This is a genomic window from Microcoleus sp. ARI1-B5 (assembly GCF_036705795.1).
Taxonomy (GTDB): domain Bacteria; phylum Cyanobacteriota; class Cyanobacteriia; order Cyanobacteriales; family Microcoleaceae; genus Microcoleus.
Map to the genome: position 1 here is coordinate 303,174 of NZ_JAUBVK010000003.1, position 198,767 is coordinate 501,940.

The 198,767-nt window shown below is 45.6% G+C and carries 182 protein-coding genes, 29 tRNA genes, 1 rRNA gene and 2 pseudogenes (1 of these 214 only partly in view); 82 read left to right on the top strand and 132 right to left on the bottom strand.

Features of this window, described 5'->3' with window-relative positions:
- The 4 genes from ppc to QUB63_RS06585 all read left to right on the top strand — a co-directional run.
- A protein-coding gene (gene ppc / locus QUB63_RS06570) for a phosphoenolpyruvate carboxylase (protein WP_332943994.1) crosses the window boundary here: on the top strand, positions 1-232 show its final stretch. Its footprint begins 2,885 nt before the window's first position; only the last 232 of its 3,117 coding nucleotides appear in the window; its start codon lies off the left edge, out of view; its stop codon occupies positions 230-232.
- 207 nt (positions 233-439) lie between these two features.
- Positions 440-1,594: a phosphodiester glycosidase family protein gene (locus tag QUB63_RS06575; RefSeq protein ID WP_332943995.1), complete on the top strand. Its 1,155-nt coding sequence runs from the start codon at positions 440-442 to the stop codon at positions 1,592-1,594.
- Between the two features lie 46 nt (positions 1,595-1,640).
- Positions 1,641-2,201, top strand: coding sequence for a Uma2 family endonuclease (locus QUB63_RS06580; RefSeq protein WP_332943996.1), 561 nt, complete (start codon positions 1,641-1,643; stop codon positions 2,199-2,201).
- Between the two features lie 398 nt (positions 2,202-2,599).
- A complete protein-coding gene (locus QUB63_RS06585) occupies positions 2,600-2,818 on the top strand; it encodes a hypothetical protein (RefSeq protein ID WP_332943997.1) in 219 nt (72 codons plus the stop codon).
- 88 nt (positions 2,819-2,906) lie between these two features.
- On the opposite strand, the gene QUB63_RS06590 is transcribed toward QUB63_RS06585, so the two are convergent.
- From QUB63_RS06590 to recN, 7 genes are all read right to left on the bottom strand, one after another.
- Positions 2,907-3,473, bottom strand: coding sequence for a diheme cytochrome C (locus QUB63_RS06590; protein WP_332943998.1), 567 nt, complete (start codon positions 3,471-3,473; stop codon positions 2,907-2,909).
- Between the two features lie 74 nt (positions 3,474-3,547).
- Positions 3,548-4,456: an MBL fold metallo-hydrolase gene (locus tag QUB63_RS06595; protein ID WP_332943999.1), complete on the bottom strand. Its 909-nt coding sequence runs from the start codon at positions 4,454-4,456 to the stop codon at positions 3,548-3,550.
- A gap of 550 nt (positions 4,457-5,006) precedes the next feature.
- Positions 5,007-5,519, bottom strand: coding sequence for an inorganic diphosphatase (locus tag QUB63_RS06600; protein WP_293251261.1), 513 nt, complete (start codon positions 5,517-5,519; stop codon positions 5,007-5,009).
- Positions 5,520-5,847: 328 nt separating this feature from the next.
- Positions 5,848-6,111 (bottom strand): hypothetical protein, encoded by a 264-nt coding sequence (locus QUB63_RS06605; protein WP_332944000.1) that lies wholly within the window; start codon positions 6,109-6,111, stop codon positions 5,848-5,850.
- A complete protein-coding gene (locus QUB63_RS06610; protein ID WP_332944001.1) occupies positions 6,112-6,660 on the bottom strand; it encodes an inorganic pyrophosphatase in 549 nt (182 codons plus the stop codon). It abuts the gene before it with no gap.
- A 427-nt stretch (positions 6,661-7,087) separates the two neighbouring features.
- Positions 7,088-10,303, bottom strand: a complete 3,216-nt coding sequence (locus QUB63_RS06615; RefSeq protein WP_332944002.1) for a GAF domain-containing protein — start codon at positions 10,301-10,303, stop codon at positions 7,088-7,090.
- A gap of 823 nt (positions 10,304-11,126) precedes the next feature.
- Positions 11,127-12,878: a DNA repair protein RecN gene (gene recN / locus QUB63_RS06620; protein WP_332944229.1), complete on the bottom strand. Its 1,752-nt coding sequence runs from the start codon at positions 12,876-12,878 to the stop codon at positions 11,127-11,129.
- A 196-nt stretch (positions 12,879-13,074) separates the two neighbouring features.
- Between recN and QUB63_RS06625 the strand changes: the two genes are divergently transcribed.
- The 3 genes from QUB63_RS06625 to QUB63_RS06635 all read left to right on the top strand — a co-directional run bounded on the left by QUB63_RS06625 (position 13,075) and on the right by QUB63_RS06635 (position 16,076).
- Complete coding sequence (locus tag QUB63_RS06625; protein ID WP_332944003.1) at positions 13,075-13,257, top strand: hypothetical protein; 183 nt, start codon at positions 13,075-13,077, stop codon at positions 13,255-13,257.
- Positions 13,258-13,270: 13 nt separating this feature from the next.
- Positions 13,271-14,371: a TAXI family TRAP transporter solute-binding subunit gene (locus QUB63_RS06630; protein ID WP_332944230.1), complete on the top strand. Its 1,101-nt coding sequence runs from the start codon at positions 13,271-13,273 to the stop codon at positions 14,369-14,371.
- Between the two features lie 439 nt (positions 14,372-14,810).
- Positions 14,811-16,076: an RNA-guided endonuclease InsQ/TnpB family protein gene (locus QUB63_RS06635; RefSeq protein ID WP_332944004.1), complete on the top strand. Its 1,266-nt coding sequence runs from the start codon at positions 14,811-14,813 to the stop codon at positions 16,074-16,076.
- 24 nt (positions 16,077-16,100) lie between these two features.
- Here the strand turns inward: QUB63_RS06635 and ruvB are convergent, their stop codons facing one another.
- Complete coding sequence (gene ruvB, locus QUB63_RS06640) at positions 16,101-17,201, bottom strand: Holliday junction branch migration DNA helicase RuvB (RefSeq protein WP_332944005.1); 1,101 nt, start codon at positions 17,199-17,201, stop codon at positions 16,101-16,103.
- Between ruvB and QUB63_RS06645 the strand changes: the two genes are divergently transcribed.
- The 8 genes and pseudogenes from QUB63_RS06645 (at position 17,195) to QUB63_RS06680 (ending at position 32,051) form a co-directional block, all read left to right on the top strand.
- Positions 17,195-17,809 carry a hypothetical protein gene (locus QUB63_RS06645; RefSeq protein ID WP_442921772.1) on the top strand — a complete coding sequence of 205 codons (615 nt, stop codon included), beginning with the start codon at positions 17,195-17,197 and terminating at the stop codon, positions 17,807-17,809. The two genes, ruvB and QUB63_RS06645, sit on opposite strands and share 7 nt — an antisense overlap.
- Positions 17,810-17,977: 168 nt before the next feature.
- Entirely contained in the window at positions 17,978-18,826 is an 849-nt protein-coding gene (locus QUB63_RS06650; protein WP_332944232.1) for an ABC transporter permease, read from the top strand.
- A gap of 175 nt (positions 18,827-19,001) precedes the next feature.
- The gene (locus QUB63_RS06655) at positions 19,002-20,414 is read left to right on the top strand and encodes an ABC transporter ATP-binding protein (protein ID WP_332944006.1); all 1,413 of its coding nucleotides are present in this window, start codon (positions 19,002-19,004) and stop codon (positions 20,412-20,414) included.
- 15 nt (positions 20,415-20,429) lie between these two features.
- Positions 20,430-21,950 (top strand): methyltransferase, encoded by a 1,521-nt coding sequence (locus QUB63_RS06660; protein ID WP_332944007.1) that lies wholly within the window; start codon positions 20,430-20,432, stop codon positions 21,948-21,950.
- Between the two features lie 174 nt (positions 21,951-22,124).
- Positions 22,125-27,491, top strand: coding sequence for a glycosyltransferase (locus QUB63_RS06665; protein WP_332944008.1), 5,367 nt, complete (start codon positions 22,125-22,127; stop codon positions 27,489-27,491).
- A 30-nt stretch (positions 27,492-27,521) separates the two neighbouring features.
- A complete protein-coding gene (locus tag QUB63_RS06670) occupies positions 27,522-28,550 on the top strand; it encodes a class I SAM-dependent methyltransferase (RefSeq protein WP_332944009.1) in 1,029 nt (342 codons plus the stop codon).
- A gap of 224 nt (positions 28,551-28,774) precedes the next feature.
- A pseudogene (locus QUB63_RS06675) lies at positions 28,775-30,367 on the top strand (class I SAM-dependent methyltransferase); the annotation flags it as partial.
- A 403-nt stretch (positions 30,368-30,770) separates the two neighbouring features.
- Complete coding sequence (locus tag QUB63_RS06680) at positions 30,771-32,051, top strand: glycosyltransferase family 4 protein (protein ID WP_332944010.1); 1,281 nt, start codon at positions 30,771-30,773, stop codon at positions 32,049-32,051.
- A gap of 155 nt (positions 32,052-32,206) precedes the next feature.
- On the opposite strand, the gene gatC is transcribed toward QUB63_RS06680, so the two are convergent.
- Both gatC and QUB63_RS06690 read right to left on the bottom strand, forming a co-directional pair.
- Positions 32,207-32,488 carry an Asp-tRNA(Asn)/Glu-tRNA(Gln) amidotransferase subunit GatC gene (gatC, locus tag QUB63_RS06685; protein ID WP_293128462.1) on the bottom strand — a complete coding sequence of 94 codons (282 nt, stop codon included), beginning with the start codon at positions 32,486-32,488 and terminating at the stop codon, positions 32,207-32,209.
- 99 nt (positions 32,489-32,587) lie between these two features.
- Positions 32,588-33,109: a photosystem I assembly protein Ycf3 gene (locus tag QUB63_RS06690; RefSeq protein ID WP_332944011.1), complete on the bottom strand. Its 522-nt coding sequence runs from the start codon at positions 33,107-33,109 to the stop codon at positions 32,588-32,590.
- A gap of 391 nt (positions 33,110-33,500) precedes the next feature.
- On the opposite strand from QUB63_RS06690, the gene QUB63_RS06695 reads away from it, so the two are divergent.
- On the top strand, positions 33,501-34,808 hold the full coding sequence (locus QUB63_RS06695) for a hypothetical protein (protein WP_332944012.1): 1,308 nt from the start codon (positions 33,501-33,503) through the stop codon (positions 34,806-34,808).
- Positions 34,809-35,087: 279 nt separating this feature from the next.
- Here the strand turns inward: QUB63_RS06695 and QUB63_RS06700 are convergent, their stop codons facing one another.
- Together QUB63_RS06700 and QUB63_RS06705 are read right to left on the bottom strand one after the other, a co-directional pair.
- The gene (locus QUB63_RS06700) at positions 35,088-35,354 is read right to left on the bottom strand and encodes a hypothetical protein (protein WP_332944013.1); all 267 of its coding nucleotides are present in this window, start codon (positions 35,352-35,354) and stop codon (positions 35,088-35,090) included.
- A gap of 201 nt (positions 35,355-35,555) precedes the next feature.
- Entirely contained in the window at positions 35,556-36,731 is a 1,176-nt protein-coding gene (locus tag QUB63_RS06705; protein ID WP_332944014.1) for a SpoIID/LytB domain-containing protein, read from the bottom strand.
- Between the two features lie 407 nt (positions 36,732-37,138).
- Between QUB63_RS06705 and QUB63_RS06710 the strand changes: the two genes are divergently transcribed.
- From QUB63_RS06710 to secA, 5 genes are all read left to right on the top strand, one after another.
- Positions 37,139-38,083 (top strand): ribonuclease Z, encoded by a 945-nt coding sequence (locus QUB63_RS06710; RefSeq protein ID WP_332944015.1) that lies wholly within the window; start codon positions 37,139-37,141, stop codon positions 38,081-38,083.
- A 9-nt stretch (positions 38,084-38,092) separates the two neighbouring features.
- Positions 38,093-38,476: a hypothetical protein gene (locus tag QUB63_RS06715; RefSeq protein ID WP_332944016.1), complete on the top strand. Its 384-nt coding sequence runs from the start codon at positions 38,093-38,095 to the stop codon at positions 38,474-38,476.
- A 416-nt stretch (positions 38,477-38,892) separates the two neighbouring features.
- Positions 38,893-40,158: a serine/threonine protein kinase gene (locus QUB63_RS06720; protein WP_332944017.1), complete on the top strand. Its 1,266-nt coding sequence runs from the start codon at positions 38,893-38,895 to the stop codon at positions 40,156-40,158.
- 31 nt (positions 40,159-40,189) lie between these two features.
- Positions 40,190-40,639: a HEAT repeat domain-containing protein gene (locus QUB63_RS06725; protein ID WP_332944018.1), complete on the top strand. Its 450-nt coding sequence runs from the start codon at positions 40,190-40,192 to the stop codon at positions 40,637-40,639.
- A gap of 170 nt (positions 40,640-40,809) precedes the next feature.
- Entirely contained in the window at positions 40,810-43,626 is a 2,817-nt protein-coding gene (gene secA, locus QUB63_RS06730) for a preprotein translocase subunit SecA (protein WP_332944019.1), read from the top strand.
- Between the two features lie 442 nt (positions 43,627-44,068).
- Here secA and QUB63_RS06735 read toward each other — a convergent pair whose 3' ends face one another.
- On the bottom strand, positions 44,069-44,362 hold the full coding sequence (locus QUB63_RS06735) for a DUF3288 family protein (protein ID WP_332944020.1): 294 nt from the start codon (positions 44,360-44,362) through the stop codon (positions 44,069-44,071).
- Positions 44,363-44,530: 168 nt separating this feature from the next.
- Positions 44,531-45,073 (bottom strand): tetratricopeptide repeat protein, encoded by a 543-nt coding sequence (locus tag QUB63_RS06740; protein ID WP_332944021.1) that lies wholly within the window; start codon positions 45,071-45,073, stop codon positions 44,531-44,533.
- 172 nt (positions 45,074-45,245) lie between these two features.
- On the opposite strand from QUB63_RS06740, the gene QUB63_RS06745 reads away from it, so the two are divergent.
- Both QUB63_RS06745 and QUB63_RS06750 read left to right on the top strand, forming a co-directional pair.
- On the top strand, positions 45,246-45,986 hold the full coding sequence (locus tag QUB63_RS06745) for an SDR family oxidoreductase (RefSeq protein WP_332944022.1): 741 nt from the start codon (positions 45,246-45,248) through the stop codon (positions 45,984-45,986).
- Positions 45,987-46,155: 169 nt separating this feature from the next.
- Positions 46,156-47,142, top strand: coding sequence for an NADPH:quinone reductase (locus tag QUB63_RS06750; RefSeq protein WP_332944023.1), 987 nt, complete (start codon positions 46,156-46,158; stop codon positions 47,140-47,142).
- A 513-nt stretch (positions 47,143-47,655) separates the two neighbouring features.
- Here QUB63_RS06750 and QUB63_RS06755 read toward each other — a convergent pair.
- Entirely contained in the window at positions 47,656-49,695 is a 2,040-nt protein-coding gene (locus QUB63_RS06755) for a serine/threonine-protein kinase (protein WP_332944024.1), read from the bottom strand.
- Between the two features lie 437 nt (positions 49,696-50,132).
- Here QUB63_RS06755 and msrP point away from each other — a divergent pair, with 437 nt between their 5' ends.
- Positions 50,133-51,116: a protein-methionine-sulfoxide reductase catalytic subunit MsrP gene (msrP, locus tag QUB63_RS06760; RefSeq protein WP_332944025.1), complete on the top strand. Its 984-nt coding sequence runs from the start codon at positions 50,133-50,135 to the stop codon at positions 51,114-51,116.
- Positions 51,117-51,520: 404 nt separating this feature from the next.
- Here the strand turns inward: msrP and QUB63_RS06765 are convergent, their stop codons facing one another.
- Positions 51,521-55,177 carry an NB-ARC domain-containing protein gene (locus tag QUB63_RS06765; protein WP_332944027.1) on the bottom strand — a complete coding sequence of 1,219 codons (3,657 nt, stop codon included), beginning with the start codon at positions 55,175-55,177 and terminating at the stop codon, positions 51,521-51,523.
- 235 nt (positions 55,178-55,412) lie between these two features.
- On the opposite strand from QUB63_RS06765, the gene QUB63_RS06770 reads away from it, so the two are divergent.
- The 5 genes from QUB63_RS06770 (at position 55,413) to QUB63_RS06790 (ending at position 64,078) form a co-directional block, all read left to right on the top strand.
- Positions 55,413-55,853: a hypothetical protein gene (locus QUB63_RS06770; RefSeq protein ID WP_332944028.1), complete on the top strand. Its 441-nt coding sequence runs from the start codon at positions 55,413-55,415 to the stop codon at positions 55,851-55,853.
- Between the two features lie 47 nt (positions 55,854-55,900).
- The gene (locus QUB63_RS06775; protein ID WP_332944029.1) at positions 55,901-56,386 is read left to right on the top strand and encodes a hypothetical protein; all 486 of its coding nucleotides are present in this window, start codon (positions 55,901-55,903) and stop codon (positions 56,384-56,386) included.
- A 514-nt stretch (positions 56,387-56,900) separates the two neighbouring features.
- Positions 56,901-58,943, top strand: a complete 2,043-nt coding sequence (locus QUB63_RS34995) for a patatin-like phospholipase family protein (protein WP_442921773.1) — start codon at positions 56,901-56,903, stop codon at positions 58,941-58,943.
- 11 nt (positions 58,944-58,954) lie between these two features.
- Positions 58,955-59,515, top strand: a complete 561-nt coding sequence (locus QUB63_RS06785) for a hypothetical protein (protein WP_332944031.1) — start codon at positions 58,955-58,957, stop codon at positions 59,513-59,515.
- 261 nt (positions 59,516-59,776) lie between these two features.
- Complete coding sequence (locus QUB63_RS06790; protein WP_332944032.1) at positions 59,777-64,078, top strand: Ig-like domain-containing protein; 4,302 nt, start codon at positions 59,777-59,779, stop codon at positions 64,076-64,078.
- Between the two features lie 247 nt (positions 64,079-64,325).
- Here QUB63_RS06790 and miaA read toward each other — a convergent pair whose 3' ends face one another.
- Positions 64,326-65,249 (bottom strand): tRNA (adenosine(37)-N6)-dimethylallyltransferase MiaA, encoded by a 924-nt coding sequence (gene miaA, locus QUB63_RS06795; protein WP_332944033.1) that lies wholly within the window; start codon positions 65,247-65,249, stop codon positions 64,326-64,328.
- 264 nt (positions 65,250-65,513) lie between these two features.
- On the opposite strand from miaA, the gene gyrB reads away from it, so the two are divergent.
- From gyrB to QUB63_RS06810, 3 genes are all read left to right on the top strand, one after another.
- Positions 65,514-68,759 (top strand): DNA topoisomerase (ATP-hydrolyzing) subunit B, encoded by a 3,246-nt coding sequence (gene gyrB, locus QUB63_RS06800; protein WP_332944034.1) that lies wholly within the window; start codon positions 65,514-65,516, stop codon positions 68,757-68,759.
- Positions 68,760-69,168: 409 nt separating this feature from the next.
- The gene (locus QUB63_RS06805) at positions 69,169-69,885 is read left to right on the top strand and encodes a biliverdin-producing heme oxygenase (RefSeq protein ID WP_332944035.1); all 717 of its coding nucleotides are present in this window, start codon (positions 69,169-69,171) and stop codon (positions 69,883-69,885) included.
- Positions 69,886-70,086: 201 nt separating this feature from the next.
- Complete coding sequence (locus QUB63_RS06810; protein ID WP_332944037.1) at positions 70,087-70,227, top strand: hypothetical protein; 141 nt, start codon at positions 70,087-70,089, stop codon at positions 70,225-70,227.
- 295 nt (positions 70,228-70,522) lie between these two features.
- On the opposite strand, the gene QUB63_RS06815 is transcribed toward QUB63_RS06810, so the two are convergent.
- Positions 70,523-71,176 carry an S-layer homology domain-containing protein gene (locus tag QUB63_RS06815; RefSeq protein WP_332944038.1) on the bottom strand — a complete coding sequence of 218 codons (654 nt, stop codon included), beginning with the start codon at positions 71,174-71,176 and terminating at the stop codon, positions 70,523-70,525.
- Between the two features lie 560 nt (positions 71,177-71,736).
- Positions 71,737-75,297, bottom strand: coding sequence for a transcription-repair coupling factor (gene mfd, locus QUB63_RS06820; protein WP_332944040.1), 3,561 nt, complete (start codon positions 75,295-75,297; stop codon positions 71,737-71,739).
- A gap of 549 nt (positions 75,298-75,846) precedes the next feature.
- On the opposite strand from mfd, the gene QUB63_RS06825 reads away from it, so the two are divergent.
- Positions 75,847-77,178, top strand: a complete 1,332-nt coding sequence (locus QUB63_RS06825; RefSeq protein ID WP_332944041.1) for a hemolysin family protein — start codon at positions 75,847-75,849, stop codon at positions 77,176-77,178.
- A gap of 327 nt (positions 77,179-77,505) precedes the next feature.
- Here the strand turns inward: QUB63_RS06825 and QUB63_RS06830 are convergent, their stop codons facing one another.
- The 17 genes from QUB63_RS06830 to QUB63_RS06910 all read right to left on the bottom strand — a co-directional run bounded on the left by QUB63_RS06830 (position 77,506) and on the right by QUB63_RS06910 (position 98,502).
- The gene (locus QUB63_RS06830) at positions 77,506-78,840 is read right to left on the bottom strand and encodes a hypothetical protein (RefSeq protein WP_332944042.1); all 1,335 of its coding nucleotides are present in this window, start codon (positions 78,838-78,840) and stop codon (positions 77,506-77,508) included.
- Positions 78,841-78,846: 6 nt separating this feature from the next.
- On the bottom strand, positions 78,847-80,172 hold the full coding sequence (locus QUB63_RS06835; protein ID WP_332944044.1) for a hypothetical protein: 1,326 nt from the start codon (positions 80,170-80,172) through the stop codon (positions 78,847-78,849).
- Positions 80,173-80,191: 19 nt separating this feature from the next.
- Complete coding sequence (locus QUB63_RS06840) at positions 80,192-81,418, bottom strand: SGNH/GDSL hydrolase family protein (protein WP_332944045.1); 1,227 nt, start codon at positions 81,416-81,418, stop codon at positions 80,192-80,194.
- 4 nt (positions 81,419-81,422) lie between these two features.
- Positions 81,423-81,587, bottom strand: coding sequence for a DUF5989 family protein (locus tag QUB63_RS06845; protein WP_190734603.1), 165 nt, complete (start codon positions 81,585-81,587; stop codon positions 81,423-81,425).
- Positions 81,588-81,995: an SxtJ family membrane protein gene (locus QUB63_RS06850; RefSeq protein ID WP_332944046.1), complete on the bottom strand. Its 408-nt coding sequence runs from the start codon at positions 81,993-81,995 to the stop codon at positions 81,588-81,590.
- Positions 81,996-82,356: 361 nt separating this feature from the next.
- A complete protein-coding gene (locus tag QUB63_RS06855) occupies positions 82,357-84,333 on the bottom strand; it encodes a carbamoyltransferase family protein (protein WP_332944048.1) in 1,977 nt (658 codons plus the stop codon).
- Between the two features lie 167 nt (positions 84,334-84,500).
- Positions 84,501-84,986: a hypothetical protein gene (locus QUB63_RS06860; RefSeq protein WP_332944049.1), complete on the bottom strand. Its 486-nt coding sequence runs from the start codon at positions 84,984-84,986 to the stop codon at positions 84,501-84,503.
- Between the two features lie 130 nt (positions 84,987-85,116).
- The gene (locus QUB63_RS06865; RefSeq protein ID WP_332944050.1) at positions 85,117-86,037 is read right to left on the bottom strand and encodes an NAD(+) kinase; all 921 of its coding nucleotides are present in this window, start codon (positions 86,035-86,037) and stop codon (positions 85,117-85,119) included.
- A gap of 259 nt (positions 86,038-86,296) precedes the next feature.
- Positions 86,297-87,238: a 2-hydroxyacid dehydrogenase gene (locus QUB63_RS06870; protein ID WP_332944051.1), complete on the bottom strand. Its 942-nt coding sequence runs from the start codon at positions 87,236-87,238 to the stop codon at positions 86,297-86,299.
- A 59-nt stretch (positions 87,239-87,297) separates the two neighbouring features.
- Entirely contained in the window at positions 87,298-88,029 is a 732-nt protein-coding gene (locus QUB63_RS06875; RefSeq protein ID WP_332944053.1) for a sulfotransferase family protein, read from the bottom strand.
- A gap of 30 nt (positions 88,030-88,059) precedes the next feature.
- Positions 88,060-89,262, bottom strand: coding sequence for an LL-diaminopimelate aminotransferase (locus QUB63_RS06880; RefSeq protein WP_332944054.1), 1,203 nt, complete (start codon positions 89,260-89,262; stop codon positions 88,060-88,062).
- Between the two features lie 206 nt (positions 89,263-89,468).
- On the bottom strand, positions 89,469-89,984 hold the full coding sequence (locus QUB63_RS06885; RefSeq protein WP_332944056.1) for an SET domain-containing protein-lysine N-methyltransferase: 516 nt from the start codon (positions 89,982-89,984) through the stop codon (positions 89,469-89,471).
- 249 nt (positions 89,985-90,233) lie between these two features.
- Entirely contained in the window at positions 90,234-91,790 is a 1,557-nt protein-coding gene (locus QUB63_RS06890) for a hypothetical protein (RefSeq protein ID WP_332944057.1), read from the bottom strand.
- Between the two features lie 75 nt (positions 91,791-91,865).
- Positions 91,866-95,741, bottom strand: a complete 3,876-nt coding sequence (gene cobN, locus QUB63_RS06895) for a cobaltochelatase subunit CobN (RefSeq protein ID WP_332944058.1) — start codon at positions 95,739-95,741, stop codon at positions 91,866-91,868.
- Positions 95,742-95,887: 146 nt separating this feature from the next.
- A complete protein-coding gene (locus QUB63_RS06900; protein WP_332944059.1) occupies positions 95,888-96,793 on the bottom strand; it encodes an EamA family transporter in 906 nt (301 codons plus the stop codon).
- The gene (locus QUB63_RS06905) at positions 96,790-97,527 is read right to left on the bottom strand and encodes an ABC transporter ATP-binding protein (RefSeq protein ID WP_332944060.1); all 738 of its coding nucleotides are present in this window, start codon (positions 97,525-97,527) and stop codon (positions 96,790-96,792) included. Before QUB63_RS06905 ends, QUB63_RS06900 begins: the two co-directional genes overlap by 4 nt.
- 162 nt (positions 97,528-97,689) lie before the next feature.
- On the bottom strand, positions 97,690-98,502 hold the full coding sequence (locus QUB63_RS06910) for an ABC transporter ATP-binding protein (RefSeq protein ID WP_332944062.1): 813 nt from the start codon (positions 98,500-98,502) through the stop codon (positions 97,690-97,692).
- 34 nt (positions 98,503-98,536) lie between these two features.
- Between QUB63_RS06910 and QUB63_RS06915 the strand changes: the two genes are divergently transcribed.
- The 6 genes from QUB63_RS06915 to QUB63_RS06940 all read left to right on the top strand — a co-directional run bounded on the left by QUB63_RS06915 (position 98,537) and on the right by QUB63_RS06940 (position 103,789).
- The gene (locus QUB63_RS06915) at positions 98,537-98,749 is read left to right on the top strand and encodes a DUF433 domain-containing protein (RefSeq protein WP_332944063.1); all 213 of its coding nucleotides are present in this window, start codon (positions 98,537-98,539) and stop codon (positions 98,747-98,749) included.
- Between the two features lie 33 nt (positions 98,750-98,782).
- On the top strand, positions 98,783-99,040 hold the full coding sequence (locus QUB63_RS06920; RefSeq protein ID WP_332944065.1) for a type II toxin-antitoxin system MqsA family antitoxin: 258 nt from the start codon (positions 98,783-98,785) through the stop codon (positions 99,038-99,040).
- Positions 99,041-99,281: 241 nt separating this feature from the next.
- The gene (locus QUB63_RS06925; protein ID WP_332944066.1) at positions 99,282-100,718 is read left to right on the top strand and encodes a protein kinase domain-containing protein; all 1,437 of its coding nucleotides are present in this window, start codon (positions 99,282-99,284) and stop codon (positions 100,716-100,718) included.
- Between the two features lie 62 nt (positions 100,719-100,780).
- Positions 100,781-101,014: a hypothetical protein gene (locus QUB63_RS06930; RefSeq protein ID WP_332944067.1), complete on the top strand. Its 234-nt coding sequence runs from the start codon at positions 100,781-100,783 to the stop codon at positions 101,012-101,014.
- 4 nt (positions 101,015-101,018) lie between these two features.
- The gene (locus QUB63_RS06935) at positions 101,019-101,855 is read left to right on the top strand and encodes a Uma2 family endonuclease (RefSeq protein ID WP_332944069.1); all 837 of its coding nucleotides are present in this window, start codon (positions 101,019-101,021) and stop codon (positions 101,853-101,855) included.
- Between the two features lie 65 nt (positions 101,856-101,920).
- The gene (locus tag QUB63_RS06940) at positions 101,921-103,789 is read left to right on the top strand and encodes a tetratricopeptide repeat protein (RefSeq protein WP_332944070.1); all 1,869 of its coding nucleotides are present in this window, start codon (positions 101,921-101,923) and stop codon (positions 103,787-103,789) included.
- 75 nt (positions 103,790-103,864) lie between these two features.
- Here the strand turns inward: QUB63_RS06940 and QUB63_RS06945 are convergent, their stop codons facing one another.
- Both QUB63_RS06945 and QUB63_RS06950 read right to left on the bottom strand, forming a co-directional pair.
- Positions 103,865-104,497: a L,D-transpeptidase gene (locus QUB63_RS06945; RefSeq protein ID WP_332944071.1), complete on the bottom strand. Its 633-nt coding sequence runs from the start codon at positions 104,495-104,497 to the stop codon at positions 103,865-103,867.
- Positions 104,498-104,897: 400 nt separating this feature from the next.
- The gene (locus tag QUB63_RS06950; protein ID WP_332944072.1) at positions 104,898-105,086 is read right to left on the bottom strand and encodes a hypothetical protein; all 189 of its coding nucleotides are present in this window, start codon (positions 105,084-105,086) and stop codon (positions 104,898-104,900) included.
- Positions 105,087-105,297: 211 nt separating this feature from the next.
- Between QUB63_RS06950 and QUB63_RS06955 the strand changes: the two genes are divergently transcribed.
- Positions 105,298-105,801, top strand: a complete 504-nt coding sequence (locus QUB63_RS06955) for an autotransporter (protein WP_332944073.1) — start codon at positions 105,298-105,300, stop codon at positions 105,799-105,801.
- Between the two features lie 106 nt (positions 105,802-105,907).
- The gene (locus QUB63_RS06960) at positions 105,908-107,254 is read left to right on the top strand and encodes a PQQ-dependent sugar dehydrogenase (RefSeq protein ID WP_332944074.1); all 1,347 of its coding nucleotides are present in this window, start codon (positions 105,908-105,910) and stop codon (positions 107,252-107,254) included.
- A 65-nt stretch (positions 107,255-107,319) separates the two neighbouring features.
- Here QUB63_RS06960 and QUB63_RS06965 read toward each other — a convergent pair whose 3' ends face one another.
- From QUB63_RS06965 to QUB63_RS06990, 6 genes are all read right to left on the bottom strand, one after another.
- Positions 107,320-107,775: a DUF6575 domain-containing protein gene (locus QUB63_RS06965; protein ID WP_332944075.1), complete on the bottom strand. Its 456-nt coding sequence runs from the start codon at positions 107,773-107,775 to the stop codon at positions 107,320-107,322.
- Between the two features lie 139 nt (positions 107,776-107,914).
- A complete protein-coding gene (locus QUB63_RS06970) occupies positions 107,915-108,217 on the bottom strand; it encodes a hypothetical protein (RefSeq protein ID WP_332944077.1) in 303 nt (100 codons plus the stop codon).
- 175 nt (positions 108,218-108,392) lie between these two features.
- Positions 108,393-108,959: a DUF924 family protein gene (locus QUB63_RS06975; protein WP_332944078.1), complete on the bottom strand. Its 567-nt coding sequence runs from the start codon at positions 108,957-108,959 to the stop codon at positions 108,393-108,395.
- A gap of 143 nt (positions 108,960-109,102) precedes the next feature.
- Positions 109,103-109,465, bottom strand: coding sequence for a peptidoglycan-binding domain-containing protein (locus QUB63_RS06980; protein WP_332944079.1), 363 nt, complete (start codon positions 109,463-109,465; stop codon positions 109,103-109,105).
- Between the two features lie 259 nt (positions 109,466-109,724).
- Positions 109,725-110,363: a HesA/MoeB/ThiF family protein gene (locus QUB63_RS06985; protein WP_332944080.1), complete on the bottom strand. Its 639-nt coding sequence runs from the start codon at positions 110,361-110,363 to the stop codon at positions 109,725-109,727.
- Between the two features lie 108 nt (positions 110,364-110,471).
- Positions 110,472-111,299 carry a hypothetical protein gene (locus QUB63_RS06990; protein ID WP_332944082.1) on the bottom strand — a complete coding sequence of 276 codons (828 nt, stop codon included), beginning with the start codon at positions 111,297-111,299 and terminating at the stop codon, positions 110,472-110,474.
- 153 nt (positions 111,300-111,452) lie between these two features.
- Between QUB63_RS06990 and QUB63_RS06995 the strand changes: the two genes are divergently transcribed.
- Positions 111,453-111,845, top strand: coding sequence for a DUF4189 domain-containing protein (locus tag QUB63_RS06995; RefSeq protein WP_332944084.1), 393 nt, complete (start codon positions 111,453-111,455; stop codon positions 111,843-111,845).
- 376 nt (positions 111,846-112,221) lie between these two features.
- On the opposite strand, the gene QUB63_RS07000 is transcribed toward QUB63_RS06995, so the two are convergent.
- On the bottom strand, positions 112,222-112,563 hold the full coding sequence (locus tag QUB63_RS07000; RefSeq protein WP_293257350.1) for a hypothetical protein: 342 nt from the start codon (positions 112,561-112,563) through the stop codon (positions 112,222-112,224).
- Between the two features lie 130 nt (positions 112,564-112,693).
- On the opposite strand from QUB63_RS07000, the gene QUB63_RS07005 reads away from it, so the two are divergent.
- Together QUB63_RS07005 and QUB63_RS07010 are read left to right on the top strand one after the other, a co-directional pair.
- Positions 112,694-112,855 (top strand): hypothetical protein, encoded by a 162-nt coding sequence (locus tag QUB63_RS07005; protein ID WP_332944086.1) that lies wholly within the window; start codon positions 112,694-112,696, stop codon positions 112,853-112,855.
- 128 nt (positions 112,856-112,983) lie between these two features.
- Complete coding sequence (locus tag QUB63_RS07010) at positions 112,984-113,295, top strand: DUF433 domain-containing protein (protein ID WP_332944087.1); 312 nt, start codon at positions 112,984-112,986, stop codon at positions 113,293-113,295.
- A 90-nt stretch (positions 113,296-113,385) separates the two neighbouring features.
- Here the strand turns inward: QUB63_RS07010 and QUB63_RS07015 are convergent, their stop codons facing one another.
- From QUB63_RS07015 to QUB63_RS07055, 9 genes are all read right to left on the bottom strand, one after another.
- Positions 113,386-113,568 (bottom strand): hypothetical protein, encoded by a 183-nt coding sequence (locus tag QUB63_RS07015; RefSeq protein WP_332944088.1) that lies wholly within the window; start codon positions 113,566-113,568, stop codon positions 113,386-113,388.
- A gap of 155 nt (positions 113,569-113,723) precedes the next feature.
- A complete protein-coding gene (locus QUB63_RS07020; protein ID WP_332944090.1) occupies positions 113,724-114,350 on the bottom strand; it encodes a Uma2 family endonuclease in 627 nt (208 codons plus the stop codon).
- Positions 114,351-114,420: 70 nt separating this feature from the next.
- A complete protein-coding gene (locus QUB63_RS07025) occupies positions 114,421-115,860 on the bottom strand; it encodes a hypothetical protein (RefSeq protein ID WP_332944091.1) in 1,440 nt (479 codons plus the stop codon).
- A gap of 165 nt (positions 115,861-116,025) precedes the next feature.
- Positions 116,026-116,517: a hypothetical protein gene (locus QUB63_RS07030; protein WP_332944093.1), complete on the bottom strand. Its 492-nt coding sequence runs from the start codon at positions 116,515-116,517 to the stop codon at positions 116,026-116,028.
- An 85-nt stretch (positions 116,518-116,602) separates the two neighbouring features.
- Positions 116,603-117,274, bottom strand: coding sequence for a hypothetical protein (locus QUB63_RS07035; protein WP_332944095.1), 672 nt, complete (start codon positions 117,272-117,274; stop codon positions 116,603-116,605).
- A 710-nt stretch (positions 117,275-117,984) separates the two neighbouring features.
- Positions 117,985-118,055: transfer RNA gene (locus tag QUB63_RS07040), tRNA-Tyr, on the bottom strand.
- 359 nt (positions 118,056-118,414) lie between these two features.
- The gene (locus tag QUB63_RS07045) at positions 118,415-118,615 is read right to left on the bottom strand and encodes a hypothetical protein (protein WP_332944096.1); all 201 of its coding nucleotides are present in this window, start codon (positions 118,613-118,615) and stop codon (positions 118,415-118,417) included.
- Positions 118,616-118,744: 129 nt separating this feature from the next.
- Positions 118,745-118,945 (bottom strand): radical SAM protein, encoded by a 201-nt coding sequence (locus QUB63_RS07050; RefSeq protein ID WP_332944098.1) that lies wholly within the window; start codon positions 118,943-118,945, stop codon positions 118,745-118,747.
- 374 nt (positions 118,946-119,319) lie between these two features.
- Entirely contained in the window at positions 119,320-120,279 is a 960-nt protein-coding gene (locus tag QUB63_RS07055; protein WP_332944099.1) for a GNAT family N-acetyltransferase, read from the bottom strand.
- Positions 120,280-120,599: 320 nt separating this feature from the next.
- Here QUB63_RS07055 and cpeB point away from each other — a divergent pair, with 320 nt between their 5' ends.
- The 3 genes from cpeB (at position 120,600) to QUB63_RS07070 (ending at position 123,374) form a co-directional block, all read left to right on the top strand.
- Complete coding sequence (gene cpeB, locus QUB63_RS07060; protein WP_332944101.1) at positions 120,600-121,154, top strand: C-phycoerythrin subunit beta; 555 nt, start codon at positions 120,600-120,602, stop codon at positions 121,152-121,154.
- 76 nt (positions 121,155-121,230) lie between these two features.
- Complete coding sequence (locus QUB63_RS07065; protein WP_332944103.1) at positions 121,231-121,725, top strand: bleomycin hydrolase; 495 nt, start codon at positions 121,231-121,233, stop codon at positions 121,723-121,725.
- Between the two features lie 368 nt (positions 121,726-122,093).
- A complete protein-coding gene (locus tag QUB63_RS07070) occupies positions 122,094-123,374 on the top strand; it encodes a HEAT repeat domain-containing protein (protein WP_332944105.1) in 1,281 nt (426 codons plus the stop codon).
- An 86-nt stretch (positions 123,375-123,460) separates the two neighbouring features.
- Here the strand turns inward: QUB63_RS07070 and QUB63_RS07075 are convergent, their stop codons facing one another.
- On the bottom strand, positions 123,461-123,613 hold the full coding sequence (locus QUB63_RS07075) for a hypothetical protein (RefSeq protein WP_332944106.1): 153 nt from the start codon (positions 123,611-123,613) through the stop codon (positions 123,461-123,463).
- Between QUB63_RS07075 and QUB63_RS07080 the strand changes: the two genes are divergently transcribed.
- The 5 genes from QUB63_RS07080 (at position 123,612) to QUB63_RS07100 (ending at position 127,928) form a co-directional block, all read left to right on the top strand.
- Positions 123,612-124,226 carry a HEAT repeat domain-containing protein gene (locus tag QUB63_RS07080; protein WP_332944107.1) on the top strand — a complete coding sequence of 205 codons (615 nt, stop codon included), beginning with the start codon at positions 123,612-123,614 and terminating at the stop codon, positions 124,224-124,226. The two genes, QUB63_RS07075 and QUB63_RS07080, sit on opposite strands and share 2 nt — an antisense overlap.
- Positions 124,227-124,633: 407 nt before the next feature.
- Entirely contained in the window at positions 124,634-124,783 is a 150-nt protein-coding gene (locus QUB63_RS07085) for a hypothetical protein (RefSeq protein ID WP_332944108.1), read from the top strand.
- A 404-nt stretch (positions 124,784-125,187) separates the two neighbouring features.
- A complete protein-coding gene (locus tag QUB63_RS07090) occupies positions 125,188-126,342 on the top strand; it encodes an FIST signal transduction protein (RefSeq protein ID WP_332944110.1) in 1,155 nt (384 codons plus the stop codon).
- A gap of 4 nt (positions 126,343-126,346) precedes the next feature.
- Complete coding sequence (locus QUB63_RS07095) at positions 126,347-127,429, top strand: sensor histidine kinase (protein ID WP_332944111.1); 1,083 nt, start codon at positions 126,347-126,349, stop codon at positions 127,427-127,429.
- Positions 127,430-127,676: 247 nt separating this feature from the next.
- Complete coding sequence (locus tag QUB63_RS07100; protein WP_332944112.1) at positions 127,677-127,928, top strand: DNA-binding protein; 252 nt, start codon at positions 127,677-127,679, stop codon at positions 127,926-127,928.
- 51 nt (positions 127,929-127,979) lie between these two features.
- Here QUB63_RS07100 and QUB63_RS07105 read toward each other — a convergent pair whose 3' ends face one another.
- The 6 genes from QUB63_RS07105 to QUB63_RS07130 form a co-directional block, all read right to left on the bottom strand.
- Positions 127,980-129,041 carry an MAE_28990/MAE_18760 family HEPN-like nuclease gene (locus QUB63_RS07105; protein ID WP_332944113.1) on the bottom strand — a complete coding sequence of 354 codons (1,062 nt, stop codon included), beginning with the start codon at positions 129,039-129,041 and terminating at the stop codon, positions 127,980-127,982.
- A 19-nt stretch (positions 129,042-129,060) separates the two neighbouring features.
- The gene (locus QUB63_RS07110) at positions 129,061-130,302 is read right to left on the bottom strand and encodes a DUF262 domain-containing protein (RefSeq protein ID WP_332944114.1); all 1,242 of its coding nucleotides are present in this window, start codon (positions 130,300-130,302) and stop codon (positions 129,061-129,063) included.
- Between the two features lie 117 nt (positions 130,303-130,419).
- Positions 130,420-130,905, bottom strand: coding sequence for a DUF2656 domain-containing protein (locus QUB63_RS07115; RefSeq protein WP_332944116.1), 486 nt, complete (start codon positions 130,903-130,905; stop codon positions 130,420-130,422).
- 8 nt (positions 130,906-130,913) lie between these two features.
- On the bottom strand, positions 130,914-131,795 hold the full coding sequence (locus QUB63_RS07120; protein ID WP_332944118.1) for a HEAT repeat domain-containing protein: 882 nt from the start codon (positions 131,793-131,795) through the stop codon (positions 130,914-130,916).
- Positions 131,796-131,804: 9 nt separating this feature from the next.
- Positions 131,805-132,083 (bottom strand): hypothetical protein, encoded by a 279-nt coding sequence (locus QUB63_RS07125; protein WP_332944119.1) that lies wholly within the window; start codon positions 132,081-132,083, stop codon positions 131,805-131,807.
- 372 nt (positions 132,084-132,455) lie between these two features.
- Positions 132,456-133,064: a phycobiliprotein lyase gene (locus QUB63_RS07130; RefSeq protein WP_332944122.1), complete on the bottom strand. Its 609-nt coding sequence runs from the start codon at positions 133,062-133,064 to the stop codon at positions 132,456-132,458.
- A gap of 182 nt (positions 133,065-133,246) precedes the next feature.
- Between QUB63_RS07130 and QUB63_RS07135 the strand changes: the two genes are divergently transcribed.
- Complete coding sequence (locus QUB63_RS07135) at positions 133,247-134,068, top strand: pentapeptide repeat-containing protein (protein ID WP_332944123.1); 822 nt, start codon at positions 133,247-133,249, stop codon at positions 134,066-134,068.
- Positions 134,069-134,435: 367 nt separating this feature from the next.
- On the opposite strand, the gene QUB63_RS07140 is transcribed toward QUB63_RS07135, so the two are convergent.
- From QUB63_RS07140 to QUB63_RS07180, 9 genes are all read right to left on the bottom strand, one after another.
- Entirely contained in the window at positions 134,436-135,173 is a 738-nt protein-coding gene (locus tag QUB63_RS07140) for a phycoerythrobilin:ferredoxin oxidoreductase (protein WP_332944125.1), read from the bottom strand.
- Positions 135,174-135,180: 7 nt separating this feature from the next.
- Complete coding sequence (locus QUB63_RS07145) at positions 135,181-135,915, bottom strand: 15,16-dihydrobiliverdin:ferredoxin oxidoreductase (RefSeq protein ID WP_332944127.1); 735 nt, start codon at positions 135,913-135,915, stop codon at positions 135,181-135,183.
- Between the two features lie 556 nt (positions 135,916-136,471).
- Positions 136,472-137,137, bottom strand: a complete 666-nt coding sequence (locus QUB63_RS07150) for a HEAT repeat domain-containing protein (RefSeq protein ID WP_332944129.1) — start codon at positions 137,135-137,137, stop codon at positions 136,472-136,474.
- A gap of 113 nt (positions 137,138-137,250) precedes the next feature.
- Positions 137,251-137,559 (bottom strand): CpeR family transcriptional regulator, encoded by a 309-nt coding sequence (locus QUB63_RS07155; RefSeq protein ID WP_332944131.1) that lies wholly within the window; start codon positions 137,557-137,559, stop codon positions 137,251-137,253.
- 297 nt (positions 137,560-137,856) lie between these two features.
- Positions 137,857-138,624 (bottom strand): phycobilisome rod-core linker polypeptide, encoded by a 768-nt coding sequence (locus QUB63_RS07160; protein ID WP_332944132.1) that lies wholly within the window; start codon positions 138,622-138,624, stop codon positions 137,857-137,859.
- A 288-nt stretch (positions 138,625-138,912) separates the two neighbouring features.
- Positions 138,913-139,680, bottom strand: a complete 768-nt coding sequence (locus QUB63_RS07165) for a phycobilisome rod-core linker polypeptide (protein ID WP_332944134.1) — start codon at positions 139,678-139,680, stop codon at positions 138,913-138,915.
- Between the two features lie 112 nt (positions 139,681-139,792).
- Positions 139,793-140,671 (bottom strand): phycobilisome linker polypeptide, encoded by an 879-nt coding sequence (locus QUB63_RS07170; RefSeq protein ID WP_332944135.1) that lies wholly within the window; start codon positions 140,669-140,671, stop codon positions 139,793-139,795.
- A gap of 204 nt (positions 140,672-140,875) precedes the next feature.
- Positions 140,876-141,475, bottom strand: coding sequence for a chromophore lyase CpcT/CpeT (locus QUB63_RS07175; RefSeq protein WP_332944136.1), 600 nt, complete (start codon positions 141,473-141,475; stop codon positions 140,876-140,878).
- An 18-nt stretch (positions 141,476-141,493) separates the two neighbouring features.
- Positions 141,494-142,027, bottom strand: a complete 534-nt coding sequence (locus QUB63_RS07180) for a phycobiliprotein lyase (RefSeq protein ID WP_332944137.1) — start codon at positions 142,025-142,027, stop codon at positions 141,494-141,496.
- 336 nt (positions 142,028-142,363) lie between these two features.
- Between QUB63_RS07180 and QUB63_RS07185 the strand changes: the two genes are divergently transcribed.
- Positions 142,364-142,897, top strand: a complete 534-nt coding sequence (locus QUB63_RS07185; RefSeq protein WP_332944138.1) for a hypothetical protein — start codon at positions 142,364-142,366, stop codon at positions 142,895-142,897.
- Between the two features lie 443 nt (positions 142,898-143,340).
- On the opposite strand, the gene QUB63_RS07190 is transcribed toward QUB63_RS07185, so the two are convergent.
- Positions 143,341-143,414: transfer RNA gene (locus QUB63_RS07190), tRNA-Lys, on the bottom strand.
- 137 nt (positions 143,415-143,551) lie between these two features.
- Between QUB63_RS07190 and QUB63_RS07195 the strand changes: the two genes are divergently transcribed.
- Together QUB63_RS07195 and QUB63_RS07200 are read left to right on the top strand one after the other, a co-directional pair.
- On the top strand, positions 143,552-143,971 hold the full coding sequence (locus QUB63_RS07195) for a XisH family protein (protein ID WP_332944139.1): 420 nt from the start codon (positions 143,552-143,554) through the stop codon (positions 143,969-143,971).
- The gene (locus tag QUB63_RS07200) at positions 143,959-144,303 is read left to right on the top strand and encodes a XisI protein (RefSeq protein ID WP_332944141.1); all 345 of its coding nucleotides are present in this window, start codon (positions 143,959-143,961) and stop codon (positions 144,301-144,303) included. Before QUB63_RS07195 ends, QUB63_RS07200 begins: the two co-directional genes overlap by 13 nt.
- Before the next feature lie 195 nt (positions 144,304-144,498).
- On the opposite strand, the gene QUB63_RS07205 is transcribed toward QUB63_RS07200, so the two are convergent.
- Positions 144,499-144,873 (bottom strand): DUF433 domain-containing protein, encoded by a 375-nt coding sequence (locus QUB63_RS07205; protein WP_332944143.1) that lies wholly within the window; start codon positions 144,871-144,873, stop codon positions 144,499-144,501.
- A gap of 558 nt (positions 144,874-145,431) precedes the next feature.
- Between QUB63_RS07205 and QUB63_RS07210 the strand changes: the two genes are divergently transcribed.
- The gene (locus QUB63_RS07210) at positions 145,432-146,250 is read left to right on the top strand and encodes a hypothetical protein (RefSeq protein ID WP_332944144.1); all 819 of its coding nucleotides are present in this window, start codon (positions 145,432-145,434) and stop codon (positions 146,248-146,250) included.
- Positions 146,251-146,486: 236 nt separating this feature from the next.
- On the opposite strand, the pseudogene QUB63_RS07215 reads toward QUB63_RS07210, so the two are convergent.
- From QUB63_RS07215 to QUB63_RS07255, 9 genes and pseudogenes are all read right to left on the bottom strand, one after another.
- Positions 146,487-146,588: pseudogene (locus QUB63_RS07215) on the bottom strand (hypothetical protein); the annotation flags it as partial.
- Entirely contained in the window at positions 146,589-146,828 is a 240-nt protein-coding gene (locus tag QUB63_RS07220; protein WP_332944146.1) for a hypothetical protein, read from the bottom strand.
- A complete protein-coding gene (locus tag QUB63_RS07225; protein ID WP_332944147.1) occupies positions 146,815-147,087 on the bottom strand; it encodes a BrnT family toxin in 273 nt (90 codons plus the stop codon). Before QUB63_RS07225 ends, QUB63_RS07220 begins: the two co-directional genes overlap by 14 nt.
- 185 nt (positions 147,088-147,272) lie before the next feature.
- On the bottom strand, positions 147,273-148,502 hold the full coding sequence (gene tuf / locus QUB63_RS07230; protein ID WP_332944148.1) for an elongation factor Tu: 1,230 nt from the start codon (positions 148,500-148,502) through the stop codon (positions 147,273-147,275).
- Positions 148,503-148,706: 204 nt separating this feature from the next.
- A tRNA-Ser gene (locus QUB63_RS07235) sits at positions 148,707-148,791 on the bottom strand.
- A gap of 81 nt (positions 148,792-148,872) precedes the next feature.
- A complete protein-coding gene (locus QUB63_RS07240) occupies positions 148,873-149,442 on the bottom strand; it encodes a 3'-5' exonuclease (protein ID WP_332944149.1) in 570 nt (189 codons plus the stop codon).
- Positions 149,443-149,637: 195 nt separating this feature from the next.
- The gene (locus QUB63_RS07245) at positions 149,638-150,018 is read right to left on the bottom strand and encodes a type II toxin-antitoxin system VapC family toxin (RefSeq protein ID WP_332944151.1); all 381 of its coding nucleotides are present in this window, start codon (positions 150,016-150,018) and stop codon (positions 149,638-149,640) included.
- Entirely contained in the window at positions 150,015-150,233 is a 219-nt protein-coding gene (locus QUB63_RS07250; protein WP_332944153.1) for a hypothetical protein, read from the bottom strand. The genes QUB63_RS07245 and QUB63_RS07250 overlap by 4 nt, the downstream gene beginning before the upstream one ends.
- A 99-nt stretch (positions 150,234-150,332) precedes the next feature.
- Positions 150,333-150,905 carry a dihydrofolate reductase family protein gene (locus QUB63_RS07255; RefSeq protein ID WP_332944154.1) on the bottom strand — a complete coding sequence of 191 codons (573 nt, stop codon included), beginning with the start codon at positions 150,903-150,905 and terminating at the stop codon, positions 150,333-150,335.
- Positions 150,906-151,258: 353 nt separating this feature from the next.
- On the opposite strand from QUB63_RS07255, the gene QUB63_RS07260 reads away from it, so the two are divergent.
- Together QUB63_RS07260 and QUB63_RS07265 are read left to right on the top strand one after the other, a co-directional pair.
- A complete protein-coding gene (locus QUB63_RS07260; protein WP_332944155.1) occupies positions 151,259-151,423 on the top strand; it encodes a ribbon-helix-helix domain-containing protein in 165 nt (54 codons plus the stop codon).
- Between the two features lie 340 nt (positions 151,424-151,763).
- Entirely contained in the window at positions 151,764-151,994 is a 231-nt protein-coding gene (locus tag QUB63_RS07265; protein ID WP_332944159.1) for a hypothetical protein, read from the top strand.
- A 436-nt stretch (positions 151,995-152,430) separates the two neighbouring features.
- Here the strand turns inward: QUB63_RS07265 and QUB63_RS07270 are convergent.
- The 12 genes from QUB63_RS07270 to QUB63_RS07325 all read right to left on the bottom strand — a co-directional run bounded on the left by QUB63_RS07270 (position 152,431) and on the right by QUB63_RS07325 (position 155,620).
- Positions 152,431-152,516, bottom strand: a tRNA-Ser gene (locus tag QUB63_RS07270).
- Between the two features lie 415 nt (positions 152,517-152,931).
- A tRNA-His gene (locus tag QUB63_RS07275) sits at positions 152,932-153,006 on the bottom strand.
- A 4-nt stretch (positions 153,007-153,010) separates the two neighbouring features.
- Positions 153,011-153,083, bottom strand: a tRNA-Ala gene (locus tag QUB63_RS07280).
- Positions 153,084-153,292: 209 nt separating this feature from the next.
- Positions 153,293-153,369 (bottom strand) — tRNA-Ala (locus QUB63_RS07285).
- A 7-nt stretch (positions 153,370-153,376) separates the two neighbouring features.
- A tRNA-Arg gene (locus QUB63_RS07290) sits at positions 153,377-153,450 on the bottom strand.
- A 449-nt stretch (positions 153,451-153,899) separates the two neighbouring features.
- Positions 153,900-153,972, bottom strand: a tRNA-Arg gene (locus tag QUB63_RS07295).
- 6 nt (positions 153,973-153,978) lie between these two features.
- Positions 153,979-154,053: transfer RNA gene (locus tag QUB63_RS07300), tRNA-Val, on the bottom strand.
- Positions 154,054-154,058: 5 nt separating this feature from the next.
- Positions 154,059-154,130 (bottom strand) — tRNA-Gly (locus tag QUB63_RS07305).
- A 186-nt stretch (positions 154,131-154,316) separates the two neighbouring features.
- A tRNA-Gly gene (locus tag QUB63_RS07310) sits at positions 154,317-154,387 on the bottom strand.
- 57 nt (positions 154,388-154,444) lie between these two features.
- Positions 154,445-155,287, bottom strand: a complete 843-nt coding sequence (locus QUB63_RS07315; RefSeq protein WP_332944161.1) for a TIGR02452 family protein — start codon at positions 155,285-155,287, stop codon at positions 154,445-154,447.
- Between the two features lie 92 nt (positions 155,288-155,379).
- Positions 155,380-155,451: transfer RNA gene (locus QUB63_RS07320), tRNA-Thr, on the bottom strand.
- Positions 155,452-155,546: 95 nt separating this feature from the next.
- Positions 155,547-155,620, bottom strand: a tRNA-Leu gene (locus QUB63_RS07325).
- A 143-nt stretch (positions 155,621-155,763) separates the two neighbouring features.
- Here QUB63_RS07325 and QUB63_RS07330 point away from each other — a divergent pair.
- The gene (locus QUB63_RS07330; RefSeq protein WP_332944162.1) at positions 155,764-156,396 is read left to right on the top strand and encodes a hypothetical protein; all 633 of its coding nucleotides are present in this window, start codon (positions 155,764-155,766) and stop codon (positions 156,394-156,396) included.
- Positions 156,397-156,544: 148 nt separating this feature from the next.
- On the opposite strand, the gene QUB63_RS07335 is transcribed toward QUB63_RS07330, so the two are convergent.
- From QUB63_RS07335 to QUB63_RS07410, 16 genes are all read right to left on the bottom strand, one after another.
- Positions 156,545-156,618 (bottom strand) — tRNA-Pro (locus QUB63_RS07335).
- A 4-nt stretch (positions 156,619-156,622) separates the two neighbouring features.
- Positions 156,623-156,697, bottom strand: a tRNA-Leu gene (locus tag QUB63_RS07340).
- Positions 156,698-156,720: 23 nt separating this feature from the next.
- Positions 156,721-156,797 (bottom strand) — tRNA-Leu (locus QUB63_RS07345).
- Between the two features lie 29 nt (positions 156,798-156,826).
- Positions 156,827-156,900, bottom strand: a tRNA-Gln gene (locus QUB63_RS07350).
- 58 nt (positions 156,901-156,958) lie between these two features.
- A tRNA-Asn gene (locus QUB63_RS07355) sits at positions 156,959-157,033 on the bottom strand.
- 6 nt (positions 157,034-157,039) lie between these two features.
- Positions 157,040-157,112 (bottom strand) — tRNA-Phe (locus QUB63_RS07360).
- Between the two features lie 4 nt (positions 157,113-157,116).
- Positions 157,117-157,203, bottom strand: a tRNA-Ser gene (locus QUB63_RS07365).
- Positions 157,204-157,207: 4 nt separating this feature from the next.
- Positions 157,208-157,282: transfer RNA gene (locus tag QUB63_RS07370), tRNA-Arg, on the bottom strand.
- A gap of 191 nt (positions 157,283-157,473) precedes the next feature.
- Positions 157,474-157,555: transfer RNA gene (locus QUB63_RS07375), tRNA-Tyr, on the bottom strand.
- 13 nt (positions 157,556-157,568) lie between these two features.
- A tRNA-Lys gene (locus tag QUB63_RS07380) sits at positions 157,569-157,643 on the bottom strand.
- A 5-nt stretch (positions 157,644-157,648) separates the two neighbouring features.
- Positions 157,649-157,723: transfer RNA gene (locus tag QUB63_RS07385), tRNA-Glu, on the bottom strand.
- 7 nt (positions 157,724-157,730) lie between these two features.
- A tRNA-Trp gene (locus QUB63_RS07390) sits at positions 157,731-157,805 on the bottom strand.
- 3 nt (positions 157,806-157,808) lie between these two features.
- A tRNA-Ile gene (locus QUB63_RS07395) sits at positions 157,809-157,883 on the bottom strand.
- Positions 157,884-158,088: 205 nt separating this feature from the next.
- Entirely contained in the window at positions 158,089-158,298 is a 210-nt protein-coding gene (locus QUB63_RS07400; protein WP_332944164.1) for a hypothetical protein, read from the bottom strand.
- Positions 158,299-158,430: 132 nt separating this feature from the next.
- Positions 158,431-158,504: transfer RNA gene (locus QUB63_RS07405), tRNA-Cys, on the bottom strand.
- A gap of 189 nt (positions 158,505-158,693) precedes the next feature.
- Positions 158,694-158,766: transfer RNA gene (locus QUB63_RS07410), tRNA-Asp, on the bottom strand.
- 250 nt (positions 158,767-159,016) lie between these two features.
- On the opposite strand from QUB63_RS07410, the gene QUB63_RS07415 reads away from it, so the two are divergent.
- Entirely contained in the window at positions 159,017-159,784 is a 768-nt protein-coding gene (locus QUB63_RS07415) for a glutathione S-transferase family protein (protein ID WP_332944166.1), read from the top strand.
- Positions 159,785-159,897: 113 nt separating this feature from the next.
- Here the strand turns inward: QUB63_RS07415 and QUB63_RS07420 are convergent, their stop codons facing one another.
- A complete protein-coding gene (locus QUB63_RS07420; RefSeq protein WP_332944167.1) occupies positions 159,898-160,089 on the bottom strand; it encodes a hypothetical protein in 192 nt (63 codons plus the stop codon).
- A 37-nt stretch (positions 160,090-160,126) separates the two neighbouring features.
- Between QUB63_RS07420 and QUB63_RS07425 the strand changes: the two genes are divergently transcribed.
- Positions 160,127-161,059 (top strand): polysaccharide deacetylase family protein, encoded by a 933-nt coding sequence (locus QUB63_RS07425; RefSeq protein ID WP_332944168.1) that lies wholly within the window; start codon positions 160,127-160,129, stop codon positions 161,057-161,059.
- A gap of 222 nt (positions 161,060-161,281) precedes the next feature.
- Complete coding sequence (locus QUB63_RS07430; RefSeq protein WP_332944170.1) at positions 161,282-162,103, top strand: biotin--[acetyl-CoA-carboxylase] ligase; 822 nt, start codon at positions 161,282-161,284, stop codon at positions 162,101-162,103.
- A 239-nt stretch (positions 162,104-162,342) separates the two neighbouring features.
- Here QUB63_RS07430 and QUB63_RS07435 read toward each other — a convergent pair whose 3' ends face one another.
- Both QUB63_RS07435 and pdxA read right to left on the bottom strand, forming a co-directional pair.
- Positions 162,343-165,951 carry an OmpA family protein gene (locus QUB63_RS07435; protein WP_332944172.1) on the bottom strand — a complete coding sequence of 1,203 codons (3,609 nt, stop codon included), beginning with the start codon at positions 165,949-165,951 and terminating at the stop codon, positions 162,343-162,345.
- A 123-nt stretch (positions 165,952-166,074) separates the two neighbouring features.
- The gene (gene pdxA / locus QUB63_RS07440) at positions 166,075-167,172 is read right to left on the bottom strand and encodes a 4-hydroxythreonine-4-phosphate dehydrogenase PdxA (RefSeq protein WP_332944174.1); all 1,098 of its coding nucleotides are present in this window, start codon (positions 167,170-167,172) and stop codon (positions 166,075-166,077) included.
- A 516-nt stretch (positions 167,173-167,688) separates the two neighbouring features.
- On the opposite strand from pdxA, the gene petM reads away from it, so the two are divergent.
- The 3 genes from petM (at position 167,689) to QUB63_RS07455 (ending at position 170,131) form a co-directional block, all read left to right on the top strand.
- Entirely contained in the window at positions 167,689-167,847 is a 159-nt protein-coding gene (petM, locus tag QUB63_RS07445) for a cytochrome b6-f complex subunit PetM (protein ID WP_442921774.1), read from the top strand.
- Positions 167,848-168,234: 387 nt separating this feature from the next.
- On the top strand, positions 168,235-169,212 hold the full coding sequence (locus QUB63_RS07450) for an NmrA family NAD(P)-binding protein (RefSeq protein ID WP_332944175.1): 978 nt from the start codon (positions 168,235-168,237) through the stop codon (positions 169,210-169,212).
- Position 169,213: 1 nt separating this feature from the next.
- Positions 169,214-170,131, top strand: coding sequence for an NAD(+) kinase (locus QUB63_RS07455; RefSeq protein ID WP_332944176.1), 918 nt, complete (start codon positions 169,214-169,216; stop codon positions 170,129-170,131).
- Positions 170,132-170,645: 514 nt separating this feature from the next.
- On the opposite strand, the gene QUB63_RS07460 is transcribed toward QUB63_RS07455, so the two are convergent.
- The 3 genes from QUB63_RS07460 to QUB63_RS07470 form a co-directional block, all read right to left on the bottom strand.
- Positions 170,646-171,032, bottom strand: coding sequence for a type II toxin-antitoxin system VapC family toxin (locus QUB63_RS07460; RefSeq protein ID WP_332944177.1), 387 nt, complete (start codon positions 171,030-171,032; stop codon positions 170,646-170,648).
- A complete protein-coding gene (locus QUB63_RS07465; protein WP_332944179.1) occupies positions 171,029-171,268 on the bottom strand; it encodes a DUF2281 domain-containing protein in 240 nt (79 codons plus the stop codon). Before QUB63_RS07465 ends, QUB63_RS07460 begins: the two co-directional genes overlap by 4 nt.
- Before the next feature lie 284 nt (positions 171,269-171,552).
- Positions 171,553-171,795: a hypothetical protein gene (locus tag QUB63_RS07470; protein WP_332944180.1), complete on the bottom strand. Its 243-nt coding sequence runs from the start codon at positions 171,793-171,795 to the stop codon at positions 171,553-171,555.
- A gap of 138 nt (positions 171,796-171,933) precedes the next feature.
- Between QUB63_RS07470 and QUB63_RS07475 the strand changes: the two genes are divergently transcribed.
- On the top strand, positions 171,934-172,116 hold the full coding sequence (locus QUB63_RS07475) for a tyrosine-type recombinase/integrase (RefSeq protein ID WP_442921775.1): 183 nt from the start codon (positions 171,934-171,936) through the stop codon (positions 172,114-172,116).
- A 91-nt stretch (positions 172,117-172,207) separates the two neighbouring features.
- Here the strand turns inward: QUB63_RS07475 and QUB63_RS07480 are convergent, their stop codons facing one another.
- The 4 genes from QUB63_RS07480 to era form a co-directional block, all read right to left on the bottom strand.
- Positions 172,208-172,636 (bottom strand): type II toxin-antitoxin system VapC family toxin, encoded by a 429-nt coding sequence (locus tag QUB63_RS07480; RefSeq protein WP_332944181.1) that lies wholly within the window; start codon positions 172,634-172,636, stop codon positions 172,208-172,210.
- Complete coding sequence (locus tag QUB63_RS07485; protein WP_332944183.1) at positions 172,633-172,848, bottom strand: hypothetical protein; 216 nt, start codon at positions 172,846-172,848, stop codon at positions 172,633-172,635. Before QUB63_RS07485 ends, QUB63_RS07480 begins: the two co-directional genes overlap by 4 nt.
- A gap of 286 nt (positions 172,849-173,134) precedes the next feature.
- Positions 173,135-174,685: an ATP-binding protein gene (locus QUB63_RS07495; protein WP_332944185.1), complete on the bottom strand. Its 1,551-nt coding sequence runs from the start codon at positions 174,683-174,685 to the stop codon at positions 173,135-173,137.
- Positions 174,686-174,867: 182 nt separating this feature from the next.
- Positions 174,868-175,779, bottom strand: a complete 912-nt coding sequence (era, locus tag QUB63_RS07500; protein ID WP_332944233.1) for a GTPase Era — start codon at positions 175,777-175,779, stop codon at positions 174,868-174,870.
- A 510-nt stretch (positions 175,780-176,289) separates the two neighbouring features.
- On the opposite strand from era, the gene QUB63_RS07505 reads away from it, so the two are divergent.
- The gene (locus tag QUB63_RS07505; protein ID WP_332944186.1) at positions 176,290-176,721 is read left to right on the top strand and encodes a hypothetical protein; all 432 of its coding nucleotides are present in this window, start codon (positions 176,290-176,292) and stop codon (positions 176,719-176,721) included.
- Positions 176,722-176,967: 246 nt separating this feature from the next.
- Here the strand turns inward: QUB63_RS07505 and QUB63_RS07510 are convergent, their stop codons facing one another.
- Positions 176,968-177,234: a hypothetical protein gene (locus QUB63_RS07510; protein WP_332944187.1), complete on the bottom strand. Its 267-nt coding sequence runs from the start codon at positions 177,232-177,234 to the stop codon at positions 176,968-176,970.
- A gap of 489 nt (positions 177,235-177,723) precedes the next feature.
- On the opposite strand from QUB63_RS07510, the gene QUB63_RS07515 reads away from it, so the two are divergent.
- The 3 genes from QUB63_RS07515 to QUB63_RS07525 all read left to right on the top strand — a co-directional run bounded on the left by QUB63_RS07515 (position 177,724) and on the right by QUB63_RS07525 (position 179,906).
- The gene (locus tag QUB63_RS07515; protein WP_332944189.1) at positions 177,724-178,281 is read left to right on the top strand and encodes an NUDIX hydrolase; all 558 of its coding nucleotides are present in this window, start codon (positions 177,724-177,726) and stop codon (positions 178,279-178,281) included.
- Between the two features lie 77 nt (positions 178,282-178,358).
- Positions 178,359-179,114 carry an ATP-binding cassette domain-containing protein gene (locus QUB63_RS07520; protein ID WP_332944191.1) on the top strand — a complete coding sequence of 252 codons (756 nt, stop codon included), beginning with the start codon at positions 178,359-178,361 and terminating at the stop codon, positions 179,112-179,114.
- Between the two features lie 141 nt (positions 179,115-179,255).
- On the top strand, positions 179,256-179,906 hold the full coding sequence (locus QUB63_RS07525) for an ABC transporter permease (RefSeq protein WP_332944193.1): 651 nt from the start codon (positions 179,256-179,258) through the stop codon (positions 179,904-179,906).
- Positions 179,907-179,936: 30 nt separating this feature from the next.
- Here the strand turns inward: QUB63_RS07525 and QUB63_RS07530 are convergent, their stop codons facing one another.
- The 3 genes from QUB63_RS07530 to QUB63_RS07540 form a co-directional block, all read right to left on the bottom strand.
- The gene (locus QUB63_RS07530) at positions 179,937-183,254 is read right to left on the bottom strand and encodes a PAS domain-containing protein (RefSeq protein ID WP_332944194.1); all 3,318 of its coding nucleotides are present in this window, start codon (positions 183,252-183,254) and stop codon (positions 179,937-179,939) included.
- Positions 183,251-183,448 (bottom strand): hypothetical protein, encoded by a 198-nt coding sequence (locus QUB63_RS07535; RefSeq protein WP_332944195.1) that lies wholly within the window; start codon positions 183,446-183,448, stop codon positions 183,251-183,253. The genes QUB63_RS07530 and QUB63_RS07535 overlap by 4 nt, the downstream gene beginning before the upstream one ends.
- Before the next feature lie 218 nt (positions 183,449-183,666).
- The gene (locus QUB63_RS07540; protein ID WP_332944196.1) at positions 183,667-184,278 is read right to left on the bottom strand and encodes a DUF1802 family protein; all 612 of its coding nucleotides are present in this window, start codon (positions 184,276-184,278) and stop codon (positions 183,667-183,669) included.
- A gap of 268 nt (positions 184,279-184,546) precedes the next feature.
- Here QUB63_RS07540 and QUB63_RS07545 point away from each other — a divergent pair, with 268 nt between their 5' ends.
- The 4 genes from QUB63_RS07545 (at position 184,547) to QUB63_RS07560 (ending at position 188,547) form a co-directional block, all read left to right on the top strand.
- The gene (locus QUB63_RS07545; RefSeq protein ID WP_332944198.1) at positions 184,547-185,506 is read left to right on the top strand and encodes an aldo/keto reductase; all 960 of its coding nucleotides are present in this window, start codon (positions 184,547-184,549) and stop codon (positions 185,504-185,506) included.
- 258 nt (positions 185,507-185,764) lie between these two features.
- Positions 185,765-187,630 carry a serine/threonine-protein kinase gene (locus tag QUB63_RS07550; RefSeq protein ID WP_332944199.1) on the top strand — a complete coding sequence of 622 codons (1,866 nt, stop codon included), beginning with the start codon at positions 185,765-185,767 and terminating at the stop codon, positions 187,628-187,630.
- A gap of 156 nt (positions 187,631-187,786) precedes the next feature.
- Positions 187,787-188,146: a hypothetical protein gene (locus QUB63_RS07555; protein ID WP_332944200.1), complete on the top strand. Its 360-nt coding sequence runs from the start codon at positions 187,787-187,789 to the stop codon at positions 188,144-188,146.
- Positions 188,146-188,547 (top strand): HNH endonuclease, encoded by a 402-nt coding sequence (locus QUB63_RS07560; protein WP_332944201.1) that lies wholly within the window; start codon positions 188,146-188,148, stop codon positions 188,545-188,547. The genes QUB63_RS07555 and QUB63_RS07560 overlap by 1 nt, the downstream gene beginning before the upstream one ends.
- A 155-nt stretch (positions 188,548-188,702) precedes the next feature.
- Here QUB63_RS07560 and QUB63_RS07565 read toward each other — a convergent pair whose 3' ends face one another.
- Entirely contained in the window at positions 188,703-189,362 is a 660-nt protein-coding gene (locus tag QUB63_RS07565) for a Uma2 family endonuclease (RefSeq protein WP_332944202.1), read from the bottom strand.
- Positions 189,363-189,468: 106 nt separating this feature from the next.
- Here QUB63_RS07565 and QUB63_RS07570 point away from each other — a divergent pair, with 106 nt between their 5' ends.
- Positions 189,469-189,933: a XisH family protein gene (locus QUB63_RS07570; RefSeq protein ID WP_332944203.1), complete on the top strand. Its 465-nt coding sequence runs from the start codon at positions 189,469-189,471 to the stop codon at positions 189,931-189,933.
- A complete protein-coding gene (locus tag QUB63_RS07575; protein WP_332944204.1) occupies positions 189,903-190,232 on the top strand; it encodes a XisI protein in 330 nt (109 codons plus the stop codon). The genes QUB63_RS07570 and QUB63_RS07575 overlap by 31 nt, the downstream gene beginning before the upstream one ends.
- A gap of 43 nt (positions 190,233-190,275) precedes the next feature.
- Here the strand turns inward: QUB63_RS07575 and QUB63_RS07580 are convergent, their stop codons facing one another.
- Together QUB63_RS07580 and QUB63_RS07585 are read right to left on the bottom strand one after the other, a co-directional pair.
- Complete coding sequence (locus QUB63_RS07580) at positions 190,276-190,782, bottom strand: hypothetical protein (protein ID WP_332944234.1); 507 nt, start codon at positions 190,780-190,782, stop codon at positions 190,276-190,278.
- A gap of 260 nt (positions 190,783-191,042) precedes the next feature.
- Entirely contained in the window at positions 191,043-191,174 is a 132-nt protein-coding gene (locus QUB63_RS07585; RefSeq protein ID WP_332944205.1) for a hypothetical protein, read from the bottom strand.
- A gap of 151 nt (positions 191,175-191,325) precedes the next feature.
- Here QUB63_RS07585 and QUB63_RS07590 point away from each other — a divergent pair, with 151 nt between their 5' ends.
- The 4 genes from QUB63_RS07590 to QUB63_RS07605 all read left to right on the top strand — a co-directional run bounded on the left by QUB63_RS07590 (position 191,326) and on the right by QUB63_RS07605 (position 193,400).
- Positions 191,326-191,820 carry a hypothetical protein gene (locus QUB63_RS07590; RefSeq protein ID WP_332944206.1) on the top strand — a complete coding sequence of 165 codons (495 nt, stop codon included), beginning with the start codon at positions 191,326-191,328 and terminating at the stop codon, positions 191,818-191,820.
- A gap of 195 nt (positions 191,821-192,015) precedes the next feature.
- Positions 192,016-192,459: a hypothetical protein gene (locus tag QUB63_RS07595; protein ID WP_332944207.1), complete on the top strand. Its 444-nt coding sequence runs from the start codon at positions 192,016-192,018 to the stop codon at positions 192,457-192,459.
- Positions 192,460-192,723: 264 nt separating this feature from the next.
- Positions 192,724-193,212 (top strand): type II toxin-antitoxin system VapC family toxin, encoded by a 489-nt coding sequence (locus tag QUB63_RS07600; protein WP_332944208.1) that lies wholly within the window; start codon positions 192,724-192,726, stop codon positions 193,210-193,212.
- Between the two features lie 2 nt (positions 193,213-193,214).
- Positions 193,215-193,400: a hypothetical protein gene (locus tag QUB63_RS07605; RefSeq protein WP_332944209.1), complete on the top strand. Its 186-nt coding sequence runs from the start codon at positions 193,215-193,217 to the stop codon at positions 193,398-193,400.
- A 141-nt stretch (positions 193,401-193,541) separates the two neighbouring features.
- Here the strand turns inward: QUB63_RS07605 and QUB63_RS07610 are convergent, their stop codons facing one another.
- The 6 genes from QUB63_RS07610 to QUB63_RS07635 form a co-directional block, all read right to left on the bottom strand.
- A complete protein-coding gene (locus tag QUB63_RS07610; protein ID WP_332944210.1) occupies positions 193,542-193,877 on the bottom strand; it encodes a DUF5615 family PIN-like protein in 336 nt (111 codons plus the stop codon).
- A gap of 27 nt (positions 193,878-193,904) precedes the next feature.
- Positions 193,905-194,129: a DUF433 domain-containing protein gene (locus QUB63_RS07615; protein ID WP_332944211.1), complete on the bottom strand. Its 225-nt coding sequence runs from the start codon at positions 194,127-194,129 to the stop codon at positions 193,905-193,907.
- Positions 194,130-194,275: 146 nt separating this feature from the next.
- Positions 194,276-195,211 carry a branched-chain amino acid ABC transporter permease gene (locus QUB63_RS07620; RefSeq protein WP_332944212.1) on the bottom strand — a complete coding sequence of 312 codons (936 nt, stop codon included), beginning with the start codon at positions 195,209-195,211 and terminating at the stop codon, positions 194,276-194,278.
- Positions 195,212-195,247: 36 nt separating this feature from the next.
- On the bottom strand, positions 195,248-195,817 hold the full coding sequence (locus QUB63_RS07625; protein ID WP_332944213.1) for a GNAT family N-acetyltransferase: 570 nt from the start codon (positions 195,815-195,817) through the stop codon (positions 195,248-195,250).
- A 47-nt stretch (positions 195,818-195,864) separates the two neighbouring features.
- The gene (locus tag QUB63_RS07630) at positions 195,865-196,815 is read right to left on the bottom strand and encodes a branched-chain amino acid ABC transporter permease (RefSeq protein ID WP_332944214.1); all 951 of its coding nucleotides are present in this window, start codon (positions 196,813-196,815) and stop codon (positions 195,865-195,867) included.
- 121 nt (positions 196,816-196,936) lie between these two features.
- The gene (locus tag QUB63_RS07635; RefSeq protein ID WP_332944216.1) at positions 196,937-198,193 is read right to left on the bottom strand and encodes an ABC transporter substrate-binding protein; all 1,257 of its coding nucleotides are present in this window, start codon (positions 198,191-198,193) and stop codon (positions 196,937-196,939) included.
- A gap of 498 nt (positions 198,194-198,691) precedes the next feature.
- On the opposite strand from QUB63_RS07635, the gene QUB63_RS07640 reads away from it, so the two are divergent.
- Positions 198,692-198,767: ribosomal RNA gene (locus QUB63_RS07640) — 16S ribosomal RNA — on the top strand; the annotation flags it as partial.

Consider the following 198,767-nt stretch of genomic DNA (forward strand, 5'->3'; position numbering starts at 1 on the left):
ACACCAACGTTTGTTGGACGAAGATCCGGAATTGCAGCGATCGGTACAGTTGCGAAATGCGACGATTGTGCCTTTGGGTTTGTTGCAGGTTTCGCTGCTAAAACGCTTGCGGCAGCACGGTAGCGGCGCGGTTCCGGGGGTGATTCACTCGCGTTACAGCAAGGGTGAATTGTTGCGGGGAGCTCTGCTGACAATTAATGGTATTGCTGCGGGGATGCGGAATACGGGCTAGGGAACAGGTTAGATCGTTCGGACTGAGCGTCCTTCTTTTGATGAGGACTTGCATTCCGAACGATCGAACAGGTTAGTAGTGAGGACTTCAGTCCTTCTTTAAATGCGCTGCGGTGCATCTTAGTAAGGATATTTTCAGAATTAGTGCGATCGCTCATTGTAGTCACAGACATAGAAAACCGTTCGCTATCCTAGCTTATATTTTTTTATGTCTAAACGCAAACAATCTGAAGGTTGTCGCCCGATGCTGCGACGCACTTTTTTGTTTTTAACGGGCATAGCTTTGGCGCGGGTTTTGGCTGACTATTTTGCGCTCGCCCAAAACCGAGATAATTTCTTGACTCTCGCGGGTCAACTGTGGCAAAAGTCACTCGCTTTTCTATCAAGTATACAATCAAATCAAACTCCTGAACCTCTACCCAGCAATCCTGTTGTAAAATCAGGGAAAAGTCCTCAAAATCTGCCCAGCAATCCCATCGTAAAAGCGCAGGAAACGCCTAAACAAAACGCCACAAATTATCCTGTGGTACAGTCTCAGCCTCAAATTATTAGACGTTCCGCTAATCAAGCAAAACCCGTACAAGTCAGCAGCCAAACTGTAGCTGGCGCAAGTTTTTATCTAACAACTATTGATCTCGCAGATCCAGAAATTTATATCACAATTGGGTTAGCTAATGATGCAGCTTTAGCAAATAATTCTCAAGTAACGCGGGGCGACGAACCTTTTGAAAATATGGTAGCGCGTTACCGGGCTGCTGTTGTTGCTAACGGCACTTTTTTTGGCAAAGACGAGCAGAAAGCTGTGCTGGGAAATATGGTGGCGGCGGGTAAGTTTCTGAAATACAGCCGGTGGGAAAATTACGGCACGACTTTGGGAATTAAAGGGGGAAATCAATTGGAAATGGTGACGGCTAGAACCGAAGGTAAGCCGGATTGGAGTCAACATTGGTTTTCTCTGACTTGCGGGCCGAGATTGGTTAAAGGGGGGAAAGTTTGGCTGTCTCCTTTATCGGAAGGTTTTAAAGATTCTCATGTTTTGGGCGTGGGTTCGAGGACGGCGATCGGCTTTCCGGCTTCTAGAGATAAGTTATTTTTGGTGACTTTTCTTGACAGTTTGTCTTTGGAAGCAGAAGCTAAAGTTATGCGGGCGATCGGGTGTTTTGAAGCGATGAATTTGGACGGTGGCGCTTCGGTGGGTTTGGCTCATCAAGGGCAGATTTTATTGCCTGCGGGACGGAATTTGACGAATGTGCTGGTGGTTTACGATAAGGAATACCCGGCTCCTGCAGAACTCAAACAGTCTTGGGAACGCTTCCAAAAGGGATCTCGACCCACGCCTGATAAGTCGGGCTTTTTCGATTGAATTCCCAATTGCTATAATATGACATAAGCAATTGCCGGCAAAGATTATGACAGCAACAAGAGAAAAAATCTGGACAGTCGAAGAATATCACCGCATGATTGAGGCTGGTATTCTGAATGAGGATGATAACATTGAACTGCTAGATGGAAGAATTGTTGAAATGAGCCCTCAAACACCGATCCATGCTGCTACAACCCAGCGATCGTCCGATTATATCAAAGAACTACTTGTCGGACAAGCTCACATTCGGATGCAGTTGCCAATTACCTTAGCGACTTCGGAACCGGAACCCGATATAGCAGTTGTTCGTATCGATCCGGGTGCTTATGGCGACCATCACCCAAACCCTAGCGAAATTTTGCTGTTAATTGAAGTTTCCTACTCGACATTACAAATTGACCGCCGGGAAAAAGCTTTGATTTATGCTAGAGCAAATATTGCTGAATATTGGATTTTGGATGTAGCTGCGCGCCAAGCATATATTTATCGAAATCCTGCACCGGGAGGCTATCAATCTGAGATAGTTGTTGCAGATAATGCTGCGATTAGAATGCTAGCTTTTCCTGAGATTGAAATTAGTTTTTCAGAAATGTTTTTGCCTGTTTAGTTTTGGTTTGAGATTGAACCGCAGATTTAACCGCAGATGAGCGCGGATGAACGCAGATAAAGACTTACAGCAGATTCCAGGTTAATTGAGTACAGGTCAGAAACCTGGTCCAGAAGGACACGGGGGCAGCGCCCCTAGAGAAACCGTTTTTTTGTACTTCATTGACCGAAAAGTGCTGTATAATCAAGATGTTTTGGAGTGGTTTAAATCTTAAGGTTGAGGTTATGGGAAAATATATCGAATGCAAGATTAACGGCGAACTTGAAAACGTTTGGAAGTATGTATTTGGTGTTCAACCATCTGAGATGTATAGGATCTACGAAGAACTTGGTGTAGGTGAATATCACCCTGTTCGTTATCGTTATGAATTCTCATAAAATGAAGAGGATGAAGATGATTTGACTTATGAGTACGTGGCAACTCGCCAAGTAGCAGAGGGCGATATTTTGATTTTGAATCGCAAAGATATTGAAGAACTCAAGACATGGCTTGAAGTTCTAAAACAAGATAGCGAGAAAAGCAAAGATACCTGCTTCATTTCGATGGTTGAGGCTATTAAAAACTTTATGCTTAGATACCCACATCAGGAAGAATTTGTTCTAGAAGGCGAGTTCTAAACTGCCAGAGCGGTCGAACACTTCGTTGGAGCGGAACGACGAGAGATTATTGGTTAGAGTGAAAAAAGCGATCTGCGTCGGCTCAACTTTACGGAGAGTTTTCCCATTCGGGGGTAAGCTTGCGGAAATTGTATTGAGACGCGCCGGGGTGACAAGTAACGCAACTGCTGATATTTGCGGGTTGCGGCAGCTTGACTCTGGGGTGCAAAGCTTTGAAATAGCGAGAGTTGGCGGCTCGGTAGGCGAGTTCTTCGTCTTTGGCTTGGGGACGCGAAAAAGTTTGCAGGTAGTTCCAGACTAGCAGGCGGGGCGGGTCTACTAGGAGTTTCAGGGTTTGTCCGTAGTGTTGCGAATCTTGCAGCAACCGGCGCCAGGTTTCTGTTGGCAATATTTGCGGCGGTAAACCGATGTGACAGGTGGCGCAGTTTTCTAGGTAGAGTTGCTGTCCGAGTTGGTAGCGATCGGGAATGCGATCGACAGTGCCATTATCTTCAATTGCAGACACCTGAGCAAGTCGCACCGGAGTGTGAGAGCCGGCAGTCTGGGCTGCCACCCATCCGCCTCCGGTACAGCAGACAATTATCAACACCAGCAACGTTGAGTAAAGCCCCCGCAAGCCACGAGAGCGACGCTTGGGGGGGGTTTCGTGGTTCATTTTGTTTCTGCCTTCTGGCTGCTAATTTCGGAGCGAGCGAGGCGGTTTTTTTGAGTCTGCATCGCTTTTTTTGCCTAAATCACTGGTATGCTCATGCCTTCGCGGGCCAAGCAGCTATTGGCGAAAACTGCCTGCACGTCTGCTTCGACGCGATCGAGAAAATTGTCGTCGTGACCGGGATCGTGGTGAAACATCACGATTTTTTTGACTCCAGCAGCTTTGGCTATTTCTACTCCGGCTTGCCAAGTCGAGTGTCCCCAGCCGACTTTCGGGGATTTGAAGTCGTAATACTCTTCGTTGGTGTAGTTGGCATCGTAAATCAACACGTCGGCGTCGCGAGCTAGGTGTACCACATTCTCGTCGAGCCGATCGGGAAAATGCTCTGTATCGGTGCAGTAGACGGCTGTGTGTCCCTCCCAGGTGACTCGATATCCGATCGCGGTATTCGGGTGATTGAGCAGGGCCGTTTCGATCTTCACATCGTCGAGTTCGAGAATATCCCCTGGCGTCAAATCGTTGAATTTGAGGTCTGACTGCATCACCTGGATGGGGACGGGAAAATTGGGGTGGTGCATTTGATCGGCAAGACGCTGTTTGATTGTAGTGCCGTTGGGGGCGATCGCTCCGTAAATGTGAAAGCAGTTCCCCGGGATAAAGGCAGGAGTAAAAAACGGGAATCCTTGAATGTGATCCCAGTGAGTGTGGCTGAAAAACATATGGGCTTCCACCGGCATTTGCCGCAGCAGGTTTATACCCAGAACTCGCAGACCGGTGCCGCCGTCAAAGATCAGGCGTTTTTTGCCTAACCGCATTTCTACGCAAGAGGTGTTGCCTCCGTAGCGAATTGTTTTGCTGCCGGGGGTGGCGATGCTGCCCCGCACGCCCCAAAACTGAACGACAAACTCGGTCAAAGGACTATTTTCCATAGTGGCTTTCTGAGCGGAAGGCTGTTGATTGGCTGGAGAGGGTGCGGAATCTGGCATCTTTTTTAGGTTTGGGCGCAGGAACTTGGGAGTTGAGATCTTACTGTTTAGTTTTTAGTGATTAGTTTTTAGCAATCCGTACTATAAAACGCTATAAAGCGAAACTATGCGACTACCCAACCTGGAAATCAGACTTACCGAACACTTGGGCTGTTAGAAGCCTCAACCGGTGCGCGAGCCGTTGGTGTAGGAGATGTCACGCTTGAGAGATTATTTTTTGCAGCAGGTGGGCTGCCCGACGTGCGGAACTGTCCTGAGATTAAGATAGCGTTGATGTCAGCGATCGGGTAAACTTTCCTCAAAAGTAGAACTCATTCGCCCGCTTGCTGAGAATGTGCGCTTAATCTTACTCTCTGAGCAGTATTTTTTTCAAGATTGTGGCGGGGGCGGCTGTTTGAGGAATGCCGTTCCGGTGGCTCGGCATTCACCAATGATTTGACCTTCTAGCAACCCGATCCTCGACTGCACGTCCTAGACGTGGAGGGGTCGCATTAAGTTCGGCTTCCTGAATTTTTAGTCGGGTTGCAGTCGAGGAGTGCAGGCTAGGGGCTTATTTGCGATCGGCTGCGATGCACTTTTCCACTAGCGGCATTACTAGATCGACATCTTGCCAACCCAGAATTTCGGTCACTTTTTTCTCCAAATTTTTGTAGGTTCTAAAAAATTCGGCTATTTCGTCCAAGCGGTGGGGGGCTACGTCTTTGAGGGACTTCACGTGAGCGTAGCGGGGGTCTTTGTCGGGAACGCACAGCAGTTTTTCGTCCCTGTCGCCTCCGTCGATCATTTCCAGCATTCCGATCGGACGGGCCGCGATTATGCACCCTGGAAATGTGGGCTCGTCCATCATCACCATGCCGTCGAGGGGGTCGCCGTCATCGGCTAAGGTATTGGGTATGAAGCCGTAGTCGCAAGGGTATTGCACTGAGGCATAAAGCACCCGATCGAGTGCAAAGGCTTGCATCTCTTTATCAAACTCGTACTTGTTTTTGCTACCGGCGGTTATTTCGATCAGGACGTTAAGCAGTCCTGGTTTCGGCTGTGCCGGAATTAGCGATAAGTCCACAACAATATCTCCAAGTTAACAGGTGATCGGGGGTGAATGCGATATCGGTTCTCACGGCCGAACCGTACTTTTTTTAGCCCTCGCCCTGCCACCGCCAGACTTGGGCGATGCGGGGCGACAAAGCTAGAATTAGAGTTGAGCTTGGCCCAGAACCGTTACAGGTTTTGACTGGGGATTGGGAGTTGAATCTCAAATTTCCCATTTCCCATTATTAAACCCCTTTCATAGCATTTTAAGAGCGATCGGGCTTTCTCCAAAGCTTTATTATTGCCTCGTCAAAGATCCTGACGGCAGTTTGGTACGAATTTTCGCCCTGCAGGCGGATTGTTCAAAAGCGAGCGTCTTTAATGCGATCGCTCGATCGCTCCGTCGCGTACTGAGTCTGATTCCGTCGATGTGTTGATGCGCCCGAGTTTATTCTCGTCGGAATCGAACTCGCCATCATTTTGCCGCCCTGGCGCACCAACCTAGTGTTTTGGTTGAGCTGCCCCTCATGCCAGTCCCGCAAGTTGCCGTACTCGCCCTGCTCCCTGATGAATGCTTGCGGTGTGGCGATCGAGCCTCTGATACATAGTGTGCGATCGCACGTCAATTAACGTTGAATTTGCTTGTAAATTGACTGCACTACATCTAGCAGGGTCAAGAGTTGCTGCCATTCGGGAGCGTCGGGTTTGTAGCTTTTGGCCCGCTGAGTTTTTAAACTCTGGTGCAAGAGATTCAGCAGCGCGTCTGGAGACTGCAAAGAGTTCTCATCTTCATCTGTTGGGCTGTGGGCTGCATTTTCTTCTATTCTTTCTTTGATGCTTTGTGCCTTATCTGCCAGAGTCAAAGCTCTGCCCGCCATGTTTTCCGGCATTTTCGGCCGTTCCGACAAAGACTCGCCGGTCAGTTCTTCGAGCAGTTGGCGGACTTGAGCCACCCATTCGAGATCGTTTACCGAAAAAGAATCGGATTTAAACGCTTGTCCCTGTCGTCTTTGCTGAATGCTTTGTAATTTCTGGAGCAGGGGAAGAGACTTTTGAGTGATGTTTTCGGGGATTCTGGGGATATCTGACAGCGAGCTGCGAGCAATCTCTAGCAATAGTTGGTAAACCTGATCTACCGACTCAATATCTCCCGATTGCCAATTCCAATTATCCATAACTGATGCTAGTAGTTTTCTATATCTAAGACTAGAACGTTGACTCTCTGCTGAAAGCAAGCTGCTTTTAGGAGCCGCCAAAGTTATTAAGACTTATGCGCGCGGGGTCAAAAACCCGGTTTTTGAGCGGATGTGGCGTCGCCGAGGCCCAATATTTTTCTCAGAAACTGGGTAATGCTGGCGCAAGTCCTAACTATTTTTTCAGCTCTTCTGAAGGTAGAAGTGCTTTGTTTGTTGTCGCCTTCCCAGCGAAACGCGGTTATCTGGCGATCGCGAGACCAGTGAGTCCAAGTCCAGTTATCTAACAATCATACCTGTTGGAGCTGATTTAAAATTGCCCCAACAGGATATTAAGGTTAATTGGTGTCCGGGGAGCCGCACCCCCGAGCGCGAGCGCACCGGTGCGGGCCCCCGGTTGTCGCCGCTGCTATTTTTCTGTGAGATTCCACACGCCGTCCCAGTTTAGTACGTCTGAAGGGCGGTGCTGAAATAACTTACAGCGATCGACGTGCAATTTAGCTGCCTTGTTTTTGGGGTCTACTTCCAGAACTGCGTTAAATTCGCGTTCGGCGTCTCTAAAAGCTTGCTTGGCTTTTGGTTCTAAGGCTTTCTTAAACTCGCTGAGCAGTTTTTTGACGCGATCGAGTCCCAGATTTTCAAATTCCTCCTCTAACATTTCTGCAACTGTCTCCGAGGCGCGACTTTTAATTTTCGCCTGCAATAGCTGCCTGATCTGAGCGGGTTTCAGCCTCTTGATTTTGGGATTTGACGGTTCTAAGATGTCTGCTTCCAAGAGTTTTTTGACTTCGCCCTCTTGCAAGTTTTTAATCTCGTCTGCTGATAGCGGCTTGATTTTGGCTTGCAGCAGCATTTTGGCTTCGTCTTCCGAGAGGTTTTTGAGACCTTCCAATTTCAGCAGTTGGATTTCTGGCTGCAACAGCGCGATCGGTTTGTCTGCTTCGGATAGATTTTTCGGGTCGTACTCTGACAGCTTTTTCAGTTGATGTAACAGCTTCTTGAGTTCGTGTTCCAACTGTTGCTCGACATTGTAGGAAAGTTTCTTAATTTCTGCCTCCGGCATTTGCGCGACATCATCTAAGATGTTTTTCACCTCACTCTCGGAGAGTCTTTGAGTGACTGGTGTTTTGTAATGTTCGCGGGCCTTGTTGTAATGTTCTACAACTTGTTGCTGCGTTTCGGTTAGCGACTTCCCAATGGGCGAGTATCCTTCGCGGATGCCGACGAGTTCGTAAACGATTACGGGTTCGCTTTTGCCTTTGACGGTAATAAAGTCGAGTTCTCGCACGTAGACTCGATCGTGGTATTTGGTGTAGGTATTGTCACTGACGATCAAGTCAGTGCCGTACTGCTTGCTGGCGCCTTCTAAGCGAGAGGCGAGGTTTACGCCATCCCCGATGGAAGTCAATTCCATGCGTTTACTTGAGCCGATGTTGCCGCTGACAACTTGATCGGAATGTATGCCCATGCCGATACTGATGGGCAACTCGCCATTAGCTATGCGAGCCACATTGAATTCTTTCAATTTTTCCCGCATTTCCACTGCGGTTTGCATGGCGCACCAGGCATCATCGTCTAGGGGCGCTGGAGAGCCAAAAACTGCCATTAGAGCGTCGCCGATGTATTTGTCGAGAGTACCTCCGTACTTGAATACAACATCTACCATCACTTCAAAATACTTGTTCAGCATCACCACCACTTCTTCTGCTTGCAATTTTTCCGTAAGTGTGGTATAGCCGCGAATATCTGAGAACAGCACCGAAACTTCCTTGCGCTTGCCGCCCAATCCATGATCCCCTGAAGCTAACAGAGCTTCGGCTACTTCTGGCGTCATGTAACGGTACATCAAGTTTTTGATTTGCTTGGCGCTGCTAATATCTTCCATGACGACTAACGCGCCGTTGACCTTGTTGGGGTCGGTAGCGTCGGTCATTGAGTTGATCGAGAGATTGATACTCTGCGATTCTCCTGCACAGGAGAGCAAAACTTGATCTGGGTAATACTGCTGGCGATCGTTATCGTCTTCGGGAGACAAAGACGCATCGAACCACTTGGCAAAATCGCCTTTTTCTAACTTAATTAACTCGCGCAAAGATTGGCCTTCGGCTAATTCGGCATCGCTGACACCCAGCAATTTTTTTGCACTGGGATTTGTCGCTACTATATTGCCTTTTTTATCGGTAGAAATCACGCCGTTAGTCAGGGCGTGCAGCATATCTTTTTGTCTTTGTTCTTGCTGTTTGACTTCTGCAAACAGTTTGGCGTTTTGCAGGGCTACTCCTGCTTGGATGTTAAACGCCTTCATAAATTCCATGTCGTTGCGGTTGAAACTCGCTTTCCACTGTTCCGGGGCCTGCGGCCAGTTTTCTGGATTGTAGGGGGGGAATTCTCCTTGTCGTTTTTTATTCATTAATTGGGTGACGCCAATCAATTTGTGGTCGGCGTTAAATATTGGCATACAAAGCATACTGCAAGTACGGTAGCCAGTTTTTTTGTCTGTTTCTTTGGAAGTTTCGGCGCGGGGGTCATCGTATACGTCAAAGGGAATCAGCAGCGGTTCCCCGGATTGGACAACGATGCCTGCAAAACCTGCGGTTCTGGGTATGCGAAGTTCTTTAAGGTTGCCGGCGATCGGGATTTTCGTCCACAGTTCGTCTTTATCTTCGTCGATCAGCCACAGGGTGCTGCGATCGGCCTTCATCAGTCCTTGGGCCTGATCCATCACGCTTTTTAGGGTATCTTCTAAGTCTAAACTGCTCTTAGACAGAGCGTTGACGGCGTTCATCAACGCTGTCGCGGCCCGTTGTCTTTGAGTTGCTGCGTAGAAAGATTTAGAAGACTCTAGAATTAGGCGAATCGACGGGGCAAATTCTCGAAAAACTTGTTCATCTTCTTGAGTAAATCCTGCCTTGTCAATCTGTGCTTCTAAAGTACGATAATCTTCGTGGTTGGGCTTGAGTTTATTAATCAGTTGAACGACTGCTACTAACTCTCCTGTTTCTTCCTTGAGCAGGGGCATCGCCAGCATTGTATAAGTGCGATATCCTGTAGTTTCCTCAACTTTTTTGGCGTTAGCCGAGCGGGGGTCGTTATAAAAATCATAAGGAATGTTCACCACTTTTTTTTCCGTGGCTACTTCTCCTGCAATGCCCACATGGGCGGGAAATCTGAGTTCTAGGTTATTGCCATTTTCGTCTTTAGCGACGATCGCCCAGAGTTCATTTTTTTCGTCGTCTAATAAAAATATCGTGCTGCGATCGGCATTTAGCAATTCCCCGGTTTTCAGGGTAATCGACTGCAACATTTCGTTAAGGATGGCGTCGAATCCCTGGCTCTCGAGGATGTTATCGAGCATTCCCAGGGTTTGATTGACAACCTTAAGTTTTTCTTCTACTTCCTTAACTGCTGCTACGGAACTTTCCTTATTTAGATGGGCGAGAATGCCGGAGACGTTTCCTTGGCGCGTGATAATTGCACTGCTGGCAGGGGCAGGAGCAGGGGGAGGAGGGGGAGGAGGCGTAGGGGGAGAGTAGGGTTCCTGATGATGATTTTCACTGCCGACAACAGTGACATCTATCACGTCGCCGTAAGAAGAGTAATTGGTGGAAGATGCAGGAGAATTCATAGACCTTTACAGAAGCTTAAGTGTAAGGGTTAGTCTAAGCTAGGAGAACGGGCAAGTTCATTAGTGAGTGGGTCACAGGTCGCACAAGACTCAAGTATGTGTGAAACTATTTCCCAGTTTACAGAAGTCCGGGCATAGGGCAAGGGAAATTCAGTTGGCCTTGGTGGTGAACGGAGGGTGGGACGATATCGCCGCGGTGGCATTGCTGGAATCTTTTTTTTTGAGAGTGCGAATCCAGTTTAAATGGTTTATTTACTGATTTTGACATTGTGCGCGCCCGGTTGAAGTAAGTTCGGCCTGTCGAAGATGCGATCGCCCGCAGGAACATCAAGGCCGGCAGGAGGAACGACTGCTGAAAGAGGGATGGGATTGTAGCACTAGCGGCAATTGTGACACTACCAGTTCCTAGTGATGTGTGCCCGGCTCTACACAATAGTGGTTTTTAACTATAATTTCTGTCAATTTTGCTGCTAGAAGCTTTCATCCCGGGACTAAAGTCACGCGGCTTTCACCTTTTTTTTGTAAAGTTTGCGATTGCTATTTATCAGTGTAACCTCCGGTTCGGAAAAAACTCCGGCCGATCGGCCCCCCGATCGCCTGGAGGGTCGGCTAAGGCTTTCATGGACTGAGTTTGACGCCGTGCGACCGCACATTTTTCGCTGTCCGTCGGAGCTTTTTGTCTTGTCTCGGATGCAGAAACCGGGTTTTTTAAGTCTCAAACTTCCTTTCAACCCTGAATCAGATTTAAGAACACCGTTCGAGGGAGAGTCGCAACGCGAAAAAACTATTTTCGACTGGCGATTCGCGAGCAATTATCGTACTCTCAGGGTTTGGCGGACTGAGTTTGGCGCAATCGGGCGGCTTCGACAAGCAGGGATTCGGCGAAGGCGATCGCCTCATGGGCCGATCGGCCGCTGGCGAGTTGGGCGAGTTCTTCGCGCCGCTGTTCGCTGTTGAGGGCGGCAACTCTAACTACTGTGCGTTCGCGTTCGGAGTTGGCTGCGGGTGGGCCGATCGTTGCTTCAGCTTCGATCGTCTGTTTGTTGACGCGAAAATGACAATCAGCCATGGCGGCGATCAGCGGCTGGTGGGTGACGCAGAGAACTTGGTGTTTGTCGGAGAGTTGATAGAGCTTTTTGGCGATCGCGCCGGCGACTCTCCCGGAGACTCCGGCGTCGATTTCGTCAAAAATTAGGGTTCCGGCGCTTTCGATTTGGGAAAAACAGGCTTTGATGGCGAGCAAAAAGCGGCTCATTTCTCCGCCGGAGGCGATCGCCCCCAAAGGTTGCAGCGGTTCCCCCGGGTTGGGGCTGAAACAAAAGGCGATTTGGTCGGCACCGGTGGCCGTTGGGGTGCAAGGCGAGATCTCAACTTGAAACTGCACTTTTTCCATTGCTAGCGGCTTGAGTTCTGCTACTAGGTGGGTTTCGAGTTTGAGGGCTGCGGAGCGCCGCAGGGTGGTGAGGTGGCTGCAAGCGTCTTTTAATTGCTCTAAAGCGGTCTGATATGCGAGTTCTAAGGCTTCCATTGACTCGCCTCCTTCTAAAAGTTCGTTTAGTTCGTTTTGGATGCTTTGATAGTAGGCGATCGCTTCAGAGAGCGGCCCGTATTTGCGGCAAATTTGTTTGAGTTCGCGAATCCGATCTTCTACGAATTCGAGTCTTTCGGGATCTGCTTCTAATTGTTCGCCGTAGCTGCTAATTTGCCTGCTGGCTTCTGTGGCTTGAGCTAAGGCGTCGCTGACCATTTCGAGGATTGGCTGCAACTTTCCATCGTAAACGGCCATGTCGCTTAAAATTCCCTCGGCTTGGCTCAACAAGTCGGCGGCGGATGGATCGTCGCCGTCGTTTTGGTAAAGAGCTTGATGAACTTTGTAACTTTGCTGCTGCAATTCGACGACGTGGGTGAGCCGGATTGATTCTTGTTCTAGCTGTTCGAGTTCGCCGCCGTCTTCGATGTGGGCTTCGCTGAGCTCTCGGACTTGGTATTGTAATAAATCGAGTCTTTGCAGCCGCTGCTGTTCTGACTGCCGCCTGCGTTTGAGGGCTGTTTTGGCGGTGGAAGCTCCCAGCCACGCGGTGGTGATTGTCGATCGAGCTTCGGCGAGTTGTTTGCCGCCGTATAAATCGAGCCATTCTCGCTGGAGGGTTTGTTGTCCGAGGTGGACGGTTTGGCCTTGGGCGGTAATTTCCACCAGCAGATCGCGCAGTTGCTCCATTAACTGGCGGTTGACGAGAATTCCGTTCAAACGCGATCGGCTGCGCAGAGCACCGCTAGATACGTTAATTTCCCGGCTGCAAACTGCTAAATTTCCGTCTATGGGTTCGATTTCTTGCTCGAAGAGCCACTTGGCGGAGGATGAGTCCAATTCAAAGGTAGCTTCCAATATTGCCCGCGCTGCTCCGGTACGAATCGATCGGCGATCGACTTTCCCGCCCAAAACTGCATCGATCGCATCTAGGATAATCGATTTGCCGGCGCCGGTTTCCCCTGTAAATACGTTCAAACTCGGGCCGAATTCTAGATCCAGGCAGTCAATTAGAGCAAAGTTTTCTATTCTGAGGGATATTAACATGGAAGATGGGGAATTGGGAATTGGGAATTGGGAATTGGGAATTGGGAATTGGGAATTGGGCATCGGCCAAAGAGGGCATCGGCCAAAGAGGGCATTGGCTCCTCCACTATCGGGTGCGTCGAATTTCCCGAGTCCAATTTTCATTTTGATCTAGAATACTTTTGATTTTGCCACGTTCTATGGAGTCTCAACCTTAATGCAAAATAAATTTCTGTTTCCCATTGCTCTATTAAGTGTTGTCTTGATTGGAGCTTTTGGGTGGAATCTGTACCAAGACCAGCAGCGAGTCCATGAATTAACCCTAGTGACGGGAAACAAGACAGGCAATTATTATCCTTTCGGACAAGCAATTGCTGAGGTAGTTATTCAACAACTTTAATCCGCACCTGCGGATTAAAGTTGTTGAGACTGAAGGCTCTGACGAAAATATGCGCCGGCTTCAGGCAAATGAGGCTCAGTTAGCTATTGTCCATAACGATACGGCTGCAGTGCCCCAAGCGCGGGTAATTGCTTCTTTGTTTAAGGAAGTTTTTCATTTAATTGTTTCGGAACAGTCGGGAATTGAAAGCGTTTCTGATTTAAAAGGAAAACATATTGCGCTGAGGGCTCAAGGCAGCGGTTCTTACAGTTCTTTTTGGTTGGTCAGCCAACATTACGGTTTGAAACCAAGCGATTTTAAGTCTACTCCTGGCTCTTGGAATGAGGCTACTAAGTTGTTTGCTAGCGGCGAGGCTGATGCTATTTTTCTAGCGCTACCTCCGGGGAGCGATTTGGTTAGCTATTTGCTGCAAAATACGCGGGCAAAGTTGGTGCCCATCGACCAAGGGGCGGCGATGAAAATTAAGTTGCCTTATCTCGAAGCTAACTTGATTCCTAAGGGTACTTACAAGGCCGCTCCAGCAATACCAGATACGGATTTGCCTACCGTTGGGGTGGAGGCTACTCTGTTGGTTCGTGAGGAGGTCGATCCGGTAATAGTTAAGGAAATTACGCGGATTTTGTTCGAGCGCCGCCGCAATTTGGTGGCTGCTAATCGTTTGGCGACCATGATTAGTGAGCCGTCCGGAAGCGGTAGTTTTGCTCCACCAATACATGAGGGCGCTCAGGCTTATTACGATCGCGAAAAGCCGGATTTTTTTGCAGCAAATTCCGATGTTATCGGTTTGTCTTTTTCGTTTGTTACTCTTTTTGTTTCTTGGCTTTGGCAGTTGCGAGCGCGCTTTTTGCAGAAACAAAAAAATCGAGCTGACAAGTTTAATTTGATTATTCTAAATTTGATTCAAAGAATCCGCCAAGCCGGAAGTTTTGATGAAATCGATTTGTTGCAAGAAGAGTTATTTGATATTTTTAAGCAAGTAATTGTCGATTTGGATGAAGATCGGATTGATTCTGATTCTTTTCAATCTTTTACTTTTACTTGGGAAACTGCTATAAAAATTGCGCGCGATCGAGAAAATATGTTGCGGGAGTTGCGGCTGGTTTCAGATAGTTGATGATTGTATTGTAAGCTGTTATGGCATTTATAGCAACCTTCTTGGCAGGCTCTCCGGCCCACCGCACAATAGTTTTAATCAAAATAAGCGTAAAAAATTATAGGCTAAGAAACCCGGTTTCTTAAACAACCTGTGTTGGGTGGCGAGATATCTAGGAAGAAACCGGGTTTCTGGGGTTTGAAACTGTAACGTAATTCCTGGACAGAGTTACCGATTAATCGACTTTTTGGGTAACTCTCTAGCGAGTCTCTCGATAACGTCACTAAGACTGCTTGCGGTAAGTTCAGCTTGTTTTTCCTCTAACCACTTAGTAGCAGTCTCAGTCAGACTTAGGTTGACCTTACGCTTAGGCTCGCTGTAAATCTTTTTTCTAGGCATATTGTTGTTCCGCATTAATTACGCATATAATAAGAGTAAGGCAAAAATGAGGTAAAAGCAAATGTTGCTCAGTTTCAAGACGGAACTAAAACCTAATAATAAGCAGGTAACTAGATTCCGCCAACATTGCGGGGTAGCAAGGCACGCTTACAACTGGGCCAACTCGATTATCCTTGAAACCTTGAAAATCAGGGAGACCGATAAAAGTGTAAAGATTCCTTCTGCAATCGATCTTCACAAACGCTTAGTGGCCCAAGTCAAACAAGAGTATCCCTGGTATTATGAGTCTTCCAAGGCAAGCCCACAGCAGGCTCTAGCTGAACTGAGGACAGCTTGGGATAGATGCTTTAAGAAGGTATCCAAACAGCCTAGGTTCAAGAAAAAAGGTGCCTCAGGTGACTCTTTCTACCTAGAACAAGGAACCAAAGCAAAACCAGGAATTAATAACGATGGCAAGCGTGTCAAGTTACCGAAGATTGGCTGGGTTAGGTTGCACGAGCCATTGCCGATTACGGCATTTCACAACTGTGTAATTAGTCGAAAAGCCGACAGATGGTTCATTGCTTTTAAGTACGAAATTGAGCAGCCCGTAACTCCACCTGACCGTCCGACTGTTGGTGTCGATATCGGTATCAAAGAATTGGCAGTTTGTTCTAACGGTCAAGTCTTTGCTAATCCCAAAGCCTATCGTCGGATGAGCCGTAAGATGAAACGCCTACAACGGCGTGTCAGCAAGCGAGTCAAAGGCTCCAACAACCGCCATTCGGCAGTCGCTCAACTTGCAAAATTACACCTAAAAGTGTCAAATATTCGTAAAGATGCTATTCACAAGCTGACAACTTACCTCGCTAAAAACCACAGCGAGGTCAAGATTGAAGACTTGAAGGTCAAGGCATTTTTGAAGAATCACAAGCTAGCTGGTGCAATTGCCGATTGCGGAATGTACGAGTTCAAACGTCAACTTGAGTATAAAACCCAAAAGTTTAACTCGAAATTGACACTTGTAGATGGATTCTTCCCCAGCAGTCAAATCTGTTCAAGTTGCTGCAATCATCGGCACAAGATGCCATTGAAAGTCCGAGTCTTTGAATGTCCTAACTGTGGAAATGTTCAAGACCGTGACTTGAATGCCGCGAACAACATAGAACGTTGGTTTGAAGGTATTTTTGTACCAGAACGTTCGGAGCATCAGGCGGTGAGTTCCACCGCATCAGCCTGTGGAGTAGACAAACCCGATGGCAGTCATGCTATCGCTACGACGAAACAGGAAGTTAACACTCCTATCACCCATGTCCAGCTAAGTCGGGATTTGGGTGGCTATGGGTAGGTTTAATGGAACGGATGACACACCCTACAATAATTTAGGCGAGACAAAACCTAAGTGTTTCCAAGCAGCCGCTGTGGCAATTCTGCCCCGACTTGTCCGCTGCAAAAATCCGATTTGCATTAAGTACGGTTCGTACACGTCCTCAATTGTTTGCGCGTCTTCTCCGGTGGAAGCTGCGAGAGTTTCTAAACCCACCGGGCCGCCGTTAAAGTTTTCGATCATTGCTGTCAAAAGAGACCGATCTGTCCAATCCAAACCGAGCGGATCGACGTTGAACAATTCGAGGGCGACGGATGCGACTTCGGCATTGATTGGTTTTAATTTTTTGACTTCGCTGTAGTCTCTAACTCGGCGCAGCAAACGGTTAGCAATGCGGGGTGTTCCGCGAGCTCGGCGGGCAATTTCTTCGGCTCCTTCTGGGGTGATTTGAGTGTCTAGAACTTGGGCGCTTCTTTGGACAATTAAACTGAGTTCGTCTATTTCGTAGTACCGCAATCTTTGGATCAAGCCGAAGCGATCGCGCAATGGAGATGTCAGCGACCCAACTTTGGTGGTTGCGCCTACTAAGGTAAAGGGTTTCAGGGGAATGCTGCGGATTTTGGCGCTTTTTCCTTGACCGATCGTAATATCTAACCGGCAGTCTTCCATCGCCGGATAGAGGATTTCTTCTGTAACTTTAGATAAGCGGTGAATTTCATCGATAAACAGCACGTCGCCTGCTTTGAGGCTCACCAGCAATCCAACAATATCTCGGGGTTTTTCTAGGGCGGGGGCTGTGGTGATTTTGCATTCTACTTCCATTTCTGCTGCTAGAATTAGCGACATTGTGGTTTTTCCCAACCCAGGCGGGCCGTACAGTAACAGGTGATCCATCGGTTCGCTGCGGGATTTGGCTGCTGCAATTGCGATCGCCAAAACTTCTCTCAAGTCTTTTTGCCCGATGTATTCAGCTAACCGCCCTGGCCGGATTTTGTCGTCTTGTTTGTTGTTGATTTCGTCGGGTAGTTCTTGCGATTCTAGCAGAGATTCTGCCTGGGGTTTGGCGGCTTTTTTGCGGGGGGCCGGGGCTATGTCTTCGGGTAGATTAGGGTCGGGGGGCTGTTGTTTGGAGGAGATAATTGCCATATTTATTTGCGATCGGGCAGCGGGAATTGTTTACAATTATTAGCGGAATCTTTACAATTATTGAGCTCGCGATGAGTATTGCATCTTCTTTATTAGCGTCGGAAAGCATAACTTTTGAGGGGGCGATCGAGCTGACTCAATCTTTACTGGCCCAAATTGAGGCCGATCGACTTTCACAGGCCGAGATCGAGCAATCAGTGGCTTCTCTGGTGAAAACACAGAACGGTGCTCGGGGGTTTTTTGTCACCTATCTGACGGACGAGGGACAGGTGGCAGACAGGCCGTCACCCGGAGCGATCGAGGCGCTGCGCGAGGCTCCTGAGATCGTAGCAGAACTGCTGGTGAAAAATTTGGCGATGTCGGCGGCAATGGTCGTGCATCATTCGCGCCATCAAAGCGAGGAAAGGGCGGCGGGTTCTGCTAGAGTGCGCGATCGATCGCGCAATTTAATTCAAATCCTGCAACTGCCGGCCTGCCAAACTGTAGCGTCGCAAATGCTAGCAAGTTTGCAGAATGCCGGCGGCGAGTACGAGGAATTTTTTGAGCGGTGGGGCTACGACGACGAGCAAAAACTGGCGATCGGTTCGGCAGTGCGCGGGGCGATCTAAAATAACCTCCCAAGGAAGAAGGAAGAAGCCGAGGCCGGGGTGGCAGATGCTTGATCAAAACGACGGGGCTGTGGAATAATTGCGGTTTAGCAAAAGCTGCACGATTGTAGCTTGAGTTGATTTAGGTGTGAAGGTTAGTGAACGAGGGCGAAAAAATTGCACAGAACGGTGAAAGGAGTTGCCCAAAAGGCCCGAACTGCGGGCGGCAGGCTGCCCGCAAGTAGCCAGCGGTGGACGAAGCTGAATCTGCTGGCTACATTGGTGCGCCGGGACTTGGAAGCTCAATACAAAGGCTCGATTCTGGGCAATTTGTGGCCGCTGCTGAATCAGCTATCGCAATTGGTGATTTACACTTATGTATTCTCGATCGTCCTCAAGGTAAAGCTCAAACTTGCAGGCTTCCCGGAAAACAGCGACATTACCTTTGGAGTCTGGCTGTTTGCAGGTTTGCTGCCTTGGAGTGCCTTCACAAGCGGTTTGATCAAGTCGGGAGTATCGGTGGTGGGGCAGCCAAATTTAGTGAAAAAAGTGGTATTTCCCCTCGGTTTGCTGCCGCTAGTGCCGATTTTTACAGCTTTTATTGAAAGTTCTCTGGGTTTAGCAGCTTTGATTGTCATAGTAGCAGTGTCCACGCAAAAGCTCAACGCTACTTTATGCTTGCTGCCGCTGGTGTGGATGCCTCAATTGCTGATCGCAGCGGGTTTGGGATATTTGACAGCGGGCTTGACGGTATTTTTGCGAGACATTCCTCAGACATTAGGTGTTATTCTAAATTTTTGGTTTTATTTGACGCCGATCGTCTATCCGGCATCAATCATCCCCGAAGAGTGGCGAGCGTGGATATTTTGGCTGAATCCAATGGCCGCCATCTCGGAGGTTTACCGAGACCTGATACTGCTTGGAGAAGTCAAGCACTGGGGCGAATGGGGTGTCGCCACGCTGATTTCTGCTGCTATATTTTGTGCAGGTTTTGCGGTTTACCGGCGTTTGCGTCCCGCTTTTGCTGACGTGCTGTAAACTTATTTGAGATCGCTCGTCAATTCTTTAATCTAAAATCCCAATAAAGGTTTGATCGTTCGGAATGCAAGTCCTCATAAAAATCTGAGGACTTGCATTCCTCACTACCAACCTATTTTTAGTGAGAGCGGACATAATATCAATCTAAAATCTCAAATCTCAAATCTCAAATCGGATGACAGAAAATGTAATTTCACTAAAAAATGTTTCCAAATGCTTTAAGCGGTACGATCGTCCAGGAGACCGCTTAAAGGAAATTATTTACCCGAGCAAAAAACTTGCTGACGAATTTTGGGCCCTGCACGATATCAATCTGGAAATTCCTCAAGGAGAAACTCTGGGAATCGTCGGTCGCAACGGTTCCGGAAAAAGCACTCTTTTGCAAATAATCGTGGGGACGCTGACACCTACCGCAGGAAGCGTGGATGTTAAAGGGCGAGTTTCCGCTTTGTTGGAACTGGGAAGCGGGTTTAACCCAGAATTTACCGGGCGGCAAAATGTGTTTTTTAACGCTCAGTTACTGGGATTCAATCAAAAAGAAACTGAAGAAAAGTTTGACGATATAGCTGCTTTTGCTGATATTGGGGATTTCATCGAACAGCCAGTCAAGACTTATTCTAGCGGTATGTTTGTCAGGCTAGCTTTTGCCGTTGCGACTAGCGTCGAGCCGGATATTTTGGTGGTTGACGAGGCGCTTTCTGTGGGTGACGAAGCTTTTCAGCGCAAGTGTTTTGCGCGCTTGCAAAGCATTCAGGAAGGTGGCGGAACGATTTTATTTGTTTCTCACGCTGCTACTTCTGTGGTGCAACTTTGTACGTCGGCGATTTTAATGGATAGCGGAGAATTACTGCTCGCTCACACGCCGAAGGTGGTAATTTCTAAGTATCAAAAGTTGATTTATGCCGATCCGGATCAGGTTCTAGGGTTGAAGTCAGATATTCGCACTCTGAACCTACTGACAAAACAGGAAAGCCAAGCCAACCTTCAGGATGCTAGTTTAGAAAGCACAAAGAGGGAAGTTAAACCGGACCAACATCTCTCCAAACCCAGGGAACATTATGATGAATTTTACGATCCGGGGATGATACCGTCGAATACGGTGAGGTATCCGTCTCGCGGAGCGGAAATTATCAACCCCCGCATCGAGACGCGGAAGGGAAATGTGGTAAATCACTTGATCGGTCGTCAAGATTATATTTACACTTACTCTGTCACTTTCTCGCGGTCAACTTCCAAAGTTAGGTTTGGAATGTTGATTAAAACGATTAGCGGTTTTGAGTTGGCGGGTGCTTCTTTGAAGGCTTCTACTCAGTCAGTTAGGTATGTGGAAGCGGGAACGACAATTGTCGTGAAGTTTCAGTTTAAATGTTTGCTGAATCCGGGGGTTTATTTTTTGAATGCGGGGGTTGTGGGAACGGTAGATGGGGATTTAACTTATCTGGATCGCTGCGTTGATGTGGCGATGTTTAGAGTTCAGTCTTGTACTGAGTCCTGCGGTAACGGCATCGTTGACTTGCTGATCGAACCGTGTTTAACTGTTGTTAATTCAGATTCTCTGGTGCAAGAGCAGTCTACCGAAGTTATCTAAAATTCTGTGAGAACAATGAGCGAGATAAATTTAGATTTAGTCGAAAATCCGGTAATCAAAGCGTTTATTCGAGAGCAAGCTAAGTTTCCTGAAGATTTTAAACTGAATATCTGCGAAGACGATGAAATGTATTTGTTTGCTTTGAGCAATGTCAAGGACGATCGCGATCGGGCTTTGGTGCGCTATTATTCGCTCGGGCGCCGCATCCTGGATACGGTTAAACAGGTTGTGGATTGGCATTTTGGCAGTTTTGAAAACGTACCCTCTTTTCTGGATTTTGCCTGCGGTTACGGTAGATTTACGCGGTTTTTGATTCAGGAAATGCCACCGGAACAAATTTGGGTTTCTGATATTTATGCTAACGCGGTCAAGTTTCAAACTGAATACTTGGGCGTCAGGGGTATTGTCTCGACTGGAAAACCAGAAAATTATTTAATTGACCGCAAGTTTGACTGCATTCTGGCTAATTCTTTTTTCAGCCATATGCCGGAAAGAACTTTTACGAGTTGGCTGCAAAATTTGTATGATTTGTTGACTCCTAACGGCATTTTGATGTTCAGCGTTCACGATGAGTGTTTGCGTGCTGTTGGGGCCCAAATGCCTGAGCGCGGTATTTTGTTTAGTCCCCAAAGCGAAAGTCAGTCTTTAGATAAGGAGGAATACGGCACAACTTATGTAAGTGAAAAGTTTGTGAGAGAAATTGTCGATAAAGTTAGCGCAGGCAAAGCTTTTGTTCACCGCATCGAAAAAGGCATATGCAGGTTTCAGGATTTGTATGTTGTCACAAATGAGCTGGTTAGAGATTTTTCGGAGTTGAAATTCAATCACCACCCGGAAGGATATATTGATGTTGCTGCTTTTACGAATAAGGAGAATTTGTATCTGGAAGGATGGGCGGCTGATGTGAATCTTGGCGGTATAATTGAGGAGGTGCAAGTGCTGGTAAACAACCAGATTGTGCAGAGGTGCGAGCCTTTTTACAATCGCCCGGATGTGGCCGGATATTTTGAAACTGATGCGGCTTTGCAGTCGGGTTGGAATTGTTATTTGCCGAAAAACACTGTGGCGCCGCAGGATGTGTTAACAGTCAAAGCAATCAATAACTACGGTGGGGAATGGATTCTGGAAACTTGCACCGTGCAATCGCTGCTGAACCAAAGGCAATCGCAGTCTTTGTTGGGGTCTACTCAGACCAAACTTAAATTGATCGAGACTCAATTAGCTGCGGCTAAAATAGAAGGGGAGCAAAGTCAAAGTAAGTTAATGATTACAGAAACGAAGTTAGAAGAATCTCAAACGAAGTTGCAAGAAACTCAAACTCAATTAATTTCAGCTCAAACGCAGTTGGAGCAAACTCAAAATCAGTTAGTATCGGTGCAAATGCAGTTGGAGAAAACTGAAAATATGCTAATCAATGTGAAGGAAAAATTAGAGCAATCGCAATGTCGAGTTGTGGCAATGGAAAGCAGCAAGTTCTGGAAGCTGAGAAGCGTGTGGTTTCAAGTCAGGCGATCGCTCGGCTTAGCGGGAGAATAAGACAAGACAATTTGAGATTTTAGATTTTTCGACGGGGGCGAGCGAACAAGTTTTAGATTTTAGATTGGGGAGAGATGATGGACTAAGTGTTGGCATATTACCTAAAGTTGCATTTTGGGGTAAAGAGTGTAGCGAGTAAAAATGGTGTGGGAATTAGGGCGAGGGAGAGAAATTGTGAGTATAAATGACAGCAAACCGTCGGTTTTTATTGTTACAGGAATGCACCGTTCCGGTACGTCTTTAACGGCTTCTTTGTTTCAGAAAGTCGGGGTTGATATTGGCAAAAAGTTGGTGGGCCCGGCGGTTGGAAATGTCAAAGGTCATTTCGAGAATGTTGATTTTGTGGAGTTTCATAAAAGTGTTTTACGATCGCACGGCATAGATGAACTCGGCTGTACGTTAGAAAAAACGATTCCGGTAGCAGCGGAATATGTGGAAATTGCCAAACGGGCGATCGCCCAAAACCAACTTCCTCACAAGCATTGGGGCTGGAAAGACCCGCGAACCGCTTTGTTTTGGGATTTTTGGCTGAATTTGCTCCCCGAAGCCAATTTCATCTGCGTTTATCGATCGCCCTGGGAAGTCGTCGATTCCCTGTACCGCCGGGGAACCGATGCCAGCTTGCTGCAAAATCCCGAAATGGCAGTAAAAATGTGGCTGCACTACAACCAAAAAGTCTTAGAATTGTCCGAAAATTTTCCCGATCGCTGTCTGCTGGCCAACGTTTACCCGATCGGCAACACTCCCGAACTGTTTATCGATCGAGTCAACGACAAATTTAATGTTAATTTAGGTGCGATACCAGCCGATAATTTTGAAGAATCTTTATTAGTCAACGATATTGTCAAAAGTCACAGACCGAGTTTAATAGAACAATATTTTCCCGAAGCATTAGAACTATATCAAGTTTTGGAAACCCAAGCGGGCAATCTCAGCAGCGAATCCAAGTTAGCCAGCGACAAAATTCTTCACTTTCCAGTATCTTCTGTCGGCCCTTTTGAAGATTGGCTAAAAATCCGCTTGCTGGAAAAACAGCAAAAAAACAGCAATGCCGAAGTCAAACAGTGGCAAGAAGAATTTCACCAAGCCCAGGCGAAAGTGTTGGGATTGGAAACAGAATTAGGAGAAACTCAAGTACAACTGGCAGGGAAAGAATCGAATTTTCAAGAAGCTTTAGTAAAACTGCTAGAATTAGAAACCGAATTAGGACAAACTCAGGTACAGCTTGACGGCAAAGAGTCGCAATTTCAAGAAGCTTTAACAAAAGTATTGGAATTAGAAGCAGAATTAGGGCAAACTCAAGTACAGCTTGCTGGCAAAGAAACGCATTTTCAAGAAGCTTTAGCGAAACTGCTCGGATTAGAAACAGAATTAGGACAAACTCAGGTACAGCTTGCTGGCAAAGAAGCGCAATTTCAAACAGCTTTAGCGAAAGTATTGGAATTAGAAGCAGAATTAGGGAAGAGTCAGGTAAAATACGAAGAAAAAGAATTCAAATTGGATCAAAAACTAGCTGAGTTATTGTGGTTGGAAACAGTACAAACTCAAACTCGGGAAAAATTAAATCAAAGTCGGGAAGACTTAGAAAAATCGCTCCAGGAAACAGAAAGAGTTCGAGCAGAAATTGCTGCTATCAAGTCTTCGGACTGGTGGCAAGTGAGAGAAAAATGGTGGGAATTTCAGCACCGAATCCGCGACTTGTTCCCGAAATTTGTTTTTTCGTTAGACCGACCCACTACTTGGCAAGTTAGCGATTCCAACCTGCCAATTGTGGGCTGGGTGTTTAACACAAAAACCGAGATTAAAGCAGTCCGCGCCCGAATAGAAGACAAGACTTTCGTCGGCGTTTACGGCATCGAAAGAAGCGATATAGCCGCCGCCCATTCTAATATTTCGGCTGCCAATAAATGTGGTTTTACAATTGAATTGCAAGCGCCGGCTGGACGGCACAAAGTGCTGCTGGAAGCGCAAGATGAGGGCGGTAAATGGCATCTTTTAGCAGCTTATCCGCTGTTGGTTTCAACGATTCAAGCATCGTTAGATGTACCGGTGGTGTGGGAACAGCGTCAGGGTCAAGTTTTGTTTGCAGGTTGGTGCTGTCACCACGATCGCAAAATTGCTAAATTAAGCTTGTTGTGCGGGGATACTTCTGTAGAATGCGCCTACGGTTTGCGCCGAAAAGATGTCGGCGAAGTGTTTCCCGACTGGGTTAACAGTTCGGAAAGCGGCTTTGAAGCCCTTGTCGATTTGCCTCCGGGGGAATGGCACGTTTCGCTGAAAGCTGAGTTAGATACCGGGGAAATTTTGTATTTTCAAGCGCCGCAAATATTGACCGTGCGGCGCTACCATATTTGGCAGCGAAGTGCTGATAAATTTGAGGAGTTTTCGAGTTTTGTAGAGGCAATCCGGCAGCGGGCGAGGGAGAGAAAACAGCGTCTGGGCAGAATTGTGCCGATGCCTTGGGAAGTTGTGAGGGTGATTCGCCAGTTGGGGAAGATTTACCGGCAGCAAAAACAGTTTACTGCGCCGGGTGATTTGCTGCCGCCTGCGGGTTTTGTGGTTCCTAAACCGATTGATAGGTATGATGCTTGGTTGGAGGTGAATCAGTGGAATGTGCGATCGCGCGATTACTTGATTTCTCGGTTAAAATCTTGCCGGGAAGCGCTGCCAAAAATTTCGGTGGTAATGCCAGTTTACAATCCGCAGATAGATTTTCTCGAAAGTGCGATCGACAGCGTAATGGCTCAAGTCTATGCTAACTGGGAACTCTGCATCGCCGACGATTGCAGCACCGATTCCGCGGTTGCTGAAACTTTGAAAAAATGGGCCGAAAAGGACGATCGCATCCGCATCACATTTCGCACAGAAAACGGCAACATCAGCGCAGCAACCAACAGCGCCGCCGCCCTCGCCACAGGCGACATCATCCTATTTTTAGACAACGACGACGAACTAACTCCCGACGCTTTAGGCGAAGTCGCGCTATATTTTGCCACGCATCCAACCACCGATTTTCTCTACTCAGACGACGACAAAATCGACACCAAAGGCCACCGGTTCGCGCCCCAATTCAAACCGCAATGGTCGCCCGAACTGCTGCTTTCCTATATGTATCTCGGTCATTTGTGCGCCGTCAGAAAACATATTTTTGAAGAAATAGGCGGTTTGCGGCTCGGTTTTGAAGGCTCGCAAGATTACGATTTTGCCTTGAGAGCAACCGAAATTTCTCGCCGCGTCGCGCACCTGCCGCTAGTGCTGTATCACTGGCGAACTGCACCCGGTTCTACAGCCGTATCTGGGGCAGCGAAACCCGCCAGTTTTGCCGCAGGTCAAAAAGCAATTCAAGACGCACTCAACCGCCGAAAAATTAACGGCAATGTCGCTCAGCACGCCTGGGCGATTAAAGAAAATTTGGGCATATTTGCCCAGGATTTCCCAGATAGCGGCCCGTCAGTAACGGTAATTATTCCTACTAAAAATCAGCTCACATTGCTGAAAGCCTGTCTGGATTCTCTGGAAAGTACAACCTACAAAAATTATCAAGTTGCCGTCATCGACAACGAAAGCGACGATCCGAAAACACTGGAATATTTAAAGCAATTAACTTGCAAAGTTCTGCGGATAAAAAATCCTGGTGGCAAGTTTAGCTTTGCGGCTATTAACAACCGCGCTGCGGAACAAGTTGAGAGCGAATATGTCTTGTTTTTGAACAACGATACAGAAGTAATTAACCCGCGCTGGCTGAGTCAAATGGTGGGATACGCTCAAATTCCTGCTGTGGGTGCAGTCGGCGCGCGGCTGTTATATCCCGACGGCAGAATTCAGCACGCGGGGGTAATTCACGGCCTCCATCACGGTTTGGCGGGTCACGCTTTTAAGCTGATGCACAAGGATAATCGAGGCTATCTTTCTCAAGCGATGGTAACGCGAAATTATTCAGCGGTGACAGCCGCTTGCACGATTACTCCGCGTCAATTGTTCTTAGAATTGGGCGGTTTTGATGAGGATAATTTTGCTGTTGCTTACAATGATGTTGATTACGGATATCGATTGTTAGAACGGGGTTATCGGTGCGTATATTGTCCTGATGCGGAATTGTTGCACAAAGAAGGAACTTCTCGGGGTTTTACCGACAATCCTCAAGAAGTGGCGGCTTTTAGGCGCAAGTATGCGGGGAAAAATGACAGTTTTTACAGTCCTCATTTGTCTTTAGAAGATGAGTATTTTCATATTCAACCTCGACGGGTTTTTATGAAGGGAGGGGGCAGTTCGGCAACGGATTTTGTAGCGGATGTAGCGGATGTAACGGATGTAACGGATAGAAGGGATAAGGAAGAGTTAAAATTGGCTGATTCTGGTTTGTTGTCAGTAGTAAATAGTTCTCTTCATCCTATCAAGGTTTTGATGTGCAGCAATTCGCTGGATTTTACGGGCGCGCCGCTGCATCAGTACGAAATTGCGGTGAAATTGGCGGCTGAGGGTGCGATTTTGCCGATCGTACTTTGCACCACAGACGGGCCCCTGCGCCAAGCTTACGAACAACAGGGAATTGAAGTAATTGTGCGCGACAATCCCCTCGAACACATCTACCAGCGCGATGCTTACGATGAAGCTATCCGCAATTTTAGTAAGGAAATTGAAACTTTAAAAGTTGATGCAATTTATGCCAATACTTTAGAAAACTTTTTTGTAGTTGATGCGGCCCACCAAATCGGAATTCCGGCGGTGTGGAACGTGCACGAAAGCGAACCTTGGCCAACTTATTTTAACAGGTTTGGTTCGGAGATTGCGGCGAGAGCTTTAGAGTGTTTTCGCTTTCCTTACAAAGTGATTTTTGTGGCGGATGCAACGCGCGACAGGTATTTGCCCCTCAACAGCCACCATAATTTTACCGTGATTCACAACGGCTTAGATTTGAGCAAACTGGAAAATTCCGAGAATTCTGAATTGGCTAGAAACCGTCTCGGAGTTCAAGCGGAAGATGTGGTAATTTTGCTGCTGGGAACGGTATGCGAACGCAAAGGTCAGCAGGATTTAGTTAAGGCACTTTCTCTTTTGCCTGACAAATGGCACAATAAAATTACGTGTTTTATTGTGGGCGATCGCCCCAGTATTTACAGCAATAAACTAGCCGATTTGGTGGCCCAATTGCCGGAAGATTTGCGGCAAAGGGTGACAGTAGTTCCGGAAACTGGGGAGACGGGAAAGTATTACAAAGCGGCGGATATTTTTGTCTGCACTTCTCGCGTAGAAAGTTTTCCCCGAGTGATTTTGGAGGCGATGGCTTGCGATTTGCCAATTATTACATCGCCAGTTTTTGGGATTAAAGAACAAGTGCGGCCGGGAATTAATGGTTTGTTTTACACGCCCGATCGCCCGGACGAATTAGTTGCAGCTTTGCTCCGTTTATTGGAGGATAAATCATTGCGGCATCAGTTAGCTGGAAACGCTAAATATGTCTTGGATTCACTCAATACTTTTGAGGAAATGACTCAAGCTTATGCAGAGATTTTCTGCGAAGCATATTTTGCTAAAAAATAAACCTTCAATAAGATTAAATGGTAAAAAAGTATGCTATCAAATTCCTCAAGTACAGAAGATGAAAATTCCGAGAAATCAACAGCTCAAAATTACTGGGAATCTAACCCGACAGCAGGAATTACAAAGCACGGTTACTGGTTATCCAATCCGATTATCGAAAAAGCTGTAAATCATCGGCTATCAGGTGGAAAGACAGAAAATTACTGGCTATGGTGGTTAGTAAATAAATTCTTCAAAAAGCGACGGTTTAATAATCTTTTGTCTATTGGTTGTGGAGTCGGCCATCACGAGATCCTTATGGCTAAATTCGGATTTGCGAGTCAAATTGATGCTTTTGATTTTTCCGAAAGTTCTTTAGAGATTGCTAGAAAAGATGCCACGGCAGCGGGAGTAGATATTAATTTTTATCAAGATGACTTTAATTTGTTTGAACTCGATGAGAATAAAAAATATGATATAGTTTTTTGCTCTGGTTCGCTGCATCACGTCAAAGAACTAGAACGATGTTTGTCAACCATTCAGAAATGTTTAAAGCCCGATGGATATTTTATTGTCAATGAATACATAGGAGATTGCTATAATATATACAATGAAAATCAACTCGATTTGATCGATCGCATTTACAAATGTTTTCACAACACGCTAAGGTCGGGAACAACTGAAACGTTTTCGAGTCCAAGTATTGAGAGAGTATTTACGAAAGATCCTTCTGAAGCAGTCCGGTCAAAGCTGATACTTCCTTTTTTGAAATTATACTTTGATGTAGAAGTCTTGAATCCCGCTGGTGGGGGTTTGCTTCACGAAATGTACCCTTTGTTAGATCACTGTCAACTTTCAGATGGAGACCCAAAGAGTGAAACGATTGTAAGGTTATTGCTTGAGTTTGAGACAATCTTAATGGATTTGCCGACAGGACTCTCAAGTGATTTTTGTTTGTGTATTCTGAGACATAAAAAACCCAAAATCTTAGAAAAATTGTGGCTGGGAACGTGGAGGAAAGCGAATCGCGGTAAACTTATTTTAACAAGTTTGGTTCGCCGATGGCGGCGAGAGCTTTAGAGTTTCCACTCTTAGCGGGTGATTTTTGTGTTGTGTGCAACGCGGGAAGCTATTTCCCTGTCAATAGCTAGCAACCACAATTTTAGAGCGATTCACTTCCCTCAAATTTTCACAGAAGCTGATTTTACCAAAAAATAGACCTTAAATCCAATTCCCGAGTAAAAAAAAGTATGTTATCAAATTCTGAAAACAGACAACATGAAAATCCCCATAAATTAACAGCTCAAAAATACTGGGAATCTAACCCAACAGCCGGATTTACAAAGGAGGGTTACTGGTTATCCAATCCGATTATCGCTAAAGCTGTAAATTATCGGCTATCAGGCGGAAAAACAGAAGGTTACTGGTTAACCTGGCTAGTAAATAGCTTCTTCAAAAATCAACGGTTTGATAATCTTTTGTCGGTGGGTTGCGGCGTCGGGAATCACGAGATTCTGATGGCTAAATTAGGATTTGCGAGTCAAATTGATGCCTTTGACTTTTCTGAAACTTCTTTAGAAATTGCCAGAAAAGATGCCGCCGTAGCGGGAGTAAATATTAATTTTTATCAAGATGACTTTAATTTATTTGTTTTAGATGAAGACAAAAAATACGATGTCGTTTTTTGCTCGGGTTCGCTGCATCACGTCAAAGAAATAGAACGATGTTTATCAACCATTCAGAAATGTTTAAAACCCGATGGATATTTTATTGTCAACGAATACATCGGAGATTGCTATAATATATACAATGAAAATCAACTCGATTTGATCAATCGCATTTACCGGTGTTTTGACTCCAGGCTGAGGTCGGGAACAAGTGAAATATTTTTAAGTCCAAGTATTGAGAAAATATTTACGAAAGATCCTTCAGAAGCCGTCCGGTCAAAGCTGATACTTCCTTTCTTAAAATTCTACTTTGATGTAGAAGTATTGAATCAAGCCGGTGGGGGTTTGCTTCACGAAATTTACCCTTTGTTAGATCACTGTCAACTTTCTGATGGCTCTCCAAAGAGTGAAACAATTGTCAAATTATTGCTGGAGATTGAGAAAATATTAATGGATTTGCCGGGAGGACTCTCAAGTGATTTTTGTTTGTGTATTCTGAGACATAAAAAGCCAAAAAGAATGGAAATAATACCGCCTAAAATAGACTACGAAGGGGCATGGGACAGCTACGCCAAAGAATGGAAAGACAATAATCCTGAACTCGCTTATTTGGGCGATGAATGGGTGGGAAAAGGTGCCGGTGCAGCCAACTCGCTCACAGAATACGAAGCGCTGATAGAACAGGAATTTATTGCACCGTACATCAAAAAAGAACATACGGTTTTAGAAATTGGTATCGGCGGCGGAAAAACTGGTTCGCTGTTGCTGAAACATTGCGATCGCCTAATTTGTGCCGACATTTCCAGTCAAATGCTGCAAGCCGCCCGATCGCGCTTGGGGAGCGATCGCGTTTCCTACGTCAAACTCAACGGTTTAACATTAGACGGCATCGCCGAGGGTGCAGCCGATGTCTGCTTTTGTTACGATACAATGGTACACGTAGAGCCGGTAGACATATTCAACTACCTAACTCGCATTCCAAAACTGCTGCGGGGCGATCGCATTTGCGTCTTTCACCACGGCAATATTCTCAGCGAATTAGGGTGGCAAAAATTCGCCGGCGAGTGGGACAAAAACTTGCTAGGACGCAGAGACGGCACTGCATTCTCAGTAATGACCGATACAATTATGGAAAAATTTCTCAACCATTTAAACTATGAAATCATCCTGAAAAATACATCTTCAGTACCGCGAGATTGCGTCTGGATATGCAAAGCGCCCTTAGTGTAAATACAAGGTTAAAAACCTTGAGAAATAGGGTTGGCATCCAAGTCTAGATCCCCCTAAATCCCCCTTAAGAAGACCCACTTTGAGAGTATTTTACCCTTATTAATGCGGCGTTTGATGGTGTTTTGGTCTTTAAAAAAGCTGACTTTGATGGGTATTTTGCCCCTTGAGAAGGCGGCCTTTGACGCTCTTGTCTCCCCCTCGCCAGGGTAACTTTAACACTCTTGTCCCCCTCTTCTTAAGGGGGGTTAGGGGGGATCGAAAGACTCATCTACAATGCTTTAAAAATATGCGCGCTCTTAAAATCAGAGCTTTGCAGTAACTAAAGCCAACTATTTTTTTCTTCCTTACATCCGTTACATCCGTTACATCCGTTACACTCATCCGTTGCCGAACTTCCCCCACAATGAAAGCATTATTTCTCCATCCCAACTTCCCCGCCCAATACCGCCACATTATCACGGCTTTAGGCGCAGATCCCAAAAATCAAATTGTTTTCGGAACTAAAAACGAACGTCCCGAATGGAACATTCCCGGAGTTCGCAAAGCAGCATTTACCCCCAGCCGCGAACCCCACCCGCAGACTCACCAATACGTGCGCCCTTTAGAAAGTGCCGTCATCTACGGACAAGCCGTATTTAGAATGGCCGAACAACTCAAAGCCGACGGTTTCGTACCCGATGTTATCTGCGGACATTCCGGTTGGGGGCCGACACTGTTTGTCAAAGAAGCCTTTCCAAATACGCCGCTTTTGTGCTATTTCGAGTGGTTTTATCACGCGATCGGTTCCGACGCAGATTTCGATCCGGCTGAACCTTTAACAGTTGACGACATGGCGAGAATTAGAATCAAAAATGCCCCGATTCTGATCGATTTATACTCTTGCGATTGGGGTTTGTCGCCCACTTATTGGCAGCGATCGCAATTTCCGCCAGAATTACAACAAAAATTGTCCGTACTCCACGACGGCGTAGATACAGATTACTTCAAACCAGACCCCGGTGCTAAACTAATTTTGCCCAACTTAGACTTGTCCGGCGTTGATGAAATTGTCACCTACGTATCGCGGGGAATGGAACCTTATCGGGGTTTTCCAGAGTTCATTGAGTCGATCGCCTATTTGCAAGAACGCCGCCCCAACTGTCACGTTGTAATTGTTGGTTCAGACAGAGTTTGTTACGGCCGTTCTTTACCAAACGGCGAGTCTTACAAAGACCATATGCTCAAAAAAGTGCCGCTAGATATGTCGCGAGTGCACTTTGTCGGGCCGCTACCTTACGGACTGTATTTAAAAGTAATTCAAGCATCGGACGTACACGTTTATTTAACCAGACCTTTCGTGCTATCTTGGTCAATGATTGAATCTCTATCAACGGGATGTTTAGTCATCGGTTCCGACACAGGCCCGGTGAGAGAAGTTATCCGCGATGGAGAAAACGGTTTAATTGTCGATTACTTCTCGCCGAAACAAGTAGCCGATCGCATTGACGAAGTTTTAGACCATCCTACCCGCATGGCAGAAATTCGCGTCAAGGCCCGTCAAACCGCCCTAGAACGCTACAGTTTAGCTAAAATGCTGCCGCAGCACTTACAATTGATCGAGCAGGTAGCAAATCGTTCGATGCCGCCTACAGTTGGTATGCAGCCAGAACGGGAATTAGCTGCATCTTTTGGAGTGAGAATTTAGCTATACGATAGTGCGAGCGTCCCCGCTCGCACTGTGTAATACCAAATTCGCGTTAAAAACCTGCGATATTCGGCGGTTGAAACCAGGTCTACACATACAAAGTCCGCCTGCGCGGACCCAAGAGTAAACGGGTATTAAAGTGCTCTGTCGGCAGCTTACATAATTTTAGGCACTTTGAAAAACTCCCCATCGCGATCGGGAGCTCCAGCCAAAATACTCTCTCCGTTAGCAAAAGGTTGCAAATCGTCCGATCGCATTACATTACTAACATCGATCGCCCGAGTTGTCGGCTTTACCTTACTCGTATCCAGTTCGCTCAACTGCTCAAAATAATCCAAAATACCGTTCAGTTGACCAGTAAACTGTTCTTCTTCTTCAGGCGTTAATTCCAATCGGGCTAAATTCGCTACTTTCCGAACTTCTTCTTTGTCAATCATAAAAATCGGGAATTGTTGGTTGTTAGTTGTTACTTGTTATTGGTTATTTGTTATTTGTTTGTTCTAATAACTAATAACTAATAACCAATAACACGCGCGTTAAAAATACACATCAATCTGCGATCGCCCTGTCGTCTTCAGCCAATTTTGCACCTCAATGTAATTGTTCGGTGCCAAGCGAATAGCCTCCTTCCAATAATCCGCAGCTTTGTCAAACAGCCCTTCCGCCGCTTCAGCATTGCCAGCTTCCTTTTCCTTTTCCCCTTGATAGTGATAAATCACAGCAATATTGTTCAGCGCTTGCGGCATTCTCGGATTCAGTTCCAGAGCTTCGCTGTAATACTCCAAAGCTTTATCGTGTTCGCCGTTGCTAGTATGGATCAGACCCATATTGTACAAGACATAACTGCGATCGTAAGGATCTTCCTCAATCTTCAGCGCTTCATGATAATTGTCCAGCGCTTCAGCATATTCACCATCAGCTTGAGCCGACATACCATCTCGATAATAAGCAAAAGCTTCCTTCGCCTGCTTTTTCGCCGGCATAATCTTCAGGATGATATCGGCCATTACCGTGAAACTTTTGTCAATAAAGTTATCGTTGCGTTGAGTTCTGGGCATAATTCGATTCTTTGGTTAATAGCTAATCAGAAAAATTAGCCTGTAAAGTTTTCCTATTAAGAGTTTTGCAACTGTTTGGGTTGAGAGTTGCGTCTAGGACGCTCTCAAAGGCTGATTAGACACAACTGCAAACCTGAAAACACGCGCTTGCTTGCGGCACTCGCCCAAGTCCTGTCTATTTTAAAATACCTATTGCCAGACTTGCAAAAAAAACCACATTTCTTTAACCTATTTGCCGCACTATACGGGCGATCGGGCAAAACACTAGCAATATTTGGCTCCAAAGTCAAGGGTGGCAGGAAAAAAAATCAGAAACCAGGGGGTCAAAACCAGCTCGAATTCCCGCAATATATAATAAAAACAACCGGGTAATTTTCAAAGAGAGAAACCTATGGCTCCGAATCCCACCATTATGCAAGCCGTCGAACAACTTGGCTACCGCGTTACGGTTGGAGACGTGGCGGCAAAAGCTGGATTAGATGTCAATTTTGCCCAGCGAGAACTGTTAACCCTCGCCTCCGAAGCAGGCGGCAACCTGCAAGTAGCAGAATCCGGCGACATTGCCTACATCTTTCCCAACAACTTTCGAGATATTTTGCGAAACAAATTCTTGCGCTTGCAGTTGCAGGAATGGTGGCAAAAAATCTGGCGAATTCTATTTTACCTGATTCGGATATCTTTTGGCATAGTGCTGGTAGCTTCCATCCTCTTAATTTTTGTTGCTATCACGCTTTTACTCTCCAGCATGAGCAACAACGATAGCGGGGGAGGCGGAGGCGGAGGAAGTGGCGACGGAGGCGGAGGAGGTGGCTTTTTCTTTTTTCCCTACTTCTGGAACGACTTAATCTGGATATTTTACTGGAACCATGACGAACCATACTACCATCCGCGATCGCGCGTAACCGGCCAAAAACCCCAGATGAGTTTTCTGGAAGCAGTTTTCTCCTTTATATTTGGAGACGGGAATCCCAACAAAAATCTAGAAGAGCGCAAGTGGAGCGATATTGCAGCCGCAATTCGCAACAACCGAGGCGCCGTCGCAGCCGAACAAATTGCGCCCTATCTCGACAATCTCGGACAAGGATACGCCCGAGAATACGAAGAATATATGCTACCCGCTCTCGCGCGTTTTGACGGCCGCCCCGAAGTCAGTCCCGAAGGGCAAATAGTCTACCATTTTCCGCAACTGCAAACCACAGCCGCCCAGCAAAATCCTCAAGCAGCAGGAGCTTATTTGCGAGAAATGCTGTGGCGTTTCAGCCGCGCCGACTCCGGCCAAATCATGCTCGCAGCAGGTTTAGGAGCCGTCAATCTTGTCGGTGCGCTAGTTTTGGGGAATCTATTAGCTAAAAGTGCGATCGCAGGTGGATTTATCGGTTTCGTCAGCGGTATTTATCCAATGCTCCTGATTTACGGCGTCGGATTTCTGACAATTCCTTTAATTCGCTACTTCTGGATTCAGTGGAAAAATAGCCAGATAGAAGCCCGCAATCAAGAGCGGCAGCAGCGAGCCATGTTATTAAACGAACCCGATGCGAATTTGCAGCAAAAATTAGCCTACGCCCGGGAATTTGCAGCAGAAAATGTTCTGACACCAGAAGACTTAGCTTATACCACAGAAAGCGAATTAACTCAACAAGAACTAGAACAGTCAGCTAAAATAGATGCCGAATGGCAGCGCAGGATCGATCGATCTTAGATTTTAGATTCAAGAATCAGCGGTTTTAAGCCCAAAACTCAAATCAATAAAGGTGTCGATCGTTCGGACTTTAGTCCTCTCTCATTAGATGAGGACTGAAGTCCGAACGATCGACACCTCTTTTATCGATCTTAGATTTTTGATTTTTGATTCAAGAATCTGCGGTTTTAAGCCCAAATCTCAAATCCAATGAACGTTTGATCGTTCGGACTGAAGTCCTCATAATTTAATGAGGACTTCAGTCCGAACGATCAAACCAGTTTAATTGAGAGAGGTAGGTCAATTTTTCTGTACCTGAGACTCTTTAGTATTCCTAGTTTTTTTAACAACCTTAGGACGTTTAAAAATAAAACAATTTTGGTCGTACTTCGAGTCGTGGCGGAGAGCCACAAGTTCCCACCCATCCTCCCCCAACTGATTGACAAATAGATGCAGCGAGCCTTGTTTCCAATCTCGGAGTTCCTCACCATTTACATATAAACTAATCAGCTTATTTCCAAAAGGATACATATTCGCATCCACAAATAAATAATCCCACTTTTGCATAGCAATCCTTAATTTAGTTAGTCATCAGTCATCAGTCATCAGTCATCAGTTATTAGTCATGGGGAATTGGTAATGGGGAATTGGTAATGGGGAATTATTCTTCCCTCGAACCTCTTCCCTCAAACTTCTTCCGTTACCGAATCCGTTACATCCGTTACATCCCGTACACTGCTCGTTGCCGAACTTCCTTCTTCCCAGCAGTTACTGCACTGCAATTCTAGCCAAAGCAGCGCCCCGGTAATAGTGCAGCAAAATCTGCTGGTAGCCGTATCCCTGCCTGGCCAAATTGTACGCGCCCCACTGACTCAGCCCCACAGCATGACCGAAACCTTTGCCAGCAACTTCAAAACCCGTAGGAGCTTGGCCGCTGTTCCTCGCGCTCCCACCGCCTGCATACTGAGGAATCACGGTAAACCGCGTGCTCCTCAAACTCAGAACCCGACGCAAATCAGCGCCAGTCATCACCCTAGAACCGCCATCTCCGACTACTTTCATTGACAAAACGCTGCCGTGAGCGGTAGTGCGTTCTGGCTTCATCGAGATGACGTTACCCACGCCAGAAATCTTGCTGCTCATTTGAGCCCGGGAAAAATTTTCTTTCCACTGGTAAACGGGCGCCCCTTGGTCGAAGTCAGGAACAGCACGCAGGTAAGGCAAGGGTTCCGTCCAAACATCCTCGACATTTTCGGTATGTCCCCCAGACGCCGAGTGGAAAACGGCTAAAATAATCTGACCGTTGTAAGTCATAACTTGACCGGCGGTGGCATCGACTGCGGTATAAGTGCCCGAAGATTCTGTTTGCAGTCCTTTGTAAACCTGCGAAGACTGAGTGTCGTCCACATCGTAAAGGTCGGTTTCGCTTTTGAGGCGCTGGTGGAGAGCGTAGGAACGGGCGGCGACAGCTTGGGCTTTCAAAGCCTCTTGAGGCCAATTGCCGCTCATTTCGGCGCCCAGAACGCTGTAGAGATACTGTTCGATATCGACGTAGTTGACGGCGGTCAAGGCTCCTTTTTCGGGCACTAGAAGCGTGCGTCCCCGATACCACCGATCGCCAATCCAAACATAACCGTTTCCGGTCGGCTCGATCCAAATTTGATTGGCAGCCCAGCGGCCAATTGCTACTGTGCCCGATCGAGATTGAGCAGATGCAGAACTGTTGGCGGGCAGTTCGCCCAAATTGCGCCCGCTGCTGTCGCGGATTGCAGCCTTAGTAGAACTGCCGACTTTGATCTGACTTGCGCCGTCTTGTACCGCAACTCGCAAAATCAGCCCGGCTTGTGCTGGGGCTACCATTACCAGCCAAAACAACAGCCCCATCCAAAAGTAGCGTTTTTTTAATGTCGAAAGAACGGAAGTAAAGAACACTCCTGACTGCATTTGAAAATTTTCCTCCTGTGCTGTACGAGTTTGAGAATTTTTAAGGGGAAGGTTCAGTTCGGGAAAAAGGAAGGAGAACGGCAGAAAGAAAACGTTAGAATTGGGTTTGGCACTTTGTGCGCCCGTCGGTCGATTTTAGATTTTAGATTTTAGATTTTAGATTTACTTGCAGCATTTAATCTGCGAGCTTGAACCAAGGTCTAAAATTTTGATCTCGACCCGATCGGCCGATCGGGGGCACGGTATCCATTTTTGGGCGGGGTCAAAAAGGATTGCAGCGACTAGATGCTCGCACGAACAGCGATTTATCCCGGTTCCTGCCTGCGACTATTTCCTTTATGTTGGATTAGCCGCACTCTGGATATATGTAACATATTTTTTAAGATTTAATTGAGGTGATTTGACTCTTGCAGATTACATTTCTCGGAACTAGCTCCGGCGTCCCCACGCGATCGCGCAACGTTTCCAGCATCGCCCTCCGCTTGCCCCAGCGAGCGGAACTCTGGCTGTTTGACTGCGGCGAAGGAACCCAGCACCAGTTTCTCCGCAGCGACTTAAAAGTCAGCCAACTGAGCCGCATTTTCATCACTCACCTGCACGGCGACCACATTTTCGGCTTAATGGGTTTGCTCGCTAGCTGCGGTTTGGCGGGGAATGTCAAGCGCATGGATATTTACGGGCCTCCGGGACTTGAAGAATATTTGCAAGCTGGCGTTCGCTATTCTCAAACTCATTTTTCTTACCCGGTGAAAGTACACAAAAGTCACCCGGGAGTCGTCTATGAAGATGACGAATATATTGTTAGTTGCGCTCCTTTGAAACACCGAGTTACTGCTTTTGGTTATCGAGTGACTGAGAAAGACAGACCGGGACATTTTGATGTTGAAAAAGCGAAGGCTGTGGGTATTCCTTCCGGGCCAATTTACGGCCAATTAAAACAAGGAAAGACGGTAAAATTATCTGACGGGCGACAGTTTAAAGGTAGTGATTTTTGCGGCCCCGATCAAATCGGGCGCAAGTTTGTGTATTGTACGGACACGGTTTTTTGTGACGGGGCCGTGGAATTGGCGAAGGATGCCGATCTGTTGGTGCACGAAGCGACTTTTGCTCATCTTGATGCTCAAATGGCCTTCGATCGCCTCCATTCAACTTCGACAATGGCGGCTCAAGTTGCTTTGCTCGCTGGGGCGAAACAGTTAATAATGACGCATTTTAGCCCGCGTTATGCTCCGGGAAATGCGATCGTCCTAGACGATTTGCTCAAAGAAGCCCAGGCAATTTTTCCAAATACGAAAATGGCCTATGACTTTTTGACTTACGAAGTACCCAGACCTGTTTCAAACTCAGATTAATCTGAGATATTGCACTATTCTCAAGAACAGGCAAGATGCCTGTTCCACAATCAAATTGACTCTTTGTGGAACAGGCATTTTGCCGGTTCAGGAATTAGGATTGACACTGCTCTTGTCGAGTGGTTTAAATCTCAAGGTTGTGATAAAATGGAAAAACGAATTCAATGGCGTTTTATGTCAAATCTTGAATTATTAGACCAACTGCTTCAATTGTCCCGTGCTGAAAAATTTCAAATGATGCTATTTTTAATAGCAGAATTGGCAAAAGAAGAAGAAATTGTCATGGGCAATGAATCTGCTGAAATTATGTATTCCGTGCATACTTCTAATAGTGCAGCAGAGCAATTAATGCAGTTACTAGAAACAAAACAAAAACAAACTCAAAATGTTTAATAGTAGGCGATATTATTTTCAACCTAAACGAGATGAATTTGGTGTTTTAGCTGATGTTCCGTATCTGCCTTTAACACTAACTTATCAAAATCGTTCTGTTGAGGTTATGGGTTTACTGGATACAGGAGAAGCGTGTAAATGTTTTGCCCTATAATGTTGGGGTGCAATTAGGCGCAATTTTGGAAGAGCAAAGATTTTCTGTTGTTGACGAGTTATGAAACTCGCATTAAACTGAACGTTATGTTTTTACTTCGACTCTCCTAACTCTTTGTAGATTACGGGATTTTTACAAACTTCTGACAGGATTTGCCCTGATTTAAGTAAGGTAACTTTACATCAGTAGCCCACCCATTTTCTAGACAAAGTTTAGGAGATTATTGAATTGACTATCTGACTAGAATACATCCCTAATTTTTATGATTTTGAAAAATCGATATCAACTTCAAGAACGACTCAGTCAAAAAGCAGGCCGAGAAGTTTTCCTGGCTATTGACCAACAAACTGAACAACAAGTTATAGTTAAAATTCTTTGGTTTGGTCAAAATCTTACTTGGGCAGATATAAAACTATTCGAGCGAGAAATAAAAACACTGAAAACCCTTTCTCATCCAGCGATTCCTCGTTATCTAGACTATATAGAAATCAACTCACAGAAGAATAAAGGAATCGCATTGGTTCAAACATATATTAGAGGAAAATCCCTGGAGCAATACTTACAATCTGGACGTTGGTTTAGTGAAGCGGAACTGCGGCAAATTGCCCAGAAAATCTTAGAAATATTGATATATCTCCATGGACATCGTCCCCCTTTAATCCATAGAGACATTAAACCAAGCAATATTTTGTTAGCCGATGGTTTTGGAGATATTGCAGACCAAATCCACTTGGTAGATTTTGGAGCGGTCGGTACACAGGCTATTGTAGAAAAAGGAACCATGACATTGGTCGGTAGCTATGGATATATGCCGCCCGAACAATTTACTGGACGCATTACTCCTGCGGTTGATCTTTATGGGTTAGGAGCAACTCTAATTTATTTAGTGACTGGTAAACACCCAACGGAACTACCACAAAAAAACCTGCAAATTCAATTCATATCTACTCCTAATATCAGTCCTGCTTTCACAAAATGGTTAAAGCAGATGACTGAACCCCATCTGGAAAAGCGGTTACCCAATGCACAGGTGGCATTAGCAAAATTGCAACCAAAATTTCAACTCAAGCCATATGTACCTGCGATTGTTCTAGGTTTGTTTATTATGACTGGAGCAATAAGCTACTTCGCCTTAGGTACAAATATCCTATCCAGTCAATTACACAAAGAGATAGCATTACGTGGAGATTTTTTTGGGTTGTATCCAACAGGTATCTATGTAAAAGCTGGTCAAGTTTTAAGAGTAAGAGCATCAGGTGTAATCAATTTTTGGGCAAACCATGGATCTTATGGGGAAGCCACTCCCGCAGGTAATTCCAACAACCTTTGCCCTCACGCAGAATGTTTCTTTCGTGGAAGACCAGCAGGAATGCTAGTTGGGAAAATATCTGCAAGTGGTGAACTATTTGAAATAGGTGCGGACAAAGAGATAACTGTCATAAATGAAGGAGAATTATATTTAGGAATAAACGATCCACTTACTGCTGATAATAGTGGTCATTTTTCGATATCTGTTGACGTTCGTTAAGAGCTGATTTATAAAGTCTCCCGAAACTCCCTTGGTTCGTGGCTGGGCAGCAGAAGCCTTGGGCAAGTTAGGAAATGCTTCAGAATCCGTCATCAGCGCCTTGCTCTTACGTCTCGAAGATGGGAACGAGGATGTGCGTGGCTGGGCAGCAGAAGCCTTGGGCAAGTTAGGAAATGCTTCAGAATCTGTCATCAGTGCCTTGCTGCGAAGTCTCGAAGATGAGGAGGACTGGGTGCGCCGTGAGACAACAGAAGCCTTGGGTAAGTTGGGAAATGCTTCAAAAGCCATCATCAGTGCCTTGTTACTACATCTCAAAGATGTGGATGAGGATGTGCGTTACTCGGCAGTAGAAGCCTTGAGTAAGTTGGGTCTGAAATCTAGTGAGGTTTTGCCTGCTGTCGTGCAATGGATCGATCGCCACCAAGATACAGCATACGTCGGTTCAGGTATTGATGTGTTGTGGGATTTGGTGGGGAGTTAGGGAAATTGATCCGGGAATCCCAAATCGCTCGATCGCCCCCAAAGACGCCTTCGACTGCTTAGCAGAGCCAATGGTTGCTACAATCGGGAAAGGTAAATGTTGTGGCTAACACTACAGCCCCTAACCCTGAAAGCTAATAGCTAAATTATTAAAAATCTGCCTCTGTTGCCATGTTTAAAAATCTGCTAGGCGATCCCAACGCTCGCAAACTGAGAAAATTTCAGCCTTGGGTAGCTGATATCAATATCTTGGAAGAAGAAATCCGCGCCCTCTCAGACGACGAACTCAAAGGCAAAACAGCCGAGTTTCAAGAACGTCTGGCCAAAGCTAAATCTCTCAACGAAGAGAAAGAAATCCTAGACGAAATCTTGCCCGAGGCTTTTGCAGTGGTGCGGGAAGCAGGACAACGGGTTTTAGGAATGCGCCACTTTGATGTCCAACTCCTCGGGGGCATTATCCTGCACAAAGGCCAAATTGCCGAAATGAAAACCGGTGAAGGCAAAACTCTCGTGGCGACGCTGCCGGCTTACCTCAACGCCCTCAACGGTAAAGGCGTGCACATCATCACCGTTAACGATTATCTCGCAAGGCGCGACGCGGAATGGATGGGGCAGGTGCACCGCTTCCTGGGACTGACTGTGGGACTGATCCAGCAGGGCATGGATCAGGTGGAACGCAAGAAAAATTATAGCTGCGACATTACCTACGCAACGAACAGCGAGGTGGGATTTGACTACCTGCGGGACAACATGGCTACTGTCATGGAAGATGTAGTGCAGCGTCCTTTTAATTTCTGCGTGATTGACGAGGTTGACTCGGTGCTGATCGATGAAGCCAGAACGCCTCTGATTATTTCGGGCCAGGTGGAACGCCCCAGCGAGAAGTACATCCGGGCGGCTGAGGTGGCTGCTGCTCTGAGAAAGGAAAATGAGGAACATTACGAGGTTGACGAAAAGGCGCGGAACGTACTGTTGACCGATGAAGGGTTTGGTGAAGCTGAGCGGTTGTTGGGCGTTACCGATTTGTACGACCCGGCTGACCCTTGGGCGCATTACATTTTTAATGCGATTAAGGCGAAGGAATTGTTTATTAAGGATATTAACTACATCGTCAATCTCGATCGCGAAGTGGTGATTGTCGATGAGTTTACGGGCCGGGTAATGCCGGGACGGCGCTGGAGCGACGGTTTGCACCAGGCGATCGAAGCAAAGGAACGGGCGGAAATTCAGCCGGAAACTCAGACGCTGGCGACTATTACTTATCAGAATTTCTTTTTGCTGTATCCGAAGCTGTCGGGGATGACTGGGACGGCGAAGACTGAGGAAACCGAGTTTGAGAAGATTTACAATCTGGAAGTGACGCTGATTCCCACTAACCGGATTCCCAGCCGGACTGACCTTTCGGATATGGTTTACAAGGCGGAGGCCGGTAAGTGGAAGGCGATCGCCCAAGACTGCGCAGAAATGCACGAGATCGGTAGGCCGGTGCTGGTGGGCACTACGAGCGTGGAAAAGTCGGAGTTGCTGTCGCGGCTGCTCCAGGAGCTCAAAATTCCTCACAATTTGCTCAACGCTAAACCGGAAAATGTGGAGCGGGAGTCGGAAATTATCGCTCAAGCCGGACGCAAAGGCGCTGTGACGATCGCCACCAACATGGCGGGACGCGGTACAGACATCATTCTGGGCGGTAATTCTGAGTACATGGGGCGCCTCAAGTTGCGGGAGTATTTGATGCCTCGGATCGTGCGGCCCGATGATGAGGACGGGTTTTCGCTGGTGCAAGCGCCCGGTATTGGCGGCCGCCCCGCAGCTCAAGGTTTTGGTCAAACTGCGAAAAAGGCCAAGTCTTGGAAAGCTTCGGCGCAGATTTTCCCGACGCAGCTATCGAAAGAGGCCGAGCAAATGCTCAAGGCGGCGGTGGAATTGGCGGTGAAGGAGTACGGGGAGCGATCGCTCTCGGAATTAGCAGCCGATGATATCGTGGCTGTAGCCTCGGAAAAAGCGCCGACAAAAGACGTGGTAATTCAAAAATTGCGGGAAGCTTACAAATTAACTCGCAGCGAGTACGATGCTTTTACCAGCACCGAACACGATGAAGTTGTGCAGTTGGGTGGCCTGCACGTTATCGGTACGGAACGCCACGAATCGCGCCGGATCGACAATCAGTTGCGGGGCCGGGCGGGACGCCAAGGAGACCCGGGTTCTACGCGGTTTTTCTTGAGTTTGGAAGACAATTTGCTGCGGATTTTCGGCGGCGAACGGGTGGCCGGTTTGATGAAGGCTTTCGGTGTTGAGGAAGATATGCCGATCGAATCTGGAATGCTGACTCGTTCTCTCGAAGGCGCTCAGAAAAAAGTCGAAACCTACTATTACGACATCCGCAAACAGGTATTTGAATACGACGAAGTGATGAACAATCAGCGTCGAGCAATCTATGCAGAACGCCGCCGAGTTTTGGAAGGTTTGGACTCGAAAGAACAGGTAATTAAGTATGCCGAACAAACGATGGACGACATCGTGGGAGCATACATCAATCCCGATTTGCCTTCGGAAGAATGGGAACTCGAAAAACTCGTCAGCAAGGTGAAGGAATTTGTTTATTTATTAGCTGACATGACTCCGGATCAATTAGAGGATTTGTCTGTTGAGGAAATTAAAACTTTCCTCCACGAACAAGTTCGCAATGCTTACGACATGAAGGAAGCCGAAGTTAATGCCATCCGGGCGGAATTGATGCGCGATGCTGAGCGGTTCTTTATCTTGCAGCAAATTGATACTTTGTGGCGGGAACACTTGCAGCAAATGGATGCTTTGCGCGAGTCTGTGGGATTGCGCGGTTACGGACAGAAAGACCCGCTGATCGAGTACAAAACTGAAGGTTACGAGCTGTTTTTGGACATGATGACGGATATTCGCCGCAACGTGGTTTATTCGCTGTTCCAGTTCCAGCCGCAGCCTGCAATGCCAGTTTCGGCTGAGATGGTTTAAAAGGGATTTGTAGGGACACAACATTGTTCTTTGGTGTCAAAAAACACGTCAAACGCAGTCACAGGCTGTTGTTTTTTGACTGAGACCCGATCCCCCCTAGCCCCCCTTCTTAAGGGGGGGACAAGAGCATTCTCTCGCGTCCCCCTTCTTAAGGGGGATTTAGGGGGAAGAAGCCTAAGCTACAAACGAGATTTCTCAAGGATTTTAGTCTTAAGTAGACACCAATGAACATTGTTGTGTCCCGATCGATGCAATGTCGGTTCGTAGTGAGGACTTTAGTCCGCATAATCTGAGGAGTAAAGTCCGAACGATCAAACCTATTTTTTTGTGGTTGTTCGATCAGATATGATATAAGACGTTCTTAATTGCTGAAACTTTGGCGGAAGATTGCTTGTTCATTCTTCCTTTTTCCTTCTGCTATAACAGTTGATATTTGACTGTATTAAGCCCAATCTTCTTGGTCATTTTTTAGTCGCCTGTAAACTTCACCTTTGGCGTGAATTTTGCGGGTTTGTTCGTAAAGAGTTTCTTCGGTATGATTCCATTGTTGCAGGGCTTTTTTTAAGTCTGCTTGGATATCTCTAGCGCCGGGAAATCCTTTATAGCGAATTATTAATCTTGCTAATTCTGATAAATTGTGGTCGGTTGGTTCTCCGCCTAATAAAGTATTGACACTGGCTCGATCGCGCTTGTATTGCGGGTGCTGTTGGTCTTGATTTTTTGGTTCTAAATTCATATTTTTTTCAGGTAAAACGGTTCGATCGTTCGGAATGCGAGTCCTCGGATTTATGCGGACTAAAGTCCTCACTACGAACCTATATTATTAGGGTTATTTGACAGGTGCGGAGCTTTGAGATTGTCGATAAAGTGCAGGATTTGTTGATGGCGACGCACACTACGATAATTATATTTTTGCTAATTCTGGTTCCAAATTTAAAGCTTTTTGTTGATAAATTAAACCTTCATTGGTTCGCCCTTGCTGTTCTAATACTTTGCCTAAGTTCCAGTAAGCTGCTGCTAAGTCTGGCTGCATAGCGATCGCTTTTTGGTAGTATGTTATGGCTTCATCTAGCAGACCTTGTTTGTAAAACATACTGCCCAAGTTAACATAGGGTTCGACAAAATTAGGGTCGAATTCGATCGCCTTTGAGTACGCTCGCACGGCTGCGTCTGTCTTCCCTTGGGCTTGCAGGATATTCCCGAGGGTTTTGTAGGCGGGGGCGAAATTGGGTTGCTGGCGCAGTGTTTGGTAGCACTGGGCGATCGCCTCTACATATTTCTGTTGCGTATAATAAACTTCAGCTATCTTGCTGCGCGCAACCGCCGCATCCGGTTCGAGTGCTAGTATTTTTTGGTATTGGGCGATCGCCTCCTCAAGTTTTCCTGATTTCTGGAGGTTCTCGCCCGCTGACAAATACTGCTCTGCTAACTCGGAATTGACGGTCATAGATTTTACTTTAACAGCCCACACTACTTTACCACAACTGTTAGTTAGCAACCGCGATTTCTAAAAATATTCTGACTCTTTGAGATTTTAAATTTGTTTCTGTACCGGAATGCGGAAAAAAATAGTATGATTATTTTGAACCAGCATCAACGCTAATTGCAGAGGAAATGTCATGCCATCACTAGCAGGAAAAGTGGCAATTGTGACTGGTGCATCGCGGGGAATAGGACGCGCGATCGCCCTCCGATTATCCCAAGAAGGCGCATCGGTTGTCGTCAACTACGCCAGAGGCGCAGATCAGGCTCAAGATGTTGTGTCAGCGATCGCACTCTCAGGCGGCAAAGCATTAGCCGTACAAGCCGATGTCAGCAAAACCGCAGAAATTTGCAATTTGTTCGATCGCACTCTCGAAACCTATTCACAAGTCGATATTTTAGTCAATAACGCGGGAATACTTATTTGCAAACCTGTGGCGGAATTTACCGAAGCTGAGTTTGACAGTATTTTTGCAATTAACGTCAAAGGCACGTTTTTTGCTTGTCAAGAAGCTGCTAAACGCATGGCAGATGGAGGCAGAATTGTCAACTTTTCTAGTTCGACAACGGCGATAATGATGCCAACTTACGGGGCTTACGTGGCGACAAAAGGCGCGGTGGAACAGCTAACTCGATCGCTGGCGAAGGAATTGGGCGATCGGCAAATTACAGTAAATGTCATTTCTCCGGGCCCAACGGATACAGAACTTTTCACTGTCGGCAAAACCCCCGAACAAATCCAAAGATTTACGCAAATGACTGCTTTGGGAAGACTCGGAAAAGTTGAAGATATTGCCGATGTGACGGCGTTTTTGTGCAGCGAAGAAGCCCGCTGGATTACCGGACAAAATATCCGCGTTAACGGCGGAATTGCGTAAAGTAACGCGCGGCGGGTTTATGCAGATTAGACTTGCATTGCCTAAATATTTGATTGATAGTTCGACCGCCGATAAAAGGCATATCGACACAGATAAACGCAGATAATTTCAATATTGGAAAGTGAATGAGTGCACTCTAGTCTATTGAAAACATCAGGAGAAAACAATCGTGCAAGCTGCTTACTACGAACAACTCGGCAACGCGAAAGATGTCCTCAAAATTGGCGAAATCGATGTTCCCGAATTGGGTGCAAATGAAGTGCTGGTTAAAGTAGGCGCGTCGGGAATTAACCCATCCGATGTCAAGCAGCGCAGCGGTTGGGGCGGACTCACAATGCGACACCCGCGAGTCATTCCCCACAACGACGGTGCAGGCACAATTGAAGCAGCAGGAGAAAGCGTGCCGCCGTCGCGAATTGGCGAACGTGTTTGGATTTATGAAGCTACATTAATTCGCCCGTTTGGTACGGCGGCTGAGTATGTTGTTGTACCCAGCGAACAAGCAGTTTTTCTGCCGGAAAATACAGATTTTGAAGCGGGTGCTTGTTTGGGAGTTCCGGCAATGACTGCACACCATTGTGTTTTTAAAGATGGTGCTGTTGCGGGGAAAACTGTATTAGTTGCGGGCGGCGCTGGTGCGGTTGGCAATTATGCGATTCAACTGGCAAAATGGGGCGGCGCAACGGTTATTTCGACTGTAAGTTCTGCGGAAAAAGCAGAATTTGCTAAAACTGCGGGTGCTGATTATATTGTTAATTACAAAGCTGAAGATGTGGCGGGGCGGATTAAGGAGATTGCGGGGGGTAAGGGAGTCGATCGCATAATTGAAGTTGATTTTGCTGCCAATCTCGAAATTAATCTCAAAGCGATCGCACGCAACGGCACGATCGCCACTTATGCTTCGGATTCGGATGCAACGCCTCAAATTCCCCTGTACTCGTTAATTTACAAAAATCTTACCGTTCATTATGTCCTAGTTTATGCTATGGACTCTTCAGCGCACCAACAAGCCGCAGCAGATATTACAACTTGCCTTAAAGCTGGAGTTTGGCGCCACGTTATTGCTGGGCGCTTTGGTTTAGATGAGATTGCGGCCGCTCACGAATTGCTCGAAAGCGGAAGGGCGATCGGTAATTTGGTTTTATTGATGAATTAGAAGGAAGAAGTCAAGCGTGAAGTCGGAAGAAGGAAGAAGGAAAATATTATATTTCTACAGTCTCGCGTTGCGCGGACGAAAGTTTGTCTAGCAGCGATTTCAAGATCCGAATTCGATCTAACGAACGAAAATTTAATAACTTAAACATCTCCCACAGTCGTTTCTCCTATTAAGCTGCGAGTTCAACAGTTGACCGCTTGACAGTTGACAGTTGACCTGTGGAGAGCGACCTCTACCTAGAAGGAAGAGGATTGGAGTAATGAATAGTCTGATTTTAATTTCTCCCTCACTCGTGAGAGGCTTTCAACCAATTATTTCTGGTAAAAGGAGGCTCTTCCTCCGGATATGCGTTACCAGGCTCTTCCTGGTAACAAGCAACAAGCAAATCGCTTAAGTTATTTAATTGCCATTCCTAAGTTTGAGAATCCCCAACCAGAATCTTTAATTTGGTTAGGGATTCTTAAACTTAAGATCGCTCTTCAAAACTCGATCGCGCGGGCTCCCAAGCCAAAATCAAGGAGACAGTTGCCACACCTTAATCGTGTCGTCATAACTGCCGCTGATCAGAGTTTTGTCCTGAGGATTAAAAGCCAATTCCACCCAAGTCGAATGACCTTTCAGCGTGCCAGATTCCCCGCCATCCATCGCCCACAGCTTGATAGTTCCGCTCAAATCGCCGCTGGCTAGGGTCGCGCCGTCGGGACTGAAAGCTAGAGACCCAATTCGATCGGTATGACCGTTAAAAGTCACCTCACCCGACGGTTCTGGCCCGCGATCCGTGGTGATATCCCAAACCCTCACCGTATTGTCCCAGCCGCCGCTGCCCAAAATTTTACCGTCGGGGCTGACAGTAAGAGCCGAAACAGCATCGACATGACCCGTGAGAGTGGCTTGGAATTCCCCAGTCTTCCAATTCCACATCTCGATCGTACCGTCGCCTTTGCCAGCAAACAAAGTATCTTTATAGGGACTGAAAGCCACCGAATGCACCTCGCCCGGAATCCCTTTGAGTGTTTCCAACTCGGCGCCGCCTTCGACTTGCCACAGCTTCAAAGAATTGTCTTTGCCGACACTGGCGAGGGTTTGGCCGTCGGGACTGAAAACCACTGAGAACACGCCGTCTTTGTCTCCGTCCAAAGTCCGAATTAATTGGCCAGAATAGAAATTCCACAGTTTAATCGTACCGTCAGCGCCACCGCTGGCGATCGTCCTGCCGTCGGGACTGACGGCGACCGACCACACGGGCCCCAAATGTGCTGCCAAAACTTTGAGCACTTTGCCGTGACGCTTGTGCAGCAGGTGAATTGTGCCGTCGTTGTTCCCGCTGACTATGACGCGGCCGTTGGGAGTGACTGCTACCGCCCAAACCGGGTTTTTGTCTTGTTCCGCCAGAGTGCGGACTGCTGGGCCCGCAGGCGGGGCCTCACCGCTGAAATTCTGCATGGGCGGCGGATCGAACCGAATTTCGGGAATGCTGGAAGCAGGCTCAACAGAAGTGAAAGCCTCCGGTACGGTCGATGGCAAGCGAGAACCCAGCACGACTGAAATCAGCGCAACTGCGGCTCCCCCCCACAAAGCCAAAGTCCATTTGGGTTTGCCCAGAATCACCTCTACCGGTGCCGGGCCGTATTTCATGTCTGTGAGAATTGCTTCGATCGATCGATAGCGTTTTGATGGTTCTCGCTCCACCATTTTATCCAGGATGCGGCCGAGTCTGGCCGAAACCGGTACTTTCAAATAATGCCTCCAGGCCCAAGCGTCGGCTTTGATGTCAAACAAATCAAAGGGTGACATTCCCGTTAACAAGTGAATGCAAGTCACGCCCAAACTGTAGATGTCGCTGCTCTTAATTGCTTCACCTTTAATTTGTTCCGGCGCCGCGAATTCGGCAGAACCCGTCACCGTTTCTGTTTTGGGCGGCCCGCTGTTAGCCGCAATTGCAGCGCCGAAATCGACTAAAACCAGCCCAGATTCATCATCCCAAGTATGCAGGTGCTCTTGCACGGCTATTGCTGCGGAGGTTTGGGAAGATTTGCGGTGAATAATATTGGACGGTTTGATATCTCGGTGAATCACTTGATTTTCGTGCACAAATTGCAGGACGGGCAACAATTCGCTCAGCAGATACCAAATGTGAATTTCTTTAAGAACACCTTTTTCTGAAAGCCGATCGGCTAAATTGCGCCCGGGGATGTATTCTTGCACTAAATACTGGCAGCCTTCGTGTTCAAAAGATGCCAGCAGTTTCGGTATTTGGGGATGTTGGCCCAACTTGTCGAGCCGCTCGGCCGAGCCGAGAAATGTCCGGTTTAGCTGTTTTTGACCGTCGGCGACTGACGGCACGGGCCCGCAGAACTGTTGAATGACGCAGCGGGGTTGCGCTGGTTGGTCTTCATCGACTGCTAGGAAGGTGCGGCAAGCGATACTTTGACCGAGGGTGTGAAAGACTCGGTAGCGCCCTTTTAGCAGCAAGTTCGACTCGCAACTTGTGCAGACCCTCGCGCGATCGAGATTTTTGGGATTCTGGCAATTGGGATTTATGCAGTAACTCATTTGTCTTTCCGCTGGAGACCCCCGTCCGACTTAAAGCGAGGAGTGGGGGAGGAAAGCGGGGCGGTGCGTGCCGCTTCCTGTGGACAAATTAAATAATTTGAATCTTTGCTTTATGATAATTGTTTCCCAGATTTTAGCCACCATTGCTTCCGTCGATCGCGCGTAAATTATTGCTGACTTTCCTGCGATCGAGGTTTAATAGGTCGATCGAACCGTGCTGTGAGATTGCTGTGCGCCAGTGGCGGTGACTGAATTAGGCTATACTGTCATTGCGAATACACTAATTGCGATCGCAGCCCGCGCCAAGCAATCGCGAGGCCTTGCCAAAAAGTCGCGATTATCCCTTCAATACAGTCAATCTCAACTCTCAAATCGACTGAAACATTGAAACCCGGGCAACTTTCGCCAAACTAACTACTAACTTTTAACTATTACTTATGCCGTTAATTCGCGTTCCCAAACCTTGGGAAATTCTCGACTCACAAATTACCTCAGAAACAGCCTTTCTCAACCGCCGCCGCTTCATGACCAATTTAATTGGCGCTGGCGTAACTGCTTCGCTGCTACCGCTTACAGGCTGTCAAAGCAATGACAGCTCAAAAACTGCTCTAGAAAAAACCTCAACCCAAGCATATTCCGGCTTGAACCGGAATCCGGCCTTTGCAAAAGTCGATCGGGCAATTACCGACGAAGCCTTAGCTACAAAATACAACAATTTTTACGAATACGGCGGCACAAAATCTATTTGGCAAGCCGCTCAAGCTTTGCCAACCGAAAACTGGAAAGTAGAAGTAGGCGGTTTAGTAAAAAATCCCCGCACCTACGATATTGACGACCTCCACAAAAAATTTCCCATCGAAGAACGAGTTTATCGATTTCGCTGCGTAGAAGCCTGGGCGATGGTAGTTCCTTGGGTCGGATTTCCCATGAAATTACTCATGGCTGATGTCGAACCGAAATCGAATGCAAAATTCGTTCGCTTTACCTCATTTTACGACTCAAAAATCACTCCCGGCCCCGGTTTGATGTCGCAATTTTATCCTTGGCCTTATACCGAAGGTATGCGAATTGAAGAAATGGCAAACGATTTAGCATTTTTTGCCACAGGTTTGTACGGGCGGCGGCTACCAAAACAAAATGGGGCCCCCCTGCGGCAAGTGATTCCGTGGAAATACGGTTTTAAGGGCGCAAAGTCGATCGTTAAAATTGAATTTGTCGAAAAACAGCCCGCCACTTTTTGGAATACAATCGGCCCCAACGAATACGCTTTTGAAGCAAATGTCGAACCCGACAAACCGCACCCCAGATGGTCGCAAGCCAGCGAACGGATAGTCGGCCCCGGTAACAGTTGGTCGTGGGAAACTCGCCCAACTTTGCCCTATAACGGTTACGGCGAATATGTAGCTAGTCTTTACAGTTAGACAAACCTGACGCCCCGATCACCCTTCTCAATCAGAACTGAGAAACCGGGTAAAAACGACGCAAAATCAGAGCTTTCAACTTGAACTCCGAGCAATACATCGGTTTCTTTTGTTCCGGAAAACTTGTCAAAAGTCGCTCTCAATGAGCCACATAGCTGCTAAATTTACCACATATTGCCACTTGTCAAAATTTCATAAAAAGGATATGTAACTCTATATTTCGTCAGCTTCGCTCGGCGTCGATCTCTATGGCAAATGATTGTGATTATCCTAAGTGCCAGATTTCACAAGTTCGTAGGGGTATAGAGCTACTTAAACCCTCACCAGTCCGTTGCTCAGTTCGTCACGGATTTATGAAATGCTGTACTTAGCATAAGTCTAAGAGTTTAAGGGTCAAAAGGATTCTATTGAATTGTAGATATATCCCAAACTCTTTCTACTTCCAACTCGACTGCTCCTAGTGCTTTCAGCGTTGCTTTCTGTGCCTCACTTAAACCCGTGATACTTGTAATGTTCATGCCTTCATAGAGTTTGGGTACTGGCAGCGTTTTAATGCACTCCCCTGTCAAAGCATTCCAAAGCTTAATCGTCTCATCTTGGCTACTACTAGCAAGTATTTGACCATCTAGACTATAGGCAACTGACCATACCCAATTGTCATGTCCTTCGAGAATTTGCAAGCATCTACCTGTGCTAACATCCCACACTCGTACAGTTCGATCGTGACTGCCACTAGCGAAGCTAGTACCATCAGGATTGAACATGAGTGATGACACAATACCGTCGTGTCCCTCTAGGGTTTTGAGATATTCTTCGGTATTAATATCCCAAAACTTTACGGTACTGTCACCACTGCTGCTTACCAGGATATTACCATCAGGACTAAAGGCAACAGACCAAACCCAATCCGTATGTCCGGTAAAAGTTTTCAAAACTTGCCCTGTCCTGATATCCCACAACTTCACGGTATTATCGGTACTGGCAGAAGCGAGGATATGACCTAAAGGGCTAAAAGCAACTCCCAACACCCAGCCCTCATGTTCGGCGCAAGTATAAAGACACTGCCCTGTCTGGATCTCCCATAGTTTTATAGTCCGATCCTCACTGAAACTCGCCAACGTCTTACCGTCCGGACTGATGGCGACTCCCCAAACCCAAGCTGAATGACCCTGTAAAGTTTTTAGGCAAAGTCCGGTGGTAGCATCCCATAACTTTATAGTCGTGTCATCAAAGCCACTTGCAAGCAAGTGCCCATCGGGACTAAAGGCAATTGATTTCAACCGACCAGTCTGTCCCTGGTGTAAGCTTTTAAAACACAGTCCTATTTTTATATTCCACAATCTGACGGCGCGATCGCTACTCGCTAATGTTTGACCGTCGGGTGAGAAAACTACCGAATTTATTGGATTGCTTTGCCCAGATACTGTTTTCAGACATTGACCTCTTCTGACATCCCACAGTCTCAGCGTACCGTCTTCACCAGTGCTCGCTAAAGTTTTGCCATCAGGATTAAACGCGACGGCTGACACCCGACTGGTGTGTGCTTGCAGTGTTTTTCGGCACTGACCCGATGCAGCCTCCCATAACCTCACGGCGCCGTCTTCGCTGCAACTTGCTAAGGTCTGACCGTCAGGACTAAAGGCAACAGATAGCACTATCTGTGCGTGTCCAGAGCAAATACTCAGGACTTCACCCGTGCTAATATCCCAGAGGCGTATCAAAGAATCATCACCGCCACAGGCTACTGTTCTACCATCCGGACTCAAAGCAAGCGATCGAATCTGACTGCTGTCACCCTGAAACGTTTTCAGGCATTGTCCCGTACTGACATCCCACAGTTTGAGCTTTCCGCCATCACCGCCACTAGCTAAAATCTTACCGTCTGCACTGAATGCGATCGACCACGCCTGACCTTGATGTGCTAGCAACGTTAGCAAACATCGTCCATTACTCCAATCCCAAAAACGCACAGTCCCATCACCGATGCTACTAGCAAGAATCTTGCCATCAGGACTGAAAGCAACTCCCAGCACAGTCCTAGTATTTCCCTGCAATATTTGACGGATAGACCAACTACTAACATCCCAGCAACAAATCGTCCCATTACTACCGCCAGTAGCAAGAGTTTTCCCATCCAAACTAAAAACAGCGGATAACACAATGCTGCCGTATTCTTTGCTAGTTCTCAGCAGTCTAGCTTCTGGCATTTGCCACAAGTGAATCTCACCATTTGTATCGCCCATTGCCAAAAGTTTTCCATCCGGGCTAAAAGCGATCGACAAACCGCTGCCCAGAACTTCAGCAAAAACAGAATTAGCTAGATTAGCACCCTCAAAGTTTACCCCATGCAAATTGGCATCGGGTAAATAAGCTTGCCAAACAATCAAATTAGAAAAATCCCAACCGCTTAAATCTGTCTGCATTTCACGCAAGAGATTAATAATATTACCCGCAACATATCCAGTTTCTAGTCGGGGCTTACCGCGCAGCGATGAGAGAATTGGCTTGAGTTGATTTTCTATAAGTTGCTGGGGTTCAAAAGTAAAAAGCAGTTGTTCGGCAATAGGTTTGAGGATAAGACGAGCTTGCGTATCTCTGATGTATTCTTTAGCTGTCGCTTTGAGAAGAGCATGGCTGCAGATCAGGTCAATTTCGCTGTTTGCGAGCTCATTGCAGACTTGTTCGATTAATCGTTCCGTCATATATTCCATGACGACGGGTTGTTGAGTGTAGCCGTCTGAGGTTTTTTCGATCAGAGAACGTCTAACCAGAGAACCTAAAACCTCTAGTAATTCTTTGATAGTTATTTTTGCCACTAAATCTTGTTGTAATTCTGCCAACGAGACTGGCTCCCGATTGATAGCTAGCCAGTACATAATATTTTTTTCTAAACTTGATAAACGATTAAATTGTCTGTCTAGTAAGTTGCGAATATCATCAAAAAATAAGGCTCCTTGATTTAAAAAATCTAAAAATTTATTCAGGCTACTCTCAAACAAGTCGCGGATGGCGGGAGCAACCATTTTTAAAGCTAAGGGATTTCTAGCATAGTGGGATACCAAAATATCCCATTCGGAGTCTGACCCTTGAAAAACCCCGATGCCCTGGAAAATTTCCCGTGCTTCGGGGGTTGTTAAACCTGTCAGTTGTAATGAGCGAACGGGCAAATTATTGCCTTCTTTAGCGCCTAAACCGATAGGTTTTTCTCGACTGGTTAGTAGTAAGGTACTTTTATGGTTTATGTCGGCTACGCATCGCAGAAGTTGACCGTATCCTTCATATCCCTTTCGATAACGACCCGTGCGATCGCCTTCCTGTAAAATTGACTCAACATTATCCAGTATCAATAAACACCGATGCTGTCGCAGATAGTGCATCAGTCGCGAGATTCTAGCATCGACAGTGGTCGGTAAATTCGTTTCCTGCTGTTTCGAGATAAATTGAATTAGTTCTGCCAACAAGTCGAGGATCGAGGGAGCATTGCCGAGACTGCGCCAGACAATGTAATCAAATTGTTCTTGGATGCGTTCTGCTATCTTGATAGAGAGAGAGGTTTTGCCAATTCCACCCATCCCCAACAGAGTCACTAGGCGACAGCGATCGACGATCAGCCACTGTTCTAATAAGGCTAATTCTTCGGCACGTCCGTAGAAAATGGAAACATCAATTGCCTCTCCCCAATCAAGGGATTTGTTGAGTTTTGTTACATCAGTTGCAATTGGGTGATTTTCTGTAATATTTTGATAAACTTCTTCGTTTATATTATCACTAATTAGTTTGTTATTTGATGATGCGACGGTTATTTGTGCCTGTTGTGCTTTCCGTCGCACAACTGACTGAACGTTACTCTTGGTAACTTTTTCTCCGAATACCCGACTGAGAACTTGCCATAAGTGAAAGCCAACAAACTTAATATATTCGGCATCATAACCAGCGCTTTTGGCAATCTCGGGATAAGAGCGTCCTTCCCAAGTCTGCCGCAATACCAGTATGTGAACATCGTTGAGATGCTCTTGTGTGAGAAGTGAGTCTAGGAAAAGCAGTGCTTCGTCGATCGTCATTTATTTAAAATTATCGGGTGTGTGAGCGCAAGAGCCGTGGTTCCTGTACGCAAGTGCAGGTTATTAAGCATTTATACTTAAAAATATAGCATATTTTGCACCCAAGTTATAACTATTTATAACTATTTCTCACTGACGTAGCTGTCGCATCCGGGTTATTACTGAATCAAGGTAGGTTGAACCTGTCAATTTCAACCTAAAAGCGACGACTATCAAGGTAAATAGAGATTTTGAGATGGGTAACTTTTTTGATGATGTTGCTGATTTTGTAGGAGAGCAAGTGAAAGGTTTAAATCCTATTGACCCTAACACACTACCTGGTCAAGCAATCCATACTATTACAAGTTCAGATGAAATTTTGCGAGGAGTCACCGACATCTATGTTTCTAACAACACAAATCGTTATATCAACGTAGGCATAGACTATCAAGTTTCTAGAGTAGATAAAACTCTTGATGGGAGAAATGTACGTGGAACTGAATGCAGAAACATTGTATTAGCTCCAGGTCAGCAAAATGCCTTTATTGCTGATAATGTTTATAGCAATTTAGGACCGGTTGCTTTTTCGTCTGTTGAAGTTACACCTGATAACTGTATCGTCCCAGGTGGTTTGCAATGGCAAACAACTCGTATTGATGTACCAGCGGGGAATTATACTTTCAATTTTAATTATTAATAATTCCTGATTTTGGGCGATTTAATGGTTTAAAGGTCTATCTAACTATGCACGCGAAACTCTTGATTAATAGCGGAACTCTTGCAGTTCTAGCTAGTGCTATTATTTCTCCCATAGCGCTAGCGAATGAGGTTGAAACTTTTTCTTTTCAAAAGAATATCGGGTCAGTTTGGGTTGGCAACGTTACTGTCGAACACGGAATCATTTCAGGTACAAGTCCGAGTGCTTCCGATGGTTACAGTCACTGGGAAGCGGAAGGCGCAAAAATCACTATGAATATCCGTACCCCCAGGTGCCGCAATCAATTTCATACTGAAGGATCTGTGACTGTCAAATACACTAACGGTGAGGCTAGAATTACGCGCACGATTGAAATCCGCTCTCTCCAAGAGGATAAAAACTTGACTCCTTCATGGACTGTTCGCGGCAATTATGGCAACCCTACAAATGGCAGGGTCAATGTTATTACTAACGTAACCTGTGTACATCACGGTAACAGAGATAGCGCCATTCCCAACCCATTTGGGTTGTGAATATCGCTTTTTGCCTATTTCACCTCAACTGTGCCACTAGCATCATTGTCGAATTCTATTTAGTGCGCCACATCCGGGTAAGGCGGTATTGTCCACCTAACTTCTAAAAGCTTTAGTTGAAGCAAACTTGCATTCGTTGTTAGGTCAGCAGAGATGGGTGTGCGATCGCTTTTTGGTTATCTGGAAGGGAAAAGAGCGATCGCCCATACAATCAGCCTTCTGCACTCATCAATGATACAGGCGATCGCTCTTTTTTCAGTTGGGATGGTAAAGTGCGATCGCAAGTTTCACAAACTCAAAAAAACGACTCCCGTCAAACATAGTTCATTTAGCTAACTACTGAGTTATAGAGTCATAGCGTTTGTATTTATTAGATTATTTATTGTGGTAGCATCGACATATTGGCAAGCAAATGTACGCCCTAGCAAAACGCGCTCAGGGGCAGATTATACGACTCTTTTGTAAATCAAGAAGATGTCGTCCCTTTTGGTTTTAGTTTGAAAGGAGAAGTTCCATGTCAACAGAGTTTTTGAATACAACTGAATCTTCAGTGTTTTTAGGTGATAAAGAAGAATGTGATTTAGTCATGAAGGGGGGTGTGACGAGTGGAATTGTTTATCCACCGATTGTTCTAAAGCTTGCGAAAAAGTATCGCTTTCGTAGTATTGGAGGAACCTCCGCCGGAGCGATCGCAGCAGCAGTTACAGCAGCCGCAGAATACGGACGGGACACGGGAGGTTTTACAAAGCTCAAGGATATAAGCGACCAACTTAGTCAAGAAAACTTCTTACGCAACCTATTTCAACCTTCCGAAGAAACCCAACCCTTAATGGACACCTTGGAGGCTGTTTTTATTTACAGTAAACAACAAGAAAAAAAGAAAAAAACAAACGATAAAAAATATCAAAAGCTAAGTCCCCTGCAAAAATTCTTGGGCTTTTTCCAGTTGGCTCGATTTCTTCGCAAAACTTTTCGCTCCAAACACCAGAGGGTGTTCGCAATTGGATCGAGTAGAGGTTTTGCGATCGGTTTAATCCTGGCATTGTTCTTATCAGGTTTCTCTTTTCTAGTATTTTTTTTAATGGCTCAGTTGACGGGTGGTAGTTTAAGCGGAGGGAGCTTTATTATACTCTTGCTGCTACTAAGCGTACCGTTGGCTTGGATAGGGTTGTGGATTGGAGGTTTAGGTGTTGGTGTCTATGATTTGTACGGCACCCTTACTAAAAAAGTGCCGAATAACTTTTTTGGAATGTGCAGTGGGCGAAAAAACAATCCCACATTTAATGGCTCGGAAGCGCTGACTGATTGGCTGACTGCCAAAATCAACTATCTTGCCGGAATGGATGCAAACGGTGAGCCACTTACTGTTGGCAAGCTAAAGCAAAAGTGCATTGATCTCAAGCTGGTGACATCTAACCTGAGTCACACTAAACCCTATGTACTGCCTTTCGACAACCACGCTTTTATTTTTAATCAGGAAGAGTTTTCCAAGCTATTTCCGCCGAACGTCGTAGAATATATGACGCGATGTGCTTACCGAAGCAAAACCGTCGAGTTGCCTGAGGGTTTTCATTTCTTGCCTGAAGCAGACAATTTGCCAGTGGCAGTCGCGATGCGGATGAGCCTCAGCTTTCCTATATTGCTCGCTGCCGTTCCTCTCTACACGATTAGTAGATTTGCCTGGAAACGCCAACAAGGCAAAGAAAAACTTCAACTTACGAAGGAGGATTTGCAACTGAATTGGTTTAGTGACGGAGGCATCTCTAGTAACTTTCCGATCCACCTTTTCGATGAGTGGTTGCCAAGCCGCCCCACTTTTGGAATCAACCTGACCTCGTTGCCACGCGACGCATTTAAGGACGAAAAGAAGACTCAGCTAAAAGCAGATGCTGCCAGCGTCGTTACCAATCCAGTTCTAGAAAACCTGGGCGAGCACCTAGACGAATTTGATGTCGATAGAGAGGAACTCTATCAATCAATTTACCTTCCCAAGGCAAATCATCGCCCAGTTCAGGAGTGGGCAGAAATCCCCAAGTTGAGCAATTTTATCCGGGCAATTTGGTTAACAGCGCAGAACTACCACGACAATACCCAGTCGATGCTGCCAAGTTATAGGGAACGGGTGGTGCAGATTCGTTTAAGTGATGGTGAAGGTGGACTGAATTTGTCTATGAACAATAAAACTCTTAAGAAGGTGAAAGAAAAGGGGGAGATAGCTGGAGAAAAAATATTAAATGATTTCAATTTCAAACATCATCAATGGGTGCGTTTTCAGGTATTGATGGGTCTGCTGGAGACTGAACTTACAAGTATGGAACAGGTGTTGCGAGACAATAGTTTCCCCTGGGAGACGCTGGTGAATGAGCAGCAGGATAATAATGAGCAGCAGGATAAGAATGATAAATATCCCTACCGTCGCTCCGGGGGGTGGTGCGACGAAGCATTGAAGCGTGTCCAGAAGATGCAGGATCTTGTCGAAGGTTGGCGTGATTCGTCTCTTATTGACGATAACACTCCACGCCCCCCTTCTGTAGTGCGCGTGACGCCAAAACTTTAGGAGGTAAGAAAATGCAATTGTGGCATCCACTCCATTTAATCCCCAGTGGTTTAACTCATTGGCTAGTATTGGGACTGTTAGTTGCTCTGATTTTGGGATTGGCACCAAAGACAAACCTGCGATCGCTCCAAACCCCCGGTAAAGCTCCCTGGGGTATTGTTTCTCTTGAATTGGCAGGCAATGAGGAGAAAGCTAGCGCCATGATTGCCTCCTGGCAGCAGGCGGGGGCATACGACGATGCTTTAAGCAGCCTGTATTGGGATAATTTCTTTCTACTGGCTTATTCAACGGCGATCGCTTTAGGCAGCCAGATGGCTGCTGATAGGCTGCACGCGCCTGGAACTTTGGAGTACAACTTAGCGATTCTACTGGCTTGGGCGCAATGGCTGGCAGCGGTACTCGATCGAACAGAAAATTTCGCGCTTGAGAAAATGCTTCGGGGCGCTGTAAAAACTCCCTGGCCTGAGATCGCTTGGTGGTGTGCTGTACCCAAGTTCATCATCGTTTTTGTAGGGCTAGGCTATGTAGCGATCGCCTTCATTATCTGGCTCGTTGCTCTCCTAAAAACCTAAAGCCAAATACTTTCCGCAGGTTACGCGATGCCTCAGATCCGAGCGAAATGCGCGATCGAAAACGAAAGTTTGTTTTCACCCAATCGCAATCAACCCAATCGTAATTAGACTAGCTGCACCAATTTGTTTCAGTGAATGGGCGAAGTGCGATCGCTCATTCACTGAAAGATAAAAGCGAGGTTGCTACTCACTGAGTTGACGCGGACAAAGATTCTCATTGTTTCTGAAATGCAAATACCACAACAAACAAGGAAATAATTTATGAGCGCTTTTTACAAATTCGATGTCATTGCAGATGCAAATAAAAAGGGATGGAAAAGTATAGGAGACAACCCATCGATTAATGATAAGGGCATCGTAGCTTTTATGGCTACTCCCGATATATCAACTGATATTTTTGCTGGCCCGTTCAATGGCGAACCAATTAGAGATATTACAGGGAGTAATTCTGTAGCTGCTAATTCCACACGGGCTGTTCAGATTAATAATGACAACAAAATCGTAACTCAGGATTCAAGGATCGATGCTAATTTTAAAGCTATCGGCGCAATTAGGGTCAGGAATGCTGACAAGCCAGGAGCAACAAAAGATGAAAATTTTGAAAATATTGTAACGACTACTGGCAGTATTTTGGATTCTTTCGATACCGTCTTTAGCCAGCCAAGCATCAACAACAAGGGAGAAGTAGTTTTCTCTGCTTTAGACGATGTAAATCGGTTATTAGCAACTGAGGCATCTATTACATATAATACAATTCCGCTCTCAACGCAATCTGCTGTAGCAGCGCGTCCCATGATTGCTGACAACGGACAGATTGTTGTGCGGTTTGGCAATAAGCTTGGGGATGGAACGACTCCACCTTCGCCGATTAAGTTGTTTGATTACGACTTAAGTAAGTCTGTTGATATCGCCACTGCGAGTCCAGTTCCTGGTAGTATAGGATTTATTCAACTGGGTATGAGTCCGGGTATTAGCGATGATGGAAACATCGTTGTTTTTGCAGGCGATCGAGGCGATGGCCCAGGTATTTTTGCCAGGATCAATAGCACTGGCAAAATCATTACCATTGCCGGAGAAAATAATAAGGAACCCAAACCGGAATTAGGATATGACGACTCAGAGAATCCTATATTCTTAGATACCTTTGATCTGGACAATAGAGTGGCTGTTTCTTACCTAGATAAAGAAGGAAAAAGTATAACGGCCGGTGATAGCTTTGTTGTTTCTTTTATCGGTAAGCCAAACAAACCTAGCCGCAACAATCCGCTCACTAATCTACCTTTCTTTTTTTCAGAACAAAAAGGTCTTTGGACTGTTCGCGTTACAGTGGAGAAACCCCTATATCCTACCGCACCACTTGATGTACTTGATTTTAATAAAACCAGTCCGATTCCTGTCATCCAACTAGGTGATAAGATTAATGACGCCACAGTTCAAAATATCGCCGTCTATGACCCTCTCGGCAAAGCCACAACAGATGTTAGCAAGCAACAACCAGGAGACCACAGGCTTGCTTTTTGGGCTTCTACGGATCGAGGGGATATGGTGGTGCGTGCCGAGCATCTGGATACCGATGGAGATGGCTTGCTAGATGATTGGGAGACTAATGGAATTGACATTGACAGGGATGGGAAAATAGACCTCAACCTGGCGGCAATGGGAGCCAACCCTCTTCGGAAAGACCTGTTTCTAGAAATTGATTGGTTAAAGCCGGATCAGGTCGCGAATGGAAGCAAAACAATAAACCGTGATTTTTCTCCAGAACCAGAAGCGATCGATTTTCTCGTGAAAATGTTTGCCAAGGCACCGCTAACAAATCCAGATGGCAGCAATGGCATCACTGTTCATGTTGATGCTGGAAAGACTCTTTATCGAAATATGAGTCCTTTGGCAGGAGGTCCTGTCAACCCGCTATATCTTCAAGGTGGAGATCAGATTGCCGAAGCAGGTACTGGAAAACACATTGATGTTGTTTACTTTGGGAAGACATCACCTAATGTTGAAGGTAAGGTAGCCCGTTCTTTTGAAGATATTAAAAATAATTTTTTCGGCACAACGACGCAACGAGCGAGGGAATTGGCTTTCCGTTACGTTGTTTTTGCCGATCTGAACTCAACACTAAATAATGGCAATGCAGGTATTGCAGAAGGAGCGTTTTATAAGCTGGTAGATCAGGGTGGGAAGATTATTGACAGTCAAAGCGATCTGCGTACAATTCCTGGAAATGACCTGATTATATCTCTTCAAGGAAAGGATTTCGCTACAAAAGAAGTTAGGGAATTTGTTCAAGGGCAGACCTTAGTTCATGAGCTTGGACACACGCTTGGATTGCGTCATGGGGGTCTCGACACTGAAACAACTTTTCCACCTGGACTTTCAGACCATAAGCCAGAGATTTATAAATCTAAGGCTCCGTATAAAAGCCTGATGAGTTACATTTACCAATTGTCCCCAGATACAAGTGGTAAGCGGATCAGGGACTATTCTCGAAAAGGCGATCCAATTTTTGACGACTGGAGCAATATTAAACTTGGTTTTGCTTCCTACTTTCCTACGTTAGGCAATAGCTTTGGTCGGACAAGCTTGTTTGGAGCGACCTTATCAGATGTTAAGGAACCCGAACTCGATCTCGACATAGTTGAGCAGATCATAAAAAAGGAAGCACCCACAGTTAGTATTGACTTTCCTGCGACTGGTACAGCAATTTCAAATAGTAGCGATTTAACAGTGAAGGTAACAGCGACTGATAACTTTGGTATTGAATCAGTGAAGGTTTCGTTTGATATAAACGGTAATGGAACTCTTGAAAATTCCACCGAAACTACTGTAGCGACTCAGACAGAACCTAATAAGTATCAAGCAACTTTTGCTAATATTTCTGGGTTGAACGGTGAGAGAACTATCACGGTCACTGCATTTGATACTTCAGAATTGACATCAATCGCGACTATAAGTGTTAATGTCGGTGAGGTTTCCAGCAACAACCCACCAGTAGCAAACAATGACAAAACCCTAACAATTTTAGAAGATGCCGTCGCTACAACCTTGGGTATCACAGCACCAACTGATGCCAATAGCGACCCACTAACTATTACAATTGACGCGGTGCCAAATGTAACTAAAGGTGTGGTTCGATTAGCTGATAATACAGCAGTGGCAGTTGGAAATACCTTAACGGTTGATAAACTAACAGGATTATTATTTGCTCCTGTTGCAAATGCCAAGGGTGCGGCTGGAACCTTTAGCTATACTGTCAACGACGGTAAAGGCGGGACAGACTCTCAAATTGTGACGCTGGAAATCACTGCCGTCAACGATGCACCGATCGCACAAGATGACACAGCTACCACCAATCAAAATACGGCAATTGCGATCGCTCTAACAACACTGCTAGCTAACGATAGCGATGTGGACGGCGATGCTTTAAATATTAGCAATGTCGGCAATGCAACTAACGGTAGTGTTGTGCTCAACCAAAATAGTAATGTCGTTTTCACCCCTGCTACTAATTTCACAGGAGAGGCGACGTTTGATTATACGGTGAGTGACAGCAATGGCGCTAGTGACACGGCCAAAGCGATCGTCACAGTGAAAGCTGTTAGCGACCCTAATCCCACTCCCACCCCGACACCCACCCCGACCCCTAATCCCACCCCGACCCCTAATCCCACTCCCACCCCGACACCCAATCCGATTCCAGAACCGACCCCTAATCCCACTCCCATCCCGACACCCACTCCGATTCCAGAACCGCCACCCACTCCGATTCCAGAACCGACACCCACTCCGATTCCCACCCCGAGCCCTAATCCCACTCCCACCCCAAGCCCTAATCCCACTCCCACCCGGACACCCAATCCCACTCCCACCCCGACACCCACTCCGATTCCAGAACCGACACCCACTCCGATTCCAGAACCGACACCCACTCCGATTCCAGAACCGACGCTAACACTTGAGGGGAGCGATCGCAATGACACCCTAATTGGCACTAACAGTAACGACCTCATCATAGGTCGTCAAGGTGATGATGTCTTAATCGGTAAGTTGGGAAATGACAGTCTTTTTGGCGGAAAGGGTAATGACTTACTCTATGGCAATCAAGGTGAAGACGTTCTCCATGGCAACCAAGGGAACGATACCGTCTATGGCGGTAAAGGTAATGATGTTGTCCGCGGCGGTAAAGACGATGACCTACTTTCCGGCAACCTTGGAAATGACACCCTCTTTGGTGATTTAGGAAATGATACTGTCAGGGGTGGTGCTGGTGATGACCTACTTGATGGTGGGTTAGGCAATGATTTACTCACAGGTGGTGAGGGTCGCGATATCTTTGTGCTGAGCGCCGGTGCAGGAGTGGACACCATTACTGACTTCCAGACTGGTCAAGATTTACTGGGATTAGCTAGCGGTCTAAAATTTGACCAGTTGACGATTAGCCAAGGCACTGGTGCTCAGGCGCAGGATACCCTCATCCGCCTTGCTACTACTGGCGAATTGTTAGCGTCTTTAACTGGTTTTTCATCAAGCTCGATTACCCAAGATATGTTCCCTCTTGTCTGAAACAGTGGTTCAAGGCAGAAATATTCTGCTTCCCTGACAGCAGCAATTCTTAAGTGGCAAATAGTTGTCTAAACTTACCTATACTTATTTACTTTAGGTAAGTTGAGTAAGGATAACACTGCGTGTTATCCTTACTTAAAAACCTTAAAAGTGTTTAAGTCCCGTTAACTTAATTTAACCTCAATTTTTTATGGTGTTGAGCAAGGGGGTTTCTGGGTTTTATGTTTTTTGTGCGAGCCGGTTCGGATTATTGCCGATCGCCAAAATCTTCGTTGACAAACTCCTGCACTCTCTGCCAAACCCGCTCCAAGAAATCAGGCGTGCTAACATCAAACCATTCAATTTCAGGATACGCTCGAAACCAAGTCCGCTGTCTCTTCGCAAATTGCCGCGTGTGCAAAATTGTTAATTCTTTGGCTTCTTCCAGCTTAATGTCGCCAGCTAAATATTGTTTCATTTCTTGATAGCCCAGGGTATCCAACAGCGGTAAGTCGCAGCCGTATTTTTTACACAAATATTCTACTTCAGCCAGCCAACCGCGTTCTAGCATTTGTTCGGTGCGCTGTTCGATCCGATCGCCCAAAACATCAATATCACAATCCAACCCAATTTGTAGAATAGGATAATTGGGAGGATTTTCGCCCTGCTGTTCGGAAATAGAGCGCCCGGTGACATAAAATACTTCGAGTGCTCTTAAGGTTCTGACGGAATCGTTGAGGTGAATTTTATCGGCGGCCGATCGATCGACCTGCTGCAAAATCGCGTAACATTGAGATTGTCCGAGTTCGGCAAGTTGCGATCGCAATTCGGGCATCGGCGCTACCCTCGGAATTTTCAAACCCCTGACAATCGATTTGATATACAAGCCCGTTCCTCCCACCAAAAACAGCGGCCCTTTCAGGGGAAAATCGACATCAGCAATTAATTTTTGAGCTTGCTGCTGGAATTGGGCGAGTGTTAGAGTTTCTGTCGGATCGCAGATGTCAATTAAGTGATGCGGTACATTCGCGCGATCGACCGCCGTCGGTTTTGCCGTTCCGATGTCAAATTCGCGGTACACTTGACGGGAGTCAGCGCTCAGGATCGAAGATTGCAGTCGATCGGCTAAAGCCACAGCCACTCCTGACTTCCCCGTCGCCGTCGCCCCGCAAATTGTAATTAATCTAAACATAAGCTGTCGCACACTTAAAAAACATATTTAATTTCCCCATAAAAACCGTCAAATCCCCGAATCCTCTCTCCTTCGGCTAATTGACGGCGCTACGCCTCGTCCATCCCGAAGCAATCTCAAAACTATTCCCCCTGCGTCCCCCCGATAAATTTCCATTCAGAAAGCCCTAGCATCGCCATTAACGGTTTTGTGCTATAATTTTAGGAGTTTTCCCATTTTAGAAGCTTTTGGGGCTTAAGGCCTCATTATTGGAGCTATTTTTGTATGACCAGCAGCTACAGCGCCGACCAGATTCAAGTTCTCGAAGGTCTCGAAGCAGTCCGCAAACGACCGGGGATGTACATCGGTACCACCGGCCCGCGAGGACTCCACCATCTAGTTTACGAGGTTGTGGACAATTCCATCGATGAGGCGCTGGCTGGCCACTGCACTCACATCGAGGTTGACTTCAACGCCGACGGTTCAGTCACTGTCACAGATGACGGCCGCGGCATTCCCACCGGCATCGTTGCCAAGACTGGCAAGTCGGGAATCGAAACAGTAATGACTGTACTGCACGCCGGCGGTAAGTTTGGCGGCGGCGGTTACAAGGTTTCTGGAGGGTTGCACGGTGTAGGTATTTCCGTTGTTAACGCGCTTTCGGAGTGGGTAGAGGTGACGGTTTGGCGCGACCAAAAAGAACATTTGCAGCGCTACGAACGAGGCATTCCAGTCAGCGAACTTAGCGCCAAGCCCAGCAAAGGAAATCGCACCGGTACTTCAGTTAGTTTCCTGCCAGACCATCAGATATTTAGCACTGGCATTGAGTTTGATTACGCTATAGTTGCCGGACGCTTGCGAGAATTGGCTTATCTGAATGCGGGCGTGAGAATTACTTTTGCCGATCGGCGTTTGGAATTGCTCAAAAGTAGCGAACCCCACGTCGAAACTTATTGTTACGAAGGTGGCATCAAGGAATATGTCACCTACATGAACCGCGAGAAGCAGCCGCTGCACGAAGAGGTGATCTACGTGCAAGGCGAACGCAACAACGTGCAGATAGAAGTGTCTTTGCAGTGGTGCGTCGATGCTTTTAGCGACAACGTTCTGGGTTTTGCGAACAACATTCGGACGATCGACGGCGGTACGCACTTAGAAGGCTTGAAGGCTGTCTTGACGCGGACGATGAATTCGATCGCCCGCAAGCGCAACAAAATCAAAGAAAACGAGCCCAACCTCGCCGGCGAAAACGTCCGCGAAGGTTTAACAGCCGTGATTTCGGTCAAAGTCCCAGACCCGGAATTTGAAGGTCAAACTAAAACTAAGCTAGGCAATACCGAAGTCCGGGGAATTGTCGATTCCTTGGTAGGCGAAGTATTGACAGAATATTTGGAGTTTCGCCCCCAAGTAGCCGACGCTATTTTGGAAAAAGCAATTCAGGCATTTAAAGCCGCTGAAGCAGCCCGCCGCGCCCGCGATTTAGTCCGCCGAAAATCCGTCTTAGAATCGTCTCCTTTGCCCGGGAAATTAGCGGACTGTAGCTCCAGAGACCCCGCCCTGTCTGAGATATACCTGGTCGAGGGGGATTCTGCAGGGGGCTGTTTGTTTTCATTTCAAGGAATAATATTAGCTGACGGTACTACAAAAACTATCAAAGAGATAGTTGACGAACAACGCGACGGTAAAGAACACTTTTGCTACACGATTCGCGAGAGTGGAAACATCGGGTTTGAGCGGATAACTAACGCTCGCATGACTAAAGCAAATGCTGAAGTTATCAAATTGACATTAGACAGTGGGGAGACAATCACTTGTACCCCCGACCATCCATTCATGTTGCGGGATGGCACTTACAAAGCAGCAGCCATGCTGACACCGTTCGATTCATTAATGCCGTTCCACACCAAGTTGTCGGAAAAAACCAAGCAGGGCCAGGGACTTAACGGTTACGAAATGGTTTGGAATCCCAACAGTGACAAGTGGATTTACAGTCATCTGTTATCGGATTTCTACAACCTGAAACACGGTGTTTATCAAGCATCAGACGGCAATCACCGCCACCACGTTGACTTCAACAAACTCAACAACAATCCGACCAATATTCAGCGAATGCCCGCTGAGGATCACTTGGCTTTACACCGCGCCAACCTTGATAAAACATTGCACAGGCCGGATGTCATTGAAAAGAGCCGTCAAGCTCACATGACTGATGAATTTCGGGCGATGATGAAAGAGCGGATGCAGCATCCTGAAACCAGGCAAATTCTCTCTGAACAGGCGAAAGCTCAGTGGGAAGATGAAGAGTATAAAGCTTACATGACGAGCAAGTGGCGGGAGTTTTACGACACTAATGAAGATTATCGCGAGCAAAATAATGAACTGCTCAACCAAGCGCAGCAAGAGTATTGGAGCTCTGAAGAAAACCGCTTAGCTCAGTCGGAACGGGTTCGCAATCATTTTGCTAACAATCCTGAAGCGCGGGAGGCTCATTCACAATTTGCCAAAGAACAGTGGCAAAATGAGGAGTTGCTGGACTGGCGGCGGGAGAAAACTAAGGAACAGTGGACGCCGGAGTTTCGCCGCAAACGCAAAGCAGCTTTGGACGAAACTTATTACCGCAAAACTCTGGAAGCATTGAAGACTGTTCAATTGAAATGGGGCTGGATTAATGTAGATTATTACAATATTTATCGGAGGACAAAAAAAGACAAGTGTTTGTTGAAGTATGAGACGTTTTGCGATCGCTACTTTAATGGTGACGAAGTATGTGCTCGCCAAGCGGTTCGTAACTACAACCACCGCGTTGTGTCGATCGAACATTTGGAGGAACGACACGATGTTTACGACATCGAAGTGCCTAACAGCCACAACTTTGCCTTAGCTGCGGGAATTTTTGTGCACAACAGCGCGAAGCAAGGGCGCGATCGCCAATTCCAAGCAATCCTGCCTTTGCGCGGTAAAATTCTCAACATCGAGAAAACCGACGACGCCAAAATCTACAAAAATAACGAAATTCAGTCGTTAATTACAGCCCTGGGTTTGGGCATCAAAGGCGAAGAATTCGATCCGGGTCAATTGCGGTATCACCACATAGTGATCATGACTGACGCTGATGTAGATGGGGCGCACATCCGCACGCTGTTGCTGACCTTCTTCTACCGCTACCAGCGCGCGCTTGTAGAACAAGGTTACATCTATATTGCCTGCCCTCCTCTATACAAAGTAGAACGGGGACGCAATCACTACTACTGTTACAGCGATCGCGAAATGAACAATCTGATCCGCAACGAATTTCCGGCGAATGCCAACTACACCATCCAGCGGTTCAAAGGTTTGGGCGAAATGATGCCGACACAGTTGTGGGATACCACGATGAACCCGGAAACTCGGACGCTGAAACGGGTGGAGATTGAAGACGCAGCAGAGGCCGATCGCATCTTTACGATCTTAATGGGCGATCGAGTCGCCCCCCGCCGCGAATTCATCGAAACCTACGGCCCCAAACTCAACCTCCTCGACTTGGACATCTAAGTTAGTTGACAGTTGACCGCTTGACAGTTGACCTGTGGCAGTTGGCAGTTGGCAGTAGTCTGTTGGCAGTTGACAGTTGACAGTTGACAGTTGACAGTTGACAGTTGTTTGCTGGCGAGGATGAATCATTAGTCATTAGTCATTAGTTAGTGGCTGATGACTGATGGCTACTGAATGACTGATGACTGATGACCGATGGCTACTGAATGACTGACTACTGCCAACTGTCAACTGTCAACTGTCAACTGTCAACTGCCAACTGACTACTGACTACTGACTACTGCCAACTTTTGTTATAAAAATTAATACAATCTCTCATCAAATTGATTTAAGGTAAATGCTTAGGTAAATTTTAGATTTTTGGCGCATCCATCAGCTACCACAAAAATAGAAGGTTGGACAATATAGCATGAGCATCAATTTAGCGACCAAATTACGCGAGGGAACGAAAAAGTCCCACACTATGGCAGAAAACGTCGGTTTTGTCAAGTGTTTTTTAAAAGGCGTTGTAGAAAAAACTTCTTACCGGAAGTTAGTAGGAAACCTCTACTTTGTCTACTCGGCAATGGAAGAGGAAATGGAACGCCAAAAGCAGCATCCGGTTGTTTCAAAAATTTACTTTTCTGAGTTGAATCGCAAACAAAGCTTAGAAAAAGATTTGTTCTACTACTACGGCGCAAATTGGCGGGAACAAGTATCCCCGTCACCAGCCGCTCGCGCCTACGTGCAGCGGATTCACGAAATCTCGGCGACCGCACCGGAACTGTTAGTAGCTCAGTCTTACACTCGCTACCTAGGCGATTTATCCGGCGGACAAATCCTCAAGGGAATTGCTCAGCGCGGCATGAATCTTACCGAGGGAGAAGGCACTGCTTTTTACGAATTCCAGGATATTCCTGATGAAAAAGAGTTCAAAGCTAACTACCGTCAGGCAATGAATGAATTGCCGATTGACGAAGCTACAGCAGAGCGCATTGTTGACGAAGCTAATGCAGCTTTTGGCATGAACATGAAGATGTTTATGGAGTTAGAAGGCAATTTGATTAAAGCTGTCGGTCAGATGCTTTTCAACACCCTGACGCGGAAGCGCGGCGGCGGCAGTACCGAATTGGCTACTGCTGAGTGAGTCAGTCGATTTTAGATTTTAGATTTTAGATTTTAGATTTACTCGCCCTCAGGAATCTGAGAGCTTGAACAAAAGTCTAAAATTTGGGAATCGATGCTCGTGACTGTACGTGGGACGGTACCTGTTTTTGGGTGGGAGCAATACCCATTGGTAATAATTTGAGCCTCGTTTAAGAGGAAAACTTTAAATCCTGGGGGTTTGATGGCTGCTTTAACAGTCACCAAAGCTCCGGGATTTTGCATGGCGTTGGAATTGCGGGCGAGTCCCTACGGGATAGCTACGCTTCAGGACTTTTTGCAGCAGAAAGAAGTTCGGCAACGAAGCACTAGAGCTATTGCATAAATCATTCATTGATACAGAAACCGCAGATTTCAGTTGACAGTTGACCGCTTGACAGTTGACCTGGGACAGCTTGAGAGCGACCTCTACCTAGAAGGAAGAGGATTGGAGTAATGAATAGTCTGATTTTAATTTCTCCCTCACTCGTGAGAGGCTTTCAACCAATTCTTTCTGGTAAGGCAGATAAACACAGATTAACGCAGATAATTTTAAGATAATTGGGGGTTTTGGCAATTGCTCGTCTACTGTACCGTCTCCCATTCTCCCATTCTCCCATTCTCCCCCTCGGACATTCTCCTTAACGCCCCATGCCGCGATTAGGTGGCTCCTCATTCGGGACAGGCAAAGAAGTCGGCCTTACCTGCCGCTCCAAATACTTGCTCAAAGCGTAAGCAATATCTCCGCGAGTCATCGGCTTCAAAGGATTAATCTGATTAGTTGCAACATCAACATTCACAAACCCTTCATAAAGTGCAGTAGCCATAGACTTTCTAGCCCAATCAGGGATTTCCCCTGCATCTGGATACTTAGCTAAAATCTCGGCAATGGTGGCCTCGGGAAACTGAAAAACCCCGTAAGCTTGAGCAAAAATTGCCAAAGCTTCAGCGCGAGTCACCCTTTGATTTGGGAAAAACATTCCGTCGCGATATCCCCTCATCGTTCCCGTTTTCAAAGCAGTTTGAATCGCACTGTAAGCCCAGTAACTCTTGGGTACGTCCGGCAATTCCATATCCGGTTTCTGAGCGGTTTTCCGCCGTTCCAAACCAAAAGTTTTCACTAAAATCACCGCCAAATCGGCGCGACTGAGAATGCCCTCAGCATTAAAATTGCCACTGGCATCTTGAGTCATCAGTCCTGCATTCACAACCCGGTCGATCGGGTCGATTATTTGTTGAGCTTTTACCACGATGGGTACTCCTTGCACTAGCGCGATCGCAAAAAAAACACACACTAACTTTTTCACGATTTTAATCCTTTCTGCCGCTAATACAATCATGAAAGCAGCAGTAATATTTTTTCCGGTTCTATCGGTATGATTCTTAGGGCTTACCAGAAAGAATTGGTTTAAAGCCCAAAGCTTTTTCGGGAGAAATTAAAATCAGACTATTCATTACTCCAATCCTCGGACTTCCAGGTAGATGTCGCCCTCATCTGTCCACTGTCAAGCGGTCAACAGAATGAAGCACTCGCCCACAAAGAAACCGGGTTTTTTAACCGAGATTAATGGTTTTAAGCCAGTATTTTTGTGAAAAACCCGGTTTCTGGCAACCCGTGCGGAGCGTCGATTTTCCATTTTTCGATTTGAGATTTACTCCACAAAAGATAGTGTTGGGAAAGAGTGAAACTCTGGGTTGTTTACACGAACGAGAGTTGGTCAGGTCCGGAGCGTCAATTTGAGATTTTAGATTTGGGATTTTGGATTCTAAATCGCAAATCCCAAATCTAAAATCTCAAATGGCATGACGCACCCTAGGACTACTGTTGCATGAGGAAAGAGAAATTGGTATTATCTTAAAAAACATTTGCTTCCGGCAAAGCACCCTGCATTTTACCCAACCAATCAATCAAATTATCCAACTGCTTTTCGGCACTCAAAACCGCCATACCCCGAATAGTAACCTTGCCCTTACTGTAGACAAAACGAGAATGTAAATGTTCCGGCAAATTAGCCTTAAGCAAATTCCAAGCAGGTTCCTCCATCGGCGTTTCCAAAACAATGTGCTGCTTGTTCTCCGGTTTAATCCGAGAAAAACCGATTTGCTTAGCGATTTGTTTGAGTTCGACAACACGAATCAGTTGCTGGGCCGGAAGAGGAATAGGCCCGTAGCGATCGCACCAATCGGCCCGAATCTGCTGCAACTCTTCTAAAGTATTAGCAGAAGCCACAGACCGGTAAGCGCTCATCTTTTGATCCAAATCCCCGATGTAATCGGCAGGAATAAAAGCCGTCAAACTCAGGTCGATTTGTGCATCCTCCACTTTCGGAATTTCCTGACCCTTAATTTCGCGAATTGCCTCCTCTAACATTTCAGCATACAAATCAAAACCGATCGCCTCCATTTGACCAGACTGTTCCGTACCCAAAATATCACCAGATCCCCGAATTTCCATATCTCGGACAGCCAACTGATAGCCCGATCCCAACTGCGCGAACTCTTGAATGGCCCGCAACCGCTGCCTTGCAGCATCCGACAGCTTGTTCTGCTTCGGATAAAACAGCCAAGCGTGAGCTTGAATCCCCGCACGTCCCACCCGTCCCCGCAACTGGTAAAGCTGACCCAAACCAAACTTCTGCGCGTCCTCAATCAAAATTGTATTGACACGGGGAATATCCAAACCCGACTCAATAATCGTAGTGCACACCAAAATATCAAACTGGGCCGCACTGAAAGTCAGCATGATCGATTCTAGTTCCGCAGCATCCATTTGACCGTGGGCGATCGCAATTCTCGCCCCCGGAACCATTTCCTGCAACGTATCCGCCAACTCATCAATCCCCTCAATCCGGGGTACAACATAAAAAACCTGACCCCCCCTGTCCAACTCTTGACGAATTGCAGTCCGCACCACCTCCAAATCGTAGGGAGCCAAATGAGTTTGAATCGGGCGGCGGCTCGGCGGCGGAGTCGCAATCAAACTCATCTCCCGAATCCCCGACAGCGACATATACAGAGTACGGGGAATCGGCGTCGCGGTGAGAGTCAAAACATCAACCTCGGTTTTCAGAGCTTTAATCGCTTCCTTTTGCTTCACCCCAAACCGCTGTTCTTCATCCACCACCAACAAACCCAAATCCCGAAATTTAATCGCTTTGCTCAAGACAGATTGAGTACCGACAATCACATCTAACTCCCCAGTTGCTAAACGTTTGTGAATCTCCCGGCGCTCGGTTTCACTGCGAAAGCGGTTGAGCAAACCAACTTCGATCGGATAAGGCGAAAAACGCTCTTTGAGGGTGTGATAGTGCTGTTGGGTCAAAATTGTCGTCGGTGCGAGCAAAGCCACCTGCTTGCCCGCTGTAACCGCCTTAAAAATAGCTCTCAGAGCGACCTCCGTCTTGCCAAAACCGACATCGCCGCAGACCAGGCGATCCATCGGTCGATCGCCCTCCATGTCGCGTTTCACATCCAGAGTAGCCTTCAACTGATCCGGCGTTGGTTGGTAGGGAAAAGAATCCTCCAACTCTTGCTGCCAAGGCATATCAGGAGGAAAAGCATAACCCTGTTGCTTAGCTCTTTTAGCGTAAAGATTCAACAAATCTACCGCTAATTTTTTAACCGCTTTGCGAACTTTTGTCTTAGTTTTTTCCCAAGTTTGACCAGTCAGCTTGTTGAGATCCGGCACTTTCTCGCCGACAGTCCGAAACCGCGACAGCGCACCCAATTGATCCGCCGCTACCCTGAGAGTACCGTCAGCGTATTGCAGCACCAAATATTCGCGAGTTTCCCGATCGATCGTCAAGCGTTCCAACTTCAGAAACTTGCCAACTCCGTGCTGGCGGTGCACCACAAAATCCCCCGGACTCAGCTTGTTCGGGTCAACCTTTTTAGAAGCAGCGCGGCGGCGCTTGCGGACGTAGCTAAATGTAGCGAGAGAATGCTGACCGTAGAATTCCCGATCGCTAATTAACACAATCCGAAAAGTCGGCAGAATAAACCCTTCCAACTCTGCCAGCCCGCTGTACTTCAAAGCCACAGGAACGTGCTGCAACTGCAACTTGTCGATCGCCAAAAAATCGCGCGGATTCACCACAAACTGAGCCGGACAGTCGTGTTCCGACAGCAGAGAAACCGATCGGCTCGGTTGAGCCGAAACCATAAACACCGTAAAACCCCGATCGCGCTCTTCGCGGAGCATTTGAGACAGCTTCGCAAATTGGTGGGGCATCACCGGCACAGGCCTGCTGGCCAAATTAATCGCAGGCGATAGCGGCTCGTTCCCGGAGGAACTTTTAATTTTTTGAGTAGTAGAATCTTCTGCTAATTCTGAAAGTTCTAGCCTGTCAAAAGCTGCGACATCTGCGATCGATTCAGTAAAAGTGCGGTGAATTTTCGGAACCTGCAAATTAGCAATTGGCAATCTTTCCGTTTCGCCATCCGCAACAACAGATTGATTGCAACTTTCCCACTGTTCCTGTGCATTCTCAAACCAGCGGTCGCTGTGACCTTCACATCCTTGCGGTTCGTCAACTACAACTAAAGTATTTTCTGGCAAATAATCTAACAAACAAGCTGGTTTTTCAAACGCTAAACCCAACAGCCTGCGGACAAATTTTTCGGCTTCATTTTCTGTGTCAACCAAGTCTATTTGGTTGATTTTGTCAAGCTTTTTTTCAGCTAAAACTGCTTTAATAATTGGGTTAAAGCTAGTCGGAGTTAAAACTAATCGATCGACCTTATCGAGCGATCGCTGGTTCGAGGGATCGAACTCGCGCAGTTGATCCAAAGTATCCCCGAACCATTCCAGCCGCACCGGCAACTCTGCCGCCACCGGAAACACATCGACAATATCGCCCCGCCGGCTCCACTGGCCCTCGGTTTCCACCAAATTCACCCGATCGTACCCCATCGAGGCAAGTTGGCGGTCAAGTATCTTCGAGTCTTGAACTTCGCCTCGTTTCAGCGTCAGACAGTAGGGTTCAAAAGCGTCCGGCGGCGGCAAGTGAGGCTGGAGGGCTCTTTCTGTGGCTACAATCGCGATCGGCTTCGACGAATTGGCGCTTTTTTGTTCATTGTCCACCAAATCCGCCAGCACCTGCATTTGCCCCCACGTCATTTCGTTCTCGTCGGAGTAAGATAGCTCGTAGGGGGAAGCTTCCGAAGTTGGGTAAAAATGTACGGTTTGCCAGCCCATCGCCTCTAATTGAGCTACCCAGCGGCCTGCTTCTTCCAAAGTAGCCGTCACGGCCAATAGGTTTCGCCCGGATTGCTGTGCGAGGGCGGAAGCTACTAAACCTTTTGGTAAGCGGGCGATGCCGTTAAGTTGGAGGCAGTGATGCCGTTTGAGCTTGTTGAGAAGTTCTGTGGCTAGGGGCGATCGCCCCAGGGTACGAATTATCGAAGAGAAAGTCATGCGCTGTTAATTTTTATCCCCGATGGGCGAAGGCTCTTGGGGGCTGCCTACTAAGTCCGATTGTACGACAAACATCTATCATTGTGCCGATCGGCTCTTGGCAGCGCCACTCAACTGCGGGTAGATTTCTGCTATATACCTTGTGTGAATATCTGGAACGTGCGATCGAAATGAGCCAGTTCCGTTAATCTAGGGACAGGTTGACAACAATTTCGATTTGGCGATCGAGATTGACAGCTTCCAGGGATCTCCTGTGACCTCCCCCAAAAACGGATACAAGTTTCCGACAGGAGTCGCCATCCGCCCAAAATTTTAGATCGAAGTTGCAGCTCCGGTGATTCACGGAGCTGCAAGTAAATCTAAAATTCTTCAATCTAAAATCGACTAACCACACCCAAAGACGGATACAAGCCCCCGACTCAAGTTGTGAAGATCGAAAAATTTTAGAGGTTAGGGAGAACTCCCAGATTGTGGCTGCCGAGTCAATCTAAAATCTAAAATCGACTAACCGGGCAGTGCGCTTCGCCTTTACCACCGATAATTTGAGAAATGTCCCCAAGTACCGACCTTCTGATTGTTTTCCTGCTGGTTTTCCTCAATGGCGTGTTTGTGATGTCAGAGATGGCCATCATCTCAGTACGGAAGGTGAGACTGCAACAGATGGCTAACCAGGGTTCGACCAATGCCCGTGTAGCTTTGGATCTGGCTAATGCCCCGAATCAGTTCTTGCCGACAGTTCAAATCGGGATTACGCTGCTGGCTATCCTGTCGGGCGCTTTCGGAGAAACGACCATTGCTAAAAGAGTAGAGCCTCTGTTGCGCTTGATTCCGGCTTTGGCGCCCTACTCTCAGGCGATCGCCTCTGTCATCGCAATTTTAACCATAACTTATCTCACCATAATTATCGGCGAACTCGTGCCGAAGCGGCTGGCCCTCAACAACCCCGAGCCGATCGCCTCAAGCGTCGCTATTCCCATGCGAATGCTCTCAAAAATTGGCGCTCCTGCCGTTTATGTTTTAAGTTATTCCACTGACTTAATCTTGCGGATTATGGGGATTGTGCCTTCAACAGAACCGCAAGTTACAGAGGAAGAAATTAAAGTTTTAATCGAGCAAGGAACAGAGGCCGGCACCTTTGAAGAAGCCGAACAAGACATGGTGGAAAGAGTCTTCCGTTTGGGCGATCGGCGAGTCAGCGCCTTAATGACGCCGCGACCCGATCTTGTCTGGCTCGACCTCGACGACTCAGTAGAAGAAAACCGCCAAAAAATGCTCGGCAGCGGTCATTCTCGGTTTCCCGTCTGTCAGGGAGGGATCGATAACGTTCTCGGTTTAGTACACGTTACCGATATGTTATCTCGCACTTTGACCGGTCAACCCCTCGATTTAAGTGCTTCTTTGCGCCGGCCTTTATTCGTCCCCGAAAGCACCAGAGGTTTAAAAGTTTTAGAGCTTTTCAAGCAATCTAGCAATCAAATTGCCTTGGTGGTAGACGAATACGGCGTCATTCAAGGATTGGTGACTGTCAACGACATTTTAGTCGAACTGGTTGGCGACTTTCCCTCGATTGAAGATGCCGACGAACCGCAAGCCGTGCAGCGCGAGGACGGTTCTTGGCTGTTGGACGGAATGCTGCCGGTCGAGGATTTCTTTGAACTGTTCGGAATTGAAGAATCCTCGTCAGAAAGTAGGGGAAGTTACCACACAATGGGCGGTTTTGTGATTACAAATTTGGGCAAAATTCCGGCATCGGCCGAGCATTTTGAGTGGAACGGTTTGCGCGTCGAAGTCGTCGATATGGACGGCAACCGAGTTGATAAGATCTTGGTAATGCCGCTCGACTCCACGGGCGATCGACCTAAAATCCAACCAAAAACCTAGAAACAGCCCACAAGAAAATTGATTGTGGTGGAACAGTATCCGTAGGGTGCGTCGAAGAAAGACAATCCTCAAGAAAGATCGACAATCTAATAGCGACGCACCTGTTTTTTTCAACGGCCCAGGACACAACCCTCCGTTTCACCCCGCCCAAAATTTTTGTCTTAAGCAAGCTTTTTTATAAATAGTATCAGGTGCGTCGCTACTCGAAAAGTCGATCGACTTTGAGGATTTTTCATGTATCCGCACCCTACGACTACTCAAGAAAATAACTAATGACTAATGACTAATGACTAATGACTTCTTACAAAAATGAGATGCTCCCCTCCCCTACTTCTTATTACTCCTAGCCTCATCCTTCCGCATAGATTCCAGAATAGAACTGCCCACATAATTGCTAAAAACCATCTGTCCAGTTTTATTGTAATGACAGCAACTATCTACATAAACAACCTCTTTAGTCTTGTCAAAAACCTTAACCCCATTCAAAATATTAATCTGATTTTTTCGTAAATTAGAAAACTTACTTAAAAGAGCCGGATAGCCAATTTCAACAGCCTTAGCATAAGGAGTATCCTGATTAAAAGCAATCTGCTTCTCGGCATCGCTAAACACCCTTTTCGTCTGATAATATTGATTGGGCTGAAAAACGTGAAAATAAGGAACGTTGCTAGCCGACAGCACTTTGTGCATAAAAATTGAACTTTTTGCCCAATTCCACGCCATTTCTTCAAAAGCTGCTGCATCATCTAAAATATAATTATTTTTATTATAATAAATAACGCTGCCCTCACCATCTTGTTGCTTTTTGCTGCGTTCTCTTTCAAACCGAATCACATCTTTGCGATAATTGTTAACTAAATTTTGAACGTAAACAGAAGTCAAAGCATCGCACGCAGCTAAAGAGCAGTTCTCTAAACTTTCCAAACCATCATTAATCCTATTTTTAGTTTTTTGAATTTTGATAGTTAATTCCATCGCCTTGAGAGAAAGGCTATTATTAGCCAAGCTAGTCAGCGGCATAAGGTGCTGAATGCTAGGCATCGCCAAATCAATTTTATTTTTATTGTTTAAATTAGAAAGTGCTACTTCATTAAATCCATCTATATTGACCACCAAATCCAGTTCTTGACCTAAAGCCAAAAAATAGTTTAAAATTAATAACTGTTGCGGCTGTTTGTAGCCTCCGGTAGCAAAAGACAAAATTACAAACTCTTTATCCTTTAAACCGGGAAGCTGCTTGAGGTATTGAGCTAAAATTTTATTTTGAACTTCAAATATTCCATAATTAGAAGCCACGGAACCGCCAAAAACTCCGATAATAAATTGATTAGGCTTATTTTTTTTGAAAGGATAGTCGTAGGGAGACATAAACCCGTAATTGTTAACTTTAAAACCGGGGCGAAAATCGGGGCCGGGTTTTTCAATAAATCCAAAAAAAGGATGCAGCCTGTTGACAATAGACTGATTCAGCCGCACTCCTTCTAAATTAATTCCTAAAGCCGACTTATCTTGCGCCTTCGATCTAGTATAGAAAAATTGCTTGTGCTTGACAAAATACCATCCCAGGGAACCGAGTTCGAGGAAAACCAGTAAAAGGGCTAAGTTAATAAAAGTGATTTTTAGGATTTCTTGGCTTTTGTTAATCAACTTAAAATCTTTCATAAATATCTATTTCGACTCTCTTACTACTTTAATAATGGAACTAGAAACATAGTTTGCCAATACTTCTTCTCCCACTGAATTATAGTGGCAGCAGGCATCTTTGTAAACCGTCTCTTTTGTATTGTCTAAAATATTCACTGCGCTAAAAACAGTCACCCCAGCTTTTTGCAAATCATCAACTTTGGACAACAGCACCGGATAACCTTTTTTTACCCCTTCAATGTAAGGGCTCTCTTTGTTAATCGCGATTTCCTTTTCCTTGGCGGTAAACGCTCGCTTAGTGGGATAATACTGGTTGGGCTGGATAAAGTGAAAATACTTAATCTTTCTACTTGATAAAATTTGATTCATCCCGATCGACGATTCGTACCACAGCGATGCCATTTTGTCAAAAGCAGCGCGATCCGGAAAAACAGAGTCAGCTTTGGGAATGTATACTATACCGCTATTTGCCGTGTCAGAGTTGGCTTGTTTGACTTGCGCGTCGTATTTGACAACTGCTTGCTGGTAATCGTTGACTAATTGTTTCACCCGCAGCGAGGTAACGGCGTGACACAAAGCAAATTGACAATTTTGCAATTTGTCAATACCTGCTTTCAACTGTTTTTTGTTGTCGTTAATTTGGACGATGGAACTCATCGCTTCTGGCGATAAGTTGTTGTTGGCTAAACTCGTCAGCCCCTGTATGTGCTGGACGCTGGGCATTCCTATTTGTAGCTGGGCTTTGTTGTTTAAATTTGACAGTGCTACTTCGTTAAAACCGTCAATATTGATGACTAAATCTAACTCTTGACCTAAAGCCAGAAAATAATTTAAAATTAATAATTGTTGGGGTTGCTTGTATCCGCCGTTGCCAAAATTTAAAATCACAATTTCGCGATCGGCAAATTCTGGATTACTCTGCAATTTTTTCGACAATCTTTGATTTATATATTCGTCTACAGCAAAGTTATTGGCAACTGAACCGCCAAAAACTCCGATAATAAATTGTTTTTTATTGGTTTTAACAAACGGATACTCGTACAGGGAAAAAAAGCCTTGTTTGTTGACTTTTAATTTTAATTTTTCGTTGGTAAAAGCACCTTGTTTGAGGACGTAGCCAAAAAACGGGTGCAGTCTTTCTACGATTGATTCATCTAGCCTAATGCCGAGGCGTTCCATATCTTCTACTACTTTTTCTTTACCTTTGGTTCTGGTATAAAAAAACTGCTTTTGGTTGATAAAGTAAAAAGCGAGCGATAAAGCTTCCAGGCAAATAAAGGCGATCGCCAAATTAACAGCGATTAAAATCAACAGATTTTTGCCGTTTTTTAGTACCGTTGAATGTTTCATAAAATTAGACAAATTACGGTTAACGCTTTGGGAGTTGAGACTGCTTCAATTGTTGGCACAAATTTTGGCTGATTTTGATACTGGCCAGTCGGTGTCCGAGTTCGTTCCAGTGGGCGCCGCAGGGTACAGAATTGTCAAAACCGTGGGCGCAAACTTGAAATTTTTCAGCGTAACCTTGGAACTGTTCGGCTAAAGTTAATACCCGAAAACCCTCGCGATTGCCCAACTTTTCCAGCCTCCGGTCGGGATAAAACAAATTCTGAATATTGTTTTCCTGCATAAACTTTTTCCGCTTCGCCGGATCGCGATCGACTTGGATCGGATCGCCAATAACTACCAGCAAGAAATCAGCATTTTTCTGCACTACTTCATTCCGCAGCGTCACGATCGAACCCTCAGTCACCCTCCAAGCATTTTCCCAAACTGCATCCTCTGGAGGCTTGAGATTTTTGGTACTCAAAGCCGTAAAATCCTCAGACAAGTGCCGCTTTTTCCTCTCTATATCGGCTTTTTTCACAACCCGCAAAATCCGCGAATTGTTGACAAGCCACCTTGGTAGCCTGTCAACAAAGGAAACTGCTCTTTCGTTGCGATCGATCGGCGCCCGATTGCGAAAAGACATATCTGGTACTAACTTACCGCTAGCATCATACACAAAAAATGGTCGGTAAAGGTCGTATTCCAATTTGGGCGAATTGTTGATGATATCGTTGCCCGTAAAAAAGGCAAGCACTACAATATCTGGATTATAATCCCACACCTTTTTTCGCAGCATAACTAATTCTTGAGCCGTGCTGTAACCCTGCACCCCGAAATTAATTACCTCAACATTTTTTCGCCCCTTTACAGCCTCGCAATTTCCCAATTTTCGTTCTAATTTAGACCAGAAAGTTTGTTCTACAGGTACGTGAATTGCTTCGGTGAAAGAATCGCCCAAAACTGCCACCCGCAAAGTATTGGGAGGTTTAGGTTTCGCGTGTTCACGATCGCGCAAACCCTCGCTATTCACCTGCACAAAACTCGCACCTTCCTCTTTCCACTCCCCCGACGCACCCGCTTTGAGCTTCCAGCCCAAATCCGGATCGGAAGTGTGGAAATGAGTCGGTGCCGACTCTCCAAAATCTCCTATTTTTGGATAGCCTTTAATCCCCGCCACCCGCAATCCAATTTCACCAATTATTACCCCCATCAATAAACCGCCAAGTGTCAAACCCAAATTGACACCCAAATTTTTTAACTTGCTCATTCTGTCAAAACAAAGTGTAAATAAACGGAGCAATCACAGAACCCTGACTCAATACAATCAAAGCTCCCAAAAAGACTAAAGTCACAATTAATGGCAGCAGCCAATACTTTTGGCGTTCTTTCATAAACGCCCACAAATCTTTGAGAAAGTCTAATGTTGATTCAAACACTTAGAAAGGACGCTCCATGCTAACTTTTGTTCTTGCTTTACTCGGGACGCGGTAAGTATCCATTTTAGGATTGAGTTTCCGCCGCATTGCATCTTCACCAAATAGGCCTTTGATAACTCCCATCGGCCAAATTATCAGGTAAAAAACTATCCCCAAAATAATCGGCGTTTCGATCTTGTTGAGGAGCAGTCCAAACTTCATCCATCCGTGATAAACGGGATTCAGGGATTTCGGCGCAACTAATGCTAGCACAACTAGGACTGCGCAGATTGCCCAGGGCCACCAAGGTATAGAATGCCGCCGCAGTAAAGGTACTGCTAAACCGAAGAGCAGTGCAATCAAGCTGCCAATTAGCAGCCCGAAATCGCGCAGGCCTTTTTTATCGAGTTTTTTAATTTCGTCGCTCATTGTGAAGGAAGAAGGAAGAAGGGAGAGGGAAGAGGTATCAACAATCGTCTAAAACTCTTGATAAATCTCGCTTGTATCCGAGGCTCGATCCCCCTGGCATACCCCCTACTCCCCCTTAAAAAGGGGAGTAGGGGTCGACTTTGACACTCTTGTCCCCCCCTTAAAAAGGGGAGTAGGGGTTGACTTTGACACTCTTGTCCCCCCCTTAAAAAGGGGAGTAGGGGTCGAGTAGGGGGCAAGAATGCGGGGGGATCGGGTCTAATCGTCACACAGCAGTCTGTGATTACATTTGAGATGGTTGTTAAGACGGCTTGACGCTCATCTTTTCTGTTATGAAAAAACTCAAAAACTAACCTTTTTGCTAATCTAGTTCAAATTCATTTTTCCAAGCCTCATCTTGTTTCCAAGGAATTTGTTCGGATTTGGGAATCAAGAAATTCTCTAAAACTAGATAGTCCATTTCGGTGCGCATGAAACAGCGGTAAGCATCCTCAGGAGTGCAAACAATTGGTTCGCCTCGGACGTTGAACGAAGTATTGACTAAAATCGAACATCCCGATCGCTCTTCAAAATGGTTGATTAAGTCATAGTACCGAGGATTGGTTTCTTTGTGAACAGTTTGGATGCGAGCCGAGTAATCGACGTGGGTGACAGCCGGAATTTCCGATCGCGGAATGTTGAGCTTTTCAATGCCAAACAACTGCTCTTGTTCCGCAGTCATGGGAATGCGGAGACTGGCTTTGACTGGAGCTACTAATAGCATATAAGGGCTGGAATGGTCAATCTCGAAATAATCCGCAACTCGTTCGGCTAAGATTGAGGGTGCAAAAGGTCGAAATGATTCCCGATATTTAATTTTCAGGTTCATCACGGACTGCATCTTAGCATTGCGGGGGTCGCCAATAATCGATCGACCGCCCAGAGCCCGCGGCCCAAATTCCATCCGCCCTTGGAACCATCCTACCACATTTCCCTGTTCCAAAATTTCAGCCAACTGTGGCATTAATTCGGCATCGTCCAATCGGTGATAGCTGGCTTTAACAGCATCCAAGTATTCGAGAATTTCTGCGTCAGTAAACCTCGGCCCCAAATATGAACCCCTCATTTGGTCGTGACAAGTTAAATGAGCAACAGACTTCGCCACAGTTGCCACCGCTTGGTTTGCAGTTAGAACTTCCGTTCTCTCCTCAACCGCTGCGTTTGTAGTGATAAGTTCAGTCTTGAGGGATTCTCTACTATTTGCTATCGAGTTCACGCTCACAGTGCGAGTTTGTTCGCAATACTGATACCAAATCGCCAAAGCCGCGCCCAAAGCACCGCCAGCATCTCCCGCCGCCGGCTGAATCCAAATATCTTTGAAAATACGTTCCCGCAAGAGTCGGCCGTTAGCAACGCAGTTGAGAGCAACGCCGCCAGCAAGACAAAGATAATCGACATCCAATTCTTTTTTAACTGTTCTGCAAAGCCGCAAAACAACTTCTTCGGTAACAACTTGAATGGATGCTGCAATGTCCATTTCCCGCTGAGTTAATTTTCCTTCAGCTTTGCGCGGCGGCCCTTCAAAGAGTTCGTCAAATTTCTGATTTGTCATGGTTAAGCCAACAGTGTAGTTGAAATAATCCATGTTCAAACGAAAAGTTCCGTCATCTTTGAGGTCGATTAAATGGGTGAGAATTTTGTCTACAAACTTGGGTTCGCCGTAGGGTGCTAAACCCATGAGTTTGTATTCGCCAGAGTTGACTTTGAAGCCTGTGTAATAGGTGAAAGCTGAATAAAGCAAACCCAAGGAGTGGGGAAAATCGATTTCCCACTGAGGTGTAAGTTGGTTGCCATCTCCCAACCAGACGGAGGTTGTGGCCCACTCGCCCACGCCGTCGAGGCACAAAACGGCGGCTTTTTGAAATGGACTGGGGAAAAATGCTGAGGCTGCGTGGGATTGGTGGTGTTCGGTAAATAGCAGAGATGGCAATTTATTCTTTTTGCAGTTTGCCATTTCTGCAAGCTCTCTTTTGAGCATGGTTTTGAGGTAAAGCTTTTCTTTGAGCCATATGGGCATGGCGGTTAAGAAAGAGCGAAAACCTTGGGGTGCGTAAGCTAAATAGGTTTCAAGAAGGCGCTCGAATTTGACTAAAGGCTTGTCGTAAAAGACTATTCGATCGAGTTCCCGCAATTCTATGTTCGCTTCTTTCAGGCAATAGGCGATCGCATTCTTGGGAAATCTGGCGTCGTGCTTTTTGCGGGAAAATCTTTCTTCCTGCGCTGCGGCGATAATTTCTCCATCGCGAATTAAGGCGGCGGCGCTGTCGTGGTAATACGCCGAGATTCCAAGTATGTTCATCGCTCTCCTCACAAATCGCAATGCGTTTGCTTTTGACTATTTAGAATAGCTAACGATTATAGCTGCTTAAGTGCTGATTGGGAATTGACTTTTGCGATCGCCTCTAATTTTACCTAAATTGAGGCTGGTGGGCGGTTGAGGTCGATCGCCCGTTTGAGAGCATCCAGCTAGCGCCGGCGAATCCTGCGCGCCCAAGCTCTGAAGTAAGTGCCCACCGGGAATTGATAAAATTCAGCTACCAACCACAGCACAATGCCTAAATGGGACAAAAAGGCTAAGCCCGTCCAAGCTGCGGGGAACCACGACAAGCGGCTGCCGGGAATCGGGGGAAAGTAGTAAGCCGAAAGTCCGAGTAAGGTAGTGGGAAGGAAGACTAGACCGATCGCCGCTGCAAAATAGGGCCATCCGAATTCTACGCCTTCGAGGTGTGCTCCTATCCATTTTTTGCCGTTCCAGTGCCATGTTACGGGCGGTTGGCGATCGGCCATTTTCAGCGATTGTCTTTCTTCGCTTGCGGTAAAAATGTGCTGGCAGAAGTTGCAAGCGAGGGCTTCCATCATGGGCATGGTGGAAATTTGACCGGTGCGGCACACGGGACAGGGATATGTATCTTGATGGTTGAAAGGTCGGGTTGATGGTTTGAGAGTCTGCATGGATCGGGCTGCTTGTCAAGATATTGAGTGATCTTAACAGAGTACAGATCAATAGGTTTGTAGTGAGGACTTCAGTCCGACTCAAAGCCATTGGACTGAAGTCCTCACTACAAAAGGTAGATGATTTGGATTAATTGCGGTGATTGTTGCTGTACTGAATTCGGGCTCCGGCCCAGTGAAGTTTTTCCCTCAAAGTGCCGTAATAAGAATAGTTTTCCCGCAAAATGATAAACTTGGCTTCGCAGTCTGCCATCCGCACATCTACGCGCTGTCCCGGCCAAATTGCTGTACCCAAAATGCCGTCAGTCCAGAGTTTTGTGCTGAGTTCGTAATCTGCTAAAGGCCAAATGCTGACGACTGAACCGGGCGGCAGGACGATCGCCCGACTGGATAAACTCAAAGGGCAAATCGGAGTAACTGCGATCGCGTCCATTCCAGGGTGGATAATCGGCCCGTTGGCAGATGCGGTGTAGCAAGTCGAACCGGTGGGAGTTGCCACAATTAAACCGTCGCCTTGATATTGATCGACTACTTCGCCGTCAACTTCCATTTCTAGAATACAGCTCGGCATTCGATCGGCAGAAGCAGGTTTGACGCACATTTCATTAAGTGCCAAAAATCGATCGCTTTCCGGTTCAAGATTAGTTCTGTTTCCCTCAAAAATCGCCGCCTGCAACATCATCCGCTTCTGCACAGCATACCTGTCTTCCGAAAGTCTGTCCCAAATCTCCTCAGTATTTTGGAAATCCTCAAAAGACTCGGTTAAAAAGCCCAGATGTCCCCCCACATTCGCAGCCAAAATCGGGATGCCGTCAGCCGCCAAATTCCGCGCAGCAGCTAGGGCCGTACCGTCGCCCCCCAGCACCACCGCTAAATCAATTGGGCTGTTACTAGAAGCTAAAAACACCGGATACGGGTTATCTTTCGGGCCGCTGGGGCCCATTAAAACGTGACACCCGCGACTTTCTAACTGGCGGGCACACTGTTCGGCCCACCGCTGGCTGAGGGTATCTCTGGCTTTGTGGGCGATAATTACTTGTTTTAGTTGCACAACCTATCGATTTTAGATTTTAGATTTGGGATTTTCGCTTTTTAGATTTTAGAGTCAGCCTCAAATCTACCATCGCCATTGTAGACCTGAAAATTTGTACCAGGGACGGCAATATAAAGAGAGAGGGCTGATGTAGTAGAGTTATTGTCTTTCAGAACGACAAATCAAAAGCCATACACAGCCGACGTTCTACATACTAACACAGTTGCAATGCCTACTACCAGAAATAAAAGTGACAATTGTGCAATTGAACCAGATGTCAATAACCTTGCTTCAAGTCAACCAAATTTTTCAATGGTTTGCCTTGTTTAAATTTCATAAGAGTATCAATAATTTGATCTGCTAATTCACTAGGTATACCAGCAGCAGATATGTGAGGAGTAACTATAATTCTAGGATGATGCCAAAAAGGATGATCTTTTGGCAATGGCTCAGTACAAAAACAATCCAGAAAAGCTCCTGCAATTTTACCAGAATCTAATGCACTGAATAAATCTGCTTCTACTAAGTGCTTTCCTCTACTAACATTAACTAAGTAAGCTGGTTGAGACAATGCAGAAAATGTATCAGCATTAAGAATATTTTCGGTTTCTGATGTTAGCGGCAACAAACACACGAGTACGCGACACTTACTCAAAAAAAGTCTAAATTGATCTTGTCCATAGAAGCACTTAATTCCTGCAATTTCTTTAGGGGTTCGACTCCATCCTCGGACAGATAAACCAATATCTCTAAGTCTTTTAGCTACTGTTGAACCAAAAGCGCCCAAACCCATAATTCCCACGGTGAATGATTGAGAATTGGATATAGACAAATATGCCCATTGTTGCGACCGCTGTAATTGTTGATAATCAAATAATCTCCTATGAAAAAACAAAACAGCTAAATTGACATATTCAGCCATTTGTAATGTTTTAGCGGGCGAAACAAGACGAACAATTGAGATATTATGAGGTAAATTTTGGTCTCTTAAAATATGATCTACACCAGCTCCTAAAGAAATAATCAGCTTAAGATTGGGAAATTTTAGCAATGCTCCCAGTGGAGGTTTCCATGCTAGGGCGATCTCAACATCTTGAAACTTTCCACAATCCGGGAAAACTCGCAAATCTATATGGGGCATAGATTTTTTTAATTCTGCAATTAATTCTACAAACCAAGTATCTGTAGGCTCTATTTCTCCAATCAGTAGCACTGCCATTACTTATATTTTCTATACTTGCTTAATTTTCATTTTGTACGGCATCTTTATTTAAAAGGTTACAATGAGAAAGAAGCTACTTTTTGATAAATTATCATCGCATTTTCAATCATTTCCATATCTTGAGGACGGATTTTTATGTCAATATTTTTAGGAGGAAGTATTGTTTTACTACTATGTAATGTTTGGCGCCATTTTTGGTAAAACTCTTGTGAATGAGAATGTCCTTGTTTCATAATACTATCATTCCATTCAAGCATGGCTGGCTCAAATTCTATACCAATTTGGTGACAATAAGACTTCAATATTGTTGTCGGCTCATGACGAAAACGATTAGCTTCTACTAAAATCGGTTTTTGTTTTAATTGTATCGTCACTATAGTCCACATTCGCTCTAAGGCGACAAAGCCTAACTCCTCTTCAGTAGGATAATACATTCCTACACGATACCAAGGATCGATTACTTCTTTCGGATTGCGCAAAAGAAAAGTATTAGTACAACAATTCAAAAAATTTTGAGGGAGATCATAAGGTAGTGCTTCGTAAGCAAAGTCTTTAAAAAACACCAAAGGAGCTATTGTGGATTTAATCCTATTAATTACTTTTTGTTTGTTAGTGTTAAGTCGTGTTTCATCCTCTCCCATACTCTTAGAACGTCGCCATTTACTAAAGTAATAAATATCAGCAAAGGGTTCGTGTATGATTTCTGTGTCTTGACGTTGAGAAAAAGTTTTGAGAAAAGCATTTGAGCAAGACCTTGGTGCAGTCCATAATCCTACAATTTTCGACATTTCACATCTCCATAATACAATTAACTAAATTTAGCTGAGATTTGAAACCACTGCTTGAATTACTTCTTTTGTGACTAAACTACTTAACCTTAAATAACCTTCTCCACTCTTACCAAACAAACAACCAGGAATACCAACAATGCCCATTTCCTGTAATAGTTTCTCGAAGAATTGCCAAGATGTCATTGTTCCTAGTGCTTTGAGCCAGATATAAGGATTATCTGTACCACCAAAACAATTAAAAGCCTGGTTTGACAAGGCTTGTCGGAGAAGACGAGTATTAGTTAGATAATAGTCAATATTTTGTTGACATTCTTTTTGACCTTGTGCGGATAATACAGCAATGCCACCTTGTTGGGCTAAATTAGAAGCTCCCCAGAACTTAATTGAATTTCTAATGCTCCACATCTGATTTAGTTCTCCGAATGTAGTATTTTTAATGGTGAGGGTATGGGGAACTACAGACCAACCCAACCTCAAACCAGTAAAGCTGGAAATTTTGGAGAAACTATTAATTTCGATCGCGCATTCTTTAGCCCCCTCGATTTCATAAATACTCCTGGGAATGTTGGGGGTATTCACAAACCAGCTATAAACTGCATCAAAAATAATTACAGCTTGATGGCTTCTGGCATAGTCAACAAAGCCTTTAAGTTGTTCTTTTGTAGCAACTGCTCCCGTAGGATTGTTGGGAAAGCACAAATAAATTAAATCTACCTTTTGTTTGGGAGGTGGTGGTACAAAATTATTTTGTTCGTCACAATGCAATTCAATAAATTGGCTTCTCCCTGCTAATAAATTTCCCTCAACAAAAGAAGGATAAGTAGGGTTTTGCAGGGCCACAGAATTATCTAAACCAAAAAGTTCTTGGAGATTAGCTGAAGATGATTGTGCGCCGTCACTAACAAAAATTTCTGAACTATCAAACTCAATACTTAGTTTTTGTTGGTAATATTTATGACAAATAGCTTTTCTCAGTTCTGGATTGCCATTAATATCTTCATAGCCTGTATAAGTGTTGAAATTTCCTAACTTTGTTGCTTCATCAATTAAAGCTCGAACTACTATTGGTGGTAATGGCTGACTCGTGTCACCCCAGGCCATCATATAGATTTTTTTTGAGGGATAGGAGGCTTGAAAAGTTTTGACTCTGCCAACAATCTCTCGATTAAAGGTTTCGTTATAGGTAGAGCCAGTAGTTAACTGACTCAGAGCGATATTGGGTGTTGCCATCTCATTAGTAATTTGCTGTCTTGGAATCAAGCTTAAGCTGTCGCGCATTTAAATTGTATATTCGGAGCGGGCTAGAAGCCCAACCCCTACTCCCCACAAGAGTTTGATTGTTTTTTGACATATAATTTAAATGCAGAACAGCTTATTCCGTTCAAAGTTTCTTTAGAATATAATCCCAGCTTTTGGAAACGTTTTTTCTCCTTAGTTCATAGTTTTTTACTAATGTGTTCAGCTAACCTATATTTTTTAAGAATATCTTTGGACAAATATGATGCTCCTTGAATTTTCTCCAGACATTTTTCACTCCCGCACAGACAATCAAATCCTTGTTCCATAGACCACTCTGTAGATGGATAAAAGAATGTTATTGCTTCATCCATATCAATTTTTCTCAAACAGGTAACCACCATATTCATAGTGTCAAAAAAAACATTAGGGTCACAACTATGATTGATATACTGCAAAAAATTTGGAACTAGCAAAATATGTTTTGTATCGTCGATTTGAACTGATAAATAATTAGGTTTTTCGACATATCCCTCAATACCTATTTGAGCAATAACATCGCCAGGTAGAATCTCAATCCTCGAATGTAGAGATTTTGCTCCAGTTTGTTTGCATTCCCAAATTTCTGCAAAAGAAGATACTTTCTCCTTTTTAAATTGTTGATGATTATTGATGACGGAGTAATATTTTTTGGTTCCGTTTTGATTTTTTAGCATGATAAATATATTTATTGAACAGTTGAAGGGAGTATCAAAGGCTGAGGGAGTTTGAAATTAAACCAAGGTGACATACTCCCTCACCAAATCAAAGATTATGGCCTAGGGATTCTCGTCTGCCTAGCTAATCACACCTTTGACTTCAGATGACTGATATCGAAGGCGGTACTTTAGCCTTGAGAAAGGATACCACATATTGAACTATTCTCGACAATCGGTCGGCAGAGCTGGCAATGAGAAATTATTTTCTCACCCGTCGATACTTCGGGATTTCGGGCGCGGCCAGATAATGCTGGAATCGGAGGCGAGTAGGCGAGAAACTGCGATCGCCCCAAAGTGGTTGAGATGGCTGGGGTCAAAAAAATAGTCGTTGCGGCCAGGCCACCGCTGCGACAAGTCCCGGAAAGCGAAGCCTTTTTGGCGCGAGAGTTGCTGCATTCGCTGCCGAAACTGCTGTTCTGCCCACCGGCGAGTGGGATCTAAGTAGTCGTCGGTGAGGGGCAGATTGACGAAAATTAGGGGGATTTTGCGAGTTTTGGTAAATGCTACAACTGAATTAAAGGCTGTTGCTTGTTCGCCGCCGAGGTTGAAGTCTTCGTAGTCGCGATCGTACTGGCCTGAAACGTAAGCGCGTTGTCGATAATATGTGTTGGGATTGTAACTTCCCGACATAGGCATGAATCCGTTAGAGTCGATCGCATCTGCCAATTCGCTGACTTGTCGGATGGCTACTGTTGTCGGCTGCGAGACTGGAATTAATTGTGCTTTTTGGGTTTTGAAAGATGCTGCGATCAATTTTAACTTATATCTTGCAGCATTCTCGGCATGGAGCCCGCCCGGATCGGGTCGATCGACAGATGCCTGTGCTCGGCGGAAAGTGCCGCCGCCACCGGTGTTGCAGGGCTGCGGGAATCTGTAACACTGGGGAATCGCGTTAGGTTCATCGGACGGGAGTTTGGGGCGGACGCCTGCGGCTAAAAGCTTGCTGCCTTCAGAATCGACGATCGAATTAAAAGTGCGATCGTCCCGGCCGCTGTTAAATGCGCGCACACCGTCCGCCCAGACAATCATTTGAGGCAAATGATCGGGCTTTAAAAGTCGCCGCAGTTGAAAGTCAACTACTTGGGCAGTTGCGCCGTTGACGGCAAAGTTAAATACTTTTAAACCCGGACGCCCGTTAGCCGCCAAAGATTGTTTTAGCTGTTTGGGATCGACGCCCTGCAATGCGCGGGAACTACCGACAATCAAAACATCTGGCGGCCCGACGGCTGCAACGTAGGATAGGTAAAGTTCTAGCTGTTCGTCCAGCAAATCGCTGCTGAAACTGACGGTACTGGCTTGCGATCGGGTTGCGCCCGCTTGCTGTTGCGAATAAACCAGGTTTTTCATGTACTCGATGACTTTTTTCTCGGCAAACGCCCGTCTGGGACTGCCGGGGGGAACCGCTTGCATCCAAGCGACGGCCTGCACCCACAGGGCGGCTACTTCGTCCCACTCTTGTTTTGAATTGGCAGATTGAGCCAAATTCGCGGCCTGGGTGGCAAAGTTAACTGACTCCGCAAAGCCATCGTTTTGGGGGCAGGAGGGAACGCTGAGGGATTTTTTGGTTTTGTTGGGGTTTTTAGCTAACACAGAGGTTGGTGGCTGCGCTAGGACGGAGGATGATGCGATCGGGCTAGATGCCGCTGCGGTGTTGGGCGGCTTGGGTGGCGAACATCCGACTGTGGTTAGCGCGATCGCGGCGGCTGCGGCGCAGGTACGTTTTAAGATGCTGGTACTGAGGTTAGCAATGTAGCGGCGAATCATACAGCTTTCACCGTTCGCGAAACATTAGTAGATATTACCGCAAACTGCCGAAAGTCTCTCGCTGCGATCGCGACCTTAATTGCGTATTTCGGTATGGGATTCGATGACTGCTTCGGCTTGCAGGGCGATCGACCTCAATTTATCAAGCGTATCGCGATCGGCACTCTGCCACAACCCCCGCTGGCGCGCTTCTAGCAATCTTTCCGCCATATCCCGCAGCGCCCAAGGGTTATTTTCCTGGATAAATCCCTGCACTTTTTCATCAAAAATGTAAGCCTCTGCAATTCCTGCATACATAAAATCTTCTACACAATTTGCCGTAGCATCGTAAGCAAACAAAAAATCCACCGTTGCAGCAATTTCAAAAGCACCTTTGTAACCGTGGCGCATCGCCCCTTCAATCCATTTCGGATTTACCGCCCTGCTGCGGTAAACCCGCGCAATTTCTTCTTTCAGTTGCCGCACTTTCGGATTCTCGGGAATCGAGTTATCGCCGAAATAAGTTTCAGGATTTTTCCCTTGCAAATTGCGAATTGCCGCAGTCATTCCGCCTTGGAATTGATAATAATCGTCGGAGTCGAGGATGTCGTGTTCGCGGTTGTCTTGGTTTTGCAGAACTATTTGCATTTGGCCGAGGCGCTGTGCAAATGCTTCCGGTGCACAACATCCCCATTCACTCTGTTGAACTCCTGCTACATCTCCCGGTAAATTTGATGAACTAGAGGAAGTATAGGCGTAACTGCTCCAATTAATGTAAGCTGTTGCTAAATCGCCGTCGCTTGTCCAGTTTTGAGCTTCAATTATGCCCTGAAGTCCCGCACCGTAAGCCCCAGGCTTAGAACCAAAGACTCGAAATTGCGATCGCACTTGCGCATCTTCCCTACTCACTCCTAGCGATTCCCAATACAAAACCTCTTCCTTAACTTGCGCTGCTAAAGGATTGTCTTCCGCCGATTCATCCAAATCTGCCACAGCTTTCACCGCAGAGTCAAACAAATCAATTAAATTAGCAAAAGCATCGCGGAAAAATCCAGAAATCCGCAAAGTAACATCAACGCGCGGCCGCCCCAAAACAGAAACAGGCAAAATTTCAAAATCTACAACTCGGCGCGAAGGCCCATCCCATATCGGTTGAACTCCGATTAATGCTAAGGCTTCCGCGATGTCGTCTCCCCCCGTCCGCATGGTGGATGTTCCCCACACTGACAAACCCAAACTTTTGGGATATTCGCCGTTTTCTTGAGTGTATCTTTCGATTAAAGTTTCGGCCGCAACTCTGCCAACTCTCCAAGCAGTTTCTGTGGGAATGGCGCGGATATCTACCGAGTAAAAATTGCGGCCTGTGGGCAATACATCGGGTCTGCCGCGGGTGGGCGCGCCGGATGCGCCGCTGGGGATGTGTCGCCCATCCAATCCGCGCAACAGGTTGGTAATTTCTTGGTTTGTTTGCAGGAGTGAAGGTAAAAGATAGTTGGCAATCCAATCTAATTCTTGTTGGGTGGCTTCTCCTATTTTAACCAGAGATAGACGCGGATGAACGCGGATGTTTTTAATTAAATCATCTACTAATTCTGCGGCTGTTTGTTCTAATTCGGCGGTTAAATCGCCTGCGGTGGTTAAGGGATCGAAATCTAGATTTAAGTCTTGGGCGAGGGAGCGGGTTAAGCCGGAACGATTTGTGCTAGGATGGCGGGCGATCGCAATTATCAAATCTCTCAACTGTCTACCTTCGGGACACTGCCCGAAAATGTGCAATCCGGATCGGATTTGCGATTCTTTGAGTTCGCAAAGATAGCCGTCTGTGCGGGTGATAAATTCTGTGAATTCCGATTTATTTAGTTGGATTCCTAAGTCTTTATCTAAGTTTTCTTTGTTGGTGAGGGCGACGATGCGATCGCGAATCATCGGCAATCTGGACGGATCTAAGCTTTGGGCTTCGCAATATTCGTCGATTAAGGCTTCCAACTGCTGCAAAGGCCCGTAGAGTTCGGCGCGAGTCATCGGCGGTGTCAGGTGGTCGATTATCACAGCTTGCGATCGTCTTTTTGCCTGGGAACCTTCCCCCGGATCGTTGACAATAAACGGATAAAAATTCGGCAGCGCGCCCAATGCTACTTCTGGATAACATTTATTAGATAATGCGACACTTTTACCGGGAAGCCATTCTAAATTGCCGTGTTTTCCCGCATGAATTATCGCATCTATTCCCAACTTTTCTCGCAGCCAATAATAGTAAGCTAGATAATTGTGGGTAGGTTCCAAATCTGGCGCGTGATAATTTAAGGCAGGGTCAAGTTCGTAGCCGCGCGAGGGTTGAATTCCCACAAATACATTGCCGAATTGAATTCCCGGAATCGGAAAAAACGTATTGTTAGTTATTGAATTTTGTGCATAGCTTCCTGGTAATCCCCATCTTTTGCAAATCCCATCCTGTACTTGCTGCGGCAAAGTAGCAAAATATTGTTCGTATTCTGCCAAATCCAAAGATTGACGAACAGGCTGCAAATCGCGTCCTTCCGGGTCATTTGTCACGCCCGAAGTCAACTGTTCAATTAACTCGTTGCCGCTAGCGGGGATGTTTTCAACTTGATAGCCGGCTTGCTGCATAGCTTTGAGGATTTCCACGCAGCTAGCGGGCGTATCTAAGCCGACGCCGTTGGCTAAGCGGGCGTTGCGGGTGGGATAGTTTGCGAGAATTATGGCGATGCGTCTGTTAGCGGCTGGGGTTTGTTTCATCTTCACCCAATTCGCGGTTAAATCTGCTACAAATGAAATGCGATCGCCCGCTGCGACATAGCCTACTACATCTGTTTCTAATTCGCTGTTCCAAGTCTGTACGGCTTTAAAAGAAACCGCGCGAGTAATGATTTTACCATCTACTTCTGGCAGTGCGACATTCATCGCCACATCGCGGGGGGAAAGTCCTTGCAATTCAGTTTCCCACTGTTCCAAACCGCCGCCGCTGAAGATTGCTTGCAATACTGGAACGTCTAAGCATTTTAAGCTGTTTTGTTCCGGTTCTTGACTGCTGAAACCGGAGACAGCAAAACTTGTGGTGTTGAGCAATAATTGAATTGGTTCTGAGTCTTTGGGTGTAAAATATTCCAGCAATTCTACTTGCAAATCTGGTTCCCGCAGCGAAGACACAAAAACGGGAACCGGTACTAAGTTTCGCTCTGTTAGAGCTTGACAAAGTGCATCGATTGGTGCTAAATTTCCTGATAAGTAATGAGCGCGATAAAATAAAATTCCGACTTTAGGCTGGGTTAGTAAGCCCGCAGATCCCCCCCAGCCCCCCTTAATAAGGGGGGAGCCAGAAGTTGTCAAAGTCCCCCGGGAGGGGGATTTAGGGGGATCTGAATCTGGTTGGAAAGTTTCAAAACTGGCCCCCGCGCGTCCATCCCACTCATAAATCCCCACCCGAGAAACTGTTTGCGGTAGCGGCGGATTGTAGGAAGTTTTCAGACAAATATCAGCGGTAAACTTGAGTGCATTAACAAAGTTTTGGACTCCGCCTTCTGTGAAATAGCGCCACAGTCTATTTACTGCTGACAGCGATACATTGGAATGGCTGATTAAATCGGGATCTGGACTGTCTTCTCCCGGCATTACAATCAGTGATGCCTTAGTTTTCTGCACCGTTTCCCGCAGAATTTCTAACCCGTAAGACCAATAAGAACGCCCTCCTAACAGTCTTAAGATTATGACCTCTGCGCGTTCTAAAACTTCCTCGGCATAAGTATCAATTGTTAGTTGTTGCTGCAACTGAAGCAGGTTTACTGCGCGCAGTTTGGGGAATGCTGCCGGCATTTTGGATGCCGCCGCTGCGAGAGTTTGAATGTCGGTGTCAGCAGCACTAATAAATACTATTGGTGCGGGGGTTTGCTGAATAAAAATTACTCCTTCTGCTTGAGGGTTCCAACCTCCCGGTGTGGCGGCTATTTTGTGCATTAATTTTTTTTATGTTAATAAATAGTGAGAGAAAGTGCGATCGCCTTTACTATAACATGACTTATACATAAATAAAGGCTAGGGCGTGTTTGCCAACCCGGACATTCCCGCCCAACCGAGAGAGGGCCCGCACGGGGGCACCGCCCCTACATTCGGGGGAGAATGAGCGTCAAATTCCCGGAAATCTCATCCGATAAACTGATAAATAAAACTCCCAAAATCATGATTCCGGCCCCTAATAATCTTTCTTGAATATCTTTTTCCTTAAAAATGAAATGACCGAACAATACACCCATTAACACGCTAGTACGCTTAAGGGCCGTCACTCGCACTACGGAAGTTAATGTCAAAGCTTGCATTTGAAAAATTACTCCAGTAGCATTGATAAACCCCATAGCAGCTAGCATTGGTAATTGTTTGAGAATTTGTCGCCCTGGATTTGGGGTTTTGTGCAATAAAACTGGCAGTAGCAAAACACTCATTGTACCAAACAAAGAGAATACCCAAAAAATAGGGTAGGAATTTGTAACTCCTATTTTGTCACAATTTGAGGCAATACTCCAGAGAAATGCGACGATTAACATCAATTTTGGCCCGGCTTCATTCAGCAGTGCTTTGAATGGAGCTAAATATCCTTTAGATTTCTCTTTGATATTTAATAAATAAGAGCCTGCTACGATTAGTAAAATGCCAATATAATCAAAAAGTTTGGGATATTCACCGACCATTAACGGTGAAGTTAGCAACATAAATAAGGGTGTCAAAGCTACCATCGGTAGTGTCAGGGATAAATCTGATAGTTTGATGGCTTTGATGTAGAGGAGGGCTGTGAAAGCGTTGATGCCACCTCCGATTAATAGGGCGAGCCAAAATTGAGAGTTTAATGGCGGAATTCCTGTATAAAGTACCCAGGGAATCAAAAAGATGACTGAAAAAAATGAGAAAGACCAAGCGACGACATATTCGTCACTTTTTTGGAGGTTTTGTTTGCCAAGAACGTCTTTGACGGCTTCAAAGAAAGCGGTCAAGATTCCTAAAATTAACCAAGTCATCCTAAGTATGCCCTCCTAACTCGATCGTCGTTTAGCAAATCTGATGCCAGGCCTGTGAGAGTAATGTTACCAGCTTCTAGCACGTAACCCCGATCGGCAATTTGGAGTGCTAAATTAGCGTTTTGTTCGACTAACAAGATTGTAACGCCCGTAGAGCGCAGGTTTTGAACGATCGCGAAAATTTCTTTGACGATCGCGGGTGCTAAGCCTAAACTGGGTTCGTCTAATAATAGCAGTTTCGGGCGGCTCATGAGCGCGCGGGCGATCGCCAGCATTTGCTGTTCCCCGCCGCTGAGGGTTCCTGCTAGTTGGGTGCGCCTTTCTGCTAGGCGCGGAAATATCTCGAATTGGCGGGCTAAATCGGCTTTTACGGCCACAGAGTCCGATCGAATATAGGCCCCCAATTCCAAGTTAGCCAACACCGTTTGCTGCGCCAAAACCCTTCGCCCTTCTGGACTGTGCGCGATTCCCAATTTTACCGCTTCGTGCGCTTGGCGGCGCGTCATATCGCGCCCGCTGTAGATAATTTGTCCTTGTCGCAAATTAACTATTTTAGAAATCGCTCTCAGCGTCGTACTTTTCCCCGCACCGTTAGCGCCGATGAGACTGACAACTTCCCCCGCCTTCACGGTTAAATTGATATTTTGCAGAGCTTGAATTCCTCCGTAATTTACACAAAGGTTTTTTAGTTCTAAGAGGATGTTTTCTTTTGCTTGGATTGGGCTGTGTTGCATTTATTGTAACTTTTAATTTGAGGTATATTCTGATTTTCGGTTGGGCGGGGGCGGGTTTATGATATCGTGGATTTTAGGCAATTATTGGCAGGTTTACCCGCCCCTACAGAATGGGTGAAAATGGTTGCCAATGTGAAGGAATTTTATCTAATTTTAATTTATTTAATTTTCATCTCCCAAATAAGCCTCGATCACAGCCGGATCGTTCCTGACAACAGCAGGCTCGCCCAAGGCAATTAGCTGACCAAAATGCAAGACGGCAATTCGATCGCACAATCCCATAACTAGCGGTACGTGATGCTCGATCAATATTACAGTTAAATTGAATTGTTGGCGCACTTCGCGGATAAATTCACTTAACTTGTGCTTTTCATTCGGATTCATCCCCGCCGCTGGTTCATCTAACAGCAAGATTGTCGGTTCTAGGGCTAAGGCGCGGGCAATTTCTAAGCGCCTCTGGTCGCCGTAGGGCAGGTTTTTGGCTTGGGAGCCCGCGCGATCGCCCAATCCGACCAAATCCAACAATTCCAGGGCTTTCCGCTGGGTTTTGCGCTCCATTGCGTTAGATTCTGGTAAGCCGAAAATCCCCGATAGTAGCGATAATACCGGATTTTGCGATCGGCTGTGGATGTGTCGGGCGATCGCCACGTTTTCTAAAGCTGAAAGTTCCCCAAACAACCTAATATTTTGAAATGTTCGCGCAATACCTTTATTCGCAATTTGATAAGGCCGCAATTTGGAAATATTTTCGTCTTGATAAATCAGATTGCCGCTAGAAGCAGGTATCAGTCCAGTCATTACATTAAACAGAGTCGTCTTGCCAGCCCCGTTAGGGCCGATCAATCCAAAAATCTCGTGTTTTTGAACTGCAAAAGATACGTCGTTTACCGCCACTAAACCGCCGAAGCGGCGAGTCAATCCTTGGGCTTCTAAGACGGGAGTGCTTTTTGAGAGGGTAAGTGGTTGGGAAATCATCAATCAAATATGATAGAATGGCGATTATCTAATTATGCCTCAAATTATGGACGCTCAAAAACTTTTAGAACGAATCACAGTAAACCCCAAAATATTTAACGGAAAACCGATTATTCGAGGTCGCCGTCTGGCTGTTGAGCATATTCTAGGAATGCTAGCAGCCGACGATACTACTGAAACCATTTTAGAAGGCTATTTCTGGCTACAACAAATAGAAGATATTCAAGCTTGTCTAAATGTCGATTGAGAATCAGAAATCCGGGATAAAGAGGATAAATTTATGCGGGAAATTCGATGCAATACCTGCGGTAGTAACCACCATGACGAACGTAGCATCAATTACCTTTACAGTCACAAAGGTAAATACTTGCTAGTTCCTAACACGCCAGTTGAGATTTGTCTTGATTGCGGTACGATTTATTATGATGCAGCAGTTCTCAAAGAAATTGAGCGCCGTTTTTTTGCTATTCACCAGCAGCATGAAATGCCCGATTCATATATCCAAATTCCCAGCAAAAGTTACACTTCATTCAGTTGACAGTTGACAGTTGACAGTTGACAGTTGACAGCACTTGACAAAGGAAGGAAGAGGATTGGAGGAATGAATTGTCTGATTTTAATTTCTCCCGAAGAAGCTTGGGGCTTTAAACCAATTATTTGTGGTAAATAATTTTTGGTTGGTTGTGGAAGATGCGATCGCCCTAAATTCGAGATTTCCCGATCGCCCGTGGCAGCATTTAAAATAGATTCACTGCCGTAATTTTCTCCTCACACCAACCATGAGTTACTGTCTCAACCCCAACTGTAAAAAACCCGATAGCAATCCCGCAGGTGCTAAATTTTGCTTGAGTTGCGGTACCAGCTTGCTTTTGGGCGATCGCTACCGTCCCACTAAGTCTATAGCCAGAGAAGGTTTTGGCATCGCTTTGCTAGCACGAGATGAATTTAAACCCTCAAATCCTCCCTGCGTCATCAAACAGTTTTTCCCTCAAGAACACAATAACGCTCCCAAAGCACTCGAATTATTTCGCCAGGAAGCAGTACGCTTGGAACAGTTGGGAAAACACCCGCAAATTCCCGAACTTTTAGCGCATTTCGAGTCGGGCGATCGGCTTTATATTGTACAGGAATTTATCGACGGCAAAACCTTAGCTCAAGAGTTAGTTCAAACTGGCCCGTTTCGCGAACATCAAATTCGGATTTTGCTGCAAGATTTATTGCCCGTGCTGCAATTTATCCACAGCGGCAAAGTAATTCACCGCGATATTAAGCCAGACAATATTATCCGCCGCACCCCCCCAACCCCCCCTTACCAAGGGGGGGCTAATTCCAATTCTCCTTACCAAGGGGGAGCTAATTCCAATTCTCCTTACCAAGGGGGAGCTAATTCCAATTCTCCTTTACAAGGGGAGGCTAATTCCAACTCTTGTCCCCCCCCTTGGCAAGGGGGGGTTAGGGGGGGTCTAGTTTTAGTTGATTTTGGTGCAGCAAAATATGTCGCCGCCGCCGCTTTTGGTGAAACTGGGACAAGTATTGGCAGTGCGGGTTATGCCGCCCCCGAACAAACAATCGGTAAAGCTGTATTTGCTAGCGATATTTACAGTTTGGGCGTTACTTGCATCCACTTGCTGACGGGAATGGAGCCTTTCGATCTGTACGATGCTAGCGAAAGCAAGTTTGTTTGGCCCAATTATTTAATCGACAATCCAGTTAGCGAAGAACTGGCTCGAATTTTGAATAAAATGATTGAACTTCCTCTCAATAAACGCTATCGATCGCCCGATGAAGTCCTGCAAGATTTAAACTCTCTCGTCAGCCAACGACAGAAACCAGTGCTGCAATTACATCAGCCCCAAGGGCGATCGCATCCCCTGGCCAAATTGACTTCAAATACCTTTTTTCAATCCTCAAAATCTTGGTTGGCGGCGGGAATACTGGTGATGGTAGGATGGGGAGGACATGAATACTGGCGGCTGACTAGGTGGAATTTAGAGGTAGATACTGACAGAATCGGCTTTGATTATAACAATATGTACGTTAGCAAACCAGACCCGGATCTGTGCAAACAAATCTGTGCGGTTGATGACCAATGTCAGGCTTTTACTTACGTGCGTCCGGGATTGGAGGGCGATCGAGCTCGCTGTTATTTCAAAAACGGCGTACCGTCGCCAAGTCTAAGAGAAGGCAGGAGTTCGAGTGTAAAACCGAGGCCGTAACAAAAGGGCGATCGCAAGTCAGGAAACCAGTTCGATTAGCCGAGTATTTAGCTGCGCTGTATTTGCTAGATATTAACGGCACAGATGAGAGTAAATGGCAAGATTTCTTGAAGACAGCCGACTCGCAAAATTCACCAAAAGCAATTAAAGGTTTTCTGCTAGCACTAAAAGATTGCTATCTCGATAAAATTACCCGAGCAAAGGATACTGACTTTCTGCCCAAAGAAATCGCAGCGCGCTATAATGTCTTAATTACCGTACCGCCTCAACCTCCTCAAGCCGTCTCGCCCGGGTAATCTTATGACGATGTACGTACCGGATTCGCAGCCTTACCAAACAAAAGTCCTCCCTACGATGTACGATCTACCCAGTGAAGACCCGGAGGAACCTGGTTTGCCTGACGAATTCCACGACTATCAACCCGAACTGCTGCGTATAACCTGCCGCCCCGCCAACCATCCGCTAGAACAAATCTTTATAGCGACAGACCTCAATTTATACTACGATTCTAACCATCTCAATTGGTATAAAAGACCTGATTGGTTCGTTGTTTTGGGGGCTTCGAGATTTTATATAGGTGACGAATTGCGCCTCAGCTACGTCATGTGGCAAGAAAATATTAGTCCTCTAGTAGTAGTGGAACTGCTGTCACCGGGAACTGAAGATGAGGATTTAGGAATCACACCAGAAGCACGAAATAAACCGCCTACTAAGTGGCGAGTTTATGAAGAAATTTTGCAGATTCCTTACTACTTTGTTTTCAGTCGCTACACTAATCAACTGAGAGTATTTCAAGTGATTGATAATCGTTACCGCGAACAAGTTTTAACCGATTCGCGATTCTGGATACCGGAATTAGAATTAGGTATTGGTTTGTGGGAAGGTAATTATCAAGGTTTTTCGAGGTTGTGGCTGCGCTGGTACGATGCTAGTGGCGATTGGGTTCTGACTCCCGAAGAATTTGAAAGACAACGAGCCGAATTAGAAAGTCAACGGGCTGAATTAGAAAGTCAACGCGCTGAATCGGAAAGTCAGCGGGCTGAATTAGAAAGTCAACGGGCTGAATCGGAAAGACAGCGAGCAAATCGATTGGCCGAGATCCTCCGAGAGATGGGCATTAATCCAGACGAGCTGTAAAATTAAGTAGCAGCCTGAAATACTGTCTGCGGTGTCAATAAAAACTTATTAACTAAAAATAACTTATGCCAGAATCTACTTCATTGCGCGATCGCTACCTAGCACTGATCGATAAAATTGTCGAAATCACCCTCAAAGGTCAAATTCGCTCTAAAGAACAAGTCTATCAAATGTTGGTGCAAGACATTGGCACCGGCACCGGCGAAATCTTTGAACGCTGTTTCGGCGAACGCCTCGATGCCACCGAAAACCTGCTCAGAAATGAAAAAGACGAAATCAAACAAGCCAAGGCAAATCGCACCCTCAGAGCGCTAAAAACTATCCAAGGAGAATGGGAACGCTGGCAGAAAGATAACCGCGTCGATCGCGAAATTGCATCCTCAATCCAACAAATCCTTACCGCCGAATCTAACGGCCGCCTCCTGGCATTATTGCAAGTAATTGACCCGAATAAAGAACATCCGCTGACTCTAGCTCAATTGCAGCAATTGGCAAAATCCCTGCACCAACAACTGCTGCAAACTTCCAATCCCGAAACCGAGCGAGATTTGCAGCAAATTACCGCCGGGATTGCCAAAGGTTTAGAATCTTGGCAGCGGTTAGAACCGGAACTCGTCGGCTGGATTTATCAGCCGCAGCAGCTAGGATTCGCTGGCAGTCCCGAACAAAATGGGCCTTGGGCTTTTTGGGCGAAAAAGGTTAATAGTGTCTTTGCTAACGCTCTTTTGAATACTATTGCCAGGGGCGAATCTCTAGTTGAATTCGCAGCAAAGCAATCTAATGTAGAATTAGGTACATTGCTGGAAGTGGCAATTATTTTGCAGTGCTTGCAGCGGGCATTGGTAACATGGTTCGACAAGCAAGTTTATGATTCCAAAGTGTCCACAAAAGCTTCGATTTCTACTTACATTACTTTTTCGGTAATTTGGAGTCAGCTAGCTAGTGGGTTTAATAATTCTACTAAGAGCGGCGAGCAGTTGGCCAATGCTTGTTTTCAAGTAACTTTGCAAATTTTGCGCGCTTTTTCTCAGCGGCAATACTTTCCGCTTTACGGCGGGATTTTTGCTTCGTTTGATGGTAAAGCTCTGCGGCATACTTTGGATTATTTAGATGAACCGCTGCGGCGCGTTGAAGGTACTCAAGCGAAAGCTCGGATTCTGACGCTTTTGGGTTATTCGATGCAGGCGGCGGGGGCCTACGATCGATCGATCTTGCTGCACAAGCAATCTCTGGAAATTGCCCGCATGGAAGGAGACAAAGCTTGCGAAGTTGCCAATCTCAATCACATCAGCCGCAATTATGTTGCTCAAAAAAATTATCAGGAAGCGATTAATTACAGCCAGCGGGCTTTGATTATGGCCAGACAAGCGGGAGAGCGGCAAGGTGAGGCAAATGCCCTGGCTAATTTGGGCTACAGCGAGGTGTTTCAAGCGCGGCAGTTGGAGGAGGTGGAACCGGAGGTTTATGAAAGTGCGATCGGCTATTTGGAACAAGGTTTGTTGCTGTCGGAAAAATTGGGCGACAGGCAAAGTCAAGCTTTTTGTTCCAGCAGTCTCGGCATTGCTAAAATTGCCCTGGAAAATCCGGCAGAAGCGATCGAGTATTTGGTCAAAGGTTGGCAAGCTGCCCAATTTTCCGGCGACTTGTATTTGCAAGGTCTGAATTTGGCTTATTTGGCTCAAGCTTATTACAGCATGAATCAACTAGAACAAGCGATATTTGCTGGCAGTTTGGGAATGTATACTTTGGAGCAAATTGGGGCGATGGAGTGGCGTCAATCGGCTGGTTTGCTGACAATTTTGCGGGGACAAATGGGGGCGGAAGCTTTTAAACAGTCTTTGGCGAAAAGTCGAGCGAGTATCATTCCGGCGATCGGTGTTGATGGCTACGATTATATCCCGGAATTGTTGGAAAAATACCAGCAATCTATTTGAACGATCTAGGTTTGATCGTTCGGACTTTAGTCCTCTAAAAATCCGAGGACTCGCATTTGGAACGATCAAACCTAATTACTTCTCGACTATCACCGGCGTGCCAACTGCGACTTTCTCAAATAAAGCTTGGGCATCTTTGTCGAACATTCTGACACAACCGTGAGAAGCAGCTCGCCCGATCGACTCTGGAGTAGGAGTCCCGTGAAAGCCGATGACATTCTTACCATCCGTCCAAAACCCGATCCACCTGGTTCCCAGCGGATTGTCGGGCCCTGCGGGTACAAGTTCTCCCGTCCAAGGGTGTTCCCAAACAGGATCTTTAATCATTTGCATGACTTTAAAATTGCCGGTGGGAGTTTCCCAGCCGTCTTTTCCGACAGCCACCGGGAAACTGGCTTGCACCTTGTTTTTGCGGTAAACATAGACCCGGCGTTCTCGCAATTTCAGCACTAAACGCACTTCCTCTATGGGATTTTCGGGCGCCTTTGGTTCTTGGGGAATATACCGAGACGGTTCGCCCAATGGTGGCAATTCTGGGACTCCGAGATCCGGTAATTTTACCTCGGATTTGGAGCGCTGGGCGATCGCACTATTACTCCAATTAGCTGCAGGTTCGGCAGTCGCTTGCTGCTGTAAGGCAACAGACAGCGCGGCTGCACTCAAACTCAGCACAATTAACTTGTTAAATAAAAATTTGCTGTTCACCATTATTTTGTTCGCTAAACTCCTCACCAGCAGTTCCTACAAAGTTCCTATCTAATTATCCGCAAACTGCACCCGATATTAAAATTTTTGAGAGGGCTTTTTGACTGTAAATGCGCTGCCCAGTTTTTAGTTTCAATTTCACAAATTATAACTTGTCTAACGACTACCAAATTGGTTCGATCGTTCGGAATGCAAGTCCTTGAAATTTGATGCGGACTCGCACTCCGAACGATCGAACAAACACTTTTTATTACGGGTAATTGACCGTATTTGATATAATTCAACACAAAAATTACGCACTAATACCAAAAAAAAACTGGTTTTTATAGGGGGGATCGGTAGCGATCCGCCAGAGATTTTCGCGAACAAATCCGGTTGATGCGTAAATCCTGCAAGAAAATGATTAAATTTTACCTCCGACGAATTTGATTTTTTTAGCTGTGGCAGGCTGGCGATCGAGAATTGAAACTGTGGCGCTGCTGCATCCGGCAAGCACAATCTGTCTTTTGGCAGATTTTCCCGCCGGTGCCCCAACAGTTAGGCGGACACAAAAAAACGGCAGCGGTCGATCGAACAAACTCAAATATATCACGCCGACACTCTAGAGATGCCAAGCGCGGAACTTGTTGTAAATCGGGAACTTATGGTGTAAAATTTAGTCTTTCAACACTTGTTCGATAATCTTTTTTGAGATTGTCCTAAATTTCCTACTCCGGGGATTAAACTGGATTAGGTCTAGAGGTTGGGATTTTCGCGCAGCGGAAGCAAACCCGACCCTGAATAGCAGTTAATGTGAGGTTTCAATGCGTCTTCAGAACATAAAATTATTGACAGGTGCAACCCTGTCGGTGCTAATTTCGGCGGTCTCAGTGCATCCTGCGATGGCTAACCCTGCAACTGAAATAGCTCAAACGCAGACCACCACGACAGCAAACACTCAAACCATTATCGGTTTTGTCAAAAATATTGTCGGCGACATAGTAACAATTAGCCCAGAAAGTGGGCCCTACAGGACTCTCAGGATTCAAAGATGCGTCCTGAGAATTACGGCTCTCGTACCGGGAATGAAAGTCAGAGCCACCGTAGCCGGAGATCAGGTGGAAAAGATTGTTGTGATCCCCGATTATAAAGTAGTCTCTACAACGGTTGTTCGTCCCGCAACCCCAGCACCGCGTCCGGCCCCTGAACCGCCACCGCGTCCGGCTCCAGCTCCCCGTCCGGTTCCCCGTCCGGCTCCCGCTCCGATTCCGGCTCCCCGTCCGATTCCAGCTCCGCGTCCAGCTCCTCCTGTGAGAGGACTTTGGTAGAGTTACCGTTGTAAAGGGAATTAAGCCACCGCGCGCGCGGTGGCTTCGCTTTTTCAGAGCAGTTAGAATAAGATAATTGTCAAGCAATTGTTGAGAAATCGCTGCTATGTATTACCTGCGTTTGTTGCTGCTAATTCTGCTGTTACCGCTGGTTGGGTGCGATCGAGCTACCGATGCTACAGCGACTCCTGTGCCCGCACCAAGTCCGCTGTCGCAACTTCCCTCCGTTGCACCGCTGACAAATGTTCGCACAAATCAAATTGTACCGACCAAACCGCTTTCGCCGCAGCCAATCAAGATTGTTGCAACGGCTTTGCCGCAGCCTTTCGCCAGTCAAAGCGCCTCAAAACCTCCTCAAGTAGTACCGATTCCGGCATCGCCAGTGCTGCGAGTGCCTGCTGGCTTTGTCGTCAACGTTTTTGCTGACAATTTAGACGCTCCCCGATGGCTGGCTTTGACGCCGACAGGGGATGTTTTGGTAACAGAAACCCGGCAGAATCGGATTAGGCTGCTGCGGGATGCCAACGGCGACGGCGTTGCTGAGGTGAACATGACTTTTGCCAGCGCCCAAAACGGGTTAAATATTCCCTTTGGTATGGCTTTTGCCGATCGCTATTTCTTCCTGGGAAATACCGATGAAGTCCGCCGATTTCCCTACACAAGAGGGCAGGAACAATTAACAGGTACTGGTCAAAAAATTGCCGATTTACCGGGCGGCGGCTACAACCAACACTGGACGCGAAACGTTGTCGCTGCTCCAAATAACCGCCAACTTTTTGTATCAGTTGGTTCCCAGTCTAACGCCGATTCCGAACCCTTGCCGAGGGCGTCGGTGCAAGTGATGAATTTGGACGGCACAAACCCGCAAACTTTTGCTTCCGGTTTGCGAAATCCGGTGGGATTGGATTTTCACCCGAAAACTAATCAACTCTACACTACAGTCAACGAACGCGACGGTTTGGGAGATGATTTGGTGCCGGATTACTTGACAAGAATTCGTCAAGGCGAGTTTTACGGCTGGCCTTATACTTATTTTAAGCCAAATTTGCTCGACCCGCGCCATGCCAAAAATGGAAATAGCGATCGACCTGATTTAGCGGCTAAAACATTAATGCCTGACGTGCTGTTTCAGGCGCATTCGGCGGCTTTGGGACTTCAGTTTTACGACGGAAAAACGTTTCCAAAAAGATTTTTTAACGGGGCGTTTGTGGCGTTTCGCGGCAGTTGGAACCGCAATGCAGGAACGGGTTATAAAATTGTGTTTGTACCTTTTAATGCGGCGACGGGACGCCCTCAAGGTTATTATGAGGATTTTCTGACTGGTTTTCTCACAGATCCGTCAGGCCCGAAAACTTGGGGGCGGCCTGTTGGTTTGCTGGTTTTACCTGACGGGAGTTTGCTGTTTACTGAGGAAGCGAATAACCGGATTTATCGCGTGCAGTATCGCGGCTGACGATGGGGCGATCTATTAGATACCGACTTTTTCAAGAAGTCGGGGCTCTGGTTTTTTAGTCAGCTTCAAACCTTGCTAAGTTGAGATTCCCCGGAAAGCTTTTGAAAAATTAATAACTTATCTTCTTCCGCCGTTTCGCGATTTAAATCAGACATTTCGTAATAGGAATCTGTTTCGGGCAAGTAGATGGCAGGTAAATTTTCAGGCAGGATTAAATAAGTGTTTTTTACCTGTAAAGCATTGTCTATATCTAATGAATATAGAAATCCGTCAACAGGATTTACAATTAACTGGTGCAATGAAACTTGTCCCTCTATGTAAAGCTTGAGAGTTAGTTGTGCAACTCTGAAAACCAACCAGCGATTGTACAAATTATCTACATCGCACCAAGAATAAAGATAGCTATCGCCGTATTCATTCTCAAAAAGCGATAGCAGGGGGCCGTCGAAATACTCTAAATGGACTATGCTTCTGAGAGTTAGAGGAAATTTACTTAGTTTAAATCCTATTAATTGTTCCATATTTTTCTACCTTACAATAAACAAGATGTTATTACAAATTTGGCTGCTAAATCAGCAGTAGCAAATTCATGTAGGCTCAAGTGACCGTTATCATCTATTTTGGAGAGAACTCCATCTGTCTTGCAGAGCGCTCCTGCTGCTATGTGAGTCCCCAGAGAATCGCGCAGTTTTTTTCTTTTTTTGTTAGTTTTAAATAACGTTTTTCGGCATTTTCCCTGGTATCAAATAATGATAGCGCATAACCTTGACATCTGGTTGCTTCAGTTTCGGGTTGTAGGTTGCGCTGCGGAGTTATTATCAGCACTGGTTTAAAGTTATTAATAGATCGTTCATCATTGGGTTCAAATACAAATCTAAAAGCCAGCATTTCTTTAGGTTCATAGTCCTGTGGCGGGCATTGAGTTGAAAGCTTATCTATATATTCTTGATGTTTGAAACACATATTGATAATTTTAGTGGCCGATTTGATTGTAAATTTTAAATGTTAGCAGAAAATCGCGATTTTTTATAACAATTGTAATCCGTGCTTTTTGCTGTAAAATCAGTGGGGCATTCCTCTTAACTATAGTATTTTTAAGTCTGTATAGCAAATAACCTAAAAATTTGGCGATCGCGTTTTAAAATCCCGAACCCGGTTGTCTCAAAAACTCTGCTTCTTCTGGAGTTGTTTCGCGTCCGAGAATTTGATTGCGGTGGGGAAATCTGCCAAAACGCTCGATTATTTTAAAATGCCGCACTGCAAAATCAATGACTGAATCGCTGTCAGGTTCGCCGCTGAGTTGGCGAAATAATTCCACAGATTTTTGCTGGTGTTCTAAGTTTTCGCTGTGTTCAAAAGGCAGGTAGATAAACCACTTTTGTACAGTCAACAATTCGCGATCGAAGTGATTTTTAACAGCGTGTTGGGCGGCGGCTAAGGCTTTGCTGTCTGTGGCGAAGGCTTGGGCATTTTCGCGAAACATATTGCGCCCAAATTGATCGAGCAGTAGAATTAATGCTAGGCAGTTTTCCGGGGAATCTAGCCAGGAGTCGAGTTGACCCGAGGCTGCTCGTTCGTATTGTGAAAGAAAGCGCGATCGCACTTCCCCGTCAAAATCCGCATCTTTTTCAAACCACTTCTTTTGAACTTTGCCAAACTCAGGAGAGTTCGATCGACCAAACCAAAAATCTAAAACTTCATTCATTAGCAATCTAGTCTCCGATTGATTCTTGATTGGAGATTTTGTGTTTGTAGTTGCACAAAATAGCCTCTCTGCACAACTACAAACCGCAGCGATTAATGATTGGCAATGATGAATTAGGAACTACTGTTTTCAGGTGCTGAAATTTACGAACTAGCAAACAGTCTGTCCCAAGTTTGGCCTCCCACAATTCCGTCTACAGGAAGGTGGGCTTGTCGTTGAAACCTTTTCACTGCGTCTAGGGTTGTCGGGCCGAACACGCCATCAAGTGCGATCGGTTCTGGACACAAACCCCGCGCGTTCAACAATTTTTGCAGTTTTCTCACATCTTCCCCTCTCGATCCGTGTTTTAAAATCCTTTTGTGGAATCTAACTTCTGGTTCGTGGCAATCATTAGTGGGGCAAACTGCGCCGCCCCCGCCCCCAGAATAAGTGGCTGCATTGGCGCCAGTCAAAACTAATAAGCCGAGAACTGCTAGTAAATAATAAAAAGTCTGCGATCCAACCATACTTTCCCTGTTAATTTTCTCAAGCGTTTTCTGCAAGTTTGACCCGCAAGAAACGGGTACAAGCCACCGACTAAAGTCGTGGACGATCCCAAAATTTTAGACTTTTGTTCAAGCTCCCAGATTCAATGCTGCAAGTCAATCTAAAATCTAAAATCTAAAATCTAAAATCGACTGACAATTGTTTGAGAGTGAGAAACCGGGTTTCTGGGATGGATGTATCCAATCTCGACCGGGTTTCTGGCAACAGTCAACCGACATTTTACAATATAAGTGGCTTTACTGCAAAATCTCCGATCGTGCAAGTTAAATTTTGTTGCTCTTGGGTAGCAGCAAAGGTAACAATGACTTCGCAGGCAACAGCAACCGTCAGCATTACCAAGTTTCTCGCCAGCGGGTAATCGCAAATGTCATCATTCGCCGCTGAAGGAACCCGATAGTGTTGGTTCCAAATTATTTCGGAGTAATCAGCGGCTAATCCGACGTGCAAGCACGGAATGGAGACACTGGCACAGTAATCTTTGACTGCTTGCCGCCCGACACTGTTATCAAAAGTATCGATCGCAACGGCGCTGTTGGCAAGCAGCCGATCGGCATTGGCGGGTGTCAATTCTTTTGAGTGGGCGTCAATGCTGACGGACAAAGCGCGGTAGAGGTTGTTGGCGAGAATTTTGGCTTTGAATGCGCCGATGTCCGATCGATAATAGGGTTGAGTGGAAAGGTTGCGCTCTTCGATGCGATCGCGATCGATGACTTTTAACTGACAAAAGCCCGATCGCGCCAGACTCTCCGTAATATTCGCACCCAAAGCGCCCGCGCCGCACACAGTTACCGGGAAATTTTTTACCAGCGACATCACTGCGGCACTTCTGTAAAGTTGTTCGTGAAAAAATATACTCATGACAGTTGACAGTTGACAGTTGATAGTTGACAGTTGATAGTTGACAGTTGATAGTTGACAGTTGACAGTTGACAGTTGTCATTGGTCATTAGTCAGGATTGATGATTTTTATCGATTTTCGACGACTCCGACTAATGACTGCAAGTCAAAATCTTTGTCCAATCCGCTGAGACAAATGCCAGCACTCATCACAGTCAAGTCATTTTTGGCGATCGCAGAACTGTGATGTTCTCCGCTGCCGCTAGTCCATTCAACCAGCCAATAATCAGCGCGATCGCTAAAATCCCGCAACTTGCCGCCGCCCATCTTCAACGCCCGCTGCAAGCGCTGTTCGTCGCGTACTTTCGGATCGAAATCTTTAATGTTTCGGCACGCCAATTCGTAAACACTTCGCATTTCGGGCGTCATCCCTTTAAAGCGAACCTCTTGAGGCAAAATCAACTTTTTCAAAGCAGCTTTCAACTCCTCCGACAGCAGCGGATCGGCGCGCCTGTCAATCTCTTCAAACCACAAACAATTACCGTCCCACCGCCCCACGATCTGCTCGAACTGCGAACCTTCAGTTACTAAATGAACTGGTACAGGTTTAGCAACACCAGTGCGCTGTTTAGCATCAGACTCGTTAACAGGATAAGCCAGCCAAGTTTGCCCTTGCAGCACGCGAGCCAGTTGCAAGCGAATCGGTACGAGCAGTTGCAAATACTCTGCCACTTGCGGCCAACTGGGTTCGTCAACCACAGCAGCAATTTTATCGTTAACTGGCCCAAAAACACCCCATCCTTCAAAGTTGCGGGGTGAGGCTTGAAAAGTATAAATCATGCCACCTATCCTTGTCCGCACCCTTCCCCCCCGAACGCAGGGAGCCAAAAATTGGGTATTGAGTAGCTGCCCTTCTTGGGCCGCGAGTTGGCTGAGAATTTTGCGGATATCTGCCACTGAATTAACCTCCGTAATCTTACTTATTTTTACATAACCCGCTGTTCAAGTAAGCGATCATAAACTTTTATAAAGACTCTTGACATCAAGAAATGTCCCAATATAATATTGAGCGATAATCTGAATTTAACCATGTAGAGATCTCAAGTAAATATGCTGCAAAAGCTCTTTTCTAAGTTGGTAGTAGTGACAGCTTTGACACTTCCAATCTTTGGCTCTGCCCAGGTGGCTCAAGCTCAGAACACTCATGGAGCTACTGCTTATTCTCCGACTTCTGACGCCACGGGTATTAGTTGGGATCATGCTACAGAGAAAGAAGCACTAGACGCAGCAGTAGCGGCTTGCAATCAACAAAGCGGAGGTGCTAACGATTGCGCACCGCTGACCTCTAATACTAATAATTGTGGAGCGATCTCAGTGGGCAAGGGAGGAGCAGGTGCAGGCTGGGGCGACGATAAATCAGCAGCAGAAGCTCAAGCTCTCGCTGCTTGCAGTGAACTCGAAGGAGGCAACTGTAAAATTCAGCTTTCAGCTTGCAACAAGTAATTGAATGATGAATTTTTGTCTGATTGGTGTATCTTTTTGCTCGCCAAATAGCTGAGAAAATAGTCATATTATTCGGGCTAATTCCCGCAATAAAAACTGTTTGTAGTGAGGACTTGAGTTTTCTGATTATGAGGACTAAAGTCCTCACTACAAACCCAGCTTATTATGGTAGTTTTCTTCGGAGATGATATCAATTATTCAGCCCAAAAGAGACTATTTTATATTTGTTAAAAGCTGCAAAAAATACAGTAAAAGTAAAGTAGGGTGCGCCCTAAGCACCGGAGAAAACCACGGTAAAATTAGGGTGCGCCACAAGCACCGCAAAAACCCGAGTACAAGTAGTAAAAGTAGGGTGCGCATTGCGCACCTTACCCAGTTAATCTCCTACTTCCGAAGTAACTGCATCAGGTGGCAGCAAACTTTCTAATCTATCTTTAGACCAGTATTCAGTAGGATAGGCGAGTGCAATAATATCAGAGAGTCGAATCAACCACGTAACTTGTCCGTAAGCATCGGTATTTTCCCCGTGTTCGTTAGGGGGAACTATTACCAAAAGTTCTGCAAACTCCCCGAACAAATTAATCGGGATGCCGCCGAAACTGCTATTATTTGTTTTAATCCAAACTTTACTGCCTCGATCGAGAGCTTCTTGGAGTCGCTGGGACAGCAAAGTGGATGTTTTGACCTGGGATTTTTTGGCTTTCGACTTTTTTCCCATAGTTTTAAGAAGTTAAAGTAGTTGTACTGTGGGTTGCACAGTGGGCTGAGATCAGCGTGCGATCGTCTTCGTTGGCGTAGCCCCCGTAGGGCGGGCTTCGCTAATGCGATTTGGTATTGAAACTGACAAAATGAAAAAGGGATCTCGCCCCGATCGGCATCCTACCAGTCTAGTCTACAAGAAAGTGCCGCAGTGCGATCGTCATAACAATTTAACTGATTCCCAATTCTTCAACATCAAGCCAACCTCCCAACCCTGGTTGTCATCAGTGATTCGCAATTCTTCAATCTAAAATCTCAAATCTAAAATAGCCTGACTTGCGGTGGCACTGTTACAGAGTAAGTCAACTATCCCCGTATTTATACTGTGCCCAAATGCAGTATAATCGGCGAAGTCTTCCCAAATCGTTTAACTAAAACAATGGACTGGCGAAAGCTCATTCATCTCAAGCCGAAAACTTCCACAAGTCAACCAGTAGCGCCAGAAACTCGATTGTCTGTAGAATTCTTGCTGGGGCTGTTTGCGGCGGGATGGACGGAACAACAGGTGTTAGAGAAATATCCCGCACTCACTTCGACTAAGCTGCGCGCTGCTTTGGCTGCTGCGGATTCCCAGTTAGTTTCATCCATCGCGAATCCAGAGTTACTGGAAATTATCGAGCAAACTAGAGAAGAATTGAAAACTGGGAAAAAGTTTCCGCTTGAGGATATTGAGGGAGATGTTTGGGAGTAATATTAAATACAGTTACATTGGAATTATATAATAGTGCTGTCCCCGAAGAGCGATTATTTGTCACGAGCGGGGACAGCACTACTCGAAAAATTACCATTCTGCTTCTGCCAAATGTCGGTGATGTTGACGAATTCCCTCCAGCATAACTTGCTCTGACGGATCTAGTTTATCTGCATAGGCTTCATTGATGCTTTTGAGGAGTTCTTGTTGATGATGGCGGCGCAAGTAGTCTTCAATTGCTAAAATTAAAAGTTGTTTTTCTGGAATCTGCATCTCATTTGCCAGGATGGATACTTGGTTATAGAGTGAATCAGGGAGGGAAAGATCCGTTTTCATGTTGGATATGAGGTTGTGCCTGTTTGATTAACTATGATTCTAGTTTACCTGAAATCTCTCCCTCGCACAGCACTCGGAAACCATATTAAATCTCAATTTCTGCCTAAATTTTCTCTAACTATTTCCCGAAACTCCAACACCGCCTCAAGAGGATCGGGGCGTTGTACATACTCGGCCAGCAATGATAAATCTAAATTGGGCAACAACTCGCTTTGCTGGATTGTTTGATATTCGTCTCCCCGCAAATGGTAAACTTCAAAGCGACGATTTTTCCAGAACCAAACCTCTCTGATTCCGAGCTTTTGGTAAACAGCTAGCTTATCCAGACCGCCACTGCTTAGTACCACCTCGATCGCCAAATCGGGAAACTCTTTTTCTGTACCAATACAATAGCACTCATCCGGTTCTGTACCGCCCTTTTTTGCTTGAATGCGAAATGTAGTTGAACCCAATCCCCAAAACCGAGTCCGTGTTTCTTGAAAATACGCTTCTAGCAGCATCCCAATATTTGTTTTGTCTCGATCGTGACGGCGACTTGGGGACATAATTTCCAGGACTTCTTCTAAATAAGTAACTCGATACCAAGGACTATCTCCCAGTTGATTCAGTAGTTCTTCGTACTGTTGCCAACTTACCCCACTGGTAATAAATCTTTCCACTGGATCTTCGGTGAAAAGCTCTAATTCGGTTGCTAAATCTTTGATTAATATTGAAGTCACCGAACTATCCTCTCAAGTAAGGAAGGGTAGACACTGCCCGCCAGCATAACTGACGGGCAATCCCATTATATCATTTGTCATCCCTGACAGGCAAAGCCACATCCAGAATTTCCATCAATAATTCCAGCCGCGAAGGACGAGACAACATCGGCACCAAGTTCGGCAGCGAGTAATAATCACCCGCAAACGTAAACGTTTCCACCGATACTTGTTTGTCCTTTAATTGCTTCTGGACATATTCGCACCAAGAACCAACTCGCACAATCACAACATCAGGATTTACCCCCAAACTGCGGCAGTAATTCTGATAAGCATCTGCAAAATAAGGTGCAGCGTTTTCGCCTTCATCTGTTACGATAATGAACTGTTCAACCACCTGCTTTTTAATTCGCATTGCTTCCACCGCGCAACCGCAACTTGTGCCGCCGCCAGCGCGAATGTGCTTGAATGCGCGCTCCCAGTCTGTCAATTCGCAGCCGTTTGCTTGCACTGGATACGGCACCGTGTCAAAGGCATAAACGAACAGTGCCGCCTCGGAAATCCCGGAAATCAAAGCAGCGAGACGCTTCCCGACTTCGATCGCACTTTCCATACTTCCCGACTTGTCAACCAACAAACCCGTTGCTTTGACAATCTTGCCGCGCTTTTTCACCTGTTCGTTTGTCACCGCTTCCAGCTTCGCCGCCGTGGCTGCGTCGAACTTCGCGCCCGCACCGGCAACACTCGCTTTGTAAGCAGAAACCCGATCGCACTTTGCGGCTTCATCCAGCTTCGAGTCAATCAACAGCTTGACTTGGGGGTGATCCATCGCGCCCCGCGACTGAATCGATTTCAGGTTGTTGATGACTTCCTGCGGCGACATCGAGTTAATCAGCGCTGCTAACACCGTTGGCGTTAGCATTTTGATCGCACCAACTGCGATCGTATACGGAATCTTGTACTCGACAATCAAATTCGCCTGTTCCGCAGGAGTCGCCGCCTTTGCCAACTGCTTCAAAACAAATGCCAGCGAGTCTTCTGGCGGATTGTCTTTAAACAGGATAGCCGACGCTCGATCGCTCGGCTTGACGTGCAGCGTTGCGTACAAATGCTTCATCGCCTTGCGGTTGCGGATGGCGGCGCGATCGAAAAACTGTGCATTCTTTTCCCGCGATCGCAGATAGCGAGTGACAGCAGTGCGCGCGCTGCGGGGCACCTTATTCTGGTGCTGCTTCATAAAGTCCACAATCCGCGAAACCTCGTAGGGAGGGAACTCTTGCAGCATCATAAACCCGGCATCTCGGTGCTCTGTCAAGGTCGAAGTCAGCAAATTTCCGGCAAAAACTTCCTTGTGATCGCGCACGTCGCCGTGACGCTGATACCACACAGCTAAATGACCGTAAAAAATCGGGTCTAATTCGATAATTAACTTGTGAATTTCTGTCACCTTTTCCAGTTGTCGGTGAGGTGTGGTGAGCAGACTGTTGAGCATTTCTAAACGTAAATCGCGCTCTGCTGTATTCATATTCATTGGTGTTACCTCATATTTTGCACCTATTGCTTTAGTCCGCCAGGGGTTTAAACCCCTGGCTCAAAGCTAAAGTCCTCTAAAGAGGACTGAACTTCGTGCTTTAAAATGTGTTTTGTCTGCATTCAAAACAAATAGAAAAATATAGTGAGTCCTCTTCAGAGGACTTTAGCTATTAGCCAGGGATTTCAATCCCTGGCGAACTGTTTCGGATTCGGAGTCGATCGCCCTTAAATCCGGTTCAACCCAATTATTCCGGGCTTCCCAGGACATCAGGTGCGATCGGGTATAGTGGTGAAATGGTAAAGTGCGATCGGCATATTCGGCAATCAAACCGTTAGCCAGATGTACGATCGATCGATTGCGGCCTTCATCAGCCAGATACTCGCGCACAGTTTGCGCCCAAAACAGCGTTAGCGTTTCGTGATACCCGCTGTTTGGCGTGGTTTCAATGCCATTCACAGCGTTGTAACGTTTGATGCCATTGCGAATCGCATCGATCGCCTCTGAGTCCGATTCGCCAAACAGAAAATACCATAAAGCAACGGTTAAATGGGCTTCGTGCGTCCATTGGCTGCGCGGGAGGGTGCATTCTTGGAAGGCGTGGAGGAGGGTATCTATCTCGTAGGGCGATCGGTAAATTGCCAGTTTATTGCTCATAGCTAATACCCAATCAATTTCTTAGTCGGCCCGAAAGCGGACATCGTTTGTTTGGCGTGCGGTTTCAACCGCCGACTCATCTCTTTTAACTTTTACTGAGTTGTTCCGTGATGAACTTAATTTGCTTCTTGTTACACTGACGTTTCCTCGCAGTATACTTCCATGTTTTGACACGGGAGTAATATTTAGTTACCTCCAATTCTTCCATATCTGCCAGCTCGAAAAGATACCAAATGCCATCTAACTTTTGATAATGATGGTAATCATCGATCTTGAGAAAATCATCAGGCTTTTTCGGAGGTATTTTTGGTACCTTGTTTGCTAAGCAGAGTATCCGCGTCTCAGGGTGAACGTAAAGTTCCTCTTTCCAAAAACCAAGTTGACGCTGAGATTTACGCTTGTAAACAATTCCATCAACCAACACAGCATCTCTTTCCACATAACCCCAAACATGGGAGAGAATATGTTTTCCAGAAAGCGTAGTTATATCAAGAATTTGACACAGTTCGTGGTAGATATCATCCCACTCTTGTCCTACTTTGCTCCGCAGCCAGCGATATAAAGGCCCCAGACAATCAGAAAAATATTTGCTTTTCCTTCTCAGTTTGAGTAGATAAGGACTCAACAGTCCATCTGTGCAGGCTGCCTCAGTAAGTCTATTCAAAATTTTCTTGTTTCCTTTCACCTTTTTTAAGCTGCTTCTCAACCCACCGCGAGGTCGTTCGATAACAATTCTATCTAATCGATGTTCGCTCATAATTGTTAAAAATTGCCAATTAAATTATCCTAGTCATGGACGAACTTTTGACAAAGAAACAGGTTTGTTTACCTAATCTACAGACTACACCGAAAAAAATGCGTAATAAACCCGGTTTCTAGCGCTCTGCGAGCAATTTCTGTAAAATGTGACAAAATTTAAAACACTTCGCGCAAGTCAAAAAAGCTTTAAGCACAGCCGTCCTTACCAGTTTTACCTAGCAGTGGACGCGCAAACCTCATCTAGAACTAGAGACTCGGAATGCTTCCCTAATTCGATCGCTCGAATATCAGTACCTTAGGGCTCTTGTAGTTAGTAAAGTGTGTAAGCTTCATCAGTTAGGGCGCGAAGTGTTTCGCTTGTACCAACGAATTCAGTCCTTAAAAAATTAGAGATTCCGCGCAAGTTTGAAAAGCGGTTTAACATACCGATTGCTCTACCCCTGAGCTACAGCCCCTCAAACGGGACAGACAGGATTTGAACCTGTGACCGATCGGTGGAATCGTGTGTATGCGCTTCATATGTTAGGGCGCGGAACTGAAGATTCAACAGCGGATAGTTTCCCTTGTTTTCCATAAGGTTTGTAGTGAGGACTTCAGTCCTTCTTTTTCTGCGGACTAAAGTCCTCACTACAAACTTTTTTAGGAAAAATATTTAAGCAAAATGTTATGATAGCAAAAGTCACTTCGCGCAAGTTAAGAAAGCCGTTTGCACATACGCAGGAGTTGAACCCGCGACCTTTTCTTCTACAGAGAAATGCCCTACCAAGAGCTAGTATGTAAGCTTCCTTTGTGAGGGCGCGAAGTGGAACTTTGTAACCGCCTGAAAGATATAAAAACTTCAGGTATAAGAGGCGGCGCACGAGTCAGAGAAGCTTTGTTTTTTAGGAATCGAACCCACGATTCGATTTTAAGTCGAACGTTACCAGTTTGTAAGCTTCTTTAGTTGGGGTGCGCCTCCGACAAATTATAATTTTTTATTCCGCGCAAGTTTGAAAAGCTTTTGACAATTTCTAGCGTGTTTACCATTCCACCATAAAAGCCGAAGCCTTTAGCGGGACTTGAACCCGCAATCTTTTCAGAACTAGAACCCTAATGTTTGTAGGCTTCTCGAATTGGGGCGCGGAATAAAAGTTAATTTCTAGCCGTAAACGGCCTCGGGGCGGACAATTAAATCGCCGCTGGGACGGCGATCGAGCACGTAAGACTCGAAGCGATCGCTCTTGACATCAAAATGATTGGCCAGACGTTCCTGAATTGTTTTGTCGCTCATTCCTGCCGCGATACCCAGTTGGTTTTCTGCCACATCATAGGAACGTCCTTCAAAACGAATGTGAACCATAACTGTTACCTCCTTAAGCGATTTTGGATTTTAGATTTTAGATTTTGGATTGATAGCTTGTCTGCTCTTTAGCCGGGAGTTAATAGGTAAAAATTGCCGGCATTCGCATCTGCGCTAACATGACAATTTTTACATAAACAAACGCCGCTCTAAATGGTAAGCTTGTTTGAGATGGCGGATTTCCTCAGTCTTTTTGGCCGATCGCGCTCGATCGCAACTATGTTGTTCTGAATCCGCCTGAGATTCGTTGAAATTCGGCTGTTTTGGTACAATATCTGACTCAGGCCGAGTCAGTCTGTAAGAGAACAGTCTCGTGAAAAGTAACAACATGACAATCAAGTCTGTATTGCAAGACTTTCAAATTGATGTTCCTTGAAATCTCGAACGCTATTTAGTTGTCAAGGTTCAGATTTAGTACGGAAAATACAGGTTTTTGGCTCTCCTGCGCTTTCCATATGTCTATACTACATAGATACTACACAAGTGTCAAGGGGGTAGGAAAAGTTTTTTAGATACCTTAAATAAAGGTACGTTGTTGCGATGAAAGCGCTCTTTCATATACCTACGAGTCGGAGTGCGATCGCAAACTGTGCACTCGGGCCCAGAAACCGGGTTTCTACGAGAAATATTGTTTGGCGACAAGGCATACACAGAGAAACCCGGTTTCTCAAATCCTGTGCGTAAATCCCGATCGCCCAAATCGCTCAAACATCCTTAACATAAAAAATGCTATCGCGAATTTTGTGGAAGCCGGCTGATTCGTAAAGTCGCAATGCACCGCAAGGATTTGCAGCATCGACGCCGAGAATCGCAGTCTCGACACCGGCAGCTTTCAGTCGCTGCAAACCAGCCAGCAACATCGCTCGTCCCAAGCCAAGTTTGCGGAAGCCGCGCCGCGTACCGAGAACGGCAATCCAGCCTTCGTTTCGCCCGGTACGATCGCACTCTTCGACATTAATTTCGCAATAACAGAAAGCTGCAAAAGTCCCGTCAGCAGCAACAGCAATTAAGTCTAAATCCTTTCTGTAACTGGGTTTGGCTAAATGGTATTTGAATTTCTCCACCGTTAAATCGTGGTGGTTCCAGTGATCGATAAACGATTGGTTGAACATTTCTACCCATGCTTCGGAATCGTGTTCCCCCGGGAACAGACGCAGCGCAAAACCTTCTGGGAATTCAGGTTCTGCGATCGGTTCCGAGAGCGATCGCGCCATGCGACAAAAATAGCGATCGACCCTAAAACCGCAACTTTCCAGCACAGAAATGCGATCGGCATCCTGTGCCCTAGCCCCCGATCGCAGCTTCACGCGCGCGCCCCGCTCTTGTGCTACCTCGCGCATCCGCCTTTCGCCCCAAGCGACTGCCGCCGCTTCCACACCCCCGCCACGCGCCTCGGGGTGGACGCGAAACCACAGCGAACCGTCGATGACTTCCCCAGGTTCAGAAATCCACAACTGAGCGAAACCGATTAATTTGCTGCCCGCATCTTCCCAAAGACAGATATCGCGGGCTAAATCTCGGGACGGTTGGTTAAATTCTTGTTGCAATTCTGAGAGAGAAGTGCCTTGCTCGAGCCGATCGACTTCTTCGCAAGTATTGATTAAATCGGCGATCGCTTCCAGGTCACTTTCACCCGCGTAGGGTCTGATCGACACACTTAACATAGCTTGTCAGCTCAGGATGTGAGTTTAAATCACATCTTGCACCATTGCCCGCAAGTTTTTCAAGGGCCCGCAAGGGTGTCCCACAAGTAACTTGACCTGTTGTGGAATAGGCCCTTAGAGGCAGTGAAGCGAGAATGGTGGAAGATGTGATTTAAACGAAAAAATGTGCTTTTAGCGACAAAAGTAACAAATTGTTACTTTGTTTCTCAGGAATGAGACGGAGGAATCATCCCAAAGATATATTCAAAACCATCAAGTTCGTCACTAAGTTGACTAACAGAGATCAAAAATAATTTTTCGTCTAAGTTAAGGAGAACTCAATGCTTGACGCTTTTTCAAGAGCTGTAGTTGCAGCCGATGCCAGCACCTCCACCGTCGGTGATATTGCTGCCCTCAGATCTTTCGTTGCCAACGGCAACCGACGCTTGGATGCTGTAAACGCGATCGCCAGCAACGCTAGCTGCATCGTTTCCGACTCCGTAGCCGGCATGATCTGCGAAAACCAAGGCTTGATTCAAGCCGGTGGTAACTGCTATCCTAACCGCCGCATGGCAGCTTGCTTGCGCGATGCAGAAATCATTCTGCGCTATGTCACCTACGCTCTTTTGGCTGGTGATGCTTCAGTTCTTGACGATCGTTGCTTGAATGGTTTGAAAGAAACCTACGCAGCTTTGGGCGTACCCACCACCTCCACCGTGCGTGCTGTTCAAATCATGAAAGCTTGTGCTGCTGCTCACATTCAAGACAACCCCAGCGAAGCTCGTGCAGGTGCTAAGCTCCGCAAAATGGGCTCTCCTGTAGTAGAAGATCGTTGCGCTAGCTTGGTTGCTGAATCTTCCAGCTACTTCGATCGCATCATTTCTGCCCTGAGCTAGTTTATTGCTAATCGCAATTCGCTCAGCAAAATTGAAACTACGCTCACAGTCAAAATCAGTTTAGGAGATTTAGGAAATGAAATCAGTTCTCACCACCGCGATTGCTTCTGCTGATGCAGCAGGACGCTTCCCCAGCACCTCAGATTTAGAATCAGTACAAGGTTCTATCCAACGCTCTGCTGCTCGTTTAGAAGCTGCAGAAAAACTGGGCAACAACCTGGATGCAGTTGCTAAAGAAGCTTATGATGCTTGCATCAAAAAGTATCCTTACTTGAACGAACAAGGTCAAGCTAACTCCACCGATACTTTCAAAGCAAAATGCCACCGCGACATCAAGCACTACCTGCGCTTGGTTCAATACAGCTTGGTAGTTGGCGGCACAGGCCCCCTCGATGAATGGGGTATTGCCGGTCAACGCGAAGTCTATCGCGCTTTGGGCTTGCCTACTGCTCCTTACGTTGAAGCATTAAGCTTTGCTCGCAACCGCGGTTGCGCTCCTCGCGATATGTCTGCTCAAGCTTTGACTGAGTACAATGCTCTCCTCGACTACGCCATCAACTCCCTGTCCTAATTAATTAGACAGGTTTGTAATGTCGTAACTGGGTAGTTTCTACCCCGACAAGTCTAGGAACTCTTGGCTCGTTGCTCTACCGATTTCGGTGAAGTAAGGGTAAAGAATTCCTGGGCTTGTTATTGTGTTTGAATAGGCATATCCTGTTATGGTTATTACACAATACGCTTGGGTTAATAAAATAGGGCGGTTGAAACCGCTTCTATACAGACAAAACCCTTCTGGTGCGGGTTGAAGACTGGAAGGTTAAAATTACGTTATATGTTATCCTCTCTTAGTCGGCCCGAAAGCGGACATCGTTTGACAAGAAGCGGTTTCAACCGCCGTTTGATCGGGACTGTATTGGGTTATTGCAGACTGCTAATTTTATGGATAAACGCTTTTTTAGTTTTTTTAATTTAACCGAAGACCAGGCGATCGCCCTTTTAGATACGCCACAAGACCAAATCGGCGAAGAAGATTCCCGCTACATAGCCGCTTCCCATTTGATCAATTTTGCCACAGATCGATCGATCGCAGCACTGATGCGAGCAGTACAGCAAACCGATCCGGCCCTGGAAAACCGCATTGTACGCCGCAAGTCGGTGGAAACCTTGGGAAGACTGCAAGCTGTCCAAGCACTGCCAGTGATTCGCACCTGTTTGAGCGATGATGACTGCTACACCGTAGAAAATGCCGTTTGGGCGATCGGCGAAATTGGCACTCAAGACGCCGAGATTTTAGAAGAAGTTGCTCAATTGCTGGATAAACCCGGACAAACCTACCGAGTAATTATCCACACCCTCACTAAATTGGATTATCAGCCAGCCGAGACAAGAATTCGCAAATTTGTTGACGATCTCGATCCACCCACTGCTAGTGCTGCGATCGCCGCAATTTGTCGTTTAACCAGAGACTTTTCTCAAATGGGAAAAGTTGTCGCCATGCTGCAACACAAAAATGTCCTAGGGCGCAGACTATCAATTCAGGATTTGATTGATGCCCGCTACTACGATGCAATTCCCAACATTGCCAAATGTCCCGTATCTTTAGTCTTTAGGCTGAGGGGAATTCGGATGCTAGCAGCAGCCGGAATAGCTGACAAATCCCTTACCTTTGCCCGCATTCAACCCTACTTAGAACAAACCTTACGGGATGAACCAGGTGATTTGGATTTAGTGCACAGCTATGAAGAATTACCCGACTTACCGTTTCTGATTAACCAATTATACGAAACGGATTTCGGACGCTGCTATCTAGCCTGCAAAACAATTCTCGAAAATTACTCAGAGGAGGCACCAGCAGCTTTGTTTGCCACTTTTGCCGAAGAAGCAAACAATGACTACGGAGCGCACTTTCATGTAGTAAAATTGTTTGGTTGGCTCAAGCACTCTCCCGCCTACGATTTGTTATTGGAAGCTTTGAATAACCCCCAACCCCAGTTTCAGAAATCCCGTGCGGCGGCTGCGATCGCCCTAGGGGAACTCGGAGAAAAGCGTGCCATTCCAGCACTGCAAGCCTGTTTGGCAACAAAAATCTGGGATTTGCAGTATGCTGCATTAATTGCCCTCGAAAAACTAGGCGATCTCAGCGGTTATCAAGCCGATGCGACCGATCGAGATTGGTTAGTGCAAGCTAAAATAGAAGCTCATAATTCAGTAAAATCCTAATTATCTTAATTTAGGAATTACAAGGTTTGATCGTTCGGACTTTAGTCCTCTGATGCTGCGGACTTTCGTGGGCACTACAAACAGTTTCAATCGCTAGCAATCGAATTGACACGATCTTGCTCAGAAACCCGAGTATTCTTCCTTCTTCCGACTTCCTTCTTCCGACTGAAATCCGTTACATCCGTTACATCCGTTACATCCGTTACAGAATCCGTTGCCGAACTTCCTTCATAAATCATGACAACAGACGCTTTGTTTGAACAACTAAAACACCCGAATCCTCATATGCGCGATCGGGCTATGTATGAAATAGCCGATTCCCGCGATGAAAATACAATTCCTCGACTGGTGGGAATTTTAGATGACGAAGATGTCACCTATCGTCGGGCGGCCGTCAAAACCTTGGGCGCGATCGGCGAGGATGCGGTACCATCGGTAGTGGACGCATTGTTAAACAGCGACAATGTTACGGTGCGAGGAAGTGCAGCGAAAGCATTAGCACAAATTGCAACTAATTATCCAGAATTACCTTTGCCAGAAGTCGGTTTGCAGGGATTAAAAACGGCGATTAATGATGCGAATCCTGTGGTTCACATCGCAGCAGTGATGGCCTTGGGGCAGATAGGTTCCCCTGCGTTTGAAATTTTGGTGGAAGCGCTGAAAACAACGGATAATGTGGCGGTACAGGTGGCGATCGTGAGTGCGCTGGCTTCTGTGGGCGATCCTCGTTGTCTAGAAGTTCTCACCAGATTTGCCAATGATGAAGCAGTTGATTCCTATGTGCGGGAATCGGCGAGAAGTTCTTTATCTCGGTTGGATTTGGTGATGAATTACAAGCGTGCAGATAGTTAGGTAGATGGCTGGGTAAAGACTATCTCGCTACAAGTTTAAGACTTAAGCACTCGCCTCTACATATAGCCTTTTGTAGGGGCCATTCCCCCTAGAATAACCCCCGTCTGTGGTGACGTTGCTTCCAAGACTGAAGTTGTAGGCTAATACCAATTGCCAAAACTATTGCTACATACAAGCGTGTGAGAATCAGTAGGGAAACGGCATTGCCGTGTCCGGCGCGCTCAGGAGCAACTTTTCATAATTGTTATAAAATTGATGATTCTCGCCACACTTTTTTAATAGGACTGACTCACGGGTGGTCATCACCTTGGTTTGATGGACGAAAATCCTTCGCTGTAGTCCACAGTAAAAATAAAAAACTAAGGTTTGAAGGCCTTAATGCGTCCAGGACTGTTTAAATTGCTATAATGTCAGGTATGCTTGAGGCAAATTTAGCTGACATCATCGGCGATAGATATACTGTTACTCGTAACTATCAACTTAATCCTAATTTTGTCGGCAAAATTCAAGTTTATATCGCTTCAGAAGCATCAATTAATCAGACAGACAGATCCTAAAGAGAAACGGCTCGTCTTTTCTATTTAATGATTCTATCCAATGTAAAATATAATTACCTGCTCCTTTGATTTAGTTAGTCCAGAGGAGTTGACAAGGGGCAAAATTTCGCTATACTCATAAAATAGCACGGGCTAGAAATCGATTGTTGATAGGGTGCGATCGGGTGCATCTTTTCCCGAAAGCAGGGCGAAGTATTCCGGCAGATGCAGTTATTGGTTAGAAGCTCATCTTTATTGCCGTCAGGCGAGAGCCCCTACAGGTATATTTGCTTTCCTAAAGAAATGCTGTCGTGCGATCGCCGTCAAGTTTGTGAAAAATTAATACAAAATCAGGAATCTAATAGTAGGTAACAACTATGTATATTTCTGTAATCATTTAGTGTCGAAACTACAGGAGCAGACCTATGTTAAAAGCTGTCGTTGGTCATAGCAACGATCCTGACTCTCTAGCGGCAATAACAGAAGTCCTAGAGCAATGTCATGATTCCCTGTCAGGCGAACTTCCTCAAGCAGGTATCTTGTTGGCTGCCATTGATTTCGAGCACAGCCTAATTTTGCATCAAATTCATCAGCAATATCCCGAACTTCAACTGATTGGTGGCACAACGGATGGAGAAATGTCTTCTGTGTTAGGATTTGAACAAGATTCGCTTAGCCTCATCCTATTTTGTTCCGATCGAATTACTATCCGTGCTGGGATTGGACGAGGGATTTCCAAGGACTTGCAGGCGGCGATTCAAACTGCTATTGTTCAAGCAAAAATCGGTCATCAAGATCCGATTAAACTTTGTATTACCTTCCCAGAAAGTCTAACAGCAAGTGCCGTCTTGATTTTAGATAGCTTGAATCAAGCTTTAGACAAACAAGTCCCGATTTTTGGCGGACTCACGGGCGATCAGTGGCGGTTCCAACAAACCTATCAATTCTTCGGCACAGAAGTTTGTAGCGATGCGATTCCGATTCTCTTAATCTCTGGAGACCTTCTATTTTCTCACGGTATTGCTAGTGGCTGGAATCCACTTGGTAAAAAAGGTACAGTGACCAAAGCCTCTCAAAATATCCTGTACGAAATCGATCGCAAACCCGCTCTAGAATTTTATCATCACTACTTCGGGAAAATGCCGCCCTCTTCAGAATATCCCCTGGCCGTGTTTGATTTAGATGAAAGTCATTACTATATGCGAGCGCCCAGTGGAGCTTACGATCCCTCAGTCGGAAGCGTGACCTTTTTTGGGGACATTCCCGAACGCGCGATCGTTCAAATTACCGAAACCACCCACGATCGTATTCTCACTGCATCTCAAAGATCTATGATGCAAGCCTTAGAAAATTATCCAGGTAAAGTACCTGCGGCGGCTCTGTATTTTTCCTGTGCTAGCCGGCGACAAATTTTAGGTAGTCGGACAAAAGAAGAATATGCGCTAACTCAAACCTGCTTAACCCAGGCATTGCCGAGTTGTGGGTTTTACACCAATGGCGAAATTTCTCCTTTCCAAAATCAGAAAATCTCCTGTTTTCATAATGAGACCTTTATTACTTTGCTACTTGGAGGAGAATAAGAATATGCTCTCAGAAGAAATAGATAATTTTCAAAAGACTCAGCAGCTAGAAAAAGAAAACAGAATTTTGCGAAAAAAGTTAGAGCGCGCCCAAAAAAACTGTTTGGAACTCGAACAAACCAATCAAAAAAAGGAGTTTTTGCTCCGACAAATCATCCACGAGCTAGAAGATTCACAGAGGGAAGTCAAGGAAAAGCGTCAGCTAGAAGAGACATTGATCGAACTTAAACGAACTCAATCCCAACTTGTTCATGCTGAGAAGATGTCTAGCTTAGGACAGCTTGTAGCGGGTGTAGCCCATGAAATTAATAACCCAGTTAACTTTATCCACGGCAACCTCACACATATTCAGCAATATTCGCAAAACCTGCTGGAATTAGTGCAACTATACCAGCAGCACTATCCCAATCCCGTCGCTGAAATTGAAGAGAAAGAAATTGAAATTGAGCTAGATTTTTTGCAGATAGACTTACTCCAAATTATGAAATCTATGAAGATTGGAACTGAGCGTATCTCTCAAATTGTGTTGTCCTTAAAAAATTTTTCGCGCATGGATGAAGCCGAGCTCAAGCCAGTAGATATTCACGAAGGGATAGATAGTACATTGCTGATTTTGCAACACCGTCTGAAGGATAATCGAGGATGCTCAGAGATTAAGGTGATTCGCAATTATGCGAAGTTACCGTTGGTGGAGTGTTATGCTGGACAATTAAATCAGGTGTTTATGAATATTCTGGCAAACGCTATTGATGCGATTGGTGAGGTGAATGCTCGAAAAACTCAACAAGAAAGAAAAGAAAATCCTAGTCAGATTACTATTTCTACATTTGTGATTGATTTAGAGTGGGTGGAAATTGCGATCGCCGACACTGGAGGCGGAATTTCCGAATCAATCAAAAAACAGATATTTAATCCATTTTTTACCACAAAACCTGTTGGTAAAGGAACCGGAATGGGAATGGCGATCAGTTACCAAATCATCACCGAAAAACATGGCGGTGAGCTAATGTGTTTTTCAACTCCGGGCACAGGGGCGGAGTTTGTGATTCGTATTCCTGTCCAGAAGAAAGTCTACAATATAGCCTAACCAGGGCTTTAAAGCGGCTCGAATAAAGATGATTGGTGAAATGTATAAGTAATACCAAATCCGGGTTTGGGGCCCCCTTTATTTCTTTAGCCCGCGGAGGCGGGCTTTGTTTGTATAGACGCGGTTTCAACCGCCGAGTCCAATCGGGGATATTTTACCCGGATTTGGTATAATATCTCGCTAATGAAGGATAGCTTGAGCTTTGACAGGGTGAATCAATGAGTCTTCCCCAGAGGAGGAATAAAAAATGAACGAGTATGATTTTACTTTGAAGTTTAAGCTGGAAAATTCCCTAGACGATCCAGATGATTTTATTGAGAGACTATATGCAGGTGGCTGTGATGATGCCTTAATCGGAGTTGGAAATAAAGGATATGTCGCACTAAATTTCATCCGCGAGGCATCATCGGCTTATGAAGCTATTTCTAGTGCGATTAATGATGTCAAAAGAGTTGTTCCTGGTATAAATATAGTTTTTATACATTGCTCAAAACAATAATATGAATATTAATATTCTATGACGGATTGACTGCATTGTTAGGGACTGGAATTATTTTTTTTCTATGTAAAATGTTTGATTATCTTTGATTTTCAGGTCAACAAGTACAGAAATATTTGTTTTTTCTATAATTGTAAGTTGTTGATGCCTTATATTATCTAGTTGAATTTCCAAAATAGGCTTTTTGTAGAATCTTCCTTCTGCGTTTTCAACTATCACCATATCGCCAACTTCGATCGTATAATTGTCGATTTCAAATGCCAATATCTTACTACTAAATATTTTAACTACTTTTTCTATCTTTTGAAAAGTATGTATTGATTCTTGTTGAATAATTTTCTCAGCTAAGGTTTCAAAAATAGCTTGACAATACACTTCTAAAAATTGAATATAAGGTTCCAATCCAGAGATGCCTAAAATATCCAATGTTTCCGAACCATGAGCAATTTGATTTCTTCTTTCAACTAAATCATTAATTTTATTGTACAAAATATCCTTATCGGTTCTTGAAATTAGATCGGGACTTAAACCAATTTCTTGATTTAGGTTTTCATTTTTAATTAACTCACCGTTCAAATCTATATTGAAAAGTTTAAATAATTCTACAATTTTATCGTGTTTTAAATTTCCCGATAACAAAACAAATGCTTCTGTATTGATTTGATAGTTCGTCGGGTTTACAAGACAAGTATTTAATTTTCTTAAAATTTCCTCTTTGGTAAGGTGTTGATATTTTACAATCTCTCTAGTTATAATAGTGCTTATTAGTTTTAAAGAAAGTTCAAAATGATTATTTCTAATTTTTTCATCTAAATTGTGATAATCACATATTAAACAGGAAAGTGAATTTAAATATTCTTTAATCCAAGTTTCAACATATTTTTCTAACAGCCCATAAAGCGAAATAATAGCTGCTTTGTATTCAAATATCCGTCTATCTGTTCTAAAAATTCTATCGTGTTCTTTTAGCCTATTTAGCAATACCTTGAGTTGTTCGTTATCCTCTTCTAAAACTGCGCAACCAACCACATCACTGACATATTGAATGTGTTTCAAATATTCTCGTATTTGATTGACTTCTTTTTTGAAGTCCTCCAATGATGCTATATTCATAAATCTCTACTCAAGTTTATTAAATATAGCTTTGTAGAAATTCATTAAAATATTTTATGCGCTCTTGCACATCCTTTCGATCGTTAAATCTTCCATCAAAAATATATCTGTTTTTTCTTCGAGAAATTAAAAATTTATCATTTGAATATTTTTTTTCTTTGATGGTTTTCGCATTTTCTATTATGCGGTTTTTGGATGTCAAATTTTTTGAAAAAACCTGCATTAGTGGATCGTAAACAATCTTTCTCGGTGTTTTAGATTCTTGAGACCTTGAAGGAGGTAAAAACGCACTCTCACCAAACACTGTGTAAACCAACTCAATAGTTTCGTTAAATAGAGATTCAAGAGTGTTCAAAACTTGGTCTTGCCAGCTATTTGCTTGTCTCAGATAATCATCTAAAAAATCATCGATCGGGGACTTGAACTTATCTAAATGTCTGTAAGCAAAAAATCGTAAAACTAATTCAACATCTTCCATTTTACGGTATAATGATAATCTAGATGAAAATTCTGATTGTTTTAGCTCTTCTTCGCTTTTAAGTAGTAAATCTTCCACCTCACTTTCTAAGGGTAGTTGCCACATTTTACGAAAGAGGTCGTTTTTGGCAAGTTTCAGGCACAGTTGATTAAATTTGCCATTATGTAAAGCATTTCTTGTTTCTTGTGGTGTTAGTTTTTCACCTCCACTATTCAATCTTTCAAAAACTATTCGCTTGAGACTTTCTGCTTCCTTTCGGGTTTTTGCTGTCTCTTCTAACAACACGATAGATGATAAATAGCGCCTGTCTATACCTCTTCTGACTTGTTCGGGTAAATCGTGATATCTTTTTCCATTAAGTTCCTGCCAATATTCTAATCCTTTTAACTCAAATCTACCTTTATAAAAATCATAAATAGTTGTGAGCCTTTGTTGTCCATCCATGACTTCATAAATAGAATAATCTATTTCGTAAAGAAAGATAGGTGGAATAGGTACATTCATTATAAATGATTCTATTAAACGAGATTTGCGAGCATTATCCCACCTTTTTCTACGTTGGTACTCAGGATTTAGGATGTATTTTTTACTGTCTCCCTGCTTGCTATCAAGCATAGTTTCTATGGTATCAAGTGGATAACGAGCTTGCTCGGTAACAATTCGGATCTCACCTCTCTTATACTTGTTGTTGATTTGCTCGTCGGAAAGAGAGGATTGAGAGCGATCGGATTGATTGCCTGTACTAAATGTTTCGCCGGGAATTAAGTAGCTATTTACGCTCATATTTACCTTCCTATTTTTTAGGTTGCCATTACATTAATACTTATGCCATATTGTTTTTGTTCAGATGTCGTGTATTCTTTTAGGACGATAAATTCAGAGGCGATAGTCGCCACTCAACTACACATTATAGCCTTTTCTCCTTTCAACCTTGAAAACATCTTCAATACTTTTCCCGGATGTTTTCTCCTCCCACCCGAGCCCCATCAAAAAACTATCCGCCGACGCAGTTTCCACCAAATCAACCCCCCATTGTCCCGGTTGCAACGCTTCAGCATCGCTACTCAATGGCGGAGTTTTTTTCAACCCCGCTAAAATCAAAATATCGGGAAAAGCACCATCAACTTTTCCTTGACTCATCCGCTTATCCAGCAAAGCTTGAGCGCAAAATTCTCCCACTTGAGGAGGAGAAAACTCATTGGTAGAAAATAACACTTCTACCATCCAATGCGGATGATTTAATTGACGGCATTTAATCTGAGGATATTGACTTAAACCCTCAGCAAATACCAGAGTCAAATCTTCCCGACTCAATTGCGGAAAGACATCCTCTGGCATATCAAAATTGTGAGAAAGCAGCATCCGCCCTGTGCCAGGTTCCGTCATATTTTTAGTTACTTAATTTGAGAAATTGCCAACTTAATTACACCTTGCACAGCCGCTTCCGATTCCTGGGCTAATGCCGTTTGTAGCGGTTCGATCGCACTTCGATCGCCCACTTTCATCAATGACAAGGCCGCCGCCCTGCGACTTTCGCCATCGCTGTGATGCAGCAACTCAATCAGGTTGGGGATTGCAGGCTTATAGGCGAGATTTCCTAAAGCAGCAGCCGCCTCGCAGCGCACGTCAACATCAACATCGGTTAGAGACTTAACCAAAATCTCGAATAATTCCGCTTTGGGCTCTTCCTGGGCGACTTTGGCGATCGCCCCTACCACCGCCCCGCGCACCACAGGCGAATCAGAGGCGATCGCCCGATACAAATACTCCTTCGCACCCGCCCCAATAAACGCCAACGCCCAAGCCGCATGACCGATCGTACTTTCCGGCGCATCAGTAGATGCTAAAATATCCAACAAAGCCTGCACAGAAGGTTCACCAATCCTCGCCAGCGCCCCAATAGACGAACCCTTAACCACCGTATCCTCATCATTCAACAAAGCATGAATTAAATTAGGAACCGCCGTCGGATCGCCAATCAAAGTCAGAGTTTTACCCGCAGCACGCCGCACAACCGGATTAGCATGATTTCCCAAAGCATCCAACAAAAAAGGAGTCGCCGCCTCCCCAATTTCCGCCAGAGTTTCCGCACAACGCAGTCGAGTCATCCCCCGCGTATCACCCAAACATTCAACCAGACGCCTCAAAAGCTCAGCATCATTAACATCAAAAGTATCTAAATCTATTTTTTCAGTAACTTGTTGAAGCAAAGCATCTGTTTCTGCATGAGCCAACATAATTGAAGCATCCTGAGATTGAGCATTAGAATTGACCACGATCGCCACCTAATTATTAGTAGTTACAGCCGCCAATTGAGTGCGGAGACTGTCTAGTCCAGCATCAATTTTAGCAAGTTCCGGCTCAATTTTAGCCATGGCTGCTTTCTGTGGCAGCTTTGCCTTTTGTGCCGCAGCGATCGTCTCATTCACCAAACGTTCCCGATAACGCTCAAATTCTGCAATAACTTCCACCAATTCTTCAGCCTCTATCTGTGTTGAATTTTCTGTTAAATCTGCGGCAGATTCATCGCGATCGGATCTTGTCAATTCTTCGTTTTCAGACATAGTTTTGATAGTTTAATAACAGGTGAAAAATTACAGTTAATTAAGTCCGATTAAATAGATATTTTACACTCTAACGGACTTTATTGTGGGATGGGGCGGGTTTATTTAACCTGTCTGTATCATTTAAAGCTATTGGCTCGCGGGCCCCTACAGATTCTCGATCGGGCGTGCAATATCTGAGATTAAATGGACATAATTCCCGTAGGGGCCCGTGAGCCCTAGTCTAACTGAAAAACCAGAGAACTCAATCAACCCGCCCCGCCCAAGCCTAAATCAAAAACCCGATCGCTCAATCAACCCACCCCACATCAATATTACGATCGATCGACCGAACTTGAGATGACAAATCAAAAAGCATTTTTTCCAGAGACTTTAATGTGACACCGCACCAGCCCCAGACAATCTCAAGCGATTGTGTTCCAACATCTCTTCTAAAACAGACTCAGAAATACAACGACGCTCAGAACAGTATGCCATTTGTTTAACCCCATTGCTCATTTGAACGGTCATCACCCGCACTCGAAAATGATCGTTAATAAACCAACAGCGTTCCTGTCCTTGATTTGTCTCATATTCCGTCTCAATAGTCAATACCCCATCATCAGCAAAATTGTAAATACCAATCACCGGAATACCTTCAACGTAGCCTCGATTTCGGAGAAACTTACCCATCTTCGGGTTATTGGGATTCGGCAAATCGATCAGAATTGCAGCATAATTTTGGTTAGGGATGGCATCATCCAAATTATCTTGCCACATAAAACTGCATCCCCCACTAACTAAAGCGGGATCTACATTTTGCTGTTGACAAACCTCTAAAACTCTGGGATCATCTATTGACAAGACATCAATCATGACATTGGATTCTCCCGACTCATCAGCAGCAGCAGTATCAAAATTATGGACTGTTCGCTGAGTGAACCAAACGCCCTCACTCTTGCGAAAGAAATCCATCATAGTCATCGGTGGTGTTAGCAGCATTTCTGTGTCTACTTAGCGAGAGGAATCAAGCAAGTCCCCTTGTATAGGGGGATGGAAGGGAAATCGGATCGGATTTTGGTTAAGAAAATTAACTTTCTGGCGATCGGTCATCTGTCAAATCCTAGGATAAATGACACCGGACAACTTTGAGCAATTCCATCAATAAATCTTCAAAAAATATAATGGCACTTCGTCAACACTCATTTTTCCTCTCTGAGCCCCTGACTCTCACAGAAGTCTTACAAGCTATCGAGGCAACTAAAAGTCTAGCTCAAACCAACCTCCAGGGAATCAACCTCAGCCAAATGGATTTATCCGGGATTGATTTGAGCGGAGCCAACTTGATTGGGGCGGGCCTCAGCAAAACTAATTTCCAAGGTGCAAATCTCCAGGGAGTAGATTTCCGGCGCGCCAATCTCCGAGACGCCAATTTGAGTGGAGCAAATTTACAAGAAAGTTATTTTTTTCGAGCTGATTTACAAGGTTGCAATCTAGTCGATGCCAACTTAGAAGCAGCTAAATTCAAATTAGCTTTATATGATAGCAAGACTGTGTGGCCAGAAGGATTTAATTACCAAAAATCCGAAGCTCTTGGCCCGAAAGCTAGTCTCAGCGGGGCTTTTTTGAATACAGCCAACCTCCGAGGAGCGGATTTGAGTTATTGCAATCTGCGAGGTGCTTATCTCAGTGGAGCGGATTTAACTGGAGCAAATTTAGAGGGAGCGGCTTTAAGTGGGGCTAATCTTCAGAATGCTTTTTTGACTGGTGCTTATTTGCGGAATGCGATATTAATTGGAGCTGAATTGCAGGGCGCAGATTTACGGGCTGCTGATTTGACTGGAGCGAATTTAGAGCAGTTGAAAAGTATTGCCGGTGCTGATTTCAGCTTGGTACAAGGATTGAGTGCCCAAACGAGAGCGATGCTTTGCAGCCGCACTTCCAAGGAGTTAGGTACTTGGAACTCTTATACTCGGAATAATACAGCTCAAAGTCTTGGTTGTTAGTCGGGACTTACGCATTAAGACCAAAGAAACCGGGTTTTTTACCTAATCTGCGGACTACAGCGAATAATTTTCGTCCATCAAACCCGGTTTCTGACTGCGCCTGCGTACCATTGGTGTCAACTTCAGCCTAAAACCGTTGGGAAATCTCGTTTTCCCCCGATGCCAGATCCCCCTAAATCCCCCTTAAGAAGACCCACTTTGAGAAGATTCTTGTCCCCCCCTTGGGAAGGGGGGCTAGGGGGGATCTAGTCTGAATCGCCAAACAGCCGTCTCTGATTGCGTTTGACCTGGTTGTTGATACTAATGGCCTGCGTACTGTATCCAAAAATGACGCACCCGAAGACTAAAGCCTTCTTCCTTCTACTTATCAGTGTTCCAGGTGGCGTTCCAAATCGAACAGAAAACCGTGAATATACTCCTCAGTCCACTCCTCACCATAGAACCGCAGAAACATTCCCCTAGCAGGATCTTTCGCAGCACGGTAGTTGATATAATTGCGTTGAGCCTGAAGAATTTGGGCCAATCTCTGACTGTCGGTGACTGGTTGCGCGCGATCGACCAAATCGAGATAAGCTTGTAAATAATCCTTAAAAGCATCAAACACAAGAGTCTGCACAGCCTCAGTTTCCTTGGGACGAGTCCACAGAAAAGCAGGAGAAAAGAAAGGTTTTGCCTCTTCCGGAAAATCTCCCCCCCAGGGCAAATCTTTTTGATACTTGTTAAAAATCGGTAAAATTGGTTCTGAGTATTGCTTCTGATAAGCCGCATCATGGAAAAGTGGCTGCATATCCAAAGCAATCAAATGTCCCCCCGGCAAAGTCACTAAATCCGCCCCAAAAAAAGGCAAATCATAATTAATTTGGGGGAAAATCACAAAATTCAAAACCTGAAGAGCATCGCCTCCCTCAACGTGAGCCGCCCGAATTTGCCGCAGTTTTGGGGATTTAAAAGCATAGCTGGTAGTGACAACCAACTGCTCTTTTTTTCCTTTCCCAGTTATACATTCTTTACTTTCAAAACCTGCCGGAATCGGATAGGGAGCTAGGTCAAGTCGTTCCCCGAGCAGTGGGATGGCCCAATCTAAAAAAGGCTGATAGAGAGTCATTTTTAATTTATTTTGTCCCGGCGGGAATCGCTAAGGGAACAGCATCTTCAAACAAAAACTCGTACAAAAAGCGCTCTGACCATTCATGGCCAAAATAGCTGCCGAACAGCCCGGATGCGGGGTCTCTTTCTGCACTGTACTGATCGTAATCTTTCTGTGCTTTCACGATCCGCTGAACTTCTTCGGGAGTGTTCAGGGGAGTAGCTTGCTCTAGCATTTTCCAATACAACTGGACGTATTCTTGATAGGCGGGAAACAATTGGTTGACCACTGTTTCGGCGTCTGTTTTGGCAAAGAGCAAATTCTTAGAAAAATACTGGTTGGCATCATAAAACTTCATTTCTAAGTCTTGTACCAAAGCGCTGTATTTACCTCTAATTTCGGTCAATGGTTCGATATACTTTTCTATGTAAGGCCGATCGCGAAATAACGGCTGAAAATCTATAACCACCAAGATTTTCTTTTGTCCAAACGCTAAAAAATCAATCCCTAGCAAGGGCACATCGTAATTGTGGTTTGGATAAATGACACTGTTGAAAATTTGCGCCGTTTCCCCAGCATCGATGTAGGTGTAGCGTATTTTTCGCAATTCTGGGCATTGATAGCACCAGCTTTGAATTGTGGCGGGATTTTTACCTCTTTCACTCACCACAGATTCCAATCCAGAGGGAATGGGACGGCTCTCTAGTGCAAAGTTCTCAAACAGTTCTTTTTCTAGAAATTGCTGAAATGGCTTAAACATAGATTATAATTTAGCTCCTTCAATCTCTCCCTGAAAACAGGATAATAAACGATCGCCCTAAGCCTCGTCTCTTTTTTGGCTAACAAAGTAATATTTCGTTATGAAACCAAACGTGCGATCGGACTTATCTAATGAAGACTTTGTACCACACTCTCATCTTTGATTTTCTCAAATGTAACAAATCTTAATAAAATTTCTCATAATTCTCTTCGATAACTTTGATTCTGTCCAATTACCTCAGTACAATTCTCATAGCTATGCAATTAAGTGAAAGAGCCAAACAATTAATTCCCAAGGCGATACAATAGTACCTGTAGGGTGCGTCGAAGAAAGAAAAACCCTTGCACAAACATCGATAATCCCACAGATTCGTCCCTGACAAACAGGGTACAGGAAAAAACCCCAACACTATTTTGTAGCAACACTTTTTATAAATGTTAGGAGTAGCGAGATTACTGCCAGAGCAAGCTCCTAATCTGATTGCTAATCCCAGGGAAAAGGTGCGAGCCGACTTTCCTAATATTGCCAAACTGGGTTAGGACTAAATAAAATATTCTTAACTGTTCTCAAGCAAATTTTCTAAAGCCGCAGCAACCACTCGATGGTGGGAGTCTTGCCGCAGTTGACTCAACACTTCCTTCGCCTCTGGAGCATCAAAATGCTTCAAAGCAGATGCAGTGTGCTGGCGAATCCCTTCATACTCAGAACCAGCCAGCGTCAATAACCGAGCAAGTGCCGCTTGTTCCTGACTGGTTCCAGCTAAAGCACCGAGTGCATCCACCGCCACTTCCTGCGTGGTCATATCTTCCCCAGCCAAGGCTTCAACGCACACCTCAAACAGTTCGTTGTAGCACTCCATATCCACCAGCGCCGCCAGAATGCTGCGACGCACCAGCCAGTGGTCATCCTGAATAAAAGTCAGCACTAAATGAGATGCAGCGCACCTACCGAACAGCGACAGGGAATTTGCTGCTTCGGCCCGCACATTGGGAGTGTTATCAAATTTGATAATTTGCAGCAAGGCGGCGAAAGATTCGGCGCTTTGTTGTTGTCCAAATCCCCTGCTGACAAAGGTACGTACTAAAAATTCCGGGTCGTTGAGTCGAGCTTTTAGCAAGGGAACAGCAATCTCTGGCGTGTAATCTTTCAGAGCTGCGATCGCCTTAAGTCGATATTGAAAATCAGAATTTTCTAGAGACGCTTCAATTTCGTGAATATCCATAACCGCAACAGAGCAGGACTTTTACTTACTGTAAACAACAGAGTTCACTTTGTACAACTAACCACAATTATCTTAACACCAAAATCATTTTTTTTACCAGGAACCTGGTTTCTTTAAACTCTCTCATCAAATCTCGTCTGAAAACTGCCATATTTGAACCAATATTGTCGCAGTTCATGATTGGGTGTATGCAAACTTCCTTTCGCTTGATAGAGCATCACTTGTCTGTGATTTCCCATCCACACTCGTTTGAGAGGTTCCACAGAAATTAAGCATCCTCCCAGACAGGTGATACATTGCTCAAATCTCTCAACGGCTGGGTAGTCTAAAGTTTCAAAAATCACAAATTGACCTGAAAAAATTAGGTGACGACTTCGTATCCAAGCTTGCATTTTTTTGTCTGCTATTGGCGGTAATACCATTTTAGATTTTAGATTTTAGATTTTAGAAACAGTCCTGGACGCGCTCCAACCAAAGATTTTTTACTTCTTCCTGATGACTGATGACTAATGACTGATGACTGATGACTGATGACTAACGACTAACGACTGATGACTGATGACTAATGACTAATCACTAATGACTAATGACTGATGACTTCTTCTATCAATCAAGTTTGTGGCTTTTTTCCCATATAAAAAGAGCGAATAATAAACTCGCTCTAGAGAAAGTAGAAGACACCCAACCTAAATTCAAACAAAAGTTAAGCCTGTGGATATTTAGCTAACTTCAGTAATGCTCAGAATTTTGCCACCAGTTTTCTGGATATTTTGAATTTGCCGAGACAGTTGAGCATAACCGACTTCATAGGTGATGTTGCTCATTCTGACCTTAGCACCACCAGATTTGGCTGCCGCAATCCGAAAACGCTTGCCCGTAGTGCTAGAAGTTCCACTGGAACCAATGCTAGAAAGTTGGATTTTTTGAGGTATATTGCTGGCAACAGTCGCAATTAACTGAGGTTTATTGCTGCTATCGCTGCTGGATGCTCCTCCGAGCAAAGATACCATCCGATTAAAACCGACATTCTTGATACCAGTTTGGCTGCGAATGCTCCGAGGATAGGGAACGACATTTTCGCCAAAGTTTTGGGTATAATCCTCACTATCGATGTAAGAATCGATTTCGGCTTCGTAGCCTTTGGTGTTGCAAGTTTGGACGTGCTGAGCAATTTCTGTTTGTTCCAGAGGAGCGCGACCGAGCAAATGCTTGCAGTTTAACTCAATGAACCGATAGGGAGAATTGGTGTTAAAAAAGAGAGATTGATACAGTTCTGATTTTGCCACTTGTCTGACAAATTCACGTACTGTAATATCGCCATTGCGAAGTAACGATTCGGCACTGGTGAGACGCTGGCTTTCCATCAAGTGGACGTTTCCTAATACTTGGCGGTAAGCAGCACGAATTACTAATTGTAAGTCGTCTTCCGTTGCATTAGAGCGCAGTTCTACGGGGTCACTGACGAAAGTTGCTGTTAAACTGGACATGGTTTTATCCTACAGTTAATAAAGTTGTTTTCGAGGGTCAAAAAATGTTACTGTTTCTGGCAATATTTCCCATCAAGGAAGAAGTCAAAAGGAAGAAGTCAGAAGGTTTCGCGATCGAGTAAAAATCAGGAAGAAGTCAACAGCAAGAGGGAGGGAGCATCCCTGTTTTGCAGAAAGATTATTTTGCTGTGGGGTGGGCCAGAAAGCCTGCCTTTGAGTACAGGCTTTCTGGCCTGTGCCACAAAAAATCAATTTACTGCTGGGATACTCGCCCCATCACTCTATGGCTTAAACAACTTCGGTGATGCTGACAATTTTTCCGCCAGCGCGATGGATGCGCTGAATTTGCGGAGTCATCTTCGCGCCCGAGACAAGATATTCAGTGTTACTCACTCGGCGAGGGCTATCAAATTTAGCTCCCCTGACTGAAATCTTGAACATTTTTTCGGTGGCATCTTTACGAGCACTAAGACGACCGCCTGTGGTTGGTAAAGTAATTTTGTTACCACTATTACCAGCTACGAAGTCAACTAAGCGAGAAGCGGTAAAAGCACTGTCAACTCCCGCATAACCTTGATACAGGGAAAGGGTGCGATTGTAGCCAACTTGCTTTTGTCCGAGTTGACTTTTTGCCCCTTGATAATAAGGGACTGTATTTTCGCCAAATTTGTCCTGATACTCTTGACTGTCGAGGTAGGAATCAATTTCTGCATCGTAGCCTTTTTCGATACAGGTGCGAATATGCTCGGAAAGTTCTGCTTGGTCTAAGGGAGCGCGACCTAACAAATGTTTAAAGTTTAGCTCGACAAAGCGGTAGGGAGCGCAGGATTCAAAATACCGACTGCGATAGAAGTCAGATTTTGCGACAGCGCGCACAAATTCCCGTACCGTTATCGCACCATCGCACAACTGCGATTCTGCCACAGTCAGGCGTTCGCTTTCCATCACGTGGGGATTCCCCAACACTTGCTTGTAAACTGCCCGAATTACGGCCTGTGTATCATCCGAACTAGCAGTAGACCAAAGTTCTACTGGCGCATCTAAAACCACACTCATTGAGTTTCTCCTAAGACTAAATAACGCTTCAAAACAGGGAATTAAGGATTGTCTACAAACACGCTCAGGGAGGTAATTCCCCAAGTCGTGAAGCTAGAAGTTTAAACGGTTTCTAGTTGACAGCAGTGATGCTGGCAATTACGCCGCCTTGTTTGTGGATGCGTTGATATTCTTGGGAAAGTCTGGAAAAAGGCACTACATAAACCTGGTTGCTCTGCCGAATTTTTTGAACCCGATTCTTAGCAGAAGTGCGATAGCCAGTCACTTCGATACGGAAAACCTTACCTTCGTCACCAGAACCCACGACGTTGTAAACACTTTTAGCAGCCCGCTGTCTATCGGGAAATGACCAACCATCCCCAACTGAACCGCCGGAAGGAGGAATGACTGCTACAGGGGTTTCTTGAATCACGTATTTGTTCAAAACTGGGGTTTTTCCAGAAAGACTTCCTTTGAAATCGCTGCTGGAAGCACCGCGCAAGAGAGCAAACATATGAGTAAACCCAACCATGTTTTGTCCTGGTTGGGTTTTGTAGCCTCGGTAGTAGGGAACGATATTTTCGCCGTAGGCGTTTTGGTATTCATCGCTGTCGAGGTAAGAATCAATATCTGCCTCGAAGCCTTGGGTATCTAAGATAGTGCTATGAGCTCTCATCTCTTCTAGGCCATCGGGAGCGCGACCGAGAAGATGTTTGAAATTGAGTTCAATAAACCGATAGCGAGGACAAGTATCGAAAAAGCGAGAACGGTAAGCGTCGGATTTGGCAAGAGCGCGGACAAATTCGCGTACACTCAATGCACCACTTTTGAATTGCGATTCAGGAATTGTCGCCCGTTCGCTTTCCATGACGTAAGCATTACCCAAAACTTGCCGGTAGACGGCACGAATAATGGTTTCTACTTCTTCTTGTGAACGTCCTGGAATCAGTTCTAAACAGGGTGTTTCTTCAAATAAACTGACTCCAAGTCGAGATGCAGGTCCAAAAACCATTTAAAAAATCTCCACTATTGTGTTATGTGAAAATTTACCATAATTAGATGTTATATTAGAAAAGTTTACATAATGTAACATTTCGTGCGACCGGGCTGTTTCACGTACTACAGGCAGGTGCTTTTTTTTTCCAGGAGTGTGTTGGGGGAATAGGTGTGGCTGTAGTATGTGCTGCGGTCGCCTGGAAATTCGTCGGCGGCAAAATTAGATAGGCGGTAGCTCTCCGGCAAAACTTTGGCGCTTTTCAAACCGTAAGGAGCCAAAATCTGAGCCCCAAATCTGTTGGTGAGTATTTACATCCATACCGCGATCGAGACTGCTCCAGGTTGTGGAGGTAATTTCTACGTCGCTGATGAGGTAGGTTGAACAACCTTTTTTTTCGATGAGACACTGGTTTCCTGGCTCTACACTACCGCGAAACATTTCTCCGTCTCGTTTGAAAACCATAGAGCAATTGTAGCGCCGTTGAATGCAATCTGGTTTAATTGTCTTGAGAATGCTTAATTCCCGTGCTGCTCCGGCGTACTGTACTGGATCGTTGAGACTATAATTTTCAATATAAATTTGTTCTCCTTGGTCTATTAATTTGTGGACTCCTTGACGGTAGGGAGTCCACATATCGTGGTCATAAACCTGTTCGGAGTAAAAGCCAATGGCATTGAAAAACTCAAAGGGTAAGGGCCGGAAAAATATATGAATGTGGGCAAATTGTTGTGGTTTTTCAAAGGATTGTTTGTAGTTGCTGAAATCCCCTGCCATCCAATGAGCCAGAGTGATTAAATCATTGGTTTTAACTGAATTCATAAGCTGTTTCCTCCTTTCTTATTTGCCGGAGAGCGATCGAATTTCTGAGGAAAATGATGCGGTTACAACTCCACTTCCTTTACTGGTTTTGATCAGGGAAACACGAAAGCGCAGGTTGGGATTGGCGAACCAAATTTTTTCTTCGGCGGCGGCGTTATCGTAGCTTGTGAGCAGGACAAAGGTGCCATCGTCTGTGATGTGATAGTCTGCGGCGGCGGGAATGGTTTCGGCATATCCTTGGTCTCGCAGTAATTTACCGCGATTGGGGACTGTCGGATCTGGGATTGGTACGAGGATACAACTGCCTTTCATTTCAGCGTTCTCATCCCAATCTGACTGGCCTTCCCATGCCATCCCAAAGGGGTTTACTGCTTGGGCTGGGTCAATTTTGTAGGATTTGCAGAGGTCGATTACCGCAGCATCATCGGGTGAGAGTGCAACGATATCAATGACTGACTCTATGGCTTCAAAGTGTCGGAATGTCAAGTGATGGGCGCTGCGCTGCGATCGCCATTGTCCGAGGGAATTTTCAACAAATTGCTGGATGTTCATGGAAATTATTGTACAAGCTCAATGACACAAATATTCTTTCCAATATTTTAAGATTGACGAGCTCGCCACAGCTTGCGGGTAGTGGGATTGTACTATGTTGTTTGAGGATGGGAGTAGAAGGACTTGAATTACACCCCCTCACTTAATTAACGAGTTTACGTCATTTCAGCCCATAAATCACTCATCTCAAAAGACTTGTTTCCGCACTTGAGTGGAAAACGAGCGCTTTGCCGTAAGCTGTACACAATAAGCAGACTCAACACTGTGAGTCAAGTGAGCGAAAAATGAGCGAAAAATCTAAATCAGTCACTGTAAGCACCTCAGCCGATTACCTGATTGGCTACGATTGCTGTAGTAGGGGATAAAACGACACTGGATACCACTACCAAAACAGGCTACCGCTTGACGGTTCCGATGTTACCACCTACTCACCCTAATCTGATAGAACAGTTGGAAATTAAAACGGGGGAACCACCGCGACTCAATATGGTTTCAACTAATCCGCAAACAATAGTCGGAAAATACATTAAATCGGCTCGAAATTGTTTAAAAAGTTGGAGCAAGTTTACTCAGACTCACGCATTGCGACACCTAGCTAACCTTAACGGCATGATGGGCGGGGTAAGTCTTGAGACTCGTGCCATGAGCTTAGGTCACAGCCCAACAATGAATGACACAGTTTACAAGAAACGACAGACTACTAATACTACTATTGGCTTGTTAACTAAATCAGATAACCAAGCTATTCCGCTAGGTTCTGCTATCAAGGTACTTAAGCAGCTAGGCGCTGACACAGGAAAGATTGCTCTATTAGCTAGCGTCTACAACGTTAATCCTGACAGAATCACTGAGTTATTAAACGACATCTAACCCATCAACGTACCCAACTCTAACCTAACCCGCCTTAACCCGGCGGGTTTTTTATTGGCATTTTCCCACACGGCTAGCCATATGGCTAGCCATCCTGAAAATACATGACACACTACCTCCAAAGGTGAATAATGCCATTTTGCTTTTTTTATTTTGGCGTTTTAGGTCGATTTTCTTGTTTTCTGGTTTAGACCGGGTGAGCGATCGCAAAAAGTGGCGCTGTAGACATTGTGTCTACATATGTAGACAGGTTGACGATGAACCGTCTGCCCAATAAAAAACCCGCCTGGTTAGGACGGGTAATAAATCTTAATATTAGGGGCTGTTATGCCTCTCTTTTTTGGTTAGACTAAAAAACGAGATGAGTGGAAAATGAGTGGAAACCGTTAACCAGAGATTGAGTGAGATTCCTAAATGGCTTAGCCATAAGGCTTAGAAAGCGATGGGAGTAGAAGGACTTGAACCTTCGACCTTGAGATTAAGAGTCACCTGCTCTAACCAACTGAGCTATACTCCCGCATCTAAACTACCATAACACAACTGTTCTGAAAAATCAACTATTTTTGTAAATATTTGCGGCGATCGCGCGATCGCGAGTTTTGTGTAAGGGCGATCGACCCCAGCTAAAAGCCAGCAAGCTACTATAGAAGCGCTATGCCTGCAAAAGACATTTATCACCAAACTGTTAAAAATGCCCTCATCAAAGATGGCTGGACAATAACCCACGATCCGTTGCGAATTCGTCTAGCTCGCGCCAGAAATTTGTTCGTCGATTTAGGAGCAGAGCGAATGCTTGGAGCTGAACGCGGGACAGAAAAAATAGCGGTTGAGGTAAAGAGTTTTATCAGTCTTTCAGACATGAAGGATCTCGAACAAGCTACTGGTCAGTTTGTGCTGTACGAGCGCTTGCTGAAACGCTACTATCCCGAACATTTGCTGTTTCTTGCAGTTACCGCAAACATCAAACACAGGGTGTTTGAAGAAGAAGCAGGTCAAACTTTAATTGAAGATGGTATCATTCGTTTAGTTACCTTCGAGCCTGCAGAGGAGGCGATCGTGCAATGGATTCATTAAACCTTCAATATCGCGACATCGTTGAAAAAATCCTCCAAGAATATATCGATTTTCTCGGTAATGACGACCTAGCTGAGGTCAAATTAGTGTTAGACGAAAAGCGCGATCGCTATTTGTTAGTCGAAACAGGCTGGCAAAACGGTTATCGCATTTACGGAAATCTGATCCACATTGAAATTATTGACAACAAGCTTTGGATCGAACACGACGGTACGGAAGATGGAGTTGCTTACGAGTTGATGGCGGCGGGAATTCCTGAAGAAGATATTGTTTTGGCTTTCAAATTGCCGGAACTGCAAAAAGAGCGATCGGCGGCGATTTCGCGATCGTGAGCGATCGACCTTATTCTACATTTAATTTAAGGGCGATCGATCGACTAAACTTGATACAAAAAACCGCAGATGTAAGGCCCATCGACACAGATCGACGCAGATAATTTCAAGAGAATTTGGGAATGAGTGCGAGCGATCGACTGCCAAATAGGATTGATTATTCACAGAATAAAAAATTGCTATCGCTCGAAAAACTCATGCTTCCGATGCGTGCTTTGCTTTCTGTGCCTGAAGTTTTGCCCAGAGAGCTTCTGTACCGGGTTTCGGCGGCAGTTGAGCGATGCCAGCAAAATGTTCGCGATTGCGCTCTTCCCAATACTGCCGATTTTCTTCTGCTATTTGCAAAACTTCTTGATACTCGGCTTCTACTCGATCGCGATTCGCTTCAATGTAGGAAAGGGCGACATTGACTTGTTCGTCTGTGAGACAAAGCTTTTCGCGGATCAATTTGGGCGGATAACTGGGGGTGAGGTAGTCCATCACGTCGTATAGGGTGATGCGCGTACCTGCGATCGTCAGTCCGCGTTCTGTTCGGATAATGCTTGTTGGAGTGTTCGGTGCCGAAGTCATACTCGTAACCTGTAGGCGATCGCTTCTATAATATCTTAGGAAATAACGAGTTTGTTTTTTGTAAGCTCATGCTTAGAATTGTAAGCTGGATAACGAAAATTTTTACTAGGTCTGTAGGTAGGAACAATCCCGATTCAGAAACCCTCTCGCTTCTGAACGATCCTAAATTTGTATCAATTTTGGAGTCAGCCAAGGAACAAAAAGGAAAAGGAGGATTTTCAGAGTCAGAAATGATGCAGTGGTTAGAAGTAGAATCAACTAGCGATGTATAAGCTCGATCGACCTTACTCAATACCTGATTTAAGTGCGATCGCTCGGATTCCACATTTTAAATTACTTCAATACTAACTCAAACATAATTGTACTAATTAGTAAGGCGGGCTTTTACCCACCCTACTAATTTTAGCCGCTCGCGCTCTAGCCTACTTGAGAATCTTGGAGACGACACCGGCACCGACAGTACGATTTCTATTGGGGTATCTACAGGATTGACTTCTGTAAAACATCAAGATACAGTCGTATTGCGAGGAAATATATACTTTTGGGAGCGATCGCCTTATGAGAAACAATATAGTTGCACTATTAGATAGGTTAGCGTGGCTTTTAACAGCAGCGATTGACATTATATTCCTCACATCTATAGGCAATTATCTGAACTATCGTCAAGGGACACCGGGTGAGTGGGTTTACTGGTTGATAATGATAGCTCTGGCGCTATATCTTCTGGGTATCTACACGATTGCTCTAGTTACTCGACAAGTTTCAAGACAAGAAATGGCAATTGAGCCGTCGTTTCTGGTGTTAGGTTGCATCATCGGTTTGCTGGTGGGCTGCTTAGCTATGTATCTCTACTCAATCTCGACGATGCTACAGAAGTTGAATTGGTCATTTAAGCTTTTAGATTTGCCGTTTTTGCTATCTTTTTTAGGAATTTGTCTTGCTGGGAGATTTAAGCGGAGTAAATCCACAAGCAATCTAAACTTTTCATTGTTGAGAATTTTAATTCCGTGCGCAATCTTTTTAACATTTATCTTGGCTACCAACCACGGTTTTCCTGGTGTAGCAGCACCTGCTGAGGTTCGACAGCAATGGGCGTACAAAGAATTTTGGAATTATGGCGGAGTTGTGGATTCAATCAAAAAGTGTCAGCCCATCATCAAGCGAGTAGGCAGCGTAAAATTGGTGGCACCTACCCAAGGTTCAAACAATGTTTCGTTCGATCCCGGTAGTTCAGGTCATTCCGGGGAATTCACCCTAGAAGTAGTTGGTGAGAAAGGTAGAGGTGTCGCTAATTTTGACTTTCATATCGGTACTTTCGTCTCAAATGTTCGATTTACTTATCAGAAGAGAACAGAGGAACTATCCTGCAGGAAATAGAAGAAATCCAAATACGACGCTATTAATAAACGAGCTCGGCTCAACATTCATGTACGTATTGTAGCATCATGCGTTTTTTGAACGCAACTGTGTTGTGCAGGCACGAACGTTATTTCTATTGACTAGCGATCGCCGCACTAACCATCTTACAACTGCGCCCTTACAAAGGGGCAAACAGAAAAGCCAATTACTCGAATAGGTTTGGCTTTTCTGCTACTTATCAATTCAGCAACATCCTACCGCTGAATCTTAGAAACAACGCCCGCACCGACGGTACGATCGCCTTCGCGGATGGCAAAACGCATACCTTGTTCGATCGCGATTGCCCTCACTAACTGCTAGCCATCCCCTCTAATATTACCGACAGAATACTTATTGTCTTTCATAACTCTCATCAAAAATCTTAGAGCTTCATTCACTGCTTGAGAGTCAGGAAATATTTCTGCAACATCTGGTTCCAGATGAACGTTCAGCCCGCCAAAACTTTTTCGTCCAGGGCCTAACTTTCTCACTCGCAAGCTCTTCAAATCGTATTCCGATCGCAGATCGTCTTCCATATCTGTTTCAGCCTTCTTCATAAACTTCTCGCTCCCCTCTGGTTACTTCTCTGGCGCTAATTAAACGAATTGCATCGCCCCTTTCCGTATACGACACTATTAATAAACGACCTCGGCGCGATGCTCCAATAATAATATATCGATCTTCCTCATCAGAATGGTCTGGATCGTAGAAATCGACATATAGCCGATCGTCAAAAACAGTTTTTGCCTCTTCAAAAGAGACTCCGTGCTTTGACTGATTTGCCGCTGCTTTGTTTTCATCCCACTCAAAATTCATGTACGTATTGTAGCATCATGCGTTTTTTGAACGCAACTGTGTTGTGCAGGCACGAACGTTATTTCTATTGACTAGCGATCGCCGCACTAACCATCTTACAACTGCGCCCTTACAAAGGGGCAAACAGAAAAGCCAATTACCCGAATAGGTTTGGCTTTTCTGCTACTTATCAATTCAGCAACATCCTACCGCTGAATCTTAGAAACGACCCCCGCACCGACGGTACGATTGCCTTCGCGAATGGCAAAACGCATACCTTGTTCGATCGCGATCGCCTGCATCAAATCCACAGTCATCTTAACGCGATCTCCCGGCATTACCATCTCGATCGCCATCCCATCATCGGCTGTAAAAGATGCGATCGCACCCGTAACATCCGTTGTCCGCACGTAAAACTGAGGGCGATATCCAGCAAAGAAAGGAGTTCGGCGGCCACCTTCTTTTTCCGACAGCACGTAAACCTCTGACTCAAACAAAGTATGAGGTTGAATTGAACCGGGTTTGACAATTACCATTCCCCGCTCAATTTCGTGCTTCTGGATGCCGCGCAGCAACAAGCCGGCATTATCGCCAGCAATTGCAGAATCAAGAATTTGCTGGAACATTTCGATGCTGACAACTTTGGCGGTGCGAGTGTTTTGGATTCCCACCAATTCCACAATATCGCCTGCTTTGATTTGACCGCGTTCGATTTTTCCTGTCGCGACAGTTCCCTGACCTTTGATGGAGAAAACATCTTCCACAGCCATCAGGAAAGGTTTGTCAATATCGCGATCGGGCGTCGAAATGTAGGAGTCGATCGCATCCATCAAATCGTAAATGCCGTCAACCCAATCATCCTCGCCGCGCTGAATCTTGGGATTAGCAGTCATCTTTTCCAGCGCTTTGAGTGCCGAACCAGCAATTATTGGAACATCATCGCCGGGGAAACCGTAAGAACTCAGAAGTTCGCGAATTTCTAATTCTACTAACTCCACAATTTCTTCATCGTCCACCATGTCTTTCTTATTCAAAAAGACCACCAACTTCGGCACTCCAACTTGCCGCGCTAACAAGATATGTTCGCGAGTTTGAGGCATCGAACCATCTGTTGCCGCCACAACCAGAATCGCACCATCCATTTGAGCGGCACCCACAATCATGTTTTTCACGTAGTCGGCGTGGCCCGGACAATCAACGTGTGCGTAATGGCGATCGCCCGTTTCATACTCAACGTGAGCCGTATTAATTGTGATTCCCCGCTGCTTTTCTTCAGGTGCAGCATCGATTTCATCGTACTTTTTAGCCTTGGCGCGACCCAGTGCAGCTAGCGTCATGGTAATTGCTGCTGTTAGGGTTGTTTTGCCGTGGTCTACGTGACCGATCGTACCGACATTGACGTGGGGTTTTTTCCGTTCAAATTTGGTGCGTGACATTACATTTTATTCTCCTTTGGAGTTGACAAGTAAAGATTTGAATTTGACGATCGATCGGACTTGTGCATGGGACTCAGAAACCGGGTTTTTCGCGAGTATTAAAGGCGAGAACCCTAGATTTTTGTAAAAAACCCGGTTTCTTTGGCGAGTGCGTCAGTCTCGATCGAGATTGAATTAAATTCTCAATGTCAAATTCAAATCCAACGGAAAGTGGAGGAGTCGAACCCCTACAGTTTTCACTGCACTCTGGTATTCCAAACCAGTTGCCGTCCGCACAGCAGCACTTTCCACGTTTTTGGAACCGCAGATGAGGGCGGATTAACGCAGATTAACGCAGATGGAATGCGTAATTTGTGAGAAATATGAAAATTCAGCTAAGCTTTTTTTGACCTAGAATATAGGGCAACAATTTAGCGATGTTTCTAGCATCGTCAATCCCTCGGTGATGAGTTCCTTCTAGCGGTAAACCTGCAAGTTCCAAGGCTTTTTCCATGCCGTACCGTTTTGGCAAGCCTTGGGTTTCTGAAAACACTTTTTTGAGATTGACGTGAGGATAAGCAATGGGAAAAGGGAGTTGATGAAAATTGCTATCCTTTTTAAATTGTTTGCGATCGAAGTCTCCCCAGGAACCAAATACACCGTTTGAGTAACCAGACAGCCAGTTTTTCAGCATAGCGCTTGCTTCGGGGTAAGTTGGAGCTCGATCGACTTGCGTTTGGGCGATCGATGTTAACGACTTGCAGAATTCGGTGAGAATGGGATGGCGTATGGGTTTGACGAAGCTTTGAAATTCATCAACGATTGTTAGCGTCTGTGGCTCTACCATAACTGCTCCAATTTCGATAATTTCCATTTGATTTCGGGCGATCGATCCTGTATCGCAGCAGGTTGCTTCCAGATCGAGCACTAGATAGTAGTTGAAGTGTTTTAAATTAATCATAAATTTCACCTAAAATGTTTGGTGTTTTCAACCGCAGATTAACGCCGCTGAACGCAGATAAATTAAGATAAGGATTAACAGCAGATTATTGACTGGGATTTCTCAAAATACGATATAAATATATGAGAACAATTTCTGATAAAAGCAATGCTGCAAGCAACAGAATATCTTTACATTGTGAAAGACGAGCGGAGATTACAACAATTTTACATCGTACTGTTTGAACCTATCGTCACGTGTAATGATAGTGTAGTCTTCTGCTTGGGCTTGAGAAATAATTAGACGGTCGAAAGGATCTTGATGGTAAAAAGGGAGATTTTGCAGTTTATCGTAATGGATAAACTTAGTTTCTATGATTTTAAACCCCTGGTCTATCAGAAATATTTCTAACTCCGAAACAGAAATAGACAAAGATAACTTACCGATGCTGATTTTGATAGTCAGTTCCCACAGGCTAGCTTGGCTGATATAGATTTCATGTAGAGGATTAGCAATCAGCGATCGTATATTTTCATCAAGCCGATCGTTACCTTCAACAAACCAAATTAGAATGTGAGTGTCAATTAGATATTTCATGGCAACATATATTCTTCAAAACCAGGAGGTGTTTCATCAAAATCATCTGCAACGTAAGTAAAAATTCCTTTACCACAGCCAAATTGACGAGGTTTGAGGATAGCAGTCTTTTCAGGTGACTTTTCTTTCAGTTTTTGGACTTCGTTTAAAAGTTGAATATCCTTTAATAGCAAAATCCACTGAATCAATTCTAATTTGAGAACTTGAATGCTCATGGCTTCTATGTTGAATGATTAGCAAATCTAGACTTATTATAAACCAATCCATTCCTGGATGTACGACCGGATGCTATTTGATGCGATCGCCCAAACACCTCATTTTTGCAATCGATAATGCAGCAGCATGAAACCGTTACTGTAGATTTTGCGATCGACCAATTCCAGATTTGTAGGTGCGATCGCCCTCGCAAACATCGGAATTCCCGCCCCAATGACTACCGGATTCAATTTTACAATCATCTCATCAATCTCAGAAACAACCGTTGCCGCTAACTCACCGCCACCGCACAGCCAGATATCTTTACCCGTTTCCTGCTTCAATTCCTGAACCAACTCAACAGCATTGTCCGAAACCAGTGCAACATTCCCATCTGGGCTGGCTTTCAGACTGCGCGAAAAGACATACTGCTTCAAGCTGGGATAAGGATTAGTCAAACCCACATTTAGCCCGACTTCATAGGTTTTGCGTCCCATCAAAACAGCATCAAATTGCTTGTTACCTGGGCGAATGTCTAGTGCTTGGTGAAGGTGCGCCGGAATAGTTTCGGGAAAGCGCTCGAACAAATCGGCGAAATGCTCTCCTGACATCGGAAAACAATCAAATGAGCCATCTTCGCGAGCAATAAACCCGTCAACGGTGGAAGCAACGTAATATATTAGTTTTCTCATATTTAACCTCTTTATTTGTTTGCGGGCAGTTTCGCTGCTGTAACTATTTTATCAGGGTGCGATCGACCCATTGGTGTCAACAAATACGCGCCCGCCCGCAATCCGCCAGGGAATTAATTCCCTGGCTAATAGCTGAAGTCCTCTAAAGAGGACTAAAGAATTTATTAGTTTTCTTAGTCCTCTTTAGAGGACTTTCGCTTTGAGGCAGGGTTTTAAACCCCTGCCGGACTGCAGGTGTAATGCGATTTTTGACACCAATGCGATCGCCCGCATCCCTACAGACAATTGCAGTAAGGCGCGATCGGTACTCCGAAAGAGGATAAGCTGGTTTCAACTAAACATGACTGCTTGAAATGGCTGACAAAGAAGAGACTGCTGTGATTAAAGTCACAGTTCCCAAGAGTTTGCACGAAAAACTGAGAAAAATCTCCCAGCAGACTGGAGTTCCTATGTCCACTCTGCTAGTCATGGCGGCCGTCAAGGAATACAACCTCGTGGACGAACCCGAGGTTAAGTAACTATTAGCCCGATCGCAGTACCCTAAGACATCCTTACGGTATATTTATCGCCTCAAGGCAGGATAGACAGATAATCAGGGTAGTTTACTGTCTACTGAAATGACCGCGAAAAAGCAAGACACAGTTTCTCTTAAAGTCACTATGCCCAAAAAGATTCATGAAAAGCTCAAAGAGCTATCAGAGAACCGAGGTATCCCAATGGCTACCTTACTGCTCATAGCTGCCATAGAAAAGTATAACCTTAACGGCGAGAAGAAAGACCCCTAAAAGCGGTCGAAAAGCGGTCGAAAAGGCGTCGATTATGGTACTATTAGTGTCATACTCTCATGGAGCGCTGATAATGACCCAAGATAAACTCGAAGCCCTTGTCGATGAACTCGGCTTAGTGGCTGTCGTTAGCCTGCTGGCAACTATCTGCCACAACAAAGCCCGAGAAACCTTGTGCTTAAAGGGACAAGGGGCTACTACTTATACAGCGTGGAACAGCAATGGCTTCTTGTTGAAGCAGTTGATGACCCGACTGCGCCCGATCGGCAGTGGCGATCGCGATGTAAACCTCAACGTCAACTGAGGTTCTGAAATTCAACCCGTGCAAGTTCGTAAAGCATTGGTTTTAGTCGGTTAACTGCCGGGTATGTATGCTTTAACTGTTAGGGCACGGGTTGAAATTTCTCGCTTTTGAACCTTGAATGGAGAGGACGGGACTCGAACCCGCATCGATCGACAGCAACTTTCAGGAAACGCGCTTCCTTACTGCCCGCAAGCAGACGGGAACTGCCCCCATCTCGGACTGTTAATTCCTTTCAGTGCATCTGCAACCCGCTGCCAGTTTGCGATTTCAGGGAACGTCGCGAAGCAACTTTTTACCCTACTCAACAAACGCGATCGTCCTTTTGAGAGCCGCTTTACCTAGTTTTTACGGTGCCATTCCATTTAGGCGACCTCCCCAAAGTTCCTATAGTTAAAGGATAGCAAATCTCTTTGCAAAATCCCAGAATATTTCATTAAGGAAGATGAAGGAATCGAACCCTTACAGGTGTTACCTGTACCCTTGTTTTCAAGACAAGTTGCTGACCATTTAGCGGCATCTTCCATGATGCAAAATATCCATGATTCCTGCAAACTACATAGGACTTACACACGAGTGGTCAGAAACCTGTTTTTTTTACAAAAATCCTTCCACTCACCAGCATATTAGGTAAAAAACCCGGTTTCTTTGGTATTAATGCGTAAGTCTTGACTACAGGAAATCCACCGGGAAGGTACTGCCCCTTCTACCTCTGCGTTATCAGCACAGTTCCTCGCTTCTCGGATTCCGGTGGTGATATCAAATCCCTCTCATATCGAGCGGAATCGGTAAGGACACAGCAGTGCTGAGTCCCTACAATTATCGCTGCAATTAACCGGATTTGATATTAAAAGGAAGATGAAGGAATCGAACCTTTACAGTTGCCTGTACCCTGGTTTTCTTGCGCCTGTTGCCAACCGTTTAGCGGCATCTTCCAAGGGGTATCCGACGGGACTCGAACCCGCTAATAACTAGCTTCACAGGCTAGCGTCTCGACCGCTTCGACTTCAGACACCGTATGGAATCAAGGAGAATCGAACTCCTAACCTCTTGCGTGCAAGGCAAGCGCTCTACCAATTGAGCTATGACCCCTTATACTATTTTATATTTTAGATTTTAGATTTTAGATTGGGGATGAGTTAGTGGATATGGGTTGGGAGATTGCCCACAGTTGAATTAGTTTTTTAAAGTGGTCTTAACTCGCCCCTAACCCAAATTTTAGACGAATATTCTAGCTGCCCGATTGATTTGTGAAATCAATCTTAAATCCCCAATCCAAAATCTAAAATCTAAAATTGGTATGGTGGATTGCGGTCGGATTTGAACCGACATCTTTCTAGCAGCCAGCTAGATGCTTTTCCAGTTAAGCTACGAACCCCAGACAGCAGGAGCGGTAGGACTTGAACCTACAACATTCGAGGTAGAAGCTCGACACTCTATCCAGTTGAGTTACGCTCCCGTATTTTTTGTTTATTTGCGATTCCCTACGGGATAGCTGCGCACGCGCGTACTTTGCGTGCAAGTTATCAGAGCATTGCGTTTTCTCAGTTACTAGAGGGACTGGGCCGATGAGTTGCGACACACTCTTTAAAGGATGGCTACTTTTAAGCAAACCTGCCGGGCTCATTGCACTCCTCGTTCTCAAACGCCCGCTGATTTTAACAGCGTTACCTTTCCTCTCGTACTAAAGTATGTAGGCTCCAAAGATTGGGACACGCACTCATGCGATCGCTCTTAACATAAGACTTACGCATCAATGGTCAGAAACCGGGTTTTTTACGAAAATCGTTAGTTGCCGTCAACAGATTAGATAAAAAACCCGGTTTCTTTAGCCTGATACGTAAGTTTTGCAATATAAAAAATTAACCATTCAATGGAATCAACCTCCTTAAAATCAAGCAAAAACAACGAGAGTGGTAGGACTCGAACCCACAACATCCGCGTCCGAAGCGCGGCGCTCTATCCATTGAGCTACACTCCCATAAATTGGTAGTCCTGGCAGGAGTTGAACCCGCAACACCTTGCTTGTAAGGCAAACGCTCTACCATTGAGTTACAGGACTACAAAAGCGGATGATGGGACTCGAACCCATGCGCTGAGAATGGCATACTCAGATGCTAACCTTTACATCACACCCGCAAACAAATTTGATATTTTAGTTTACGTGTAACAGTCAATTGTCAACAATTATAAAACCTCACTTTCAACTATCAACTGTCAACTGTCAACTGTCAACCCAACGACTGCGCTCAGCGCGCAAGCTGTCAACTGTCAACCATCAACTGTCAACTGTCAACTGTCAACTGTCAACTGTTGATTTAGCCAAGCGGATAACGAGGCTCGAACTCGTGCCTAGAGTTTGGAAGACTCGAATGCTACCGTTACACCATATCCGCGCGATCGAAAATCTAAAACTGCTTTTATAGACGGCTCATCCTCATTAAAAATCTCCATTAATTTGAGGAAAATCGACTATCAAATTCTGCCAATATTTTTCCTTCTTCGCTAGAGTCGAGTACAGAAAATAGTACGCTTTTGAATCTGCCGCAAAATAGACCTTTTGGCAATAATAAATCTGCAAACATCTGAGCTACCATAGATGGATCGTTTCTAAATACACCACATCCCCAAGCTCCTAAAACTAGCGCATCGCAACCTTTGTCAACAGCTAAAGCCAACAATTTTGCACCGCGTCCGTACAGAGTTTCGCGGATTTTTCCCGTACTTTCTGACTCTTGTCTCCAAATCTGACCGGCATTGGGAGCACAACTGGTGATGAAATCTACAAGATAAGGTTCCTCAAGTAAAGTTCCATCATCTTTGCGGAATACTGAACAGCCGGGAGAGTAGATCAGTCGATCCGAGTAGAGCAGCGATTTATGAGAGCGATGATACTCGTAGTATTTGGGACATTTTAAAAGGCTTTTGTACAGTGCAGAACTGCGTGCTAAGCTCTCTTCTTGTGCTTGAGCGCCTCTGATGAATCCACCACCAGGATTTTTAGCAGAAGCGAAATTTAGGACTCCAATTTTTTCAAATTTGTGCGATCGCGCTATGCGTTCTGCTCCCACCAGCGTCGTCTCATTCCTCACCATAAATTCGGTGTTCGAGAATTGGGGAGTACCTGAGAGAATATTTTCCTGAATCGCTGACAGGGCTTCGGGTTCGTAGTATGCCGTCCCAGCAATACAAGATGCTAATTGGCGATCGATCTTAACCTGCTTCCCTTCCGGGGACAAGTAGTAACCATCTTCGAGAATTTTTAGGGTGTTTTGGGCGATCGCAATTCGTTTCATGCTTTTGACTCGGATTTGCTACAAAAAATTAGGGCTGTAATTTCTATTGAAAAGTTAGCACAATTAGATAGACTCCTTCTTATTTTAGTACAAGCAGGTGGCGAGAGTTGAACTCGCATAAAAGCTTTACAAGAGCCTCATGTTGCCAATTACATCACACCTGCATTTTTGGTGGCGGGGGCAGGAGTTGAACCTGCTATGAAGAGGCTTATGAGACCTCCAAGCCTACCCAGGCTACTTCACCCGCGATATCACCAAATACCCCTGGCTGGCCTCGAACCAGCAACCTCCTCGTTCTAAGCGAGGCACCTCTTCCAATTGGGCTACAAGGGCAAAATTTAATTGAGCAATCGCTCTACTTGATTGAGCTACACCAGCATTTAAGCAGATAGCTAGATTTGAAATTATCATTTTTTCGACATGACTTGAAACTATCAAATTATATTATAATTTTTTTATTCACATACCTCACACCTATGATTAACAAAGTAGAAGTTGTGTGCGATTACTGTCAGAAGCCATTTACTCGCTGTACCAGCAAGTATAACCAGGATGTAAAAAAAGGTTGGAGGCAGTTCTGTTCTAATGAATGCCATTGGTCAGCTCAGAATAAAAGAAAACAGGTTGTTTGTGGCTGGTGCAATACTATTTTTATCAAAGAAGAAGCCCAGATTAAGCAAACTAAGAATAATTTTTGTTCTCGCTCCTGCTCTGCCAGTTATTCAAACAGAAACAAAACCAAAGGCAATCGCCGATCAAAATTTGAAATATGGCTCGAATCTCAGCTATCCCTACTTTATCCAAACCTAGAAATACATTACAACCGTAAGGATGCTATTAACACCGAGCTAGACATTCATATTCCCTCGCTCAACCTAGCTATAGAACTGAACGGAATTTTCCATTATCAGCCTATTTATGGAGACAAAAAATTCTGCCAAATTAAAAACAACGATCGCAAAAAACTTGAAGCTTGCTTAAAAAATGGGGTAGAACTTTTGATTGTTGATACTTCTGACTTTACATACTTTAAGGAAGATAAAGCTCAAAAGTACCTACAAACTGTTACTCAAGCGATCGATAACAAGTTGGCTAACCTTAAAATATAAAAGGAGTTGACTTATTACGATTTGAGTAGTGAAATCGCCACATTTCACGCCTTTAGGTATAATACCTAATACCCCTGACAGGCCTCGAACCTGCAAAAACACTCGTTCTGAGCGAGTGATGTTTTCCAATTACATCACAGGGGTAAAGTCGGGATAGCAGGATTTGAACCTGCAACCTTCGGCTCCCAAAGCCGCCGCGCTACCAAATTGCGCCACATCCCGTTCATGCTCCTGGTGAGACTCGAACTCACAATAAAACAAATTTTAAGTCTGCCGCGTATGCCAATTCCGCCACAAGAGCAAGTAGAAACTTAGTGAAAAATTTGGTACTCCTAGTGAGGCTCGAACTCACACTTTACAATTTTTGAAACTGCTGCCTCTTCCAATTGGGCTACAGGAGCATAATTAATCTGCTTTGGCAATAGCAGAACTGGGACGGCAGGGATCGAACCTGCATTTTGCCGCTTTCAAAGAGCGGTGCCATACCAATTAGGCGACATCCCAATAACATTTACTCAACTTACTAAACTATGATTTACCAACTTTTTAACCCTTTGTAAAATGGCTGCCTCAGTAGGACTCGAACCTACAACCATCACGTTAACAGCGTGCAGCTCTACCATTGAGCTATGAGGCAACGCAATCCCCCAAGTCAGTGTCGAACTGACGGCCTCTTGTTCTTCACACAAGCGCTCTACCAACTGAGCTATCGGGGGAAAACGGAGAAGGAGGGATTTGAACCCTCGACGGGTGTTAAACCGCTCTTTCTTAGCAGGAAAGCGCCATAAGCCTCTCGGCCACCTCTCCTTAGCGAGAACGGAGGGATTTGAACCCCCAAATCTTCAGTTGCGCAGACTGAGTTGTTGTCCGATTACAACACATTCTCTTGTTTTACAACTGCATATTAACTACACAGGACTTACCCGCGAGGGTCAAAAACCCGGTTTCTATCTCAATATCTCTCGTAGAGATGCAAAATTTTTCTCAGAAACCGGGTTTTTTGCGCAAGTTACAATCTCAAATCTCAAATCTTAAATCTTGAAATCCAAAATCTAAAATCTGAAATCTAAAATCGCATGGGTCGGGCTGGAATTGAACCAGCAACGCTTTAAGCTACTGTTTTACAGACAGCTACCCACACCAATAGGAGGGCCGACCCAAGGTTGAAAATTTGGTAGGTCGCCGAGGAATTGAACCTCGATCCATCCGCTTAAAAGGCGGCTGCAAAACCATTCTGCCAACGACCCACACAAAGTGCTGACGGGAGTTGAACCCGCAAATCACTTGGGTGAAAACCAAGCGGCTTAAACCATTTGCCTACAGCACTAAAAATTTGGCACAGGAACTGAGATTTGAACTCAGAATGCTGGTTTTGGAGACCAGAGTGTTGCCAGTTACACTATCCCTGCTTGTGGTAGCAGCGGCGGGATTTGCACCCGCATTGACCAAGGTATGAGCTTGGGACTTTACCATTAAGTTACGCTGCGATATGAGTTCAAAGAAACCGGGTTTTTTACCCTTACTGCGGGCTACGGCAAAGAATTTCGTAAAAAACCCGGTTTCTAACTACCTGTGCGTCCAGAGCTGTGTTGTTTTGTTCCTTTTCAAAGCTAAAAACTGCCATTAAAAGAGTGTTGATTTCATCTTTTAATTTCTCGTTTTTAAACAAGTAAGCTTCGGGAAATTCGCCGCTCAAACTTGGGCATCATCTCGCAGTTGCCAAACCAATTTCTGAGCTTCCCATGCCGCATCAAGCTGTTGCAAAGTAGCATCAACGTCTTGAGAATAGCTGTCAGCCAGGGATTTTTGAACGAACGCAGTCAACTGATCTTCCAAGCTGGCATTATTATTTGATACATCGTTGGGGATGAACTTTGAAATAACGGTAGTTTGGGTCTTCATAACTTCTAACCTCCGTCCATGTCTATTAGGTTTTGTTTCCTCTGTTTTGTAGAATGACAGACCTGACTGTGTGTACCCTAAATAATTAAATTTCGTGTAATTTATGTAATTTTTAATTACGATCGGGAACAGAGGTTAGGGCGGGATTTGAACCCGCGAAATTCGGTTTTGCAGACCGATGCTTTGAGCCACTCAGCCACCTAACCAGGGAATCCCAACGGAATTTGCAGGCGAACCCTTTCCGAAGGGAAATCGCAATTATCTCGTTTGAAATATTGCTGTGCAATCTCAAATCTTAAATCCCAAATTTTAAATCAGAAAATCCCAAATCAGAAAATCGAAAATCAGAAAATCCTCAATCTAAAATCTAAAATCTAAAATCTAAAATCACCTCACGGGGCTGACGGGTTTCGATCCCGCTACCTTCGCTGTGACAGAGCGACGCTCTCCCAATTGAGCTACAACCCCACAAGATTTTTGTTTGGACGGGGTGGCGGTTGATTCCGCGTACTACAACCCTAGGGGGTTATGGTTGCCGGAGTCTACACCGCCAATGTCCAAAAGTATGTAACATTGTTAATTTCCTATTCAGTTGTCAAGGTTCGTATTGCTTTTGGGATTAAGGTTTGAAGCTCTTTCCCCTTCGCCATACATTTATACTACATTGCGTGTTACAAGACTGTCAAGGGGGTAATACAACTTTTTTTGAAATCTTTTTTTGAAATGGGGTGTCGATCGCCCTCGCCCAACACTCCCACCCCCCAAAACCCACGGAAAATCAACACATTGGGCTGCTAAACTGGTGGTGTCGCCCGAGGTAAATCTGATGCTGAAACTGTACTACACTCCGATTTCTCTGAATTCTCGCCGCGTGTGGGTGGCACTTCTGGAAAAGCAGATTGCTTTTGAGCCGATCGAACTCAACCTCGACGGCGACCAATTTGGACCCGATTTTCTGGCAATCAACCCCTTCCACCGCATACCGGTGTTGGTGGACGGAGATTTAACTTTGGTGGAGTCGCTGGCAATTCTCGATTATATAGATGCGAAATATCCGACACCCCCACTGCTACCGACAGAGGCGAAAGCCTTGGGAATTGTGCGGATGGTGGAAATGGTGACGTTAAATGAACTGTTGCCGGCAATGTTTCCGTTAACCAGGCAAATGCTGGGCGTGCCGGGAGACACTGAGCAAAAGTTGGCACAGTCAGAGCAACAGATATTAACTGTGCTGAGGTTTTTTGAGGGGCTGCTGGCCGATCGCACTTTTTTTGCGGGCGAACAGTTTTCTTTGGCGGAAGTGGTGGCGGGCACTGCGGTGCCTTCTGTGGGGATGTTTGGCATATCTTTGGATGAGTATCCCAAGTTGCAGCAGTGGGGCGCGAGACTTGCAGGGCGCGAGAGTTGGGTGCAAACGGAGGTACCTCAAGCGCAAGTTGCGGCGAAAATCCCAATTATTCGGGATTTACTCGCGGCAAGGCTTTAAAGATATACCCGGCGATTGAAATCGCGGCTATACAAACAATGTCCACCTCCGCGGACTCAAAAAACTTCTAACCCGCTAAATATATCGGGTGATTGAAATCGCCCTTAATTTCTTCAACCCGCGGAGGCGGGTTTCGTCTGTATAGGCCCGCTTCCGATCGCCCGCTTCCGATCGCCCGCTTCCGATCGCCCACTGTGAATCGCCCACTGTGAATCGCCCGCTTCCGATCGCCCGGACGATCCCGCTGTCAATCCCCGCTTGGCATATTTATCAAAAATTCGGTTTCTTTTCCCTGAAATTCCCATTATCATTATCCGCAGTGTGGAGTGAAAGGAATTTCAAGTGACCGGAAATCATCTGTTTCAAAGACTGCGCAAAAAATGGCGTTTTGTGGCGATCGCCCTTGCAGCCACTGCGATTAGCTTTATCATCGGTACGCTGGTGCCCGGAAACCAACAGGGAAGCAACAATCCTGCAACCGCTGCGGTGCAGGTGCAGAACCTCAACCAATCCTTAACGGTAAATCCGCTAGCAAAGGAAGTAGGGGACGATCGCACAGCGTTTAATCTCGATCGCACAGTTGAGGAACTTCTCACCGTATTGGAACCCAAAGAACAACGCTTGACTTTTGTGCCGCCGGAGCAGTTTCAGGGAACAACTGTTTTTGAGGGAAAAGTCCAAGATTCTGAGAAAGTTATTGCTTTAACTGTTGATGACGGGCCGTGGCCGGAAACGACAGAACAAATGCTGGATATTTTTAAGCAAAATGATGTTAAAGCAACATTTTTTTGGATAGGTAAATCTCTCGAAAGTTCTCCTGAAATTGCTCGCCGAGTTGTCGCAGAAGGTCACGCGATCGGCAATCATACGTGGCATCACTGGTACGATCCGATGGATGCGGCGACGGCGGCTAATGAAATCGATCGCACCGCAAAACTTATTTACGAAACGACGGGAGTTAAGACTTCTTTTTTCCGCCCGCCGGGGGGAGTTTTGAATAATGGTTTGGCTAAGTATGCTAAGGAGCAGAATTATTCTGTGGTGATGTGGTCGGTAACTTCTGCCGATACAGATCCGCGCGCTCAACCGTCCGCTTTTGTGGAGAATGTGTTGAAAGGTGCGAAGCCGGGGGCGATCGTTTTGATGCACGACGGCGGGGGCGATCGATCTCGTACTATTAAGGCTTTACCGGAGATGATTGCTGGTTTGAAACAGCAGGGATATCGGTTTGTGACGGTTCCTGAGTTGCTGGAAATGCAAGAGCAATCAGCGTAAACTGTTGATCGTTGATAATTGACTGTTGATAGTTGACATGGGACGAATTGGGCGCTGCAAGTTTGTAATAGTTACCAGCAAAATAGAAAAAACTGAAGTCCGATGCTGCAAACTTAATCAACTTGTTTGTAGTAGGGAGTTGAGTCCCGATCGATTCCCAGCAAAATAGAAAAAACAGAAGTCAGATGCTGCGAGCTTAATTCACATTACTTCCATAAAACCTTGTTTGAACAGTCATTAATTCCGCCTGAATCTACAAATCGCACTTCCGAAAACATCCCAGAGTGGCTGCATACTTTAGATACCTGTCCGAGTACCAACAGTTGGGCGATCGCCCGCGCGGCCCAACTGCACCACGGAGATGTAGTATTTACTAAGCAGCAAACCAGCGGGCGCGGCCAATACGATCGCACTTGGCACTCCCCAAGCGGTGTTTTAACGGCCAGTTTTGTCCTCGACAACCTCAATCCCAATCTGTTACCCGGACTCAGTTTAGCAGTCGGTTTGGCCGTGATTTTCGCGATCGAGGATTTGGTGCCCGAATGTCGCGATATGCTGCGCCTGAAATGGCCAAATGATGTCTGGATCGATCGCCAAAAATTAGCCGGAATTCTCTGTGAAGCCACTTCCGGCAATGTTTCTGGCAAAACTCGCGCGGTTGTGGGAATTGGACTCAACCGCTGCGTAGATTTCGCGGCTGCGGGATTGGATGAAAAGGATCTCGGCAATGCGGTAAGCTTGCATTCTCTTGCTGGTAATGTGCCCGATGAATTGTGTTTGCTCGATCGGCTGCGGCACTATTTACTCGAACTAGCCGATATGTTTTCCACCACAGACAAGCCCGCCGAAAAGTGGGGTTTAGCGTTGCTTTTGCCCCAATTGCGCCGCCGCGACGGGCTGATTGGCTCCCCGGTGGCGATCGAACTTTCCTCGGAAACCATCTGCGGAGAAGCAGCCGGGATTGACGGATGCGGCCGGTTGTTAGTATGCTTGGCGGGCGATCGAATACAAGCATTTACCTCCGGCCGAGTTCGATTAATTTAATAATCAGTTGTCAGTGGGTAGTTGTCATATCATTTCCGGCAGGATTCGCACTTGTATGAATCTTGTAGGGGCGGGTTCACTAACAATAATTGCCTGTAATCTACAATCTCATAAACCCGCCCCCCCCGACACAAGTCGGATGCTAGATATCAGTTGTCAGTTGTCAGTTGTCATCACTCAACGCCATTAACAGTCAACAATTCCCAATTCCCTGTTTGCCCAATTCCCCATTCCCAACTTTAATTTACCACCTCAAACACTACCAATCTGCTCATCCACAGCGGTTGATTTGCCTCCACACCTTCAGGACGACCCTTAGTAGAAGCAACTTGTATCCTATTGCCCTTTATCCCTTCTTTAACCAGAGCAGCCTTCACATTTATCGCCCTTTCCAGCGCCAACTTTTGATTTTCCGCAGGACTGCTTTTAAAATCGCTGTAGCCAATTATCCTCAAATTACTCGTGCTATTTTCCTCCATATATTCCTTGACTTTGCTCAGCTTTTGTGCTACCTCTTTAGGCGACAAAATTGCCGAACCAGCACCGAAATAAAAGCGAACTTCTATTGGCGGTGACGGCGGTTGAGTTCCGATTCCCACTGTATTTGTTACAGACTTCACGCCCGGAATTTTCTCAAAAGCTTGAGTTATTTTCTGAGCATCTGTCGCTTTGCTCACACTCCCTGCAACGGCGACTTTTCCCTCTGCATAGCGAGCCGAGATATTAATGCTTTCTAATTTATTCAAAAGAGCCACAGTCCGCTTGACATCGGCTTCGGCCAAAACCGGATCTGGAGGTACTTCAACGGCTATAATTTTATTGTCAATTCTTAATTTGGGAGCGGCTTGCTGAGCGATTTTTTCCGCTCTCGATCGCAACTTTTGATTCGGCACTCGTCCCGAAATCTCCAAAACTTTATCTTTAACATCTGCCGCGAGGCGATAAACTGATAACTCCGGAGCTGATTGTAAAGCTAAATTCGTATCTGCTTCTAAAGTTGCTGCAATTCCGCTGCGGTATTGATGAATTCCCCAAGGTACGCCAATTAAACCTAACGCTGCCAAACCGATTATTGGTAAAATTGGAAGTTTGGGAGATTTAACTTTAGGCTCTGTATCAATTAACTTTTGCAAGTTCAAGTTGACTTCTGCTGGCACCATGGTTGGATCGCCGTTAAATGCCTGGATTTTATCCCCGTATTCTTGAATAATATTTTTGAAGATCGCTCGCATTTTATACTTAAACCATTGCCTGGTTTCTCCTTGCATCACTACTGCTAGATAACACGAACCCGCTACTTCCAATACGATCGTAGATGTACCGTATTCTATAGCATCAATCTCTGCAATATTTCCCGACTGAACTATACAATCGTTCACAAAAGAGCGAATAGCAGTCAGCATTCCCGCTACCATCTCTGATTCTAGCTGTTCGCGTTCAGACTGCTGGACTGCTGAAATTACTAAGCCAGATTGTGCGTGAATTAAAAATACAGCTTTAACAGTCATGGCTGTTGTTTCTTGCATCAACAATTCTGCTTCAGAAATTCCCTGCAATTTGGCTTTTATTTTGCGACTAATTCCCTCTGGGCTTAACGATGATTCTAGTTTTTCGTTAATATCCCGCATCGTCTCGGCCATGTATTTTAAAATTGTGCTGCCGATTATAGGATAGAGCGCATCCGACATCGCTTCTTGCTTGAGAGCGATTTGCTGTTTGATAGCGGCGGCCATTTCCGGTGCAAGGGCGAGGGCAATTTCATCGGGCGATTCACTTATGCTGTGGCTGATTCCCACAGAAAGAGCCGGCGATATAGCTACTCCCATCGAGTGCCTGTTTTCTCGGGTTTTGGTATTAATTACTTCATCAATTATCGGAGCAATGGTTTCGGTAAATGATTTTTTACACTCATTAATTGTTTGGAGCATCAGTCCCGGAAAAAGCACTTTAATTCGGGCCACTAATTCTTCCTGATTTCCTCCCCATTCAGCATCAGTTATTTTGCGATCGAGTTCCCCAACTTTATCGTTGAGTCTGTAATTGTAAGTTACAACTTCATCTAATAATGGTAAAATAGATTGGATTACCGACTTTTCTAGTTGGGCGTGATGGCTAACCATCAGCTCGTCAATCAAAGGTTTCAGTAAATCTGTAAACAAGTCTGTCGATTGATAAATCCGGTGTTCGATCGCCACAATCTTTTGTTCGATATTCGCGAGTCTTTCATCGATCCTTTGATTCTGAATGATGGCATCGACAGCCGGGGCGAGATCAGATTCTATCTCTAGCTTTGCTTCCCGGATGTTTCCAGACACCATCTGTCCGATCGCGGGCATGATTCTTGCCATCAACCCTTCTATCTCGCCTAACACTTGCTGCTGAACTTCGACAATCTTACTTTCATTTTGCAATATTTGTGCTGCAATACCGCTGTTTTGAATGGCAGTATTGACAGCAGGTGCGATCGCCTCTCTCAGCTCTAACTTTGTCTCGTCGATTTTCCGGTTCAGCGACTCAATCATTAACGGCATCAACCTTGCCATGATTTCTTCCGGCTGAGACTTTTGCTGTCGCTGAAGATTATTTACTCTACTTTCTACGTCGCTCAATTTTCCTTGAACTTCTCTTTGTAGAATTGCTGATTCTATCAAAGGTTCGATCGCCGCTGCTACCTCTAATTTGGATTCATCGATTTTCCGGTTCAGCAAATCAGTAATTGCTGGCATTAGCACCGCCATTATCTCTTCCGGCTGCTGAATTGGCGACTGTTGGGCAGCCAGCCGGCGCTCGATGATGCTCAATACTTTTTCTTCTATTTCAACCCAAGCTATTCTTACCTGTACCGAGGGTGCCACAGCTTCGACAACCTCTAACTTTAATTCACTAATTTTGCGGTTCAGCAACTCGCTCACTACCGGCACTAGCTGCTTGATTAAATCTTCCGGTTGCTGCTGGGAACGCTGCTGAATATTCGCAAGTTTATCTTCAATTCTTACTACTTGTTCTTCCAGTCCGTTTTGATTGTGAATTACTTGATTGACTGTTGGTGCGATCGCCGAAGCTACCTCTAACTTAGACTCCTCTACCTTGCGGTTGAGCAGCTCGCCCACCACCGGCATCAACCGTTTAATTAACTCTTCAGGATTTGGCAGTTGCTGGTGGTTGAAGCTAGCAAGTTGATTTTCCAAATCCGCTAATTTTGCCTGCAATTCTAGAGGCTTCATTTGAGCGTTGCTGGCGAGTGCGATCGTCTTGTTTAATTCCGACTTCAACCGCTCTAATTCTTCTCTCACTAACTCAGGAATTAACGGCTTCAGTAAATTCATCAACTCTTTCGGTTCCGACATTAGCTTCTCAAAATTTTCTAACCTTTGTTCCACGCTGAAAACATTACTGTAAAATTCCGGCAAATCCCTTTCAAACAGCAGTTTCTGCAACCGCTTAAACTCCTCCAGAGCTTGTTCTAATTGTTCCTCCGACGGTCGATAATTGTTTGCTACATTCGCGGTTCTAGATAAACCGGGTTCCTCATTATGGTTTTCTCGTCTTTGAGATGGTATCTCTTCACGATCGTTCAACACTTCCGGTACAAGAGCAGGTGATTCGATCAGAAAAGACAATTGGTTGCGCCGATTTTCCTCATCCTCAAGTCGCTCCACCTGCTTGTCTGACAGCGGTAACTTCAGCTCGCTTGGTTCCTTTTTTGATTGCTTCAATAAGTGCAATTCTGTCAGTATGATTAGCAATTCGTGAAGTTGATCTCCTGCTTTAGGAATTGCCTGACTCGCATCAGAAACCTCTTTTTCTGACTGATATATTTTGCCTAAATTATCATTAGATGCTGCCATACTCTGATACCAAAATCTGATTTTAACCGATCGACTAAAATGACCAGCTTGCTTGCCGCGAGGCGCGCGTGCGAACATCAATAGGATTGACACAATTTTGCGCAGTGTCAGACGTACTTAAAGCTATCGCCCTATTTTAACTGCTGCTCTGCGACTAGCCAACTGGGCCGCCAACTGCAATGCTGCTGTCATGCTGGAGGCATCGGCAATCCCTTGACCTACAATATCAAAAGCTGTGCCGTGATCCGGAGATGTGCGGACAAAGGGCAAGCCAACTGTAGTGTTGACTGCTTTGTCGAAAGCCATCAATTTTACTGGAATCAACCCTTGGTCGTGGTACATTGCCAAGTAACCGTCGTGAGCTTCTTTGGCCAAACCGTACCAAACTTTAGCCGGTTTTACCCACAGAGTATCGGGAGGTACTGGCCCGTCTAACTGCACTTGAGGAAAACGATCGCGCTGCGTTTCCAACCAAGGTATCATCCAAGAAAGCTCTTCATTTCCCAGTTTCCCATTTTCCCCGCTGTGAGGATTTAAGCCAGAAATCGCAATTTTCGGTCTTTGGAGCCCAAAATCTTCCCGCAAACACTCTACCAGCAATTCTAGTTTTTCGCTCAGCAATTCTGGAGTCAAAGCATCGGGTACTTGACGCAAGGAAATATGTGTGGTAGCGAGTAAAGTTACCAGCGTCCAGCCGCTGTGGGGAGATGTGGCGGCAAACAGCATTCCGAACCGCTGCGATTTCGCTTTTTCTGCGAGCAGTTCTGTTTGTCCTGGATAATTGTAACCGGCAGCTTGCCAGCAAGTCTTGGAAATCGGGCCGGTGACGATCGCACAAAATTCGCCGGCAAGGGTACGGGCTATCGCCCTTTCCATATACGCAAAGCTAGCAGCCCCGCTCGCTGCACTGCCAACACCGGGGACAATGGAGCCCCATTTGGTGTCGGGTGCGATATCAATAATGTTTAATATTTCAGGATTTGCCGCTTCTGCTGCTCGATGGCTCGATCGCAGCTTATCGTAAGTTTGCTGCAAAATTGCCCGCGATCCGAAAACCGTCACCATCAAAGCAGCAGCGGGATCTGCCAAAGCCTTGAGAATCACTTCCGGGCCAATTCCCGCCGGATCTCCGAGAGTTACAGCTAGTTTTGATTCCCGATCGAGACTCAAGGCAGTTTTCTCCAACAAAATACAGGAATTTCGGCACTGAAATTTTAGCATTTAGCCAGCTAATTTCCCAAAAATCGCATAAAAAGGCCGAAAACCCCGCGAATCCGAGACGGATGACAGCTCGCAGCAGGCTTGACACTGGCTGTTGAGTTCTTTGATGCCGATCTGTTGATATTAGTAGCTCGATACAGTAAAATACCTACCATGACACAGGCAGCAGGGCGGTTGATACGTTAAAGCGCGATCGGCTTGTGGAACGATCGGTCAAAAAGTAGTAATCTCAAGTGAGATACCCAGCCGCTCTCAAAACAGTTAGGCAAGCGCGAAACTTGACCCGGAAACGGGCCCAACTAAAAATTTCGAGAAAAAAGTAGGGCCCGACACGCCCAAACTCTAGGCCAGTATCCTAGTAGGCTTGATTCAGATGAACCCGCACAGATTGTCTAAACTCGACTGTTTGGTTGTTACTTGGGTACGGTCAAATAGTTCAGGAATTGCTCGCAAGAGATAGTTAATTTTAAGCTAGGTCGCTGAATTAAGAATCCCCGTCTCTAACCAGAGCCCAGAGTGTCAAACTATGTTTATTTAATTTGCGATCGTCAAGGAACTCTAAAACAAATGAACCCTGAATTTCTCAGCGCAGCCTTTTTGTCCTTTTCCCTAATTTTCGTCGGTATCGGTGGAGGCTTCCTGCTGCTCAAACTGCAAGGCGGCGGCGAAGAGTAAGTTTTTATCCCGGACGCAGAAACCGGGTTTTTCTACCAAAAAATATCGTGCAGCACCATTGGCAAGATTAGAAAAACCCGGTTTATTCAAATTCCGTCTCAGATTCCTGAGTGATTAAAATACATCGTTGCGAAGACATAAGTATCAAAGCTGAAAGCAAAATTTTTAGCTTCCGATAAATAAGCAGGCATTTCCCGATCGCAGATTTTTTTTTCACTGCTGTCTCCTGGCGGATGCCCGACGCCTTGGGTCTTCCACCGGGCGCATCCTGCCGGTCGCCGATCGCTTAATGAGAGGATTTCAGGTTTTTGTTAAGTTTTTATAAAAAACTTAACAAAAACCTGATACTATCTTATAGAAAGTTTAAGATTCATCATTAATCCCTAGATGACTTTATTGATTGTAGGTGCCACCGGCACCCTCGGCCGCCAAATAGCCCGCCGCGCCCTAGACGAGGGCTACCAGGTGCGCTGTTTAGTCAGAAGTTACAGAAAAGCGGCCTTTTTGAAAGAATGGGGCGCCGAACTCGTACCGGGGAACCTTTGCCAGCCCGACAGCCTGACTGCAGCACTAGAAGGCGTGACTGCTATTATCGATGCAGCAACAGCCAGCGCAGCAGATTCTGTCAGCATCAAAAGAGTAGACTGGGACGGAAAAGTATCGCTGATCCAAGCAGCAGCAGCAGCAGGCGTCAAGCGTTACATATTCTTTTCGTTTCTCGACGCCGAGAAATATCCCCAAGTCCCCTTGTTGGAAATCAAGCGCTGTACCGAGCTGTTTTTAGCAGAATCCGGTCTAGACTACACAATATTGAGACCTTGCGGCTTTTTGCAAGGACTGCTGAGCCTGTACGCAATGCCGATTTTGGACAATCAGGCAGTCTGGCTGCCCAGCAAGCCGTCAGCCCTTGCCTACATGAACACTCAGGACGTTGCTAAATTTGCCATCCGGGCCCTTTCGGTTCCCGAAACCGAGAAAAAAAGCTTTCCGGTGGTGGGAAACCGCGCTTGGGATGCTGAAGAAATCGTGCGTTTGTGCGAGCGGCTGTCAGGGAAGCAAGCGAAAATCACGCGCACCCCAGATGCCTTGTTGCAGGCTACCCGTCAATTTGCTAAGTTCTTTCAGTGGAGTTGGAACGTAGCTGACAGATTGGCTTTTTCAGAAGTTTTGGCGGCCGGAAAACCCTTGAAAGCTCCGATGGATGACGTTTACAGCGTCTTCGGACTAGACCCCAAAGAAACTACTACTTTGGAGTCTTATCTCGAAGAATACTTTAATCTGATTATGAAGAAGCTCAAGGAAATAGAGTACGAGCAGCTTAAGACTAAAAAACGGAGTAAACAAAAAATGCCCTTTACATTTTAAAGTGCCGAAAGCTGGGATTATATACAACGACGTTAAACCAGTCTCTTGTCGCATCGCCGAAGAGTTGAAAGACAAGCTGACTGCCCGCGGCTGGGAGGTCTGCGCGGTTTCCGGTGCCGGGGGAATTTTGGGCTATTCTAGTCCCGATCGCCCCATGTGCCACACTCCGATCGACCAACTCGTCCCCCCCGGTTTTGACAGCGACATGGAGTTTGCAGTGGTTTTGGGCGGCGACGGTACGGTGCTGTCGGCATTTCGCCAAGTCGCCCCCATCGGAGTGCCGCTGCTGACTGTCAATACCGGTCACATGGGCTTTTTGACAGAAACTTACCTAAACTTGCTCCCGCAAGCTTTGGAAAAGGCGATCGCCGGAGAATACGAAATAGAAGAAAGGTCAATGCTGGCCGTGCGGCTGTTTCGGGAAAATGACTGCCTCTGGGAAGCGCTTTGTCTCAATGAAATGGTGCTGCACCGGGAACCGCTGACTTGTATGTGCCATTTTGAAGTGGCGATCGGGAATCACGCTTCTGTGGACATTGCCGCAGATGGGGTAATTATCTCGACTCCGACAGGATCGACGGCTTATGCGCTATCCGCCGGTGGCCCTGTAATTATTCCGGGAGTGCCGGTGCTGCAATTGCTGCCCATTTGCCCGCATTCAATGGCTTCGCGGGCTTTGGTGTTTTCCAACACCGAACCGGTCAAAATTTTACCTGCCAGTCCTAACCGCCTGGTAATGGTGGTAGATGGGAACGGCGGATGTTATGTTTTGCCGGAGGATTGGGTGCAAATTGAGCGATCGCCCTACCCAGCGCGTTTCGTGCGGGTGCAGCGTTTTGAATATTTCCACATTTTGCGGGAAAAACTCGGCTGGGGACTGCCGCACATTGCTAAACCTACTTCTGTGGAATTGCCTTGATATTTGTTGTTGACATTCACATGCCAATAACCCCGGGCGCGCGCGCACGGGGTTATTGGCAGGTTTGTACCGACTCATAAGGCGGAAATGAAAATCTCCCTCAGAATCCTTAATTCTCGATCGAGCTTCCGAATCATCTCCAAAGTCAGGCAGTGTTTACGAGATAACGCTCCCAATCAGTGGCGGTAGCTATCTCAGGACTCAGCACAGCGACTCTCGTCCGTCCGCTGCATTGGGGTTGTTAGATTTCGCCTTCATTGCCTCAATGCTGATGCCCTTTCCTTCTCGGCAACTTGCAAATAACCTGACAGGTCGTTTTTGACTTCATCAATCGGGACTTGCTTAATTCCTCTCTCCTACCGAACTCGGCTAACCACCTCATTGCCTCCGATTTCTCTCGAAATGGAGTTTATTTCTATTCCCTATTCCCTAATTTACACAAACATTTTTTGCAGCAAGCCTTTTTTGAATTGTTCGGTGCGCTGAATCTGTTACCCCACGGCTTCGGTTTGGGTCATGGGGACAGGGGAGATTGATATATTTTCAAGCCTTGGATAAAGCGAAAATCTTTGAGGTTTAGGGTATAAAGGCTAATGTTATGGGTTAGGGCGGTGGCGGCAATCATGGCATCGGGAATTGTCAGTTTATGGCTTAGGGAATATTGCGCCATGAGTTGAATGAATTGCTCTGAAATGGGTCGATCGATGGGAATATTTTGAAGTAAGTCGAGGTGTTTTTGAATGCGGTTGAGTTCGTTTTTGTTGAGCGCGCCATAGTACAGTTCTGCTCTGGTGATAATGCTAATGGTTAAGTTCTGGCTGCCGATTTGTCGTAGTTCTTGAATGATGGCGGTATTGTTTTTATATAATTCGATGAGAATATTGGTGTCACACAAACTCATTGGTTTTCTTTGCCCCATGCGTCTTTGCGAATGTCGTCTAGAGTGATATTTTTTTCTTCCCAGATTCCGGCTACCTCAAAAAAGGATTGTTCTTGATTGGAGTCATCTTTTTTGGGTTCTATTGTTTTAGTTTGGCTGGCTTGAAATTCTAGAAATTCGATAAATTCAATAACTTTATTGCGTTGTTCCGGAGAAAAATGTTGGATTTTTTGGATTGCCATTTCTAGGGTTAACATGGGTTTCTCCTTGGTTGTTTTTGGTACTATTTTAACGATTTACACAAACATCTTTTTTTTGGATATACTAGCTTGTTGCATGGGTGCGCGATCGAAGCGTATCTATTGATTCTACCAATTTTCTGATTTGTCAAGCTCTCGATCGAGCTTCTGAATCATCTCCAAAGTCAGGCAGCGTTTACGAGATAACGCCCGGCATCACCCGCGCCCCTATGCAACGTACATGAGAGACCTGCTGATGGGGCGTCGGGTGCATGCCGTTGTTATGCCGCCCACCACGGGAACTAACAATTGTAGTAACGAATCGGGAAACCATAGAAGCGGTCTGGAAGTAACTTTTCAACGTACTTTTCCCGAATCCCGTCCGGCGCTACTCTGCCGACAAACTCGGAGCGGCCGGGGGCAGGGCCAAAGGAATCTGGGGTAGTCCCGGCATCACACCATTCATCTATCTCGAACACTTCTAGAATTAGCCCGTGGAAGACCCCGAAGGCATAGCGCGCTTTTTCAGCACGCTGTCTATTCACCTTCCACGTTCCTCTCGTGCATTTGTATACGTCGAGGTTGTTCCTTACGTCCGCGTAAGACCCGTTGATGCAAATGGCGACGACCGGATCATCAATGTGCGCGATTAATTCGCTCATGGTTTCTGAACCCTTTGAGAAATTCCTAAGAATGCTAGTCCTCATACTCTGCGTCATAGTTTTGCCACGCACCTATTAGAAGCCGGTGACGATATTCGCACTGTACAAGAGTTGCTGGGACACAAAGATGTGCAAACAACGATGATTTATACTCATGTATTAAATCGAGGTGGACGAGGTGTGAAAAGTCCACTTGATGGGTGAAAGAGAGCCGATCGAACACTGGGCGATCGGCTGTAATGAAGGCATGAATATTCGATAGGCAACGGGATTGACGACTATTTCTACTGACGCTTTAAACTGTCCAATCTTCGATCGATAACCCTGTTACTTTACCAAAATCTTTATGATTGCGGGTTAACAAAATCAACCCACGGAACATTGCAATTGCCGCGATCCGAGCATCCATCTTTGCTAGTTGAATCCGTTGTGACTGTAATCGATCGAATGTTGTAGCCGCACCTGCATCGAATGAGACAAGGGGCAACACTTTGAAGTCACTAACGAGCCGCGCCATCATTGTATACCCTCTCACTACGTCATCCGGGTTACGAGCACGATTAATATAAGCGTGACAGCCAAGCATCTGTTCGTGAAACGTTACAGTCGATACGGCAAAATCTGATAGCGGGTACTGAGCCATGCGCGTCGAAAGGTTGCTAAAATTTATGCCTGCTTGACGTTGAAGAATACTCAGATGATCTGTATCCAGTAAATATTTCATAGCTCATCTTGAGCTTCGAGGAGAGACTCATCCCCTTGGCGAATCGCTCGTCCATAGGCAAGTACCTCCTCAAAGGCAGGTTCATCTTTGAAAGACCCTATAATTTGTTGCAACCAATTCGTCGGTCCAGAAGCCACAATTTGCTTCTGCAACTGGGCGATCGCTGCTTCCACTGCTGCAAGCCGTTCCTCTAAAGAAGTGTTAATTGCCATTTTAGTTTCCCTAATTAATTTTTCCTATCCTATAAAAAATATTGTATTGCAGTTGCGGTACAATGTCGTTTCTAAGATGACTATACCGCAAACTACGGATAAATGTCAACACGGAATTCGCACCTTACAAGAGTTACTCGGACACAAAGACGTGCAAACAACGATGACTTATACTCATGTATTAAATCGAGGTGGACGGGGTGCGAAAATCCCATTTTATGGGTGAAAGAGAGTCGCTCGCACACCCTCGGCGATCGCCAGAACCAAAACATTCATCAGAACTTCTTCACGCACGAATAACTGTAACGGTTCGCCCCATTGGTGTCAGATGAATTTCAGTATTCAACCGTTCTTCTAATTCGATCGCATTCTCGCGTCGATCGAATATCACCAACCACCCTTCATCTTCTCCCAATCGAGCCAAATATCCATCTAACTGTTCCAACCCTTTACTCAACGGATCGACTTTCCGAGTTCGCCAAACCTTCAGTTCAATTCCCAATGTTACCTCACCATAACGCAAACATAAATCCATTCTGTCGCGTCCGATCGCATATTCCCGCTCCAATGTTCCCCCACCATTAATCACGCGATGCAGAAATGCCATCAACACTAAATGAGGGGCTATTTCGGGATAAGACGCACTTTTAAGTAACGGTTCGCCATGTTGCAGCCAAAATGCAAGAAATGCTTGCAGGAGTGCATCTGGTAGTAGTTCGCCGCGATCGTTCAACCAACTCGGACTGATAATCGGTAAACTATCTTGCGGCCCTTGCGCCAAAACTCGCGGCAACACTTCTCGATAAATCGGATTGGCGATGACTAAACCGCCGGCTGGATCTCGTTTGAGCAAGCCCAAATCTACGAGGTATTGGCGATCGTCATTAGAAGATTCTGGCAATTCTCGTCCGGCTAGCATCGGCTCGATAATGGCTTTGACTCGGTTTTCTCGCAGTCGTTCTGCCAAACTATCCAAATGCGTATCTTGCCGTTGTATTAAAAATTCTTTAGCTGATAAAATATGTTGTGGTGTAATTTCTATAAATTCATCTGTTACTAATTCTTCTACAATTTCCTTAGCTAAAGCATTCACTAACCAAGGTTGTCCCTGAGTCAGTTCAAAAGCTAAGGCTACGGCTTCAGGTGTAAAAACTTGTCCGGTATCTTGGGTATGTTGCGCGTAGAGTTCCGCGACTTCTGAGGCATTAAAATCTCTCAGAGTAATCGATCGCACTTTAATATTAAACGGACTGGATGTATTGAGTCGATCGCTTCCCCCCGCAGCCACCTTGTAATCGCGAACATCCCGCAAACCAATTAAGCCAATAGACTGAGGAAACGCTTTCGGGCGATTGGGATAACCATCGCGCAGTTGGCGCAGAATAGAAATCAAAGCAAGGTCTTGTAGTGCGTCAATTTCATCGATGAAAACCACCAAAGGACGAGGAGAAGATTGTGTCCACAGGCTGAGTACATCGCCGATTTGCTGTCCCGGTTCCGACGAGGGCCAAGCAGGCGGCTGCAATTCTGGGGGAAGTCGAATCGAAATCGCCCGTCGCCAAGCCCCCAAAATAGCCTCTTCTGCACCAGCAATATCTTGACTGAAGGGTGCGCCCACTTCAACTGACAGCATCACGGCGGTGTATTGTCCGCTTTCGGTGAGTTGTTTGGCTAACGCCAGCATAGCGGTGGTTTTCCCCACTTGCCGGGGTGCATGGATGACGAAATAGTTGCGTTGAGCGATTAACCGTTCTAAGCTTGGTAAGCGTACCGTGGGCGACAGTGCGTAATGAATGTCTTCTTGGCATGGGCCAGCAGTATTGAACCAACGTGGCATAGGTCAACTGGGGCGAATGGGGCTGCTCTCAGTTTACTGTACGCTTGTTGGAATGGCGTTCTAGTTGTTAAGCGGGAGTTTGTATCGACTCTCCGCACCCGATGAAACTCTCTCTGAGCGAAAGTCGTGCTCGATTCTTGATTCATAGAACGGAAGAACCCCAACTGCCAACTGCCCAAATTTCACTCTTCTACCCGATAGCCCAATTCTGCCAAACGAGTGCGCGACTGTCGCCACTTCGGCTGCACCTTGACAAATAACTCCAAATATACTTTGCCTTCAATTAACTTTTGAATCTGTTCTCGGGCCGCGCTGCCGATCGACTTGAGCATACTGCCGCTTTTACCGATTAAAATGCCTTTTTGGGAATCCCGTTCGACGTGAATTGTCGCCAGAATGCGGGTAATTTTCGCTTCTTCTTGAACGATGTCGATCGCGATTGCTACGGAATGCGGCACTTCTTCCCGAGTCAGCAGCAAAATCTGTTCCCGAATCAACTCGCCCATAATAAAGCGTTCTGGCTGGTCTGTTACCAAATCCGGCGGATAATAATAGGGGCCTTCCTCCAGATGTTCGATTAACAACTGTTGCAGCGGTTCGACACCCTCGCCCGTGAGAGCCGAAAACTTGACGACAGGCCACTCTGGATTGATAATTTGCTCGTAAGTGCGATCGATCAACACGGAATCCTCCGGTTGTTCGTCCAACTTATTCATCCCCAAAATCACGGGAACTTTGGTATTGCTGAGAATTTCGACAATATATCGATCGCCCCCACCCGATTCTACCGAACCGTCCACCACAAACAGCACCACATCCACCGACTCAATCGCGGTGCGCGCATTCTGCACCAAAACCTTACCCAGTTGGTGGTGCGGCTTGTGAATTCCGGGAGTATCGACAAAAATAATTTGTGCTTCCGGCGTCGTCAGGATGCCCCGCAGCCTGTTGCGCGTCGTCTGAGACACCGGCGAAGTAATTGCAATTTTCTGCCCCACCAACTGATTCATCAGCGTGGATTTGCCGACATTCGGCCGCCCGACAATACCCACAAAGCCGGATTTGTAGCCCGCAGGAGCCGCGGGAACACCCATGATTTCCGATACGTCTATAAATTTGCTATCTTCCACTAAAATCACCTATTTTCAAGCCCCTTCTCTGCTTATTGTCGCCTGAAAATACTCAAACGCCCATCGATGTACTTTAGCATCTTTCTCCCCCTGGGGCGAGCCCGCAACACTCTTTCGCGCGATCGACCCGCTTGGACAGTGTTAAAACGCGATATGCGATCGACAAAACTTGATATCTGAGACAAAATTTGATAAAGTTCCAATGACATCGATCGAAAATGAATCATGCTGGTCAAACCGAGTCCCCAACGCTGTAACAACTTCAGATGTGTAAATGTCTAACTCAACTGAAACCATTCTACAGTTTGTCAGACCAACCAGTATTAACATTTTTGAGAATGTCTGGTAATAAATTAGGTGGTAAAACTCCAGATAAAAAGTTCATTAGCATCAGATTTTTTATAAATTAAAGCTAATGTTTTGGGTTTCTACCTAATGAGTGCTAACCGTCATAAACTTGAGGAGATGAATCGGATGAAATCGAAATTATTTTGGAGTTGCTGCACCGTTTTGGTAGCAAGCTTGCCTGTTCCCGCCTTCGCTCAAACCAGCCCTCCCACCAGCCCTCAAGCAGGTATTGACTACAAGGGCGGCTCGATGAACTACCAAATGGTACCCGGCAAAATACCTGACAGAACCTTACCCAGAGCCTTTGACTTTCCAATTATTACCAATGTGGCTACTGACACTAGCATCACCACGGATCACCTAATTACCGAGCAGTTTCGCGCGCCCGGGACTCGTCCAGAATACACCAGAGCTCTCACCACCTGGTCAGAATCAATCAGAGAATGTCTGGCCAAACAGCCCCGCTTGATCCGAGCCAGCACCAAAAACCCGATTCAGATTAATGGCAAAGTAGGCACGATTGTCAGAAACGCAAATAACCGTGCAGTTTGCAAATAAGCGAGTAAGTTCCGCTGTCTGAAAAAAACTACATAGCATTTTTGCACAAAAAGAGCAATAGTTTTCTATTGCTCTTTTTGTTGGGAAAATTTCAATTAATTGGTTTGTAGTGAGGACTTTAGTCCTTCTTAATTTTTCAGGACTAAAGCCCTCACTACAAACGAGATAATTCTGCCGAAACCTGGTTTTTTCCAAAAATATGCTGTGAAGCCCGAAGGATATGGATTTTAACACTCTAATTCCCGATTAAGTAGCGCAAAATTCATTCGTACTCAGCAAAATTTCCCCATAATCAGGAATCCAAGCCAGCCACTTTTCCTCCGAACACTCACACAACAGCCACGCTTCGTCAAAACTGAATGCTGTTGGCGGATTGAACAATTTGACCCACATCGAAGGAACCAATTTTGGTGCAGGTACGGCGCAGCCAAATTTTTCCCAGTCGCGGGCAGTGGCGGCGCTTCCTAGCGTTGGTTGCGGTTGCCGAGTACGAATATCTGTTTGCAGTTGCATAACTACTCCTGTAGAGGTAAAAGTCTGCACCAGGGCGAAGGCGCTGATCGACTTGATTCTGTAGTCTATGCTACTGAATTTTCCAGGCGAATGTGTAGGCTTGTAGCAAAAATTTACAATCGAGAGCGAAAAATCGGGTCAAAGCACAAAAGACCGATCGGCTAAAGTTGCGATCGGCAATTATCAATTACGATCGGAAAAACATCTAATTCACAGCAACCGCACCCGACGGCTAGGAGGTTCTTAATTCCTCAGTCTTGGACGCACTCCGACTCTGAGAAACCGGGTTTTTTACGCCCATCTGTGGGCTGCAACGAAGTAGACGCAAAAAACCCGGTTTCACCGGCCTCATGCAATATCCATCAGTTACATCCGTTACATCCGTTTCACAATCCGTTGCCGAACTTCCTTCTTCCTTCGATAAACTGTCAACTGTCAACTGTCAACTGTCAACTGTCAACTGTCAACTGTCAACTGTCAACTGTCAACATGAACCCAACCGAAAAATCTCACTGGAAAACCCTAGATAGATTTGTAGAAATCAACTCTCACTGGGTAAAACTAATTGGCGAACATCTGGAAACAACCGAAGGACAAATAGTAGAATATTGGCGAGTAGAAAGAGCAGATTCAGTGGTAGTCTTAACAATTCAAGCTGACAAATTGCTGTTTCCCCCACCGATGTATCGCCCCGGCGTAGCAGAACCAACTCTAGATTTTCCCGGCGGTAGGGTACCGGAAGCCGCAACGCCAGCAGCCGCAGTTCCAGCTACAATCAAAAAAGAACTAGGCGTGACAGAAAGTGCGATCGCCCGCATCGAACCAATCAACACCACAGGCTGGGCAATCAACAGTTCCTTTTCCAATCAAAAACTCTACGGTTTTGTAGCAGAATTGCACCCCACAGCCACAGTAAACCCCGAACTCATCGGTGCTGCATATCCTGTCACCCCCCACGGAATTCGCGACTTGCTCAAAAAATTAACTTGCCTCCAATGTCGAGCATTGTTGCTAGAATGGCAAAACCAAGTCGATTTTAGATTTTAGATTTTAGATTGAAGAATTGGGGATTTTCCCGCTAGCTGATTGACGATTTATTAAAATTAACATCACCAAAACTAATCATGGATATCAATCATGAAGTTGCTGTCGAATGCCTCGACGTTACATATCGCCTCAACCGCAGACATTTAGTAGACAAACTCAATTTCAAAGTGCTGCAAGGAGAAGTATTAGTATTGCTGGGACGCAGCGGTAGCGGCAAAACTACCACCATGAAATTGATTAACAATTTACTGACGCCAAGCAGCGGCGAAGTGCTTGTCATGGGAAAACCGACAACTGATTGGGATTCAATTCAACTGCGGCGAAAAATTGGCTACGTAATTCAAGAAATCGGTTTGTTTCCCCATTTTACCGTCGAGCAAAACGTCGGTTTAGTGCCGAAATTGGAAGGTTGGGAAACATCGCGCATTCAATCTCGCGTCCGCCAACTGTTAGAATTAGTCAACCTCGATTCCCAGCACTTCGCCAAACGGTATCCCCATCAGTTATCCGGCGGACAGCGGCAGCGTGTAGGCGTCGCCCGAGCGCTGGCGGCTGACCCTCCGGTGCTGTTAATGGACGAACCGTTTGGTGCTTTAGATCCGATTACTCGCCTGGAATTGCAGCGGGAATTCCGTCAATTGCAGCAGCAACTCGGCAAAACTGTGATTTTTGTGACTCACGGCATTCAAGAAGCTTTTTTGTTAGCTTCTAGAATTGGTTTGATGCAAGATGGGCGGTTGGTTGAATTGGCATCGCCCGATGATTTTCTGCAATCTCAGCATCCAGAAGCTCGGGCATTTATTGATTGTTTGCAATTACCGGGGACTGGGTAATATTACGTGCGATCGCATTCTTCGTTTATGGGTATGGGCGGGGCGGGTTTTTGAAGCTGAGGGCTAGGAATTAAAGATATTGGTGAACCCGCCCCTACGAGATATTCAATTATACCACAATTACTAATTACCAATTACCTAATGAGCCAATTTATCAACCGCTACGGCGCTGAGATATTTCAGCGCTCGCTCGAACACTTATATTTAGTAACTGTGGCAATTTTTATCGCTATTATTGTGGGGATTCCCCTCGGAATTTTAGTAACGAGAAAACCCAAATTGAAAAAGCCGATTTTGGGATTTGCAAATATTATGCAAACAATTCCCAGTTTAGCTTTGTTTGGCTTGCTAATTCCGGTTCCGGTATTGGGCGGAATAGGCGATCGCACGGCAATTATCGCCCTCACTCTCTATTCTTTACTGCCAATAATCCGCAATACTTATACCGGCATTGTCGCCGTCGATCCGGCGATTGCCGAAGCAGCAAGAGGCATGGGAATGACCGATATGCAACTGTTGTGGCAAGTGGAAATTCCCCTAGCCCTGGGCGTGATTTTGGCGGGCGTGCGAGTGGCCTCCGTAATTGCGATCGGGCTAGCAACGATCGCGGCGGCAATTGGTGCCGGCGGCTTGGGAGTATTTATTTTTCGGGGCGTTGCTACAGTCAACAATCAGTTACTTTTGGCTGGGGCAATTCCGGCCGCTGCAATGGCATTAGCTGCGGATTTTGGGCTGGGTTTGGTGGAAGGGCTGCTCTCGAAAAGTACATTAAAAACTGTTAATGAGGACTGAAGTTCTGACTGCAAACTTGGAGAGAGATGTTTAAACCGATCGCACTTCCTCTGCTAAATTCATCTCAGGTTCAGGGTTCAAAAGCGGCAAAAATACCTTAAAAGTAGCTCCCTGATTCTCGCCCGCACTCTGGGCAGCAATTGTCCCGCCGTGTGCTTCCACCAAGTGGCGGACGATCGCCAATCCCAATCCCAGCCCGCCATATTTGCGCGTCAGAGACACATCCTCCTGGTAGAAAGAATCAAAAATAGATAGCAAAAAGTCAGGATGGATGCCTTTACCAGTATCGCTGACGGCAATCATCACCCGATCCTCTGCGTTGATGAGCCTCCCGTAGGGGCGGGCTCCGCTAACGCCCGATTTCTCCAGCCGAATCTCCACTCTGCCACCGTTGGGAGTAAACTTAATCGCATTAGAAAGCAAGTTCCAGACAATCTGCTGCAGTCGCACCGCATCCCCCAACACCAGCCCCAGATCCGGCACCACCTGATGAATCTCGATCGACTTAGCAGCCGCTGCCGATTTCACAGTATCGATCGCAGATTCCACAGCCAAAGTCAAATTCACCGGGGCCGAATTCAAGCTCAGTTTGCCGTGCATAATCCCCGCAATATCGAGCAAATCATCAATCAATTGAGTCTGCAATTTGGCATTGCGTTCGATCGTGTCTAAAGCTTTGGCAGTTTGCGCCGCATTCAAGGCTTGACTTTGCAGCAGTTGCGTCCATCCCAGGATCGGATTCAGGGGCGATCGCAATTCGTGAGAAAGCACAGCCAGAAATTCATCCTTACTGCGGTTAGCTTTTTCCGCTGCTGCGCGCAGAGCTTTTTCCTGCTGCAAGATATTGTCTCGCTGCTGTTCCAAGCATTTTTGGTCTTCAATATCAGTTGCCGTACCGAACCATTTAACTACCTGATTCCGTTCATTCTTGAGGGGAATAGCTTGGTGCAAAAACCAGCGATACACGCCGTCGCTGCGCCGCATTCTACCTTCGGCTTGATAAGGGCTGCCGTGTTGTTGAGCAGACATCCAGCGATCGCCCATCATAGAGACATCATCAGGATGGATTACCGCCGGCCAACCTTCGGCTTGAGCTCGTGCTAGCGTCAAACCGGTGAAATCTAACCAGCGCTGGTTGACATCGAGCAATACCCCGTCAACGTTTGCTGTCCAGATTAATTGCGGGATTGATTCCGTTAAATATCGATAGCGTTCTTCGCTTTGGCAGATCGCTTCCTCGGCTTGTTTGCGATCGGTAATATCGATCAGCGTTCCCACGTAGCCTGTCACCGTTCCGTTGCTGTCTAGGTAGGGCAGCGACTGGGTGTAGTACCAGGTAATGCTGCCGTCCGGGTGTACGTGCCTGCCCTCGTTCTGGTAAATTCCTCTGGGCTCCGGTTTTTGACACCATTGCAGCCATTCGAGCCTGAGGCGATCGCATTCCTCGGGATGCAAAGCTTGCACCCATCCCATCCCCAAAGCCTCCTCTACCGGTCGGCCTGTCATTTCGCCCCAGCGGCGGTTGACATAGAGACAGTTATTGTTAATATCAAACCGGAAAATGGCTGTTGGAGAGGCTTCTGCCAGAGCAGCAAACTGGCGCTCGCTTTCCTGCAAGGCGATTTCTGCTTGTTTGCGATCGGTAATATCCTCAGCAATCCCTGTGAACCGATAAATTTTTCCTGCCTCATCTTTGACCGGAAAACAGCGGTCTCTCACCCACCGCACGGTGCCATCGGGCAAAACAATCCGGTACTCTTCATCGAACTTGCCCTCAAGCGCTTTCTCCTGAAACGCCTTAGCGTTTGATTCGCGGTGTTCTGGATGCACAAAATCTTTCCAAACCCGATAGTCATCGTACAAACATTGGGGGTTCAATCCCCACAGCCGTTCGTAAGCGGGACTGATATAAATCACTCGCCGCGAGGGGTAATCGGAAATCCAGAAAACAGCATCGATGTTTTCTGCCAACTGGCGGAAGCGTTCTTCGCTGTCCCGCAAAATTGCTTCGGTGCGCTTGCGCTCTTGCAGTTCGCGCTGTGCTTGCTGATAAAGCTCGGCCTGCCGGATGGCAATGCTCACCTGCTGAGTCAACTGCTCGAGCAAATCAATTTCTAAGGGTTGCCACAGGCGCCCGGCGCCGCACTGATGCACGATCAGCAGTCCCCAACACTGGTTTTCGTGCAGGATCGGTACAACTAGATTTGCTCTGACTTGAAACTGATTCAGCAGTTCGACGTGACAAGGGTCGATCGAGCCATCGCGAATATCTGTTTTTGCCGTCACCAATCCTTGACGGTAGGGTTCGAGATAACTGCTTGCCAAACAAAGGTCATAGATTTGGGATGCTAGGATCGATCGCCACGGCACCGCCACCGATTCTGCTACCACAGTGCCCCCGCCATCCGCCTGCAAACGAAAGACGATCGCCCGATCCGTGTCCAGAAACTGCCGCACGGACTCTACGGTTGTTTGCAAAACGCGCTCTAAATCCAGCGATTGGTGAACTTGCTGGGCAATCAGCGCGATCGCCCGCTCCCGCTGCACTTGTTGCAAGCGTTCTGCTTCTGCCTGTTTGGACAATGTGAGGTCTACTACTGTGCCCAGGAGCCGCAGCGGTTGCCCCCTCCAGTCATAGTAAAGCTGACCTTTACCCCCGAGCCAATGCAGCGAGCCATCGGCCCAGACAGTGCGAAATTCGACTTCATAGTTAATGCCTGTCTCAAGGGTACGGCTTACAGCCCGGGTAACACTTTCGCGGTCTTCCGGATGCACGAGTTCGATAAAATCTTCATAACTTGCCAGAGAAGTTCCCGCCGGCAGACCAAACAGCGGCCCCACCAGATTAGACCACACCAGACAATTGTTGGGAATCTGCCACTCCCAAGTACCCATGCAAGCCGCTTTCAACGCTAGGTGCAAGCGTTCTTCGTTTTCTTGCAGCTTGGCGTGCAATTGCGCTTTGTCGATCGTGCCGTTCACCGCCAGCCGCAAACTCTCCGGTGCGATTTGTTCTTTTATTAGATAGTCTTGGGCGCCGGCTTTGATGGCTTGGACTGCGATCGTCTCGTTCCCGACTCCCACCACAATTACAGGTAAATATCGCTGCGATACTATTTTGCTTCGCAGTTGGGCGATAAATTCCAAACCGTCCATATCTGGCAGCCGATAATCGAGCAACACCAGATCCGGCTGGTGCCGTTCCCACAGCGCCAAGCCTTCTTGTCCTAACGGCGCTGCGATTATTTTGTATTGGTACTCGCGATCGTGCAGCAGGTACTGCCGGTACGAATGGCAGTCTTCCGGGCTGCGATCGACAATCAAGACGGTGCGCTGGATCTGACTCATTGCACACCTTCCTTGCAAGCGCGATCGCTCTTGATGGCGATTTCACAGCACCCATCCCGTAGCGTCTGGTTGCTTCCCTTCAATTGACAAACATTCATCCGAGCGATCGTACAGCTATAATTTGTTACAGAGACTTGGAAAACCAAAGCCAAACGCAGAGAGGATTTTTTTTCTACAGGCTTAAAAAGCATCATCGCTGCTACCCATAAAACCCAACCCCGGTTTAAACACTTAAAAATAATACCAATACATTCTATCTACTTTCAACACGTTCGATCGGCGAAAAAATCAATCCGTCAGCGTTGTAAATTTCTGCAAGCCATCCGCCTTCGGAGGATTCGCCATCAGATTGCGGATTTCATGTGAGCGTGCAATGTACTCTCCCTCGCTCAAAATATCTGCGAATAAAAAATCAATCCGTCAGCGCTGTAAATTTCTGCAAGCCATCCGCCTTCGGAGGATTTGCCATCAGATTGCGGATTTCATGTGAGCGTGCAATGTACTCTCCCTCGCTCAAAACAGCTTCGCTGCCCTCCAGCGAAATAGGAGCAGCCAAATCAATCCAAGAACGGCAACCGCCGTAGTCAGAAATGTACGGAATTTCAGCTATTTCTGCCAGCCGATAAGCCCGCAGCAATAAAATATAAATAGGCTGATTTTGTTTCCATTTCAGGCGGTCGCCGACAAATTTTTCATTCCAAATATGGTAAGGAAACAGCGCCGTAATTGCCGGTTCCCAAGCTACCAAAAAAACATCGGTAATCTCAGCCCAACTGCCAATTCTAATAGTTTCAGGATGCCAACCAGATTCTACAGTTTGTACCTGACTCGCAAAATCCGGCTTTAATAAATCCGGCTGTTGGTGTTCAAAAGTTGGATACAGCAAAACCTGCTTGTCAGCGACATTAAAATGTCCGGCTTGCTCGCGAATGCCGCCCTTTCGCAACAGCACAATCGTTCTGCCCCCTTCTAAGGCATTAACCGCTACATTCCATTCTTTCAGCGCGCGAGTAGTTGATTTCATAGGAATATATTTTTGTTTTAACAATAGTAACAAAATCGGTGGATGAAAGCAAGTACAGCTACTTTTTTCTGTTAAGATTAGATAGCTTGAGGGTGAATATTCAGTTGACCTGTGACAGTTGACCTGTGACAGTTGACCGCAAGAGGGCGACCTCTACGTGGAAGTCCGAGGATTGGATTAATGAATCGTCTGATTTTAATTTCTCCCGAAAAAGCTTTGGGTTTTAAACCAATTCTTTCTGGTAAAAATCAAAATGAGGGCTACAGCTATGGAAAAGCGACAATTGGGGACATCGGAAATTCAAATTACCCCGATCGTTATGGGGACTTGGCAAGCCGGCAAGCGGATGTGGGTGGGAATTGAGGATGCCGAAACTGTCAAAGCCATGCGCGCCGCTTTTGAGGCTGGTATTACCACTTTTGATACGGCTGAAGTTTACGGCGAAGGGCATTCGGAACAAATTATCGGTCAAGCACTTTCAGATGTGCGATCGCAAGTAGTTTATGCCAGCAAAGTTTTTGCCAATCACCTGAGACCAGATTTGCTAATCGAAGCGTGCGATCGATCGCTCAAAAATCTCAACACCGATTATATCGACCTTTACCAAATCCACTGGCCCGCCGGCACTTGGAATTCCGAAGCTGTACCAATTGCAGAAACAATGGACGCCCTGAACAAGTTAAAAGAACAGGGAAAGATTCGGGCGATCGGCGTTTCCAACTTCTCCCGCGCCCAAATAGCAGAAGCCGCCCAATACGGACGCATTGACAGTTTGCAACCGCCATATTCTCTGTTTTGGCGCTGGGTAGAAAAAGACGCCATGTCTTACTGTGTAGAAAATCATATCTCAATCCTTGCCTATTCATCTCTAGCTCAAGGAATATTGACAGGTAAATTTGGCCCCGAACACAAGTTTGAAGAAGGCGACCACCGCACCAAAAATAAGCTGTTCATCAAAGAAAATTACGACCGAGTGCAAACAGCATTAAACCAACTCAGGCCAATTGCCGATCGCCACCAAACAAGCTTGGGAAACTTAGCATTAGCGTGGTTGATTGCGCAGCCGCAAACCAATGCAATTGTCGGCGCCCGCGACGCAAAACAAGCCGCCGATAATGCTAAAGCTGCTGAGGTAAAACTGAGTGAGGAGGACTTAAAAGAAATTGACGCGATCGGGCGAACAGTCACCGATCGTTTAGACGACAATCCCGTGATGTGGAACTTTTAAAACAGTTGACAGTTGACAGTTGACAGTTGACAGTTGATAAAGGACTTGCATTCCGAACGATCGAACCAACTTTTACAGTCCCGGACGCAGAGATAGTCAGAAACCGGGTTTTTTGCATTGTACTTCGTTACAGCCCGCAGATTCAGTAAAAACCCGGTTTCTTTGGTATTTATGCGCAAGTTTTATTTAATCTAGCTTCGCAAATCTCAAATCCCAAATCCTCAAATCTCAAATCTCAAATCTCAAATCCCAAATCGAATGAGTTACTGTTTAAACCCCAACTGTTCCAAGCCCCAAAACCCGGATGCAGCCAAAATTTGCCGAAATTGCCGGTCAAAACTGCTGCTGCGCGATCGCTACCGGGCCGTAAAGGCGATCGGACAAGGAGGTTTTGGCAGAACATTTCTCGCCGTAGACGAAGACAAACCATCAAAACCGCGCTGCGTAATCAAACAATTTTTACCCGCAGAAACCCAACTCATCCCCTCAGCCAGCAATCGCAACAGCAAAAAAGCCGCCGAACTTTTTGAACAAGAAGCAATGCGATTAGACGAATTGGGAAAACACCCTCAAATTCCCGAACTCTTAGCCTATTCCATCCAAGACAGCCGACAATATGTAGTCCAAGAATTCATCGACGGACAAAACCTAGCACAAATTGTAGCAGCAGAAGGCACATTTACAGAAACTCAGATTAAAGACTTACTCAACAGCTTACTACCAGTCCTTCACTTCATCCACTCCCACAACGTCATTCACCGAGACATCAAACCCGGAAACATCATCCGCCGCGCCGACAAACAATTAGTTATAGTAGACTTTGGCGCAGCAAAAATTGCCACAGGTACAGCCTTACTCAAAACAGGAACCAGCATCGGCAGCCCCGAATACATCGCCCCCGAACAAGCCAGAGGAAAAGCATTTTTCACCAGCGATTTGTACAGTTTAGGCGTAACTTGCCTGTATTTATTAACTCAAGTTTCTCCTTTTGATCTATTCGATCCTGGAGAAGATGCCTGGATCTGGCGGCAGTATTTGGCCAACAACCCGGTGAGTGAAGAACTCGGGAAAATTTTAGACAAAATGATTGAAAACGCTACCAACCGCCGCTATCAAACGGCTATAGAAGTATTAAAAGAAATTAATCCCCAAGTTGCGATCGACCTCACGATTCCCCAAACAATTACCAAACCAGTCAAACCCGCCGCCAATCCCAATCCGCCCACACAGCAAACTCATAACTGGCAATGTATTCACACATTAACCGGACACAAAAACTTAATTTCCTCTGTAGCTTTCAGCCCCAACGGAGAAGTTGTCGCCAGCGGCAGCGATGACAAAACAATCAAGCTTTGGCAGGTACAAGACGGGCAAGAAATAGTGACTCTCGCAGGACACGCCAACTCAGTTCATACAGTAGTTTTCAGCCCCGACGGAAAGATACTTGCCAGCAGCAGCCACGACAAAACAATCAAACTTTGGCGGATGAAAGACGCGCAAGAAATTCGCACTCTTAGCGGTCACAGCAACTCAGTTTATGGCTTAGCTTTCAGTCCTGACGGCGAAACTATTGCTAGCAGCAGTTGGGACAAAACAATCAAACTTTGGCGAGTGAAAGACGGGCAAGAAATTCGGACATTTTCCGGTCACATCAACTTAGTTTACTTTGTCGCCTTCAGTCCAGACGGAGAAACTTTGGCTAGCTGCAGTTGGGACAGAACCATCAAGATTTGGCGAGTCAAAGATGGCAAGCTAATTCGCACGCTGACAGGTCATACAGACTGCGTTCGCTGTCTGGCTTTCAGTCCAAACGGAGAGTTTCTTGCCAGCGGCAGTCACGACAATACGATCAAAATTTGGTGGGTCAAAGATTGGCAAGAAGTTTTAACAATTGCAGGTCATTCTTGGTATGTTGATTCGATCGCTTTTAGTCCCGATGGCGAGGTAATTGCCAGCAGCAGCAATCAAACTATTAAGATTTGGCGGGTCAAAGATGGTGGAGAAATTTGTAATATTTCCGGGCATACAAATTCGGTTTACTCGGTTAATTTTAGCCCGGAAGGAGAGTTTTTGGCTAGCGGTAGCAGTGACAAAAAGATTAAAATTTGGCAGAATATTGTGTAATTTTAATTACAGAAGTTCGTAGTAAGGACTAAAGTCCTTATTCCGGGCGAAAAGTTCTCGATAAAAAATGAATTCCTTACTAATAACCGGAGCTGCGATCGCGCAATATAGCATTTTGAATGTTACAATTAATAAATAACAGATAGAGAAGGAGATATGACTACAGTAGCTATCATGCCTGTATTTAATGCCACGGGCGAGAAATCTTATCGTGCTATTGCGGGCGATCGGGAGTCTGTTGGCAAAACTGCGGGTCAAGCTTTAGATGCTTTAACGGCTTTGTTAGGTGAAACAAACTTCAGCGCACTAATAGTAATTCAAAGCTTTAATCCTGACGAATTCTTTACTGTCGAACAACAAAACCGATTATCACAATTAATGAATTTGTGGCGTGCAGCGCGCGATCGAGGACAAACCCTTTCTCCCAAAGAACAAGCAGAATTAGAAAGTCTTGTCGAGGCTGAACTCAAAGCTGCTACAGTTCGGACATCAGCTCTCGTACAACAATTGAGTTAATGAACCCTTACTACAATCTAGTAGCCGATCGAGCTGCTCATCGCTGCGAATATTGTCGCGCGCCTGAAATCGTATTCAACTTTCCTTTTGAGGTTGAACACATTGTTCCGCTTTATCGAGGCGGTAATGATGAAATTTCAAATCTAGCATTAGCTTGTCGCTCTTGTAACCTTCGGAAAGGGAGTAATACAAGCGGAATTGATTCTACGTCTAACACAGAAGTTTCCTTTTTTCAGCCAAGACAAGATAGGTGGGACGAGCATTTTCAAGTCCAAACCGAGTCTGGTGCGATCGCGGGAATGACACCAACAGGTAGAGTAACAGTTGCTGGTTTGGCAATGAACTCTCAAGCACAATTAATAGCTCGACAATTATGGATTCGTTTAGGTTTGTTTCCGTAGTGACAAAACTATTAAGATTTGGCAGAATATGATGTTGGCTTAATTAACCACGCTCGAAATTGTTTGTAGTCGTTAGGCGGGGGCAGGTTTATGAGAATTTTCGAGTTTAGGCAATTATTGTGGGTGAACCCGATCCTGCTGGAATTAATATCGATTCACCGAACACGATCCGATCGACCGTTCTCGCTTTCAATTTTCCGTCGCAACTCTCGAATTGCAACGCTTGTATTGCGATCGCGCGACATTTGGTAGCACTCCAGGACAAGTTCTGATATGTTAAAATTGGGAAAATAACGGCTAATAGAAGTTTCCCCGTAGCCTTCGCCTTCCAAACAATAAATCCTCAACCGATTCTGCTTGAACAACCACACTTCCGGTACTCGGTAAGGCAAATAATCATCCACATCCGTGTAGCTAGTGACATCGACTTCGATCGCCAAATCCGGCGGTGGTTCGACACCCCAAGCAATCCGATCCTTACCTGCGATCGCAGCCCAATTATCGATATAAAAACAATAATCCGGTTCAATCCCCCTTACCTCCGGCAAATCCATCGTAATCGGTGTAAACGCTTCATAATCTTGCCCCAAGCAATCCAGCAAAACCATAGCCACCATTGCAATAATATGAGCTTGTCGTCCCTGTACGGGTAAAGGGGACATCAACAAAATCTCTCCTGGCCGATACTTGATGCGCGGAATCTGACGGTCTCCTAATTGTTGCACAAGAGCTTGATAGTCCTGCCAAGTACCAGGAAACTTCATAACTGTTCCTGGGGGTAAATGAATTTTTTCTGGGGTGACGACTGCAAACATAAAACTTATACCTCCTGACTGAGTATATGCGTTTTTAACTAAAGTCGCAACTGCTTCAGATCGCCCGATCGCGCTATAATAGATAAACTTAGCTAAAATTTAGGCAATGCCCCCAAGAGATTCTATCCATAACATTGTCAAACAAGCAATTGTTAAAGATGGTTGGCAAATCACCAACGATCCCTATGTTATTTCTTACGGCGAGCGATTTTTGTTTGTAGATTTAGCTGCTACTGAATTATCCACTCCCGATCGGATTTTCGGACAGTTCATTGGTGCAGAATATAAAAACAGTCGCATCGCTATCGAGATAAAAGAATTTGGAGGCAAATCAGCGATCGCTGATTTAGAGCAAGCAATTGGACAATATATTCTTTATCAGCTATTACTCAAGCAAGTCGATCCAGAACGCCATGTTTATTTAGCCATTCCTGATAGCACTTATTATTCTCTTTTCAGTGAGCCAATTGGTGAACTCGTCATTGCCGAACTTCCCCTAAAATTGCTGATTGTAGATTTACAAAAAACCGAGGTAAAACAATGGATACCAGCGCGACCTATCGAGAAATAGTAAAACAGGTTATTCTTCAATACGCTAAATTACGTCCCTCTCATGGAGACATTAGACTAGATCCGGTGTTTGATGAAACACACGATCGCTATGCTCTCATGCAAGTAGGTTGGGATAGAGGACGGCGAGTGAGAGGGAATTTAATTTACATTACCCTAGAAGATGGAAAAGTTTATATTGAATACGATGGCATGGAATGTGGCATTACCCAAAATTTGATAGATCGAGGTATTCCAGAAAATGATATCGTTTTAGCTTTTATGTCATACTCTTTAACAGCTTTGACTGCCGCTGTTTAGTGATGAATGGCAAGAGAGCGATCGGAAAATAAACTCATTCTTTTCAATCTATCTGCTTCACCACCTCCAAGGGTAGTTCTAGCACCTTTGCAATTTGCTCATCTTTCAATCCCAACTGTCGTAATTTACCAACCATTTCAATCTTAATTTGATTCTTTTTCCCAGGGAAGTCAGGAGTTTCAGCCCCACTTTTATCTGAGGTAGGAGTGGGTATTTCTGAGCAACCATTGATATAGTTAATTGTGTTGCTATTACCAAAATTAGTAGTGCGATAGCCAAAATTTATATTCAGATTTAACTGGCGTTCTAGAACCGATTCCAGATTACCTTTATCAACTGATTCACCGAAAATATCAGATAACATATGTAAAAGCTTGTAACCTACATCCTTAGCATGACCCGCCGTACAACCATAAGTATTTGCAATGTCAGAATACTTTTGTCGCTTCAGTATTCCCTCGATAATTCCACGCTGCAAGTCATTTAGATGTTTGCCTGTCTTCGCGCAGACTACTTCATCTACAAATTTCAAAATGTCGGCAGTGTCCATCACTAGGGGTGTCAGAGAACTATAGTTAGTATAGCCGTCTTTATCCGTCTTTTTCCGTCTTTTTCCGCCTTGCACCCCAATTTTAGAAATACCCGTCTTTTTCCGTCTTTTTTCTCTTTGCAGTTTTGGGCGATCAATCTATGATGTGGAAAAGGATAAAAATCAGCTTCGCTGAAAGAAGGGAGTGCACATCTAATCCCAATCTCCAATAGCGACCGATGGTGCTTTACTAGGTTGCGAGTTGCGATCGCACTTCTAAATTATCTTATAGGTTTTGGGCGATCGCCTGTATTGGTGAACAGAACTTCATCTACCACTTTTAAGACTTCTGCGATGTCCATCGATCGGTCAGATAGGCTGGTTTTTCCTATATTATCCGATCTTTCCGACATTTGGGCAATTTTTTCTGGAAAAGTTCCGACTCAATCCGACTGACAGGGCGATCGGGCTTGGGTTTCGATTGGGAAAGATTATTTGACACTTAGATTGTAAGTACGGACAAGATAAACACCATCAAACAACCGTAATGGAGGATTAATTCAAATGGGTAAAATCGTGCGTGCTGCTGTTTTGACTGCTGTCGTTGGTTATATTTCTGTATCTGGTAATGTAGATGTACTTGCACAGCAACGGTATACAGGTTCATATACAATAAATAAACATATTGGTGATGTATATGTGGCAAGCGTAGAAATCACATCTGCAATGGGTGAGTATATGCCGGACTGTCCAACCGGTGCTTGCGTTCAGATGATGCAAAAAGGATGGCTAACTTACATTACGCCGAATGTTAGTTTACCAAAATGCGGTAGGAGATACTACCTTGATGGATACGTTAAGGTCAAGTATAGAAATGGTCAATCATGGATGGAAGCAACTTGGGATCTAGACAGCGGTAAGGAAGGATATCAAGGGAAACTAGATGCCAAGCGGTTTATTGGTTGGTATAACGATCCTGCTTCTGGTAACGTCGAAGTTAGTACTAGCGCGACCTGTAAGTTGAATAACAATCCAAGAAATCTTTTACCCAGGTGGTGAGGGTGAAAGATGCGATCGCCCCTTACTTTTTTACTGATAGGCGATCGTACTCTTTGTGTGGATGCGATCGCACTTGATCTTTTTTCACCGACAGGGTGATCGGGCTTGGGTTTTGATAGGAAAGAAGTTCAATAATCCTTCCTTAAGAAGGAGGTACTATGAACCGACAGTTAACTGAAATTGGAGAACTAACTGATGAAACTAACTCTAAAATTTATTTTGATATCCGCTGGTGTGCTGGTTACTAATTTTAATATGCACGAAGCAAAAGCGCAAGCAGTTAAGTGCTTTGATGTAAGTTCGAGAACAGGTTGGCAATACTTTGACCTTGGGGGTCCATATACTCGTATAGCCAGTGTTGGTGGAGGTTGGTCTGTAGATGCGAGAAGCTATGCTCGTGTTGGTCCTCAAGGCCACAATGAACCTGGGCTAGAGCCATATAACCAATATAAATACGATCGAGGATATCCTTTTGGTGCATTATTTGTAGATATTCCCACAGATGGTATTGGATATGTATGGGTGCGGGGGGTTCAACAACTACCTAAACCAATCACTCGGACTGCTATACGAATTAACGATGCTGACAATGCACTAGGAGACAATTCAGGTGTTCTCAGAGTTTGTTTTAGTCGATAAGGGGGTAGAGATACGATCGCCCCTTACTTTTTTTATGGAGAGGCGATCGATAAGGAGTGGGGATGCGATCGCCCCTTACTTTTTTATTGATAGGCGATCGCGCTTCACTTAATTTTGTGAGGGTGTGTTAGAAAAACATAACATACCCTATTTTTGTATAGAGATTTGGAGTAGTAAAAGCGCCGATCGGAGGATGCTTTAGAGACCCGTAAAGCATCTGGTTTTGTGGCATGATGAAGTGTTCGCCATCGCGCACCGAACCACATGACTCAAACGGTTTACATTGAAACTAGCATTCTCGGCTACCTCACCGCTCGATCGACAGACAATCTAATTGTTGCAGCCAACATCAAAATCACTCAAGACTGGTGGGATGAGTACAGTAGCTCGCTGGTACTTTATACCTCAGAAGTTGTTGAAGATGAAGCAACAAGGGGAGATCCAACGATCGCGTCTCAACGACTGAATCTGTTACAATCTTTAACCTTCCTGGATTTAACGGAAGAAGCTGCGGATCTCGCGGAAGAATTTCTACGGCAGAGTAACCTACCGTCTAAAGCCTCCAACGATGCTTTACACATGGCGCTGGCAACAGTCTATGGCTTAAATTACTTGCTAACCAGGAATTGCAAGCACATGGCAAATTCCCAGATCCAACGAAAATTATCAGATATTAGTCGCGATCTTGGATATAAGCTACCATTTGTTTGTACGCCTTACGAGTTCATGACAATTGAGCCTTTAGGAGAGTAGCAATGTACAAAGACCCAATTTTGGAACAGATCCACAAGTACAGAGAAGAATACGCAAAATCCTTTAACTATGACCTCAAGGCAATATTTGAGGATTTGCGAAAGAAGCAAATTGCTAGCGGGCGGAAAGTTGTGAAACTCCCAATTAAGCGCTTGTCTAACACTGAACTGCACCCGACTGCAAGCTAAAGAATTATTTTTTTATCGATAGGCGATCGCACTTCTTGTGTAAATGCGATCGCCCCTTGTCTTTTTTCACCGACAGGGCGATCGATGAAAAGTGTGGATGCGATCGCTCTTTCCTTTCCAATATCAAACTAACTCAAATCCCTATGTAAGTGGTTTTCTAAACCGATGTCCATCCGGTTCCACAACCACAAATGCCCCTTTTAGTTCTTCTTCAGAATAAGTTTGTATAACTCTTGCTAGTTCGTTGTGAATGGAGTTCACAGTTTTAGGTAAGACTCTAAGGTAAATCACACCAGTGCCGATCGCCCTCACAAAAACAAGATTTCCGTAATCTCTATTTCGCGTAACCAGGATGCGATTTTCTGCTTGGGCTACTCTCAGTATTTCTTCATGACTTGCTTGCGCTCGACCTATTTGAGCGACAACCATTACATCATGTCCTGCATCAATCAAAAACTTTATGGTAACAGCATACACATTTTAGTCTATCAGAAATTTCGTAATTTAAGCTAATGCTAAATGCACATCGACCGCCGCCACCAGTGCGATCGCATACTGCAAGCACGCCCGAATATCATCCGTTTCTAGATCGGGATAGTAGTCTTGGATAATTTCTGCAAAAGAAAGCCCTTCATTTAGTAATTCGAGAACGCTTTTTACCGTGATGCGCGTACCCACTATGCAAGGCTTACCAAAGTGGATTTGAGGGTTGACGGAGATCCTGTCCATGTTGACCGCAGAGCTATATGTCTCTTCTATTTTAAGTCATAAAGCTGGCGATCGCACTCAATCTTTTTTCACCGACAGGGCGATCGCTCTTTTGGGCTAGACGTTAAAGCGGGTAACTGGTAGCCATCATCACCACAAATCAAATTTTAAACAGAAGTACGATCGCCCTTCTTCCACCTCTTCAACAACTCCGGCGTCACCAACCCTTGCGGGAAAAATATCGTTCCCAAAACAATCAGCAACCCAAAAATAATTAACCGCCCATCCCTCAAAAATTGCGCCAGCCAAATCGGCAATCCCTGAATAGTAGCCATCCCCCTCAACACCTCCGGCAAAGCAGTAAAAACCATCCCGCCCAAAACCGAACCGACAAAAGTTCTGCTACCGCCAATTAACACAGAAGTCAAGTAAATAATACTGGCATCAAAAGTACCTTGACGCGCGTTCCAAGTATTGAGAAAATGCGCGCTAACCGCACCGACAACACCAGCTAAAACAGCACCTAACGTGAAAGCCAAAACCTTATAAAAAGTTGGGTTAATGCCGATCGCATCTGCCGCCAACTCATCAGCCCGAATTGCCGCAAAAGCCCGTCCCACCCGAATCCGTTCCAGCCTGTAGAGAATCCCCATACTGACCAGCAGCAAAGGCAGTACAATCCACAAATACTCGATCGGCGTTGCAAACGGTTGCGGAATCCCAAAAATCCCCACAGCCCCGCCAGTGATATCCAGATTCAGCGATAAAACCCGCAGAATTTCCACAAAAGCAATAGTTGCGATCGCCAAATAAATCCCCCGCAACCGCAGCGCCGGAACACCCACCAAAATACCCAGCAACCCCGAAACAGCCCCTGCAATTATCATCTCCAATAACAGCAGCGGCAGCGGAAATAAACCGCCCGTCGTTTGAAACACCGTCGTAGACAAAATCGCCGCAATATACCCCCCCAAAGCATAAAAACCGGGGCTAGCGAGAGACAATTGTCCAGTCATCAAAGGCAAATATAGCGACAATCCCAACATTGCACCCAGCAACATTGAGACAATCAGAAACCCGTAAGTAGTAAAAAATTCATTCATTTGATTTTAAATTTGCAATTATCAGAAAAAATCTGATTAACTTGGTTTCCAATTTGGATTGATTAAGCTAGTCTGAATATGGTCTTCCCACCGACCATTTATCAACAAATAGTCTCTGGCGTAACCTTCCACCACAAATCCCAATCGTCTCAGTAGATTACCGCTACGCTGATTGTGAGGCATATAATTTGCCATAATGCGATGTAAATTCAACTCTGCAAATACATATTGGATTGCAACTCGCACAGATTCAGTCATATAACCTTTACCTTGTTGCGATTCTGCCAGATTATATCCCAAAAAGCAGAAATGACCTGCACCTCGCACAAAATTATCAAAGTTAACGTTGCCGACAATATACTTAGAAGTAGCTTTCTCAAAAATCCACAATTTTAAAGATTTATCAGACTCAAATCCTTGGAAATCTTTCTCTACTTGTTTTTGCCAATAACTTTCCGTTAAAAAATCTTCTGCCCAATGTCGGTGCCACGGAGCAAAAAAACTTTGGTTGTGACTGTAAAACTCAATTATTTTGCCGATATCGTCTCGATCGGCCAATCGCAATAAAAGGCGATCGCTTACAATTAATGGAACTTCCACTTTCATATCACATCTCTTTAGCGACTGATGCACTATAGTTATTGCAAATAATCCTACACTTTTTGAATCAAACGTCGTCCAAACAAACCCTGCGGCCTAACCAACAGCATAATAAACAATATCGCAAAAGCCACAGCATCCTTATAAGCCGAAAAATCACCGGGCACAAAAGCCTCCACCAAACCAATTATAAACCCACCAAAAACAGCCCCCGGAATACTCCCCAACCCACCCAGAACAATCACAGCCAAACCCTTCAAACCAAAAGCAATCCCAAAATACGGCCCCGCAATACTCACACTAGAGCCCACCAAACTCCCCGCCAAACCAGCCAGAAAACTGCTCACAAAAAACGTCAAAACAATATACCTGTCAGTATCTATACCCAACAGACTAGAAGTAGTAGCATCTTCAGCAACCGCCTGCATTGCCTTACCAAATTTAGTGAAATTTATCAAGTAAGTTAGGAGACTGACAATCGCCACAGCCACCACAAAAATCACTATTTGCACAGTGCGAATCGGAATCTGTTGATCCGCCGTACCAAAGTTAATAGCAGCAGGCAAATTGCCGTAAGTATTAGCCGGAAAAGTGTAAATCTCAGCCCCGACAAGATATTGAATGATATTTGCGATCGCCACTGCTACACCCAAACTAGAAACCACCGTCAGCAAAGGATCTGAGTTTCTGCGGCGCAAAGGCAAAAAAGCAACTCTTTCAACAATTACTCCCACCAAACCAGCCAACACACTGCCCAAAATTAGCGCCACAGCAAAAGGCAACTGCAGGGGAATTCTCGCATTAGCCAACAACCCGTTAAAACCGAAAGCACCGCCCATCAGCGTATAAGTGAAATAAGCACCCAAAGTAAACACCGCACCGTGAGCAAAATTAATAATTCCGAGAATTGAAAAAACCAGCGTGTATCCTAGCGCAAAAATAGCATACACGCTGCCGATCGACAAACCATTCAGAAATTGTTGCAGAAACAGAGTTAAGTCCATCGCCAGTCACGAATTAGGCATCAACATTAAATCATTCAATCAGAAATAGGCTAAAAAACTACCGTCCTCTTTTTTGAATACATCCGTTAAACCCGCTACAAAATCCGTTGCCGAACTTCCTTCATTTCAAAAACTCAAACTTACCGTTATTCCCATCCGCCTCCATTTTGATTCGTGCCACATAAAATTCTTTTTGATTGATTTCACCTTCCGGCGTAAAAGAAATTTCCCCCAAAGGCGTATCGTACTTGCCAGTCAACAACTGCTCATTAAGCTTTGTACGCAATTCTGCCAAAGGCTTTTCGCTAACCTTAGACTGAGCATTAATTGCCTTTAATGACTCGACAAAGACTTGAACACCAGTAAAAGCTTGAGCACTAAACTGAGGCGGTTCCTTCTTAAATTGAGCGCGATAAGCATCGCGGAAAGCCTTATTAATTTCATTCTGATATTCCGGGCTGTAGGCTTGGGCAATCAAAACCCCATCGCAAAGAGCCTTGCAAACAGTAAATACATTGGAAGTATTCAGACCGTTGCCCCCAATAATAACGCCTTTGTAGCCCAACTCCCGCAATTGCTTAATTAAATTGCCTCCATCTGCGGCTAACCCAGAAATAATTATCAAATCAGGCTTGACATTGATCGCGTTAGTGGCCTGAGATTGGAAATCTGTATCAGTAGTCAAGAATTTTTGGACTGTTGCCAATTCCAGCCCCATATCTTTAACCGTTTTCTGGAAAGTTTCAGTCTCAGATTTGCTGAAAGCATCATTCTGAGCAAAAAACACGGCTACTTTCTTAATATTGGGATTTTGCTTCAGTGCAGCTTTCACGGCATTAGGTGCTACCACAGCGACAGGCGCGGAGACTCTGGCTACATAATCGCCAATCTGGGGAATGCCTTTAGCGGTGTTGGAGGGTGCGAGTACGGGAACTTTTGCGCGATCGGCGATCGGATCGGCACCAAAAGCCTGCTGTGATAGAGTTGGGCCCACAATCCCCACCACCTTATCCTGATTGATCAGAGTATTGAAGGCATTGATCGCCCCTTGTTCATCTCCACCCGTATCTTGGAACACCAGTCTAATCGGCGTCCCATCCACACCGCCCTTATCGTTGAAATACTTCTGGGCAATTTTCGCCCCAGCCACCTGTTCCTGGCCGAGTAAAGCCACATTGCTAGTTTGCGCCACCCCAACCCCAACGGCAATAGCCGTAGAGTTCCCGGCACCCGAACCCTGCGGCGAAGCTGCGGGAGATGGGGAGGTAGCTGGAGATGCTGTAGTTGAGGTCTGGGGAGTGTTCGTCTGACTGCAAGCGATCAGCAGTGAAGCGCAGGTAACGAACAAGGCACTAGGGCGAGGGGCTGGTTTTTTCATGGGCGGGCGATCGAACACATATATATATAGAACATCTGTCTGTAGAGATATTCTACCCCTGAGCGGCAGAGTCCCCGGAAAAAACCTAACCATTACCGCCCACAACAGGTGACATCCGGAAAAGCAGAATGGGCGATCAGATACCCGAGCCTGCCTGAAGAGCCGAAACCCTTGCTGTGTATAGCTTCAAAAAAAATAAAAAATATTTTCGCAAAACGCTTGACAACCCCTTGCGAAATAAGTATATTAATAAAGCGCCAGAGAGAGAGCGGTTCACACCGCAAGCTTGAGGCACAGATTAAGAGAAAAAACTGAACCCTGAAAAAAGAATAGTTTGAAAGCTTAAAGCACTATTAACCTCGTCAAAAAAATGAAGGATAGAGAGTCAAAGCGGAAGCTGATACTCAATATCACAAACAACGAGAAAAATGTCAAGTATCAGAGTTCACAGAGATGTTGAAACCTGAGTAGCTTGATATATAGCCAAAAAAACAATCCAACACGGAGAGTTTGATCCTGGCTCAGGATGAACGCTGGCGGTCTGCTTAACACATGCAAGTCGAACGGAGTAGCA

Coding starts and splice junctions, on each gene's coding strand:
- QUB63_RS06910 (WP_332944062.1), bottom strand. CDS start 98,502: ATGATTTCCCAACCACTTACCCTCTCAAAAAGCACTCCCGTCTTAGAA.
- QUB63_RS07580 (WP_332944234.1), bottom strand. CDS start 190,782: ATGGACACTGCCGACATTTTGAAATTTGTAGATGAAGTAGTCTGCGCG.
- QUB63_RS07535 (WP_332944195.1), bottom strand. CDS start 183,448: ATGATGCTTTTTAAGCCTGTAGAAAAAAAATCCTCTCTGCGTTTGGCT.
- QUB63_RS06770 (WP_332944028.1), top strand. CDS start 55,413: ATGGGTAACTTTTTTGATGATGTTGCTGATTTTGTAGGAGAGCAAGTG.
- QUB63_RS06825 (WP_332944041.1), top strand. CDS start 75,847: ATGTCCCCAAGTACCGACCTTCTGATTGTTTTCCTGCTGGTTTTCCTC.
- QUB63_RS07090 (WP_332944110.1), top strand. CDS start 125,188: ATGTTAAAAGCTGTCGTTGGTCATAGCAACGATCCTGACTCTCTAGCG.
- QUB63_RS07265 (WP_332944159.1), top strand. CDS start 151,764: ATGACCCAAGATAAACTCGAAGCCCTTGTCGATGAACTCGGCTTAGTG.
- QUB63_RS06920 (WP_332944065.1), top strand. CDS start 98,783: ATGCGGGAAATTCGATGCAATACCTGCGGTAGTAACCACCATGACGAA.
- QUB63_RS06755 (WP_332944024.1), bottom strand. CDS start 49,695: ATGAGTTACTGCATAAATCCCAATTGCCAGAATCCCAAAAATCTCGAT.
- QUB63_RS07240 (WP_332944149.1), bottom strand. CDS start 149,442: ATGATTAATTTAAAACACTTCAACTACTATCTAGTGCTCGATCTGGAA.
- QUB63_RS06595 (WP_332943999.1), bottom strand. CDS start 4,456: ATGCCAGATTCCGCACCCTCTCCAGCCAATCAACAGCCTTCCGCTCAG.
- QUB63_RS06580 (WP_332943996.1), top strand. CDS start 1,641: ATGACAGCAACAAGAGAAAAAATCTGGACAGTCGAAGAATATCACCGC.
- QUB63_RS07635 (WP_332944216.1), bottom strand. CDS start 198,193: ATGAAAAAACCAGCCCCTCGCCCTAGTGCCTTGTTCGTTACCTGCGCT.
- QUB63_RS06880 (WP_332944054.1), bottom strand. CDS start 89,262: ATGGCAACACCCAATATCGCTCTGAGTCAGTTAACTACTGGCTCTACC.
- QUB63_RS07315 (WP_332944161.1), bottom strand. CDS start 155,287: ATGAAACGAATTGCGATCGCCCAAAACACCCTAAAAATTCTCGAAGAT.
- QUB63_RS06885 (WP_332944056.1), bottom strand. CDS start 89,984: ATGCTAAAAAATCAAAACGGAACCAAAAAATATTACTCCGTCATCAAT.
- QUB63_RS06615 (WP_332944002.1), bottom strand. CDS start 10,303: ATGAATTCTCCTGCATCTTCCACCAATTACTCTTCTTACGGCGACGTG.
- QUB63_RS06955 (WP_332944073.1), top strand. CDS start 105,298: ATGCGTCTTCAGAACATAAAATTATTGACAGGTGCAACCCTGTCGGTG.
- QUB63_RS06870 (WP_332944051.1), bottom strand. CDS start 87,238: ATGGCAGTGCTACTGATTGGAGAAATAGAGCCTACAGATACTTGGTTT.
- QUB63_RS07135 (WP_332944123.1), top strand. CDS start 133,247: ATGGCACTTCGTCAACACTCATTTTTCCTCTCTGAGCCCCTGACTCTC.
- QUB63_RS07105 (WP_332944113.1), bottom strand. CDS start 129,041: ATGAATATAGCATCATTGGAGGACTTCAAAAAAGAAGTCAATCAAATA.
- QUB63_RS06945 (WP_332944071.1), bottom strand. CDS start 104,497: ATGGTGAACAGCAAATTTTTATTTAACAAGTTAATTGTGCTGAGTTTG.
- QUB63_RS07070 (WP_332944105.1), top strand. CDS start 122,094: ATGGATAAACGCTTTTTTAGTTTTTTTAATTTAACCGAAGACCAGGCG.
- QUB63_RS06680 (WP_332944010.1), top strand. CDS start 30,771: ATGAAAGCATTATTTCTCCATCCCAACTTCCCCGCCCAATACCGCCAC.
- mfd (WP_332944040.1), bottom strand. CDS start 75,297: ATGACTTTCTCTTCGATAATTCGTACCCTGGGGCGATCGCCCCTAGCC.
- QUB63_RS06985 (WP_332944080.1), bottom strand. CDS start 110,363: ATGAGTATATTTTTTCACGAACAACTTTACAGAAGTGCCGCAGTGATG.
- QUB63_RS06840 (WP_332944045.1), bottom strand. CDS start 81,418: ATGAGCAAGTTAAAAAATTTGGGTGTCAATTTGGGTTTGACACTTGGC.
- QUB63_RS07000 (WP_293257350.1), bottom strand. CDS start 112,563: ATGGGAAAAAAGTCGAAAGCCAAAAAATCCCAGGTCAAAACATCCACT.
- QUB63_RS07165 (WP_332944134.1), bottom strand. CDS start 139,680: ATGAGTGTGGTTTTAGATGCGCCAGTAGAACTTTGGTCTACTGCTAGT.
- QUB63_RS07400 (WP_332944164.1), bottom strand. CDS start 158,298: ATGAAGACCCAAACTACCGTTATTTCAAAGTTCATCCCCAACGATGTA.
- QUB63_RS07450 (WP_332944175.1), top strand. CDS start 168,235: ATGACTTTATTGATTGTAGGTGCCACCGGCACCCTCGGCCGCCAAATA.
- QUB63_RS07585 (WP_332944205.1), bottom strand. CDS start 191,174: ATGTCGGAAAGATCGGATAATATAGGAAAAACCAGCCTATCTGACCGA.
- QUB63_RS07505 (WP_332944186.1), top strand. CDS start 176,290: ATGAAATCGAAATTATTTTGGAGTTGCTGCACCGTTTTGGTAGCAAGC.
- msrP (WP_332944025.1), top strand. CDS start 50,133: ATGCCGTTAATTCGCGTTCCCAAACCTTGGGAAATTCTCGACTCACAA.
- QUB63_RS07435 (WP_332944172.1), bottom strand. CDS start 165,951: ATGGCAGCATCTAATGATAATTTAGGCAAAATATATCAGTCAGAAAAA.
- QUB63_RS06790 (WP_332944032.1), top strand. CDS start 59,777: ATGAGCGCTTTTTACAAATTCGATGTCATTGCAGATGCAAATAAAAAG.
- QUB63_RS07005 (WP_332944086.1), top strand. CDS start 112,694: ATGAAAAAGGGATCTCGCCCCGATCGGCATCCTACCAGTCTAGTCTAC.
- QUB63_RS07570 (WP_332944203.1), top strand. CDS start 189,469: ATGCCCCCAAGAGATTCTATCCATAACATTGTCAAACAAGCAATTGTT.
- QUB63_RS07565 (WP_332944202.1), bottom strand. CDS start 189,362: ATGTTTGCAGTCGTCACCCCAGAAAAAATTCATTTACCCCCAGGAACA.
- tuf (WP_332944148.1), bottom strand. CDS start 148,502: ATGTCACGCACCAAATTTGAACGGAAAAAACCCCACGTCAATGTCGGT.
- QUB63_RS06610 (WP_332944001.1), bottom strand. CDS start 6,660: ATGGATAATTGGAATTGGCAATCGGGAGATATTGAGTCGGTAGATCAG.
- QUB63_RS06695 (WP_332944012.1), top strand. CDS start 33,501: ATGGCTCCGAATCCCACCATTATGCAAGCCGTCGAACAACTTGGCTAC.
- QUB63_RS07125 (WP_332944119.1), bottom strand. CDS start 132,083: ATGTCTGAAAACGAAGAATTGACAAGATCCGATCGCGATGAATCTGCC.
- QUB63_RS07140 (WP_332944125.1), bottom strand. CDS start 135,173: ATGACTCTCTATCAGCCTTTTTTAGATTGGGCCATCCCACTGCTCGGG.
- QUB63_RS07130 (WP_332944122.1), bottom strand. CDS start 133,064: ATGCTGCTAACACCACCGATGACTATGATGGATTTCTTTCGCAAGAGT.
- QUB63_RS06835 (WP_332944044.1), bottom strand. CDS start 80,172: ATGAAACATTCAACGGTACTAAAAAACGGCAAAAATCTGTTGATTTTA.
- QUB63_RS07205 (WP_332944143.1), bottom strand. CDS start 144,873: ATGACTTCGGCACCGAACACTCCAACAAGCATTATCCGAACAGAACGC.
- QUB63_RS07615 (WP_332944211.1), bottom strand. CDS start 194,129: ATGGACAGGATCTCCGTCAACCCTCAAATCCACTTTGGTAAGCCTTGC.
- QUB63_RS07030 (WP_332944093.1), bottom strand. CDS start 116,517: ATGAGCAATAAACTGGCAATTTACCGATCGCCCTACGAGATAGATACC.
- QUB63_RS06735 (WP_332944020.1), bottom strand. CDS start 44,362: ATGAATTTAGAACCAAAAAATCAAGACCAACAGCACCCGCAATACAAG.
- QUB63_RS07545 (WP_332944198.1), top strand. CDS start 184,547: ATGGAAAAGCGACAATTGGGGACATCGGAAATTCAAATTACCCCGATC.
- QUB63_RS07510 (WP_332944187.1), bottom strand. CDS start 177,234: ATGCAACTGCAAACAGATATTCGTACTCGGCAACCGCAACCAACGCTA.
- QUB63_RS07110 (WP_332944114.1), bottom strand. CDS start 130,302: ATGAGCGTAAATAGCTACTTAATTCCCGGCGAAACATTTAGTACAGGC.
- QUB63_RS07515 (WP_332944189.1), top strand. CDS start 177,724: ATGAACCCAACCGAAAAATCTCACTGGAAAACCCTAGATAGATTTGTA.
- QUB63_RS07150 (WP_332944129.1), bottom strand. CDS start 137,137: ATGGATATTCACGAAATTGAAGCGTCTCTAGAAAATTCTGATTTTCAA.
- QUB63_RS07035 (WP_332944095.1), bottom strand. CDS start 117,274: ATGAGCGAACATCGATTAGATAGAATTGTTATCGAACGACCTCGCGGT.
- QUB63_RS07015 (WP_332944088.1), bottom strand. CDS start 113,568: ATGCAGATTCCAGAAAAACAACTTTTAATTTTAGCAATTGAAGACTAC.
- QUB63_RS07210 (WP_332944144.1), top strand. CDS start 145,432: ATGAGAAACAATATAGTTGCACTATTAGATAGGTTAGCGTGGCTTTTA.
- QUB63_RS07605 (WP_332944209.1), top strand. CDS start 193,215: ATGTACAAAGACCCAATTTTGGAACAGATCCACAAGTACAGAGAAGAA.
- QUB63_RS07495 (WP_332944185.1), bottom strand. CDS start 174,685: ATGCCACGTTGGTTCAATACTGCTGGCCCATGCCAAGAAGACATTCAT.
- pdxA (WP_332944174.1), bottom strand. CDS start 167,172: ATGCTAAAATTTCAGTGCCGAAATTCCTGTATTTTGTTGGAGAAAACT.
- QUB63_RS06655 (WP_332944006.1), top strand. CDS start 19,002: ATGACAGAAAATGTAATTTCACTAAAAAATGTTTCCAAATGCTTTAAG.
- QUB63_RS07010 (WP_332944087.1), top strand. CDS start 112,984: ATGGACTGGCGAAAGCTCATTCATCTCAAGCCGAAAACTTCCACAAGT.
- QUB63_RS06670 (WP_332944009.1), top strand. CDS start 27,522: ATGCTATCAAATTCCTCAAGTACAGAAGATGAAAATTCCGAGAAATCA.
- miaA (WP_332944033.1), bottom strand. CDS start 65,249: ATGTTTAGATTAATTACAATTTGCGGGGCGACGGCGACGGGGAAGTCA.
- QUB63_RS07080 (WP_332944107.1), top strand. CDS start 123,612: ATGACAACAGACGCTTTGTTTGAACAACTAAAACACCCGAATCCTCAT.
- QUB63_RS07620 (WP_332944212.1), bottom strand. CDS start 195,211: ATGAATGAATTTTTTACTACTTACGGGTTTCTGATTGTCTCAATGTTG.
- QUB63_RS07045 (WP_332944096.1), bottom strand. CDS start 118,615: ATGGTTCACATTCGTTTTGAAGGACGTTCCTATGATGTGGCAGAAAAC.
- QUB63_RS07200 (WP_332944141.1), top strand. CDS start 143,959: ATGGATTCATTAAACCTTCAATATCGCGACATCGTTGAAAAAATCCTC.
- QUB63_RS07555 (WP_332944200.1), top strand. CDS start 187,787: ATGACTACAGTAGCTATCATGCCTGTATTTAATGCCACGGGCGAGAAA.
- QUB63_RS06785 (WP_332944031.1), top strand. CDS start 58,955: ATGCAATTGTGGCATCCACTCCATTTAATCCCCAGTGGTTTAACTCAT.
- QUB63_RS06965 (WP_332944075.1), bottom strand. CDS start 107,775: ATGGAACAATTAATAGGATTTAAACTAAGTAAATTTCCTCTAACTCTC.
- QUB63_RS07025 (WP_332944091.1), bottom strand. CDS start 115,860: ATGAATATGAATACAGCAGAGCGCGATTTACGTTTAGAAATGCTCAAC.
- QUB63_RS06900 (WP_332944059.1), bottom strand. CDS start 96,793: ATGACTTGGTTAATTTTAGGAATCTTGACCGCTTTCTTTGAAGCCGTC.
- QUB63_RS07115 (WP_332944116.1), bottom strand. CDS start 130,905: ATGACGGAACCTGGCACAGGGCGGATGCTGCTTTCTCACAATTTTGAT.
- cpeB (WP_332944101.1), top strand. CDS start 120,600: ATGCTTGACGCTTTTTCAAGAGCTGTAGTTGCAGCCGATGCCAGCACC.
- QUB63_RS07590 (WP_332944206.1), top strand. CDS start 191,326: ATGGGTAAAATCGTGCGTGCTGCTGTTTTGACTGCTGTCGTTGGTTAT.
- QUB63_RS06850 (WP_332944046.1), bottom strand. CDS start 81,995: ATGAGCGACGAAATTAAAAAACTCGATAAAAAAGGCCTGCGCGATTTC.
- QUB63_RS07250 (WP_332944153.1), bottom strand. CDS start 150,233: ATGAGCATTCAAGTTCTCAAATTAGAATTGATTCAGTGGATTTTGCTA.
- QUB63_RS07100 (WP_332944112.1), top strand. CDS start 127,677: ATGAACGAGTATGATTTTACTTTGAAGTTTAAGCTGGAAAATTCCCTA.
- QUB63_RS07050 (WP_332944098.1), bottom strand. CDS start 118,945: ATGTTGTTACTTTTCACGAGACTGTTCTCTTACAGACTGACTCGGCCT.
- QUB63_RS07625 (WP_332944213.1), bottom strand. CDS start 195,817: ATGAAAGTGGAAGTTCCATTAATTGTAAGCGATCGCCTTTTATTGCGA.
- QUB63_RS07420 (WP_332944167.1), bottom strand. CDS start 160,089: ATGGGAATTTCAGGGAAAAGAAACCGAATTTTTGATAAATATGCCAAG.
- era (WP_332944233.1), bottom strand. CDS start 175,779: ATGGGTGTTCCCGCGGCTCCTGCGGGCTACAAATCCGGCTTTGTGGGT.
- QUB63_RS06805 (WP_332944035.1), top strand. CDS start 69,169: ATGAGCATCAATTTAGCGACCAAATTACGCGAGGGAACGAAAAAGTCC.
- QUB63_RS06970 (WP_332944077.1), bottom strand. CDS start 108,217: ATGTGTTTCAAACATCAAGAATATATAGATAAGCTTTCAACTCAATGC.
- recN (WP_332944229.1), bottom strand. CDS start 12,878: ATGTTAATATCCCTCAGAATAGAAAACTTTGCTCTAATTGACTGCCTG.
- QUB63_RS07550 (WP_332944199.1), top strand. CDS start 185,765: ATGAGTTACTGTTTAAACCCCAACTGTTCCAAGCCCCAAAACCCGGAT.
- QUB63_RS07485 (WP_332944183.1), bottom strand. CDS start 172,848: ATGGCAATTAACACTTCTTTAGAGGAACGGCTTGCAGCAGTGGAAGCA.
- QUB63_RS06745 (WP_332944022.1), top strand. CDS start 45,246: ATGCCATCACTAGCAGGAAAAGTGGCAATTGTGACTGGTGCATCGCGG.
- QUB63_RS06940 (WP_332944070.1), top strand. CDS start 101,921: ATGCCAGAATCTACTTCATTGCGCGATCGCTACCTAGCACTGATCGAT.
- QUB63_RS07085 (WP_332944108.1), top strand. CDS start 124,634: ATGTCAGGTATGCTTGAGGCAAATTTAGCTGACATCATCGGCGATAGA.
- QUB63_RS06660 (WP_332944007.1), top strand. CDS start 20,430: ATGAGCGAGATAAATTTAGATTTAGTCGAAAATCCGGTAATCAAAGCG.
- QUB63_RS07195 (WP_332944139.1), top strand. CDS start 143,552: ATGCCTGCAAAAGACATTTATCACCAAACTGTTAAAAATGCCCTCATC.
- QUB63_RS06810 (WP_332944037.1), top strand. CDS start 70,087: ATGGCTGCTTTAACAGTCACCAAAGCTCCGGGATTTTGCATGGCGTTG.
- QUB63_RS07225 (WP_332944147.1), bottom strand. CDS start 147,087: ATGAATTTTGAGTGGGATGAAAACAAAGCAGCGGCAAATCAGTCAAAG.
- QUB63_RS06705 (WP_332944014.1), bottom strand. CDS start 36,731: ATGCAGTCAGGAGTGTTCTTTACTTCCGTTCTTTCGACATTAAAAAAA.
- QUB63_RS07145 (WP_332944127.1), bottom strand. CDS start 135,915: ATGTTTAAGCCATTTCAGCAATTTCTAGAAAAAGAACTGTTTGAGAAC.
- QUB63_RS07065 (WP_332944103.1), top strand. CDS start 121,231: ATGAAATCAGTTCTCACCACCGCGATTGCTTCTGCTGATGCAGCAGGA.
- QUB63_RS07075 (WP_332944106.1), bottom strand. CDS start 123,613: ATGATTTATGAAGGAAGTTCGGCAACGGATTCTGTAACGGATGTAACG.
- QUB63_RS07560 (WP_332944201.1), top strand. CDS start 188,146: ATGAACCCTTACTACAATCTAGTAGCCGATCGAGCTGCTCATCGCTGC.
- ruvB (WP_332944005.1), bottom strand. CDS start 17,201: ATGGCAATTATCTCCTCCAAACAACAGCCCCCCGACCCTAATCTACCC.
- QUB63_RS06855 (WP_332944048.1), bottom strand. CDS start 84,333: ATGAACATACTTGGAATCTCGGCGTATTACCACGACAGCGCCGCCGCC.
- QUB63_RS07480 (WP_332944181.1), bottom strand. CDS start 172,636: ATGAAATATTTACTGGATACAGATCATCTGAGTATTCTTCAACGTCAA.
- QUB63_RS07180 (WP_332944137.1), bottom strand. CDS start 142,027: ATGAACATCCAGCAATTTGTTGAAAATTCCCTCGGACAATGGCGATCG.
- QUB63_RS07245 (WP_332944151.1), bottom strand. CDS start 150,018: ATGAAATATCTAATTGACACTCACATTCTAATTTGGTTTGTTGAAGGT.
- QUB63_RS07255 (WP_332944154.1), bottom strand. CDS start 150,905: ATGAGAAAACTAATATATTACGTTGCTTCCACCGTTGACGGGTTTATT.
- QUB63_RS06935 (WP_332944069.1), top strand. CDS start 101,019: ATGACGATGTACGTACCGGATTCGCAGCCTTACCAAACAAAAGTCCTC.
- QUB63_RS07095 (WP_332944111.1), top strand. CDS start 126,347: ATGCTCTCAGAAGAAATAGATAATTTTCAAAAGACTCAGCAGCTAGAA.
- QUB63_RS06700 (WP_332944013.1), bottom strand. CDS start 35,354: ATGCAAAAGTGGGATTATTTATTTGTGGATGCGAATATGTATCCTTTT.
- QUB63_RS06980 (WP_332944079.1), bottom strand. CDS start 109,465: ATGGTTGGATCGCAGACTTTTTATTATTTACTAGCAGTTCTCGGCTTA.
- QUB63_RS07465 (WP_332944179.1), bottom strand. CDS start 171,268: ATGTTAACCCTAGAAATGGCAATCCAAAAAATCCAACATTTTTCTCCG.
- gyrB (WP_332944034.1), top strand. CDS start 65,514: ATGACCAGCAGCTACAGCGCCGACCAGATTCAAGTTCTCGAAGGTCTC.
- QUB63_RS07175 (WP_332944136.1), bottom strand. CDS start 141,475: ATGAATTCAGTTAAAACCAATGATTTAATCACTCTGGCTCATTGGATG.
- QUB63_RS07160 (WP_332944132.1), bottom strand. CDS start 138,624: ATGTCCAGTTTAACAGCAACTTTCGTCAGTGACCCCGTAGAACTGCGC.
- QUB63_RS07055 (WP_332944099.1), bottom strand. CDS start 120,279: ATGTTAAGTGTGTCGATCAGACCCTACGCGGGTGAAAGTGACCTGGAA.
- QUB63_RS07595 (WP_332944207.1), top strand. CDS start 192,016: ATGAAACTAACTCTAAAATTTATTTTGATATCCGCTGGTGTGCTGGTT.
- cobN (WP_332944058.1), bottom strand. CDS start 95,741: ATGCACAAAATAGCCGCCACACCGGGAGGTTGGAACCCTCAAGCAGAA.
- secA (WP_332944019.1), top strand. CDS start 40,810: ATGTTTAAAAATCTGCTAGGCGATCCCAACGCTCGCAAACTGAGAAAA.
- QUB63_RS07170 (WP_332944135.1), bottom strand. CDS start 140,671: ATGGTTTTTGGACCTGCATCTCGACTTGGAGTCAGTTTATTTGAAGAA.
- QUB63_RS06740 (WP_332944021.1), bottom strand. CDS start 45,073: ATGACCGTCAATTCCGAGTTAGCAGAGCAGTATTTGTCAGCGGGCGAG.
- QUB63_RS06890 (WP_332944057.1), bottom strand. CDS start 91,790: ATGATTCGCCGCTACATTGCTAACCTCAGTACCAGCATCTTAAAACGT.
- QUB63_RS07575 (WP_332944204.1), top strand. CDS start 189,903: ATGGATACCAGCGCGACCTATCGAGAAATAGTAAAACAGGTTATTCTT.
- QUB63_RS07260 (WP_332944155.1), top strand. CDS start 151,259: ATGGCTGACAAAGAAGAGACTGCTGTGATTAAAGTCACAGTTCCCAAG.
- QUB63_RS06625 (WP_332944003.1), top strand. CDS start 13,075: ATGCAAAATAAATTTCTGTTTCCCATTGCTCTATTAAGTGTTGTCTTG.
- QUB63_RS07520 (WP_332944191.1), top strand. CDS start 178,359: ATGGATATCAATCATGAAGTTGCTGTCGAATGCCTCGACGTTACATAT.
- QUB63_RS06635 (WP_332944004.1), top strand. CDS start 14,811: ATGTTGCTCAGTTTCAAGACGGAACTAAAACCTAATAATAAGCAGGTA.
- QUB63_RS06690 (WP_332944011.1), bottom strand. CDS start 33,109: ATGCCCAGAACTCAACGCAACGATAACTTTATTGACAAAAGTTTCACG.
- QUB63_RS07630 (WP_332944214.1), bottom strand. CDS start 196,815: ATGGACTTAACTCTGTTTCTGCAACAATTTCTGAATGGTTTGTCGATC.
- QUB63_RS07220 (WP_332944146.1), bottom strand. CDS start 146,828: ATGAAGAAGGCTGAAACAGATATGGAAGACGATCTGCGATCGGAATAC.
- QUB63_RS06960 (WP_332944074.1), top strand. CDS start 105,908: ATGTATTACCTGCGTTTGTTGCTGCTAATTCTGCTGTTACCGCTGGTT.
- QUB63_RS07540 (WP_332944196.1), bottom strand. CDS start 184,278: ATGAAATCAACTACTCGCGCGCTGAAAGAATGGAATGTAGCGGTTAAT.
- QUB63_RS07600 (WP_332944208.1), top strand. CDS start 192,724: ATGACTCAAACGGTTTACATTGAAACTAGCATTCTCGGCTACCTCACC.
- QUB63_RS06590 (WP_332943998.1), bottom strand. CDS start 3,473: ATGAACCACGAAACCCCCCCCAAGCGTCGCTCTCGTGGCTTGCGGGGG.
- QUB63_RS06995 (WP_332944084.1), top strand. CDS start 111,453: ATGCTGCAAAAGCTCTTTTCTAAGTTGGTAGTAGTGACAGCTTTGACA.
- QUB63_RS06975 (WP_332944078.1), bottom strand. CDS start 108,959: ATGAATGAAGTTTTAGATTTTTGGTTTGGTCGATCGAACTCTCCTGAG.
- QUB63_RS06925 (WP_332944066.1), top strand. CDS start 99,282: ATGAGTTACTGTCTCAACCCCAACTGTAAAAAACCCGATAGCAATCCC.
- QUB63_RS06915 (WP_332944063.1), top strand. CDS start 98,537: ATGCCTCAAATTATGGACGCTCAAAAACTTTTAGAACGAATCACAGTA.
- QUB63_RS06860 (WP_332944049.1), bottom strand. CDS start 84,986: ATGCAGACTCTCAAACCATCAACCCGACCTTTCAACCATCAAGATACA.
- QUB63_RS06830 (WP_332944042.1), bottom strand. CDS start 78,840: ATGAAAGATTTTAAGTTGATTAACAAAAGCCAAGAAATCCTAAAAATC.
- QUB63_RS06875 (WP_332944053.1), bottom strand. CDS start 88,029: ATGTCGAAAATTGTAGGATTATGGACTGCACCAAGGTCTTGCTCAAAT.
- QUB63_RS06575 (WP_332943995.1), top strand. CDS start 440: ATGTCTAAACGCAAACAATCTGAAGGTTGTCGCCCGATGCTGCGACGC.
- QUB63_RS07530 (WP_332944194.1), bottom strand. CDS start 183,254: ATGAGTCAGATCCAGCGCACCGTCTTGATTGTCGATCGCAGCCCGGAA.
- QUB63_RS06765 (WP_332944027.1), bottom strand. CDS start 55,177: ATGACGATCGACGAAGCACTGCTTTTCCTAGACTCACTTCTCACACAA.
- QUB63_RS07525 (WP_332944193.1), top strand. CDS start 179,256: ATGAGCCAATTTATCAACCGCTACGGCGCTGAGATATTTCAGCGCTCG.
- QUB63_RS07155 (WP_332944131.1), bottom strand. CDS start 137,559: ATGGTATTACCGCCAATAGCAGACAAAAAAATGCAAGCTTGGATACGA.
- QUB63_RS07330 (WP_332944162.1), top strand. CDS start 155,764: ATGATTAACAAAGTAGAAGTTGTGTGCGATTACTGTCAGAAGCCATTT.
- QUB63_RS34995 (WP_442921773.1), top strand. CDS start 56,901: ATGTCAACAGAGTTTTTGAATACAACTGAATCTTCAGTGTTTTTAGGT.
- QUB63_RS06775 (WP_332944029.1), top strand. CDS start 55,901: ATGCACGCGAAACTCTTGATTAATAGCGGAACTCTTGCAGTTCTAGCT.
- QUB63_RS06720 (WP_332944017.1), top strand. CDS start 38,893: ATGATTTTGAAAAATCGATATCAACTTCAAGAACGACTCAGTCAAAAA.
- QUB63_RS07460 (WP_332944177.1), bottom strand. CDS start 171,032: ATGAGTTTGTGTGACACCAATATTCTCATCGAATTATATAAAAACAAT.
- gatC (WP_293128462.1), bottom strand. CDS start 32,488: ATGATTGACAAAGAAGAAGTTCGGAAAGTAGCGAATTTAGCCCGATTG.
- QUB63_RS06905 (WP_332944060.1), bottom strand. CDS start 97,527: ATGCAACACAGCCCAATCCAAGCAAAAGAAAACATCCTCTTAGAACTA.